This is a genomic window from Agrobacterium sp. RAC06, assembly GCF_001713475.1.
In the GTDB taxonomy this organism is placed as follows: domain Bacteria; phylum Pseudomonadota; class Alphaproteobacteria; order Rhizobiales; family Rhizobiaceae; genus Allorhizobium.
The window spans coordinates 3,994,656-4,219,658 of record NZ_CP016499.1; the positions used below are offsets into that span (position 1 = coordinate 3,994,656).

The window sequence follows — 225,003 nt, forward strand, 5'->3', positions numbered from 1 at the left end:
ACATGGCCGCCATGCCGACGGCGAGCGAGATCTGGCCACCGGCGAGAACCTGGGCCAGCATGTCGCGGCCAAGGTTGTCTGTGCCGAAGGGATGCTCCCAGGACGGCCCCTGGTTCTTGGCACGGATGTCGAGTTTCGCCGGATCGATCGTGTGGATGTAGGGGCCGATGAAGACGGCGGCGACGATGAAGACGAAGACGATCAGGCCGGCAACGCCACCCTTGTGGGCGCGGAACTGGCGCCAGAGCATGGGCCAGAAGCTGCCGCTCTGAGGTCTTGTCTGTGGAGCCGGTGCACCGGTCGTCGCGATTGCGGCATCACTCATAGCGGATCCTCGGATCGAGTATGCCGTAGAGAACGTCGGCAATCAGGTTGAAGAGCACGATCAGGATCGCGAAGATGAAGGTCAGGGTCTGCACGAGCGGGATGTCGGCGCCCTGGATCGCAGTGATCAGCAACTGCCCCAGACCATTCACGCGGAAGACCTGCTCGGTGATGATGGCCCCGGAGAAGATCGTGGGAACGCCGAGCGCGATCACAGTCACGACCGGGATCAGGCTGTTGCGCAGGACATGCACGAGCAGCACGATCTTTTCCTTGACGCCCTTGGCACGGGCGGTGCGGACATAATCCATGTTCAGGTTGTCGAGCATGGAGGCGCGCACGAAGCGGCTGATCTGCGAGACGTTGAACAGCGTCAGCACCAGGACGGGCAAGAACATCTGCTTCACCTGGAGCACGAAGCTGTCCCAGCTGTTGACCACCAGTGTGGTGTCGTAGATCGACGGGAACCACTGGAGCCAGGAGGAGAAGACGACGATCAGCAGGACGCCGGTGAAGAAGGTCGGCACGGAGTAGCCGACCATCGAGACGAAGGTGCCGATCTGGTCGAACCAGGAATACTGGCGATAGGCGGAGATGACGCCGATCGGGATCGCGATCAAGACGCCGAAGAGGTAGGAGAGACCGACGACCCAGAGCGTCTGTGGCAGACGCTGGACGATCAGGTCAACCACGGGGCTGCGGGTCGCCCAGGAAAGCACGCGCATGCGCTCGCCGGAGCCGACGGTGATGCCGGTGATCTGTTCGAAGATGTTCAACGGTTCATTGATGAAGAACTGCTGCAGCCATTTGAAATAGCGAATGATGAAGGGCTGATCGAGGCCCATGGCCAGCCGGATCTGCTCGCGCACTTCGGGCGGAATGGTGAGCGGCAGGTCGCCCAACGGGTCGCTCGGTGCAAGGTCGAGCAGGGCAAAAATTATGAAACTGATGGCCAGTAGCGTCGGGACTGCGAACAGCAGTCGCCGTACGGTGAAGGTAAACATCGGCTGGTCTCCAGACTGTCGGCAAAAATGCGAACGCCGGGCCCGCCCGTGAAGGCAGGCCCGGCGTGTAGGGCATTACTTAGCGCGCGACCAGTCGGCGACGTTCCAGAGTTCCGAATCCCAGGCGTTCATCTTCACGCCAAGCAGCGTGTTGTTGACAGCCGACGGCTGACCGCGATGGATAAGCGGGATCTGGGCGACATCGTTGGAGAGCATGTCGTTCAGCTTTTTGGCGATTTCGGCACGCTTTTCGAGCTCGCCGGTCTGGCCGAGTTCCTTCACAAGCGCATCGTATTCCGGGTTGCAGTAGCGGACGATGTTTTCACCCTGCCAGCCATTGGCCGGGTTCGGGATCTTGTCGCACATCCAGCCCGCCATATACTTCTCCGGATCCGTGCCGTCGAAGTTGTTGGTGTACATCTGGATGTCGGCCATGAACTTCTGGAAGGTGTCCGGAGAGGCCGGGTCACCGCCGAAGAAGACGGAAGCCGAGATGTTGCGCAGTTCAACGGAGACGCCGATCTGGCTCCACATGTCCTTGACCAGCGCCTGGGTGCCCTGGCGGACCGAGTTGGTCGAGGTCTGGTAGAGGAAGGAGAGCTTGACGCCGTCCTTCTCGCGGACGCCATCCGAGCCCATGACCCAGCCGGCATCGTCGAGCAGCTTGTTTGCGCCTTCGATGTCCTGCTTCAGGCACCAGTCGACGGCGGTCGAGACATAGATATCCGGAGCGGGCAGGATGTTGCAGGTCGGCTGGCCGTTCGGGCCGTAGCCGGCTTCATCGATGATCTCGCGGTCGATAGCGATCGAGAGCGCGCGGCGCACGGCCGGGTCGGACAGTGCCGGGTGCGGGCCGGCTTCCTTGGTCGAGCGCTTGTCGCCGAGCGAGGGATCGACGCCGTAAGGGTTGATGTCGATACGTTCAACCTGGGTGCCGAAGGCGACTTCGATCTTGCCCTTGCCGGCAGCCATCATCTGGTCGAGGATTTCGGGCTCGACCTGCATGTTCCAGGCGTAGGCGAATTCGCCGGTCTCGAGAACCGAGCGCGCTGCGGAAGCGGCGTCACCGCCACCCTTCAGGGTGACCGAGGCGAAAGCCGGCTTGGCGGCGTCGCGGTAGTTCGGGTTGGCGGTGAAGGTCACGACGTCATTCGGCTTGAATTCGTTGACGACAAAGGGGCCGGTTCCAACAGGGCCAAAGTTTGCGGCCGTGCATTCCGGCGCCTTGGCGCCAAGGCAATCCTTGAACTGGGCTGCCTGGATGAGCGGAGCCTGTGCGCCGACAAAGGCGCTGTAGGGATAGGGCTTGGCATCGGCGAAGGATACCTTGATGGTGGAGGCGTCAACGGCTTCCACATTGGTCACGCCTTCGAAATAGGCGCCCTGGGCGCAGCCGCCGTCCGGTGCCGTGCAGTATTTCCAGGTGAAGATTGCGTCTTCGGCCGTAACGGCCGAGCCGTCGGACCATTTCAGGTCAGGCTTCAGCTTCCAGGTGATGCTCTTGAAATCGGCTGCTACGCCGCCGTTTTCAACAGTCGGGATTTCCGTGGCCAACATCGGCACCAGTGCGCCGGTCTCGTCGTAGCGGGCGAGCGGCTCGATGACCATCGAGGCTGCGTAAACTTCCTTGGTTCCCCCCGACAGATACGGGTTCATCGTCGAGACGGCCTGCCAGAAGATGATCTTCAGGTCGCCGTCCGTGCCGCGTTCGGCCATTGCCGGCGCTGCCGTCAGCGCGAAAGCGGCAGCCGACGCCGCCAGCATCATTTTGCGAGTGTTCATGTGCTCATTCCCCATTATTTTTGTTTGCAGGCATGATGGAAGACCGATCTGCCGGCCAGCGATGTGGCCAGCCCATTCGCGAAATGTCAACCACCTATCTTCTTGGTATTGCAGGAAAGTTTTCCAATCTGAGGCGCTCCGCAGAGTCGCGCAATGCGTTCCCGAACAGCGCAGTATCTGTCGGGTTGGCTAAAATTTAGGCCATGTAATCACAAGCCTATTTTCCATGCAAGACGGAATTTTGCGGCTTGCCAAAGCTGCGCATCGCGGCACAGTATGCGCGAAATCCTGCGGGGAACAACGACAAAAAGAGGTTACTTCATGCCAGTGCTCAACCGCGCCAGCGAACTCCAGCCCGAAGTCGCTGAGTGGCGCCGCCATCTGCACCAGAATCCCGAACTCCTGTTCGACGTGCATGGCACAGCGGCCTTCGTGGCCGAGAAGCTCGAGGAATTCGGCTGCGACGTAATCGAAACCGGGATCGGTCGGACCGGCGTGGTCGCGATCATCAAGGGCAATCGCGGCGATGGGCCGGTCGTCGGCTTCCGTGCCGACATGGATGCACTGCCGATCCACGAAATGTCCGGCAAGGCCTGGGCCTCCAAGACGCCCGGCAAGATGCATGCCTGCGGCCATGATGGCCACACGGCCATGCTGCTCGGTGCGGCCAAATATCTCGCCGAGACCCGCAATTTCCGCGGATCGATCGCCGTGATCTTCCAGCCGGCCGAAGAGGGCGGCGGTGGCGCGCGCGAGATGGTCGCCGATGGCATGATGGAGAAATTCGGCATCCGCCAGGTCTATGGCATGCATAACCATCCCGGCATGGCGGTCGGCACATTTGCCACCAAGAAGGGACCGGTCATGGCCGCTGCCGACCAGTTTGACATCGTGGTGGAAGGCCGAAGCGGTCATGCCGCCCAGCCGCACAAGAGCATTGATCCGGTGTTGGCGGCTTCACAGGTGGTTGTGGCACTGCAGTCGATTGCCGCCCGCGAGACAGATCCGCTTGGCTCAGTGGTTGTCACCGTGACGAAGATCCACGGGGGCGATGCCTATAACGTCATTCCCGATGCCGTAACCTTGTCCGGTACCGTTCGCACGCTGATGCCGGACATGCGCGACATGGCCGAGGCCCGAATCGGCGAGATTGCGTCCGGCGTCGCGATGGCCATGGGGGGCAAGGCGACGTTGCGCTATCACCGCGGTTATCCAGTCACCGTCAACCATGAACCGGAGACCGAGTTCGCGCTCGATATCATGCGCAAGGTGGCCGGGGACCATGCCGTCAGCGATGCCTTCCCGCCGGCGATGGGTGCTGAGGATTTTTCCTACATGCTCGAAGCGCGGCCCGGCTCGTTCGTCTTTATCGGCAATGGCAATACGGCCAACCTGCACAACTCCGCCTATGACTTTAACGACGAGGTGATTCCCTATGGCATCAGCTACTGGGTGACGCTTGCCGAAACGGCACTCGCCGCCTGATTGCACGACCACATCTCGACACAGATAAAAACAGGGGAACGGGATATGGCTGTGGTGGAACAGGCAACAGAAGCAAGCAGGGCGCCGGTACTGTCGGTGCGGGGTCTGACGACCTCGTTCAGGGTCGGCACCGAGTGGCGGTCTGTGGTGCGAAACATGGATCTCGACGTCGCCTCGGGAGAGACCGTGGCGATCGTCGGCGAATCGGGGTCGGGCAAGAGCGTGACCTCGCTGTCGATCATGCGGCTTCTGCCGGAATTGACGAGCCGCATCGCTGGGAGCGTCAAACTGGAGGGGCGAGAGCTTCTGACGCTCGATGCCGAGCAGATGCGCCAGGTGCGCGGCAACCAGATCTCGATGATCTTTCAGGAGCCGATGACCTCGCTCAATCCGATCTTTCCGATCGGCAAGCAGATAGCCGAGGCCATCACGTGCCATCGCGACATCTCCAATGCAGAGGCAAAGACCGAGGTCTTGCGGCTGCTCGACCGCGTCCGTATCCCGAACGCCAAGAACCGCTTCGATGAATATCCGCACCAGTTCTCAGGCGGCATGCGTCAGCGCGTGATGATCGCCATGGCGCTCGCATCCCGGCCGAAGCTGCTGATCGCCGACGAGCCGACCACCGCGCTTGACGTCACCATCCAGGGCCAGATCCTCGACCTGATCAAGACGCTTCAGGACGAGGAGGGCATGGCGGTGCTCTTCATCACCCATGACATGGGTGTGGTGGCCGAAGTGTCGGACCGGACCATCGTCATGTTCCGCGGCGAGGCCGTGGAAACGGGGACGACGGACGACATCTTCAATCGTGGCCAACATCCCTATACGCGCGCATTGCTGTCCGCCGTTCCGAAGCTCGGATCCATGGGCGGGCGGGAGCGGCCGATGCGTTTCCCGGTCATCGATATCAAGACCGGGGCCACGCTGGTGCCGGAGGCGGAAGCCGGAGTTCCGGAAAAAGCGAGCCAACCACTGCTGGAGGTGAAAAACCTCACCACCCGCTTCGACATCCGGTCCGGCCTGTTCGGGCGCAAGAGCGGCGCTGTGCATGCGGTCGAAAACGTCTCCTTCACCCTCAAGCCGGGTGAAACCTTGTCCCTGGTCGGCGAATCGGGTTGCGGCAAGTCCACAACCGGCCGCTCGATCACCCGGCTGGTTGAGCCGACTTCGGGTCAGATCACGGTCGACGGTTACAATGTTGGAAGCCTCGACGAGGCTTCGCTCCGGCGCATGCGTCGCAGCATCCAGATGGTCTTCCAGGATCCCTTCGCCAGTCTCGATCCGCGCATGAGCGTAGGGCAGGCGGTGATGGAGCCTTTCGTCGAACACAAGCTCGGTTCGAAAGCCGAAGCGCGCGACAAGGCCGCAGACCTCCTGGAGCGGGTGGGGCTCTCGGCCGACATGATGCCGCGTTATCCACATGAGTTCTCGGGCGGTCAGCGCCAGCGCATCGCGATTGCCCGCTCGCTGATGCTCGATCCGAAGATCATCGTCGCCGACGAAGCGGTCTCGGCGCTGGACGTGTCGATCAAGGCGCAGGTCTGCAATTTGCTGCTCGATCTGCAGCAGAGCTTCAACCTCGCCTATCTCTTCATCAGCCACGACATGGCAGTCGTGGAGCGGGTCAGCCACCGGGTCGCCGTGATGTATCTCGGCGAGATCGTCGAGATCGGTCCGCGTCAGGCCGTCTTCGACAATCCGCAGCATCCCTACACGAAAAAGCTGATGGCGGCGGTGCCGGTGCCGGATCCGGCGCGACGCAAGCTCAAGCGCAATCTGTCGACCGACGAGATCAAGAGCCCCATTCGGCCCGCGGGCTACCAGCCGCCTGCGCGCCAGTACCGGGAAGTGAGCGAGGGGCATCTCGTCCAGGTGTGAGAGACTGTTCCTGCCGGCCTTTTTCCCGTGTTCTGAGGTGGGTGCTTATGGGGAGGGCGCGTCGCCGAAGCCGACAAGGGTCACGTGTGCCGTCCAGTCATATTTCGTCGCATCGACGATCTGTGGACGCGGGTGGGCGAAGCCGTGGTAGAGCAGGGGGAAACACCGCGTGATGCTTTCGCCCGGCGCCAGAGCCTGATTATGACGGAGAGTACCGCGATAGGCGGTGCCGGCTCTTTCCGCCTGCTGTCCGATCAGGTCAAAGGCAATGCGGTTGACCATGTCGCCGGAAGAATTGGTGAGTGTTGCAGCCAGCGGCAGGGCCGGATCAAGGCAAGTCTCGCCGTCGGCTCCGACATCCACTGTGACGGCCGAGACAGCGCCTCTCTGGCTTCTCGACTGATTATCGCTGAAGATCCAGATCACGGTGCCGACGACAGCGATCACGCCGGTCAGCGCGATCGCCCAAGGGCGGCGCCTGAGATAAAGCTCTATCAGCAGCAAGGCTACGGCGGCCGTAACGACAAAAGCCATCAGGACAAGCCTGCTTCGATCACATGTTCCATTTCCTAAAGATAAGGTCCGAGACAAGAAAGGCAACCTGGCGCGGCTTGCCTTGGAGTTGCCGCTTGCCTCCGCTAGGCATGCAGCACTAACGTTCCAACCCAGACTCTGACGCAGACAGGTGCATCATGCTGATTTCGCTCTATCAAATGCAGCCGCTTTCCGGCGATGTTCCGGGCAATATCGGCAAGATTGCCCAAGCTGCCATGGCGGCGGCAGAAATGGGCGCGGAGCTTCTTGTCACGCCCGAACTCGGCACCAGTGGATACGCACTCGGTTCGCAGTTCAAGGAAGTGGCGGAAGGGCGCGATGGTTTGATCATTGGCGCCTTGATGGAAATTTCGGCCGATTGCGGGCTTTCGATCTGCGCAGGTTTTCCCGAGCACGACGGCAATCAGGTGTTCAATTCCTCTGTGCTTGTCCGGCCGGACGGCAGCACGGAATTCTACCGCAAGAGCCATCTCTATGGCGACGGCGAACGGGCGGCTTTCGTGCCAGGCTCGGAGGCTCCGCATGTCTTCGATCTCAACGGTATCAAGACCGGAATGCTGATCTGCTACGACGTCGAGTTCCCGGAGAATGTAAGAACGCTGGCGCTGGCCGGTGCCGAATTGATCCTCGTGCCGACCGCGTTGCCGGAAGGCATCATAAGCCGACGCGTTGCCGATACGGTTGTACCGACACGTGCCTTCGAAAACGGCGTCTTCGTCATCTATGCCGATCTCTGCGGCGAGGAGAATGGGCTCACCTATGGCGGTCGGTCGGTGATCCTCGGGCCAGATGGCGACGAGCTGGCGCGGGCCGGTATGCGGGAGACGCTGCTTGTCGCCGAGATCGATCCCGCCGCCTATGACGACGCCCGGGCGCAAAACCCCTATCTCACCGACCGTCGGCCGGGCCTTTATCGCCTCAGCTGAGATTGCGCATTGCAGCGGCAGCTTCGGCCTCCTACATCACGGCTGTTGATGAAGGAGGCCACCGATGATCTTTGACGCTGCCGTGCTGTCGCTGCGCAATCTTTTTGCCCCGGAGACCCGCACGGTCTTCTGGAAGACGCTCGGCCTGACGATCCTCGTTTTGATCGGCCTGTGGTTCGGTCTGCGCGAGACTTTCATCGCCTTCATCATGCCTCTGGTCCAGGGCGTCGTCCCGGAACTGCCGGACTGGGCGGGCTGGCTCACCTTCATCTTCGGCATTCTGGCCAGCATCGGGCTGGCACTCGGGTTGGCACTCTTGCTGTCGCCGGTCACCGCGATCATTGCCGGTCTGTTTCTCGATGATGTCGCCGAAGTCGTGGAGAAGCGGGATTATCCCACCGACCCGCCGGGCAAGGCCATGCCGATGGGACAGGCGATCGTTGCCTCGATCAAGTTCTTCGGCGTGGTCGTCGTCGGCAACCTGATTGCGCTGATGCTGCTCTTCATCCCGGGCATCAACATTCTCGCCTTTTTCCTTGTGAACGGTTACCTGCTCGGCCGGGAATTCTTCGAGTTCGCCGCCATGCGGTTCCGCAGTGTCGAAGAGGCGAAACTTCTGCGTTCCCGCCATTCGGGCACCGTATTCATGGCGGGTCTCGTCATCGCGCTGTTTCTGGCCGTGCCGATCGTCAATCTGCTCACGCCGCTGTTCGCTGCCGGTTTAATGGTGCATCTGCACAAGGCGCTCGCCGCGCGGGACGTGGCTCTCGCCCGTTGAGCCTTATTCGACGGCGCTGATCGCCTGCGGCGGCAGCTCGACCAACGGTGCTGGCACGTCGCAAGTCTTTTCCGGCGACTTGCAGATATCGGCGATCACGCATTTCTCGCATTCGGGGCGCCGCGCCTTGCAACAGTAGCGCCCGTGCAGGATCAGCCAGTGATGGGCGTGGAAGAGGTATTCTTCTGGGATGATCCGCATCAGGATCTCCTCGATCTCATCCGGCGTCTTGCCGGGCGCGAGCTTGATGCGGTTGCCAATTCTCAGGATATGCGTGTCGACGGCCATTGTGGGTATGCCGAAGGCCATGGACATCACGACGTTTGCGGTCTTGCGGCCCACACCCGGCAGCGTCACCAGCTCCTCGCGAGTGCGCGGCACGACGCTGCCGAAGTCGTCGACCAGCTTCTGGCTGAGCGCGATGACGTTCTTCGCCTTGTTGCGATAGAGCCCAATCGTCTTGATGTAATCGCGGACCTTTTCCTCGCCGAGAGCAAGCATCTTCTCCGGCGTGTCGGCCACCTTGAACAGCGCCCGCGTCGCCTTATTTACTCCGGCGTCTGTTGCCTGGGCGGAGAGAGCCACGGCAACGACAAGCGTGAACGGGTTGACGTGTTCCAGCTCGCCCTTCGGCTCCGGCCTCTGGATCGAGAAGCGGCGGAAGATCTCTTCCAATTCGGCCTTTGAATAAGCCGTGCGACGGCGTGCCGCTGGCTTGCGACGGGTCGCAGGATTTGACTTTTTCAAAGTTTGGGTGCTGGATTTCGGCTTCGCTTCAGTCATGGAAAACCTATAGTCGGGCGTGGTGATGGAAGGCAATCTCGAGCAGGCGGCGGACCAGCCGATTTTCGCAGCGGAACTGACACCCTACCGGTCGCTCGGTCGCAAGGGGTATCGCATCCTGTTTGCCATCACCGGGACCGTGTGTCTCGTCCATGCGATCTTTTTCATGGCGACCGGTGCCTGGCCGATCGGTATCTTCTTCGGCATCGACTTCCTGCTGCTGTATGGCGCGTTCTGGCTGAACTATCGCTCTGCGCGGGCACGTGAAGAGGTGACGGTGTCTCGGACCAGTCTCTCAATCCGCAAGTTCACACCCGCCGGCCGGATGACCGAGCACAGCTTCAAGACGCTCTGGGCGCGGTTTTTCGTGCATCGCCACGATGAGTTTGGCATCACATCGATGGTGGTGAGCGGCGAGGGCCGCGGGACCGATGTCGGCTCCTTCCTCAACCCCGATGATCGCGAGAGTTTCGCCAAGGCCCTCACCGGGGCACTTGCTACGGCCAAGCAGCGGATCTGAGTGCCAGACATTACTGCAAGAAACGGGTGGCGTCGAAGGATTGCCCGTGGTGAAGTCCTGTTCAGATTGAGGATTTCGCCATGACGCTTGCGCAACAAATAAACCTTTCCGGCTCCACCGACATCACGCCGTCAGGTTCGGACTATGAGACCGTGCGGCAGGTAGTCGAGATGCTGACGCTCGACTACCAGAGCCAACCATCGCTGGAGGTGATCGCCGAGCGGCTGGGCCAGTCGCCGACGCAATTGCAGAAGACGTTCACCCGCTGGGCGGGCCTTTCCCCCAAGGCCTTCCTCCAGGCCGTGACGCTCGACCATGCCAAGCGGCTGCTGGGGCGCGAGGAATTGCCGCTGCTTGAGACGTCGCTTGAACTGGGTCTTTCCGGCCCCGGTCGCCTCCATGATCTCTTCGTCACTCATGAGGCAATGAGCCCCGGGGAGTGGAAGGCGCGCGGCGCAGGGCTGACCATCCGCTACGGCTACCATCCTTCGCCCTTCGGGCTGGCGCTTGTCATGATCACCGAGCGCGGGTTGGCGGGGCTCGCCTTTGCCGATGTCGGCGGCGAAGTCGCCTGTTTCGACGACATGGCGCAGCGCTGGCCGAATGCGCATTACGTCGAGGATATCGAGGCGACGGCGCCTTATGCGGCACGCGTCTTCCATCCGGAGCGCTGGTCTGCGGAAGAGCCCTTGCGCGTCGTGCTGATCGGCTCGGACTTCCAGATCAGAGTCTGGGAAAGCCTTCTCCAGATCCCGCTCGGCAAGGCCGTCACCTATTCCGACATCGCCCAAAAGATCGGTCAGCCGACGGCCAGCCGTGCCGTGGGTGCTGCCGTCGGCCGCAACCCGATCTCGTTTGTCGTGCCCTGCCACCGGGCACTTGGCAAGAGCGGCGCGCTGACCGGCTATCACTGGGGGCTGACCCGCAAGCGGGCCATGCTCGGCTGGGAGGCGGGGAAGGGGGGACTGTGACGCTTTTCGAAATTGCGCTTCTGTGAGAGGATGGATCATGCGCAATACAGTTCAACTCCCTGAAGACATCAGCCGCCGGATCGACAGCCTGGTGGAGTCCGGTTGCTTCGATCATGCGGATGATGTGCTTCGCGAAGGACTTCGGCTTGTCGAGGAGAAGGCTGCCGGCGAAGCGGCCAAAGTAGAGGCTTTGAGACAAGCCGCCGACCTGGGCTTCGCAGATTTGGACCAGGGGCGTTTCACCGACGTGCCGGTCGAAAAGCTGGCGGACCATATCGCGAGGATCGGTCGCGACGCTATCCGCCAGGCGGACAAGCGGGTGAGGGGCGATGGTTGAGGTCCGGCTTTCGACAGAAGCCGATGCCGACATCCTCGATATCCTAACCAGAACCTATGCTGACTTTGGCGGCGGCGCTCTGCTCCGCTATGAGTTTCTGATTGTCACTGCTCTCTCGGATCTCGCCGTCTCGAACTGGCGAAATGGCGTCGTGTCACGGCCTGAGCTTGGGCCTGGGATTCACAGCTACCATCTACGCCACAGCCGCGATCGGGCGCGCCATCCAAGTGGAATTGTTCGCCGGCCGCGACACTTCATACTCTATCGACATGTCATGGCAGAATTGATCGGTGTTGGACGCATCCTGCATGATGCGATGGAGGTGGAACGACACCTGCCACTGATCTATGGCGACGAATAGGCGACTTACGCAGTCGCCAGCCCCAACAACTCCCGCGCCGCCGCCTCATCGGTGATCAGCGTATTACACCCAATCCGCCGGATCGTCGCCCTGATGGCCTTGGCGCGATGCGCGCCGCCTGAGGACAGCACGATGTGCTTTGACTTTTTCAGCGTGTCCAAATCGACCGACATCACCCGCTCGTTGATCGGATGGGCAACCGAGTTCCCGTCCGCATCGAGGAAGTTGAACATGGTGTCGCAGACGCAGCCTGCGTCGACCAGCTCCATCAGGGTCTGATGGCTGATGAAGCCTTCGGAGAGCGAAGTGGAATGCGGGCCGATGTCGCCGCAGGAGACGATGGCGAGGTCGAGGTTCTCGGCGAGGTCGTAGATCGCCTTCAGTCCGCATTCCTCGATCAGTGCCCGCTTCGTCGTAACCGAATCGACGAGCAGGGGTGCGAGGAACATGTAGCATTCGGCGCCGAGCTGGCTTGCCAGCCGCCAAGTATAGTCGATCGGGTTGGTCTGGCGGACTGCCACGATCCCGCCGAGCAGCGAGACGACCTTACAGTTCTCCCGGCCGGGCGACCGGAAACCGGCGAGCGAAGCCGTCATGGTGCGGCCCCAGCCGACGCCGATCGTCATGTCGTTGGTGATGGCTTCGGTCAGGAACTGGCCGAGGGCGAGACCGACGGCTTTGGCGATCGAGGTGGCATCCTGGCTGTCCGACGAGGGCACGACAACGGCCTCGTCGAGGCCGTAGGCCTTTTCCAGCCGCACGGCGAGATCAACGCAGTCGGCGACGCCATCGCTGATCCAGATCTGGACCTCTGCTCGCTTTCGGGCTTCCTCCAGCATGCGGATGACCGTCGATCGGCTGATGCCGAGACGGTCGGCCACGTCCTTTTGTGTCAGGCCCTCGTTGTAATAGAGCCAGGCGGCGCGGATGCGCAGCGCGGCTGCGTCCGAAAGGGTGGTGTGGGTCTCGCGTCGGAGCTTGGCCAAGATCTCTCTCGAATGGGGAACTTCCAGCGGGCACTATCCGTTCTCATGGTACTTATGTCAAATTCAAAGGACATATGTCTTGACTTTGCCGTCTGCGGATGGCGATAGTCCGGGCAACGAGACCGGCGTGCAAATGCCGGTCCCCAACTCTTTTCGCGCAGCCGAAGGATAACCCGATGACCTCGAAACTCGAACAGCTTCGTTCCATGACGACCGTCGTCGCCGATACCGGTGACATCGAGGCCGTCCGCCGTCTGAAGCCTGTCGATTGCACAACCAATCCGTCGATCGTTCTGAAGGCGCTCGGCACCGACGCGTTCCAGGATGCGTTTCAGGAAGCCATCACCTGGGGCAAGGCCAAGGGTGGCCAGGATGATGCCGTTATCGGCGCGATTGCCGACCGCATGGCAATCTCCGTCGGTGCTGCCTTGGCCGAACTGGTTCCGGGCCGCGTATCGACCGAAGTCGACGCCGACCTCTCCTTCGACACCAAGGCATCGATCGACAAGGCCCACCAGATCATCGCCGGCTATAAGGAGCGCGGCATCGAGAAGGATCGCATCCTGATCAAGCTCGCCTCCACCTGGGAAGGCATTCGGGCTGCCGAAGTGTTGCAGAAGGAAGGCATCGACTGCAATCTGACGTTGCTCTTCTCCAAGGCCCAGGCGATTGCCTGCGCCGAAGCCAAGGTCTTCCTCATCTCGCCCTTCGTCGGCCGTATCCTCGACTGGTACAAAAAGTCGACCGGTGAGGACTACACGTCCGAAACCGATCCGGGCGTTGTCTCGGTGCGCTCGATCTACAACTACTACAAGGCGAACGGCATCAACACGATCGTCATGGGCGCCTCCTTCCGCAATGCCGGTGAAATCGAAGCGCTGGCCGGTTGCGACCGTCTGACGATCAGCCCGCAGTTGCTTGATGAGCTGAATGCGGACCAGGGCACGCTTGCTCGCGCGCTGTCGCCCGATACGGTCAAGGCCGAGCCGCATGTCTCGCTCGACGAGAAGGCCTTCCGCTGGGCGATGAACCAGGATGCGATGGCGACTGAGAAGCTCGCCGAAGGTATTCGCGGGTTTGCCAAGGATATGGATACGCTGCGTGGCCAGATCGCCAAGGCACTGGCTGCCTGATCAGGGAGCCGATCCGATACTCCGGAGTTGGGAAATGGCCGTGGCGCAAGCTGCGGCCATTTTTCATGTGTTCCAGACTGCTGGTACGCCTCCAGGGAGGAAGACCATGGCGATCATGACGGGCGGTTGCGCCTGCGGCAAAGTGCGGTTCGAAGCGGAGGGCGAGCCGGGTCGCGTCGGCATCTGCCACTGTCTCGACTGCCGCAAATACCATGGAGCCCCGTTCCACGCTTCGGCTATCTATCGCGATCATCAGGTGACGATCACCCGTGAGGCGCAGCTGTATGACGGCCGCTATTTCTCCGACCTGCGGCTCGCGGGTCTTCAATCAGAGCGGCGAGGAGGTGGAAGTGAATCTCGGATCGTTCGACGACATCAATGAGTTTCAGCCGAGCTACGAGCTTTGGACGATCCGATATGAGGACTGGCTGCCGGCATTTCCGGTGGCGCACCGATACGAGCGGGACCGGCCGGAAGAGGGGCGCGGGAAAGAGTGAAGCACGGGTCTCCTCGCGATCAAGATGAGGGAAAGTTGTGCGGTTCGCCTGCTGCGGCAGCATCGCATCAATCGCGGGTAAAGCATGTTTGATCCGACTCTGGGCTGCAGAAAATTCTGCCTTAATGATTGACGAAGGGTTAATTTCTGCGCCATATCACACGAATGACGCGCCTCAGAATCCGCATCGGATTCGCCGGGGCGAGGGGCGGGATTTTCCGGCTAGGGTCATTTTGATGGCGAGGGAAGCAGAGATCAGCTCTGCTGCATGATGCCCAATCCAACGCCAGGCTCTGCAGAGCCATGTTTTCACTGAGATTGCGTCCGCAACAGTACTGCCAGATGTCGCGCGTTCTTCTATGCGCGCCTCGCAGGAACCGCGGGGCCATCGAGTCACCCTAAGGGGAGGCACGAGCCCTTTGTTTGGCCGCATTGCGTTTTTTTGAACAACAAGTCATTAGGGCGGGCGTTGATGGCTACGATTATTCCTTCAGTGAGTATCAGTCAGATCAGGACGCTGGCGACCTCGGCCATAGCGGCATTTACCAGCGAAGACGTCAATGCGCTCAGCTCCGCGCAGATCGCCGCATTGTCGTCGAAACAGATTTCTGCCTTCCAGACAGACGATTTTGACGGGCTTTCATCCAGTCAGCTGCGTGCGGTCTCGGTCGCTGCGGTGCGCGGCTTGACCATCGATCAGCTCGCTGTCATCGACAGTGCCAAGATCATCGGGCTCCAGAGCCGTCAGCTGGGTGCGCTTTCTTCCGCCCAGATTAGAGCGCTTTCGCCCGAACAGTTCGATGCCCTGTCGACGTCCCAGCTGGCAGCGCTGACCAGCGTGGCGCTTGCCAGTCTCGAAACGGAGGATATCGCGACCCTTACCTCCACAGAGCTTTCCGCTCTGTCCACGCGCGCTCTATCCGGTCTGTCCTCAGCCAATTTCGCCGTGCTCACAAGCAGTCAGCTCTCCGGGCTGACCACAGCTCAGATCGCGTCTCTGTCCACCACTGTGATTGCTGGCCTGACCAGTGGCCAGATCGACGGTCTCTCCGCGCTGCAGGTCTCGGGTCTAACCTCGCGCCAGATTCCGGTGCTGACCACGCATGTAATCGCCTCCTTCGATACTGACCAGATTGCCGCCCTGAAGAGCAGTGCGGTGGCGGCCCTGTCGTCGGGACAGGTGGCAGCACTTTCGACGCAGCAGGTCGAGGTGTTGACGACCGGCCAGCTTGCCGCGCTCACGTCCGCCGGGATCAAAGGCCTCGGTTCTGATGATATCGATGTGCTGTCTGCGGATGATGTCGCCGCTATCGCGACGCGAAGCCTGGCTGGCCTTTCGGTCGACGTCTTTGCGTCACTCGGTTCCGAACAACTTACAAGCCTGGCCTCAGGCAAAATCGCTGCCTTGACCACGGCGCAGATCGCATCCCTGACTTCTGACCAGGTCAATGGTCTGACCCCCGCCCAGCTTTCCGGTCTGTCGAGCGCTCAAGTGAACGCGCTCAACTCTGGTACACTGCTTTCGTTCAGCACACTGCAGATCAGCGGCCTGTCCACTCGCGTGATCGCCATGCTGGGGTCAGCCAAGATCGCTGCGCTCGACAGCGCGCAGGTCGCTGCTCTCTCGACCTTGCAGATTGCCGCCCTGTCCTCGGCGGGCGTGGCCGGGCTCGGTATCGATGATCTCGCGACCTTTTCCTCGACTGAATTTGCAGCCCTGAATTCCCGTGCGCTGCAGGGGCTGTCCGCAGTCCAGATCGCAAGCCTGCTATCGGCTCAGCTGAGTGCTCTTTCCACCGGTCAGATCGCGAGCCTGAAGACCGCTCAAGTGGCTGCGCTCGACAGCAATCAGATCGGCGCTTTAAGTACCGGCCAGATCGCGGCGCTTAACTCCGCTCAGGTTGTTGCACTCGGCAGCGTCAATATCACCACTCTTTCGACAGAGCAGGTGGCAGCACTGAACAGCCGCGCCGTCAGTGCGCTTACCAGCGCACAACTCGATGCGATGACGAGCGACCAGATCGAGGCGCTGACGTCCGCTCAGATTGCAGCCCTGTCGTCGAGTGACGTTGCGGCTCTGTCGTCCGACGACTTGGAAACGTTCTCCACCATCGAGTTTGCCGCACTCAGTTCCACCGCCATCACTGGCATCTCCACGGCTGTCATTGGTAACCTCTCGACCACGCTGATTGCCGCGATGAACACGCGCGCCGTTGCAGCACTCAGTTCAGCGCAGATTGCCGCCATGACCTCGGCGCAGATCGCCGTCCTGTCGAGCGCCCAGATTGCAGCACTGTCTTCGACTTCGGTCGCCGCGCTCGGGGCCGATGACCTCTCGACCTTCGAGTCTGTCGACATTGCCGCCCTGCAGCCCCGTTCGCTCGCGGGACTGACGACCAGCGCGTTCGCCGCATTGACCTCAAGCCAGCTCATTGCACTTACCTCGGCCCAGATTGCAGCCCTTTCGGCCGCCATTGTCGGGTCGCTGAGCGCCAGTCAGCTGGATTCCTTCACCACGGACCAGATCGCGATCATGTCTTCTGGCCAGATCGCGGCGCTTTCGAATGATGCCCTTGCGTCGCTCGACACGGCGCAGATCAGGTCGATTAGTACCCGTGGCATCGCAGCTCTGACGTCACAACAGGTGGCTGCCCTGAGCACGGCGACGTTCGATGCCCTGACATCCGCGCAATTGGGTGCGCTGAGTTCCTCGGCTATCCGCGCCCTGACGGTCGGCGCTCTCGGGACCCTGACGTCTTCCGAGATCGCCGAACTGCCCTCCCGTGTTATCGAGGCGCTTTCGACCAGCGGCATAGCGGCTCTCACATCTGACCAGATTTCCAGCCTGACCGGCGTCCAGGTTGCTGCCCTGACAACGGCGCAAATCGATGTCCTGACCAGCGATCAGATCGACGCCCTTTCCACGGAAGCCGTCGCCGGCCTCACCAGCACCCAGCTTCGGTCGCTGACGCCCGAGCAGTTCGGTTCTCTGTCCACCGACCAGATGCAATCCTTAAGCACGCGTGCACTCGCTGACCTTGGCAGCACTCTCTGGGCTGCGGTCGCCACTGCGGAATTTGCGGCCCTTTCGACCTCGCAGCTGGCAGCGCTCGGCAGCGCGGCGCTCGGTAGTGCCCAGCTCGATACGCTAACCTCTTCGGAACTCGCTGTACTGAGCACCCGGACCATTGCCTCCATCACACCAACATCTTTCACGACACTTGATACCGCCCAGCTCGCGGGGCTCACATCCGCGCAGGCCGCAGCGCTGACCACGGCGCAGATCGCCGGCCTGACCAGCGCGCATTTTGACGGTATGACGGCTGCCGCAATCGGTGCTCTGACCAGTACGCAACTGCGGGCACTCACGACGGATACATTCGGCTCGCTCTCCACAAGCCAGGTGGCCGCGATCAACACCCGCGCCTTTGCTGGCCTCGAGTCCGCGCAGATAACGGCGTTGTCCTCCGAGCAGATCGGTTCTCTGACCACAGCCCTGTTGGCATCGCTCTCCAGTGGGGCTATCGCCGGCCTCACGACAGAAGACCTTGATGTGCTCGAATCGACCGATATCGCCGCCATCAGTTCGCGAGCGATTGCGGGACTGTCGACGGCGAACGTCGCAGCCCTCGACAGCGCTCAGCTTGGTGGATTGACCACGGCGCAGGTGAGTTCGCTGACGACAGCTCAGGTCCGGGCCCTCACGTCGGACCAAATCGTCAGCTTCTCGAGCGGCCAGTTCTCAGCTCTGACGTCTGCGCAAATCCGCAACCTGTCGACTAACAGCATCGTCGCATTGGGCACTGATAAAGTCGCCGCGCTGAACTCGCGGATTATCGGTGCGCTGTCCACCGAGCAACTTGTTGCCATGACCACGGCACAGATCGAGGCTCTGACCCCTGCTCAGGTTGGCGCCCTCGGTTCGGCCGCGATCCGTGCCCTCGAAGGTGCAGACCTGCAGCTCTTCTCCACGGAAGACATAGCCGCCATTGGCACGTCGGCAATTTCCGGCCTGTCGACCGAAGATATCGATGATCTCAGCACCGCCCAACTCCTTGCTTTGACGGCTCCGCAGGTTCAGGCAATGAACGACTCCCAGCTGGCGGCGGTGATCGCTGCTTATCAGGAGATCTGAGCCAGTAGATCAGGAATTGCCGCTCAGGGCCTTCTCGGCCTCGGGAAGGGATCGATGATGATCTCCAGTTCGAAGGACGGATTTCGCACGTCGTCCGGCGGCGCGAAGCCGCTTTCCTCGAGCAAAAACCGTCCATCGACCCAGCCTGAAATGCGGGGACGGTCGACGGTGGCGATGCGGCACCAGTAGCCACCACGACTGTCGCGGCAAGAGAGGCGCTCGATCGGCTGGCCCTCGTCGAGCGCGTGGATGACCCGGAAATTCGGTCCGGCGCCGGAATAGACGGCAAGGCTCTGGCCAGGGGGCAGGCCGCGGACATGCCAGAGATAGGTGTCTGTCAGCGCTCCGCCGCCATCGAGGTTTGGAGCGGGGATGACTTGCGGTTCCTGAGCATGCGCGATCAGGTCGGCACCTGCCATCCAGGCGAATGCAGTCAGGATCATCATCGTGGCGCGGTGGTGCATGCGGGGCTCCCTGAAGTGCTCAGCACCATACCGGCGGCGGCGTGATGCCGCTACCGCTTTGCTGTGTCAGGGTAAATGCCAACAGCCAAAAGGGAAGGGGCCACCGAGATGACCCCTTCCCCTTATCGCCCTCAGGCCCCTGCAAAGCTCAATGCGCAATCATCACATGGCGGACGGTCGTGTAGTCTTCCAGCGCATAGACCGACATGTCCTTGCCATAACCCGACTGCTTCATGCCGCCATGGGGCATTTCGTTGCAGAGCATGAAGTGGGTGTTGATCCAGGTGCAGCCGTAACGCAGCTTGGCGGCAGTCTGCATGGCGCGAGAGATGTCCTTGGTCCAGACGGAGGAGGCAAGGCCGTAGTCGCTGTCGTTTGCCCAGGCGACGGCCTGTTCGGCTTCGGTGAAGCGGGTGACGGAGACGACGGGGCCGAAGACTTCGCGGCGGACGATTTCGTCGTCTTGCGTCGCGCCGGCAATGACTGTTGGCGTGTAGAAGAAGCCCTTGTCGGAGCCGAGCTTGCCGCCGGTCACGACTTCCATGTGCTTGTGTTCGGCGGCGCGGGTGACGAAGCTTTCGACGCGGTCGCGCTGGCGCTTTGAGATCAGCGGGCCGATCTCGTTTTCAGCATCGTCGGCCTGGTTGAACTTGATGGTGGAGACGGCGCTCGCGAGATCGGCAACGAAGCGGTCGTAGATCTTGTCGGCGGCGTAAATGCGGCAGGCGGCGGTGCAGTCCTGGCCGGCATTGTAATAGCCGAAGGTGCGGATGGCTGAGACGACGGCGTCGATATCGGCATCGTCATGGACGATGACCGGGGCCTTGCCGCCGAGCTCCAGATGTGTGCGCTTCACCGTCTTGGCGGCTGCCGTCATGATCTTCTTGCCGGTGGCGATATCGCCGGTGATCGACAGCATCTGGATTTTCGGATTGTTGATCAGCGCGTTGCCGACGCTCTCGCCGCGGCCGAGAATGACATTGACCACGCCTTCGGGCAGGATGTCGGCCATGACCTTGGCGAGCTTGAGGGCCGTCAGCGGCGTCTGCTCGGAGGGCTTGAAGACGATGGTGTTGCCGCCGGCCAGCGCCGGTGCGAGCTTCCAGGCCATCATCATCAGCGGGTAATTCCAGGGCGCAATCGAGCCGATGACGCCCACGGCATCGCGGCGGATCATCGAGGTGAAGCCTGGCAGGTATTCGCCGGAGACCGGGGCCTGCAGCGTGCGGATTGCACCGGCAAAGAAGCGGTAGCAATCGACGATCGCCGGGATTTCATCGTTGAGCACGGCGTTGATCGGCTTGCCGCAGTTGAGGCTTTCCAACGCTGCGAAGGCGGCTGCGTCTTTTTCGATCACGTCGGCGATCGCCAGCAGGTAGCCGGCGCGCTGGCCGGGCGTCGTCTGCGACCAGGAAACGAAGGCGCCTTCGGCAGCGTCAACGGCCGCCTCGACCTGAGCGAGCGAGGCTTCGGGGAGATCGACGATCAATTCGCCGGTCTTGGGGTTCAGGATCTTCTCGTCCGTCTCTGTGCCGGCTTCGAGCTTGGCGCCGATCAGCATCTGGGTGTCCATGTCGTTCTCCCTTGTATCAGACTTCATTTGCGAGACCGCGCGGCCGTTGCTGCACGGGTTCGATGGTTCATTTGCCGCTGCCCGCGATCTGGTCGGTATCGCGGGTCAGATAATAGGCTGCCAGGATCGGCAGGAAAGTGACGATCACGACGATCATCGCGACCACATTGGTCACCGGGCGCTGGCGTGGGCGGATCAGTTCTTCCAGCATCCAGATCGGCAGGGTCGACTGCTGGCCGGCGGTAAAGGTGGTGACGATGACCTCGTCGAAGGAGAGCGCAAAGGCAAGCATGCCACCGGCCAGAAGCGCCGTTGCGATGTTCGGCAGGATCACATGGCGGAAGGTCTGGAAACCATCGGCGCCAAGATCCATCGAGGCCTCGATCAGCGAGCCGGAGGTGCGGCGGAAGCGGGCGACGGCGTTGTTGTAGACAACGACGACGCAGAAGGTGGCGTGGCCGAGAATGATCGTCCAGAAGGTGAAAGGGATGTCCGCCAGCGAGAAGGCCGAGCGGAGCGCAATGCCGGTGATGATGCCGGGTAGTGCGATCGGCAGGATGACGAGCAGCGAGATCACTTCTCGACCGAAGAATTTCGTCCGCGCGACGGCTGCGGCGGCGAGCGTGCCGAGTACCATGGCAATGACGGTTGCGATGCTCGCGACCTTGACCGAGAGTGTAAGCGCTTCCCAGATATCCGGGCGGTTCCAGGCGACGGCAAACCATTTCGTGGTGAAGCCCGGCGGTGGCCACTGGAAGCTCTTTTCCTCCGTCGTGAAGGCATAGACGAAGATCAAGAGGATCGGCAGATGCAGGAAGGCAAGGCCGAGGCCCGCGGCGATCTTGAGCGACAGGCCCGCGGATTGGGAGCGGTCAGAGCGCATCGAAGGCCCCCATGCGTTTTGCGATGGTCAAGTAAATGCCCATGATGACGATCGGCACCACCGAGAAGGCGGCGGCAAGCGGGATATTGCCGGCGGTACCCTGCTGGGCATAGACGGCCTGGCCGATGAAGAGCCGCGAGGTGCCGACGATCTGCGGGATGATGTAATCGCCCATGGTCAGCGAGAAGGTGAAGATCGAGCCGGCGACAATGCCGGGCAGCGCCAGCGGAAAGAGCACATGGCGGAAGGTCTGGCGGCTATCGGCGCCGAGATCGCCCGAGGCTTCGATCAGGTTGCCGGGCACACGTTCAAGGGCCGCCTGGGTCGGCAGGATCATGAACGGCAGCCAGACATAGACGAAGACGATGAAGGTGCCGAGATAGCTGATCGACAGGGAATTGCCGCCGATGACGGGGATGGCGAGCAGTCCATCGAGTAGCCAGGTCAGATGCAGCTTGGCGAAGATCCAGGTGAGGATGCCTTCCTTGGCGAGGATCAGCTTCCAGGCATAGACCTTGACGAGATAGCTCGACCAGAGCGGCAGCATGATGCCGAGATAGAAGACGGCCTTCCAGCGGCCTTTGGCATAACGTGCGGCGTAATAGGCGATCGGGAAGGCGATGACGGCGGAAGCGAGCGTAACAGCGGCCGACATCAGCAGCGTGCGCAGGATGATGTCGAAATTGGCCGGGCGCAGCAGTTCGCCATAGGTCGCCAGCGTGAACTCGTAATTGATCAGGCCGGAGAATTCATCGATCGAGAAGAAGCTCTGCAGAAGCAGTGCCACCAGCGAGCCGACATAGATGATGCCGAGCCAGAGCAGGGGCGGCACCAGCATCAGCACCAGCAGCAGGTTGGGACGCCGCCAGAACAGATCCGAGAGCCGCCCCATCAGGCCCTGACGGCCAGGGGTGATGGCAGATGTGGAGATCGCCGTCATGCGCCGGCCTCCATGTAATGTGGGTCGGCAGGCGACCAGACGATGCGGATGCTTTCGCCTGTTTGAGGCGCGGCTTGGCCGGCGGGTAGCGAGATGGTGAGTGCGGCCACTGCCGTTTCGACGAAGAGCTTGGTCGAGGCGCCGAGGAAGCTGGTCGAGCGCACGGTCGCCTCGATGCCACCTTCCGAGACGATGCGGATGGCTTCGGGGCGTAGGCTTGTCCAGCGGGCCTCGCCGCCCAGCGCCTTCATCGCTTCGGGCGCAATCACATTCGAAGAGCCGACGAAATCGGCAACGAAGCGGGTGCGGGGGCGGCTGTAGATCTCGTACGGGGTGCCGGCCTGGACGATCTTGCCGTCATTGAAGACGGCAACGCGGTCGGCCATGGACAGCGCTTCGCCCTGATCATGGGTGACGAAGACAAAGGTGATGCCGAGCGAGCGCTGCAGGCTTTTCAGCTCCTCCTGCATCTGTTCGCGCAGCTTCAGGTCCAGCGCGCCGAGTGGCTCATCGAGCAGCAGAACCTTGGGCTTGTTGACGAGAGCGCGGGCCAGCGCCACGCGCTGCCGCTGGCCGCCGGAAAGCTGGCCGGGCTTGCGGGCGCCGTAGCCGGGGAGCTTTACCATCTCCAAGGCTTTCTCTGCCTCGCGGTGGCGCTCGGCTTTGGCGACGCCCTTGACCATCAGGCCATAGGCGACGTTGTCGAGAATGTTGAGGTGGGGGAAGAGGGCATAGTCCTGGAAGACCGTGTTGACGTTGCGCCGATAGGGCGGCACGCCCTCGGCAGTTTCGCCGAAGATCTCGATATGGCCCGCGGTCGGCTGTTCGAAGCCGGCAATCAGGCGCAGGCAGGTCGTCTTGCCGGAACCTGAAGGGCCGAGCATGGCGAAGAATTCGCCTGGCTCGACGGTCAGGTCGACGGCATCGACGGCTTTCACGCTGCCGAAATGGCGCGAGACCTTCGAGAAGGAGACGGCTGCGGTCATGGGGACTCCAGAGGTATGTGAGGTGTGCCGCCGACAGGCGGCCTCTTCTCCCCAGCGGGGAGAAGTGCCGAGCATAGCGAGGCGATGAGGGGGGCCGAAGGCCAGGAGGCCCCACGAGAGGCTAGAGGCTTCGCCTCCCCCTCATCCGGTCCTGCGGACCACCTTCTCCCCGCTGGGGAGAAGGGGAAACGATCACCGTCCGCCGATTACGCCGATATAGTCGGAAACCCAGCGGTGGTAGGGGACGCATTCGCCCTGGCTTTCGCACTTGGAGACCGGGGTTTTCCAGAACTTGATCTTCTCGAAGTTCTCGAAGCCATTGTTCTTGCAGCCGTCATCGGTCAGGAGCGCATTGCCCTTGCAGGCTGATGGAACCGAGGGAACCGTGCCGAACCAGGCGGAGACGTCACCCTGGACCTTGGGCGAGAGCGAATGCTCCATCCACATATAAGCGCAGTTCGGGTGCTCGCTCTCGGCATGCAGCATGGTCGTGTCGGCCCAGCCGGTGACGCCTTCCTTCGGGAAGACAGAGGCGACGGGCTGGTCGGCCTTCAGGAGGTTGACCTGGAAGGGCCAGGATCCGGAGGCAACCACGCCTTCGTTCTTGAAATCGTCGATCTGGATGAAGGCGTCGTGCCAGTAGCGGCTGACCAGCGTGCGCTGGACGCGCAGGAGGTCAAGGGCTGCCTTGTACTGGTCTTCGTTCAGCTCGAAGGGGTCCTTGATGCCAAGTTCCGGCTTGTGGAACATCAGGTAGTTGGCAGCATCAGCGACATGGATCGGGCCGTCATAGGCCTGGACGCGACCCTTGTTCGACTTGCCGTCGGCGAGCGTCATCTCTTCGAAGACGACGTTCCAGCTGTCGGGGGCTTTGTCGCCGAAGGCCTTGGTGTTGTACATCAAGACGTTCGGGCCCCAGACGTAAGGCGTGCCGTAATGGACGCCGTCCTTGGTGTGCCAGGGGGCGTTCTGCAGGCGCTCGTCGATGGTGCTCCAGGAGGGGATGAGGGCCGTGTTGATCGGCTGGACGCGCTTGCCGGCCACGAGGCGCAGCGATGCATCGCCCGAGGCGGTGACGAGGTCAAAGCCGCCTTCGTTCATCAGGGCGACCATTTCATCCGAGGTGGCGGCGGTCTTCACCGAGACCATGCAGCCGGTTTTCTTCTCGAATTCGGTGACCCAGTCGAAATTCTTGTCGGTTTCGCCGCGCTCGATATAGCCGGCCCAGGCGACGATGGAGAGTGCGCCTTCGCCGGCTCCGAGTGCCTGCAAAGGCTCCTGGGCGACAGCAGCGGTGGTCATACTCAAGATGGAGGCGAGGACAGTGCAAGACTTCAAAAGAGATTTCATCGCGAGGTCTCCCGGTTGTGAGGGCCGCGTTTTGCGGCTTTATGTTCCCGGAAAGAAAGTTGCCGCGAATTAACCGCATTCGCAAATTCATTCGTCAGAATGCCGGTATCGGTTTTTCCGATGGCGGCGGATTTTCTCCTGGTTCGTGGGGATGCCCCTCATCCCCCTGCCGGGACCTTCTCCCCGCAGGCGGGGAGAAGGGAGCACGACGCTGCCGCATCGGCCTTCTCCCCGTTCACGGGGAGAAGGTGGCGGCAGCCGGATGAGGGGCAATCACTACACTTCACCTGACCCGCCCACTGCGGCTCGCCTCAGCGATCCCCACGAAATCCCGCGCGGATTGCGGCAGGCTCGAGCCCTTCCGCCAGACCATGCCGACCTGCACCACCGGAAGCGCGCCGGAGACGTCGCGGCTTTCGATGCGGTCGCCTTCCAGCGACCAGGGGCGGTAGACGAGGTCGGGGAGGAGCGCCACGCCGGCGCCGGTGGCGACGAGACTGCGGACGGCTTCAACCGATCGGGTGCGGAAGGCAACATGCGGGCGGGCGCCGAGCGCCGACAGGAGCTTGCCGGTGTTCTCCTCGATTTCGTCCACTGTCAGCATGATCAGCGGTTCTCGTGTGATGTCGGCAATCGAGATGATGTCGGCGGAGACGAGCGGGTGGCCAATGGGCAGCCACAGACGGTAGGGCGAGGTTTCCAGGATCTCGGCCTGCAGCGCCATGCGGTCGCGCAGGTTGGAGATCACCATGACGGCGACATCGAGTTCGCCGCCGATCAGCAGGTGTTCGAGATAGGAGCCGTTGTCCTCGATCGCGGAGACTTCGACGCCCGGGCAGGCGCGGCGGTAGCGGGCCAGCAGATCTGACAGCACGTAGCCGGCGACGAGCGAGGTGACGCCGATGTTGAGCGTGCCGCCGGTGCTGTTCTGGGTCTCGGTGAAAACGTTGCGGGCATCGGAGACATCGGCCAGAATCTTCGTTGCGTGGCGCAGAAACTGGTGGCCGTTATAGGTGATCGTCAGGCCGCGTGGGTGGCGCTCGAAGAGTTCGACGCCGAGATCGCCCTCGAGTTCCTTGATCGCCTCGGTGACGGAAGACTGGGAGATCAGCAGGTTTTGGGCAGCGCGCGTCACCGACCCCTGTTCGGCAACGGCGACGAAATACTGCAACTGACGGAGGGTGAAGGCCATGAGCTTATGAAGCACGGCGCCCGTCTGGAGGCAAGCTGATCGAAAGGCGCCAGGCGAAGGGTTGTCAGGTTACACGGCAGCTTTGCAAAACTGCACTAGGCAACACGCGGCCAAGGTGTAGGATTGCATGGCCCGCGCCGTTGGTTCGCCCACGGATCCTTCCTCGTGCAAAGCATTTTCGTCCCATGAAATCGACGCCGCTCGGCTATCTCTTCACCTTTCTCGCATTTTCCGTCTTTGCCATTCAGGACGGCCTTTCCAAGCATCTCGGCGAGACCCACTCGCCGGTTCAGGTGGCCATGGTGCGCTACTGGGCCTTTGTCGCCTTCGCGCTGTTCCTGGCGATGCGGTCGTCCGGTGGCCTGAGCGTCGCGGTCAACACGAAGCGGCCGTTTCTGCAGGTCCTCAGGGGCCTCATTCTCTTCTTGCAGATCCTGATCTCGATCGTCGCCTTTACCCAGGTGGGGCTGGCGCAGAGCCAGGCGATCTTCGCGGCCGGGCCGATTTTCGTGGCACTCCTCTCCATGCCCATCCTCGGCGAAAAGGTCGGCTGGCGGCGCTGGACCGCGATCCTTTTCGGCCTTGTCGGCGTCGTCATCATGCTTGCGCCCAGCGGTGACGGCTTCAATAGCTATATCTGGCTGCCGTTGATCTGCGCCGTGCTCGGCGCGATCTACGGGATTGCCACACGTCTCGTCAGTCGCGACGACCAGCCGTCGACGAGTTTCTTCTATCTGGCGATCGTCGGGTTCATCGGCTCGAACCTGCTCGGTCCTTTCTTCTGGACGCCGTTCACGCCGGTGGGATGGGGCCTGATGTTAGCGCTGTGTTGCACCGGTATCATCGGGCATCTTTCGCTGATCAAAGCCTATGAAAACCTCGATGCCGTGATCGTCCAGCCGATCTCCTATTGGCAGCTTGTGCTGGGTGCTATGATTGCGGTCACCGTGTTTGGCGAAGTGCTGCGCTGGAACACGGTGGTCGGCGCCGTGATCGTTGTCGGCGCCGGCCTCTTCACGGTCTGGCGGGAATGGGTGGTGTCGCGCCGTGCCAAGCGCGCCGAGGAAGAGGCACGGGTATGATATGCTGCGGAGGTCTTATTCCTCCTCAGCGATCTCTTTCAGTTCTTCCAACCCAACCGGTGCGATCGGGCGGAAGTCCAGGCCATAGACACGGCTTGCGCAATCGCGCTTCACCCTTTCGATCTGCGCCTTCTCGCCCCGGATGCGGGCGCGCAGGAGCGGGTCGCGGGTGCCTGTGATTGCCATCGACTTGTTGACCACCCAGCCATAGGGCGCGATGCCTGCGCGACGCAGGTCGTCCTGCAGGGCTGATGCTTCCGAGACCGGTGTCGTCTCCGGCAGCGTGACGAGCAGGACGCGCGTAAAGGCGGGGTCCTGCAGGCGCATCAGCGGGGTCACCATGCGCCCGGGAGCATTGTCGTCCATGTGGCGTGTCATCTGGCGGTGATAGGCGCCTGTTGCATCGAGCAGCAGCAGCGTGTGGCCTGTCGGGGCCGTGTCGATGACCACGAAGTTAGAGCGCGCTTCGCCGACGACGCGGGAGAAGGCGTGGAAGACGGCGACTTCCTCCGTGCAGGGCGAGGCGAGATCCTCGCGCAGCAAGGCCTGGCCGGCGTCATCGAGATCCCGGCCCTTGGTGGACATGATCTTGTCGATGTAACGGGCCGTCTCTGCCTCTGGGTCGATGCGATCGACCGTCAGGCCGGGCATGGCGTTGGCGCCGACGACGAAGGACAGGTGGGCTGCCGGGTCTGTCGTGGTGAGATGGACCGTATGGCCGCGGGCGGCGAGCCCGACGGCGACGGCTGCGGCAACGGTGGTCTTGCCCACACCGCCCTTGCCCATGACCATCACGAGGCCCTTGCCGCTTGCCGCGATTTCGTCGACCAGCGTCGAGAGACGCGGGAGGTCTGGACTTTCGAAGGTGTCGTCTGCGGTATCGGCAGGAGGCGTGAGAGCCGTTTCGGACAGCAATCCGCGCAGGGCGTCGAGCCCCACCATGTCGAAGGATTTCAGCCCCACTTCGTCGCGGGGGAGCGATGCCAGTGCGGGCGGCAGGTCGGTCAGCGCCTTTGTCTGTTCTGCCGCGAAGGCTGTGGCCACAGGGTCTTTCGGATCTGATGGTGTGAAGCGGCCGTTGACAGCAAGCATCTGGTTGGAGAGGCCGAGTTCGGAGAGTTCTCCGGCGGTCCGGGCCGCTTCGCGGATCGCGCCGCGATCGGCGCGGGTGACGAGCACGATCGTGGTGCGGGCGGGATCGCCGAGGCATTCCAGTGCCGTGCGGAAGCGGTCCTCCTGCATTTTTAAGCCTGAATGGGGCCCAAGGCAGGAGGCGCCGCGTTCGTTGGCCTCCAGGAAACCGGTCCAGGCCTTGGGCAGGCTGAGGAGCCGCAGCGTGTGGCCGGTTGGGGCCGTGTCAAAGATAATGTGGTCGAAGCGTGGGTCGTCATCGGCGAGCAGGCCGACGAATTCGTCGAAGGCGGCAATCTCGGTGGTGCAGGCGCCGGAGAGCTGTTCGCGCACGGTGGCGCGATCCTTGTCGGTGGCTTCAGGTCCCATCTGGCTGAGTACGCGCAAACGGTAGTCTTCGGCCGCGGCTTCAGGATCAATGTTCATCGCGGACAGGCCTGACACTCCCGGCACCGGTGTCGGATCGCTGCCAAGGGTCACGCCCAGCATCTCGTCGAGATTGGAGGCGGGGTCGGTGCTCACAAGCAGGATCTTCAGTCCCTGATCGGCGAGCGCAATGGCGGTCGCGCAGCTGAGCGACGTCTTGCCGACGCCACCCTTGCCGGTGAAGAAGAGGTGGCGGGTGGGTTTCTGAAGCAGTTTCATCGTCGACATGGGTATCCATCCTCGCGTTGATGGAATGACCCTAGCCCGCCATCGCCCTTGCGGACTTGATCCATGCCAAGTGGCAGGACGATCAGGCGTCTTCTGCTGCGGCGATGGGGTTTACGCTCCTCGCCTGCCAGAGCGTGCGGAAGAAGGCGAGGATGAAGATGCCGCTCATGATCAAGACGATCGTCGGGGCGGGTGCGCTGTCGATGAAGAAGCTCAGATAGATGCCCGCCAGCGAGGACGAGACCGCGACGATCACAGCCGTCACCAGCATCGTTGCATAACGCTTCGTGAGCAGGAAGGCGATGGCGCCTGGAGCGACGAGCATGGCGACCGACAGGATGATGCCAACAGCCTTCAAGGCGCCGACGACGACCAGCGAGAGCACGGCGAGCTGGCCGTAATGCAGCAGGCGGACCGAGAGGCCGATGGCGCGTGCGTGCTGCGGATCGAAGGCATGGGCCAGAAGATCCTTGCGCAAGACGACGAGGAACGCCGTGGCGAAGAGGGCGATCAGGCCGGTTTCTATGAGGTCGGAGGTCAGCAGGCCCAGCATGTCGCCGAAGAGGATATGGTCGAGGTGCACGGAGCTCTGGACCTTGACATAGAGCACGAGGCCGAGGCCGAACATGCCGGAAAAGACGATCCCGAGCACCGTGTCTTCCTTGATGCGGCTGTTCTCCTTGATGAAGCCGGTGAGAAGCGCGCAGACGAGACCGGCTACAAAGGCGCCGATCGCCAGCGGAATGCCGGCGATATAGGCGATGACAACGCCGGGCAGCACGGCATGCGAGACAGCATCGCCCATCAGTGACCAGCCCTTGAGCACCAGCAGGCATGAGAGAAGCGCCATTGGAATGGCAATCATCAGCGTGACCAGGAAAGCCGTCTGCATGAAGGGCAGCTGGAAGGGGAGGATGGCCAGTTCGAGGATTTCGCTCATGCGGTCCGCTCCTCGGCTAACCGCTGGGGCTCTGCCGTCGATGCGGAAGGCATGGGCTCCAGCGCTTCGCGGGCGCGGCTGCGGGCTGCGAGCAAGCCGTGCTTCGGGGCGAAGAGGAAGGCTGCCAGGAAGATGATGGTCTGCAGGACGACGATGATGCCGCCGGTCGCGCCATCGAGAAAATAGCTCGCATAGGCGCCAATAAAGCTCGTGCCGGCACCGATGCCGAGCGCCATGAGTATCAGCCGCTGGAAGCGGTCTGTGAGCAGATAGGCGGTGGCACCTGGCGTGACGACCATGGCGATGACGAGGAAGGCGCCGACGGTCTGCATGGCGGCGACCGTGGAGGCGGCCAGCAAAGTGAAGAACATCACCTTGAGGCGTTCGGGTTTGAGACCGATGGAGCGGGCGTGGTTCTCGTCGAAGAAGGTGACCATCAGGTCCTTCCACTTCAGCGTCAGCACGATGAGGCTGACGCCGCCGATCAGCACGAGCTGTAGCGTGTCGGCCGGCGTGATCGCGAGGATGTTGCCGAGCACGATGGTCTTGATGTCGATCGAGACGGGTGAGATCGAGACCATGAACAGGCCAAGGCCGAAGAAGGATGTGAAGATCAGGCCGATGATCGCGTCTTCCTTCAGCTTGGTGCGCTGGTTGAGGAAGAGGATGGCCATCGCCGCCAGTCCGCCGGACATGAACGCGCCGAAGGCAAAAGGCAGACCCAGCATATAGGCGCCGGCAACGCCCGGCACGATGGCATGGGAGAGCGCGTCGCCGATCAGCGACCAGCCTTTGAGCATCAGATAGGCGGACAGAAATCCGCAGACGCCGCCCACAAGCGCAGACACCAGAATGGCGTTGCGCATGTAGTCGTAGGTGAAGGGCTCAACCAGGGTCGCGAGCATCGGCGGCTCCCGGTTTCGGCTGGCCATAGATGACGAATGGACGTTCGTCGTCGGTGATGACGGTGACCTCGCGGCCATCGTCGTCGTCGTGCAGGTCGCGGCCGGCGAGCACGAAGTGACGCAGCGCGCCGCCGAAGGCAGTTTTCAAGTTCTCTTCGGTAAAGGTGTCCTCGGTCTTGCCGGAGGCGATAACCGTTCCTTTCACGAAGATGGTGCGGTCGCAAAAGTCGGGCACGCTGCCGAGATTGTGGGTCGAAACCAGCATGACGCGGCCCTCTGCCCGTAGATCCTTCATCAAGCCGATGATCTGTTCTTCGGTGGTGACATCGACGCCGGTGAAGGGCTCGTCGAGCAGGATCACCTGGCCTTCCTGGGCGAGCGCACGGGCAAGGAAGACGCGTTTGCGCTGGCCGCCGGAGAGCTCGCCGATCTGGCGCTTGCGGTAATCGCCCATGCCGACGCGGGCGAGCGCCTCGTCGACCAGTTGGTGATCGCGTTTCGAGGGGATGCGCATGAAGTTCATGTGGCCGTAGCGGCCCATCATCACGACGTCTTCGACCAGGACGGGGAAGTTCCAGTCGACTTCTTCCGCCTGGGGGACGTAGGCGACGAGATTTTGTTTGAGCGCCTGTTTGACGCTCATGCCGAGCACGCGGATTTCGCCTGAGGCAACCGGCACAAAGCCCATGATCGCCTTGAACAGGGTGGACTTGCCGGCGCCGTTGACGCCGACAAGGGCAGTGATGGTTCCGGGCGGGATTGCAAAGCTCGCATGACGCAAGGCTGTGTGGCCGTTGCGATAGGTCACCGTCACATCATCTGCGGCGATGCCTTCGCGGCTGCGTCTTGCGCCCGATCCCATGATCATCCGGCAAATCCCTTCACGATGGTCGAAACCGTCACCTTCAGGAGATCCAGATAGGTCGGGACCGGGCCGTCGGGCTCACTCAGGGAATCCACATAAAGGATGCCGCCATAGCGTGCCCCGGTTTCGGCTGCGACTTGGCTGGCCGGCTTGTCGGAGACGGTGCTCTCGGAGAATACGACGGGGATCTTGTTTTCGATCACCTGGTCAACGACGGCCTTGACCTGTTGGGGTGTGCCCTGGCTGTCTGCATTGATCGGCCAGAGATAGAGTTCTTTCATGCCGAGGTCGCGGGCGAGGTAGGAGAAGGCGCCTTCGCTGGTGACAAGGAAGCGCTCGTTTTCCGGTATCTTGGCAATTTCCGCCTTCATCGGCTCGATTTCGGCGCGGATCTTGTCCGAATAGGTCCGGGCATTGGCCTCGTAGATCGCAGCATTGGCCGGGTCGATCTCTGTCAGGGCCTTGCGGATGTTCTCGACATAGATCAGCGCATTTTCCGGCGACATCCAGGCATGCGGGTTGGGTTTGCCGTCATAGGCGCCGCCGGCAATGCCGATCGGCTCGATGCCGTCGCTGACGGTGACCGTTGGCACATCCCCGAGATTGGCGAGGAATTTTTCGAACCAGGCTTCGAGGTTCAGGCCGTTGCGCAGCACCAGATCGGCGTCGCGGGCCTTCAGGATATCGCGCGGTGTCGGCTGATAGCCGTGAATTTCTGCGCCGGGCTTGGTGATGCTTTCCACCGTTGCCGCGTCGCCGGCAACGTTCTGGGCGATATCGGCAATGACGGTGAAGGTCGTGACGACCTTGGGCTTGTCGTTGGCAAGGGCCACCCCCGGCAGCATCAGCGCGAGGGCAAAAAGACGGCAGGCAAGCTTTGAGACCATGGTCCATTCCTGTTCTTGCAAGTCATTCTCATTAAAACCTATCGCGCTTCGCGCTGATGTCAACGCTTTTGCAAATCATTTGCAAAAAGCTTTCCGTGATCTGTCCCGGAACTGGAAAGCCGGGGTTAAAGGTTCCGCAAGGAGAGGGGCGTATGCTCACATCCAGTATTGCGTAAACAGTCGGGACGGTGTCATGGCGGAGTTCCAAGCGTGAAGGTGCCCAAGATCCACCTTTCACGAAAGCTCATGCTGATTTTGGGCGGGGTTCTCGTCACCCTCGGCGGCACGGGTGCAGCTGCCGTCTATATCGGCGCGGACAAGCTGCTCGGCCCCTCCTATGCGGAGTTGAACGGCCTCGAATGCACCGAGGTGAAGACCGTCGAGATCCATAAAAAGGATCGCTTCTGGGTGCGCAAATTCATCACCACAGATGAACCCGGTGACGGGCTTGCCCGTGTCAAGACCGCGCTTCGCGTGGCGAAGACCCTGCAGGAAACAAAGAAGGCCGACCTGGTTCAGGTGGTCGTGCTTGACACCAGCGGCCCAAAGGATCGCTCGGGCATGCGCGGTCGTGCGGTCGGGGCTGATATCATCTATGTGCCGGATCCGAGCCACGTGCCTGAGGAAATGTCAGCGCGTGTTCTGACGGCGCGTTATGCCGACGGTCTTGCCGCGCCGAATGGCGAGTTCTTCGGCGAGCGTGTCGACATGCTCGAAGCGGATATTCAGGCGCTCGTTGCCAAGCTCAACGACCAGACGGATTGCGTCAAGCCGGAAGGTCTGGTGACGGAGGCCGAGGGCCATGGCGAGAAGGCCGCCGATGGTCACGGTAAGGCGCCGGCGCATGGCGCCGAGGATGCCCATGGCGAAAAGTCGGCCGACGGGCATGGAGAGGCGGATGCCAAGGGTGATGCCGAAGGTCATGGCGATGCGCCTGATGGTGAGCATGGCGAGGAAACGCCGGTTGCCGAACATGGCGCCGAAGAGAGCAAGGGCTGGATGGCCTCGTTGATGGGCATGGTCGGTCTCGGCGGCGATGAAGCGCCAGCCGAAGGGCATGCCGCACCGGCGGATGGCCATGCCGCGCCCGCCGACGGTCATGGTGCCGTGGCCGACGAAGGACACGAGGCGGTTGCCGAGGATCATGCGGAGCCGGCTGCTGTCGCGCATGGAGACGCGGCGACCGATCATGCTGCATCGGATCCTGCTGCGCATGCTGAAGAACCGACTGCCGAGGCAGCGCATGCGGCTGCGCCCGAGCATGGTGCTGAACAGATCGCGCATACAGAAGAGAATGCCGCTGTTGTCGATGAGGCTGCGGCCCACAGCGCAGATGAAAGCAGCCACGACGGTGCAATCGAACAAGCCGCAGGCCATGACACTGCTGCCGGTGACACGTCTGTTGCCGAAGAGGCGCCCGCCGAAGGCGACGGCTGGTTCTCATCGCTGAAGAGCATGGTTGGGCTTGGCGGTTCCGAGGAGGAGGCGCCCGTCGCAGATGTCGCCGCTGAAGCCAAGCCCGCCGAGGCTTCGGATGGTGCCAAGAGTGACGACCACGGGGCTGCCTGGCTCGAGAAGATGCGGGCGCAGCCGATTGCACCAGAGGGTGCGGCTGCTGCCGCGCCGGCAACGAAGCCGGAAGAGCATGGTGCTGCGACTGATGCGCATCCACCCGCGGAAGACGAAGCAATCCTGCCGCCCAAGGCCAAAGCCGAAGGTGACGAGCATGCGAAAGCCGATCACTGAGGTTTGCTGGTCGGCCTTGCATTCCTGAATTTCTGCGCTGACGGGTCGTCATAGACCTCGAATCCTGTAGTCTCGCGTCGGAAGGTCCCACGCAACACGACCGGGAATCGATGGAACGCACGACCCTTATTCAGCATGCATCCGATTATGCTTCGGGTGGCGGTCTCGCAGCTGATCTCGCAACGCTTGTCGCGCGCCCTTCGGTCAGCCAATCGGAGGGGCTGCCGGAGGATCTCATCACCTATCTTACGGAGGATGTCAGGCCGATGCTCGAAGGCATCGGATGCGACTGCCGGATTTTCGACAATCCCCTGGCCGGTGGTGCGCCCCTTCTCGTCGGCGTGCGGATCGAGGATGCAGGCTTGCCGACCATCCTGATCTACGGTCATGGGGATGTCTGCAACGGCGAGGCGTCCCGCTGGCGCGAGGGCTTGCACCCCTTCCGGCTGACACAGGAAGGCGACCGGCTTTACGGCCGGGGCACCGCCGACAACAAGATCCAGCACCTGATCAACATCAAGGCTCTGGAGACGGTGATCAAGGCGCAGGGGCGCCTCGGCTTCAACGTCAAGCTCGTGCTGGAAATGGCGGAGGAGACCGGGTCTTACGGCTTGCGCGAGTTCTTCGAGCGCGAACGCGACCTGTTGTCGGCGGATGTGCTGATTGCCTCCGACGGGCCGAGGCTGCAGGTCGAGACACCGACGATCTTCATGGGCTCGCGCGGCGGCTTAAGCTTCGATCTCGTCGTGGATTTGAGGCCGGGGGATCATCATTCCGGCAATTTTGGTGGCCTGCTGGCAGATCCGGTGATCCTGCTCACCCATGCCATCGCCGCCATAGTCGATCGGCGCGGCCAGCTCCTGGTGCCGGAATGGCGGCCGACGAGCCTGACGCCGGATATTCGCGCAGCCTTGAAGGATTTGCCGCCGCGTCGGCATGATGCCGATTGGGGGGAGGCGGATCTGACGCCCTCCGAACGAGTCTTCGGCTGGAACTCGCTGGCAGTTCTCGCGATTTCGGCAGGGAACATCGCGGCCCCGCAGAATGCCATTTCCGGATCGGCGCGGGCGACCTGTCAGCTGCGATTTGTCGTCGGCACCGATATGGACGAGATCCTGCCGGCGCTCAGGCGTCATCTCGATGCCGCAGGCTTTCCGATGGTGGAGATCCGGGCCAAGGGTCCGGCCTTCAAGGCGACGCGCTTTCCGCCCGATCATCCCTGGGTGCGCTTTGTCGAGCAATCAATCACGGCAACGACCGGCAAGGCGCCGCATCTTTTGCCCAATCTCGCGGGTTCGCTGCCGAATGATGTCTTCACCGACGTGCTGGGCGTCCCGACGATCTGGATCCCGCATGCGCATGCAGACTGCGGCCAGCATGGGCCAAACGAGCATGCGCTCCTGTCAATTGCGGAGGAGGGCATGCGGATCATGACGGGGCTGTTTCTCGATATTGCGGAAAAGGGCGCGCCGTGAGCCGTGTGAGATTTTGGTTATGGCACGGAGGCGAAGATAAGTGCATGTGCCGGGTCGAATTAGGCCAGGCTGCGCACAAACGCGATGTCTGGCAGATGCCTCACCCGATATGCCGTGTCCTTCAGCGCATCGGTGGCGGAAACTCGGCAATGGCTCCGGTCAGCCATTCAACGAAGTGTTGGGTCTTGCGCCGACCCCTGCGTGTAACTTTGATGAAATAGCTATATTCGCTTTGGCGGAAGCCAAATGGTGCCAACAGTCGGCCCGCGATTACGTCCGTGGCGACAAGATGCCAGGGAGCGATGGCCGCACCAAGACCATTCAGGGCAGCCTCGATGGTCAGATGATAGTGGTCGAAAGTTCTTGACGCCCTTGCGCTGTCTGCACACTTTTCATCGATCAAACGTGCCCATTCCTGCCAGACATTTATGCGTGTCCGCGTTTCCAATCGAGGCAACTCGCTCACCCAGGCGATGGCGTCAGGTATGGGCCCGGTCGCAATCGACGGCGCGAAGATCAGCCCCAGTTGTTCCTGGAATAGCAGCGCATAGTCAGATTGGACCACCGAGCCCGGTGCCATGATCAGGATCTCAACATCTACCGGATTGCGCGGTGCTCGGTCATCGGTCGCCAGCCGCACATCGTAGCCGGGATGCCTGGCGGTGAAGTCATGCAGGCGTGGCACCAACCAGCGGATGGCGAAGGTGCTCAGACAGGCGACGTCCAGTATGCTGTCTTCGCCCCTGGAGATGAGGCGCAATGCATCTTCAATCTGGTCGAAGGCCGCCGTTAGCGCAAAACCGAAAACCCGGCCTTCGGGCGTCAGCCGAGGACGATTCCGTGGGCCTTCAAACAGTTGTGTTCCGATTGCCGCTTCCAGATGGCTGACATGCCGACTTATTGCGCTATGGGTCACGGATAGCTCCTCGGCAGCTTCCGTAAGGGTACCATGGCGCGAAGCTGCCTCAAAGGCACGGAGTGCTGCCACTGGAAGGTTCTTTCGGTTCTTCATGTGAGCGAAAGTCACAAACAACGGATCTAAATGTCAATATGTGCGGCATGGTCAGCGTGATAATTCGCAGTAATCTTCAATAAATCAGAGAGGTTGCATTATGCCCTTCATCAGAACCGCCTTGCCCCTTGGAACCGATGTCCTGCGCAGACGGCACATTGTCGAGGGCATTCACGATGCGCTGGTCGGGGCTATAGGCATGCCCCAGGACGAACTGTTCAATCTCGTCAGCGAGTATCGCGACGGCGAGTTTTTCTGTGATCGCGGCTTTAACGGTATTGCTCGTTCGGATGCTGTCATCGTGGTCGAAATCACCATGCGGCGCGGCAGAAGCGACGCCATGAAGCGCGCGCTCTATGCGGCCATCGCACAGAATTTGGAAACGCGGGCCGAGATTTCTCCGAAAGACATCTTCATCTTCATGCACGAAAATGACTATTCGGACTGGAGCGTCGGCAATGGTGTGTTTGCCATGGAAATCGCCCAGCAACGCGGCACCGATATCTGACACGAGACTAAAGGTGTTTAGGCTCGCCCATGCGCGCTCGCAGTCTTCCGGCTGCGAGCGTTCTCTGTCTTAGGAAAGATCATGGAATCCCGTCTTGCCCTGATCAGTCAGCCTTGTTGCGGCGGGCCGGGAAGAGGATGACGTCGCGGATCGACGGGGCGTTGGTCAGAAGCATGATCAGGCGGTCGACGCCGATGCCGAGGCCGCCGGCGGGCGGCATGCCCTGGTCGATGGCATCGAGGAACTCGTCGTCGAGCTGCTTGTCCTTTTCGCCGCGCGAATGGGCCTGTTCGAGCTGCTCGACCATTCGCTTGCGCTGCTCTTCCGGGTCGTTGAGTTCGGAAAACGCGTTACCGACTTCCCAGGCGTTGCAATAGGTCTCGAAACGCTCGACGAGGCGCGGCTCGCCCGGCACTTCCTTGGCGAAGGGCGAGATGTCCTTCGGGAAATGCGTCACATGGGACGGCTGGATCAGCGTGCCCTCGACCTTTTCTTCGAAGATGAAGGCGAGGCATTCGCCCCAGGTCCAGTCCTTCTCGACGGCAAAGCCGGCGGCCTTGGCGGCGGTGCGGGCTTCCTCGTCGGTCTTCATCGCGAGGAAGTCGATGCCGGTCGCTTCCTTGACTGCCTCGGGCATCGGCACGCGCTTGAACGGACCCTTGAAGGACAGCGTCTTGTCGCCATAGACAACGTCGGTCGAGCCGTGGATGGCAACCGCGAGGCTTTCGAACAGGCGCTCGACGAGGCCCATGACGTCGTCATAGTCGGCATAGGCCCAGTAGCATTCCATCATTGTGAATTCGGGATTGTGGCGGGTCGACACACCTTCGTTGCGGAAGTTGCGGTTGACTTCGAACACCTTGTCGGCAAGGCCCGACACCAGGGTACGCTTGAGGAACAGTTCCGGCGCGATGCGCAGATACATGTCCATCTTCAGCGTGTTGTGGAAGGTCTTGAACGGGTCTGCGGTCGCCCCGCCATAGACCGTCTGCAGCATCGGCGTCTCGACCTCGAGGAAGCCTTCGCCTTCCATGAAGCGGCGCAGACCCGAGATGATCTTGGAGCGCTGCAGGAAGCGGAGCTTGGAATCCTCGTTGCTCAGGATGTCGAGATGGCGCTTGCGGTAGCGCAGCTCGATGTCGGAGAGACCGTGATACTTCTCCGGCATGGGGAGAAGCGTCTTGGTCAGCATGGTGATTTCATGGGCATTGATGGTCAGCTCGCCACGCTTCGTACGACGCACCTGGCCCTTGACACCGATGATGTCGCCGAGATCGATCATCGGCAGAAGCGCGCGGGCTTCTTCCGGGGTCGTGTCCTTGTGGGAGAATATCTGGATCTTGCCCGAGGCGTCATGGATGTCCATGAACATGCCGGAATTGCGCGAGGAATAGACGCGACCGGCGACAGTGACGATGTCGTCAGAGGTTTCGTCCAGTTCCAGGCCCGCATATTTCTCGGCGAATTCCGCATTGGTCATCGTGCGGTGGAAATGCGCCGGATAGACGTCGCCCACCTGTTCGCGCAGCAATGCAAGCTTCTGGCGGCGGACTTCCGTCGGGTCGGAGGAGAGGGCGGTTTCGGTGGTCTGTTCGGTCATCGTGTATTTGCCTCAGGTCGGCCTGGAGTGTGTTTCACCCCCCTCTGTCACTTCGTGACATCTCCCCCACAAGGGTGAGAGTGGTCTCCGCCGGTTCGGGCTTGCCCGCTCTCCCCCCTTGTGGGGGAGATGCCCGGCAGGGCAGAGGGGGGTAGTTTCTGCGCCACCCGTAGAGGTGGCACTCATTCAAATCAGTTTTGCGCACCCGCCATCGCGGTCAGCACCTGGATCGCCACCTTCAGCCGCTGGCGCACGACCGAGCGACCGAGCAGCGCCATCGAGTCAAACAGCGGCAGCGAGCGCTGGCTGCCGGAGACGGCGACGAAGAGGGGCGGGGTGACGACGCGGAGCTTCTTTCCCATGCGCTCTGAAATCGCACGCAGCTCTTCCTCGATGGTCGCGACGTTCCATTCGAGGATCTTTTCGAGATCCGCCTGAACGGTGGTGACGATTTCGAGCGTCTCAGCCGGGCTGGTCTTCAACCCGCCGAAGGAGGCGGGCGAAAGACCGACGTCGTTGGCGAGCAGGAAGCCGGCGAGCGGCGGCAGTTCGCCGAGCTTGGTCACACGGCTCTGAGCAAGCTTCAGGCCTTCGACCAGGCGGTCGTTCTCCATCGACCAGTCGAGCACGCGGGCGACGAAGTCTTCCGGTGTCAGCTTTTCGCGCAGCCAGCGACCGTTCAGCCAGTCGAGCTTCTGGATGTCGAAGATCGCGCCGGCCTTGGAGAGGTTGTCGGGGTCGAACTTCTCGATCAGTTCTTCCATCGACAGCAGTTCTTCGCCTTCGGCGATCTGGATGAAGAACAGGCCGAGGAAGTTCATCAGGGCTTCCGGCAGGTAGCCGAGGGCCGAGTAGTAGGAGATCGAGGTCGGGTTCTTGCGCTTCGACAGCTTCGACTTGTCGTGATTGCGCATCAGCGACAGGTGCATGAAAACCGGCGGTTCAAGGCCGAGATGGCGGTAGATCAGGATGTGCTTCGGCACCGATGCCAGCCATTCCTCGCCGCGGGCGACGTGGGTGATCTTCATCATGTGGTCGTCGACGACGTTTGCCATGTGGTAGGTCGGCATGCCGTCGGCCTTCAAGAGGACCTGCATGTCGACGCTTTCCCAGGGGATCGAGACATCTCCATAGACGCCGTCATGGAAGTCGCAGGAGCCTTCGGTCGGCACCTTCAGGCGCACGACATGCGGCTCGCCTGCGGCAACGCGGGCGGTCACTTCCTCGGCCTTCAGATGCAGGCAGTGGCCGTCATAACCTGGCGGCTTGCCGGCGGCGCGCTGGGCTTCGCGCATGGCGTCCAGGCGCTCGGGCGTGCAGAAGCAGTGGAAGGCACCGCCGTTTGCGAGCATCTTGTCGACGAAGGGGCGGTAGAGATCCTTGCGCTCGGACTGGCGATAGGGGCCGTAGGGGCCGCCGACATCGGGGCCTTCCGACCAGGTGAGGCCGGTCCATTTCAGCGCGTCCAGCACCTTCTGTTCGAATTCGGCGGTCGAGCGCGTCGCGTCGGTGTCCTCGATGCGCAGGATGAACTCGCCGTCGAATTTCTTGGCGAAGAGATAGTTGAACAGCGCGATATAGGCAGTGCCGACATGGGGTTCGCCGGTGGGGGAGGGTGCGATGCGGACGCGGACGCCTGATGTGGTCATGAAATTCAGCTCGTGGTGCGTGCGGGGGACCTGGCGCCTTGGCGCTGGATCGAAAAATTGTGAGACTGCCGATGATGGCCTGCGATGGACAGGGTGGGGCCCAGAGGACCGCCTGTTCCACCGCGAGGCCTTAAGGCCATATTCATGGCCGTGCGTCAAGAAAAACCACGGAAACAGGCGCGTCAGAGGCCATTGCCGAAATTTCGAAATTTTTCTGCAAGCCCGGAACCGGAAGGCGTAAGCCGCGTTCTTATGACAGAGCGCAGGCCGTGCCAACCGGACGCGACGGGATATGGGGAACACGGGAGTTTTTCCGGTTTCTTTCCGTGGCCAACGAAATGGCAGACGAGCCCCTTAACCGTCCGGCCTGCGCTCTCCCCAAGTCCCCGCCCCCAAGGAAAACCTGCGTCCCGCCGACGCAGGTTTTTCTTTGTGTTAATTTTCCGCGCCCTGGCCGGATCAGCTGACCGGCCAGACCATCAGCAGGGTTGGCACCGAGACCAGTACGATGAGGATGGAGAGGGGTAGCCCAAGCCTCGGATAGTCCGAGAAGCGATAGCCGCCCGGACCCATGACCAGCGTGTTGCACTGGTGGCCGATCGGAGTGAGGAAATCGCAGCCCGCACCAATGGCAACTGCCATCAGGAACGCCTCCGGCTTGTAGCCGAGGCCAGTGGCAAAGCTTGCGGCAATCGGCGCCATCACGAGAACTGTCGCGGCATTGTTGAGGAAAGGCGTAACGGCCATCGCCGTCAGCAGGATCATCGCCACCGCACCCCAGACGGGCATGCCGCCGGCTGCGGCGTTCAGCCAGCCGGCGATCACGTCGCTGCCACCTGACGTGCGCAAGGTATCGGCCACGGGTATGAGCGCCGCGAGCATCACGAGGATCGGTCCGTCGACGGCGCGATAGACCTCGCTGACCGGAATGACACCGAAGGCGACCATGGCAAGGGCTGCGGCGAAGAAGGCGATCGCGACAGGGGCAAGGCCAAGCGCGGTGGCACCCATTGCGACCACCAGGATCGCGAGGGGGATGAAGATGTTACGGCTCGTTCCGAGCAGGATTTCCCGTTCGGCGAGCGGCAGGCAGCCGAGTTCGGTCAGGATGGAGGGCATCTGCTGGCGTAGGCCCTGAAGCAGTACCACGTCGCCGGAGCGTAGCGTCAGCTGGCCGAGACGTTCCCGGATGCGCTTGCCCTGGCGGCTGACCGCCAGAAGATTGACGCCATAGGTATGGACCAAAGACAGCTCGCTGGTTGTCTGGCCGATCAGCGGTGAGCCTCGACCGATCACGGCCTCGACCGACGAGATATCGCCACGCTTCTTGCGATCGCGCTCGGTGCTGCCGGAAAGGCTCAGATTGCCCTGGGACACAATGCGGTCAAGCGCCTCCGATGGTCCTTCCAGAAGAAGCGTGTCTTCTTCGTGCAAAAGCACGTCGGGGAAGGGCGAGAGGCGCGTGTGTCCGCGCAGGATCGCGCTGGCGGTCACCTCGCCATGCGCGGTCTGCAAAAGGTGATGCAGGGTCTTGCCGGCAAAGGGCGATTGCCGGGTGATCATCGCTTCCGTGGCAAAGCTCGAACTTTCCAGTGCTTCCTGCAGTGACGGGTTCTGGTTCTCACGACGGGGGACCAGCCAGTAGAAGAAGATCAGGAAGACGATGCCGGCGGCTGCAAGCGTCGCGCCGACCGGGGTGAAGTCGAACATGGTGAAAGACTGGCCGGTCAGCTCCTCGCGCAGCCGCGACACCGCGATGTTCGGCGAGGTGCCGATCTGTGTCATGAGCCCGCCAAGCAAGGCCGAAAAGGCCATCGGCATCAGAAAGACCGATGGTGGGACATTGGACCGGCGGGCGAACTGGAAGGCGACGGGCATCATGATCGCCAGTGCGCCGATGTTCTTGATGAAGGCGGACAGGACCGTTACCGTCACCAGCAGGAGCAGCATCTGGCCGTGCAGTGAGGTCAAGGCAGGAAAGAAGCGCTTGATGGCGAGGTCCACGACGCCCGACCGCGCGACGCCGGCGCTGACCACGAGAGCGCTGCCGACGATGATGACGAGATCATCCGAAAAGCCGGAGAAAGCCTCGCCTGCCGGCACCAGCCCGACGGCGACGGCGGCCACGAGGGCGCAGCAGGCGATCACGTCGTAGCGGAATTTTTCCCACAGGAAGGCCGCCATCATGATGGCGATGATGCCAAAGGCGAGGATCTGCTCGTAGGTCATGGCGCTCCGGCACGATGCTGGCGTGATCTGGAAGGCGTAGGAGCTTGCTTGAAGTCTGGCAAGGGCCGACCGGTTCCCGCGCTTAACGTTCGACAGCAAAATGGCCCATCGTCAGGACGGGCCATTTCTGTTCGAGCGTTCGGTTGCCGCTGCCAGTCAGTGCACGACGGCTTTCTGCAGGCGATCCCGCTCGCGTTTGCGTCGTGCAAACATGTTGAGCACCTCGACGAGTGCCGAGAAAGCCATGGCAGCATAGACATAACCCTTGGGCACATGGAAGCCCATGCCCTCGGCGATCAAGGTCATGCCAATCATCATCAGGAATGCCAGTGCCAGCATGACGATGGTCGGGTTCTTCTCGATGAAGTTGGCAAGCGGGGTCGCGGCAACCAGCATGACGGTCACGGCCGCAACCACGGCGACGACCATGATCGGGACATGCGGTGTCATGCCGACGGCTGTAATAATGCTGTCGATCGAGAAGACGAGGTCGAGCAGCAAGATCTGGCCAATGGCGCTCGCGAAGGTCGTGGATGCGGTGGAGGCGATGAAGTCCTCTTCCTTGTCGACGGGGTCGACGGCGTGGTGGATTTCTTTCGTCGCCTTCCAGACAAGAAAGAGGCCGCCGGCGATCAGGATCATGTCCTTCCAAGAGAAGCCTTGGCCAAAGAGCTCGAAGACGGGCGTGGTCAACTGGACGATCCAGGCGACCGTGCCGAGCAGGGCGAGACGCATGACAAGAGCAAGCCCAATGCCGATACGGCGCGCCTTTTCGCGCATCTCGGCGGGCAGCTTGTTGGTCAGGATCGAGATGAAGATGAGGTTGTCGATGCCGAGCACGATCTCCATGACGACGAGCGTCACGAGTGCGACCCAGGCGGCGGGGTCCTGGAGGAGAGCGCTGATATTGTCCATGAGTGGCTTCCGTGCTGATCAAGCGGACGAGGGAGCCCAGGACATGAGCCATATCCCGAGCAGTGGCAAGCAGCGAATTAAAGTCCGTGCGCGGAGAAAAGTTCCGTCGCAGATCAGCCCTGGGACTCGGGGCTTTTCGGGCCGTAGAAGTTCATGAACATACGAAGGCCGGATTCCACCACGCGTGCGATCTCCTTGTCGTCGGGTCGCACGGGGATGTCGTTGAACAGGCGCTTCTTGAAATAGCCTGCCGTTGACATGTCGATGAATTGGCGTGCTGCCAGATCGCTGTCTTCGACCGAGAGTTCGCCCTTTTCGTTGGCCGCAGCAATATAGTCCTGCAGCAGCACCTTGATGTTGGTGGGCGACGAAGCAAAGAAGCGCTGACAGAGCGTCGGCATCCGGTCGAGCACACCCATCAGGATACGCATCGTCGGGATCATCTCCGTGTCGAGAATGAAATGCGCGTGGGCGAGCGCGTAGCGCCGCAGGCCTTCCTCGACATGGGTGCTTTCTTCGAGGATCTGTCGGATAGCGGCATCAAAGGCGCTCTTCTCACGCTCGACCAGAGCGCCGAACAGATCCTCCTTGCTCTGGAAATAGACGTAGATGGTGCCTTTCGAGACGCCTGCCTCGCGGGTGACGTCATTCATGCTTGCGGCATCGTAGCCGAGCTTCATAAAGACCCGCTTGGCCCCATCCAGGATCTGTCCCCGCTTGACCGGATCAGCGCCCGCAGCGAAGCGACCCACCCCGGCGACGGGGTAGGAGGGCGGCGTCATGGCGATTTCCTGCTCTTGTTTCGACATTTCCTGACCGACAAAAAATTAACTGCGTTGCGCGGCCTCGTCTCCAAGGCCCGTTTCTGCCTCTTGATATGGGACAAAAAAGGCTCTATGTCAATCGAACCGAACGGTTCAGTTCGAGAGAGTTCACCAATCTCCGGTCCATATCATGTCAGCGACGCCAAGATCCACCGCCCTTCGTTCCACTTCAACTCCAGTCGACAGGAATGAGGCTGCGCCCCTGACGGAGATGGATGCAGGGGACCCCCATCCGCCGCAAGAAGCGGCTGCCTCCAAGTCGAAACGCCGCAGCACTGTGCTGCCGGTTATCCTTGCTGCAATGCTTGCAGGCGGTGCCTGGTACGGCTACCAATGGTGGACCGATGGTCGCTTCATGGTGTCGACCGACGACGCCTATATCGAAGGTGACATTGCGATCATCTCGCCTAAGGTTTCCGGCTATGTCGAGAAGGTCAACGTCGCCAGCAACCAGGTCGTCCGTGCCGGCGATCCGCTTGTGACCCTCGATGGCGGCGACTACCAGATCGCCTATGATCAGGCTGTTGCCGGCAAGCAGAGCTCCGAGCTTGCGATCGCCCGCATCGATGCGCAGATCGTCGGCGGTCAGGCGAGCGTCGCGCAGGCACAGGCGCAGCTTGGCTCTCTGGAGGCTGCGGTTCGGGGCGCCGAAATCACGGAAAAGCGCGCGAGCGAGCTTGCTGCCAAGAGTGTCGGCACCACCGCCGATCTCGACAATGCCAAGGTCGCCCTCGATCAGGCCCGCGCCAATCTGGTGGCCGGTCAGGCCGCAGTCGCTTCGGCCGAGGCCAATCTTTCGATCCTCAAGGCGCAGCGCGATGAGGCGGTGAACGCCGTGAAGGTGCAGGATCAGGTGGTGGCGAAAGCCAGGCGTGACCTCGATTTCACCGTGCTCAAGGCACCCTATGATGGCGTGATCGGCAACCTCTCGGTTCAATCAGGAGATCTCGTCTCGGCCGGCAAACGTCTGGCGGCTCTGGTTCCGACCAGCCAGCTCTATATCGAGGCGAACTTCAAGGAAACCCAGATCGCGCATCTGGTGCCGGGTTCCAAGGTGTCAATCCATGTCGATGCCTATGGCGACGATGCGCTCGAAGGTACGGTGACCTCGATCGCTCCGGCCTCCGGCGCCATCTTCTCCATGCTGCCGGCGGAAAACGCCACCGGCAACTTCACCAAGGTTGTCCAGCGCGTGCCTGTCCGCATTGCGCTGCCCAAGGAAGCGCTTGCCGGCGGCCATCTGCGTGCCGGCCTCAGCGTTATCGTCGACGTCGACACCCGCACGGCCCCCGAGGGCCAGGCGCTTGCCGCGAAGTAACACCACCGGCTGACGTTATCGAAAGGGCCGTGTCATGGCCGCAATCACCTCAACAGCCATCGCGCCCTCGGCACCTGCCGAGGAGCGGATGGATCCGAAACGCGTCTTCGCCTTCCTGGCGATGGTGTTCGGCATGTTCATGTCGATCCTCGACATCCAGATCGTTTCGGCCTCGCTTGCGGAAATCCAGGCCGGTCTCGGCGCTGGATCCGACGAGGTTGCCTGGGTGCAGACCTCCTATCTGATCGCCGAAGTGATCATGATCCCGCTGTCCGGCGTGCTGGCCCGGATCGTTTCGACCCGTGTGCTCTTCACCTTTTGTGCGGCGGGCTTCACGCTCGCCAGTGCTCTCTGCGCCACGGCCACCAATATCGAGCAGATGATCGTCTACCGCGCGATCCAGGGCTTCATCGGCGGTGGCATGATCCCGTCCGTCTTCGCGGCTGCGTTCACCATCTTCCCGCCGTCCAAGCGCAACATCGTCTCGCCGATGGTCGGTCTTGTCGCCACACTCGCGCCGACGATCGGCCCGACGATCGGCGGTTACATCAGCCATGCCATGTCGTGGCACTGGCTGTTCTTGATCAATGTGATCCCGGGGATCCTGGTCGCTGCTGCAGCCTGGAGCCTGATCGATTTCGACAAGCCTGATCTCAAGCTTCTGAAGAAGTTCGACTGGTGGGGACTGGCCTCGATGGCGGTCTTCCTCGGCACGATGGAATTCGTGCTGGAGGAGGGCAACAACAAGGACTGGTTCAACGACCACCATATCGTGCTCGGCACCGTCGCTATGGTGATCGGCGGGGCGATCTTCTTCTGGCGCGTCTTCAAGGTCGAGTTGCCGGTCGTGGACCTGCGCGCCTTCTCCAATGCCAACTTCGCCTTCGGCTCGCTGTTTTCCTTCGTCATGGGTGTCGGCCTCTATGGTCTTACCTATCTCTACCCCCTCTATCTCGGGCGTATCAGAGGTTACGACTCGCTGATGATCGGCGAGACCATGTTCGTCTCGGGTGCCGCGATGTTCCTCACCGCGCCGGTGGCGGGCGCACTGTCGAACAAGCTCGATCCGCGCGTGATGATGATGATCGGTTTTTCCGGCTTCGCGCTTGGTACCTACATGATGACCGGGATTACGGCAGACTGGGACTTCTACGAACTCCTGGTGCCTCAGATCCTGCGTGGTTGCTCGCTGATGATCTGCATGGTGCCGATCAACAACCTGGCGCTCGGCACGCTGCCGCCGGACCGCATCAAGAACGCTTCCGGCCTTTTCAATCTGACTCGAAACCTCGGCGGTGCGGTCGGGCTTGCGATCATCAACACCATGCTGACGCAGAGATCCGACGACCATTATGCGCGGCTTTCCGAGCAGCTTTCCTGGGGCAATCAGGCGGCTCTAGACTGGCTCGCCAGTGTCGGCGCCAACTATGACAGTTATGGCCTTGATGGCACGGCGGTGGCGATCAAGAAACTGTCGGGTGTGGTGACGCAGCAGGCCTGGCTTCTCTCCTTCATGGATGTGTTCATGGGGCTGACGGTGCTCTTCGTTGCGCTGGTCTTCATGGTGCTGCTTCTCAAGAAGCCGAAGGGTGCGGCACCCGCTGGCGCTGGCCATTGACACCACCATGCCCGGGTAAGCTTGCAGGTTCAGGCTCTCCCTTGATCTCCAAGGCTCAGACCGCCTCACATGTTGAGGCGGTCTCTTTTTTTCGAGCGAAAGAGGTACGTACGTCAAATTCTGATTTACGTACCTCATTCGTCGGTGTAGGACAGGCGCCGGAGGAGAGAATGAAGCCGACTGTCCATGACATTGCGAGCCGTGCGGGCGTCAGCCTTGCCACCGTCGATCGGGTTTTGAACCGTCGGCCGGGGGTGAGCGCGCGGACCCGGGAGAAGGTGGATCAGGCTGTCAGCGAGCTCGGCTTCGTCCGCGACGTGGCGGCGGCGAACCTTGCCAAGGGGCGTGTCTATCCGCTGACATTCATCATTCCCTCGAACGACAATTCCTTCATGCGGGGCTTGAGGCTTGCGCTCGAAGAGGCAAGCGCACGTGCCGGCGTCGAGCGCATCTCGATCCGGTTGGTCGACGTGCCGGCTTTCGATGCCGCAGCGCTTGCTGCCGCTCTCAGGCAGGCGGTAATGGAAGAGCCGGCGGGCATTGCCTTCGTCGCTGTCGATGCTCCCGAGGTTGCCGCGGCTGCGGCCGAGATTTCAGAGAGTGGCATTCCGCTTGTCACCCTGGTCTCGGATCTCTCGGGCGCAGAGCGAGATCATTATGCCGGGATCGACAATACGGCTGCCGGGCGGACGGCTGCGAGCCTGCTTGGACGGTTCGCCGGTGGTCGCAGTGGTACGGTCGCGGTGCTCGCGGGCTCCATGCTGGTGCGCGACCATCGTGAGCGCTGCGATGCCTTCGCCGCCGTGATGGCTGCGGACTTTCCCACGCTTGCCTTGCAGCCGGTGCTCGAAGGTCGGGACGATCCCGATGTCGTCGAGCAGTTGGTCGCCAACCTTTTTGCAAGCCGCAGCGACATCGTTGCACTCTACAGCCTGGGGGCCGGCAATCGGGGTCTCGTCCGGGCGTTGGACCGTCTGTCGCCTGAGCGCCGTCCGGTCGTGATTGCCCATGAGCTGACGGAGACGACGCGCGTGGCGCTCCAAGCGGGCCTCATCGATGCCGTGCTCAATCAGGATGCCGGCCACGAGGTGCGCAGTGCCATTCGTGTCTTGAAGGCCAAGGCCGACGGGTTGCCTGTCGTCGCCGCCCAGGAGCGCATTCGTATCGACATATTCTTGAAGGACAATCTGCCCTGAAGGCAGAGGATTGGAGGACACCCATGTATCTCGGATTGGATCTCGGCACATCCAGCGTCAAGGCGATGCTGATCGACGGCGACCAGAAGGTGGTCGGTGTCGGTCATGCCGGTCTCACCGTGCAGCGGCCGCATCCGGGCTGGTCGGAACAGGCGCCCGGCGACTGGCTCAAGGCGACGGAGGAGGCGGTCGCGGCGTTAAAGGCGTCGCATCCCAAGGAGCTTGCGGCGGTCAAGGGCATCGGACTTTCCGGCCATATGCATGGCGCGACGCTCATCGACGCCAAGGACCAGGTGCTTCGGCCCTGCATTCTCTGGAACGACACGCGCAGCCATGCGGAAGCAGCGAGCCTTGACGCCGATCCGCGCTTCCGCGCGCTGACCGGCAATATCGTTTTCCCGGGCTTCACGGCCCCGAAGCTTGCCTGGGTGAAGAACAATGAACCCGACATCTTTGCCCGGGTGGCGAAGGTGTTGTTGCCGAAGGATTACCTGCGGCTCTGGCTAACGGGCGAGTATCTCTCCGACATGTCGGATTCGGCCGGCACGAGCTGGCTCGATACGGGCAAGCGGGCCTGGTCGAGCGAGTTGCTCGAAGCGACGGGTCTGGCCGTCGAGCAGATGCCCGGCCTCGTCGAGGGCACGGATCGCGCCGGCACACTGCGCGCCGAGCTCGCCGAGAAATGGGGCCTTGGCTCCGACGTCGTCGTGGCCGGCGGGGCAGGGGACAATGCGGCCTCGGCCTGTGGCATGGGCACGGTTGCCGAAGGCCAGGCCTTCGTCTCGCTCGGCACGTCGGGCGTGCTCTTCGCGGCCAACGCCTCCTATCTGCCGAAGCCGGAAAGTGCCGTGCATGCGTTTTGCCACGCGCTGCCCAGGACCTGGCACCAGATGGGCGTCATCCTGTCGGCCACCGACGCGCTCAACTGGCATTCCGGCGTGACCGGCAAGTCGGCTGGCGAGCTGACCGCCGAACTGGGTGATACCTTGAAGGCGCCCACCGGGGTTACTTTCCTTCCCTATCTCTCGGGCGAACGCACGCCGCACAACGACGCCAAGATCCGCGGCGCCTTCATCGGTCTCGGTCATGAGAGCGATCGGGCCGTGCTGACCCAGGCGGTGCTGGAAGGCGTCACCTTTGCCATCCGTGACAGCCTGGAAGCCTTGAAATCCGCCGGCACCAAGATCGACCGGGTGACGGCGATCGGCGGTGGCTCGCGTTCCCGCTACTGGCTGTCTTCGATCGCCACCGCGCTTGATATGCCGGTCGACATTCCCGCCGACGGTGATTTCGGTGCTGCATTCGGGGCGGCACGGCTCGGGCTGATTGCGGCGACGGGGGCGGATCCGCTTTCGGTCTGCACGGCGCCCGAGACGGCGGAGACTGTTGAGCCGGTCAAGGCGCTGACGTCGGCTTACGAGACGGCTTACGGCCGCTACCGGGCGCTTTATCCGGTCATCCGTTCCCTCGGCAGCTGACGCCCCCTCATCCGCCTGCCGGCACCTTCTCCCCGCTGGGGAGAAGAGACAAGCGGCACGCGCTGACATTCTCCTCTCCCCAGCGGGGAGAGGGCAGGGTGAGGGGGAACCCCACCCGCCGCATCACCCCACCCCGGACCTTGCGGTCCGACCCTCCCCCTCAAGGGGAGGGTGGTTACAACACACCAAGGAGGACTACCCATGAGCACAGGTTTCTTCGGCAATATCCAGAAGATCAAATATGAAGGCGAAGGCAGCACAAACCCGCTGGCCTTCCGCCACTACAATCCGGACGAAGTCGTCCTTGGCAAGCGCATGGAAGACCATCTGCGCTTTGCCATCGCCTATTGGCACACCTTCGTCTGGCCCGGCACCGATCCGTTTGGCGGAAATACATTCGAGCGTCCCTGGTTTCAGGACACGATGGCCGCGGCGAAGATGAAGGCCGATGTTGCCTTCGAATTCTTCCAGCTGCTCGGCACGCCTTACTACTGCTTCCACGACGCCGACGTTCGCCCCGAGGGCGCGAGCTTCGTCGAGAACACCAAGAACCTGAACGAGATCGTCGACTACTTCGCTCAGAAGCAGGCCGAGACCGGCGTCAAGCTTCTCTGGGGCACGGCGAACATGTTCTCGCATCGCCGCTATATGTCGGGCGCTGCGACCAATCCGGATCCTGACGTTTTCGCCTTTGCCGCTGCGACCGTGAAGACCTGCATGGACGCTACGCTGAAGCTCGGCGGCGAGAACTACGTACTCTGGGGCGGCCGCGAGGGCTATGAGACCCTGCTCAACACCGACCTCGGACGCGAACTCGACCAGATGGGCCGCTTCCTCAACCTTGTCGTCGAATACAAGCACAAGATCGGCTTCAAGGGCGCGATCCTGATCGAGCCGAAGCCGCAGGAGCCGTCGAAGCACCAGTATGACTACGACGTCGCGACCGTTTACGGCTTCCTGAAGCGTTACGGCCTCGAAAACGAAGTGAAGGTCAATATCGAGCAGGGCCACGCGATCCTCGCCGGCCACTCGTTCGAGCACGAACTGGCACTTGCCAATGCGCTCGGCATCTTCGGCTCGATCGACATGAACCGCAACGACTACCAGTCCGGCTGGGATACCGACCAGTTCCCGAACAATGTTCCGGAAATGGCGCTGGCTTACTACCAGGTCCTGCAGGCCGGCGGCTTCACCACGGGTGGCACGAACTTCGACGCCAAGCTGCGTCGTCAGTCGCTCGACGCCGAAGACCTGTTGATCGGTCACATCGGCGGTATGGACTGCTGCGCCCGTGGCCTGAAGGCAGCGGCGAAGATGGTCGAGGACAAGGCGCTGTCCGCCCCGCTCGGCTCGCGTTATGCCGGTTGGGACAAGGCCGAGAACCAGAAGATGCTGCGCGGCGAAGAAAGCCTCGATGCGATCGCTGCCCGCGTCGAAGCCCAGAACGTCAACCCGCAACCGGTGTCCGGCAAGCAGGAGCTGCTGGAAAACGTGGTCAATCGCTACGTTTGATCTCGGGTATTTTCAATGAGAAAGGGGCCGGGGCGCGCAAGCGTCCTGGCCCTGTTCATTGAATGAGACAGACTGTTCCAGCACCCCGCAGTCACACTGGTCGCGCCAACAAAGGAGCTTGTCATCGACAAGCCTGCGCTCAAGGATCACGCGAAAAAAATCCAGGAGAGCGTACAGGCCGTAGACTGGGACTGGATGTGTGCGTTCCTTGGATTGGCCTGGTGAAGTGATATGGACGGTTTGTCTGATCTCATAAGAGAATACGGGACATGGATCTACATCCTGCTTTTTGCATACTGCATGTTGAAAAGCGGTAGTCTCCCCTTGTTCGCCGGCTATGCGGCCCAAACACAAGCTTTGGATTTGCCCCTTGTTTTGGTCGTGACTTTCGCGGGAGGTTACCTGGGTGACGAAGCACGGTTCTTCATCGCCAGACGATACGGGGACGCTTGGCTGAAGAGGTGGCGCTTTGCTGAAAAGGCCCATGCGGGCGCCACAGCCTTAATTGCAAAATACGGCTGGGCTTACATCTTCATTTACAGATATCCCAAGGGCATGCGCACCATCGGTGCGCTTCCGATTGGTCTCGGCTCAATGTCCTGGGCCAGATTTACCGTTCTCAACGCAGGATCAGCGATAGTTTGGACGATCTGCCTTGTGATGGCGGGCTTCGTTTTCGGCGCACAGGTTGAAGAGGCTGTCAAAACAGGCTGGGGCTTTGCAAGCGTAATTTTGCTTGCGGTTTTGATCCTTCTGACGGGTTTCGCATGGTGGCGGATCAATCAGATAGCTCGCTCGACGACCGCCCTTTAAGCTATCGCGGTGATCTCCAGTTCCTGGTCGCCGACCGTCACCACATCGCCGACACTTTTTCCCATCAGCTGGCTTGCGACCGGCGACACAAAGGAGATCGAGCCCGTCTTTGGGTCCGCCTCGTCCTCACCGACGATCCGGTATGTCTGCACGCGGCCGTCATCGCGTTCGAAGGTGACCTTGCTACCAAAGGCAACGACCGTGTTGTCGTCCGGGTCAGGGATTATCTGGGCGTTGTGCAGCCGTTCCGTCAGGTATTTTAGGTCACGATAGGGCACGGCCGACTGGCGTCGACGCTCGTTGATGTCCTCGATTGCTTGTGCTGCGAGATAGGCGGCGCGCGCCTCTTCTGCGTCGGTCTCCAGGAGCCGGAAGCCTGACGCCGTCACAAAGTTGGGATGGGGCGAGATCGGTCGATCCGGCAGATGGGTTTCTGCTGCGGTTTCCGAACTTTCTTCCTTGGTGAAGGCGACACTCATCTGTGACTTCCGATTGCTGGCTGGGGCGGGCTATGGAACCGCCAATGTAGGTGTATGTCGGTCAACGGCCCAGACCGAATATGGGTCCATGGGCAAAGGATGGCGGTGCGGCAAAGTTAACGCCTGGCCGGTCCGGCCACAGACCCCCGTACGATCAGGTCCGGCATCAGCAGGATTTCCTGGCGCTCGGTCGGGCGATCGGCGAGTGACTTGATCAGCAGCGACATGGCCTGACGGCCGATTGCCGTTCTGGGCTGGCGGATGGTGGTCAGTGCCGGGGTCACATAGGTCGCCTGGGGCACGTCGTCGAAGCCGATGACGGAGAAGTCGTAGGGCAGGTCGTAGCCGCGGGCGGTCAGGCCGTTGATCACGCCGACGGCTGTAGCATCATTGACGCACATGAATGCGGTCGGCAACTGATCGCGCATGAAGAGTTGTTCCACCGCAAGGCGCCCGCTTTCGATCGTGCCTTCACCCTCGAGGATGAAACGGTGTTGAGGCGGTATGCGGGCTGCATCGAGCGCAATGTCGAAGCCCTGGCGGCGGCGCTGGTGGCCAAGCCGCGTCTTGCTGTCGCCGATGAAGGCAATCGAGCGGTGCCCGGCCGAGAGCAGATGTTCGGCCGCCTTGCGCGCACCCGCCACGTCATCGACACCGACATAGGAGATCTTCGAGCCGAAGACGGGTTCGAAGACGGCGACTGAAGGCGGCAGCCGCTGGCCGATGACCTGGTGCCCGAAGGGTTCATGGCCGGTGAAGAGCACGAGGCCAGTCGCCTGGCCGGAACTCAGGAACTTCAGATATTCGAGCCCGCGCTCGGGATCGTTCTGGGTATGGCCGATAAGAACGCCGAAGCCATGCGCACGCGCTTCGTTCTCGAGACCGATCAGGGTCGAAGAGAAGTTGGGGTCGCCGATGTCGGGGGCGAGGATCAGGATCATGTTCGACCGGCCCATGCGCAGCGAGCGCGCCATGGCATTGGTCGTGTAGCCGGTGATGGCGATCGCCTGGTTCACGCGCTGGCGCGTCGATTTGGCCACCTTGTCGGGGGTGTGGATCGCACGACTGACCGTCGCGATCGACACTTCCGCGATGCGTGCCACGTCCTCGATCGTCGCTGGTGCTTGGTCCGGCACGCGGCTTTATCCCCTATCCGTCTGGAATCGTTGGAGACCTTACATTCACTGCTGCGGTTGCGAAAGCTGAGAGGGAACAAATTGTCCCTATGAGTGGATGATGTAAACCTTTACATCGACCATGTAAAGGTTTACAGAGAGGGCATAGCGGTTGAGGAGCCGCCGGGAGGATTACATGACATTGGCTGGGGACGAGGCGCGGACACCCGTGCTCGTGGCGGAGCGTATCTCCAAATCATTTGGCGACGTGCAGGTGCTGTTCAGCGTCGATTTCGACGTGTTGCCGGGCGAGGTTCACGCGCTCATGGGCGAGAATGGTGCCGGCAAATCGACGCTGGTGAAGATCCTCTCAGGCTTCGAGCAGGCGACGGCCGGTCGCATCCTTCTGGATGGTGAACCGGTCACGCTGCCGGCCAATGGCTCGGCCGAGGCGCTCGGTATCGTGCTCATCCACCAGGAATTCAATCTCGCCGACCATCTCACCGTCACCGAGAGCCTGTTTCTCGGTCGCGAAGTCACGCGTTTCGGTTTGCTCGATCGCAAGACGATGCGAGCGGAGGCGCGGCGTGTGCTCGATCAACTCGGCTCCAGGATCGATGAGAATGCGCTGATCAGTTCGCTGGCGGTCGCCGACAAGCAGATGGTCGAGATCGCCAAGGCAATCAGCCGCAAGGCGCGGATCGTTTTCATGGATGAGCCGACGGCCGTTCTCTCGCGCGACGAGACCGAAGTGTTGTTTGACCAGGTGCGTAAGCTGCGTGCCCGGGGAACGAGTTTCGTTTTCGTCTCCCACAAGCTCGACGAGGTCATGGAGCTCACCGACCGGGTCACGGTTCTGCGCGACGGCCAGTGGGTCAAGACCGCGCCGACCTCGGCGCTGGACAGCGAGGCGATCGCCCAACTTATGGTCGGTCGTGAATTGTCGAGCCTTTATCCAACGAAACATGAGCCCAATGTCGACGAGGAGATCGTTCTTTCCGTTCGGGATCTGACGACTGGTTTCGTCCGGAATGCCAGCTTCGAACTGAAGCGCGGCGAAGTGCTCGGGTTTTCCGGCCTGATCGGGTCGGGGCGTACGGAGCTGATGGAGGCGGTGGCGGGCCTGCGTCCGCGTCTGTCGGGCGAGGTCAGGCTTAAGGGTGCTGTGCTGGAGGCTGGAGATTTTCGCGAAGCGAACCGGCGTGGGCTCGCCTATATGACCAAGGATCGCAAGGGCAAGGGCTTGTTGCTCGGCGAGGGCATGACGGCGAACCTGACGCTGCAGTCGATGGATAACCATGTGCGTCACGGCTATCTCGATCCCGGCAGCGAGGCGAAGGCGATGGCGCGGGCCAAGCGACGCTTCGATATCCGGGTGCGCGACGAGAAGGTCCGCGTCGGGCGCATGTCCGGTGGCAATCAGCAGAAGCTGCTGCTTGCCAAGATCATGGAGGTCGAGCCTCAGATCATCATCATCGATGAGCCGACGCGCGGCATCGATGTCGGGACCAAGCAGCAGATCTATCATTTCATCGCAGCACTCGCCCGCGAGGGCCGCTCGATCATCGTCATCTCCTCTGAGATGCCCGAGGTGATCGGTCTGTGCACGCGGGTTGCCGTGATGCGCGAGGGCCGCATGGTCGGTTTGCTCGAGGGCGAAGACATCAACGAACAGACCATCATGCGCTACGCCGCCGGCCTGAAACGGCAGATGGCGAGCTGAGTGATTGCATCAGCCCGGCGGCAAGACCGGGCTTGAACACGAAGACTTCAGGGTGCGCGACCTCGAAACGAGGCGTGCGGGAGGAGACGGGAAGACCATGACTGCCGAGACTGAAACGACCACACCTGGCCGCTCACGCCGCACCTTTCGCGATGTGGACCTGCGTGCCGTTGCCCCCTTCGCCGCGCTTCTGATCCTCCTGATCGTCGGCGCGCTGGTGAACCCGAATTTCATCGGCCTCACAAACCTTGCCAATGTCGCGACGCGCTCGGCCTTCATCGCCATCATCGCCGTTGGTGCCACCTTCGTCATCTCCTCGGGGGACCTTGATCTCTCCGTCGGATCGATGGTGGCTTTCGTTGCCAGCCTGATGATCCTGTTCATGAATTCCGGCGCGATTGCCGATCCCGGCCTGATGATCGCGGCAGCCATGGCGCTTGCCATCGTCATCGGCTCGCTCTGCGGTCTGGCCAACGGGTTGATCACTACCGTCGGCAAGATCGAGCCCTTCATCGCCACGCTCGGCACGATGGGCATCTACCGTGGCCTGACGACATGGCTTTCCCAAGGCGGGGCGATCACGCTGCGCGATCCAGCCCAGCAGGAGATATACCGCCCGGTCTATTTTGGCTCGATCCTCGGCCTGCCGGTGCCGATCGTCATCATTCTCGTCGTCACCGCGATTGCCGCCCTCGTGCTCTATCGCACGCGTTACGGTCGTCATGTCGTTGCTGTCGGCTCGAACCGGGACGTCGCGCGCTATTCCGGCATTGCCGTCGACCGGGTGCGCACCATCGCCTTCGTCATCCAGGGGCTTTGCGTGGCCATTGCCGTGCTGCTTTACGTGCCGCGCCTCGGCTCGACGTCCGCCACCACGGGCATCCTCTGGGAACTGCAGGCGATCACCGCCGTCGTTGTCGGCGGTACGGCGCTCAAGGGCGGGGCTGGCCGTGTCTGGGGCACGATCTGCGGCGCCTTCATCCTCGAGCTTGTCGGCAACATCATGCTGCTCTCGAACTTCATCTCCGAATATCTGATCGGGGCCATCCAGGGCACGATCATCATCATCGCGATGCTCGTCCAGCGGTCGCTGGCGCGCAAGGCGTAAGGAAACGGCCGGGCAGGAGGGTCGCCCGGTCCGTTCAAACTCGACCCTCGTCACTTTGGGAGGAAACCAATGCACAAGAAACTTTTGGGTATGGCTGTCGCCATGACCGCGCTGGTGTCGATCTTCGGCGCGGCGCAGGCCCAGGATACCAAGACGATCGGTGTCTCGATCCCGGCCGCAACACATGGCTGGACATCGGGCGTCATCTATCATGCCGAACGTATCGCCAAGCAGCTGATGGAGCGTCATCCCGGCCTCAACGTGGTCGTCAAGACCTCTGCCGATCCGTCCAGTCAGGCGAATGCCGTGCAGGATCTGGCGACGCAGGGCATCGATGCGCTCGTCATCCTGCCGACGGATCCGGATCCGCTTGTCAACGCCATCCGCCAGATCAAGGACAGCGGCAAGTTCGTCGCGCTCGTCGACCGTGCGCCGTCGGTCAATGACAATTCGGTCCGCGATCTCTACGTGGCCGGTAACAACCCCGCTCTCGGCGAAGTCGCCGGCAAATACATTGCCGAAAACAATCCTGATGCAGAAGTCGTCATCATCCGCGGCATGCCGATCCCGATCGACCAGCAGCGCCAGGATGGCTTCGACAAGGGCATCGAAGGCTCCAACGTCAAGGTCCTCGACCGCCAGTTCGGCAACTGGAACCGCGACGACGCCTTCAAGGTCATGCAGGACTACCTCACCAAGTACCCGAAGATCGATGTGGTCTGGTGCCAGGATGACGACATGGCTGTCGGCGTGCTGCAGGCCATCGAACAGGCCGGCCGTACTGACATCCAGTACATCATCGGCGGTGCCGGTTCGAAGGACATGATCAAGAAGGTCATGGACGGCGACAAGATGGTGCCGGTCAACGTTCTCTATCCGCCGTCGATGGTCGGCACTGCGATGGAACTGACGGCTGCTGCCCTCTACGACAGCGTTCCGGTGCATGGCACCTACACGCTCGACGCGACGCTGATCACGCCTGAGAACGCGGAAGGCTACTACTTCCCGGATTCGCCGTTCTGATCTCCAGGACTGCGACGCCATTGTCTGCCCGGGTTTTTCCCGGGCAGATTTCCGCTGTAAACATCATTGCGGTTGTGTCGAAATTCCATCTCCTGTAATCGTTCACGGAAACGTTGCAGGAATACTCAGGGAGGAGAATTCATGAAGACGATCAAGGGACCGGCGATCTTTCTCGGCCAGTTTGCGGGTGATGCCGCACCTTTCAACACCTGGGATGGGATTACCAAATGGGCGGCCGAAAAGGGTTATGAGGGCGTCCAGGTTCCGACCTGGGCCGGCCAGCTGATGGACCTGAAGAAGGCCGCTGAATCCAAGGATTATTGCGACGAACTCGCCGGCGTGGCGCGCCAGAACGGCGTCGAGATCACTGAACTCTCCACCCACCTTCAGGGCCAGCTGGTCGCGGTTCATCCGGCCTATGACGAAGCCTTTGACGGCTTTGCGGCACCCGAAGTGCGCGGCAATCCGAAGGCGCGGCAGGAATGGGCCGTGAGCCAAGTGAAATACGCGCTGAAGGCCTCGCGCAATCTCGGCATCAAGGCGCATGCGACCTTCTCGGGCGCGCTCGCCTGGCCCTATATCTATCCCTGGCCGCAGCGCCCGGCCGGTCTCGTCGAGACCGCCTTCGACGAGTTGGCGCGCCGCTGGACGCCGATCCTCGATTATGCCGAGGAGCAGGGCGTCGATGTTTGTTACGAGATCCATCCGGGCGAAGACCTGCATGACGGCGTCACCTTCGAGATGTTTCTGGAACGGGTGAAAAACCATTCCCGCGCCAACATGCTCTACGACCCGTCGCATTATGTGCTGCAGTGCCTCGACTATCTCGACAACATCGACATCTACAAGGACCGGATCAAGATGTTCCACGTCAAGGACGCGGAGTTCAATCCGACCGGCCGGCAGGGCGTCTATGGCGGTTACCAGGGCTGGGTGAACAGGGCAGGGCGTTTTCGCTCGCTCGGCGACGGCCAGGTCGATTTCGGCGCGATCTTCTCGAAGATGGCGGCGAACGATTTCGACGGCTGGGCCGTTGTCGAGTGGGAATGCGCGCTGAAGCACCCGGAAGACGGCGCCCGCGAAGGAGCCGATTTCGTCCGGGCGCATATCATCCGCGTCACCGAGAAGGCGTTCGACGACTTCGCTTCCGGCGGCACGGATGATGCGGCGAACCGTCGGATGCTAGGTCTCTGAGGCTAGACTTGGCTGAGGGCGGCGATGTCGCCGCTCTCGAGGTAGGGCAGGGCGCGTTCGATCTTGTCGAGCGGCCAGTCCCACCAGGCGAGTGCCAGCAGGTCGGCGATCTCCTCGTCGGTGAAGCGCATACGGATCACGGTTGCCGGGTTGCCGCCGACGATTGCGTAAGGCGGCACTTCACGGGTGACGACGGCGCGGGCTGCAATGATGGCTCCGGAGCCGATCGTGACCCCCGGCATGATCGTTGCACCATGGCCGATCCAGACGTCGTGGCCGACAACGGTGTCCTGGAAAGGCAGATCCTGGTAGCCGCCGATGGTCTGAGGACTGAAGACGCGGAAGGGATAGGTCGTCACGCCCGACATGGCATGGTTGGCCGAGCTTGTTATGATGATTGCCTCCCGGGCGATCTGCACGAAACGGCCGATCACCAGTCGTTCCTGGCTGAAGGGGTAGAGATAGGGCGCGAGGATCGCTGCCGTTTCGCCCACTTTGCCGGAATGGGTGAAATAGCTGAAGTCGCCTATCTCCATGCGCGGATGGTGGATGACAACAGCAAGCTGGACAGTTTCGCGGTAGGGTGTGCCGTCGGCGAGCGTGATGGGATAGGCTTGTCTCGGGTCGAGAAAAGGCATGGTCGAGATCCTTGCAAAGGCGGAGTTATGGCGTCGCGTCGATTGCTGACACCGGCTCGGTTGCTTTGCCTCTGAAGAGGCGGATCTCAGTTGTTCACTGTCAGGGCATCCTTCTTCTCGGGTGCCAGTCTAACGGATCTGGGGCGTGAACTCCAGACGCAGCTCATGAAGGAGGACGCATCATGGCGATCGAAGCAAGCAAGTCGGGCGAACGGACACCAAAGATCCGGTTGGGCATGGTCGGCGGTGGCGCCGGTGCCTTTATCGGCGCGGTGCACCGCATGGCGGCCCGTCTCGACGACCAGTACGACCTCGTTGCCGGTGCTCTGTCCTCGACGCCGGAGAAGTCGGTGGCCTCCGGCCGCGAACTCGGGCTCGATCCGGAGCGTTGTTATGGCTCCTATGAGGAGATGGCGGAGAAGGAAGCGGCCCGTCCTGATGGCATTGAGGCCGTCTCGATCGTGACGCCGAACCATGTGCATTTCCCGGCGGCCAAGGCTTTTCTGGAGCGCGGCATCCACGTCATCTGCGACAAGCCGCTGACCTCGAACCTCGAAGATGCCAAGGCGCTGAAGGCGGTTGCCGACAAGGCGAAGGCACTGTTCATCCTCACCCACAATTACACCGGCTATCCCATGGTGCGGCATGCGCGCGAACTGGTGCGCTCCGGCGAACTCGGCGATCTCCGCCTGGTGCAGATGGAGTATCCGCAGGATTGGCTGGCAGAGCCGATCGAGCAGACCGGACAGAAGCAGGCTGCCTGGCGTACCGATCCGAAGCAGTCGGGCGCTGGCGGTTCGACCGGCGACATCGGCACGCATGCCTATAATCTCGGCTCGTTCATCTCCGGCCTCGAACTCGACGAGCTGGCGGCCGACGTGCACACCTTCGTCGAAGGTCGGCGTCTCGACGACAACGCGCATGTGATGCTGCGCTTCAAGGCCAAGGGTACAGAAACGCCCGCCAAGGGTCTGCTGTGGTGCAGCCAGGTGGCGACCGGCAACGAGAACGGGCTGAAAGTCCGGATCTACGGCACCAAGGCCGGGATCGAATGGACGCAGGCCGATCCGAACTATCTGTGGTTCACGCGTCTCGGCGAGCCGAAGCAGCTGATCACACGTGGCGGGGCAGGGGCGAATGCTGCGGCTGGCCGTGTGACCCGTATTCCGTCGGGTCATCCCGAGGGTTATCTGGAAGCCTTCGCGACGATCTACACGGAAGCCGCTGCCGCCATCAATGCGGCGAAGTCGGGTGCTGCTGTCGATCCGGCGGTGGTCTATCCGACTGTCGATGACGGCGTGAAGGGTGTGGCGTTTGTTGAGGCTTGCATCGAGTCCGGCAAGAAGAATGGCGGTTGGGTGAAGGTGTAACTCCACCTCCCGCTTGAGGGGGGAGATCGCCGGGTGTCTCCCTCTTCTCCCCAGCGGGGAGAAGGTGCCCGAAGGGCGGATGAGGGGGAGCGAAGCTCAGGCTGTCTGTTCAACGCTTCGCCGATCCGCCCCCTCACCCCGCCTCCGCTTCGCTCAGCGACCCTCTCCCCGAGGGGAGAGGAGGTCACGCAGGCGCTCTGGCAGCCCCGGAGTTACCCACCCCGGAGCTTTGCTCCGACCCTCCCCCTCAAGGGGAGGGTGTGAAAACTGTAACGTTGCAGTTTTTTGTTCCTGATGTCTTCACCGCGTCGCGCCTTTGTTCTAAACCGCTCATCGAAAGACCAGTGGCGCCCCCAGTTCGCCCTGATATGACGAAGGACATGTTTGATGATCGATCCCAAGGCTCTCGCCTCGCGTTTTCCCGGTGACTTCCTGTTCGGGGTCGCGACCGCCTCCTTCCAGATCGAAGGGGCGTCGAAGGCGGATGGGCGCAAGCCCTCAATCTGGGATGCGTTCTCCAACATGCCGGGCCGGGTCTTCGGGCGGCACAATGGAGACATTGCCTGCGATCACTACAACAGGTGGGAAAGCGATCTTGATCTGATCAAGGACATGGGCGTTACCGGCTATCGGTTCTCGATCGCCTGGCCGCGTGTCCTGCCCGAGGGGACCGGACCGATCAATGAGAAGGGCCTCGATTTCTACGACAACCTCGTGGACGGATTGAAGGCGCGCGGCATCAAGGCCTATGCGACGCTCTATCACTGGGATCTGCCGCTCTCCCTGATGGGCGAGGGTGGATGGACGGCGCGGTCGACGGCACAGGCCTTCCAGCGCTACACCAGGGTGGTGATGGAGCGCCTCGGTGATCGGCTCGATGCGGTCGCAACCTTCAACGAGCCCTGGTGCTCGGTCTGGCTCAGCCATCTCTACGGCGTGCATGCGCCGGGCGAACGCAGCATGGATGCAGCTCTCCATGCGCTGCATTACACCAATCTCGCGCACGGGCTTTCCGTTCAGGCGATCCGGGAAATTAGCCCCAAGGTGCCCGTGGGGTTGGTGCTCAATGCGCATGAGACGCTGCCGGGCTCCGACAGCGCTGAAGATCTCGCTGCCGCCGAACGCGCGCATCAGTTCCACAATGGCGTCTTCTTCGATCCAGTCTTCAAGGGCGAATATCCGGCCAAGTTCCTCTCGGCGCTTGGCCATCGCATGCCCAAGATCGAGGACGGCGATCTCGGCATCATCAACCAGAAACTCGACTGGTGGGGGCTGAACTACTACACGCCGATGCGCGTTGCCGACGATCCAACACCGGGTGCGGAATTCCCGGCGACTGTCAATGCGGCTCCGGTTTCGGATGTGAAAACCGATATCGGCTGGGAGGTCTATGCGCCGGCGCTGAAGTCGCTCGTCGAGCGTCTCTATGCCCGCTACGACCTGCCGGTCTGCTACATCACCGAGAACGGCGCCTGCTACAATATGGAGGTCGAGTCTGGCGAGGTCGAGGACCAGCCGCGGCTGGATTACTATGCCGAACATCTCGACAAGGTCGCCGACCTGATCGCCGAGGGCTATCCGATGCAGGGCTATTTCGCCTGGTCGCTGATGGACAATTTCGAATGGGCCGAGGGCTACCGAATGCGCTTCGGCCTCGTGCATGTCGATTACGACACCCAGGTCCGCACCATCAAGAAGAGCGGCAAGTGGTATCGTGATCTTGCCTCAGAGTTTCCGAAGGGGAACTTCAAGGCGGATTGACCGGGCAGGGGGCTCTGGCCCCCGTAATCCTGGTCAGCCGAGCTTGATCAGCTTGTTGCCGGCATCCACTTCGTTGCGCCGGTCGAAGTCGGCACGGGCCGACTGGATGCGGTCGTGATGGGTGAAGACCCAGCCACCTAGCGCCCGGATCGGCTCGCCGAAAGAACGGCCGAGATCGGTCAGAGCATATTCCACCTTGGGCGGCACGGTCGGGTGCACCGTGCGCTCCACGATGCCGTCGCGTTCCAGTGCGCGCAGTGTCAATGTCAGCATGCGCTGGGATATGCCGACGACGGAGCGCTTGAGATCGGAAAAGCGCTGCGGCCCGTCTCCTAGCATCATGATGACCAGAACCGTCCATTTGTCGCCCAGTCTCGCCAGCATTTCGCTGACGGTCTGGCACTTGGTCGGGTCATAGTTGTCGCACATCGTGGTTCCAATCGTTCCATCGGTGTAACCTGGTATCAAAAATGTGCCTTCTTGCACAAATTTTCCGGTTCCATATCTAGGCCTGGTTACGAATTTATACCAGACCCGACCGGCCGTGCCAACTCCCGTGGCGCCTTGAGGGTTCAAACAGGAGCGACACGATGTCCGCATTGATTGAAAAGCTGAACTGGCGTTACGCCACCAAGAAGATGGACCCTTCCAAGTCCGTGTCCGAGGACAAGGTCGAGCGCATTGTCGAGGCCGCGCGTCTCGCACCGACCTCCAGCGGCCTGCAGCCCTTTGAAGTGATCGTCGTTACCAACAAGGACGTCCGTGCAAAGATCCAGGAAATCGCCTGGAACCAGGCGCAGGTGACCGAAGGTTCGCATCTTCTCGTCTTCGCTGCCTGGGACAACTACACGGTCGAGCGCATCAACCACATGTTCGACCTGACCAACGAGGAGCGTGGCTTCAAGAACGAAGGCTGGGAGAATTATCGCCAGATGCTGCTCGGCATGTATCCGGGTCGCGATGCCGACGTGAACTTCGAGCATGCCGCCCGCCAGGCCTATATCGGCTTTGGCATGTCCGTTGCTGCTGCCGCCTTCGAAGGCGTCGATGCCACCCCGATGGAAGGCTTCGATGCGCCCAAGCTCGACGAGATCCTGGGCTTGCGTGAAAAGGGTCTGCGCTCGGTGACGATCCTGCCGCTCGGCTATCGCGCCGCCGAAGGCGACTGGCTTGCCGGACTGAAGAAGGTGCGTCGTCCGAAGGATGAGTTCGTCTCCGTCGTCGACTGACCATCCGTCTATCCGTGTCGGTTCCTCCAGGCCGACCTGCAAAGGGCTCCGGGAAACCGGGGTCCTTTTTCGTTGCATATCAGGATATTCGGGTAGTTGGTTATTCTGCATGCTCTTCAGTGTGTTAAGTCAAATTGAACACATTTCGACGCAAGGTGTGGCTTCAGCCTTGGGTAGATCGTATGCGGCTTCACCATTTCGACAGACGGCTACGGCCACTTGCCACCCGACGGGTGGCGGTCGCAGTCTTGCTCGTCGTTTTCGCGACCATGGCGATGATGGTTGCCTCGATCGTGATGACCGCGCTCGATCGTGTCGCAAGCTATGCCAACCATCTGGACGAGGAACGCTCGCGCGAAACGCTCGTCGGCGCCGTTCAGACCTTCGAACATCAGCTGGGCGCGACACTGATCGACTATACCGCCTGGGATGATGCCGCGACTAATGCCTATGTCCACAAGGACATGGCCTGGATGATCAGCAACTTCGGCGACATGACCTTCGATAGCGACCTCTTCGACGTGGCGATCGTGCTCGATGCCGAGGGTCGTCCGATGATGGCCTATTCTGACGGGGAGCCGGTCGAGGGCGATGCCCGCGGTTATCTGACACCGGCGTTGATGGAGCTCTTCGACAAGGTGCGCTCGGGCCAGAGCGGCCTCGTTCCACAGTCGCTCGGCTTCATCCGCACGCAGAGGGGGATCGGCTCTGCCGGCGTTGCCCTGATCCGTCCGAAATCAGGAGACGTCGGCGTTCCTCCGGGAGAGCAGGTCTATCTCGCTTTCATCCGGCATCTTTCGCCGCTTACGGTGGAGCGACTGTCCGACGCCTATGTGCTGCCCGGCCTCGTCCTCACGCCGCCATCCACGAACAATGCATCCGTCACGATTTCTGCCCCTTCCGGTCAGGCCATCGCCTCCCTGGCCTGGACCCCGCGTGCCCCGGGGGACCAGAGCCGCGAACAGGTCGCGCCCCTGATCAAGGCGGCGCTGGTGATCGTCACCATCTATGCCCTCCTGCTCGTCATCATCGGTAATGCCGAGTTGCGCCGGGTGCGGGCGGATGAAGCCAATGCCGTCAAACTCGCCCAGTCCGACCGCCTCAGCGGACTTCTCAATCGAGCCGGCCTGACCCAGTTGCTTGAGGATCAGGTGCGACGCGGGCGCGACATGAACGAAGATGTCGTGCTGCTCTATCTCGATCTGGATGGCTTCAAGGAGGTGAATGACGCCTATGGTCATGCGACGGGTGACCGGCTCATCCGCGCGGTCGCGGCCGGCCTCTCGGTTCTGGTCGGGGATGCTTCGTCCCTTGCCCGGATCGGTGGCGACGAATTCGGTATCGTGCTCACGGGCAAGGATGCGCAGGAACGGGCCCTTTCACTCGCAACTTCGATCATCGCCTTCTTCGATGAGCCGGTACTTCTGGGCGAACGGACCGTGGTTGTCGGATGCAGCATCGGCATCTGCGTTTCCGAGGGCGGTCTTGTCGATGGCGGCGAGCTGACGCGCCGCGCCGACATGGCCATGTATTCGTCCAAGGATGGTGGCCGGGGCCGCTGGACGGTCTACGACCCCCGCATGGATGAAGAGCGGCAAAACCGCAATCAGATGGAAATCGATCTGCGCGAGGCCATTGCACACGGTGAGATCGAGGTCGTTTACCAGCCGGTCGTCGATGCCAAGACCTTCACGCTCGTCAGTGTCGAGGCGCTGGCGCGCTGGACGCGCCGGGGCCATGGGCCGGTGTCGCCTGACGTGTTCATTCCGATCGCCGAGACCAGCGGCCTGATCGATCAGCTCGGGCTCTGCGTTCTCAGCCAGGCTCTTCGCCAGCTCGGCGATTGGCCTGAGCTGAAGCTCTCTGTCAACGTTTCTCCCGGTCAGTTCCGGGATCCGGCCTTTGTCGATCATGTCGCGGCGACCTTCGCGGAGGCGCGCATCGAGCCTGGTCGGGTCGTCATGGAGATGACCGAAACCTACTTCATCCAGAGCCCCGAACGGGCAAGGCTCGCCATGGACCGGCTGCGGTCGCTTGGCCTCAGGATCGCACTTGATGATTTCGGCGCGGGTTTTTCCAGTGTTGGCTATCTCCGGCAATTCGGCTTCGATCGGATGAAGATCGACCGGTCGCTCGTGCAATCACTCGATCGGGGTCATCGGGCCGTGGAAATGCTGCAGGCAACTGTGGCTCTCGCCCGCTCGCTCGGCATCCCCGTCACGGCCGAGGGGGTCGAGACCGAGCAGCAGGCCGTCATCCTTCGGATTGCTGGCTGCGACCAGTTGCAGGGTTATCTCTTCGGCCGTCCGCAGTCCCCAGAACAGATTGCCGCGCTGATGCTGAGACCGATGGAACTGCGGGCCAAGGCTGCCGAACTTGCCTTTGCCGGCGGCCGCGATGGTGGCCTGCCGGCCTGAGCATAGGAACGGATGATCGGGAACGATTGCCGGTCTTGCGCCTTCTCCTTTCAGAAAGGAGACATTCCATGTTCACCACAGATACCTGGCTTAAAATCGTCTGCGGCATGATGATCAATGCCGTGATCTTCGGAGTCGGCGCCATTCTCGTGCTGTCGATCCCGGCTTTGGCTGCTCACGCCAAGGTCCTGCTGCCGCTGGTCGTGATCGCCGCCTTTGCCGCTGCACCCTTCTTCGCGCTGGTGGTCGCACCGCGCATGCGGCTCAGAAACTGGGGTCGCAAAGGCTGGAAGCGCGGAGATACGATCTCCGGCTGATCAGGCCAAGCATTCCATCGGCGGCTTTCAGCCGCCGATGTGCTTTTCGCCACGCTTCCGTGCGAGCGCGATCTGCAACTGACGCTGACGATAGCGGTCCCGGTCGGCCTCGCTGCGTTCGGGATAGCAATGGCTGCAGGAGACACCTTCCTCGTAATGCGGATGGGTCAGTTCCTCTGCCGTGATCGGGTTGCGGCAGGCATGGCAGAGCCTGTGATCGCCCTCTTTAAGGCCATGGGTCACGGAGACCCGCTCGTCAAAGACGAAGCAGGCGCCATCCCAGAGGCTCTGTTCTTCCGGCACTTCCTCCAGATATTTCAGGATGCCACCCTTGAGGTGGTAGACCTCGTCGAAGCCCTGTTGCTTCATGAAGGCCGTCGCCTTCTCGCAGCGGATGCCGCCGGTGCAATACATGGCAATTTTCGGCTTGTTGTGCAGCCCGGGATTGTTCTTCACCCAGTTGGGAAACTCGCGAAACGTCTTTGTGTTCGGGTCAACGGCGCCGCGGAAGATGCCGATTGCCGTCTCATAGTCGTTGCGGGTGTCGATGACGACGGTCTCGGGATCCGAAATCAGATCGTTCCAGTCCTTCGGATCGACATAGGTGCCGACGATCTCGTTGGGGTCGATGTCCTCGACGCCCATGGTGACGATTTCCTTTTTCAGCCGAACCTTCATGCGCAGGAAGGGCATCTTGGAGGCCCGGCTTTCCTTGTGCTCCAGGTTCGAGAATTCCTGCTGACTACGAATGTAGGCAAGCACCTTGGCGATCGCGACGTCTGTGCCGGCGATGGTGCCGTTGATGCCTTCATGGGCAATCAGCAGCGTGCCCTTGACGCCTTCTGTTTTGCAAAGGGTCTCGAGGGGCTCCTGGAAGCTTTCGAAGCGCGGGAACTTGGCAAAGTGATAGAGGGCGGCGACGCAAAAGGCGCCGGTTGTCTCAGGGCGGGGAGCTGAAGTGTGTTCGGTCATGGTCTGCGAAATACCCCCTCGGCCCCTGCTGCGCAACGGATTTCCGTTCGCCCGGGTAAGTTTGAAAATCGTCAAGTCGATCGCCGATTATGCGTTGGTGCGTTGCAGCACTGGACAGCGCGAAAAGCTTTGAGTAGAGGGGTGTAACTTTATAACATTATAGGTGATCCTAATGTTCAAGAATATCTTCGCAGCCTCACTCGCGCTTCTGCTCGCCGGTGCGGCGCCCACCATCGCGGACGACGGCGTCGTCGGCATCGTCGCGCCCTTTGAAATCGGCGGTCTCGATCCGTCCAAGTCAGGCGACATCTTCCTACGCATGGGGATCGTCGAGACCCTGGTCGAGGCGGACAAGGACGGCAATCCGGTGCCAGCATTGGCCAAGAGCTGGACAGTCAGCGACGACGGCCTGAGCTGGCGCTTCGAGCTGCAGTCGGGCGTCAGGTTCCAGGACGGCACCGCACTGACGGCGGAGGCAGTCGCCTCTGCGCTCCGGACTGCCAAGGACAAGGCCGGACTTCTGAGCAAGGCACCGATCGCCGAGATCAAGGCGGACGGCGAGGGCGTGGTTGTTGTTTCCTTGTCGAAGCCCTTTGTGCCGCTCTTGGCCTTCCTTGCCGAAAGCCGCGCCCAGATCCTGGCGCCGGCTGCCTATGAAGGTGCTGACGTCAAGGCGATCATCGGCACGGGTCCGTTCAAGCTGACAAAGCTTGAGGCGCCGCAGAGCCTCGCCGTTGAACGTTTCGCCGACTACTGGGGCCAGAAGCCCGAGATCGAAAAGGCGACCTATCTCTCGGTCAGCCGTGCCGAAACCCGCGCCCTGATGGCTGAAAGCGGTGACGCCGACTATGTCTTCAACCTGGATCCGGCGAGCCGCACGCGTCTCGCCAAGAGCGACAAGGTCGTGCTGCAGTCGGTATCGATCCCGCGCAGCGTGCTCTTGAAGGTCAATGCCGGCCATCCCTTTCTCGGCGATGTGAAGGCACGCGAGGCGCTGAGCTTTGCCATCGACCGCGAGGGTCTTGCCGTTGCGATCCTGCGTTACCCGGCAGCCGCCACGCAGCTTTTCCCGCCGAGCCTGAAGATCTGGCACGATGCCGATCTGGCACCGCTCGGCTACGATCCTGAGAAGGCCAAGGCGCTGCTTGCCGAGCTTGGCTGGACGCCGGGTGCCGACGGCATCCTTCAAAAGGACGGCAAGCCGTTCGCGCTGATGCTGACCACCTATCCCGACCGCCCCGAACTGCCGCTGATCGCCGCTGTCCTGCAGGATCAACTGAAGGAAATCGGTGTGGCGCTCACCATCAACTCGACCAATTCCTCCGAGATCCCGGCGAAACATCAGGACGGCTCGCTGGAACTCGCGCTGATGGCGCGCAACTTCGCGCTGGTTCCCGATCCGATCGGCACCATGCTTTCGGACTACGGCCCAGGCGGTGGTGACTGGGGTGCGATGAACTGGACCAATGCCGGCTTCGAAAAGGCGCTGGATGATCTGACCCGCGTTGCGGACCCCGCTGAAGGCGAGGCGCTGCGCCACCAGGCCGTGGCCGCCATCCAGGCTGATCTGCCTGTTATCCCGATCGCCTGGTACCAGCAGACGGTGGCCTTCTCGCCGAAGCTGGAGGGTGCCACGATCGACCCGTTCGAGCGGACCTTTGGTCTTGAAACCATGCGGTGGGCGAAATGACCAGGGCGATCCTGAACCGCCTGATCCAGGCGGCTCTGGTGGCGTTCATGGTGGGTATCATCTGCTTCGTGATGACACGGTCGCTTCCGGGCGACCTTGCCTACCGGATCGCTGCCGGCCGCTATGGCTACGATGTCGTCGACAGTGCGGCCGCTGCCAAGGTGGCCGCCGAACTCGATCTCGGAAAGCCGGCCATCCTGGCACTCTTCGACTGGATGGCCGACCTCATGCGCCTTGATCTCGGCACATCGCTCATCAGCGGCAAACCGGTCATCGAAGAGATCGGCATTCAGCTCGGCCACACGGTCCAACTGGCGCTGGCCGCGATCGTCCTGTCGTTGTTCATCGGGCCGCCGCTTGGCATTCTCGCGGGTCTCAGGCCCGGCGGGGTGCTCGACCGCACACTGATGCTGGTGTCGACGGGGCTGCGTGCCCTGCCGCAGTTCGTTGTCGGCCTGGTCCTGATCATCATCTTCGGGATCACCTTCAATCTGCTGCCCGTGGCAGGCCACACCCATGGTGCGCATCTTGTCCTCCCGGCACTGACGCTGGCGCTCGGTCTTGCGGCCGTCTCCAACCGCGTGGCGCGGGATGCCATGGTCGCGGTTTCGCGCTCGCCTTACTACAGCTTCGGCCGCACGAAGGGGCTCTCCGAGTGGCAGGTGTTTTCGCGGCATGGATTGCGCAATGTTGCCGTCCCCATCGTCACCTATCTCGGTGTGCAGTTCGTCTACCTCGTCGAGGGGGTCGTCGTTGTTGAGACGCTGTTTGCCTGGCCGGGCATCGGCCATGCGCTGGTGCATGCGATCTTCGGCCGTGATGTGCCGATGATCCAGGGCACGGCACTGGTCATGGGATTGATGTTCGTCGCGCTCAATGCGCTTGTCGATCTCTTTTGCCATGGCATCGATCCCCGGAGGCGCAGCGCATGACCACGTTTGATTATGTGGCGCCGCGCCCGGCGCGCTGGCCGCTGCGCCGGCTCGCCGGTGTGGCGATCCTTGGCGGATTGCTGGCTTTCGCCTTTCTGCCGCTTCTGATCGGTGGCGCCGATCCGCTGAAACAGACGCTGCGCTTTAGCCTGCAGGGGCCGAGCACTGTTGACTGGTTCGGCTACGACCATCTCGGCCGCTCCATGCAGGCGCGGCTTGCGGGTGCCTTGCGCCTGTCGCTCGGACTGGCGCTTCTGTCGGTGTTCACCGCGATGATCCCCGGCGTGTTGCTCGGCGTGCTCGCCGCCTGGCGCGGCGGTTTTGCCGATCGCGCCGTGGGTGCGGTGTCGGAGGCGTTCCTCGCACTTCCGGGGCTGCTTCTGGTGCTGATGCTGACGGCGATCGTGCCTGATTATCCGGCGATGCTTTATGTCGGCATCTCGCTGGTCCTGTGGGTCGAATACTTCCGCCTGACGCGGGCCATGGCGCGACCGCTCTTGCTGTCACCAGCGGTGGAGGCCTCGCGTCTGCTCGGCTTCGGTCCCGCCTATATCCTGCGCCGGCATCTCTGGCCGGAGCTTGCGCCGATGATTTTGACGGTGGCCGCCTATGGTGCTGCCTCTGCGATCATGGCGATCGCGGCGCTCGGCTTCGTCAGCGTCGGCGTCCGTCCGCCGACCCCGGAGCTCGGATCGATGATGATCGAGCTTCTGCCCTATTACCAGGAGGCGCCGCATGCGCTTCTGCAGCCGATCGCCGTCATCTTCCTGATGGTGCTCGCCCTGCAACTGATCGCCGGAAAGGACAAGCCATGACCATTCTGCTTTCCGTCGATGGGGCTTCGGTCTCTGCCGCCAAGGGTGAAATCGTGGCCCCGGTCTCGTTTTCCCTCAAGGCGGGGCGGCCCTTCACCATTCTCGGCGAAACCGGCTCGGGCAAGAGCCTGCTTGCCCAGGCGATGATCGGCCTTCTGCCGCACGGACTGACGGCCACCGGCTCGCTGACCATTGATGGTGAGACGCTGCCGCTGGCCGAGCCGAAGCTCTTTCGGAAACTCTGGGGCCGGACAGTCGGCGTGCTGCCGCAGGAGCCCTGGCTGGCGCTTGATCCGACCATGTTGGCGCTCGACCAGGTGGCCGAGGGGCATCGTTATCTGGGGCGTCTCGACGAAGACGAGGCCGTGTATGCGGCCCGGAACGATCTCGAAGCTCTCGGCGTGCTTGATGCCGAGGCAAAGCTCCCGGGTCAGCTCTCCGGCGGCATGGCGCAACGTGTCGCCTTTGCAGCAGCAAGGGCCGGTGGCGCGCGCATCATCATCGCCGACGAGCCGACCAAGGGGCTCGATGTTGCCCGCCGCGACGAGGTGATCGCGCTTCTGATGCAGGAAGTGCAGGCGGGGGGCACGGTGCTCACCATCACCCACGATCTGGCGCTCGCCCGGCAGATGGGCGGCGATCTCGCCGTCATGCTGGAGGGCAAGATCATCGAAGTGGGCGAGGCGGCAGACGTGCTGGCATCGCCCTCGCACTGCTATACGCAGCGGCTGATCGCCGCCGAACCGGAGAACTGGGCGCAACGTGCTTCGGTAGTTCGTGACGATACCGACCCGATCCTGATCGCTTCCGGCCTGAAGAAGGCGCGTGGCGGCAAGCTGCTGTTTGACGGACAGGAAATCGCGCTTCGTCCCGGCGAGATCGTCGGGATCACGGGGCCGAGCGGATCGGGCAAGAGCTCCCTCGGAGACGTTCTGCTTGGGCTGTTGACACCCGATGCCGGCGAGGTCACCCGCCTGCCGCAGGCATCTGCCGTTCGCTACCAGAAGCTCTATCAGGATCCGCCCTCTGCCTTTCCGCAGAAGATCACGCTCGGCGAGGCGATCGCCGATCTGGTGCGGCTGCATCGGCTCGATGGGGCGCGCGTCCAGCCTCTGATGGAACGGCTGCGCCTCTCCCAGGTGCTTCTGACGCGCCTCCCGACGGAGGTCTCCGGTGGCGAGCTGCAGCGTTTCGCTCTTCTGCGCGTGCTGCTGCTCGATCCTGTCTTCCTGTTTGCCGATGAGCCGACTTCGCGTCTCGATCTGATCACCCAGCAGGAGACCATCGATCTCTTGACGGAACTGGCGCGAGAGCGGAACTGCGCGGTTCTGCTTGTCAGCCACGACGCAGCCCTGATCGAGAAGACCTGTGATCGTCAGGTGCGCATCGGCAGCGCCTAGGCCGTTGCCCGGAGCCAGAGGGTCTCGATGACACCGGCCTCGTCTTTGGCGGGGTCGGCGAAGACCTGACCGGCAAGTGCCACAGCTTCGCGGCGCAGGTCCTGCTGGCGGCGGATGATGATCGCCAGCAGGAAGGACTGGCCTTCACCATTACCGAAGATCTCGGGCTCATGGTCGAGCAGGGCCGTCAACACCGTCAAATCGTGTTCATGGCCAAGCAGGTCAACCAGTCTCTTGGCGTCCCGGCGTTTGGCGGCAAAGGCACTCGGCCAGAGTTCCCGCATCAGCGAGAGGTTCATCCAATAGGCCTGGGCCGCCTTGCGCAGGTCGTGATAGGCCTCGCCATGGCCTTGTCCTTCGCAAAACTCCAGTGCCTCCGCCGCACGCTGCAAACCCTTGCGCCAGCCTCTGGCCAGAAGGAGCGCCGCGTGTCCCGGTCTCGAGGGAAGTTCGAGTGCATCGAGCGCTGCATGAGCTGCGTGGCACTGATCGATCGCGTGCCGAACCTTGTCCTCGAGATCCGTCTCGGAAGAGGCAATGTCGTCGCGCCGGAGGACAAGGACGGTGCGGGCCGCATCCAGGGTCTCCGCTTCGTCATCGGTCAGGGTGTGCTCGGAAAGGTGGTCGACGGTTTCGATCAGGGCTGTCGCGTCACGGACAAGAGAGAGGCCGCGGGCGGTGTCGCTAATGCGGGCATTCTCCTGGCGCCGGAACGTCCTGTCGGCGGAGGCGACGAGACGGTAGAGGTTTCGGACCCTTTTGAACTTCTTGCGGGCCTCATGGATCGCCTCGTGCAAGCCGTCGGGTCTGGTCTCCAGAGCCGCGATGGCGCGCTCCAGCTGTTCGCGGGCGATCCGCCTGACTTCTGTCTCCAGTCCGGCGTCCGGGCTGATCCTATAGGGCATGCACCAGCCCCGTGCGGCTTCGCTGGGTCGCGAGGGACTGGTTGGAATACCGCTTGTCTCCCGTCACCTCACGGCCAAGCCATGCGGGCAGCTTGGGATCATCGGTCTCCGACTGCATCTCGACTTCGGCAATGACGAGGCCGCGGTGATTGCCGGCGAAGACGTCGACTTCCCAGGTGAAGCCGGCAAAATCGACCGTGTAGCGTGTCTTGTCGATCACATGGCCATCGGCAATGCCGATCATTTCGCGGGCGTCGTCTATGGGGATGGGGTATTCGAATTCGTCGCGGACCCGGAGGTTGCTGCCGAATTTGATCGTGACCTGGGCGGTCGCATCGTTCTTGGTGCGGATGCGGACCGAGCGGTCGCTTTCGGCGCAGATATAGGCCTGCCTGATCTGGGTCTCGGACGTTACGCCGCCCTTCCAGGCATCGTCCCGCACAAGAAACTTGCGTTCGATTTCCTTCGCCATACGCTCACGCTCCGAAAACAATTACGCCGGTGGACCATAGCGGAGGCGGCCGTGTTAGGAAACTGGAAAGATTCCGTGCTAGCTGTCGGTCTCGACAATCCGGTCGGCGCGGGTTAGTGAAAACCCGATCTAATCGTTTTAAAAAGAGGGTTCTGCCATGGGCGACAAAACCGAAAAGCTCCTCTCCACCTTGAAGCTTCAGCCGGTCGTGCCGGTTTTGATCGTTGAGGATGCCAAGACGGCGGTGCCGTTGGCGCGTGCTCTTGTCGCAGGCGGGTTGAAGGCGATCGAAATCACGCTCCGGACCGATGCTGCACTTGAAGCCGTCCGGCTCGTGGCTCAGGAAGTCGAAGGCGCCGTCGTTGGTGCCGGTACCATCCTCAACGCCGCCCATTATGCCGCAGCCGTCGATGCTGGCTCGCAGTTCATCGTCAGCCCCGGCACGACGCAGGAACTGCTCGACGTGGCACGGAGCTCCGACATTCCGCTTCTGCCGGGCGCGGCCACCGCTTCGGAAGTGATGGCGCTGCGCGAAGAGGGCTACAAGGTCCTGAAGTTCTTCCCCGCCGAGCAGGCTGGCGGTGCCGCCTATCTCAAGGCCCTGTCCTCGCCGCTCGCCGGAACGCTGTTCTGCCCGACCGGCGGTATCTCGCTGAAGAACGCCATGGACTACCTTTCGCTGCCGAACGTCGTCTGTGTCGGCGGCTCCTGGGTTGCGCCGAAGGAACTGGTTTCGGCCGGCGACTGGGCTGGCATCACCAAGCTTGCCAGCGAAGCGTCCGCGCTTAAGGGTTGATGTCTTCATCAGCGTGTCCAGCAGGCTCTTTGTAATGTCACGGTCGCTTCCTATCTAGGGGGCGACCGTTTTAACAAGGAGACCGCGATGTTTGACGCCAAGAAGCTGCTGGATCAATTCCTCGGATCGCAGATGCCGGGAGCATCCGGCTCGATCGGCCAGAAGGGGAACGATATCCTCGGTATGGCGAAGGCCAACCCCTGGAAGAGCGGCGCGCTTGCTGCCGTGCTGCTCGGCACGAAGACCGGTCGATCGCTCGGCGGCAACGCGCTTAAGCTCGGCGGCCTCGCCGTGATTGCCGGTCTCGGCTACCAGGCCTACAAGAATTATCAGACGGGTCAGAAACCCGAGCCGACACAGACCTTGCCGGAACTTCTGCCGCCGCCGCAAGATTCGCCCTTCAGCACCGAGCCCCAGGCCATCTCGAATGATTTCGCCCTGTCACTGGTGCGGGCGATGATCGCTGCCGCCAAGGCCGATGGCCATATCGATGCCAGCGAGCGCTCGCGGATCATGGACAAGATCCATCTCTCCGGCCTCGGTGCAGAAGCGGAAGCCTTCATTGAGGCCGAGCTTGCCAAGCCGATCGATCTCGATGCACTCGTTGCTTCGGCCAAGACCGAGGAGCAGAGGGTAGAGATCTACACCGCTTCGCGTTTGACCATCGAGCCTGATACCCGCACGGAGCGCGGTTACCTCGACATGCTGGCTGGGCGCTTGGGTCTCCCGGATGCGCTGGTCGATCATATCGAGGCGACCGTTGCCTCCGCGAAGATCAGCCTCTGACGTTTTGCTGCGGCATCCGGTCCGGGCTCGCGACTGCCCGGATGGTTGCCTTTGTCGGCTGTGTGCCCTAAGCCTCGGGCCATTATTTCGCCCGAGGCGTTTTCATGCGTGACCTGTCGACCTTCAAGGGATGTCCGTCACCCCAGCCTGTCAGGCTGGAGGGGCGTTTCGTCGTGGTCGAGCCCTATGATCGAGCCGCGCATCTCGCACCGCTCTGGAGCGGTCTCGGCGGGATTGCGATCAATGCGCTGCTCACCTACTTCACTCAGCCCGATTTCAACGGCATCGAGGATTTCGAGGCCTGGTTGGCGGCCGTCCAGAAAGGTGGCTGGGTCACGGAGGTCTTCCGAGATAAGGCGACGGGCAAGATCGTCGGCATGGCAAACTACATGCGACCCGATCCGGCCAATGGCGTCGTGGAAATCGGTGGTGTGGCGCATGGTCCTGCCATGAGCCGTTCGCCGCTTTCGACCGAGGCGCATTATCTTCTGGCCCGGCACGTCTTCGACGATCTCGGCTATCGCCGCTACGAATGGAAGTGCCACAACGAGAACGAGCCGAGCAAGGTGACGGCGAAGCGCTACGGCTTCAGCTTCGAAGGCGTGTTCCGCCAGCACATGCTGTCGAAAGGCCGAAATCGCGACACCGCCTGGTTCTCGATGATCGACAGTGAGTGGCCATTGATCCGAGCCGCCTTCGAGGCCTGGCTTTCGCCTGAGAATTTCGACGAGGCCGGCCGCCAACGGCGTCGGCTGGAGGATCTGCGGGCCGAGCTCGCGGCCTCAGAGACCTGATAGGAAAGCAAATCGTGAAGCCGAACATCTTCAGCATCATCCTTTATGTCGGCACGGCAATCACCGTTGCCGCACTTGCCTATGCGAGCTTCCAGAGCGCGACGGTCGCCTGGTCGGTCGGCATCTGCGTGGCGATCGGGGTCGTGGTCTACGCCTTCAGCAAATTGCCGGAACCGAAGAAGGTCGCGCGGTCCGAGGAAACGTCGAGCACGACGCGCTCGCCGGCAGCGCAGGCTGCTGTCGTTGTTGCCGTGATCTTCGGCCTGATGCTGATCGTTCCGACCGTTGTGCTCTGGCTGGGGCGCTACTCGCCCGAACTCGGTGCCTTCGTGGGTGGCGTCGCCCTGATGGCGATGTTTCTGATCCTGTGGCTCCGCTCACGCTATCAGCGCAGCCGGGACGGGGACCAGAGCTGATTTCTCTCAGCCGTTCAGGCTGGCTGCGAGAAGAAGGGCGCCGAGCAGGATAACGAGCAGTGCTGCGCCGACTTCGATCGAGCTTGCGACGACGCCTGCGCGGCGCGATCCAGGACCGGAGAGTTTCAGCGCAATGCCCTTGGCGCCGACCGCAAGGCTGGCGAGAATCGAAACGGTGATCGCGGTGCCGAGTGCCATGGCGAAAACCGACAGCACGCCGCCGAGCAGCAAGCCGTTCAGCAGCGAGAAGGTCATCACCAGAAGTGCGCCGGAGCAGGGACGCATTCCGACCGCGATGACGGCCGACCAGGCGTCCCGAAGGCTGAAAGCGCTGCCGCCGACGAGGCTCGGATCGGGCAGGTGGGCGATGCCGCATTCGTGGCAGACAGACCCTGGAGCCAGCGCATCGTGATCATGGGCGACCGCCAGGGCGCGGAAGCGTGAGCCGGTCGTCTCGCCAGTCGAGGTGGTCTCGGTCGGACCAGCAAACAGCGAGGCCGTGACGCTGCCGCCGGATGACGTGTCGGCACTCTCGAACAGGCTGCCCGTCGCCGCAGTCACCCGATTCGTTTGTGCGAAGGAGGCCTTCAGCTTGCGCACCAGCAGCCACAGGCCGAAGGCGACGATCATCGCGTAGCTCGCAATCTCCAGCGTTCGCGTCGCATCCGTCATGCTGATCGCGGTGCCGCGCAGCACGACATAGGCAGTGCCGACGACCGCGATCGCGACGAGACCCTGCAGGAATGCCGAGACGAAGGAAATCAGGATGCCGCGGCGCAGCTCGATTTCATTGGCGAGCAGATAGGATGAGATGACCGCTTTGCCATGGCCGGGGCCGGCGGCGTGGAAAATCCCGTACAAGAAAGAGAGGCCGACCAGCGTGACGAGACTTGCGGGATCCTCGCGCATGGCCTTCAGCGCTTCGGTGAGCGATCGGTAGAAGGTCTGCTGGTGGGCGTTGATCCAGACCAGCAATTCGGCGAAGGGGCCGCCCGAGGGCTGGTAGCTGGGTTCGGCCGTGCCGATGCCAAGCGGGGAGGCGGCATGGGCGAGGCCTGCGAGAAGCACAAGCGCCAGTGTCGCGGCAATGAGACCCGAAATGCGCAAGCGGCCGGCCGTCGTCAGCATGTGACCTCCATCCGGGTGGCAAACAGCTTGCCCATGTCATTGCCGGTCGGGTCGCTGAAGAAAGCCTCGGTGAGGTTGAGCTGGTTCTGGGCGATGACCTCGTCCGGATCGGGGCGGACGACCTTGTGGGTGCAGGCCGCGAAGGCCTTGCCCTCGACCACCATGTCCTCGTCCTTGGCGAAGTCGATCGCCGTGTAGAGCGTCGGATCGTAGACGCCGAAATTCATCCGCCCGCCGATCACGACCGGCGTCTTTGGCTTTGCGACGAAGAAGACCAGGAGCTGATTGTCCTTGAAGTCGACGTTGAAGACCTCGGGTTTCGCGATTTCGGAGGTGGCGCCATCCTTGGTGATGAAGGTGAAATAGCTGTAATCGCCCAGCGAATCGCGGATCGTATTGGCGATTTCGTTCAACTCGCTGTGGTCGAGCTTCAGGTCGCTGTTCTTGTCGAAGTCCATGAGAACGCTTGAGGAGAAGATGTCGTCGAAGCGCCAGACATTGCGCAGTTCCTTCAGCGTGCCGTCATCGGCCGCTACGATCTCGAGCCGGGCCTCGGCGAAGATATGCGGATGGGAAAGTGCCGGTGTGGCAAAGGCTGTGACCGTTGCGGCCGCCCAGTAACCGAGCCTCTTCAGCATGCTCCCAAAACCCTTCCCGATTTCCCGCTTGAGGTCTCTCCCTGTCCGATGAATGGGACAAAAGTGGGACCCGATGTGGCGCTCACGGCTCAGGAGTAGCGCTTGAACCATGCGTGAAGGTAGTCGACGAAGGCGCGGACCTTGGCCGGCAGGTAACGGCGGTGCGGATAGACGGCGTAGATGCCGCGGTCCTTGGCGATGAAGTCGTCGAAGAGCGAGACCAGTTCGCCCGACGCCAGATAGGGGCGGGCAATGAAGTCGGGGATCATGGCGACGCCCATTCCGGCCCGTGCAGCGCGCAGGGTCGCCAGCGGGCTGTTGACCTCGATGGGGCCCGAAACGTTGACCGAGATCATGTCGCCATCCGCCTCCATGAAGCGCAGGCTGTTGTGGGAGCGTGAATTGGTATCGATCAGGAAGGGGATGCGTGACAACTCGCTCGGATGCACCAGCGGGCCGTTTTCCGCGATGAAGGCGGGTGTCGCGCAGGCATAGACGCGGAAGTCGGAGAGCTTGCGGGCGATCATGCCGGAATCGTCAAGCTTGGTGATTCGGATGCCGAGGTCGAAGCCCTCCTCGATCAGGTCGACGAATCGGTCTTCCGCGACGATTTCGAGCGAGAGCTGCGGGTTCTCCCTGGCGAAATCGATCAGCGACTGCCCGACATCGGCATCGATGAAGGTGCGGGGAACGGTGACCTTGAGCTTGCCCTTGAGGTCGGCATTGTTCTCGCGCACCAGGTCTGCAAGGTTGTCGATCTCCTTCAGGATGTCAGCGGCGGTGCGAAAATAGGTGTGGCCGGCTTCGGTCAGCGAGAACTGCCGGGTGGTGCGATTGAGCAGGAGGGCGCCGAGTTCATCCTCCAACTCCCGGACATACTTGGACAAAAGTGCCTTTGAGCGGCCCGTCTTGCGGGCGGCAGCGGAAAAACCCTCTGCTTCCACCACGTCGATGAAGGCTCTGATGCGCGTCAGCGTGTCCATTCTCGTCCCATTCCCCTCGCAAAGTTGCCGGATTGTGAACAAAGCGCACGCTTCGTTCAATAGCTGCCGCAGAAACCGCGAAAAAACTTCCGTGCGGCCTCAAAAATTCTCTTGATTATGACAAGGACATTTCTTATCTCCTGCTCAGCCCAAAGTCGCACGTGCCCGTGTGTGTCCGCCGACCCTCGAACTGGGATTTATCCCTAAGGTGAGGTTATCGGTAAGGTACCTGGAACTAACCCCTCCAGTCGCTATTCCGGCCAACCGGAAAATGCGAGGACATACGAAGCAACGACGGTGCGGGCCTTTCTAGTCTCTTCCGGCTTTCCATCAGCTGGAGTTACTTCAGAGGCACACCATCATTGCCGGAAGTGCGGTAGGGTCTCCCTCCAATCCATGGCAGACAAAGCGGATTAATGTGCTCGTTCCAGAGTGCGTCGATCCATCGTTTCGCGCGTCGAGCGTTCGTACGGTACCGGTGTCTCCACCGACTGGTTTCGAGCGATGTCTCGCCGTCCTTTGTCCACCCGAAGCTTGGCAGCTTCGGACATCCTTGGAATTTTGGAAGGGTTAGACCGATGACCACTGCTCGCATCCTCGACTTCATCAACACCCGACGTCCCGAAGGTCCCTGCCTCGTGGTCGACCTCGACGTCGTGCGCGACAATTTCGGTGCCTTCCGTCATGCCCTGCCGGACAGCGCCATCTACTACGCAGTCAAGGCGAACCCGGCGCCGGAGATCCTCCAGCTCCTGGCCTCGCTGGGCTCGAACTTCGACTGCGCTTCCGTTGCCGAGATCCAGATGGCGCTCGATGCCGGTGCAGATGCTTCGCGCATCTCGTTTGGCAACACCATCAAGAAGGAGCGCGACATTGCGCGTGCCTTCGCACTCGGCGTCAACCTCTATGCCGTCGACAGCCATGAGGAAGTCGAGAAGATCGCGCGTGCCGCTCCTGGCGCTCGTGTGTTCTGCCGCGTCCTCACGGATGGTGAAGGCGCCGAATGGCCGCTTTCCCGCAAGTTCGGCTGCGTGCCGCAGATGGCCGTCGACGTGCTCGTCTATGCACACCAGCTCGGGCTGGAATCCTTCGGCGTCTCGTTCCATGTCGGTTCGCAGATGACCAAGGTCGATGCCTGGGACGGCGCCCTTGCCGATGCGAAGCGCGTGTTCAACTCGCTCGCCAAGCAGGGCATCGTCTTGAAGATGGTCAACATGGGTGGTGGTTTCCCGACCAAGTACCTGCGCGACATCCCGTCGGCAGAAGCTTATGGTCAGGCGATCAACGCGTCGCTGAAGAAGCACTTCGGCAACAACATCCCGCAGACCATCATCGAGCCGGGCCGCGGCATGGTCGGCAATGCTGGCGTGATCAAGGCGGAAGTCGTTCTGATCTCGAAGAAGTCTGACAATGACGAGCATCGCTGGGTGTTCCTCGACATCGGCAAGTTCGGCGGTCTCGCCGAAACCATGGACGAAGCGATCCGTTACCCGATCCGCACCGTCCGTGACGCCGACGACATGGCGCCATGCGTTCTCGCCGGTCCGACCTGCGATTCCGCCGATGTGCTCTATGAGAAGAACATGTATCCGCTGCCGATCTCGCTTTCGATCGGCGATGAGGTTCTGATCGAGGGTACCGGCGCCTACACCACCACCTACTCGGCGGTGGCGTTCAACGGCTTCGACCCGCTGAAGTCTTACGTCATCTGACGTCTCCCGCGCCGGCCAACCGGCGCGGACCCTCACAATTATCGTCATCGCTTGGGATGGGAGGCCAGAATGGCCGCTGTTCTGGAAAGCATGCGCGCGCTTTTTGCGCCGGCGCCTGCATTTGTCATCGATCATGAAACGCCGGCCGACGTGGTCGCGCGCGAAGCGCTGCTTGACCGCACCATGGGCCGCGACCGCCGCAAGAAGTCGTCGGAGAAGATTCGCAGTGGTCGCATTCCAGCCGAAGGGCTGGCACTCGTCGCCCGCGATCGGGCTGGCCACGTCATCGGAACCGTGCGTCTTTGGAGTATCGAGGCCGGCGTCAGCCGTGAAGGCCAGGCAATCGACGCGCTGCTGCTCGGTCCGCTTGCCGTCGACTGCGCCCATGAGGGCAAGGGGATTGGAGCGGCACTGATGCGGGCTGCGCTTCTTGAGGCCCGCAAGCGCGGCCATGGCGCCGTGCTTCTCGTGGGTGACGCGCCTTACTACGAGCGTTTCGGCTTCTTCGCCGACAAGACGCAGCATCTGGTGATGCCGGGTCCGTTTGCGCGTGACCGCTTCCTGGCGCTGGAACTCGTGCCCGGCTGGCTCGAAGGAGCTGCCGGCATGGTGGTCGCGTCCGGTCGCAAGCTGTCACAGCCGATGGTCTCGCGCCGCGCAGCCTGATTGAAGGTTCCCGGATGCTTGCTGAAGGGCCCGGCCGCGATTCGTCGCGCCGGGCCCTTTGCTTTGCGCTCTGCTCTGGCAGGGCCTCAGGTGGGTTTTCAATCGTCAACTCTGGTTGTGTCGCGCCGGTCACAGTCGCTGCGGCGATGGTTGTTTTATATAGTCGAGAGCTAACCTATTGATCTGGCTCAAGATACTCGTCTCTTCCGGGCTGCTAGTTGGCGTCGGCTCCACGCCACCAGTTGTTTCAAGGAGAGAATGATGACCACCGTCCGGACTGCCTCGACCCGCGCTCTTGCCACGACCGCCACACTGTTGCTGCTTGCCCCGGCAGTCTTCGCGGCGGACATAGCGCCGCTTATGGAGCCGGCACCGGAAGCGGCGACCGAGGCGTTGGCCGCGCCAAGCCCCTGGCAGGTCCGCGTGCGCGGTCTCGGAGTCATCACCAATGATTCGGGTTCGGTGAACGGCGTTGGCGGTTCGGATTTATCCTACAGTGACAGCGTGATCCCCGAACTCGACATCACCTATTATCTGACCGACAATTTTGCCGCCGAACTGATCCTCGGCACGACCTATTCGAACATCTACGCGGAGGGGAGCCTGGCTGCTGTCGGCAAGGTCGGCAAGAGCTGGCTTCTGCCGCCGACACTGACGCTGCAGTACCACTTTACCGATTTCGGCGCGTTCAAGCCCTATGTCGGTGCCGGCGTCAACTACACCATGTTCTACAGCCAGAAGGGCGATGCAGCGACCGCGCTCGACGTCAAGAACACCTTCGGCACGGCGCTGCAGGTCGGGGCCGACTACATGATCAACGAACATTGGGGCGTCAACTTCGATGTCAAGAAGCTGTTCCTGAAGGCCGACTTCGACGCGACCATCGGCGGTACCAATTACTCCGGCAAGGCCAAGCTCGATCCGTGGCTGATCGGCGCGGGTATCACCTACAGGTTCTGAACGGAAACCGCATCCGGTCCGGATGCGGCATCCTTGAAAAGGGGCGGGCCAGAGAGCTCGCCCTCAACACCCCAAAACGATCTCGCATGTCATCCGCAAATGTAGTCCGGGATGGGAGCCCTAGTGTCTGGGGCAGATCCGGTGGCGACTCCTGCGGAATTTGGTGTGGCAAAACGCACGCACTCCTCACACAGTCCTGACAAGAGCCGTCCTTTTTTCCGCCATGAGCGGGAACTATCTTCTCGTTCATCGCTTCTTGCTGCGGGGTCCGGCGCGAAAAATTTCGCACGGGCGGGAACAAATACGCCGGATAGGTTTAGGTGGTTATGTTGTATAATCATCACATACATTAACCAGAGATGGCGTTATAAGCGACCTTGTAACACAGGAGTTAAAAACATGATGAAGAGCATCCTTCTCGGATCTGCCGCCGCTCTGGCGATTTCGACCTCCGCTTTCGCGGCTGACGCCATCTACGAAGCTCCGGCTGAACCGCCGATGGCTGCCATCGAAACCGCGCCGCAGTTTTCCTGGGCAGGTGGCTATGCAGGTATCCTCACCGGCTACGGTTGGGGTGACGCGGACGTTGCCGGTGCCGGCAACGCTGATTTCGACGGCGCGCGCTTCGGCGGCTTCGTTGGCTACAACTGGGATCTCGGCAACCAGCTCGTTGTCGGTCTCGAGGGCGACCTGAACTACGACTGGAACGAGGAAACTGTCGCTGGCGTCGGTGACTTCGAAACCGGCCTGAACTGGTCGACCCGCGCCCGTATCGGCTACGCTATGGATCGCGCGCTTCTGTTCGCGGCGGGTGGTTACACCGGCACCAACCTTGAAGGCCCCGGCGGCGACGACACGCTCCACGGCTGGACCGTCGGTGGTGGCGTCGACTACGCCCTGACTGACCGCATGTTCACCCGCGTTGAATATCGTTACAATGATTTCGGCGATGGCAACGTTGGCGGTCGTAACGTCGACTTCAACCAGCACACGGTCAACGTCGGTCTCGCAGTCAAGTTCTGATCTGATCGATCCATTGATAAAGCGCCCGGCCGTTCCTTTGGACGGCCGGGCGTTTTTTGTTGGGGCTAGACCTCGCCGGCTCAAGCGGCCCGATGTTCGAGTGTCCTGGCGTTTGCGTCCCTGATTTCGGTGCGGCGATTGAGTTCAAAACGATTGACGAGGGTCGTCAGCAAGACCGCGCCGTCTGCCAGCGTATGACCGATGGCAGTGGTTTCCTCGACCATGGCGGCGTTCTGCTGCGTCATCTGGTCGATGCTGTTGATGGCTTGACCGATTTCCTGAAGACCGGTTGCCTGTTCCCGGGCAGCGGTTGCGATCGCATCGACATTGCTGTCGATACGGCTGACGAAATCGCCGATCTGATCGAGTACGTGGCCGGTTTCGCCGACCAGCTGGACACCGGAAGACACTTCGACGCTCGACTTCTGGATTAGCCCCTTGATGTCGCGTGCAGCGTTTGCCGAGCGTTGCGCCAGTTCCCGTACCTCCTGGGCGACGACCGCAAAGCCCTTGCCGGCTTCGCCTGCGCGCGCCGCCTCCACACCGGCGTTCAGCGCCAAAAGGTTTGTCTGGAAGGCGATTTCGTCGATGACGCCGATGATCTGGCCGATCTCGGCAGAGGCGGTTTCGATCCGCTCCATGGCAGACACGGCGGAGCGAACAACACCTCCTGAGGCCATGGCACAGTTTTTCGCCTCTCTTACCAGTTCACGCGTATCGCTGGTGCGCTGGGCGGAGAGACGCACGGTGGCGGTTACCTGTTCAAGGGCAGTGGATGTTTCTTCGAGGGCTGCCGCTTGCTGCTCGGTCCGGTTTGCAAGGTTGGCCGAGGCCTCTCGCATTTCCTGGCTGTTCTCCAGCAGGCGGCGGGTCTCCTCCATGACCTTTTCCAAGGTCGTCTGGAAGGTTGCGATGGAGTGATTGAAGTCGTGGCGGAGTGGCTCGAAGCGCGGATCGAAGGCATCGTCCAACGTCAGGCGAATGTTGCATTCGGCAAGGCGATGAAGGCCTGCGCCCAAGGCCTCGATGACAAAGCGCAGGGCCTCGGCCTCGATCATCCGGTCCTTGTCGCGCAGAGCCCGCTCGCGGTCCACCTCGGCGCGGGCGGTTTCGGTTTCGGATTGCAGGCGCTGATTTTCGAGGCCAGCCTGACGGAAGACCTCGACGGCTGCCGCGATATGGCCGATTTCGTCCTTTCTGCGTGCATGGGGAACGGTGGCGGTGAAATCGCCGCCTGCCATGTTGGTCATGAAATCGGTGATTTCCCCAAGCGGTTTCAGTGCGCGGCGGTGGATGAAGTAGACGCTGCCGAGCGCAGTCGTGATGAGCAGCAGGCCGAGCGTCAGCAGGAGAAGCTCACGGCTGGACGTTTCTGCGGCCGCATAGGATTCGCGACTGACAAGGTAATCGCTCGCCATTGTCACGAGCTGGTTTACGGAGGTCTCGTGATCGTGGAATTCGACCTTGAGTTTCGACAGGATCGGCGTGACAGCGCTGCCATCGGCGGCCGAAAGAGCGGGCTTCAGGTCATTTTGAAGCGTGCTCCAGTAGCGATCGCCCTTGGCGATGACTTCGTCGTAGAGCTTTGCGCGCAGTGCGTCTGGCAGGGTGGAGTTCTTCCAGTATTCGCGTCGCTCGTCGTAGAGCGCCTTCAGTACGTCGAAGCGGGGCACGTTGACCGCTGCAGTGTCGGGATGGATGAAGACCTCGTTGGCGAGCGCGTAGGATTCAATCAGGTATAGCGGCGGAGGAAGGATGTCGGCGATCAAGTCCTTGCCGTCGACGATCTCTTTATAGATCGGCCCGTTGACCTTGAGCGTCTGCAGCGTCTGTGCACCCACGCCAGCGACGGCGACGATGCCGGCGGCAAGGGCAAGACCCGCTGCCGTCACCACGATTTTTAGGTTGAGATACATGTTGCGTCCGTTTGCAAATCCGCCCGCCGGACAGGCGCATGCGTCTGCGCCTCGGCAGGATGCCGTGGTTGAAGAGAAATTGGGATGGGCTGCGGAGAATTGTTGCAGTCAGACGAGACGCGGCTTTGTTGTCTCTCGCTCGTCCTCCCCGAAAATAGGGAGGCAATTGCTACCGCATGGTTAAGGTAAGCGCATCGTGAACGGTATAGTGCGAATTTTCGCAAACTTTACCGCTAGGCGTGATTTTTCCCACGCGTACACGCAACTAAAGCGCTTTGAGGTGTTGCCTCGGCAATCAGCCGGTGATGTCGATGACGCCACAATCACCCGCCTCGGAAGCGAAGGCGAGGAGTTTGCCTGTGCTGCTCCAGGCAAGTGAGGTCACTGCACCCCTGCCGGGACGGCGCAACAGCGCCTCCTTGCCATCGGCGATGCGCACGGCAAGGATCATGCCGTCGATGAACCCGATCGCCAGAACCTCTTCGATTGGGTGGAAGGCGACCTGGGTAACGAGAATGTTGGCGCGGGTGCCGAGTTCGAGCGGAGCCTTGCCCATCGGGCCGTCCTTGCCGGAGAATGGCCAGACGATTGCAGCCGGTGCGCCTGACGAGGCGAGCCACTTGCCCTTCGGTGACCAGGAAAGGGATTTGACCTTGGCGGGATAGCCGGTCATTCGCATATGGCGGGTGTCGGCGGCTTTGCCGTCGAGCTTCCAGCCATGCAGCGCCGATTCCTGCATCATGGTGACGACGAAGCGGCCATCGGGCGAGAAGGTCACGCCCGTATGCGCGCCCTTCCAGTCGAGATCGACGGGCGCGCCTGCGGTCCCGACCCAGTGCAAAGTGACGCCGTTATAGCGGGCAACCGCGATACGCAGACCCTTGGGGGCGAAATCGACGGCCTCGACAGTACGCTCTTCGGTGAATTCCTTCGTCGTGCCATCGGCAAGCCGCACGAAAGTCGACTTGCCATAGGCATAGGCGACCGCGCCTTGGGGACCGGGTGCGACGACCGAAATTCACTTGCGCGGAACATGGGCGATTTCGGTAACCGTGCCGTCATGGGCGATGCGCAGCACGCGGCCGTCTTCGCCACCGGTGAGCAGGGTCTGGCTTGCCGAATCCTTGACGCAGGTCAGCAGTCCGGCATTCGCCTCCGTCACCTTCTCGCCGCCATCCAGCCGGTGAATGGCACCGCTCGCAGCGGCGAAGACCGGGATGTCACCGAGAAAATGGGTCGAGACAACGTGGCCTTCGATATCGAGCGGTGCAACAGTGGGCATACGGACAGGCTTTCTTTCAGGCAGAACGGTACGGACAGGCGGCGGGGCGTGAAAGCCCCGTTCAGGCAGAGGCGGCTTCGCAGGCCTTGAAGCTGGCTTCCAGCTTTTCGCGGTCGAGTTCACGGCCGATGAAGACAAGGCGGCTCTCCCGCTTCTCGCCATCCTTCCATGGACGCTGGTGATCGCCCTCGACGATCATGTGCACGCCCTGGACGACATAACGCTCCTCGTCGCCCTTGAAGGCGATGATGCCTTTCAGGCGCAGGATGTTCGGGCCTTGCGTCTGGGTCACCTTCTGGATCCAGGGGAAGAAGCGGTCAGGGTTCATCTCGCCGCCGCGAAGCGAGACAGAGACCACGGTCACGTCATGGATCGGGGAGGGGGCGTGATCGTGGTGGTGATGCCCGTGGTCATGACCATGATCATGCGCATGATGATCGTGGCCATGGTCATGATGGTGGTGGTCATGCCCGTGATCATGATGGTCATGGCCGCAATCCGGGCCGCAGACATGGTCCGGTTCGTCATGGTCGAGGAAATGCGGATCGTTTTCCAGCGCGCGCTCGAGATTGAAGGCGCCCTGATCGAGCACCTTGGCGAGATCGACGCCTGAACGGGTGGTCGAATAGATGCGGGCGGACGGATTGATTGCGCGCACGATGTGCTCGATCTGGTGCAACTCGTCATGGGTGACGAGATCGGCCTTGTTGATGACGACGACGTCGGCAAAGGCGATCTGATCTTCTGCCTCGCGGCTGTCCTTCAGGCGCAGCGGCAGGTGCTTCGCATCGACCAGGGCGACCACGGCATCGAGCTCCGTCTTGGAGCGGACGTCATCGTCCATGAAAAAGGTCTGGGCAACCGGTACCGGATCGGCCAAGCCCGTCGTCTCGACGATGATGCCATCGAAGCGGCCGGGGCGGCGCATCAGGCCTTCCACCACACGGATCAGGTCACCGCGCACCGTGCAGCAAACGCAGCCATTGTTCATTTCGTAGATTTCTTCGTCCGACTCGACGATCAGGTCGTTGTCGATGCCGATCTCGCCGAATTCATTGACGATGACGGCGTATTTCTTGCCGTGGTTTTCGGAGAGGATTCGATTGAGCAGCGTCGTCTTGCCGGCGCCGAGATAGCCGGTGAGCACGGTGACGGGTGTCGGTTTCGCGGATGCTTCGGTCATGAAAGCCTCTGGTGTCAGGGGGCGCCGGACGATGCGGCTGTAATGGTGTTACCCCCATATAGGCGTTCCGTCTTGCCAGTTCAAAGGCTTTCGTACGGCTCAGGCGGCGGCCAGCGCCGAGCGGACATCGGTGCGTGTGAAGTCGTCTCCGACATAGAGAAGCGGGCAGTCGAACTCCTTGGCGGTGGCATAGGAAAAGCAATCGCCGAAGTTGAGCGAGGCCGGGTGATGCCTTTGCCGAAGCGTTGGTAGGCTGCGGCAGCGAGCTCCGCGCGGGAAGCCGTCAGGTCGATGATCTCGACATTGAGGGATGCAATCAGTCGCGACAATTCATCCGTACAATTTTTTTGAAGAGCCACGATTTTCAGTTCGAGCAGCGTGCCAGCTGACAACACTAGGCGACTGTTTGGGGTTTCCAGAACTGCTGCACAGGCCTTAGCAGTCGCTTCATTCTTTATGATGGCAATCAGTGCAGATGTGTCGAGTGCGATCACGTCGGAAGACCGTTTTCATCGTACAGAAAGTCGTGACTCCTGTCAGCGAGCGGCTCACCTGGAACCGGGCGAGGGGCCTTGGCCATGATCTCTTCGAGAATGGCCCGTCGTTCCTCGAGAGTTAGCGCAGGACGTCGGCCGGTCGATTCGATCGGTTGCAAGACGACAGCATCCTGCCCGTCGCGGGTGATGATAACGGGCTCTCCGCGTTCGGCTCGCTCTACAAGTTCTTCGACCCGCGCGGCTGCCTGCTCCATGGAAACACGCATGCTTCTTCCTCACGCTCTCTCTTGACCAATATGCGCCTTCCCTGTCGGCCCTGCAAGCTCACGTCAATGTTGCAGTATCGAACCTGTGCACGTCATCCAGTAGATCGAGAAGGCCTGCGACCGAATGGGCCAGCAATCGTTCCCCCTTCTCTGCCGTCGCTGCCGCCGCATTGCCGGCCACACCCTGTGAGTTGAGATCCGACATCTTCCAGCCGAAGGCATGGGGACCATAGGCGCGCAGATGGCGGAAGCGGGCGGCGAAATCGGATTGCCGGGAGGGGAAGCTCTCTGCTTTCGTCATGTCCACCCGATCCGGTGCGAGCGCCAGCATTACCGATGTCTCGATGTCTCCGCCGTGGATGTCGACCGCCTTTGCCTCGGGTGCAATCCAGCCGTCCGGCTGGCCGAAGCGTGTCCAGCTTGTTGCGACCACCAGCATGTTGAAGCGAACCCGTGCTTCGGTTGCGACAATCGTCAGCAGCGGGGAATTGCCACCATGGGCGTTCATCAGCACCAGTTTGCGAATGCCCTGGCGGTTCAGATCTTCGGCGATCCCGAGCCAGCGGATGATCGCCTCGTCATAGGTGAGTGTTCGGCTGCCTTCGACATGCATGTGTTCGATCGAGTAGCCGACGGGCTCCGCCGGCAGGATGGTGACAGGCAGATGCGGAGGCAGGGCATCGGCGACACGGCGCATGATGCCTTCAGCGATGATCGTGTCGGTCTCGAAGGGCAGGTGAGGGCCGTGCTGCTCGTGTGCGCCGAGCGGCAGGACGGCAATCCAGTCGCGCCGGTCATCGGCTTTCAGCCGGGGATCGTTGTCCGCGAACGACAGGGCTGGCTTCGCCATCTGGTCTAACCTCATCATCTTCGTTATGCATGGCAGCCGTCGCGGCGGATTGCAGTGAGGGCCGTAGCGTTTGTCGACCGGGGAGAGTCATGGCGAAAAAGGACAAGGCCGACAAGGACCGCGGTGAAAAGAAGAAGAGCAAGAAGAAGGAGCCGCCGGCTTCGGGTGTGCTCAGTGGTGCCATGACCCAGGTCGCACGTGCTTTGCGAACCCGGCTTTCCCATGGGCTTGCCGAAAGCGGGCTATATCCGGGCCAGGATGGCGTTGTGCAACTTCTCGCGCAGGAGGACGGCCAGACGCCGGGTGCGCTTGCCCATCAGCTCGGTGTCAAAGCGCCCACCATGACCCGCACCATCGGGCGGATGGAGGCGCAGGGCTTCGTCATGCGCCGTACCGACGATCGAGACGGACGCCTGACCAAGGTCTATCTCACCGACGAGGGGCGCGGCAGCGTGGCTCAGATCGCGGCGGTGACGGTTGCCTGCGAGGCTCATGCCCTCCAGGGCCTGTCGGGCAAGGAAGTGAAGATCCTGGTCAAGCTGCTGGCGGCCATCGAGGGTAATCTCTCGGGTCAGAGCGGCATGCGGTCAGCTGATCATGCGGACGATGACGGTGATTGAAATCGCCAATTAAATTGTTTAATTAAATCTTTTAAGGGCGGTCGAGCGCCCACCGGCCTGCTGCGAGGGAGGAAACGTGGCACAAAAGGTAAAGCTTTCGACCATTGCGGAAACGCTTGGTCTCTCCACTGCGACCATTTCGCTTGCCCTGCGTGACAGCCCGCTCGTCGCGGCGGACACTCGGGAGAAGATCAAGGAGCAGGCGCGCGCTCTCGGTTATATCTACAACCGCCGTGCTGCGAGCCTTCGCACCTCCCGCTCCGGGATCATCGGTGTCGTCGTGCATGACATCATGAACCCGTTCTACGGCGAAATCCTGAAAGCCATTGAGACCGAACTCGATCGCAGCCGACACACCTTCATTCTTTCGAACCACTACGACAGCGTCGAGAAGCAACGCATGTTCATCGAGACGCTGCTGCAGCTTGGCGGCGACGGGGTGATCATGTCGCCAGCCATCGGCACGCCGCCGGAAGACGTGTTGCTCGCCGAGAATAACAGCATGCCGGCGATCTTCATCGCCCGCTCGATGGATGGGCTCGATGTGCCGATCTATCGCGGCGACGACAGTTACGGCATTTCGCTGGCCACCAACCATCTGATTGGCCTTGGCCATCGCTCGATTGCCATGATCGGCGGCACCGACCAGACATCGACGGGGCGTGACCGTTACCAGGGCTATGTGAACGCTCTCCGTAAGGCGGGTATCGAAGTCGATCCCGGCCTGCGCATCCCGGGCCCCCGCACCAAGCAGGGTGGTTTCGAGGCGGCGGTGAACTTTCTGTCGCTTCCGCAAAAGCCGACGGCTGCCGTCTGCTGGAACGATCTCGTCGCCATCGGGTTGATGAACGGCATTGCCCGTGCCGGTCTCATCCCCGGCCAGGACATCTCGGTCACCGGCTATGACGACCTCGAGGAAGCCTCGATCGCCACGCCATCCCTGACAACCGTCTGGAACGGTCAGGCGGAGGTCGGGCGGCTTGCCGCGCGGGCGCTGCTCGACAAGCTTGCCGGCAGTCATGAGCCTGACGGCATCCACCTGATCAAGCCCGAGATGCGCATTCGCCAATCGACCGGCCCGATCCGTCGGTGATCCCCGAGGCGGCTTCAAGGCCGCTCGTCCATGATCCTCGCCCTCCAAGGAGACAGCCATGTCCGGTCGCCCCCTCGTGCTCATTCCAGGCCGCATTCATTCACGCGTCCGCGCCCGTCTTTCGGATCGATTCGATCTTTTGGAAATCTCTGATGCCACTGCCGCCGAGGCGGATGCGGGTGAACTGGAGCGAGTGCGCGGCGCTGTGGTCTCCGGCCGATTTCCTGCTTCGCTGATCGAGCGTTTGCCGAAACTCGAGGTGATCGGCAGCTTCGGTGTCGGATATGACGGCGTCGATGTGAAGGCGGCCTCAGCTGCCGGGGTGATCGTTACGAATACGCCCGACGTGCTGAACGATGAGGTGGCAGATACGGCGATCGCGCTGCTTCTCAATACCATGCGTCAGTTCTATTTCGCCGAGCGTTATCTGCGTGACGGACGCTGGGAAAAGGAGGGGGCCTTTCCGCTCTCGCCGCTCTCGCTCAAGGGGCGCAAGGTCGGTCTTCACGGTCTCGGCCGGATCGGCATGGAGATTGCCAACCGTCTCCTGCCGTTCAAGGTCGAACTTGCGTACCATACGCGGCGACCCCGCACGGGTGTCGATTTCGTCTATCACGACACCCTGACGGGCCTCGCGAAGGCGGTCGATGTGCTCATTTCCATCGTCCCGTCGACGCCGGAGACCAAGGATGCACTCAACGCCGAAGTCCTTTCCGCGCTCGGACCGAACGGCGTGCTCATCAATGTCGGTCGCGGTTCGACGGTCGATGAGCCCGCGCTGATCGCCGCCCTTCAGGCCGGTACGATCGCTGCTGCCGGTCTCGATGTCTTTGCCGACGAACCTCGCGTGCCCCAGGCCCTGATCGACCTGCCGAATGTCTCGTTGCTGCCGCATGTCGCATCGGCCTCGGTGCCAACGCGTGACGCCATGGCCGATCTTGTTGTCGACAATATCGTCAGCTGGTTCGACACGGGACGGCCGCTCACGGCGGTTCCGGAAACGCCGTATCCAAGGAGCTGATTCGGCGGTCAGCCTTCCGCAAGCTTGCCGGTGCATCCTCTTGCCATATGGGGTCTCGAGCGGAAGGATGCTCCGATGAAGTCCTCTCTCGCCATCGTGGCGACAGTTCTCCTGTGTGCAGGTGTCTCGGTGGTCGGAGTCAGTATCTGGGCTCTGCCGCAGCGCTCCGCGCAAATGGCCACCGATCCGATCGTGCTCGGCACAATTCCACCTGCCGACCATACGCCGTCGGTCTTTGCCGCGAAGCTGCATGCGGGATCCGTCTCGCCACCGGCCCAGTTTTCCGTGTCCAACTTCACACGAAAGACGGTCTGTCTGGTGGAGCGGGGTGCGGCTCTCACCAGTCGCAGTCGCGATTTTTTCGCTCCACCCGATTGCGAAGAGGTCTGGCCTGGTCTGGTGCGTGCAACCACCTGGACCCAGCACGAAGATGGCAGTGTGACGATCAGCGATCCTGGTGGAGCCATCTTGCTGACACTGGTTCGAGGGCGGCACTTTTCTTACGAGGTGACGGATATACCCGGTGCAGATCTGGCGCTCCTGATGTTGCCTTGAGCATTTGCGGAGCGGGTCATAAAAATTGTAGCCTTGCGCAGTAGAGCGCTACGGTTGCGCACTTTCTTCCCTCGTTTTACATGTTCGCGCTAACATAGCGACTGCCCTCTACAGGCACGCTCAAGTGAAAGCTCTCATCCAAAAGAATAGAGTCCAAGCGCTTGAATCCCCTTAGACAAAATGGTTAGCTCGCGCATCGCTGCCGGGAGGGGCCGACGATGCCCGCCGGTGGGGCAACAAGTGGGAGGTAGTTCATGGATCGTCGTTCATTTATCAAGAAGGCTGGCGTCGCCGGTGCGGGCGCTGCTGCGTCCACCGTGCTGGCAGCACCAGCCATCGCGCAGGAAAACCCCAAGATCACCTGGCGCTGCTCGTCGGGCTTCCCCAAGGCGCTTGACACCATTTATGGTGCTGCCGAAGTGTTTGCGGCAGCCGTCAACGAAGCAACCGACGGCAATTTCCAGATCCAGGTCTTCGGGGCTGGCGAAATCGTCGGTGCGCTGGAAGGTGCAGATGCCGTTCGTGATGGCACCATCGAAATGGCGCATACCGCGTCCTACTACTTCTTTGGCAAGGATCCGAGCTGGGCATTCGGCACGGGCGTTCCGTTCGGCCTGAACCAGCGCATGACCAATGGCTGGCTCTACGAGGGCGGCGGTCTCGACCTGCTCAACGAATTCTATGCCGCCAACAACATGATCTCCTTCCCGGCTGGTAACACCGGTGCGCAGATGGGTGGCTGGTTCCGTAAGGAAATCAACACGGTCGCCGACTTGCAGGGCCTGAAGTTCCGCATCGGCGGCTTCGGTGGTCGCATCATTTCCGAACTCGGCGTCGTTCCGCAGAACATCCCGGGTGGTGACATCTACGCTGCTCTCGAACGCGGCACGATCGATGGTGCCGAATTCGTCGGTCCTTACGACGACGCCAAGCTCGGCTTCAACAAGGTCGCGCCCTATTGCTACTATCCCGGCTGGTGGGAAGGTGGCGTGACGCTGATGAACATGATCAATCTCGACAAGTGGAACGAGCTGCCGAGCAACTACAAGGGCATCGTCAAGAGTGCGTCTGCGCTCGCCAACGGTGTGATGATGGCGCGCTACGACAGCCTCAACCCGGCTGCCCTGAAGCAGCTCGTCGCAGACGGCACTCAGCTTCGTCCTTATAGCCGCGAGATCCTGGAAGCCTGCTTCGATGCGGCGACCAAGGTTTATGGGGAGATCAGCGCCGAGAACCCGCAGTTCAAGAAGCTGCATGACTCGTACATGGGCTATCGCGGCGACGGCTATCTGTGGTTCCAGCTGTCCGAATACAGCTTCGACACCTTCATGATGCTGCAGCAGCGCGGCGGCAAGCTCTAAGCTTTTCGCTTCAGACTGATCTAAGAGGCCTCGGGACGTCCATCCCGGGGCCTTATTTGTTTGTGTCGTGATCCATTCCAATTGATCATCGGCGCTTGGTCAAAGAAAAACCCGGCGTCTCCGCCGGGTCTCATTTTTGAGAGGCCTTCGCCTTCAGTCGAACCGCGGCAGGCCGCCGGCATCGCCAGGGCCTGGCAGGCCACCTGGGGCCGGAAGCGATGTGCCTCCTGCCGGTGGTGTGGCCGGCTGCGTTGTCGGAGCCCCGAAATTCGGCATCGCAGGCATGCCATCACCGGGTCCCGGAAGACCCAGCGAAGGTGCTCCATCGAGGCTCATGCCTGGCAGACCGAAGCCGGAACCACCTGCATCGTTGATCTGGCTGTTGATGTCCGTCTGGTTCATCTGCACGGGCGCGGCCTTGTAGTGGGTCACAAGACCGGGGAAGGCGATCAGAATGCCCAGCATGAGGATGTTGATCAGGATGAACGGCAACGTCCCTGTGTAGATCGACCGCGTGGTGATGGGTTCGATCATGCGATCGGTCGTCTTGTCGTGCCAGGCCTTGGTCGGTGCAACCGAGCGCAGATAGAAGAGGGCAAAGCCGAAGGGTGGCGTCAGGAAGCTGACCTGCAGGTTCATCCCCAACAATACGCCGAACCAGACAAGGTCGATGCCGAGCTTGTCCGCCACGGGTGCCAGCAACGGCACCAGAACGAATGCGATTTCGAAGAAATCGAGGAAGCATCCGAGGATGAAGACGATGATCGTCACGACGATCAGGAAGCCTGTCTCACCGCCCGGCAACGCCAGCATCAGTTCTTCAACCCAGATATCGCCCGAGATCCCATAGAAGGTGAGCGCGAAGACACGGGCACCAATCAGGATGAACATGACGAAGGTCGCTAGCTTCGCGGTCGAGTCCAGCGCCTGCATCAGGGTCTTCAGGTTGAGTCTGCGTTTTGCCAGCGCCATGATCAGTGCGCCGGCAGCACCCATGGCGCCGCCTTCTGTCGGCGTTGCGATGCCGAGGAAGATCGTGCCGAGGACGAGGAAGATGAGCGCAAGTGGCGGGATCAGGACAATGACAACCTGCTCTGCCATCTTCGACATATAACCCAGGTTCCAATGACGATTGGCCAGGGCAAACACGTATGGGATGACTGTTGCTGCAAGTGCTGCCCAGACCACGCGCGTCTCGTAGCGGAACTCCGTGAACACGAAGTAATAGCTGATGAAGTAGAGACCGATCGCAGCCAGAAGGATGAAATAGAGAGACGTCCCTCCTGAACCAAGTGGGCGGGCTTCAGGAGGAAGTGCGGGTGCCCATTCCGGTTTGATCAGTGTGACCGCGAAGATGTAGAGGCAATACATGCCAACCAGCATCAATGCTGGCAGCATGGCGCCGACATACATGTCGCCCACGGAGCGACCGAGCTGGTCGGCCATGACGATCAGAACCAGCGAAGGCGGAACGATCTGCGCCAAGGTGCCGGATGCCGCGATCGTACCCGCGGCAAGGCCTGGATTGTAGTTGTAACGCATCATGATGGGCAGTGAGATCAGGCCCATGGCGATGACTGAGGCTGCCACGACGCCGGTCGTTGCAGCTAGAAGCGCGCCGACGATGACAACCGCGAATGCCAGGCCGCCGCGCACTGTGCCGAACAACTGGCCGATCGTGTCTAGAAGGTCTTCCGCCATGCGCGACCGCTCGAGGATCAGGCCCATGAAGGTGAAGAAGGGAATGGCCAGAAGCGTGTCGTTGCGCATGATGTCAAAGACACGGTTCATGTTGGCCTGGGCCAGCGGCCAGGACAATCTTATCTCCGGCGAGATATGGCTGAGCTCCACACCGAAGATGAAGAAGTAGATGCCGCCGGCCGCCAGCGTGAAGGCAACCGGGTAGCCGATCAGCAGCATACCCATCACGATGATAAACATGATCGGCGCGAGGTTGTGTGCGAAAAGATCAAGCATTGTTGCCCCCCTTCGTCTGGCTCGCAGCGTCGTCGGCAGGCAGATCAGGTTTGCCATGTCCGGACGCGACCGTCGTGTCCTCGAGGTCGCCACGAATGATGGCAAAGCGCTTGATGATTTCCGAGAACGCCTGAAGGTTCAATAGAACGAAGCCCACAAGGATGCTGGCCTTGGCCGGCCAAATGATCAGGCCGCCAGCGTTGGAGGACATTTCGCCCGACATAAACGAGCGCCAGAAGAATGGCCACGCAAAATACGTCATCATTAGGCAGAAGGGCAGCAGGAAAAAGATATGGCCGAATAGGTCGATCCAGTCGCGTGTGCGCTTCTTGAAAGTGCCCGCCAGCACGTCAATTCGCACATGCTCGTTGCGCTGGAGCGTGTAGGCGGCGGCCAGCATGAACACGGTGCCGAACAGATACCACTGTACTTCCAGCCAAGCGTTGGATGACATGTCGAAGGTCTTGCGGATGACGGCGTTGCCGGCGCTGATCAGGACGGCGGCCAGGAGCAGCCAGGAAACCCAGCGCCCGATGGCCCCGTTGATCGCGTCGATCAGCCGAGAAACAGCCAACAGGATTGTCATTGTGTTTTTTCTCCCCTTGTCGCTTCGTGCTTAGAGCAATGGCAAACCACGTGCAACTGGACTGCACCGATCCGCCCCCAGGGGCAACGAAAGTTGAACTGGCGGCAGCTGCAGCCGAAGCTGGCGCTGGTTTCCGTCTGCGCGCATCGATTGTGTTTGCTTGCATTTTAATAGTTTCGATAGGCCGCCCTTAAGAGGTTCTCGCTTAGTGGTTTGCGTGTCACCTAGAAGCAGTGCAGTTTAGGAGTTGCTTCGTTTTGCGTGTTGCTGTGACGTTTTAGGACATGCTTTTTGCCGCAAAGCAGGCACAAGGATTGGAAGAGACATCATTTGAAAACTGAGGTTTCGCGTCCAACCTTGCCGGGAGGGCAGATCATGAATACCGAGAGGGGGCATGAGAAAAATGTGCCCACGGATGTGTATCTGTCGTTCGTGAGCTCTCTGTTCGACAACCGCTTCACGCTGTTTACCGGCATGGTTGTCCACATCCTGACATTCGTCACGGTCTATGTGCAGACGGGAGCGTCCTTCTACCTCTTCCTGTGCGCCTGCTTCGTCGCCGTCTTCTCGTTCCGGCTGAACTCCTTCTTTGTCTTCGATCGGGAAGACAAGTCGAAGCTCACTCGCCAGCAGATCGCGGCCTGGGAACGCCGCTATGTCATCGGGGGCGCCTCGACTGCTGCAATCCTGGGTGTCGGCAGCGGTTACGCGATGCTCGCCTTCGAAGACACATTCGCGGAACTTGCCTGCATAGCCGTGACCATGGCCTCGATGGTGTCCGTCGTCGGCCGCAACTATGGTTCAAGGCTTGCTGTCGATCTGCAGACTTTGGCGTGCTGCGTGCCCATGATCATCGGCAGCCTTCTTGCACAGGATCTCTTCAAGGCATTGTTGTCGCTGATGCTCGTGCCGTTTGGCCTCACCGTGCGGTCGATGGCCAATGGTGTGCGCGACTTCCTCTATGAAAATGTTCTGGCTTCTCGCGAAATGGCAAAAATTGCCGATCGCTTCGACACGGCTCTCAGCAACATGACACATGGTCTGTTGATGCTTGATCCGAACAATCGGATCGAGGTGGTCAATCGGAAGGCCTGCGAATTGCTCAACCTGGGGGACCGTCGCCGCCTCGTCGGCTGCGATCTCGACGTCGTTCTGCGCTACGGCGTCCGCCATACGTTTCTGGACGGATCCATGTCGAGCCTTCTGCAGAAACAGCTCGCCCAGCTCGTGCAAGGGCTCTCCAGCCGCGCACTCATGCATTTCTCTGAAGATCTGGTGCTGGAGTTCTCAGCCAAGCGGCGCGACGAGGGCGGGGTCGTGTTGATCTTCGAGGATGTGACGGCTCGTGTGCATGCCGATCGCAAGATCCTGCACATGGCACGTTACGATAGTCTGACGGGGCTGCCGCATCGGGGATACTTCATCGACCTCGTCCGCGAGCGTCTGGAGCGCTCCGGCGAGTTCGGGACGACTGTCGGCCTGATGATCCTTGATGTTGCCGATTTCAAGCATGTGAACGATCTCAAGGGGCATCTGACCGGCGACAAATTGCTGGTGTCCATCGCGTCTCGCCTGACGGAGTTTGCCGCAGGCAAGGCTGTTGTCGGCCGTCAGGTGGGCGATCACTTCATCTGCTTCTTTCCGAATGTCGAGGACCAGGACGACCTCGTAGACGTGATGCGTAACCTGCATCTCGCCGCCAGCGCCGATTATGATGTCGAGGGGATGCGTGTCCCGGTCGTTTTCTCCGCCGGGGCCGTGCTTGCCGAGAGTGCTGCATTCGACATGGATGACTGGCTGGTCAAGCTGGATATCGCGCTGTTCGAATCGAAGGCACGCAGCCGGGGCAGCTTTACGCTTTTCGTCAAGGAAATGGGCGCGCGTTATCTGGAGCGGCAGCGGCTGAAGGCGGATCTCAGAGCGGCCGTTGACCAGCAGGCCATCACCGTCGTCTACCAGCCCATGTTCACTCCGGATGGTCGCGGTCTCGTCTGTTGCGAGGCGCTTGCCCGATGGCATCACCCGGAAAAGGGGCCGATTGCGCCGAACATCTTCATCCAGATCGCAGAAGAGATGGGCATTGTCACAGAGATCACGGAGCAGGTGCTGCGCCGAGCCTGTTTTGATTGCCAGACTTGGCCGGAAGCGATCGGTGTTTCGGCTAATCTTTCTGTCCACGATCTCAGGCAGGGCGATCTCGCCGCCATGATCGAACGGATACTCTCGGAGACTGGGCTGTCGGCCAAGCTGCTGCATCTTGAGGTCACGGAAAGCAGCCTGATCGAAGAACTCACTCCCGCCCGCGCCGTTCTGGACAGGCTACGCGGGCTCGGGATCACGATTTCCATCGACGATTTCGGCACCGGCTTCTCGAGCCTCAGCTACCTGGATACCCTGCCCGTCGACGTGGTGAAGATCGATCGCTCCTTCGTTCGCAACATCGGGCAGGACGCCCGCCGATTGAAGCTTCTGCGGGGGATCGTCAGCCTGACGCGCGGTCTTGACATCGGGATCGTGGTCGAAGGCGTTGAAACGCGGGAGCAGCTGTCGCTGATCAAGAAGCACAACTGCGCCGATCTCATTCAGGGCTACGTCTTCTCGATGCCGATCGCCGCTCACGCCATCGCCGCTCTCGCGGAGGAGGCAGAAGTCCACGGGATCGCTGCCCAAGCCGGCGTGGCTTGACGCACCTGTTCTGCTGCCTGTTTCCATTTCCAGTCAGATTTACCGCGTGTCGCAGAGATGGTTGCGGATGCGACGGTTAACCTTAACCTATCGCATTTTAATATCTTATTAATTTTCAGGGGGGCGAGGTGGACCGATAGGTGATACCCCATGCCATCGGTTGCAGCCGGCGGGGTATCAGTATGGAACTGGAAGGCTTTTCGGAACGATTGATGCGCTACCTCGATTTCATCGAGTATCGCCGGATCGAGACTCAAGAAGATTTCGAAGATATCGAGCAACTGCGTTACAAGGCTTACAAGGCAGCGAACGTGCTGCCGGTCGCGGCGCCAAGCATGATTGATGACGCTGATTTCGACAGGCACGCCTATGTTTTCGGGATCTATTATTTCGAAGAGCTTGTCAGCACGATACGGCTTCACCACGTGACCCCAAGACATCCCCTATCACAGTCGGCAGGCGTCTTTCCCGACGTGATGGAGGCTTATCTGGATGAGGGACTGACCTTGATCGACCCCGCGCGTTTCGCTGTCGATCCAGATGTGGCAAGCGAGTTGCCCATTCTCCCCTACATCACTCTTCGGACGAGCATTGTCGCTGCCGCCTATTTCAGGGCGGACCGCGTGCTGCAACACGTTCGGCCGCATCATACTGCCTTCTACAAGCGCGTCTTCTATGCGGAAACTGTCGTCGAGCGGCGGATGACCGAGATCTATGGTCTTGAGCTCACACTCATGGCCACCAATACCCACACGACGGGCGCGAAACTGCTCAAGCGCTATCCGTTCTTCGATTCCGGGGTGCACGAGCGCCGCCTGATGTTCGGACGTGGGGAGGGGGCGCTGTCGACCACGCCGCTGACGGTCCTGCCTTCGGCGCGACTCGTGGCGGCGGGAAAGGTCACGGGCGCTGTCGCTGGTCGGGATTATTGACCACAAACGTCGGATCCGATTGCGCTCCGCCTGCCGTTTGTGTATGCGGGAAAAAGATACATTTCTGCCCATGGTTTCGTCAGATGTGATTCCGCCGTGGTGCCGCTAGGCTTAAGATTTGGGAGATCGAACATGAGCGAACATCATTCCGGTCCGGTCGAAACCGGTGCTTCTATGGACTACAAGGAGCACGAGAAGACCTATGACGTCTTCATCGCTGGCACCAAGTATGGCACCGTCATCCTGGTTGCGCTGATGATCGCCATGGCTGCCGGCTTCTTCGGCGGTGCTGGCCTGCTCGGCGGGTTCTTCATCTGGATCGTGCTGTCGGTTGCCGGCGTCTTCATGATGCGCTGATCGGCGATAGAGCATTGATTGACGAGAGGCGGTCCGGCAACGGATCGCCTTTTTCTTTGCCCATCGTCCGCATCAATCCATGGCCATAAAAAAAACGGCGGATCACCCCGCCGTTTCGATGTCTTGCAGATGGTTCTGGCCTCAGCTTGTCGTGCCGCGCGTGCGCGCCAGGCCCTGCTTGGCGGGCTCGTATTTGGGATCGAGGCGCAGCGCATGGCTGTAGGACTTGGCTGCACGGGCCTTGTCGCCGCGACGCTCATAGATCAGCGCCTGGTTGGCCCAGCTCTCGGCGATGTTGTTGTTCAGCTCGATCGCGAGGTTGAAGTCGGCGAATGCGTTGTCGTCATCGTTCAGCGCGACATAGGATACGCCACGGCCATTGTAGGGCTCAGGCGCCCGCGGCGAAAGCGAGATCGCCTTCGAGAAGTCATCGATCGCCTTCGCATGGTCGCCGCGCACCTGGTATATCAGGCCACGATTGTGGAAGGCACGACCATCGGTCGTATCGAGCTGGATGGCGCGGTTGAAGTCGCCGAAGGCCTCGTCGATGCGGCCGGCCTGACGATAGATGTTGCCGCGGCCGATATAGGCGACGTCGTAATTCGGGTTGATCTTGAGCGCCTGGTTGTAGTCGGCGGCGGCTTCGACCGGCTTGCCCATGTTGCGGTAGACCAGCGCGCGGTTGGCATAGGCCTGGAAGAACTGCGGGTTGAGCTGCAGGGCGGTGTTGAAATCGTCGAGCGCCTGGCGGAACTGGCCTGCGCGACCATAGGCCGAGCCGCGCACGTTGTAGCCTTCCGGATCACGCGGGTTGGACTGGATGACTGATGTCAGAGAGGCGATGTTTTCCTCGGAGCCCTGGGCCCGGTCAAGACGAATAACATCCGTGGTTTCCGTCGTGGTGGCGCAGCTTGCCAGGGTCAGAGTGGCGAGCAGAGCTGCCGCAGTGGCCAGTCGCGGCAAGCGCGAAGCCTGGGAGGCGGAGAGGAGCACGGAGGTTTTCGTCATGAGGCGCATCATCCGGCGGCCGCCAGAACCCCTCGTAGGCGTCGGACAGCACAAGTTCGTGTTTCATATCAAAAGGGCGGCGGCGATTCGTCTCGCCCCCGCCCTCATTTCATAGGAAAACGTCTAAATCTAGGCTGATCAGCGCGCGCGAGCAGGGGCCGGCAGAAGGCCTTCGCGCTGCATCTTCTTGCGGGCGAGCTTACGGACGCGGCGAACGGCCTCGGCCTTTTCGCGCGCACGCTTCTCGGACGGCTTTTCGAAGAAGTCGCGCATCTTCATTTCACGGAAAATGCCTTCGCGCTGCATTTTCTTCTTGAGAGCGCGGAGCGCCTGGTCAACGTTGTTGTCGCGGACTAGTACCTGCACGTTTATCCCGTTCCTTTGGTTTTAAGTGTTGGTCCTTCCGTCGATGGAGGTCGCATCTTCGGAAACAGCGTAATGGTTCGCGCGGCCACTGAGTCCGGCGATTGGGTTGCGAGATACCAGAAGACCCTGGTGAAGTCCATATGGCGCAAGGCTTCCCGCCAATAATTTTGCGCCCTACACTGCACTTCTTCTGGGGTGTCGAAAGACGGATGATAATGCGTCGCAAAACGGACGTCATGTCGTGGGTTGATCTGCGACCTGTATCATCCTACCCACATGCCTGAACCACAGGAGTTTAAGGCGAATGCGCAAATATTCGGTCTTTGCCGTTGTCCGTGAGGCCATGCGTGCCCACAAGGGATGGGAGGCTCAGTGGGTCTCTCCCGAGCCGCGGCAGTCCTATGACGTGATCATCATCGGCGCCGGCGGCCATGGTCTTGGTGCGGCCTATTATCTCGCCAAGGAACACGGCATCACCAATGTCGCCGTGATCGAGAAGGGCTGGCTCGGCGGTGGCAATACCGGCCGTAACACGACGATCATCCGGTCCAACTATCTCTATGAAGAGAGCATGGACATCTACGAGCATTCGCTGAAGCTCTGGGAGGGCCTGTCGCAGGACCTCAATTACAATGTCATGTATTCGCCGCGCGGCGTGATGATGCTGTCGCATAATGTGCATGATCAGCAGTCGTTCAAGCGCCATGTGAATGCGAACAATCTCTATGGCATTGACAATGAGTGGCTGACGCCGGAGCAGGCCAAGGCCTTCTGCCCGCCGCTCGATATCTCGAAGACCGCCCGTTACCCGATCAATGGGGCTGCGCTTCAGCGCCGCGGCGGCACGGCGCGTCATGATGCGGTTGCCTGGGGTTATGCGCGTGCGGCATCCGATCGCGGCGTGCATATCATTCAGAATACCGAAGTGACGGGGCTCCGTCGCGGCCCGAATGGTGAAGTGACCGGTGTCGAGACGACGCGCGGTTTCATCGGCGCGAAGAAGGTCGGCGTTTCCGCTGCCGGCCATTCCTCCGTGGTCATGGGCATGGCGGGCGTGCGCCTTCCTGTTCACTCCACGCCGCTGCAGGCGCTCGTGTCCGAGCCGCTGAAGCCGATCTTCCCCTGCGTGGTCATGTCGAACACCGTGCACGCCTATATCTCGCAGTCGGACAAGGGCGAGCTGGTGATCGGTGCGGGCACCGACCAGTACAACTCCTACAGCCAGACCGGCGGCATGCAGATCATCACGCACACGCTGGATGCCATCTGCGAGCTTTTCCCGATGTTCCGTCGTGTGAAGATGATGCGCCAGTGGGGCGGGATCACCGACAACACCGCCGACCGTTCGCCGATCCAGAGCGTCACGCCGGTTCCGAACCTCTTCGTCAATGCCGGCTGGGGCACGGGCGGCTTCAAGGCGACGCCGGGCTCGGCCAACCTCTTTGCTCATCTCATTGCCAAGGGCGAGCCGCATCGGCTGGCCCAGGGCCTGACGCTCGACCGGTTCCGCACCGGCCGCCTCATCGACGAGGCAGCCGCTGCTGCCGTGGCGCACTGAATTAGGGATCGTCCAACATGCTGGTCATCAAATGCCCCTATTGCGAAGAAGAGCGTGCAGAGCTCGAGTTTCGCGCCGCCGGTGAAGCGCATATCGCGCGTCCTGCCGACATTGCCTCGATTACGGACGAGGAATTCGCCGACTACTTCTTCCTGCGCGACAACCCGAAGGGCATCATCTTCGAGCGCTGGCGCCATATCCATGGCTGCGGACGCTTCTTCAATGCTGCCCGAGACACGATCTCTGACAAAATCCTGCTGACCTACAAGGCCGGTGAACCCATGCCCGATCCCGCAACACTGGTTGCCCCGTCTGCATCGAAGGGAGAAAAGGCATGAGTGCTGCCAACCGTATTCCCGGCAAGGGCCGCCTGACGCCGGCGCTGACCGCCCGCTTCACCATCGATGGCCGCACGCTGACCGCTTACGAAGGCGACACCGTCGCGTCTGCGATGATCGCCAACGGCATGCATCTGGCCGGTCGCTCGTTCAAGTATCACCGTCCGCGCGGCATCCTGACCGCAGGTCCGGAAGAGCCGAACGCACTGCTCGACGTCTCGCGTGATGCTGCCCGCCGCCAGCCGAATGTGCGGGCGACCGTGCAGGAAGTCTTCGACGGCATGAAGATCGAGACGCAGAACCGCTGGCCGTCGCTGTCGCTCGACATCGGCGAGGTCAACAATCTGCTGTCGCCCTTCTTCGCCGCCGGCTTCTACTACAAGACCTTCATGTGGCCGAAGGCTGCGTGGCACCAGATCTACGAGCCCTTCATCCGTCGTGCGGCCGGTCTCGGCCATGCGCCGAAGGAAGCCGATCCGGACCATTACGCCAACCGCTATGCCCACTGCGACGTGCTGGTGATTGGCGGTGGTGCCGCCGGTCTCGCCTCTGCACTGGCTGCTGCCCAGACGGGCGTGCGCGTCATGATCGTTGACGAACAGCCGGAAATGGGCGGTGCCTTCCACTTCGACACGGGCGCCACCGTCGATGGCCAGAGCGGCTGGGACTGGGCGCAGGCGACCGTTGCCAAGCTCAAGGGGATGTCGAACGTCACCGTGCTCTCGCGCACGACCGCCTTCGGCTATCACAACCACAATTACGTGGCGCTGGTTGAACGAGTCACCGATCATGTCGCCAAGCCGGACAAGAACCAGCCGCGCGAACGGCTGTGGCAGGTGCGTGCCAAGCGCGTTGTTATCGCCAGCGGCGCGATCGAGCGCCATATGGTGTTTGCCAACAATGACCGCCCCGGCATCATGCTGGCCTCTGCAGGCCGCACCTATCTCAACCATTTCGGCGTCGCCGTCGGTGCCAAGGTCGCCGTCTACACGGCGCATGACTCGGCCTATGAAGCGGCGATCGATCTGAAGAAGGCTGGTGTTTCCGTGCCCGTCATCGTCGATGCGCGCGAAAACCCGGGCGAGGGTGTTCTCGCCCAGGCGCGTGCGCTCGGCATTGAAGTGCTGACCGGCCATGGTGTTGTCGACACGGCTGGCCGTCTGCGCGTCCGCTCGATCACCGTGCGCCGCAATGGCGGTGGCGCCACCCGCAAGATCGAGGTCGATGCGCTCCTGATGTCGGCCGGCTGGACGCCGTCCGTGCATATGTTCTCGCAGTCGCGCGGCAAGCTGAAATACGACGCGGCCAATGACCGCTTCTTACCCGACGTCTATGTGCAGGATTGCGTCTCCGTCGGCGGCTGCAACGGCACTGACGACCTGCAGGCCTTGCTCGACGAGGCAACGACTGCTGGTCTCTCCTCGGCCAAGGCCGCCGGCGCGACTGAAACGCCTTCCATCTCGCTTTCCGGTGCCAATGCACACGCCTGGACCGGCGGCATGATCGGCGCTGCCGAAGGCGCTGGCCGCGAGGACAACGTCAAGGCTTTCGTCGACTTCCAGCATGATGTCTGCGCCAAGGACATCCGCCTCGCCGTGCGCGAGGGCATGCATTCGATCGAGCATATCAAGCGCTTCACGACCAACGGCATGGCCTCTGACCAGGGCAAGCTCTCCAACATGCATGGTCTGGCGATTGCCGCCGAAGTGCTCGGCAAGGAGATCCCGCAGGTCGGTCTCACCACCTTCCGCGCGCCCTATACGCCCGTCACGTTCGGCACGCTGATCAACCATTCGCGTGATGCGCTGTTTGATCCCGTGCGCAAGACGCCGATGCATGCCTATGAAGTCTCACAGGGTGCCGTCTATGAAGATGTCGGCAACTGGAAGCGCGCCTGGTATTACCCGAAGGCGGGCGAAGACATGCATGCCGCCGTCAACCGCGAATGCAAGACGGTGCGTGACGCAGCCGGCGTGTTCAACGCCTCGACGCTCGGCAAGATCGAGGTTGTCGGTCCCGATGCTGCCGAGTTCCTGAACCTAATGTATACCAATGCCTGGGACACGCTGAAGCCCGGCAAGGCGCGCTACGGCATCATGACGCGCGAAGACGGCTTCATCTATGACGACGGCGTCGTCGGGCGTCTCTCCGAGGACCGCTTCCACGTGACCACCACGACGGGCGGTGCGCCGCGTGTCATGCACCACATGGAAGACTATCTGCAGACGGAATTCCCGCATCTGAAGGTCTGGCTCACCTCGACCACCGAACAATGGGCTGTCATCGCCGTCCAGGGTCCGAAGGCCCGTGACATCATCGCGCCTTTCGTCGAGGGCATCGACATCTCGAACGAGGCCTTCCCGCATATGAGCGTGGCCGAAGGCAAGTTCTGCGGCGTGCCGACGCGCCTGTTCCGCGTGTCGTTCACCGGCGAGCTCGGTTTCGAAGTCAATGTTCCCGCCGATTTCGGCGCTGACGTCTTCCAGAAGACCTGGGAGCGTGCCCAATCGCTCGGCGCTTGCCTCTATGGCACCGAGACCATGCACGTGCTGCGCGCCGAAAAGGGCTATATCATCGTCGGTCAGGACACCGACGGTACGCTGACGGCTGATGATGCCGGCCTCTCCTGGGCGGTGTCGAAGAAGAAGACCGACTTTGTCGGTATTCGCGGCATGAAGCGTCCGGATCTGGTCAAGGAAGGCCGCAAGCAGCTCGTCGGCATCTTCACCAAGGATCCGAACGAAGTTCTGGAAGAGGGCGCCCAGATCGTCGCCAATCCGAACCAGCCGAAGCCGATGACCATGCTTGGCCACGTCACCTCGTCCTACTGGTCGGAAAATCTCGGTCGCTCGATTGCGATCGCCATGGTGGCCGGTGGCCGCGCCCGCATGGGCGAGACGCTTTATGTGCCGATGAAGGACAAGACCATTGCGGTTGAGGTTACCGACATGGTGTTCGTTGACAAGGAAGGAGGCCGCATCCATGGCTGATATGTCTGTTGCAGACCGCAAGACCGTTCTTGCCGGCTTCCACGGCGGCAGCGCCAAGGTGCGTCTCACACCGGCACTTCCCGCCACCCGCGTCTCGCTGCGCGCTGGTGCGGACGCCGTTGCCGGGCTTTCGAAGTCGCTCGGCCTGAAGCTGCCGACAAAGCCCAAAACGTCCGCCTCGGTCAAGGGCCGCACGGCCTTCTGGATCGGTCCGGACGAATGGTTCCTGATCGACGAGAAGGGTGCAGAGCTGATGGCCGACTGCGCCGCCTCCGGCGTGGTTCATTCGGCCACCGACATCTCCCACCGCAACACCGCGATTATCGTCTCGGGTCCGGCTGCCGCCGACACGCTTAACGCTGCCTGCCCGCTCGACCTCTCGCTCGCCGCGTTCCCTGTGGGGGCCGTGACGCGCACGGTGTTCGGCAAGATCGAGATCATCCTCTACCGCGTCGAGGAAGAGACGTTTCGCGTCGAATGCTGGCGGTCGTTTGCGGAATATGCGTTCGGCATGCTGAGTGAAGGCGCGGAGGATGCCTCGCTCTGAGGGGCGGTTGTCTGAAGGAGTTTGAGGAGGCCGGGGTGACCCGGCCTTTTTGCGACACACGACACCTTGCCTAGTCAGGGTTGCAAAAGCCTCCTCTCACCTCCGCACTCTCAATCGCAAAGGCTCGCAATCTCTGTCGGCTCATGATAGGTTACATGTAACCCGATCAAGGTTGTGAAAACAATGATGCAAAGCAGATGGAGCCTGTCATGTCCTCTATCGCCAAACCCAAGCCATCCCGCCTGAAGGTGAGCGAACATCGCGCGCGCCTGCGGTCGCAAGGTTTGCGCCCGATCCAGATTTGGGTGCCGGATGTACGTTCTCCGACGTTCAAGGCCGAAGCGCACCGTCAGTCACTTGCCGTTGCAACGAGCGCGGATGCACTGAGCGATCAGGCATTCATCGATGCTGCCTCCGACATCGACTTCGAAGATGGTGAAGGCGCGTGAGACGCGGCGACATATGGACGGTCTCTGGCGGCAAGGATTATGCGGGAAAACCTCGCCCCGTAGTCGTGGTGCAGGACGAGGCGTTTGACGCCACGGATTCCATCACCATCTGTGCCTTCACCACAGATGAAACAGACGCACCGCTATTTCGCCTGCCGGTGACACCGAATGAACGAAACGGGTTGCATTCGCCTTGCCGCCTAATGGTGGACAAGATCACGACAGTTCCGAAGTCCAAGATCGGAACAAAGGTCGGACGGTTGGATGACGCCGATATCCTGCGGCTCAACCAGGCTGTTCTTGTCTTTCTCGGTCTCGCAGGTTCGCCAAGAGTGAGCGCCTAGCTGGCGAACGGCCCGCGTGACCGACGAGAACTGCCGGCGTTCACATTCATCTTGTACTGACGCCGAAACTACGCGGCTCTGTTCAACTCAGGCGGTTGAACCCTCCTATCCCACCCATTTCACCCAGCGCCCGTGAAAATCCGCCCGGCCGATCTCGCGGGTTTCGCCTGTCGGCCAAAGCGTGAGCAGGATTGCTGCCCCTTCCGGCTTGCCGTCGGCTTCCAGTTGCAGGCGGGCCAGCGGTGCGGCATCCGTCGCGCGGCTGCCGGCGTCGGCGATCAGGTCTTCACCCTCGGCCTTCAGCGCGGGTGGCAGATATTGCCAGGCGATGGTGTGGTAGATCACATGGGCCAATCCTGGGCGCGTCGTTGCCAGACGCTTGCGCAGCCAGTCGATCGCATCAGCCTTTTCGACCTTCAGGCCGCTTTCGGTCGCCATTTCAAGGGTTGCTGCCGTGCGGTCGAGGCGGTCCTGCTGGTCGGCCCAGATATAGGAAAAGAGCCGCAGGCGGTCGTCTTCTGAAGATGGGTCGAGCGGGTTCAGGTCGCAGCCGGCGCGTTCGGTGATCTCGATTGCGGCGTCTGGCGGCGGCGGGCCTTCCCAGTGTGGGGCGAGTTCGACGGCGGAGGCCTGGCCCCAGCGGAAGTCTCCCAGTTGGTAGCTGTAGCGATCCCATTGCAGGTTGAGGCCGGCGCTGGCGCCGACTTCCGAGAGGATCAGCGGCTTGCCGGTTAGCGCCGCAATGGTCAGGAAGCCGGGGAGCAGGGCGGAGGAGCGGCGCACCTCGTTGGTCTGCGGGGCGGATTTCAGGCGCTCCAGCATGAAGGCTTCGTCCTGGCGCAACGCAGCCTCGACGGCGGCCCAGAGGGTGTCGTTGTCGGCGTTATGGGGCGGGTAGACGGCTGACAATGCAGGGTCCTGGCCAGATCGAACAAGCGCATGCAGCGTGCCGGCGAGCCGCAGGGCAAGCGCATCGCCGGTGCCGTCGGGATTGCCGGGCCAGCCGAGGATCATGGCGCCGACCCTCGTCTCTTCCGTCAGCCGTTCTGCCGCCAGCGTGCAGAGGCGGGCGGTGAAGGGTGAGCCAAGATCGTGACAGGCCTTGGCTTGCCGAAGGAAACTCTGGCGGATCGCTTGGCTGCGCTCGTCGGTCATGGCCGCATCCGCCTCTCGTTTCAGACGCCTTCCGGACGGTCCTTGGGGTCGAACTGGGAAATGGTGATCCAGTCGGCTGTCAGGGCTGCCTTGCGTTCGTCCTCGATCTCGACGGTCACCTCATAGGTGTTCATCAGCATGCCCGCGCCGCGAAAGCGGGCTTCGGCGAGCTTGAAGGAGCCGCGAATGCGCTTGCCCGTCCGGACGGGCGACATAAAGCGGACTTTCTCGAAGCCATAATTGATGCCCATGGTCTGTTCGAGGATCTTCGGCAGGCAGTTGTAGTTCATCGCTGACAAGAGCGAGAGCGTCAGGAAGCCGTGCGCTATGGTGCCGCCGAAGGGCGTTTCGGCGGCGGCGCGCACCGGGTCGGTGTGGATGAACTGGTGGTCCATGGTGGCGCCGGCAAAGGCGTCGATCATCGGCTGGTCGACGGTGATCCAGTCGGATACGCCGACCACGGTTCCAACGAGGCCCGGCACGTCCTTGAGCGAAATCTCTTGCGGCATGAAAAGAACCTGATCCTTCAATAATTCCCGCAGGCTACAGCCGCTTGATGTCATGAGGAAGAGGCTAAAGTCACTGCTGGGGAAAAACTCAAGTTTCGATCCAGAAATCGACACTGCGGGCCTTCACCGTCAGCTTGGCGGCACTGCGGCCCGTCTCGAGGCGGCGCCATTTGCGCTTGTCGTGTGATGGGAGCGCGAAGTCCCTTGGCTCAGATGAGCGATTGAAGAGCACGGCAACATGGCAGTCCTTGGCCGTTTCCCGATCGATGGAGGCAAGAACCATGGCGAAGGCGCCGAGATCGGGTGTTTCCCAGTCGGAGACCGTCATGGGCAGACCGTCAGTGTTCAGCCAAGCGACGTCATCTTCGCCGGTCAGGACACTCGTATCCATGAAGCAGGAGAAGCGCTGGCGCATGGCGGCGAGGCGGGCTGTCGTTTCGATCAACTCCCCGTCCACCTCAGACCAGGCGAGCCAGGTGAGCGCATTGTCCTGGCAATAGGCATTGTTGTTGCCGCCTTGGCTGCGGCCGAACTCGTCGCCTGCCGTCAGCATCACGGCGCCCCGGCTGGCGAAGAGCGTCGAGAGCAGGGCTTCGACATCCTGGCGGCGCTTTTTCAGGATCGCCTTGTCTGAGGTTTCGCCCTCGACGCCATTGTTCCATGAATGGTTCTCGTTGTGCCCGTCGCGGTTTTCCTCGCCATTCGCCTCGTTGTGTTTGTGCGCGTAGGAAACGAGGTCGTAGAGCGAGAAGCCGTCATGGGCTGCGATGAAGTTGACGCTGCGGGTCTGGCCGTGGCCGTCATGGGCGAAGAGATCAGACGAGCCGGCAAGCGCCGTTGCGAGATCCCCGGTCGTACCAGTATCGCCCCGCCAGTGGCGGCGGAAGGTGTCGCGGGCGCGGTCGTTCCATTCGAGAAAGGCGGGCGGGAAGCGGCCGAGTTGATAGCCGCCGAGCCCGATATCCCAGGGTTCGGCGATCAGGATGCGATCTTCCAGCACTTCGTCTTCGAGGATGGCTCGAAGCGTTGGCGCGTCGTGATGAAAACCGTCCCAATGGCGGCCCATGATCGGGGCGAGGTCGAAGCGGAAGCCGTCGATACCGGCCGAGAGAACGAAGTGGCGGAGCGTATCGACGATCAGCTGTCGCACGAAGGGATGGTCGCAGGCCAGCGTGTTGCCGCAGCCGGTGTCGTTGACCAGCGTGCCCGGATCATCGGCCACATGGCGGAAGAGAGACCGGTTGTCGATGCCGCGCAGCGAGAGCGTCGTGCCATGCACGTCGCTTTCACCGGTGTGGTTGAAGACAAGGTCGAGGATGACGCCAATGCCCTCGGCATGCAGGGCGGCGACCGTGTCGCGGAGTTCCTTGACACCACCGGGTACGAGACGGGGATCGAGCGCCATCATGGCGACGGGGTTGTAGCCCCAGCTGTTGGTGAGGCCGAGAGGTGGCAGATGCCTCTCATCGATCCAGGCGGTGATCGGCATCAGCTCGACCATATCGACGCCGATGCGGCGCAGATGCGCGAGGACGGCGGGATGGGCGAGGGCCGATAGCGTGCCGCGTTGAGCTTCGGGTACGTCCGTATGCAGCATGGTCATTGCCTTGACGTTGACCTCGTAGATGAAGCCGGTGCGCTCGCCGAGCGGCATCATGGGCTTCAGCGGCTTGTGCGCCTTCAGGATGGCTTTCGGCATCAGGCCGGCGGTGTCGACGCCGAACTGACCGAGGCGTGCGTCGTAAACGAAGGGCCGGTCCAGCTCGGTGGCGTGGGGATCGATCAACAGCTTGGATGGATCGTACCAGTGCCCTTGCTCGGGGTCATAGGGGCCGTGGATGCGGAAGCCGTAGCGGGCGCCTTCCTTCAAACCCTCGACGAAGACATGATGCACATCGCTTTCGCCACGCACCATCGAGAGGCGGGCCAGTTCGGTCTCGCCCCTGATATCGAAGAGGCAGAGCTCCACGCGTTCGGCATGATGCGACCAGAGGCGGATATCGGCACCCGTCTTGCCGATGATGGCTCCGAGCATCGGCTTGGTCATTTGGTGCCTCGTGGTCCGGTTGATTCGCTCGCCTGATGGAACAATAGCAGGCGAGCGATCTTCGGCCAGAGCGGTTGCGCTTACATGGCCTTGAGGTTCACTGCTTTCACGGCCTCTTCCTTGCGTTCGCTGTAGCGATCGGTGAGGTAGTCCGAGATGTCACGGGTCAGAAGCGTGAACTTTATCAGTTCCTCGCAGACATCGATGACGCGCTCGTAATAGGAGGAGGGCTTCATACGGCCTTCGCCGTCGAATTCCTGATATGCCTTCGCAACCGAAGACTGGTTGGGGATTGTGATCATCCGCATCCAGCGGCCGAGCAGGCGCATGGCGTTGACCGCATTGAACGACTGCGAGCCGCCGGAGACCTGCATGACGGCGAGCGTCTTGCCCTGGGTCGGGCGGACGGCGCCGACGGACAGGGGAATCCAGTCGATCTGCGCCTTCATGATGCCGGTCAGCGTGCCGTGACGCTCGGGGCTCACCCAGACCTGGCCTTCCGACCATTCGGAGAGGTCGCGCAGTTCCTGCACCTTTGGATGGCTGACGGGTGCGTCGTCCGGCAAAGGCAGGCCGGAGGGATCGAAAACCCTCACCTCGGCGCCGAAATGTTCGAGCAGCCGCTTGGCTTCCATCGCCAGTAGGCGGCTGAAGGAGACCTGACGCAGCGAGCCGTAGAGGATCAGAATACGCGGCTTGTGGGTCGAGAAGGGGCGGCGCAGCGCCTCCAGATCCGGCATGCGCAGGTGTTCGAGATCGGCGGCCGGCAGGTCAATCTTTGCATCAGACAATGCGCTTGCCCTCCGCATCGAGCACGGCCTCACCATCTTCCTTGACGAAGCCAGAGGTGAAGGCGTCTGATGGCAGAATGTCGAGCACGACTTCCGACGGGCGGCATAAGCGCGTGCCCATGTCGGTGACGACGAGCGGGCGGTTGATCAGGATCGGGGTCGCGATCATGGCGTCGAGAAGCTGGTCGTCCGATAGGGCAGGGTCGGCAAGGCCGAGTTCCTCATAGGGCGTGCCCTTTTCGCGGATCGCCTCGCGGACCGAAAGGCCGGAATCGGCGATCATCTTCGCGAGCTGCTCCTTGCTCGGCGGGGTCTTCAGGTATTCGATGACAGCTGGCTCGATGCCGGCATGGCGGATAAGATCCAGCGTGTTGCGCGAGGTGCCGCAGGCCGGGTTGTGATAGATGGTGACGGTCATGGACGTTCCGTTCCTTCGGGTATGATCGGTGGGATTTGATTGCGGCTCTCGGCGAAAAGCCAGGCGGCGATAGCGGCAGCGATCAGGGCGCCGGCAATCTGTGCGAAAATGAAACCGGTGAGGTCGATCGGGCGGATCCCGGCGAAAGTATTGGTCAGGCTGCGGGCGATGGCCACCGCCGGATTGGCGAAGGACGTCGAGGCGGTGAACCAGTAGGCGGCCGTGATGTAGAGGCCGACCAGCATCGGGATGGCGTCCGTCTTGAAGCGCAACCCGCCGAGGATGGTGAGGAGCAGGCCGAAAGTTGCCACCGCTTCTGCGCTCCATTGCGCCGATCCAGTCCGCACCGTTTCGGAGATCTGGAAGACGGGCAGGTCGAACATCACGTGGGCGATGAGCGTGCCGGCGATGCCGCCGAGGATCTGCGCGAGCATGTAGGGCAGGATGGCGGAGGCCTCCAACTCCTTGCGAAGAGCGAAGACCATAGTCACGACCGGGTTGAAATGGGCACCGGATATCGGCCCCAGGATCGTGATCAGCACGAAGAGGATCGCGCCGGTCGGGATCGTGTTGCCGAGCAGGGAGACGGCAACGTCATCGGAAAGCCGGTCGGCCATGATGCCGGAGCCGACGACGGTTGCGACCAGCATGGCGGTGCCAAGCGCCTCGGCTGCGAGGCGGCGGGAAAGATCGGCCATGGTCTTCAGCCGGCCGTCTGTGTGCTGCTGCCGATCTCGTTCAGCCGCTTCTGCAGGGACAGCTTATCGAGGCTCGCCATCGGCAGGCTGACGAAGATCGAGATGCGGTGATTGAGCATGCGATAGGCCTCGGCGAAGGCGAAATGCTTTTCGCTGTCCGTGCCTTCGGCAGCGGCCGGATCCGGCACGCCCCAATGGGCGGTCATCGGTTGGCCGGGCCAGACGGGGCAGGCTTCGGCGGCCGCGTTGTCGCAGACGGTGAAGACGAAATCGAGTTCAGGGGCGCCGGGGACTGCGAACTCGTCCCAGTTCTTCGAACGGGCGAAGCTCGTGTCGTAGTTCATGCCCTTGAGGAGCTGCAGCGTGTAGGGGTGAACTTCACCCTTCGGCTGGGAGCCGGCGGAATAGGCCTTGAACTTGCCCTGGCCGAGCCTGTTGAGGATCGCTTCCGCGATGACCGAGCGGGCTGAATTGCCGGTGCAGAGGAAGAGCACGTTGTAGATCTTGTCGGACATGGCCGGTCTCTCAGTTGGGGCGGGTGACTTCGAGGGTGGGTGAACAGCAGGCGAGATCGTCGATTAGCGGCTGGCAGAGGCTGGCATTGCCGCCGCAGCAATCCTTGAGTAGGTAAAGGGCAACCGCGCGGAAGCGGTCGAGATCGGCGCGGTAGATGATCGATCGGCTCTGGCGCTCGCCCGTGACAAGGCCGGCCTGGGCGAGCGTCGCGAGATGCGCCGACATGGTGTTCTGCGGCACGCCGATCAGTCGGGCGAGTTCACCTGCGGGCACGCCGTCTGGCTCATGCGCCACCAGCAGGCGAAAGGTCTGCAGGCGCGTCGGCTGTGCCAGGGCGGCAAGCGCCGCGATCGTCGATTTTTCATCCATATATCCAGAATAGTGGATATGATGTGGGAGTCAATCGCCGCTGTGGTCCGTCACAAACAAAAACCCCGGAGCCGAAGGCGCCGGGGTTCTAATGCGTGAGCGAAGGTCTCTAGGGGATCAGGTAATAACCGTCGGCTCGTTCATGCCCGTGTAACGCTTGATCTCGGCCACTTCCTCGGCTGCCGCGATCAGGTCGGCCAAGGCTCCTTGCGTCTCGATGCCGTGGCGGCTGGCGTCGGGCTCGTAGCGCTCGACATAGAGGCGAAGCGTCGCGCCCGAGGTGCCGGTGCCGGACAGGCGAAAGACGATGCGGCTGCCGCCGTCAAAGAGGATGCGGATGCCCTGGTTCTTCGAGACGGAGTGGTCGATCGGGTCGTGATAGGCGAAGTCGTCGGCGGCGCTGACTGTCAGGCCGTTGATCTTGGTGCCGGGCAGGCTGTCGAGCTTGGCGCGGAGCGCTGCGACAAGGGCGTTGGCATTGTCGGTGTCGACGCCTTCATAGTCGTGGCGGGAATAGTAGTTGCGGCCGTATTCGGCCCAGTGGCTTTCCACGATCTGCTTGACGCTCTGCTTGCGGGCAGCGACGATGTTCAGCCAAAAGAGCACCGCCCATAGGCCGTCCTTCTCGCGCACATGGTCAGAGCCGGTGCCGAAGCTTTCTTCGCCGCAGACGGTAACCTTGCCGGCATCCATCAGATTGCCGAAGAATTTCCAGCCTGTCGGGGTCTCATACATGCCGATGCCAAGTTTTTCGGCGACGCGGTCGGCGGCGGCACTTGTCGGCATGGAGCGGGCGATGCCTGCGATGCCTTGTCTGTAGCCGGGCGCGCAGGTGGCATTTGCGGCGATCATCGCGAGGCTGTCGGAGGGCGTGACGAACATGCCCTTACCGACCACCATGTTGCGGTCGCCGTCGCCGTCCGATGCCGCACCGAAGTCCGGACCATCGGCGCTCATGACATCGTCATAGAGCTCCTTCGCATGGACGAGGTTCGGGTCCGGGTGGTGGTGGCCGAAGTCGGGCAGCGGGATTTCGTTCCGCACGGAGCCTGAAGGCGCGCCGAGGCGCTTTTCTAGGATCTCGACGGCATAGGGGCCGGTGACGGCGCTCATACTGTCGATCACCACGCGGAAGCCGCCAGAGATCAACGCGCGGATCGCCGGGAAGTCGAAGAGGGTTTCCATGAGGTCGGCATAGTCGGTGACCGGATCGATCACCTCGACGGTCATGCCAGCCAGATCGAAACTTCCCACCGTGTCGAGGTCGATGTCGGCGACGTCGGCGATCTTGTAACTGTCAATGTTGCGGGTGCGGGCAAAGATCGCGTCGGTGATCTTCTCCGGTGCCGGGCCGCCATTGCCGATATTGTACTTGATGCCGAAGTCTTCGGTCGGGCCGCCGGGATTGTGGCTGGCCGAGAGCACGATGCCGCCAAAGGCATGGTATTTGCGGATGACATGCGAGGCAGCTGGCGTCGAGAGAATGCCGCCCTGGCCGACCATGACCTTGCCGAAGCCATTGGCGGCGGCCATTTTCAGCGCCACCTGGATGACTTCGCGGTTGTAATAGCGGCCGTCGCCGCCGATCACCAGCGTCTGGCCTTCGAAGCCTTCCAGGCTGTCGAAGATCGCCTGGATGAAGTTCTCCGCATAGTTCTCCTGCTGGAACACCGGAACCTTCTTGCGCAGTCCCGATGTGCCGGGCTTCTGGTCCGCATAGGGTTTCGTGGAGACGGTCGAGATCATCGATTACTGGCCTTTCGAGACGAGGCGTTGATAAAGGTCGGCATAGGTCGTGCCGCTCCTGTTCCAGGAGACGTCGGATTTCATGCCTTGCTTCTGCATTTGCGACCAGAGACGCTGGTCACTGTAGAGGCGAAGCGTGCGGCGGATGGCGCGGCGGAGGGCATCGACTGTCACCGGCGCAAACTGCACGCCGGTTGCAACACCAGCAGCCAAGGCCGCTTCATTGGCGTCGATGATGGTATCGGCGAGGCCGCCGGTGCGGGCAACAAGCGGAACACAGCCGTAGCGCAGGGCGTAGAGCTGTGTCAGCCCGCAGGGCTCGAAGCGCGAGGGCACGAGGATGATGTCGGAACCGGCCTGCATGATATGCGACAGCGCTTCATCATATCCAAGTATCATGCTGACACGGCCGCGATGATGGGCGGCGGCGTTCTGAAGTGCGGCCTCGATGCCGCTTTCCCCGGAACCAAGGATCGCCAGCCTGCCGCCGGCATTGACGATTTCGTCGATGACGTCGGGCAGCAGGTCGAGTCCCTTCTGCCAGGTGAGGCGCGAGATGACGCAAAAGATCGGGCCATCGTCGCCATCAAATGCAAAGCGTTCGACCATGGCCGCACGGTTGCCGGCGCGCTTCTTCAGTGCTGATCCGGAATAGTGGCTGGTGAGCAGTGGATCGCTGGCCGGGTTCCAGACGTCGGCATCGATGCCGTTGACGATGCCGTAGAGGTCAGCGGCGCGGCTGGCGATGACGCCATCAAGACCCATGCCGAATTCGGGTGTCAGGATTTCCTCGGCATAGGAAGGGCTGACCGTGGACAGCGCATGGGCGGTCAGAAGACCGCTCTTCAGATAGCTGATCGTGCCGTAATATTCGAGCGCCTCGTGCCATGCATGTCCAGGCAGACCAAGATAGGGGAAGAGTGTGGCGCCGAACTGCCCCTGGAAGGCGATGTTGTGGATGGTGATGAGGCTCGGCACTTCCGGCGCCTCGGCGTAACGCATGTAGACGGGAACCAGAGCACCCTGCCAGTCATGTACATGGACGAGGTCCGGTTTGAAGCTGGGCAGCACGCCCGCCGCGATCTCGGCGCCCACCTTGGAGAGGACGGCGAAGCGCTTCCAGTTGTCGGGGTAGTCCCGTCCCTGCGTATCGAGATAGGGACCACCCGACCGCTCGTAGAGTGGCGGGCAGTCGATGATCAAAAGTTCGAGGCCCTCGTGTTTTACCTCGAGAAGTGTCGCCCGTTCATCGAGAATATCCTCGAACTCGTGGACCTTCTTGGCCTTCTTCACCGCTTTCATAACGGCCGGATAGCCGGGGATCAGCGTCTTCGTCTCGACGCCATGGGTGGCGAGCGCGATGGGAAGCGCGCCCGCAACGTCGGCGAGGCCTCCGGTCTTGATCAGCGGATAGAGTTCGGAGGCGACCGAAAGGACCTTCATGGATGCGGCTAACCTAGTTTGTCGATCATCGACTGCGTGATGAGGCAGATCCCGTTTTCGCTGCGACGGAAGCGCTTGGCATCCATTTCCGGATCCTCACCGACGATCAGCCCCTCCGGGATCACCACGCCATGGTCTATCACGACATTTGTGAGACGCGCATGACGGCCGATCTGCACCTTGGGCAGGACGACTGCGCCTTCGAGTCGGGAATAGGAATTGGCGCGCACGCCGGTAAACAGCAGGCTCTTGTAGAGCGCCGAACCGGAGATGATGCAGTCGCCTGAGACCAGCGAGGAGATCGCCGAGCCGCGACGACCCTCGTCGTCATGGACGAATTTCGCCGGCGGGGTGATCTCGGAATAGGTCCAGATCGGCCAGGTCTTGTCGTAGAGATCGAGTTCCGGAACGATGTCGGTCAGGTCGATGTTGGCCTGCCAGTAGGCGTCGATCGTGCCGACGTCGCGCCAGTAGGGCGTGCGTTCGAAATCGGAGCGGACGCAGGACTGGGCAAAGCGGTGGGCCACCGCTTTGCCGCTCTTGACCACGTAGGGGATGATGTCCTTGCCGAAGTCACGGCTCGAATCCGGGTCGGCCGCATCGCGGCGCAGGAGTTCCATCAGGAACTTGGTGTGGAAGACATAGATGCCCATCGAGGCGAGGGCATGGTCTTCGTTGCCGGGAATGCCCGGCGGGTCGGCCGGCTTTTCGACGAAGTCGATGATCCTGTCGGTGGCATCGACATGCATGACGCCGAAGCCGGTTGCTTCCATGCGCGGCACTTCCAGGCAGCCGATGGTGACGTCGGCGCCCGAGGTGACGTGCTGCTGCAGCATCAGCTCGTAGTCCATCTTGTAGATATGGTCGCCGGCCAAGATGACCATGTATTCGGGGGCGTAGGATTCAATGATATCGGCGTTCTGGTAAACGGCGTCGGCGGTGCCCTCGTACCATTGCGTTTCGGAGACGCGCTGCGAGGCCGGCAGAATGTCGAAGCTCTCATTGCGCTCGGGGCGGAAGAAGTTCCACCCGAGCTGCAGATGGCGGATCAGTGAATGGGCCTTGTACTGGGTGGCCACGCCGATACGGCGGATACCGGAGTTCAGAGCGTTGGAGAGGGCAAAGTCAATGATGCGGGCCTTGCCGCCGAAATAGACGGCCGGCTTGGCGCGCCGATCCGTCAATTCCTTCAGGCGGCTGCCGCGCCCGCCGGCCAGTACATAGGCCATAGCATCGCGCGACAAGCTTCTTGCCGTTTTCTCGGTCATGTATTTCCTCCCCTTACTGTTCCAATTCCAGCATGATCACGGCCAGCGGCGGCAGGGTCAGCCCTGCTTTCGCCCATCCGCTTCCCGTGGCATGCGCCTCCACGCGGCCACCATTGCCCTTACCGCTACCACCATAGATTTCGGCATCGGTGTTCAGTATCTCACGCCAACGGCCGGCCGCAGGCAAGCTCAATTCGTATTGTTCGTGATAGTTCGGCGTCAGGTTGCAAATCACGGCGATCGGCTTTTCGCCGGGTGCCTTGCGCAGCCAGGCGAGCACCGAATTCTCCTGATCATCCGCATTGATCCACTCGAAGCCCTCGCCCTCGCAATCGCGAGCATGGAGTGCCGGCTTGGAGCGATAGGTGAAGTTGAGGTCGCGGACCAGCCGGCGCATGCCTTCATGCGGGGCATAATCGAGCAGGTTCCAATCGAGCGAGCGGGCCTCGGACCACTCACTCCACTGGGCGAACTCCTGGCCCATGAACAGCAGTTTCTTGCCGGGATGGCCCCACATATAGCCGTAATAGGCGCGGAGATTGGCGAACTTCTGCCAGTCGTCACCGGGCATCTTCGCGATCATCGAACCCTTGCCGTGTACCACTTCGTCGTGGCTGATCGGCAGAACGAAGTTCTCGGAAAAGGCATAGAGCAGGCCGAAGGTCAGCTCCTGATGATGGTACTTCCTGTAGATCGGATCCCGGGCGAAGTAGCTCAGCGTGTCATGCATGAAGCCCATGTTCCACTTGAAGCCGAAGCCGAGGCCACCTTCATGGACCGGCTGCGAGACCTTTGGCCAGGAGGTGCTCTCCTCGGCAATCGTCATGATGCCCGGATGGCTGCCATAGGCGTGGTGGTTCATCTGTTGAAGGAAGCGCACCGACTCCAGGTTTTCCCGCCCGCCGTATTCATTGGGGATCCACTCGCCTTCCTTCCGGGAATAGTCGAGGTAGAGCATGGACGCGACAGCATCGACGCGCAGGCCGTCGAGGTGGAATTTCTCGGCCCAGTAGAGGGCGTTGTTGATCAGGTAGGACAGAACCTCCTGACGACCGAAATTGTAGATCGCGGTGTTCCAGTCCGGGTGAAAGCCCTGGCGGGGGTCGGCATGTTCGTAGAGCGCCGTGCCATCGAAGTTGCGAAGCCCGTGGGCGTCCGTCGGGAAATGCGCAGGCACCCAGTCGAGGATGACGCTCAAGCCCACCTTGTGGCAGCCGTTGACGAAACGGGCAAAACCCTCCGGCTCGCCGAAGCGGGCGCTTGGCGCGTAAAGCCCCGTCGTCTGATAGCCCCAGGACGGGTCGTAAGGGTGCTCGGTCACCGGCATGAATTCGATATGGGTAAAGCCCATGTCGACGCAGTAGGGGATCAGCCTTGCGGCCATCTCGTCCCAGGTCAGCATGGAGCCGTCGTCGCGGCGCTGCCAGGACCCGGCATGGACCTCGTAGATCGAAATCGGCTGGCGGCGCTGGTCGATGCTTGCCCAGTGCTCGCGGTGGGCCTCGTCTTCCCAGTCCTGTTCGAGCTCAGGTGTCGTCACCGAGGCGTTCTTCGGCCGCATCTCGGCGCGGCGCGCAAAGGGGTCGGCCTTCAGCGGCTGAAGATCGCCATGCGGCCCGACGATTTCGAACTTGTAGCTGGCACCGGCCCGGACATCGGGCGCGAAGATTTCCCAGATGCCGGTGTCGCGGCGCAGGCGCATGACGTGGCGACGTCCGTCCCAGTCGTTGAAATCGCCGACGACGGAGACGCGGCGGGCATTGGGGGCCCAGACGGCGAAGTGAAAGCCGTCGACACCCTGATGCTTGATCGGATGGGCGCCCATCTTGTCGAAGAGGCGCAGATGCGACCCTTCCTTGATGAAGTAATCGTCCATCGGCCCGAGGATCGGCCAAAAGCTGTAGGGGTCGGTCACCGTCCATTCGGCATCGCCGCGGGTGGCGCGGTAGCGGACCGGCAGAACACCATCGAGCTTGACCGGGCCTGAAAAGAAGCCGGCATCGTGCAGACGCGCGAGTTCGCCGACGTGGTATCCGGCCAGATTGTAGGCAATCACCGTCTCGGCGCCCGGGATGAAGCAACGTGCAACATGGCCCGCGCCTGCCTCGTGCACGCCGAGAAAGGCGAAGGGGTCGCCATGCGTCCCGTGGATGATCGCTTCGATTTCTGCTGCCGACGGTGTGTCCGGCTTCGCTACGTCACCGCTCCTCTTCGGTGATTTTGCCATCAAGCTCTCCAGATATCCGCGTTGTATTGCCGGATGGTGCGATCCGACGAGAACCAGCCCATGCGGGCCGTGTTGCGGATGGTCTTGGAATACCAGGCCGAGGTATCGGTCCAGATGTCGTCCACCTGACGCTGGGCCTTGGCATAGGCGTCGAAATCGGCGGCAACCATGAACCAGTCATGCTGGTAAATGCCCTGCATCAGATCGGCATAGCGGTCACGATCGTCAGGCGAGAAGACGCCGGATGCGATCGACGAGAGGGCCTGCTGCAGTTCGCGCGAGGCATCGATTGCGGCGCGCGGATTGTGTCCATCCGCCCTCACGCGTCCGACCTCGTCTGCGGTCATTCCAAAAATCACAATGTTCTCCTCGCCCACATGATCGCGCATTTCGACATTGGCGCCGTCGAGCGTTCCAATGGTCAATGCACCGTTCAACGCGAACTTCATGTTCCCGGTTCCCGACGCTTCCATGCCGGCGGTGGAAATCTGTTCGGAAAGATCGGCGGCGGGCACCATGACTTCGGCGAGAGAGACGTTGTAGTTGGGAATGAAAACGACCTTCAGCAGACCGCGCACCGAGGGGTCGGTGTTGATGATGCGGGCGACGTCGTTGGCCAGTTTGATGATGAGCTTGGCGTTGTGGTAGCTGGGCGCTGCCTTGCCGGCGAAGAGTTTTACGCGCGGGACCCAGTCGCGTTCAGGATGAGACCGGATCTGGTCGAAGAGCGCTACCGTCTCGATGATGTTGAGAAGCTGGCGCTTGTATTCATGGATGCGCTTGATCTGGATGTCGAACATCGCATGCGGATCGAGCTTGATGCCCATGCGGCTTGCCACGAGGCTCGCCAGCTTCTGCTTGTTGGCGAACTTCACCGCCGCGAACTTCTGCTGGAAGGCCGGATCGTCGGCGAAGGCGTCGAGACCCTTAAGCTTCGTTGCGTCGTCGAGGAATTCCGGTCCGATCGCTTCCTTGATGAGGTCGGTCAAGTCGGGATTGCACTGCATCAGCCAGCGGCGTGGGGTGATGCCGTTGGTCTTGTTGTTGATGCGCGTCGGATAGAGCTTGTGGAGATCGGAGAAGACCGTTTCTTTCATCAGCTCCGTGTGCAGCGCGGAGACGCCGTTGATCGAGTGCGAACCCATGAAGGCCAGGTTGCCCATGCGCACGCGGCGGTCGCCGCTTTCGTCGATCAGCGAGATCTGGCGGATCTCATGGTCGTTGAAGCCGCGCTTCTTGCGGGCGTCGAGCAGGACCTTGGCGTTGATCGCGTAAACGAGCTGCATGTGGCGCGGCAAAAGGCGCTCGAACAGCGGCACCGGCCAGCTTTCCAGCGCTTCCGGAAGCAGTGTGTGGTTTGTGTAGGAGAAGGTCTTGGACGATATTTCCCAGGCCTCGTCGAATGCCACGCCGTGCACATCGACCAGCAGGCGCATCAGTTCGGCAACGGAGACGGCCGGATGGGTGTCATTGAGCTGGATCGCCACCTTATCCGGCAGCTGGGCGAGCGTGTTGCCCTGCTGCAGGTGGCGGCGGACGATGTCCTGCAGCGAGGCCGAGCAGAAGAAGAATTCCTGGCGCAGGCGCAGTTCCTGGCCGGCGGGCGTGGCGTCGGCCGGATAGAGGACGCGGGTGAGCGATTCGGCCTTGTTGCTCTCGCGCAGCGCGCCAATGTGGTCGCCGGCGTTGAAGGCGTCGAGCAGGATGGGGTCGATCGGCTGGGCCGACCAGAGGCGCAGCGTGTTGACGCGCTCGCCGCGCCAGCCGACGGCCGGGGTATCAAAGGCGGTGGCGATGACGCGCTCGCCCTGCTTCCAGACGTAACGCGGCTCGCCATCCGGACCATCGACGGTTTCGACTGTGCCACCAAAGCCGACTTCGTAGGAGCTTTCGCGCCGCTCGAATTCCCAGGGGTTGCCGTGGGCGAGCCAGCTTTCCGGCAGTTCGACCTGCCAGCCCTCGGCCATCTGCTGGCGGAAGAGGCCGTGAACGTAGCGAATGCCATAGCCATAGGCCGGAATGTTGACGGTTGCCATACTCTCCATGAAGCAGGCGGCGAGACGACCGAGACCGCCATTGCCGAGCGCTGCGTCAGGTTCGAGGCCTGCGATCACGTCGAATTCGACTGACAGAGAGGACAGCGCCTGGCGGATGTCATCGATCAGGCCGAGGTTCGACATGGCGTCGCGCAGGAGGCGGCCGATGAGGAATTCGAGCGATAGATAATAAACCCGCTTGCCGTTGTTCATGTAGGTGGTGCGGGTCGATTCCATCCACGTGTCGATGATGCGGTCACGCACCACGAGGATGGTTGCTGTCAGCCAGTCATGCGGCGTTGCCACCTTGGCATCCTTGCCGATGCTGTAGGTCAGCTTGTCCATGATCTCGGCGGCCAGGGCGTCCGGATCGGAAACTCCGCGCTTGGGAAGGGGAAGGTCGACTTTGTGGGGAGTCTTGATCATCGGTCCGCCTGGCGTTGTTCGTGTCTCCGGGCGGCGCCGATGCGATAGCGGTGCCGCTTCCGTGAATGCCAGTTTACGCATCGAAATGAGACAGTTGCAACAGGCGGGAAGCTGCGAGGAGAACTTTTGTTCGGAGCGCCGTCTTGGGCCTCAAGGCCCTGATCTGATTATATTATCTGAAAAGCGTGAAGAAGCGATAAGACCGCAGCCATGACGGCTGCGGTCGAATTGTGGGAGAAATCCAAAACGTTTTGGATCGTGTCAGTTGGTCAGGCGGGTCGAGGCCGCAGCCGCAGCCTTGCCGATGTCGCCGAAGGCCTTAACAAGACCGGCCATGTCGGTCGGTTCTTTGTAGTGGTCGTCAGACGTCGCGCATGCTAGCAGCAGCTCTCTGCCTTTCTGAGGGGCCATGAAGGCAACCGTGAAAATCTCGATGCCTTCCTCTTTTGCAGCTGTGCACTGTTCCAGGACTTTTGTGTCGATAGCCGGGTTCCAGGAAGCGCTGTTGCCGGTCATTTCGCCATCGGTCATCAGGACAATGTAGCGAGCAAAGTCCGAATTACCTTTGGCGGAGTGCGCACTCTTCTCGGCGTCGTTGTCTTCTGTCAAAGCCTTGAAGGCAAGCTCCATACCGCCCGAGGCGTTGGTGCCGCCGGTCGGCACGGATGGAAGCACGGTGATGTAGTTGGTCGCGGTCGTGACGCCCCATGCCATGCCGGAGGCTGGCTGGGTGGCGTCGTTGTAAGACACTGCGCCAACACGGATGAGGTCACCCTTCGGATCAGCCTTCACCAGCTCGTTCATCATGACCGCCGAGGCCGTTTTCAGAGCCTGGATCTTCTTGACGTAGCAAGGGCTTGACGGATTGAGGTAGTTCCTTCGGCCGGGCAGGATGTCCTTGTAGGCCCAGTTTGCGGCGCTGTAGTTCACGCAGCTCGTAACCGAGGTATCGACCGTGTTCGTGGTGAAGGACATCGAGCCGGAACGATCCAGCACGACATACATCGACACGGCTGCGCCGCTTTCAGGCGTGGCTTGTGCCGTTGCCGTAACGCTGACGGTTACTTCCTTCCACCCGAGCAGGGCGGTCATGCCATTGGTTGTCAAGGTATAGGTCGGTGACAGACTGACTTCGACGGTCTTGCCTGTCTTTCCGAGCTTTCGCTCGACATTCCCGACTGCGCCGGCCAATGGGTCTTCTTCCGCTTCCTCGTCGGTCTGGTCGCTTGCGCCGCCTGGAAGCACGTTGTTTAGCTGTGCCTTCATGAATTTGCGCGCGAATTCGAGAACGGCGTCGTCGGAGAGTTTATCGTCTTTCGCCAGCGCATTTGCTGCAGACAGGACGGCCGAGTCGGCGGCGTCCTGCAACGTGGCGCGCACCTGGACCATCCGGTTCAAGTCGATTGCCACACCAGCGGTGGCGGCTGCTACGGGGAGCAGGATGGCCGTTGCCAGGCCGAAATTGCCGGCGCGGTCGCGCCAAAGACGTGCGAAGAGCGATTTGCGCGGGCTGTCAGGGGTAGTCATCATGTCCATCCAAAATCAGCGTTTGGAGGGTTATAGACTGCGTCCCATTGCGATCCGTTTAATGGGATCAATAAAATTCGATGTAAGAATGCACTATTGGCGCACCGGGATGACATCCACGGCCTGGTCCGTCTGATGCGAGCCATAGCTTTTCAACACGCCGATGACGGGTGCGACGTCGGCATAGTCCCGGCCGTAGCCGACCACGATGTGATCGGTGCCGGCCGCGATGTCGTTCGTGGGGTCGAGTTCCAGCCAGCCGGTGAGCTTGCCGCACCAGATGCGGACCCAGGCATGCATGGCGTCTGCCCCTTCCAGGCGCTCCTTGCCCGGCGGCGGGATGGTGCGCAGGAAGCCGCTGACATAGCCAGCGGGGATGCCGAGGCTGCGCAGCGCCACGATCATCACATGGGAGAAGTCCTGGCAGACGCCGCGCTTCTTGTCGAAGGCTTCCGCCGGCGTCGTGTCGACGGTCGTTGCTTCGGCGTCGTATTTGAAGTCCTCGTGGATGCGGCTGCAGAGCGTCTCGGCGATCTGGCGTACTGTCATGCTGGGTTTCAGCATGCTGCGCACATAGGCCGCGATCGCCTTGTCCCGGGGTAGCCGCGGGCTTGTGCCGAGAAAATGATGCGGTGATTCCGCATCGAGCGACCAGGTTTCGCCGATCTCCTGCGGAAGTCGGTCGAGCAGCGGTGAAAAGTCGGCAGCCATCGGCTGGGCCTGAACCATCACCCGGGCCTGCATGCGGATGTCGAGCTTCTCATGCGGACCACGCAGGATGGCGTGGCTCGTCGGATGGCGAAAGAAGTCGTTGAAGGTCGAGATCTCGTCTGGCTCCGGGCTGACCGTGATCGCACCGGCGACGAGTCGCTGACGGTCGGGAAGCGAGAGCGGCAGAAGCCGCAACATGTGATGGGCGCCGGTTGCCGGAACCTCGTAGCGGTAACCGATATGGAGCGAGAGGTCGTAGAGCATCGCGTCAGCTCAAATAGGTCTGGGCGAGGATATCGGAGAACTTCTCCAATTCACGCTCCAGATTGGTGTAGACATCCGCCGACATGGCTTCCGGCGTCATTACGGCAAGCCCCGAATGCAGGCGCATTGCCTCGCGGAAGAGGCTCGACATCTGGCCGTTGACCATGGCGTTCGGCAGTTGCTCGACCTCGATGCGTATCTCGTTCAGCTGGAAGAGGATCGATCGCGGATTGAGCGGGTCGAGTGCAAGCAAGTCGGTGACAGTGAGGCGCGCGGTCGAGACATTGTAGCGGCGGCGATGGGTCATGACGTTGTCGCCGATCTCGAGCAGCATGTCGAGCGAGCCATCGGGGGCATCGGGGCCGGTCATGTGGCCAAGCAGGCGTGTCATGTGCAGGCCGCGTTCCAGGAGGCGGCCGATGGTCAGGAAGCGCCAGCCGGTGAAACGGTACATATTTTCATGCACAAGACCGGCAAAGCCTGCGAGCTTGCGCAGGAGGATGGTCATGGCATGAGCGGCATCGTCGCCCGGCTTCACCTTTTCGTGGAAGCGCTTGGCGGTCTTCGATAGGTCGTTCAGCGCCAGCCAGCCGTCCGGCGAGAAGCGGTCGCGGATGTTGCTCGCCGAATAGACGGCGCTGTCGATGTTGCGCAGCAGGCTTTCCGGCACACCGGACTTGGTGTCGACGTCGATGTTCGAAAGATATTCGCTGACGAAGGCGAGCAGCGGCTGGTCCGGATTGGCGCTTTCGGCATAGCGCGCATGCCAGGCGCGCAGGATGCGCAGCACCCCTTCGGCGCGCTCGATATAGCGGCCAAGCCAGAAGAGATTGTCGGCCGCCCGGCTCGGCAGGCTGCCGGGCATGTTGCGGGTGAAGGTCTCCTCCGCCGGCAAAAGCGAGGTGCGGTCAACGGGCTTGTCGGAGACGATCCAGACATCGGCCGCACTGCCGCCGGACTGCATGGCAATCGCCGAGACATCCGATCCGCTGCCGATCCGGGCAAAGCCGCCTGGCATGATCTGCCAGCCATTCTGGGTGCGGGCGGCGAAGACACGCAGCGACATCGGCCGCGGCGTGAGCTTGCCGTCGATCATGGCAGGCGTGGTCGAGAGCGTCACGACTTCCTGGCCCACCAGGTTGCCTGCTTCTGATTCCAGCCATGCGGCAGTGGTTCTGCCCTGCGGGTCCTTGTAGCGCGAGCCCATGACAGAGCGTCCGCCGTCATCGAAGAACGGCAGGCGCGAGAAGGCGGAGCCGATGACCATACGGTCGAGATGGGCCGCGACGTGTTCGCGCTCGGCCTTCTGGCCGCACCACCAGGTGGCGATCGAGGGCAGCTTCAGTTCCTCGCCGAGCAGGTGGCGCGAGAGGGTGGGCATGAAGGCGAGAAGCGCACGGGTTTCGAGAATGCCGGAGCCGAGCGCGTTGACGAAGGTGACGGCGCCGTTGCGCAGCGCCTCCACCATGCCGGGCGTGCCGATATAGGAATTCTGATCGAGCTCCAGCGGATCGGCAAAGGCCGCATCGAGGCGGCGCCAGAGGACGCTGACGGGCTTGAGGCCGGCGACAGTGCGGACCATGACCTTGCCGTTGACGATGGTGAGGTCCTCACCTTCGAGCAACATGATGCCGAGATAGCGGGCGATGTAGGCATGTTCGAAATAGGTCTCGTTGGCAGGACCCGGAGACAGAACCGCGATGCGCTCGTCCGAGCCGCGGGTGCGCGCTTGCAGCGCCTTGCGGAAGGCGCCGAAGAAGGAGGCCAGCCGGTGGACGTGGGTCTCCGCATAGACATCGGAGAAGGCGCGGGCGGTCGCCACCCGGTTTTCCAGCGCAAAGCCCGCACCCGAGGGCGCCTGGGTGCGATCGGCCAGCACCCACCAGTTGCCGTCGGGTCCGCGGCCGATTTCGAAGGAACAGAAATGCAGGTAGTGGCCGCCGGCCGGCTTGATGCCGACAAGCGGGCGTAGGAATTCCGGATTCGAGGCGATCAGCTGCGGTGGCAGGAAACCTTCCTGGACCAGCCGGTTTTCCGAATAGATGTCCGCGACGACCGCTTCCAGGAGATTCGCGCGCTGGACCAGCCCCTCGGCCAGCACCTGCCATTCCGCATCCGAGATCATCACCGGGATGTGGGAGAAGGGCCAGGCTCGCTCGCTCGATCCGCCAGAACCATAGGCACGGTAGAAGACGCCGGCATCGCGCAGGTAGCGATCCGCACGGGCAAAGCGCTCGTGCAGATCCTCTTCCGGCATGGTGTCGATCGCCGAGACCAGGGCCTGCCAGACGGGACGGACATTGCCCTTGTTGTCGATCATCTCGTCGGCGGCGCCCGCCAGCGCACGATAGCCGGCCGTGCGGGCCTTGCTTTTCGGCGCGTCTGGCGGGGAAAGCTCCGCTGCCGTCTTCTGTGCCATCAGATCAGATACCTTGCGGTCGTCTCAGGTCCAAAGTGTGCGGGAATTCCGGCGACACGGTCTCGGGCCATAGGGGATAGGAGCCGGCTGTATGGCCCCAAGGCTCGAAACGTGCAAGCCGACGGGCTTCCGCTTCGTTCCCATTCACAGGGAAAGTGTCGTAGGTCCGGCCGCCAGGATGCGCGACGTGATAAACGCAGCCCCCGATCGACCGGGCAGACCATGTATCATAGATGTCGAATGTTAGCGGTGTGTTGACGGGCAGGACCGGATGCAGACCGGAGGCCGGCTGCCAGGCCTTGTAACGCACGCCGCCCACAGCAACGCCATTGACGTCAGATTTGCGCAGCGGCACCTGGCGCCCGTTGCAGGCCACGACGAAACGTTCGGGATTGGCTGTCTCCAGCTGAATCTGCAGGCGCTCGACGGATGAGTCGACATAGCGGACCGTGCCGCCAATCGCCCCTTCTTCTCCCATGACATGCCATGGTTCCAGCGCCTGTCGCAGTTCCAGCTTCGAGCCCTCGTAGGTTACTTCGCCGACGAAGGGGAAGCGGAATTCCAGCTGGGCGGCGAACCACTCCGGCTTGAAGTCGAAGCCGTGTTCGCGCAGGTCCGCGAGCACTTCGAGGAAGTCCAGCCAGAGGTAATGCGGCAGCATGAAGCGATCGTGCAGGCTTGTGCCCCAGCGGACGAAGCGGCCGCCGATCGGGTTCTTCCAGAAGCGGGCAATCAGTGCGCGGACCAGCAATTGCTGGGCAAGCGACATGCGCGCGTTCGGCGGCATTTCGAAGCCGCGGAACTCGACAAGGCCGAGGCGGCCCGTTGGACCGTCCGGCGAAAACAGCTTGTCGATGCAGATTTCCGAGCGGTGGGTATTGCCGGTGACGTCGATCAGAAGATTGCGGAACAGCCGATCGACGAGCCAGGGCAGGGGGGCTGCAGCACCACTGGCCGGCATCGGCACCTGGGCCATGGCGATTTCCAGCTCATAGAGGCTGTCGTGGCGGGCTTCGTCAAAGCGCGGCGCCTGGCTGGTCGGGCCGATAAACATGCCGGAGAACATGTAGGAGAGCGCCGGGTGGCGCTGCCAGTGCAGGATCAGGCTCTTCAACAGGTCGGGACGGCGCAGGAAGGGGCTGTCGTCAGGATTGGCGCCGCCGACCACGACATGGTTGCCGCCGCCGGTGCCGGTGTGGCGGCCGTCGATCATGAACTTGTCGGCGCCGAGGCGGGTCTGGCGCGCTTCCTCATAGATGGCGTTCGTCGTCGCGACGCAGTCATCCCAGCTGGAAGCCGGGTGGATGTTGACCTCGATGACACCCGGATCCGGGGCAACGCGGATGACGTTGATGCGCTCGTCCTGAGGCGGTGCGTAGCCTTCGATATGGACCGGCAGGCCAAGCCCACGTGCGGCAGTTTCTGCGGCCGCGACCAGTTCGAGATAGTCCTCGACAGCCTCGACCGGTGGCATGAAGACGCAGAGGCGGCCATCGCGGGCCTCGACGCTCATGGCTGTGCGCACGGCGCCCCTGATATCGCCGGCAGAGCCGGTGATGTTCTGCTCGTTGCGATCCTGCTGGGCCTCACCGGTTCTGCGGGAGGCCTCGGGCAGGGCGCGACCCTCGCGGACCTGCGGGCCAAAATCCGGCAAGGGTGAGCGCGGAATCGAGGGATCTGTGGTGTGGATATAGGGATACTGCGACGGCGGCACATAAGGCAGGGTACCGAGCGGCATGCGAAAGCCGATCGGGCTGTCGCCGGGGATGAGGAAGATCTTGCCGCGGCGGGTGCGCCATTTCTCGCTGACCCAGCGGCGGCCGCCGGCCTTGGCGTTCCAGGCCTGGACCGGCAGGATGTAGCCGGTCGGGGTTGTCAGGCCGCGTTCGAAGACCTTGGCGATGCGGGCCCGCTCTTCCGCGCTTTCAAGCTTGGAGTTCGAGGGGTCGACGTTTTCCGGCAGGCTGCCTTCCTTGATGATCCACTCGGCCGGATCCTCGAAGGCCGGGATGATCATGTCGGTTTCGATCTCGAGCTCGGCCGCGATCCCGGCCATCAACGCTTCGGCCTGTTGGTGTGTGACGCCGGTATCCTTGTGTTCGGCGGCGATTAGCGCCGGGTCATGCCAGATCGGCTTGCCGTCCTTGCGCCAGTAGAGCGAGAAGGTCCAGCGTGGCAGGCTTTCGCCCGGATACCACTTGCCCTGGCCGTAATGCAGGAAGCCGCCGGGGGCGAATTTTTGGCGCAACCGGCGAATGAGCTGATCGGCGAGGTCGCGTTTGGTCGGGCCGACGGCATCGGTATTCCATTCTGCGGACTGGAAGTCATCGATCGACACGAAGGTCGGCTCGCCGCCCATGGTGAGCCGCACGTCATGGGCTTTCAGGTCGGCATCGACTTTCTGTCCGAGCGCATTCAGGGCATCCCAGCTGTCGTCGGAGAAAGGCTTGGTGATGCGCGGATGTTCGGCAACGCGCTTCACCTGCATGTCGAATGCGAATTCGGTATTGGCCTGTCCGACATAGCCGCCGGAGATGGGGGCGGCGTTCTTGTAATGCGGGGTGGCCGCCAGAGGGATGTGGCTTTCGCCGGTCAAGAGGCCCGAGGTCGGGTCCAGGCCGATCCAGCCGGCGCCGGGAATGTAAACTTCCGTCCAGGCATGCAGGTCGGTGAAGTCGACCTCGGTGCCGGAGGGACCATCGAGCGCCTTCAGGTCCGGTGCGAGCTGGATGAGATAACCGGAGACGAAACGGGCGGCAAACCCGAGGCGGCGCAGGATCTGGACAAACAGCCAGCTCGAATCACGGCAGGAGCCGCGGGCCGATGTCAGCGTATCCTCCGGCGTCTGGACGCCGGGTTCCATACGAATGACGTAGCCGATCTCCTGTTGCAGGCGGGCATTGAGCCCGACAACCATATCGACCGTCCCCTGACCTTCCGTCGTGTCGATAGTCGCCATGAAGGCGTCGAGCGCCGGCGACGCCGGCTCCGGCGTCATGTAGATCTTGAGGTCGTCGCGCAGATCTTCCGGATAGTCGAAGGGCCATTTGACCGCGACTTCCTCGGTGAAGAAGTCGAACGGGTTGTAAACCGTCATGTCGGCGACGAGGTCGACCTCGATCTTGAATTCGGTGACCGGGTCCGGGAAGACGAAGCGGGCAAGGTAGTTGCCGTAGGGGTCTTGTTGCAGATTGACGAAGTGGTTCTCGGGCGTGACCTTCAGCGAATGGGAGAGAACCTTGGTGCGGGAATGGGCGGCAGGCTTCAGCCGGATGATCTGCGGTCCGAGCTGGACCGGGTTGTCATACTTGTAGTGGGTGAGATGATAGATGCTTGCCTTGATCGCCATTCTTTACCGCTTCGCTGTTCGCCCTGCCGCTTTTTCCGGCTTGCGTCGATCTTGTGCAATGCAGCGCCATAAAGCAAGCGGCCCGGACGGTGGAAGCCGCCGGGCCGCGCAGATGCGGTGTATGGCCTGAACTCAGCTCCGACCGAATTCGTCGACCAGGCGGATGATGTCGTCTTCGCCGAGATAGGAGCCGGTCTGGACCTCGATCACTTCGAGGCGGATCTTGCCGGGATTGGCGAGGCGGTGCACGGATCCTTGCGGGATGTAGATCGACTGGTTCTCGTGCAGGACAGTGACCTTGTCGTCGATGGTGACCTCTGCCGTTCCCTTGACGCAGACCCAGTGTTCAGCACGGTGATGATGCTTCTGCAGCGAGAGTTTCTTTTCCGGATGCACGAAGAGGCGCTTCACCTGGAAGCGATCGCCATTGAGGATCGAGGTATAGCCACCCCAGGGGCGAAGGGCCGTTGGGTGGTTTTCGGTGAGATGCGCCGTCTTCTTGTCGGCGGCGAGCATCTTGACGAGATTGCCGACATCCTGGGCCCGGTCGAGGCGACCAACATAGACGGCGTCTTCGGAGGCGACGACGGCGACACCTTCCATGCCCTGGACGGCGAGATGGGCGTTGCGCGACATGACGAGCGAATTGGTGGTGTCGGAGACGGTGGCGTTGCCACTGACGACATTGCCGTTTTCATCGCCTTCGGCGAGCTTCCAGATCGCGTCCCAGCTGCCGAGGTCGGACCAAATGATGGGCGAGGGGACAACCGCCGCATTCGGCGTCTTCTCCATGACTGCATAGTCGATCGAGATGCTCGGGCTTTGGCCAAAGCTTTCCGCATCAAGGCGGGTAAAGTCGAGATCGCCCTTGGCCTTTTCGATCGAGGTCCGGACGGCCGCGAGAACTTCAGGCGCCAGTGTCTCAAGCTCCGCAATCATCTGGCCGGCGGAGAAGACAAACATCCCGGAGTTCCAGGCATAGTTGCCGCTCGCCAGCATCTTTTCGGCGACCTCTGCCTTCGGCTTTTCGACGAAGCGCGTGACCTTGTTCACCCCATTGTCGAGGTCGTCGCCGATCTCGATATAGCCGTAGCCGGTTGCTGGCTCGGTCGGCGTGATACCGAAGGTGACGATCTTGCCGTCGCGCGCCGCACGGGCCGCCTTTTGCACGCAGCCGCGATAGGTATCATCGACGGTGATCTCGTGGTCGGAGGGCAGGATCTGGATCAGCGTCTCGCTGCCATGGCGCTCACCGACGATCAAAGCGGCGGCGGCGACAGCGGCCGCGGTGTTGCGCGCCTCCGGCTCCAGGATGATGCCATCAAGCGCGACACCGATCTCGCGGGCCTGTTCGGCGACGAGGAAACGAAAATCCTCGTTGGTCACGATGACAGGGGCTTCATAGATCGTCGCGTCGGAGACTCGGGCCAGCGTCTTCTGCAGCAAGGTCTCATCGCCGAGGAAGCGGATGAACTGCTTCGCAGCGGCTGCGCGCGACAGCGGCCAAAGCCTTGTTCCCTTGCCGCCGGCCATGATGACCGGCACGATCTTGATGCTCATGTTTTTATGCCTTTCGATGTCTTGCCGGGGCGGATCCGTCCCGGCTGATGTCGGAGCGAGCACGATGCCCTAAGGGCAGGTGAACGCAGCTGCGGCGGTTTTGTTACATGTTTGGCGGTATGTTCCAAGCCCGGTCGACCATTCAACCTTGCCAATCAAGCCGGATGCATTGCCGCGCTCAGGCGGGTATGCTGGTGATCCCCGCTGCCAGTCTTGGCGGGCCCGAGCCTCATCAATCCAGAGAGAATGTCCTTGTCTGTGACCCGTCCGCTGTTTTCCGTTCCGACCGCCCCGCTTGTCCCGATTCATGGCCGGCAAGAGGGTTTCCCCATTCACCGCATTTTTTGTGTCGGGCGAAACTACGCCGCCCACGCCGCCGAACTCGGCAACACCGTCGATCGTGTCGCGCCCTTCTACTTCACCAAGCCTGCAACGGGTCTCGTCCTCGAGGGGGGCGCGATCGCCTATCCGCCAGGCACCGAGGATTACCATCATGAGATCGAACTTGTGATCGCGATCGGGGCGCCGGCTTTCCGGGTCTCGACCGATGACGCGATGGAGGCGGTATTCGGCTATGCCGTCGGGCTCGACATGACAAGGCGGGATCTACAGAACGCCATGAAGGAAAAACAGCGTCCCTGGGATATCGCGAAAGCCTTCGAGGATTCGGCCGTCATCGGCGCGATCACCGCGGCTGGCGACTTCCAGCCCAATTCGCAGCGCATCTCGCTCACCGTCAATGACGGCCTTCGCCAGGAGGGGCATCTCAACGAGATGGTCTGGTCGGTGCCTGAAATCATCAGCCATCTCTCGCGCTACTATCACCTGACGCCGGGCGACCTGATCTTCACCGGCACGCCTTCGGGCGTCGGCGCGCTGCAGCCGGGTGACCGGCTCCTGGGCGCGGTTGAGGGCCTCTCGCCGATCTCCGTCACCATCGGTCCGGCAGCCTGAGATGACTTTATCTGGGCAAGGGCAGGGCTCGGCGCTGGTGCCGGGCCGCGATTGCGGCAGCTGTTCGCTCTGCTGCATCCTTCCCGACATCGCCGAATTCGACAAACCGGCAAACGAACCCTGTCGCCACTGCCTCGTCGGCGGTGGCTGCGACGCCTATGATGTCAGGCCTGCGACCTGTCGCGACTTCTTCTGCCTCTGGCGCACGGACCCGACACTCGGGGACGAATGGGAGCCGAGCGTCAGCCGCATGATGATGTATGCGCAGGGGCCGCAGCTGACGGTGCTGGTGGAGCCCGAGGCAGGGGAAATCTGGCGGGAGGAACGGTATCTCAGCTGGCTCGAAGAGCGGGCACAAGCGCTGAAGCCGCAGGGCGGATATGTAGTGGTCTATGCGGGGGAAGAGGTTGCGGTGGTCAAGGGGTGAGGCCGCCTGATTCGCTGCCTCGTGCAGATCGCAAACCGCAAATTCAAAAGGGCTCGCCGTTTCCGGCAAGCCCTTGAAAGAATTCGAATGGTGGGCGTGACAGGGATTGAACCTGTGACCCCTACGATGTCAACGTAGTGCTCTCCCGCTGAGCTACACGCCCATCCGATGAGCGGCTTAAGACCACAAAACCTGTTCGCCCGTCAATAGGCATTTTGCAGTTTTGTGAAGAGATTTTTTCAATCTCTCAAGAAGGCCTTATGCCGCAAGGAGTTTGTTCACTTCGTCGACGAGATCGCGAAGGTGGAAAGGCTTGGACAGGACCTTTGCGTCCTTCGGAGCCTTCGAATCGGCGTTCAGTGCAACGGCGGCAAAGCCGGTGATGAACATGACCTTCAGGTCCGGATCGAGTTCGGTGGCGCGGCGCGCCAGCTCGATGCCGTCCATCTCCGGCATCACGATGTCGGTGAGCAGAAGGGAGAAGGGTTCTTCCCGCAGGCGGTCATAGGCTGAGGCGCCGTTGTCGAAGGAGGAGACCTTGTAGCCTGCCTTTTCGAGCGCCTTTACCAGGAACCGGCGCATGTCGTTGTCATCTTCGGCGAGAAGGATTTTCTGAGTCATTTAGGGACCGCTGTACTCGATTGCATGGGTAAGCTTGCAGCCGCTCACTTTAGGGTCGGCTCAGTAAAGAACCGGTGAACAACGAGAAAGTGAGCCTGCTCCGCCATTTCCGGGAGTATGGACTTTGCAACGGGCGACTGGCAACATGAGACACGCAACAAGTTTGTGACTTGGTAAAGAAGAGGCCCTGGAAAGCGGATGACCAACGAATTCGACCTGTTCGAGGTTCGAGAGCCCGCGACCCAGACCATTCCCTTTGTCTACAACTCCCCCCATAGCGGTCGTCGATACCCCTCGGCCTTCCTCGGTGAGTCGCGACTCGACGAGATTTCGATTCGCCGTTCGGAGGATCATTACGTCGATGAGCTGTTCTCGGCGGCGCCCGGCTTCGGTGCGCCGCTGCTCGTCGCGCATTTCCCGCGCGCCTATGTCGACGTGAACAGGGAGCCCTACGAGCTCGATCCGCGGATGTTTTCCGATCCGCTGCCGCCTTTTGCCAACAGCAATTCAGCGCGTGTGGCGGGCGGGCTGGGCACGATCCCGCGCATCGTTGCCGAGAACATGGAGATTTACGAAAGGCGCATGCCGCTTTCGGTCGCCATGGAGCGGATCGAGAGCTGCTACAAGCCCTATCATGCCTGCCTGCGCCGGCTGATTGCCCGGACCCATGCGATGTTCGGCTTCGGCGTCTTGATCGACTGCCATTCGATGCCCGGCAATATCCGCGTCGCGGGCAGCGGTCTGAAGCCGGATTTCATTATCGGCGACCGTTATGGGACGAGCGCGTCAACCGAGCTCAGCCAGGCGGCGTTGCAGTTCCTGGAGGACCTCGGCTTTGCGGCCGTGCGCAACAAGCCCTATGCCGGGGGCTTCATCACCGAGCATTACGGCCGACCGGCCCGCGGGCTGCACGCTCTGCAGATCGAGGTCAATCGTTCGATTTATATCGACGAGACGACGCTCGAAAAGCGTTCTGACTTCGATGTCCTAGCCGGCTCGCTCGCCGTGTTCATGGAGCAGATGGCAGATTTCGTCGCCGACTATGCCGGCGACCGGGCGCTGGCGGCCGAATAGTTTTTTCCGATTTCCAGATGTTGCGGCCCTCGGCGCTCTGTGCCGGGCAAAAAAAACCGCGCTCGTGGCGCGGTTAAGTCTAGGGAGGAAACACCCAAGGAGGGTATTTACAGTCAGAAGACTGTAAGTGAGACGTTAGATGTTGCGGTGCACCATTGTCAAGTCGAAAATTGGTGCATTTTTGAGCAAGGCCAAAATTTACGCAATTTCGCGCTCTGAGGCCGGTCGGCGGGCGTCCGGTGAGGGCGAAGAAGGCGGCCGGCGGTGGTTTTCTTTCCTTGCGACTGGCGCTAAGACGGAGCTCCCTCCAGACGACGGATCTTTCCATGCGCCCAGATCGTGATTTCTTCTTTCGCTTGGCCGATGCCGCCAAGGCCGAGACCCTTCCGCGCTTTCGCTCGGGCCTGTCTGTGGTCAACAAGGAGAAAGCCGGTTTCGACCCCGTCACCGAAGGCGACCAGGCGGCCGAAATTGCCATCCGCAAGCTGATCGAAGCGGAATTTCCGACCCATGGCATTCTTGGCGAAGAGCACGAGAATATCCGGATGGACAGCGATCATCTCTGGGTCATCGATCCGATCGACGGCACGCGGGCCTTCATTTCCGGCGTTCCCGTCTGGGGCACGCTGATCGGCTTCCAGGAAAAGGGCCGCTCGGTCATGGGGCTGATGGAGCAGCCCTTCACAGGCGAGCGCTATTATGCCGATGGCGAGCGCTCCTGGTACTCAGGTCCCGATGGCGAACGGCAGAATCAGGTGCGCGATTGCGGATCGCTCGAAAACGCGATCCTCTTCACCACTTCGCCGCATCTCTTCAAGGATTGGGAAGTCGAGCGTTTTCAGGCCGTGCAGGACAAGGTCAAGCTCTTCCGCTACGGCGTGGATTGCTATGCCTATTGCCTGCTCGCAGCCGGTCATGTCGATCTGGTCATCGAGACTGTCTTGAAGCCCTATGACGTCGGCGCGCTGATCCCGATCATCGAGCAGGCGGGTGGGATCATCACCACCTGGGACGGCGGGCGACCTGAGGCTGGCGGTTCGATCATCGCGGCCGGCTCAAAGGCCGTTCATGCGCAGGCCATGGACATGCTCAAGCGCGGCTAAGCCCTTTCGCTCAGGCCTCCAGGGTGGAGACTGTCAGTTCTTCGGCGGGATCTGCCTCGTCGGGCTCGCCGCCCGGCATGAAGGCAAAGATGGCGGCTAGCGCCTGTTTGCGATAGCGATCCTGCTCCTGCAGGATCTCGTGGCGTGCGCCGGCGACCGGCACCAGCTGGCCGGCGCGGAAATATTGTGCCATGGATTCCTGATAGTGATACGGCACGATCGGATCATTGCCGGGCGCTATGATCACCGTCGGCACCGTGATCGATGCGAGATGGCCCGGCTTGCGGATGGCGTCGATCGCCTTCTGGCTCTCGTAGAGCCAGCGCGCCGTGGGTGGGCCAAGTGCCAGTTCCGGATGGTCGAGCATGATCCGCTGGTTGCGGGCAAAGCGCAGGGCATCCGATGTCAGCGGATTTCCCTCAAAGGGTTTCAAGGGCTCGTCCTTCGTCAGCGAAATGCCGCCGAAACCGGTAAAGCTTGCGAGGGTCGCAATCCGGCGGATATTCTCCGGCGATGTCTTCTGGCCGCCGAGGCCGACGAAGGGGGCCGCCAGCACCATGCGCTCGATGCGGTTGGAAAGACGCGGAGCCGCCTTCAAGGCGATCAGGCCACCGGTCGAGTGGGCGAGCAGGAAAAAGGGCAGACGGGTGTCCGGCAGCACGATCTGTTCGAGGAAGATCTCGAGGTCGCGGACATAATGGTCGAAGCGGCCGACATGTCCTCGGCGCGGATCCTTCTTCAGCAGCCGTTCCGATCCGCCCTGGCCGCGAAAATCATAGGTCGCAACCCAGAAGCCGCTTTCATTGAGCTCGCGGATAGTCTCGAAATACTTTTCGATGCTTTCGTTTCGTCCATGCAAGAGGACGATCGTGCCCTTGATCTTCGGGGCACTCGACCGGAAGACCGCGTAACGCAGGCGGATACCGCGATGGCCCTCAAAGAAGCCTACCTGTGGCCTGCCTGGAATCGGGTTTCCGGGGGTGGCGTGAAGAATGGCGTCCATGCCTGCAACTGCCTGTCGGTTGAAGCCGCGTCTCGTCTCTTGGGGATAGGCTGCAGCCCGGTCGCAAGTCAAAGAAAAAAGCCGGAACCGCAGACGGAGGGCTGCGGTTCCGGCGAAGTCCGGCCGAAGTGGAAGGGACGATATCTCCGGCCCGGTCGGTCGAGACAACCGATGATCCAAACCTAGATGAGTATGCTTGAACCCGGCTTGAACCAGGCGTTCACCCGCAGTTCATCGCGGGATGAGCGGCGCTGGGACGGAAGATCTTGAATTCGATCGCGCCATTTCCCACATCGGTTCTGCGGACGCCAGAAGGGTCCGCAGACCGCCGCCAGCATCGCCCCAAGCGGGATGCCAGCGGACTCAAGAGAACGCCAACGTCGCTTCAAGGAGGACACAATGCGTCACGTCGATTTTTCCCCGCTCTATCGTTCCACCGTCGGTTTCGATCGCCTGTTCACCATGCTGGACAGCCTCGGTCAGCCGGAACAGGCGCAGAGCTACCCGCCCTATAATATCGAACGCACCGGCGAGAACCTCTACCGGATCACCATGGCCGTTGCCGGCTTCGACGAAAGCGAGCTATCGATCGAGGCGCATGCCCATGTGCTGACCGTCAAGGGTGAGAAGCTCGAGGACGAGAAGGCCGAGCAGAGCGAATTCCTCTATCGCGGCATTGCGAAGCGCGCCTTCGAGCGTCGCTTCCAGCTTGCCGATCATGTGGAAGTCACCGCCGCTTCGCTGAAGAACGGCCTGCTGCACATCGATCTGCTGCGCAACATCCCCGAAGCGATGAAGCCGCGCCGGATCTCGATTGCCGCAGAGCCCCTCGGCAGCGCGCCCAAGGCGATCGAGGCGCATGTGAACTGATCGTCTTCTAGACGATCTGGCCCCCAGTCAGGCGGTCGGCGAAAGCCGGCCGCCTTTTTCATGTCCGGCCATCCGTTTGGTCCAGATCGTGCAGAGCAGCTTGTCGAGAGAAAGCATCCCTGCGCCCTTTACGACAAGGTAGGCGAGCGGGAAGATCCATAGCAGGCGCTGATCGAGGATGACGCTGTCGGGAAAACGGTCAAACAAGGCGCCAATCGTGCCGGCATCGACATTGTGGACGAGGATGTCTGTCAAACTCTGCACGGCGATGAAGGCGATCATGCCGAGGGCGGCGATGCGGGTGAAGAGGCCCACGACGAGCAGCAACGGCAGGATTATCTCGCCATAGGAACCTAGGAAGACCGTCAGCCCCCAGGGAAAGAAGGATACGGCCGATACATCGCCGCCGGCGGCATCCACGGCCGGGAGGGCGATCTGGTAATAGGCACCGTCGGAAATCGAGAAGGGACCGTCAAACTTGGTCAGCGCCGAATTCAGGTAATAGGGAACGAGCACCGCCAGAAAGACCAGCCGCGCAAAGAGCCCGAGAAACCATCGATCAAGCATGGGCTCCATCCGACGGATCGTGCGGCGGTAGAATTCGATGATTGCGATGGCAGCTGTCATGGTCTTTCGCTTTCCTGGAGAAGGTCGATCGCGGCAAATGCGCCCGAGGTGAGGGCAAGGCCGATAAGGGCGGGGATGTCAGCGGCCTCCTCTCCGGCCGCAAGACAGGCGTCGCCGAGTGCATGGCCGCTGAGAAGCCTTTCAAAGAAGGGAGCTCCGCCCGAGGGCAGGATTTCGATCGAAACATCGAAGGCCGGACGTGTGACGAGCACGGCCTCCGGCAGGAGCGGGTTAACGCCTTCGAGCGACATGCCGGCCCGGTCAAGGCGGCATATGGTGCCGGCGGCGTGACGGAGGCGGCTCATGCGAGTCGCGGGCTGCGGCCGAAAGCGTATGTTTACCAGTTCCTCGGCCGGGATTTGTGTAAGCGCTGCCGGATCGAGCGGGACTGCGTCCGCTGCATGATATGCATCGAGCCAGAGGCGCTCGACGCGGGCGACATCTGCGAGGAAGGGTAGGTCCGCCGCTGGCGGGAAGGACTCGAGAAACGCGGGAAAGCTCTCGCCGTAGGTGAAGAGCAGGGGGGAGGTGGGCGGATGGGCGGCCACATAGAGGCGGGCCATGGCGCGGAAAAAGTCTTCGCCAACAAGGTTCTGGACCGTCGGGAAGATTGAAGCGAGAGCATCGACCAGCGAGACGGTGACATTGTTGCGGTAGACCGAGAAGCGGCGTTGCGGTCGCGTCTCTTCGCGACCCGTCAGTCCTTCCGGCGAAGGCAGGTCCGGTGCGAAAAGCGCTTCGGCGAAGGCGCCGCTGGAGACCGGGTCAGGACGCATGGCGAAGCCCCAGGTCGGCAGCGACATGGCGGTCGAGGATCGCGTCGGCCAGTTGCGCCTCTCGTTTGAGGACGGACCAGTCAGGCACTTCATTGTCCCATTCGATCAAGGTTGGGAGGGGGCCGAGCTTGCCGATGACATGGGCATAGAGATCCCAGACGAGATCGTCCACCGGGCGGTCATGGCTGTCGATCAGCAGCGGGAGACCGGCATCGTCGATATCTGCCGCATGGCCGGCCAGATGAATCTCCTCGACGCAGAGGAGTGGGAAATCGGCGAGATAGTCGCGGGCGCCGTAACCGTGATTGGTGGCCGACACATGAACATTGTTGATGTCGAGCAAAAGGCCACAGCCGGTACGGCGCGCGATCGCCCGGATGAAGTCCGTCTCTGACATGGTCGAGGCTTCAAAACCAAGGTAGGTCGACGGGTTCTCGAGCAGGATCCGGCGTCCTAGCGTCTCCTGTACCTTGTCGATATGGTCGCAGACCCTGATCAGCGTCGCTGCGTCATAAGGTACGGGTAGGAGATCGTTGAAGAAGTGGCTGTCGTGGGTCGACCAGGCGAGATGTTCGGAGATCTGTTCCGGCTGGTAGCGGTCAACGACTATCTTGAGGCGAGCGAGATGTTCCGGGTCCAGGCCTGTCGGGCTGCCGATCGAGAGGCCAACGCCATGGATCGAGATCGGGAAGTCCTCGCGCATGCGGGTCAGGATGCGGTGCGGATGGCCGCCGGCGCCCATGTAGTTCTCGGCATGGACTTCGAGAAAGCCAATTCGGAAATCGTCCGCAAGGATCTGGTCGGCATGCTGAGGCTTGAAGCCTGCGCCTGCTCGGCGGGGAAGACTGGCGGCAGCGCCTTGGCGGCTTCTGTCGGCAAAAGCGATCTCTACGGCGGGATGGATAGACACGGCCGGCTCCTCAAGCATTCGTCCTGGAAAGGAAAGCGGGACGGCACCTGCGGACGAGCCGCAGGTGCCGTGCTGTCTCAAGCCTTCGGAAGGTCGCGGTCGAGGGCTTCGAGCGAACCCATGCGGCCATCCGGAAGGGCCATCGCGGTGCAGGTGCCCTTGGCGACATAGGTCCAGGCATTGCCCTGGAAGTCGACCTTCGAGGTGCCGGCGCAGGTGGTGCCGGGGCCAGCTGCGCAATCGTTCTTGCCGGCCATGGAAACGCCGAAGCACTTTTCCTTCTCCTGGGCGACGGCCGGGCCGGACAGGAGGGCGGCGCTGCCGATGGCCATGGTGACGGCAGCGGCGAGTGCGACGGTGTTGATGTTGGTCTTGGTCATGAAAAGTCTCCTCGGATCGTGATGCGTGGTGTCGTTGAAGCCCTCATCGGGGCTGGCAACTGCATCATGTCGAGGAGTGGGCCGTTTGAAAAATCAAGGTTTTTTGTGTAAAACGTGCGCGCTTTATCTGTAAGAAACCTTCGGCTCACACGACTTCTATGAATTGATCAACGTCTTCTACTGTCGTTGCAAAGCTCGTCACCAGTCTAATTAGGACCTCGTTGTCGGTCGGCAAGGGAAGCCATCCGTGCGGGGGTTGCCATTCATGGAATTTCGCCCCCTTAGCACGGGCACGTTCGGCAGAGGATTTTTCGATGACGGCAAAGACCTCGTTCGCCGTCGTGTCCCAGGCGAGGCGAGCGGTGTTCTTCAGTGCCAGACCCGATCGCAGGCGGTCGGCCATGGCATTCGAATGGCCCGCGAGGTCCAGCCAGAGGTTGCCGTCGAGATAGGCCTCGAGCTGGGCCGAGATGAAGCGGCTCTTGGAAAAGAGCTGGGCGGAACGCTTGCGGATGAACGGCATATCGGCCGCCATGCCGGGATCGAAGAAGACGATGGCTTCGGCGCACCAGCAGCCGTTCTTGGTGCCGCCGAAGGAGAGAATGTCGACCCCGCGCTTCCAGGTCATCTCTGCCGGCGTTGCATCGAGGGCGACGAGGGCGTTGGCGAATCGCGCCCCGTCCATGTGCAGCGGCAGATTACGCGCCTTCGCGATCGCCGCGATCCTGTCGAGTTCGTCGAGCGCGTAGACGGTTCCGACCTCCGTCGCCTGGGTGACCGTGACGGCCATGGCGCGACCATGATGGGGAGAGGCCGGCTCGAAGCGGGCTATCGCGGCCTCCAGTGCCTGTGGGTCCATCCTGCCCTCTGCGCCCTCGACGCCAAAGAGCCGGGTGCCGCCGGTCAGGAACTCCGGCGCGCCGCCTTCGTCCGCATTGACGTGTGCATCGGCGTGACAGAAGCTGACGCCTCCGGCCCTGGCAACACTTGCAAGCGCCAGAGAATTGGCCGCCGTGCCGGTTGCCACGAAGAAGACGGCGACGTCGCGTTCAAAAATGGCGCTGAACCGGTCTTCCACCGCCTTGTCGAGGTCGCTCGTGCCATAGGCGGAGGCGAAGCCCTGGGCATGGCGGGTCAGGCTTTCGGCGATCCTGGGATGGGCGCCGGACCAGTTGTCTGAAGCGAAGTGCATGGCATTATCCTGAGGCGGGAGTGATCCCAGGGACTTTATCTCTTTCCGCATGGCTATCAATGTGGCCCGGCTATAACGCCGATAAAGAGTGTCGACTGCGCAAGAAGGTGATGCAGTTCTGGGAATTGACGTAATAAAATTTCACCCGTTGCCCCTGTGTCGTAATTTCGCATCCTTCGCCCGGTTAATTTTCCTGGGCAACTCTTGCATGAGCGTTTACTTTCTGTCATAGGAACAGCAGAAATTAGGTCAGACTAGTTGACCTAATTCCGGTTTCGAAGGCGATATGTTTTCGGGCGTCATGGGGTGGTCAAGCGATCCGCGTAGGATTGGGTGACTGTCGCTGGCGCCCATCGGTGCCTGAGATGGGTCCAATCAGCCCGGCCAGTCCGGCTTCAACGGAGGTAAAGGTCATGACGAAGGTTCCGTCATCCGAAGAGATCATGCGGTCCGCCAGTGCGGAAGCAGTCGCCGAGACGGCGATCGCGCGCACCGGTCTGCCTCCCAAACAGGGTCTCTACGATCCGCGCAACGAACATGACGCCTGTGGCGTTGGCTTCATCGCCCATATGAAGGGGCAGAAGTCGCATCAGATCGTCAAGGACGGGTTGTTCATCCTCGAAAACCTCACCCATCGCGGCGCCGTCGGCGCTGATCCGCTGATGGGCGATGGTGCGGGCATTCTTGTGCAGATCCCCGACCGTTTCTTCCGTGAGGAAATGGCGGCCCAGGGCATCACCCTGCCGAAGGCGGGCGAATATGCCGTCGGTCACTTCTTCTTCCCGCAGGACGAAGAGCAGATCGCGCATTTCAAGCAGGTCATCGCCGAAGTCTGTCAGTCCGAAGGTCAGCACCTGATCGGCTATCGCGACGTGCCTGTTGACAATTCTTCGCTGTCCAAGGCGCCTGAGATTGCTGCAACCGAACCGCGCCAGATCCAGGTCTTCATCGGCGCCGGTCGTGATGCCGCAACCCAGGATGCATTCGAGCGTCGCCTGTTCCTGCTGCGCAAGGTGATCTCCAACCGCATCTACGACCAGTATGGCGGCCAGGAAACCGGCTTCTATCCCGTTTCGCTGTCGTCCTCGACGATCGTCTACAAGGGCATGTTCCTCGCCTATCAGGTCGGTGCCTATTACAAGGATCTTGCCGATCCGCGCTTCGAGTCTGCCGTTGCCCTCGTGCACCAGCGCTTCTCGACCAACACCTTCCCGTCGTGGAAGCTGGCGCACCCGTACCGCATGGTCGCCCATAACGGCGAAATCAACACGCTGCGCGGCAACGTCAACTGGATGGCGGCGCGCCAGGCCTCGGTTTCCTCGCCGCTGTTCGGCGACGACATCTCCAAGCTCTGGCCGATCTCCTATGAAGGCCAGTCGGACACGGCCTGCTTCGACAACGCGCTCGAATTCCTGCAGCGCGGCGGCTATTCGCTCGCGCATGCGGTGATGATGCTGATACCGGAGGCCTGGTCGGGCAACCAGTTGATGTCGAAGGAGCGCAAGGCGTTCTACGAATATCATGCAGCCCTGATGGAGCCGTGGGACGGTCCGGCTGCGGTCTGCTTTACCGACGGCCGCCAGATCGGCGCGACGCTCGACCGTAACGGCCTGCGCCCGGCCCGCTATATTGTCACTGACGACGACCGCGTCATCCTGGCTTCCGAAGCCGGCACCCTGCCGGTGCCGGAAGAGCGCATTGTCAAGAAGTGGCGTTTGCAGCCGGGCAAGATGCTGCTCATCGACATGGCGGAAGGCCGCATCATTTCCGACGAGGAAGTGAAGTCGTCGCTTGCCGGCAGCCATCCCTATCGCGAGTGGCTGGATCGCACGCAGCTCATCCTCGAAGACCTGAAGCCGGTAGAGCCGCGCGCGCTTCGCCGCGATGTGTCGCTCCTCGATCGCCAGCAGGCCTTCGGCTACACCACTGAAGACACCAAGCTCTTGATGTCGCCGATGGCCACCACCGGTCAGGAAGCGATCGGCTCGATGGGGACCGATACGCCGATCTCGGCGATGTCGACGAAGTCGAAGCTGCTCTACACCTATTTCAAGCAGAACTTCGCCCAGGTCACCAACCCGCCGATTGATCCGATCCGCGAAGAGCTCGTCATGAGCCTCGTCTCCTTCATCGGCCCGCGCCCGAACATCCTCGACCATGAAGGCATGGCGAACGCCAAGCGCATGGAAGTGCGCCAGCCGATCCTGACCAATGGCGATCTGGAAAAGATCCGCTCGATCGGTCATGTCGAAGATCGCTTCGATACCAAGACGCTCGACTTCACCTATGACGTCAGCCGTGGCGCCGAGGGCATGCCGGAGATGCTCGATCGCCTCTGCGAGCGGGCGGAAGCGGCTGTGCGTGGCGGGTACAACATCATCGTGCTCTCCGACCGTCAGATCGGCCCTGACCGCATCGCCATCCCGGCGCTGCTCGCGACCGCTGCCGTTCATCACCATCTGATCCGCAAGGGGCTGCGTACCTCGGTCGGTCTCGTGGTCGAATCCGGCGAGCCACGCGAAGTGCATCACTTCTGCTGTCTCGCGGGCTTCGGCGCCGAGGCGATCAACCCCTATCTCGCCTTCGACACGCTGCTCGACATGCACAAGCATGGCGAGTTCCCCAAGGAAGTGTCGGAAGACGAAGTCGTCTACCGCTACATCAAGGCTGTCGGTAAGGGCATTCTGAAGGTCATGTCCAAGATGGGCATCTCGACCTACCAGTCCTATTGCGGCGCCCAGATCTTCGACGCTATTGGTCTTTCGTCCGAACTGGTCGACAAGTATTTCTTCGGCACTGCGACGACCATCGAGGGCATTGGCCTCGAGGAAATCGCCGAGGAAACCGTCGCCCGCCACCTCTCGGCTTTTGGCAAGGATCCGGTTCTCGCCAGCACGCTCGATGTCGGCGGTGAATATGCCTACCGCATGCGTGGCGAAAACCATGCCTGGAGCCCTGATTCGATCGCGTCGCTGCAGCATGCCGTGCGCGGCAACAGCCAGGACCGCTACCGCGAATTCGCCGAGATGGTGAATGACAGCAATTTGCGGATGAACACGATCCGCGGCCTGTTCAAGATCAAGAAGGCTGAAGACCTTGGTCGCAAGCCTGTTTCGATCGATGAGGTCGAGCCTGCTGTCGATATCGTCAAGCGCTTCTCGACCGGTGCCATGTCCTTCGGCTCGATCAGCCGTGAGGCGCATACCACGCTCGCGATTGCCATGAACAAGATCGGCGGAAAGTCGAACACGGGTGAAGGTGGCGAGGAAAGCGATCGTTACCTGCCGCTCGCTGACGGTTCCTCGAACCCCGAGCGTTCGGCGATCAAGCAGATCGCATCGGGCCGCTTCGGTGTGACCACCGAATATCTGGTCAATGCCGACGTGCTGCAGATCAAGGTCGCGCAGGGTGCAAAGCCCGGCGAAGGCGGCCAGCTGCCCGGCCACAAGGTCGATGCGACGGTTGCCAAGACGCGTCACTCGACCCCGGGCGTCGGCCTGATCTCGCCGCCGCCGCACCACGACATCTATTCGATCGAAGATCTGGCGCAGCTCATCTACGACCTGAAGAACGTCAATCCTGTGGCCGACATCTCGGTCAAGCTCGTCTCGGAAGTCGGCGTCGGCACGGTTGCTGCCGGCGTTGCCAAGGCACGCGCCGATCATATCACGGTCTCGGGTTTCGATGGTGGCACGGGCGCGTCGCCGCTCACCTCGTTGAAGCATGCGGGTAGCCCATGGGAAATCGGTCTTGCCGAGACCCAGCAGACGCTGGTGCTGAACGGTCTGCGTTCGCGCATCGCGCTGCAGGTTGATGGCGGGTTGAAGACCGGCCGTGACGTCATCATCGGCGCGCTGCTTGGCGCCGACGAATTCGGCTTTGCGACCGCACCGCTGATTGCGGCCGGCTGCATCATGATGCGCAAGTGCCATCTGAACACGTGTCCCGTCGGTGTTGCCACCCAGGACCCGGTCCTGCGTAAGCGCTTCAAGGGTACGCCCGAGCATGTGATCAACTACTTCTTCTTCGTTGCCGAAGAAGTGCGCGAGATCCTCGCCTCGCTCGGCGTGACCAAGCTCGACGAGATCATCGGTGCTTCGGAACTGCTGGAAAAGGACGAGATGCTCGCCCACTGGAAGGCCAAGGGGCTCGACTTCTCGAAGATCTTCCACAAGGTCGATGCGCCGAAGTCCGCTACCTACTGGACCGAACGCCAGAACCATCCGATCATCGACATTCTCGATCGCAAGCTGATTGAGAAGGCGATGCCGGCGCTCGAAGCCAAGCAGCCTGTCGTCTTCGACGTTGATATCAAGAACGTTGACCGCTCGGCCGGTGCCATGCTTTCGGGCGAAGTCGCCATGCGCTACGGCCACAAGGGCCTGAAGGATGATACTATTCATGTCACGCTGAACGGCACTGCCGGTCAGTCCTTCGGCGCTTTCCTGGCGCGTGGCATCACCTTCGATCTCGTGGGCGATGGCAATGACTATGTCGGCAAGGGCCTCTCGGGTGGTCGCATTGTCGTGCGTCCGCCGGAGAATGCCCGCATCGTTGCCGAGAACTCGATTATCGTCGGCAACACCGTTCTCTACGGTGCGATCTCCGGCGAGTGCTATTTCCGCGGCGTGGCCGGCGAACGTTTCGCTGTCCGCAACTCGGGTGCTATCGCCGTCGTCGAGGGCGTGGGTGACCACGGCTGCGAATACATGACGGGCGGCGTGGTCGTCGTGCTCGGCGAAACGGGCCGCAACTTCGCAGCCGGCATGTCGGGTGGTGTCGCTTACGTGCTTGACGAGAGCGGCGATTTCGCCAAGCGCTGCAACATGGCCATGGTCGAACTCGAGCCGGTTCCAGAAGAGGACGACATGCTCGAGAAGCTGCACCATCACGGCGGCGACCTCATGCACAAAGGCCTTGTCGACGTATCCGGTGACATGACCCGCCACGACGAGGAGCGCCTCTACCAGCTGATCTCGAACCATCTGCACTATACTGGCTCGAACCGCGCCAAGCAGATCCTCGACAGCTGGGCGGAGTATCGCCCGAAGTTCCGCAAGGTCATGCCGGTCGAATACCGCCGTGCGCTTGAGGAAATGGAACGCATGCGCATGGGCGTGGCTGCGGAGTGAACCGCAAGGGACGTTTTGTCCATATCGGAATGGCCGTGGTGATTGCCGCGGCCGTTCCAACGGTCGCCGCACTGGTCAATGGTGCGCTTGTTTTGGAATTCGTGGTGCTGGGGGCGGTAATCGGTTTCGCCTACTGGTACTGGGGGCCGCAATGGCCGCCTCTGTGAGCTGAGGGAAAGAATATGGGCAAGGTTACAGGTTTCATGGAAATCGACCGGCAGGTGGCGAAGTATCAGCCGGCCTCCGACCGCATCCGCCATTTCCGCGAATTCACGATCCCCATGTCGGATGCCGAGGTGACGAAGCAGGCGGCACGCTGCATGGATTGCGGCATTCCCTATTGCCATGGTCCGACCGGCTGTCCGGTGCATAACCAGATCCCTGATTGGAACGACCTCGTCTATAACAACAAGTGGGAGGAGGCGATCCGCAACCTCCACTCGACGAACAACTTCCCTGAATTCACGGGTCGCGTTTGCCCGGCTCCTTGCGAGGAAGCCTGCACGCTGAACCTCGAGGATACGCCGGTCGCGATCAAGACCGTCGAGCAGGCGATTGCCGACAAGGCCTATGAACTCGGCTTCATCGTGCCGCAGCCGGCGACCATCCATACCGGCAAGAAGGTCGCAATCATCGGCTCCGGCCCGTCGGGTCTCGCCGCTGCCCAGCAGCTCGGCCGCGCGGGGCATGAGGTGCATGTCTATGAGCGCGAGTCGAAGCCCGGCGGCTTGTTGCGCTACGGCATTCCGGACTTCAAGATGGAAAAGAACTTCATCGATCGCCGCGTCGAGCAGATGCAGGGCGAAAATGTCACCTTCCATTGCGGCGTCAACGTCGGTGTTGACGTGACCGTCGAGAAGCTGCGCGCGGACTATGACGCAGTCCTGTATTGCGGTGGTTCGGAAACGCCGCGCGAGGCCGGCATTCCCGGCGTCGAGTTCCATGGCGTGCATGATGCCATGCCCTATCTCGTGCAGCAGAACCGCCGCGTTGGTCGCGAAAACATCGACAGCATCGGCTGGCCGGCCGATCCGATCCTCGCCGGTGGCAAGCATGTCGTTGTCGTCGGTGGTGGTGATACGGCGTCTGACTGCGTCGGCACGGCCTTCCGCCAGGGCGCCGTCAAGGTGACCCAGCTCGACATCCGCCCGCGTCCGCCGCAGACGGAAGACAAGCTTGCGATCTGGCCTTTCTGGGCGACCAAGATGCGCACCTCGTCCAGCCAGGCCGAAGGTGCCAACCGCGAATTCCAGGTGGCAACGCTCGAATTCGTCGGCGAAGACGGCGTGCTGACCGGCGTGAAGTGCTGCCAGGTCGACGAGCGCCGCAAGCCGATCCCGGGCACCGAGTTCATCATCAAGGCCGATCTCGCCTTCATCGCCATCGGCTTCTCCGGTCCGTTCACCGACAGCGTGCTGAAGGATCTCGACGGCAAGCTCGAACTCAATACCGACCGTCGCGGCTCGACCAATGTCGTTGCCAACGACAAGGATTATCGTTCGTCGGTCGACAAGGTCTGGGTCGCAGGTGACGCCCGTCGCGGCCAGTCGCTGGTCGTCTGGGCGATCCGCGAAGGACGCCAGGCCGCGCGCGCCATCGACGAGGCGCTGATGGGGGAGAGCGTGCTGCCGCGCTGATCCTCGGCAAAGTCGAGATAGTTTAAAAAGGGGCCGCTTTCGAGCGGCCCCTTTTGCGTTGGATGTATTGACGGGATCAGGGTGTCGCAATGACCGGTGTGGGGGGGGCTGAAGGTGTCGACTCAGCTGGCCGCTTCACATAGTCCACCCGCCCGGCCGGGGGATCCGGCAGGCGACCGTTCTGGACGAGCTGGTCGCGCGGTGTCGGGAAGGTCGAGGAGGCCGGCACGGTTCCGCCCAGCAGTTCGTCGGCGCCGTCGAGCTCAGGGTCGAACAGATCGATCGGCGGGGTGGTGACGATCGCCTTGTTCTCCGATGGCGACAGGGTCACCAGCTCGGGCAGATTGCTGGCGTCGAGGCGGACGAGATCCGGGCTCGTCATGTCGCCGAGATAGCGGCGTACGGATTTTTCGACATAGAAAGCGAGCTTGCGTTTGCCGGGGCCGGTAAAGCCGATGCCGTCATTGCCGCGCAGGCGGACCGGCTGGCCATTGATGTCGGAGCCGGTAACGATGAAGCGCCCTTCCTGGTCGACGAATCCTTCCCAGATATCGACGAATTCGCCGTTCACCTTCTCGATGCTCGATCGATAGATGGTGTTGAGGCGCAGGGCGTCCGCAGTCATGTTTTGCGGGCGGAAGGCCGGCAGCCCGACCCAGATGATCGGGACACGCGTTTCCGCAGCGACGCTCGCCAGGCGCGCGACCCGGTCGCCATAGGCGGTGAACCAGGGATCGGTCCGGAAGTCGAGGCGGCCGGTCGGGGTTACCAGTTGCTGGCGGTCGTTGGCGCCGATCTGGATGACCACGACGCTCGGTTTGAGATCGCTGACGAGTGCTGGCAACTGGCCCGGCCAATCGTAGAAATCGTCCCGCACCAGGCCGGAGGATCCATTGGCGCGGTTTTCTACAACGACGCCGGGTGAGTCCTCGAAGGCGGTCTTCAAACCGTCGCCGAGTGCGCTTGCAACGAAGTCTCCGAGGACGAGGACCGTCTTTGCATTGTCGAGCTTTGGCGGCGGCGGGGGTGCTGCGACCGCGCGGGTGGATTGCGGCCGGGTGTTGATCGTGGTCACGCTGCCACTGGTCTTCTTGCGGGTATTGGTTTCCCGCGGCCGCTGGACGTTCTGTGGCGGGACATAGGTCGGCTGGCGTTCGCCGAAGAGCAGGTCGAGGAGAGTGCGGCGGCGTTCCGGCTGCTGGGCTTCGGCAGACGTGGTGATGAATGCGGTCGCGACGACTGTCAGCGCCAGACCGAGCGTCATGAGGCGGGCGAAGGTTCCGCGCGGGCTCGTCAAGTCACACTCCATGGGCGAAGGCGGCAGGCTCAAAATGCATCCGCCGCGCTCTCTTGTTTCTGGAGCGCGGCGGATGCCAAGTCAACAGGTGCGCTTGCTGCGGACCCGTATCAGTTACGCAGCTTGTCGAGCAGGACGCGTGACGGCTGGCCGTCCACGGACATGCCGAGCCGCTGCTGGATGGCGGTGATAGCCGCCTTCGAGCCTGAGCCGAAATTGCCGTCGATCTTGCCATCGTAATAGCCAAGCGCCTGAAGACGGGTCTGGAGCTCGAACTTTTCCTTGACGTCGAGCGAACCGTCGGGGCGCGGCCAGCGCTGCTGCATGCCGCCATAGCCGGCAATCTCGTCCGCCAGCAGGCCAACGCCCAGGGCGTAGCTGTCAGCGGCATTGTAGCGCTTGATGACGAAGAAGTTCTTGGTCATCAGGAAGCCCGGGCCGTTGGCGCCACCGAGCATCTTGAGCTCGGCGCGTTCGCTGCCGTTCCTGAAACCCTTGCCGGATGGACGGGCGAAGCCCAGCGCCTGCCACTGGGCCACCGTCTTGGTCTGGCCAGCATATTTGTTGCCCCCTCTCGGGACGGCGATCTCGTAGCCCCAGGTACGGCCGGTCTGCCAGTCATTCTTGGCAAGCAGATTGGCGGCGGTGGCGAGTGCGTCAGGAATCGAATGCCAGATGTCCTTGTCGCCGTTGCCGTCGGCGTCGATGCCGTAGAGCAGGTAGCTTGTCGGAATGAACTGGGTGTGGCCCATGGCGCCGGCCCAGGAGCCCATCAGGTTCTTGTTGGTCACGTCGCCGTTCTGCAGCATCTTGAGCGCGGCAATCAGCTGTGTGCGGGCAAACTTTGCGCGCTTGCGGTCGGCATAGGCAAGCGTGGCCAGCGAACGCGGCACATTGTGCAGGCGGTCCGGACGCTCAAGAGCTGCGCCATAATTCGATTCCATCGACCAGATCGCGAGCAGCACATGCTTGTCGACGCCGAAGTGGTTTTCCAAGGCTGTCAGCAGGCGCCCGTGCTTGGCCAGCATCTCCTGCCCGACCTTGACCGTGTACGGGTTCACGCGGCTGTCAAGGTAATCCCAGATCTGGTGCTTGAACTCCGGCTGATAGGCCGCCTTTTCCAGCACGAACTGGTCAGGCTCGGTCACGCCGGTGAACGCCTGGCGATAGGTGCGCTCCGTAATGCCGGCCTTTGCGGCGACAGGATAAAAGTCGCGGATCCACTTCTGGAAACCGGCGTCCGCGAAGGCTTCCATGGGCATGAGCGCTGTCGTCAGCGTCAGGGCAATGGCGCCGAGCAGGCTGGGGCGGTGTCTTTTCATGGGCATCTCCCGTGCATTCTCGTGTTGGCAGCCGGAACAAGGCTGTTCACCACAGGTTAATGCTGTTCAGTCAACAAACCCTTTACCATGTTGTCCGCCCAAGCTTTGTCTTTGCCATTTTGAAGCAATTGTATGTTACTGGGCGTGACTGCGTTATGAAGACGTTAATCGATTTAGATCCTCGAGGAGGAATGAGTGGTTCAGACTAAAAAGCTCCGTAAAGCCGTTTTTCCCGTGGCCGGTCTCGGTACGCGTTTTCTCCCCGCCACCAAGGCGGTCCCGAAAGAAATGCTCACCGTCGTCGACAAGCCTGTCATCCAGTATGTGGTTGACGAGGCCATCGAAGCCGGGATCGAGCACTTCGTTTTCGTGACCGGCCGCGGCAAGGCGGTCATCGAGGACTATTTCGACATCCAGTTCGAACTCGAACAGACCCTGAAGGCCCGCAACAAGAACGCCGAACTTTCAATGCTCGACGAACTCCAGCCGACAGCGGGTCAGACCAGCTTCACGCGGCAACAGGAGCCGCTGGGTCTCGGACATGCCGTCTGGTGTGCTCGTGACATCGTGGGGCATGAACCTTTCGCCCTTCTCCTGCCTGACATGATTATGCGCGGCGAAAAGGCCTGCCTCAAGGGCATGGTCGAACTTTATGAAAAGACCGGCGGCAACATTGTGGCGGTCGAGGAATGTGCGCCGGATCAGGCCCACAAATACGGCATCGTTGGCGTCGGTGACGCGCTCGAAGGCGGCTTCAAGATCACGCAAATGGTCGAGAAGCCTGCCAAGGGCACGGCACCTTCCCACTTCTTCATCAACGGCCGCTACATCCTGCAGCCTGAGATCTTCGAGATCCTGTCGACCCAGGAGCGTGGCGCCGGCAACGAGATCCAGTTGACCGACGGCATGCTGAAGCTCGCCAATGACCAGCCGTTTGCCGGTTACCACTTCAAGGGCCAGACCTTCGACTGCGGTTCCAAGGACGGCTTCATCCTGGCCAATGTCGCCTTTGCCATCGAGCGCGCCGACATTCGTCCGGCCATCGAGGACCAGTTGAAGGCGCTGCTCGCCGCGCTGAAGTGAAATGATATCCTGACCGCCGGGCTCAGCGCTTGGCGGTCAGGCCTACCAATGCCGTCACCGTGCTGTTGTCGGTGCCGGTCTTGTAGTTGGTGCGCTCGTAAGCGAGATCTGCCGTCGCATCGAGATAGCGATTGACCTTCCACGTCAGGCCGGCGCCCGCAAGATAAGCGGTCGTATCGCTCGCATTCGCATTTCCGTCGTAGTTCGTGAAGGTTGTCCCGCCGGTCAAGCGCGCCACGAGGTTCGTGCGCAGGTCGTGGGACAGCGCAGCGGTGACGCGGTGGATCGTTGCGCCGTTGACACCGGCCGTGGTCGATGGATCGATGCTGGTGTCGAGCGAGAGATCGATGCTGGTGCCGTCCTGCGGCGACCAGAAGATGTTGCCATCCACCGTCATCGCTGACAGTTCTGCCAGACGCGCGTCCTCGAAAGTCTGATGTTCGTAGCCGAGGGCGATTTCGCCGCGCAGCTTCTCTCCCAGATCGACTGCCACCCCGACCTTGGCGCCATAGAGATCCGCCGAGCGCCGGTATCCGGACGAATCGACGGCTTCGTCATAGTCGATCCGCCCAATCGTGCCTTCGATGAAGGGGGTGAGGGCAGGCGAGATCTCGTATCCGAGGCGGCTGCTGAGCGTATAGCGATTGCGGTCGCGATCGCTGCGTTCGAGGATGCTGCCATTGGACAGCTTGGCATCCGAATATTGAAAGCGGGTGAAATCGCCGGCGATCGAGCCGCGGATCACACCGAAGTCGCGTTCGACCGACAGGCCAGTCCCGAACTGGTTGACACCCGACTGGACCCGGGCGCCGGATACGGCGTTCGGGTCGTCGCTATCCTCGCGGCTGAAATTGTAAGACCCGGAAAGCGTCGCGATGGTGTCGTCGGCGAGATCGAGACGCAGGCGCGCGTCGATATTGGAGCGAGGCTTGTCGTTGTCCGTGCCCGACAGCGTTTCCTGCCATGCGCCTTCGGCTCCGACATTCAGCTCATGTCTCGACCAGTCCGAGGTCAAAGTACCCTTCAGTCCGGTTTCCGAGAATGTGCGGTTGGTTTTGACGTCGCCGGACTTCTCCCGCTCGGTGCCCAGTTTCTGGCTGATCGACGGCCGAAGGATCATGCTGCCAAGGCGAATGCCGGTGCCGTCTTCGGCGTCCAGGGCATCGCGGCGAATTCGGGCGGCCGTCGGGTCGTCGAGGCGGGTCTCGCGCAGGTTCTGGCGGCCGATGTCGTCGTCCAGCGGCAAGACATCGGGATCAGCAAGCGGGTCCACCGGGAATGTGTTCGGGGCAATCGTGGCCGCCGTGGTCGGATCGCTCGCCACGGCAGGTGCCGATGTCGACGTTTCGCCCACGCGAGTCGCGATGCCTTCCGGGCCGATTCCGGGCGTTGGCGTGCCGCTTGACGCAGCGCCTGTCGAGGATTGCGGCGTGGGGCGGGTCTCTTGGGCTACGACCAATGACGGGTGCACGAGTGCCGACAGCGCGAGTGCGCCGGCAAAAGCGCGCAGTCCCAGGCGGCGTGCGCCGCGCGTGTCCCGATTTTCGACTGAAGTCATGCTTGCGCCCGGCGATCTGTAATGCTTACCCAATCGTAAAGCCTGGTGGTTAATGTTTGGTTTCGCCGGTGAATGGCGATCAGGCAGGCGTTGCCGAAGATGCGGCATGCACCACGAGAATTTACAGCAGCCGACAAACGCAGTATGGGACGACATGATCAAGCGCGCAGTCAATCTCGTTGAAGCCAGTGCCACCGAATCCGCTCTTCGCGTCATCTCGACCGAGCGGGAGGGGCTTCGTGTCCTCGAAGAGGCCTTGGCCGGGCCCTTGGCCGCACCCTTTTGCAATGCCGTCAAGACGATCGGCGGGATCGGCGGTCGCGTGATTGTCACCGGGGTCGGCAAGAGCGGGCATATCGGTTCGAAGATTGCCGCCACCTTTGCCTCGACCGGCACGCCGGCCTTCTTTGTCCACCCATCGGAAGCCAATCACGGCGATCTCGGTATGATCGCGCAGGATGATGCGATCCTGGCGATCTCCTGGGGGGGCGAAACGACGGAACTTCAGGGCATTCTGAGCTTCTCGCGCCGTTTCTCGATCCCGCTGATCGCCATTACGGCGGGTGAAAATTCCACGCTCGCCCGCAATGCCGATGTCGTGCTGTTGATGCCGAAGGTTCAGGAGGCCTGCCCGCACGGGCTCGCGCCGACGACCTCGGCTGTGCTGCAGCTTGCCATCGGCGATGCGATTGCGATTGCCCTTCTTGAAGCCCGCGGGTTCTCGCCGTCGGACTTCCGTACCTTCCATCCAGGCGGCAAGCTCGGTGCGGCGCTCACCCATGTGCGCGACATCATGCATACCGGCGATCGCCTGCCGCTGGTGGCGCTCGGTACGCCCATGCCCGAGGCGGTCAAGACCCTGTCTCACAAGCATTTTGGCTGTGTGGGCATCGTGGACGACGCCGGCAAGCTCTGCGGCATCGTGACGGAAGGCGACATGGCGCGTAATCTCGCCCGGGATCTGTCTATCCTTGACGTCGATGATGTGATGACCCGCAATCCGAAGGTCATCAAGGGCGACGCCCTCGCGACGACCGCCGCGGCGATGATCAACAAACATGGCATAGGTGCGCTGATCGTCGTCGATGACGAGAACACGCCCGTCGGCCTCATTCACTTCCACGATCTGCTCAGGATCGGTGTCGCCTAAGCGGGCCTCAAGAGAAGCTCTCAGGCCAATCTCGTGCGCCATGAATGATCGCCAGGATTTCCACGCGCGCGCCCACTCTGTAAACGACGATGTAGGGTGTGCGGGAAACCACGAGTTCCCGCGTGCCGCTCACCCTGCCTAGGCGGCCGACGTTCGGATTTTTAGCCAAGAGCGCCTTCGTTTGATCGAAGATCCTTTTGGCCAGACGTGTCGCTGCCGCTGGTCGCCTGTCTGCAATGTAATCCTGAATCGCTTCCAGATCTTGGATCGCTGGAAGTGTCCAGACCACCAGCGTTAGCCGGGCCGATACTTGTTCAATACCCGGTCTATTTCCGCCTCAGACGCGAAGTCACCCCGATCGGCTGCTTCGATTGCAGCCTTAACTTTGCCGATGAAGTGCTCCTGCCAGGCAATCGAGTGACCCTGCTCCAGGGCATCCTGGATGATCCTTGAACGCGATACGCCCGCGCGCGCGGCAAGCGCATCGATCCTGGCTGCGAGATCCGGCGTGATGTCGAGTTCGATTGTCATGGACCCACTATGCCATGCTTTGCCGCGCATTCAAGCGTGGACCGGCTCAAGCCTCTTCCACTGTCAGATCGCGACCGTCGCTTGAGACGATCCGCACGCGGGCGCCGCCTGGCAGGTCCGGGCCGGAGACCAGCCAGAAGGTGTCGTCCAGCCGGATACGGCCGCGGCCCTCGCGGATGGGCTCGGCCAGCACAGCGGTGCGGCCGACGAGGCTTGCGCCACGCTGATTGAGGAGTGGTTCGTCACTCGACGTCTCGAGGCGGGTGAAGAGACGGCGACCGGCAAGCGTGAAGGCGACGGCGCTTGCCGCAAAGACCAGCGACTGGATTTGCCACGACCAGAAGCCCGCATCCCAAAGCAGCAGCGACAGCACACCTGTCAGGATGGCGCCGAGGCCGATCCAGACCAGGAAGACGCCGGGCATGACCAGTTCGGCCGCAAGCAGCAGCATGCCGAGGACCCACCAGCTCCAGGGACCGAGTTCGGCGATGATCCGCGCCAGCATGGCGATCACTCGCCGTTCGGGTTGAAGGAACTGATCGGCGGCGTGGTGCGCGGCGCGGCGGTCGGGCGCGTCGGTGCCGGGCGCTTGTCGTCGCCGAAGACCTCGCGCGCAATCGCGCCGATGCCGCCGAGCGAACCGATCAGCGACGTCGCTTCCATCGGCATCAGAACCACCTTGGAATTGCTGGAGGTGCCGATCGCGGCCATTGCTTCTGTGTATTTCTGGGCGACGAAGTAATTGATGGCGTTGACGTCGCCGGCGGCGATCGCTTCCGAGACGAGGCGGGTGGCCTTGGCTTCGGCTTCCGCCAGACGCTCACGGGCCTCGGCCTCGCGGTAGGCTGCCTCACGCTCGCCTTCGGCCTGAAGGATGGCGGCCTGCTTGGCGCCTTCGGCCCTCAGGATCTGGGCATTGCGGAAGCCTTCCGCTTCCAGGACCTGGGCGCGCTTCTCGCGCTCGGCCTTCATCTGGCGGCCCATGGCGTCCACCAGGTCGGCCGGCGGCTGGATATCCTTGATCTCGACGCGCGTGACCTTGATGCCCCAGGGGCGGACGGCCTCGTCGACAACGCGCAGCAGGCGGTCGTTGATGACCTCGCGGTTGGAAAGCAGTTCATCGAGATCCATCGAGCCCATGACCGAGCGGATATTGGTCATCGTCAGGTTCAGGATGGCATTTTCGAGGTTCGAGACCTGATAGGCGGCTTCTGCAGCGTTCAGCACCTGATAGAAGGCGACAGCATCGGCAGAAACCGAGGCATTGTCCTTGGTGATGACTTCCTGGGTCGGCACATCGAGTACCTGCTCCATGACGTTCATCTTCGCGCCGATCCGCTCAAAGAACGGGATGATCAGGTTAAGGCCCGGCTCCAGCGTGCGCGTGTAGCGGCCGAAACGCTCGATCGTGTAGCGGAAGCCCTGCGGTACGGTCTTGATGCCGGCAAAGAGGACCAGGATCACAAGCAGTACGAGTGCGATGACGACGATGTCCGGACCGGTAACGGGCATGAATTCCTCCAGCATTGGCGCAAACGGAAATTGCGCCCCTATGGTCTAACATCGTGGCGTGACAGGGTAAATGCAAGGGATCGCGGTCACACACGACGTGGTTTACCATCCAGACTGGTGGGCCGCGAGAAAAAGAAAAGCGGCGGGATTTCTCCCGCCGCCTCGGTTTTCAGGCTGATCGACCTGAGCTTAAAACTCTTCCCAGTTGTCCTGGGCCACTGCCGCGTTGCCGTGGCTGCGTGGCGCCGGGGCGGCGCGCCGGGCAGGCTCGGCCGCACGCGGTGCAGGAGCGCGGCTGGGCGATGCCGTGGGTTGTGCCATCGCACGTGCCGTTTCGCGCAGCGCCGATGCCTGGGTTTGCTGCACGCCGTCGATGCTGAAGTGCGAGATCAGTTCGCGGAGCTTTGCAGCTTCGCTCGCAAGCGCGCCGGAGGCCGCGTTGGATTCCTCGACCATGGCGGCGTTCTGCTGGGTCGTCTGGTCCATCGAGTTGACCGCATGGTTGACTTCCGAAAGGCCGGTCGCCTGTTCCTTGGCGGAAAGGGCAATCGCATCCATGTGGGTGTTCATCTCGGTGATGAAGCCGCCGATGGTGCGCAGCGCTTCGCCGGTCTTGCGGACGAGATCCACGCCGCCAGCAACCTCGGTCGAGGAGTTCTGGATGAGAGCCTTGATCTCCTTCGCAGCATTGGCAGAACGCTGGGCCAGCTCGCGAACTTCCTGGGCGACGACGGCAAAGCCCTTGCCGGCTTCACCGGCGCGTGCTGCCTCGACGCCAGCATTCAGGGCGAGCAGGTTGGTCTGGAAGGCGATTTCGTCGATGACGCCGATGATGTTCGAGATCTGCTGCGAGGAGTTTTCAATCCGGCGCATGGCTTCTTCGGCGCGGGAAACGACTTCCGACGACTGGTTGGCGGAGGTGTTGGCATGTGCCGCCACACCGCGGGCCTCTTCGGTCCGCTTGCTTGAGTTGACGACGTTGGCGGTGATCTCTTCGACTGCGGCTGCCGTCTGCTCAAGGGCGGCTGCCTGCTGCTCAGTGCGCTTCGACAGATGATCGGTCCCCGAGGCGATCTCGCGGGTGCCGGTCTCCATGGTCGCGACGCTGTTGTTGATCGAGGCCATGGTCTGGTTCAGCTGGCGGATAGACTGGTTGAAGTCGTGGCGGAGTGCCTCGAAATCAGGGGCGAAGGCTTCGTTGATCTGGAATGCGAGATCGCCGGCGGCGAGGCGCTTCAGACCGGCAGCCAGGCCCGACGTGGCGATGCGCAGACGTTCGGCGGCATCAGCTTCGGCACGCTGCTGGGTCGCGATGCGATCGGCCTCTGCCTGACGACGGTTACCGTCGGCCTCGGCTTCCAGCCGCTTGTTGGCGATCGCTGCCTCACGGAAGATCTGCATCGCAGCGGCCATGCGCCCGATTTCGTCCTTGCCACCCTGATCGATCGTGACGTCGAGGTCGCCGTTTGCGAGGCGCGTCGTGTTGTCGGCGAGCTTGCCGAGCGGACGAGAAACAAGTTGGAAGTTCAGGAAGCCGAGGAGAGCAGCAGCGATGCCAACGATGATCGAAGCGGCGAGGCTGACCGTTTCCACAAGCGAGAGGGCTGCTGTCTGGTTTTCACCCGCGGTGACGGCACGCGCCGAGAGAGAAGACTTGATCTCGCGGATTCGCACTTCGAAGGCCTGGACTAGAGCCTCTCCTTCACCAGTTACTTCCATGGCGCGGGCAAGTTCAACCGTTTCCGGGTCGCGCATCAAGAGGATCTGGCGGTCCATGAAGTTTGTCTTCCACGCGTCGAAGGCAACCACCGCGTCCCTGAACTTCGTAAGTTCTGCAGGTGCCGATGCCGACAGCATTGTTTCGATGTTGGGACGGTCCGCGCTCATTTCCGCAGCCATCTCTTCTGCGCCAGCTGCGTAGTCGCGGTTGCCGGTCAACAGGAAGGTCTTCAGCTTGAGGTCCGCAACATAGAGATCGGCGGAGAATTCTTCGATCACCGCAACGGCGCGATTCATCGTCGCGGTTTCCGCGACCTGTTCACGGGCCATAATGGTGCGATTGTGCATGAAGGTCGAGGCTGCGATCGCGATGGCGGCGAGGAGTCCGAAAGCGATAAAGCCTTTGGCGCTTACGGATAAATTCTTGAGCATAGTAAAATCCTGTCCCGGTCGGGGTCGAATTGGATCATGGTTTACAGGACGGCCGCCATCATGGGGGTCGTGTCGACGGATCAGCTGCCGGCCAGCGCCCGGCGCTCGAGTTCCGTCAGGTTGAGTTCGACGGTAACGGCACCAATCTTCTTCTTGGCGCTGTCGACCAGCGTCAGGCTCACCTGGTTTCGCCAGATCTTCATGTCGTCGTCCCACTCGGCTTCATCGATGAAGATCGCGTCCTCCGAGACGTCATAGGTCTTCTGGAACTTGGCCTCGTCGCCCTGCCAGAAGTCGCTGGTGATCGAGCTCTGGCCGACATTCAGGCCGTTCTTGTCCATCACGAAGATTTCAGGATAGAGGCCGAGCGATTTACCCTGGATGCGGGCGAGATAGACGGAGAGCGGGCTGGAGAGCGTCGCGGCGATCAGCGGCTTGTCGGCTGCCTCGCGCTCGGCCTTCCATTGATTGTCCAGCTCGTCGATCTTGTCCTGGGACAGGTCTGTGAGCCGAGCGTTCTGTGCCTCGACCGATACGGTGACAATCTCGGCGGACACGAATTCCTGGATCTGCTTGATGAGCTCGGGCGAGACGAGCTTGGCGATATCAGGCTGGGCCGGTTCTGCATGGGCAGTGGCGAGTGACGCGACGATGAACGTCGATGCCAATGCTGTCGTGACGAATTTCATGATGGTCTCCTTCAACTCCCCCTAATTCTAGGGATCATTACTAAACGGACCATTAATATAAGAAATTGCCTATCTAGAATTGTAATTAAATCCAATGATTTAAGTAGGCTTTTCCGTCTCGGATTTGCGCTTGTGGGCAGCTTGAGGTTGTCTTTTCGGTTGTGTTGTTTCGGAGCCCGGCACGCTAAGCAAATGAAAAGATGCATTAAAGTTGGGCATATGTACCGAAGATTGGGCTTTTTCTCATTGGCTCGCCATGCGTGTTCGCCGTCTCGGTTGTACCGCTACCGTAGCTCAAATGCCCCTCCGGAAGGCACGGTGCGACGCGAAGCGACATTGATATAAATGAAAAAAGGACCGCCTTCCGGCAGTCCCTTGGTCATGTTGCATGTAGCTTAGCCTATTGAGCTTCAGGCCCAACCCTGGAGCTCCCGGCGGACGACGTTCTCGATCACGCGCATGCCGTCGTCGCTGTCGTTGAGGCAGGGAATGTGGGTGAACTTCTCGCCGCCATTGTGCAGGAAGTCCTCGCCGGCTTCACCGGCGATTTCCTCCAGTGTTTCCAAACAGTCGGAGACGAAGCCCGGGTTCATGATGGCGATGCGCTTGACGCCTTCCTGGGCCAGCTTTTCGACCGTCTTGTCGGTATAGGGCTGCAGCCATTCCTCGGGCCCGAAACGCGACTGGAAGGTCACCATCAGCTTTTCCTTCTCCCAGCCGAGATGCTCGCGCAAGAGACGCGTCGTCTTGTGACACTGGCAGTGATAGGGGTCGCCCTTCATGAAGTAGGACTTCGGAATGCCGTGATAGGAGGTTATCACCAGTTCAGGCTCCCAGTCGAGGGTCGCCAGATGCTGGTTGATGGAGTTGGCAAGGGCGGCAATGTAGACCGGATCATCGGCATATTGCGGCACGGTGCGCAAAGCCGGCTGCCAGCGCATCTTCAACAGCGCCTTGAAGGCTTCATCGTTGACGGTCGCCGTGGTTGCCGCCGCATAGTGTGGGTAGAGCGGATAGACGAGAATTTTCTCGCAACCCGCCTTCTGCATCTCGTTCATCTTCGCCTGGATCGCCGGCTGGCCGTAGCGCATGGCCCAATCGACATGCACGTTCGGCAGATCCTTCAAGGCAACCGCGAGCTTTTCCGCCTGGCTGCGGGTGTAGGTGCGCAGGTAGCTTTCGTCGAGATCCTTGTTCCAGATCTCTTCATAGGCCTTGCCGACCTTCTGTGGGCGTCGGTTGAGAACAATCCCGTACAGAATGGGGTACCAGAACCACCGTGACCACTCGATGACGCGCTTATCCGTCAGGAATTCCTCGAGATAGCGGCGCATGGACTTGTAGTCCGTGCCATCGGGCGTTCCAAGGTTGACGAGCAGGACGCCGACCTTGCCGAAATTGACGGGCGGATGGTCGGAGGGCCAATGGGCAGGCATTACATTCATCTTGATATCCTGGTGATGAGATCTCGACCGATACGTGGCGAAGGCCAGTTGAGATCATCTGATAAAAGCAAAAGCCGGCCCGGGGAAGCCCGGACCGGCTTTTGTCATGCGTCAAACGGTCTTACTTCGGCGGAAGCTGCAATTCCCGGCCGATCGAGAGCGCGTTCGGATTGCGCAGCGTGTTCGCCTCGGCGATCTTGCTCCACATCATGCCGTCACCATAGGTGGCCTCGGCGATCTTCCAGAGGCTGTCGCCGGCAACCACCTTGTAGACGGTTTCGGCAGTCGCCATGGCCGCATCCGCGGCGGTTGCCGCCGGAGCTTCTGCGGCAGCCGGAGCCTCGGTTGCTGCCGGAGCCTGAGCGGGCGCTTCGGTTGCCGGCGTGGTCGTGTCGCCTGCCGGCGGTGCCGTCGCGGAGATCACGGTGATGCGACCGTCGGTGTAAGGCCTGTAGGGGCTGTTCTTGGCGATGTAGTCGGCCACGACAGTTTCGAGGCCCGGGCCGAAATCGTAGGCGTTCTGTCCGCCGCTCTCGAACACGCCATAGCCATCACCACCGGTGCGCATATAGTTGTTGGTGGCCACGCCGTAGACCTTCTCGGGGTCAATGGCGACGAAGGCGTCACCTTCCTTGACCTCGACGGAGGAGATGCGGCTGCCGGCCGGCTTGGTCAGGTCGGCGGTGTATTTCAGACCGGATACCTGCGGGAAACGGCCGGCCGCTTCCTCGACCTGGCTCACGCCGTTCTCGAGGGCGGCCACGATGTCGGAGCCCTTGAGCTGGAAGGAGGCAAGCGTGTTCTGGAAGGGAAGCACCGTCAGGACCTCGCCCATGGTGACGGTGCCGGCGTCGATCGACGCGCGCAGACCGCCGCCATTCTGGATGGCGATGGTGATGCCCTGATCGCTGAGGCGATCGACCATGGCGTCCGCCACCAGATTGCCCATGGTGCATTCGACTGCACGGCAGGTTTCACGCGAGCCGTCGATGGCTTCGGCGCTCTCGCCGATCTCCTTCAGTTTCAACTCCTCGATCGGGCCACCGAGTTCGGCCACCTTGGCGACGAAGCCTTCATCCGGGGTCACGGAGGCGTCTAGCAGCTTCGGTTCGCCAGTCGCGGTCTTGACGACGCCTGCGTCATCAAAAACGACCGTCAGGTCGCCGAGATACTTGGAATAGGCATAGGCCTGGACGATCGGCACATCCGCGCCGGACGGGTTCTTCACCAGGGTCGGGTAGGGGCCCGCTGCCTTCTCGTCGGTATTGGACAAAAGCGAATGGCTGTGGCCGCCGACGATCACGTCGATGCCGTCAACGGCTGCCGCGATTTCCTGATCCTTGACGTAGCCGACATGCGAGAGCAGCACGATCTTGTCGATGCCCTGGCCTTCGATTTCGGCCACGGCTTCCTTCAGATAGCCGATCTCGTCGGCAAACAGGATGGTGTCGCCAGGCGAGGAGGTCTCGTCCGTGTCGGTTGCGAGGACCGAGACAATCGCGACCTTCTCCTCGCCGAATTCCTTGACGATGTAGGGCTTGAACTTGTCGGCGACCGGAGAGTTGAGGCCAGCCAGCGTGTTGCCGGAGATCATCGGGAATTTCAGCGCGTCGATGAACTTCGCCAGCTCTTCCGGGCCGTCATCGAATTCGTGGTTGCCGATGGCCATGGCGTCGAAGCCGATGCCGTTCATGAAGTCGGCAATCGGGGCGCTCTTGTAGGTGGTGTAGAAGAGCGAGCCCTGGAACTGGTCGCCAGCGTCGAGTGTCAGCACGTTCTTGCCCGTGAGTTCTGCGCGGCGCGCATCGATGGCGGCCTTCACGCGGGCGATGCCGCCGAAGCATTCGTTGGCGGCCGCATCTTTTGCCGAGCAGGTCGAATCGGATTTGCTGATGGCCTCGATGCGGGAATGCAGGTCATTGATGTGCAGGATATTGAGTTCGAAATCGGCCAGAGCTGTTCCGGCGGTCAGGGCCAGCACCGAGGCGCTGAAAAGGCCAATCTTCAAATGTCTGAACATCTTATCTCTCCTGTTGCAATCGATCACCGGAAGTCTGGCACGGATTGATGACAGTCACGCGCCAGAATTCGGATGGCGGATGTTTTCATCAAGGCCGGAACAGGGCAAGCAAAATTCACTTGATGTCCGCATGTTCGCGGGGCCAGAAACGAAAGAAGCGGCCGCTTGGGCCGCTCCTCGATCAGTCTGTCCTGGCGCCGGCTCAGCCGCGTCGGGCGAGCGAGAACTGGGCGCCGCTGTCGGAGGTGCAGTTCAGCTGTGTCGGCGTGACGAGGGCGCAATTCACCTTCTGCTGCGTGTTGCGAACCAGAGACGTCATGTTGATCTCGACCAGGCGGTCATTGACCAGCGTGTAGGTGCCGGATGCGAGGATCTGGTTGGAATCGGTCGTCCGCGTGGTGAAGGTGCCGCCCTGGAAGGTCGAGGCGATGCCATTCGGATCAACCCAGGCGCCTTCGATCGACGGACCCTGCTGAACGGCCGGCAACTGGCGGGGAGGGCTGGAATAGCAGGACGAAAGGGCGAGGCTCATCGCCGTTACAGCCACCAGGGATCTGATTTTCATTCTTGTCTCCCACCATCTCGGCGGTTCGGTCCGGCCGCCCACCGTTTGCGTTGTCATCGAGAACATGCCGCGAAGCCTCGGCCAAAGCAAGGCGAAAGCCTTGTATTGCCGGGGTTATCCCGTCCTTGCTTGCAACGAGAAAGGCCCGCCGCGAGCGACGGGCCCCAAGCTCTGGCCTGAAACCGTTTATCGGACCAGGATGTTCCGGAACTGCCACGGATCCTTTTCATCGAGGTCTTCCGGGAAGAGGCCCGGGCGACCATCAAGAGGCGTCCAGTCGGTGTAGTGGCCTTCGACCGGGCCGAGATAGGGCGACTGCACTTCCAGGCAGCGCTTGTAGTCCATCTCGTCGGCTTCGACGATGCCGGCCTTCGGGTTCTCGATCGCCCAGACCATGCCGGCGAGCACGGCCGAGGTCACCTGCAGACCGGTTGCGTTCTGATAGGGCGCGATGCGGCGGGTTTCTTCGAGCGACAGGCGCGAACCGAACCAGTAGGCGTTCTTTTCGTGGCCGTAGAGCAGCACACCGAGCTCGTCGACGCCGTCAACCAGTTCGTCTTCGTTCAGCACGTGCAAAACAGGCTGCTGCGTGCCGCCATTGCCGAACATCTCGTGCAGCGAAAGGACGGCGTCGTTGGCCGGGTGGTAGGCATAGTGGCAGGTCGGACGATAGACGACTTCGCCGTCCTTCTCGACGGTGAAGTAGTCGGCGATCGAGATCGACTCGTTGTGGGTTACGAGGAAGCCGTATTGCGGGCCGGGCGTCGGGCACCAGGTGCGGACACGGGTGTTGGCGCCCGGCTGCTCCAGATAGATCGCGGCCTTGCAGCCCTTCTTGTGCTTCTTGGCGTTCTTCGGCATCCAGTTTTCATGGGTGCCCCAGCCGAGTTCGGAGGGCTGCAGACCTTCCGAGATGAAGCCTTCGGCCGACCATGTGTTCCAGAAGACGTTGAGCGGCTTCGGGTTCTTGGTGCGCTGGGTGTCGCGTTCGGCGATGTGCACGCCCTTGACGCCGACCTTCTTCATCAACTTGGCCCAGCCGTCACGATCGTTCTGGTCGGGCTCTTCGAATTTCAGGCCGATTTCATGGGCGAGGTTGACGAGGCCCTGCTTTACGAACCAGGACACCATGCCCGGGTTTGCGCCGCAGGTGGACACGGCCGTCGTGCCGCCCGGGTTCTTCGCCTTTTCCTGGCGCACGGTTTCGCGCAGCGCGTAATTGGTGCGCTCGGAATTCTTCATGTTCTTGTCGAAGTAGAAGCCGAGCCAGGGCTCGACAACCGTGTCGATGTAGAGCACGTCGAGCTTGCGGCAGAGCTTCATCAGATCGAGCGAGCCGGTGTCGACCGACAGGTTGACGCAGAAGCCCTGGCCTTCGCCTTCGGTCAGAAGCGGCTTCAGGAGCTTCTTGTAGTTGTCCTTGGTGACATGCGCCTGGATGTGCTTGATGCCATGCTTGGCAAGCAGGTCGGCTTCGTCATTGCGGGGATCGATGACGACCATCCGGCTCTTGTCGAACTTGAAGTGGCGTTCGATCAGCGGCAGGGTGCCGCGGCCGATCGAGCCGAAACCGATCATCACGATCGGGCCGGTGATCTCGCCATAAACCGGGTAGGTCATTTCGCTCATTTCCGTCTCCTTGGAGGCCCGGTCGTTGTGCCTGGGCCATGTTTCCGGCCTGTCTTGTGCGGCCGGAGCGATACTGGCGGTTCTAGATCACAAAAATCTGACACAATAAAGGGTAGGGGCATGGGGGTGAGGGGCCTCACCGCTGATTTTCGAGTGCTGTATCTTGCCGCAGGTGGGCGACGAGCCGGTCACGCTGGGTGTCGAGGCCCTTGTATCGGAGCTGATCGCCGGCGAGGCCCTCCAGCTGCTCGGCCAGGGCGGCGCCGAGCCTTCTGCCGTCAGGATGGTTCCTGAACGCTGTGACCGGATCCAGATATATGCGGATCGTGAAGACGATAGCGCCTGTCACAGGCAGTTTCGTCAGCGTTTGGCGCTCGACGCGTACCACGGCCTCATGCGGTTGGGCGTCGTCGTTGCGGCCGGTTTCCGGGTGAAAGAGCTTTTCCTTCCAGTTGATCGACCAATTGAAACGCTCGGCGGGCAGGCCGGGCGCCAGATTGTCGAAGATGCGGTTGATCATGGCAGCGTTGCGCGTGCCGCCCTGGAACCCCGGCACATGCTCGTGGACCTCCTCCATCGGTCGATCGAACTTTTCCGCAAGCGACCAGGAGGATGGGAAGGAGAGATGAGCAGCGGCGATGGACCAGCCGGCGTCGCGCTTCATCATGATGACGAGGTCGTCCTGTACCAGCATCCCAGCGCGCATGAGCGGGGGCAGGGTGTCGTCGTTCATGGACGGCGCATGCTTGTGTTGCGGATGATGGGCTTTGAGATGGGCGACGAGGGCTGCCAGACATTCCTCCTGGGCGGGGAGACTGTCTTCGGTCGCCCGGAAGACGTTCTCGTGCCGTGCCGCTGCCAGCGCGCGCTTTTCGTTCAGGTAGCGATCGCAGTCGGCATCCGGTTCGATCCAGCGGGTCGGGTCGAGAGCGGACAGGCCGATGGTGAAGGGGCGCGTCGGGCCGGCGTATGGTGTGTGGGTGAGTTTCGGTCGCGCCTTGATCACGCCGAGCGCTCGATCTCTTTGCGAGCGCAGCTTGCCAGGAAGGCCGACCGGGTGAGGCCTCGCTGCTTGGCTGCCTGGTCGATTGCGGCCAGCGTTCCTGCTTCCATCGTGATGTTCGCCCGGACAGTCCGTGTATCGTCTTCGATGAGGGGCACGCGGATGAGGAATGCGCCGGCAGCCAATTCGTCACGAACATCGGAACGCTCGACGATATCCTGATGAGAGGAGGGGACCGGAAGCTCTTCATCCTCTGCCCAAAGCCTCAAGGCTTCGATTGCGTTGATGACAAGGTCTTCATCGCGATCCGCTGCCGAGAATACGGTTGGCAAATCGGGGAAGCTGATGCCGTAGGCACTCTCCAGGTCCTTATGGACCAAAGCCACGTAGTATCGCATATGCCGATTTCTCTTGCTCTTCAGATCCAGCCCGCCTGTTTCGCAATCGCCCGGGCGGTGCCAAGCGGGAAATCCTTCTTCGGATGGGGCACGATGATCGTCTTGCCACCTTTCCGAAGCTTGTGATGGGAGCCAGACACCGAAACAAGTTCATATCCCTCGGCCTTCAGGCGCTGGATGATCTTGCGCGAGTCCTTCTCCATTACCTGTCTCCATGCGCAAATATATGCGCATCACTTCTTTTCTTCAAGGGATTAACCTAGTCCTTCAACCCTTCCAGCCCCGCCGCCGTCCGCGTCACCGCCACTTCCGTCACTTCATAAATCGCCACGCCCTCGACCGCGAAGGGATCGGTCGCGACATAGGCGTCGATCTCAGCTCGATCGCCCCGGGCTAGGATCATCCCACCAGTGCGCGGGTTCTTGCGGCCCGACGCCAGAAACAGGCCGTTGTCATAGCCGGCGTTCACCCAATCCATATGCGGGGCCATGAACCGATCGGCCTCTTCGGTGGGCTTTACATAGGTGAGGGAGAGAATGAACATGTGTGGCCCTAATCAATGAGCTCTGCGCGGATCAGGCCGCGCAGGGAATTGCCGACGAAAAGCTTGCGCTGGTGAAGGTCGTTGAGTTTCAGCACCTCGCCACGCGCCTTGCGCTCCCGGATGAGTTCGGCCCGCAACACGCCGGGCAGGAGGCCGCTGGCAAGCGGCGGGGTGAGCAGCATGCCGTCGGCGGCTTCGGCGAAAATGTTGGTGATCGTGCCTTCACAGACCTCGCCACGCTCGTTGAGCAGGATCACTTCGTCGACCTCATCCCTGGAAAACTCGGCGCGCGCGGCCTCGTAAGGCTCGCGGCGGGATGTCTTGTGGCGGAAGAGGCTGTCTTCGGACTGCAGACGGGTCTTGGCGACCTTCAGGCGCCAGACCGTTTCCTCCGGGATCGGCTCGAAGGGTGTCGCCGTCACCTCCATCTTGCCGCGATAGGTCATGACGAGGCGCACACGCAGTGATGTATCGCCGGAGACTGCCTTCTCCAGCTTGCCCTTCGCGTCCTGCGGCTGCCGAAAACCCAATGCATCGGCAGACCGGGACAGACGACGCAGATGCTGGTCGAGCCGCAGAAAGCCTGCGTCCGGCTGCCACCGCATCGTCTCGATCAGCGAGAAATCCATTGGTCTCCTAGGGCAAAACGCGCCTTCAGCAGGCATTCCTCGTATTCCGCCTCGGCCTTCGAATCGAAGACGATGCCGCCGCCGACATTGAAGACGGCGCGTCCGCCGTTGAAAAGGGAGATGGTGCGGATTGCCACTGAAAATCGCATGGGGCCTGCCGGGTCGCACCAACCGATCGCGCCGCAATAGACGTCACGCGGACCGGCTTCGAGTTCATGCAGGATGCGCATCGCCCACATTTTCGGTGCGCCGGTCACCGAGCCGCAGGGGAAGAGGGCGGCCATGATCTCGGGCAGGCCGATTTCGGGCATGAGCTTGGCGCGCACATAGCTCACCATCTGGTGGACCGTCGGATAGGTCTCTATGGCGAAGAGTTTGGGGACCGAGAGGCTGCCGACCTCTGTGATGACGGAGACATCGTTGCGCAGAAGGTCAACGATCATCCGGTTCTCGGCCTGGGTCTTTTCGTCGGCGAGCATCGCTTCGATGATTGCCTCGTCCTCCTCGGGGCTTGCGCCGCGCGGTGCCGTGCCCTTCATCGGGCGGGTTTCGATCCAGCCATCCTCGTCGACCGAGAAGAAGAGTTCGGGCGAGCGGGACAGTATGACAGGGCCGGTGCCGTAGTCGATCAGCGCGCCATAATGCACGGGCTGGCGACCGACGAGCGACCAGAAGGCGGCACGGGGATCCCCCTCCCAGCGGGCTTCCACCGGCATGGTCAGGTTTGCCTGATAGCAGTCACCCTTGCGCAAGTGATGATGCAGGCGATCGAAGCGGGCGCTGTAGGCTTCGAAATCCCAGCCGGCCCGGGGATCAGTCAGGAGAGGCGCATTCGGGATGTTCGAGGGCGCCTCAGCCAGCGGGTGTTCGGCCGGTGCTGGGGCGGCGAAGACACCCATCGCGATCAACGGTGTTTCGCGCCCGTCCTCAACGAGCGGCCTCAGCTTCGGTTCGAATACGAAGCCCGCCTCATAGGACAGATAGCCCGCCAGCCACTTGCCGGCCTTCCGGGCTGCCTCCAGTCGGGCAAGCGCCGGTTCGACCTCGTCCGCCGTCCGGGCGACGACGAGCGTCTCCGGTTCGGCAAAGACGAGGCTCGTCCCCGCGCGGTCGTCGCGGAAGAGCGCATAGGGCGCGTGGTCATGCATGGATGTCGGCTGCTCCGGTTCAGGCGGCCTTATCTAGCGCTTCCAGCTCGTCGATCAGCCCCTCGATCATCGACAGTCCCTTGGCCCAGAACGACGGATCGGTGGCGTCGAGGCCGAAGGGAGCGAGAAGCTCGGAGTGATGCTTGGTGCCGCCGGCCTTCAGAAGCTCGAAATACTTGTCCTGGAAGCCCTGGTCGGCGTTCTGGTAGACGGCATAGAGCGAGTTCACCAGGCAGTCGCCGAAGGCATAGGCATAAACGTAGAAGGGCGAGTGGATGAAGTGGGGGATATAGGCCCACCAGTTCTCATAGCCTTCGGAGATCTTGATCGCCGGCCCAAGGCTTTCCTGCTGAACGGAGAGCCACAATTCGCCGATTTTCTCGGCCGTCAGCTCACCTTCCTTGCGAGCCGTGTGGATCTTGCGCTCGAACTGGTAGAAGGCGATCTGGCGGACGACCGTATTGATCATGTCCTCGACCTTCTGGGCGAGCATGGCCTTCCTCTCGCGCTTGTCCGTCGTCTTGTCGAGGAGGGCGCGGAAGGTCAACATCTCGCCGAAAACGGACGCGGTTTCAGCCAATGTCAGCGGGGTCTGGCACATCAGGGCACCCTGACCGCCGGCCAGAACCTGATGCACGCCGTGGCCAAGCTCATGGGCAAGCGTCATGACATCGCGCGGCTTGCCGAGGTAGTTGACGAGAACATAGGGGTGAGCCGAAGGCACCGTCGGATGGGCAAATGCACCCGGAGCCTTGCCGGGGCGGGCGGGGGCATCGATCCAGCCGCCGTCGAAAAAGCGCCCGGCGATGTCAGCCATTTCGGGCGCAAAGCCGCCATAGGCCGAGAGCACCATGTCCTTGGCCTCGTCCCAGGAGATCAGGCGGTCCGGTGTTTCGGCAAGCGGCGCATTGCGGTCCCAGAAGTTCATCTGGTCCATGCCGAGCCACTTTGCCTTCATCTTGTAATAGCGATGCGAAAGGCGCGGATAGGCTTCGCGCACGGCTTCAGCGAGCGCATCGACCACTTCCCGTTCCACGCGGTTGGCGAGATGGCGGCTGTCAGCGATGTCGTCGAAACCGCGCCAGCGGTCGGAGATGTCCTTGTCCTTGGCGAGCGTGTTGGTCACCAGGGTGAAGATGCGGATATTGTCCTTGAAGGTCTTCGACAGGGCTTCGGCGGCGAGCTTGCGCTTGGCCGGGTCGGCATCCTGCAGAAGCGTCAGCGTCGGCTCCAGCGGCATCTCGTCTTCGCCCACCTTGAAGCGCAGCGAAGCCAGCGTTTCGTCGAACAGGCGGTTGAAGGCGGCGGCACCCGTCTGCGACTTTTCGAGGAAGAGCTGCTCGATCCGGTCATCGAGCTGGAAAGGCTTGTCCTTGCGCAAGTCGACGATCCAGGGGCGGAAGTGGGCGAGAGCGGGATCGCGGTCCATGGCGGCATCGACGGCGTCGTCGGGCAGGCGGTTGAGTTCCAGCGGGAAGAAGAGCAGGCGCGACGACATGTCCGTCAGCGTGGCCTGGATATCGCCGAAGAACTTGCCGTTCGCCGGATTGGTCATGTCGGAATAATAAGTGAGGCCCGCATAGGAGGCGATCCGGCCGAGCAGGTCTTCCAGTGCCTCCATCTCGCGCAGCGTTTCGGCCAGAGAGCCGTCACCAACGGTTTCGAGAGACGCTGCCAGTTTGCCCTTCCACTTCGTCTCAAAGGCAAGCGCATCGGCGCCGGCCTTTTCCACGGCGCCGAGAAATTCCGGCGAGGTCTGGCCGCGATAGAGGTCGTCGAGTTTCCAGACGGGAAGGTCGCCGAGATATTGATCCCTGCTCGCGGAGGCCTGGGTGACGGGGCTTAAGGCGGTGCGGCGGTCGATCATCATGGTGACGTCCTTTCTCTCGTTCTTTGCGGAGATGTAGTCAGTCGCCCGCCGATGGGCAAGCAGCCGGGTGTGTCGGAGTGGTGCGACCTGAGCGAGCCGATTGCCGCAGCGCCTCTGTGGATTGTGCCAGAAACGGTTAAGGACCGTTAAAATGCTAGGTTTTCTCCCAAGAACATCTTCAGGCCTTTCTGCCAGTCTCCCTCGCGATAACCCAGGAGCGCGAACGCGCCGAAACAGCCTCGGGGAGCGCAAGTTGACCGCACAAATTCTACTCATCGATGAAGATGCCGCCGAGCGCCGCAGCATGAAGGCTGCGATAGAAGCGCACGGCCATGCCGTTCATATCGCCGACACCGCGCCTGCGGGCCTCGAACTCTTCCGCCGCCAATCCGAGCAAATCGGTGTTGTGGTGCTCGACGTAACATCCGCAGACGGCCCAAACCCCAGCGTCATTCCCATGCTCGCCGAGATCAATCCGAGCGTACCCGTCATCGTCTGTACCACGGAAGGCGCGACCGAAACCGCGCTCAACGCCGTGCGTGCGGGCGCCTTTGACTTCCTCGTCAAGCCGATCGCCCAGGAAAGGCTGATCGGCGCCATCGAGTCGGCACTGAAGATCCATCGTACCAGCCTGCAGGGCCGCGCGCCGCGCCGGGCCCGGAGCGGTTCGGTCAGCTTCTCTGACGTCGTTGCCGCGAGTGCGGCCATGTCGCGCGTCGTGGAACTCGGTCGTCGGGCGGCACAGTCGATGATCCCCGTGATGCTCGAAGGGGAAGCCGGCGTGGGCAAGGAACTCGTGGCGCGCGCCATCCATGCCGCCAGCGATAGGTCGTCCCGTCCGTTTGTTTCGGTCAACTGCAATGCCATCACGCCTGGACAGATCGAAGATGTGCTGTTCGGCAGCGAAGCCCAGATGGGCAAGGTTGCCGAGGCTGAAGGTGGCACGCTTTTCATCGAAGAAATCAGCGAGTTGCCGCCCGTTGGCCAGATGCGCTTGCTTGAGATCGTGCAGTCCGGCGAAGTTCATCGCAGCGGACATGCCAAGCCTTTGAAGGCCAATGTGCGGCTGGTTCTGGCGACCAACAAGGATCTGATCGAGGAAGTGAAGGCCGGGCGTTTCCGCGAGGATCTCTACTACCGGGTCAACGTCTTTCCGATCACCATTGCCGCGCTCCGCCGCCGCAAGGAGGACATTCCGCATCTCATCAGGGCCTTCGTCGAGCGCTTTTCGCTCGAGCAGCGCCTGCCGCGGACCCTGCCGGTCGAATCTTCCGCCCTCGCCTTGCTGACCTCCTTCGACTGGCCCGGCAACACGCGCCAGCTTGAGAACGCGATCTTCCGCGCCGTTGTTCTGGCCGAGGGCTCCAGTCTCAAGGAAAGTGACTTTCCGCAGATCGCAGCGCAGGTCACCAGTCATCGAAGCGCGACTGTCGGTAGCGAGGCGCAGGCCGTCGTTTATGAGCCGAGCCCGATCGCCAAGGTTCAGGCCGCTCTTGCCGAGCGTGCTGCGGGCCTGGTTGGCGGCCAGTCGGCTCCATCCACAGGTTTTCAGGGATCGGCCTCCGGCAATGTCATCGTCAGCACTGACGAGGCCGGCAATGTGCGCAAGCTGGCGGAGATCGAGGAGGAACTGATCCGCTTCGCGCTGAAGTTCTATCGCGGCCAGATGAGCCAGGTCGCCCGGAAGCTCGGCATCGGGCGGTCCACGCTCTACCGCAAGCTCAAGGATTACGGAATCGATCCCGACGATCCGCAGAAGGATGCCGCTTGATTTACCTCAACCGTTCGATGTTAACTCTGGGGTAAGCTTAATCGCTTACCCAAGGGCTAAGCATTTGTTAGGCAAGCGTTCACCATAAAGGGATAGCTTGTGCGGATGTGGCAAATTTGCCATGGTATGACCGCATTTGACGTTCAATTCGGTTGGCGTGGGACGTAGTCTTTCGGACGGGGATTGCATTGCAGGCATCGCAGGACATCAGCGCGCTCTCTAGACGAAACGAGCGCAAAATCCGGCTTGCGTCTGCACAGTCGGTAAACCGGCTGTTGTCTCCGCTGTTTGCCGCAGTTCTGATGAGTTTCTGCTTCTTGCTTGGCAATGCCGCCACAGCGCGCGCCGAGAGCCGCACCCTCAACATCGAGTTCGTGCATACCGGCGAACGCGCTTCGATTACCTTCAAGCGCAACGGACGCTATGACCCCAAGGGGTTGAAACAGCTCAATTATATTCTCCGTGACTGGCGCCGCAACGAGCCGACGAAGATGGACCCGCGCCTCTTCGATCTCGTCTGGGAGGTTTATCGCCAGTCGCGTGCCAAGGGTTACATCAAGGTAGTCTCGGCCTATCGTTCGCCTGCTACAAACAACATGCTGCGTTCGCGCTCCAAGGGTGTCGCGAAGGAAAGCCAGCACATGCGCGGCACCGCGATGGACTTCTACATTCCCGGTGTGCCGCTGAAGACGCTGCGCGAAATCGGCGTGAAGATGCAGGCCGGTGGTGTTGGCTATTATCCGAATTCCGGCTCGCCTTTCGTCCACATGGACGTGGCCGGTGTGCGTGCCTGGCCGCGCATGAACCGCCAGGATCTCGTCCGTCTCTTCCCCGACGGCAAGACCGTCCACATTCCTTCCGACGGCAAGCCGCTGCCCGGCTACCAGCAGGCGCTCGCCGAATACAAGCGCCGTGTCGCATCCGGCAACACAGTGATGATCGCCGAGGAAAAGTCATCCGCGCGTCCGCGCAACTTCCTCGCCATGCTGTTTGGCGGTGGTGATGAGGATGAGGTCGAGGATGTGCCGGAACCTGCCGCTCGCCCGGCAACGGCCCAGCCGCAGCCGGTACCCGCTGCGCCGCGCCAGCAGCCGGTCGGCGCGGCACAAGACCCGGTCATGGTCGCCAATGCGCTCCCGGGCGTCGATGCGGCCGATGCGCCTGTCCCGCAGGCCCGCCCTTCGCTTCGCCCGGCTGACAACAGTCTTGCCGTTGCGCTCTATCAGCCGCCGCGCAATGCCGCCGAGGACGCGCTGCAGCAGGTCGCAAGTGGCGTGCCCACGCCGGCCAGCGCGCCGTCTGATGAATTTCCTGATCTCGCCTCGGTGAACGTGCCTGTACCGACGCTTTTGAATACGCGTCCTGGTGCTGGTCCCGAGGAAGGGGTGATGACGGCATCGATCGATCCGAGCTCGGAAGCCATGCTTCTGGCCGAGGGAATGGCCGTGCCGGTTCCGGCAGCCCGTCCCCAGGTCGCCGAAGCACTGCTCGCCTCCGCCCAGGCGGAAGCCGAAGCGGAAGTCGACGAAGTCGAGCAGGCGATCCTGTCGCCTGAGGCCGCTGCCGCCCTTGAAGATAGCACCATGCCGGAAATGGCCGCACCGATCCCGGCGAGCCCGCCTGCCCAGGCTGAACTTCGTGCCGCACCGGCACCGGCTGCAAAGCCTGTCGAGGTGGCCGCAATCCCGCCGCAGCCGGAAACCGTGGTGGAGTCGACCACGCAATTTGGCGACATGTTCGATGCGCCGTCCGAACCCGTGGCGGATGCCGATGCGGCGCTGCCGAAGAAGGGCGGTCGTCCGGGACAGGAAGATGCGGAGCGCGCGCATATGGCCATGTATGGCGGCACCCAGCTGACCAAAAACATGATCGAGCAGTGGGCGCTGAACCAGGGCAAGTTTGAATCCGTCGCCAAGCCGGTGAAGGCCCCGCGCGTCGTGTCCCGTTCGCTCGTGGCTCCTGCGACTGCCGTTCCGGATGGGTTCCGCCTCGATGCGACCACGGTCGATCCGAGCCGCTTTGGCGCTCCCTGATCTCAGGCTTTTTCCGCAGCGCAGACAAAAAGAAACCCGCCGGATCGGCGGGTTTTTTGTTGGTCGCAGCGAGGGTGCCTCAGCCTTCCGGCGGGCTCTCGATCATGCCGAGCGCGTGCAGGTAGGTGTCGAGGATCAGATCCTCTTCCATGCGCTCCTGGTCGTCCTTCTTGCGAAGCGCGATGACCTTCTTGAGGATCTTCGTGTCGAAGCCCATGGACTTGGCTTCGCCGTAGACATCCTTGATGTCGTCGGCGATGGTCTTCTTTTCTTCTTCCAGGCGCTCGATGCGTTCGACAAAGGCACGGAGCTGGTCGCGGGCGACGCCGTGAGCGGCATCAGACATGGGCAATCTCCTTCATTGCGGGGATGGCATTCTCGGGATGGTTTTCGTGGCGTCCACGTGCCGCGAAGCAGCGTCCGCGTCAAGTCCCAAAGCTTGTGGGACGCGTCATTCCTTCGGGCGGTTCTCTTCGAAGGCTTGCTGCTGATCGGCGCTTGCCTCGCGCTGATTGAGCGACTTCCACGCGTCATAGGGCATGCCGTAAACGATCTCGCGGCTTTCGTCCTTGGTGAGGTCGATACCGCTTTCCTTGGCGGCGTCGAGATACCAGTTCGACAGACAGTTTCTGCAGAAGCCGGCGAGGTTCATCAGGTCGATGTTCTGGACGTCAGGCCGATTGCGCAGATGGGAAACGAGCCGGCGAAAGGCGGCCGCTTCGAGTTCGGTCTGCTGGTCCTTGGTCGGGAGCGTCATGCTGTCCTCCTTCAGGGCGCGATGGGTTGAGCGGGGTAGGGGCCGGTGCGCGAGGCGTGGATTTCATATTCGTGCAGCTTCGGGTCGGCATTGAGGCGTTCGAAGATCGGCGCGAGGCGATCGGTCCACGCGGTGACGCCGGCCTCGTCGGCGATCAGATCCTGACGCACTTCGAGAAGCGCATGTGGAATGCCCGTGATCATGCAGTGACGATACATGGTGTCGCCCTTCAGGGCGCCGTCATAGGGCTCGTTATCGCCGACGAGGATGTCACCCGATGCCTGCAGACCCTCGATCAGCGGGCGGACGGCGCGGGCGTCGGTGTCCCAGAGAACGGCGGCGTGCCAGGGGCGGGGCACGCCCTTCCAGGCGGGTGTATAGGAATGTAGCGAGAGAACGAGCGGCGCCTTGCCCGAGGCGTCCGCGACCTTGGCGATCACATCGGAGACCGCACGGTGGTAGGGCCGATGATAGGTCTCGATGCGGTGCTGCCATTTGTCTGCGGTGATCGGATGATTGCCAGGCACAATGGCGCCGTCGGAGATGCGCATGATGATGGTCGGATCATCCTCGCCGCGATTCGGATCGATCAGCAGGCGGGAGAAGCGCGACATGACGGCGGGGACGCCAAGACGGGCGGCCAGCTGCCGGGTCAGCGGCTCGATCCCGATGTCATAGGCAATGTGACGGCCGAAGGCGCTGTCGGGCAGGCCAAGCTTTTCGTAAGGCTCGGGCACGATATTCGTCGCGTGGTCGGCGAGAAGCACCAGGCCGGCGTCAAAACGGCCATCCAGAATCTCAAAAGCGGGGGAAACATTCATCAGTTTGAAGCCATCGTCTGGTACAAGTGCTTGATCGCATGGGGAATGGGGGAGCGCAAGCTTTCATGGCTGTCACGTTTGTGCCAAGATCGGACATATAGGTTTTGAGACTGGCCAAAGGCAGAAAATATAATCGATTAGAGTTGCGTTGACATTCTCTGGTCAGCATCGCAAGAAGGCATCCCATGCGCATTTTTGGAGTTCCGGCGGCAATCGTGCATCAACCGATCAGACAGACTTTCGACCGTGCTGCGGCACGTTTTCTGAAGCCCCTCCTGATCGCGGGTGCGCTGTTTTCGCCCATGCTGGCAGCCTCTGCCGCCCATGCCGAGTTTCGTGTCTGCAACGGCACGCAGAACCTGGTCGGGGTCGCGGTCGGCTACCGGGCTGAAGAGGGCTGGATCACGGAAGGTTGGTGGCAGGTCCCTGCCGGCACCTGTGCCACGCTCATCGAGGGCGAGCTCCAGTCGCGCTATTATTATCTCTACGCTGAGGATGCCGCTCGCGGTGGTCGCTGGACTGGTGACATCAACATGTGTGTCGCCGAAAACGAGTTCAAGATCGTTGGTGTGAAGGACTGCTTCGCACGCGGCTATCAGCAGATGGGATTCAAGGAATACGACACCGGCAGGCAGGGGAGCTGGATGGTCCAGCTGTCCGATACGTCGGGCACCCAGGAAAGCCAGAACTGATGAAGCGAAACCGCAAAGTAAAGATCCTCGCCACGCTTGGTCCCGCCTCTTCCGATGAAGCGATGATCCGGAAGCTGCACGAAGCAGGGGCCGATCTTTTCCGCATCAACATGAGCCATTCGAGCCATGAGATGCTGCGGACGCTCATTCAGCGCATTCGTAGCGTCGAGGCCGCCTGTGGTCGCCCGATCGGGATCCTCGCCGACCTGCAGGGTCCGAAACTGCGCGTGGGCAAGTTTGCCGAAACGACCGTCGAGCTGAAGCCCGGCCAGACCTTCACGCTGGACAGCAACGAAGCGCCCGGTGATGCAAGCCGCGTCTACCTGCCGCATCCGGAAATTCTCGAATCGGTCAAAGTTGGTGACCGTCTGCTCATCGATGATGGCAAGCTGCACCTGAAGGCTGTCAAATGCGACGGCAAGACGATCGTCACGGAAGTCGTTTCGGGCACGAAGATCTCTGACCGCAAGGGTGTCAGCCTGCCCGACACCATTCTCGCGACGGGTGTTCTCACCGACAAGGACCGCGCCGACCTTGATGCCGTGCTCGCCACCAATGATGTCGACTGGGTGGCACTTTCCTTCATTCAGCGCCCGGAAGATCTGGCGGAAGTCCGCAAGATCGCCAAGGGGCGTGTTGGCCTGATGTCGAAGATCGAAAAGCCGCAGGCCATCGAGCGTATCGACGAGATCATTGCGCTCTCCGACGCTCTGATGGTCGCCCGTGGTGACCTTGGCGTTGAAATGCCGCTCGAGCGCGTACCCGGCATCCAGAAGCAGCTGATCCGCGCCTGCCGTCGCGAAGGCAAGCCGGTTGTCGTCGCAACCCAGATGCTGGAATCGATGATCACGGCACCGGTTCCGACCCGCGCCGAAGTCTCTGACGTCGCGACCGCTGTCTTCGAAGGCGCCGACGCCATCATGCTTTCGGCCGAGTCGGCTTCCGGCCAGTATCCGGTCGAGGCCGTCGCCACCATGGCTTCCATCGCCCACACGGTCGAGCGCGAGCCTCACTATCCGGGCATCATCTATGCCCAGCGCGCCCAGCCGGAAGCGACCGGCGCCGATGCCATCTCGCTGGCTGCCCGCCAGATCGCCGAGACGCTGCGTCTGCAGGCGATCGTCTGCTACACCTCATCGGGCAATACCGGTCTGCGCGCCTCGCGCGAGCGTCCCGAAGTGCCAATCATCGCGCTTTCGCCGGTGATCCAGACCGCGCGTCGCCTGTCGGTCGTCTGGGGCCTGCACTGCGTTGTCTCTTCCGAGCCGACGGATCTCGATGACATGGTCAACCGCGCCTGCCGCATCGTCGTCGAGGAAGGTTTCGGCAAGCCGGGTGACCGCATCATCATGTCGGCCGGCGTGCCGCTTGGTACGCCCGGTTCGACCAACATGCTGCGCATCGCCTATATCGGTTCGGACGGTCAGTCGGGCGTCTGAACTCGACCGCATCCTTGATCTGGAAAAGCCGCCTTCGGGCGGCTTTTTTCATGGCGGCTACTGGCCAGCCTGAAGGGAAGGGGCGGCTCCCGTCGGTACCCCGCGTGTCGCGGCGAGCCTCGGCTCTGCTGCGCGCGCCATGGCTTGCAGATCGCGTGTTTCGCCTGCGATCTTCTCCAGGGCAGCGATCGCGATATCGGTCACGATGTAATCCGGCTTATGGCCGAGGCCTTCGATCCAGACCAGTTCAGAGCCCGAGATGTCGCGAGCGAGGCCCTTCGAATGGATCTCCTCCAGTACGATTTCGTCAGCGTCGCCGGTGATCACTACCGTCGGCTTGGCGATCTCCCGGTAGCGCGGGGCGAAGGTGCTCACATAGGCATGGAGGCCGGCGACATCCTTTGCGTTGGATCGGAAGGTTGAGGGGCGCAAGACGAGGGCCGGGCCGGTATCTTCGAGATAGGTGTCAGGGCGTGGATTGGGTGCGAAGACATGATCCGTCGCCGGCTCGATACGCATCATGCCCGCATGCAAAGCCAGCGTGTGGCAGAAGATCGGTCCGATCACCGGCGCAGAGGCGAGGTGGTAATACCAATCGACGCCGCCCGGCCAGGGGTGCGTGGCCGCTGCCAGGAAGACGAGGCCTTCGACCTTGTCGGGATGCAGAACGCCGAAACTTGCGGTGATCGCGCCGCCGAAGGAGTGGCCGACAATGATCGCCCGCTCGATGCCCTTTTTCTCCATCAGTCGCGCGATGGCGTTGGCCTGTCCGTCCGGCGTGTCGTTCTCCGGCCCGCCGCGCTCCGAATAACCGTGTCCCGGGCGATCGACGAATAGAAGCTCGGCGCGACCGCGCAAGGGCTCCAGGAAGGCGCCCGCTTGATCCCTGAGGTTGCCGGAGGCGCCATGGATGAACACGATCGGCGGCAGGTCGGCATCGGCGCCTGCGGTGATATGCAGGGCGTTCAAACGAAAACCGCCGACATCGGTGAGCTCACCGATATTCGGCGTCTTCGCCTCAATGGCGCGGGCACGAAGTTGCGTGGCGATGGCGAGCGCCGCCAGCACGGCGATGAGGATGAGGAGGATGACGAGCAAGACGAAACCGATACGGGGGAGGAGCAAGAGCGAAGCTTCCGAGCTGGACGATATGGCAACAAGATCGTGCTGCAGTGCCGTTCGTCAAGGTGACGTTCATGGTGGCTGTCCTGGATCGCCGATCGAGTCTTGCGTGGTATGCGGGATTTCCGTATAATTCCATATGGCTGAACGGTTCGATCCCGCGAAGGACCAGATCAACAATGCGAAGCATGGTGTTTCGCTGGCGTTTGGAGATCGTATTTTTGACGATCTCGATAACCTTGTTGTCCCGTCCATACGCGAACGCGACGGCGAGGAGAGATACAAGGTGATTGGTCTGGTGGATGACAAGTTATTCACCGGAGTTTTCGTTTGGCGCGGACAGGAGCCGCGCTTCATCTCGGTCCGGAGAAGCAATCAAGGAGAAGAGCGTGCCTATCGTGATACCGGCTGATCCGACCGACAACGATGATTTCGACGTATCGACGGCAGCGCTTGACCGTGCGCAGAGGTCGCGATTGATCCGTCGGACGCGTACCGCTCTTGGTCTGTCACAGACGGAGTTTGCGTCTCGGTTCCGCGTGCCTGTAGGTACGCTCCGCGACTGGGAGCAGGCAAGAGCGACACCGCCCGATTTTGCGATTGCCTATGTGCGGGTGATTAGCGAGCATCCCGATCTCGTCGCGAAGGTGGTCGCCTGAGCGGCTACTGCATCGGCCTTGGTTGGCTCACGTCCGCTGGCCGGCCAGTTCTTCTGACAGCTTGGCGACGATCTCCTGAGCCTCGCGGTCGGCGGGGAAGACTTCGAGGTAGCGTTCCCAGGCCTTGAGTGCGGCATCCTTGCTGCCGCGTTCGGTGAGAATGCCGGCAAGGCCAGCGATGGCGCCGAAGTGCCGGGGCTCCAGCTCCAGCACCTTTTCGATATCGGAGACGGATTTCTTGTAGTTGCCCATGGTGAAATGCAGCGTGGCACGCTGATTCCACGCGCCGACGAAATCCGGTTTCAGGATGATCGCCTGGTCAATGAAGTCGAGGGCGGCCGCGTTGCGCTTCTCGGCGGCGGCCTTGGCAGACCACTGCATCAGGAGGTTGACCGTCGGGCTGGACGAGTCGCTCCAGGTCGCCATCGTGGAATTGGCGATCTGGCGGGCCGCCTGCGGATTGCGCTCTCGTTTCAGTTCGGCGAGCAGATCCTCGACAGTCTTTGGCTTGGCTGGCGGTCTCAGTGGGATCTGTTCGACAGGCATCTCAGTCGCCTGCGTGCCACCTTGCTCTTCCGGCGCCTGTGCGACGACGTTCCCCGCGAAGAGCAGGGCGGGCAGAAGAGGGAGGGTGAGGGCGAGTCGCAAAGAAAAACGGCGCATGAAGGGAAGGTAGTCCCTCAGCGCCGTCTTTCAAACTCAAATTTCCGATATCAACACGCCGAGGATGCGGCGGGCAGTCCGTCTGGCTCATGGGATCCGGAGATCCCGGGGCATCAGCCCTGGCGAGCCTTGAAGCGCGGGTTCTGCTTGTTGATGATGTAGATGCGGCCCTTGCGGCGAACCAGACGGTTGTCGCGATGACGGGCCTTAAGCGCTTTCAGCGAGTTCTTGATCTTCATTTTTCTGGTCCACAACGATTGTCGGGGAATGTGTCATTCACCCACTGTGTTCAAACAATCAAAAGCGCGCCGCTGGGCGCGCCCCTGAAGAGTTGGCGGCAATTAGCCCGAGGGAGGCCTTGATGTCAACATGCCCGGCGGAAAATGCGGGACACATCAGGCTAAAAAACCGGGAAAATCAGTCGCGAAACGGCAGGATTTCGGTGACATGGCCCATCTTGCGACCGGGGCGAGCTTCCGTCTTGCCGTAGAGATGGACGAGCACGTTCGGCTTTGCGAGCCAGGCGGGGACAGAATCGATGTCGTCGCCGATCAGATTCGTCATAACGCAATCGGAGTGGCGAACGGTGTCACCGAGCGGCAGAGAGGCAACCGCGCGGATGTGCTGCTCGAACTGTGAGACGATGCAGGCAGCCTCCGTCCAGTGGCCGGAATTGTGCACGCGCGGGGCGATCTCGTTTGCGATCAGGCTGCCATCTTCGAGCACGAAGAACTCCATGCCGACGACGCCGACATAGCCTAGGGCGTCCAGCAGCTTGGTCGCGGCCTCGCGGGCGGCGGTTGCTGTTTGTGGGGTAATGGCCGCGGGCTGCGTCGAGGTGTGCAGGATGCCGTTGCGGTGAACGTTCTCGGTCGGGTCGTAGCAGCGGACTTCGCCATCAGTGCCGCGGGCGGCTATCATCGAGATCTCGCGGACGAAGGGCACGAAGCTTTCGAGAATCAGCGGGACCGAGCCGAGTGCCTGATAACCACCGTCTGAGCTGTCACCCTTGCGATAGACCTTCTGTCCCTTGCCGTCGTATCCGAGGCGGCGGGTCTTCAACACGCCTTCACCGCCGAAATCGGCGAGGGCTGCTTCGAGGTCGGCCTGGCTGTCCACGGCGTGGAAACGGGCGGTCTCGATGCCGGATGCGTTGAGGAAACGTTTTTCCGTCACGCGATCCTGGGCAACCTCGAGAGCCTTTGGCGGCGGATAGACGGGCACGCTGGCAGCCAGCGTTTCGGCGGCCGAAACGGGCACGTTTTCAAATTCGTAGGTAACGACGTCGCAGAGGCGGGCGAGTTCGGCGAGTGCTGCCGGATCGTCATAGGCGGCCGTGATCTGCTGGTTGGCCACCTGCTCAGCGGGGCTGTCGGCCTGCGGCTCGAGAATCACTGTGCGGAAATTCAGTCGGGCGGCGGACATGGCCAGCATGCGGCCAAGCTGGCCGCCACCGATGATGCCGATGGTGCGGATGGTCATGGGGCCTCGTCCACGGGGTATTCAGCGACCGATGCCGTTTGGCGTTCGACCCATTCGTCGAGGCGGTCGGCCAGTTCTTCGTCGAAAGCGGCCAGCACGCGGGCGGCGAGCAGGGCTGCGTTGACGGCGCCAGCGCGGCCAATGGCAAGCGTGCCGACGGGAATGCCGGCGGGCATCTGGACGATGGAATAGAGGCTGTCGAGGCCGGACATCGTTTTTGACTGAACGGGCACGCCGAAGACGGGCAGGTTGGTCATCGAGGCGACCATGCCCGGCAGGTGGGCAGCGCCACCGGCGCCGGCGACAATCACCTTGAAGCCCTCGTCGCGGGCGCCCTTGGCAAAGGCCACCATGCGGTCGGGCGTGCGGTGTGCCGAAACGATGCGGGCTTCATAGGAGACGCCGAGTGCGTCGAGCGTGTCTGCGGCATTCTTCATGGTTTCCCAGTCGGACTGGCTTCCCATGATGATGGCGACGGGCGGGCACTCAGCTGTCATCTCGTATCCTTATGCCTTCAGGCGATGATGTCGGGGATGATCTGGTCTTCCAGCGCGGTGATCTTGTCCTTGATGGACAATTTCTTCTTTTTCATCCGCTGGATCCGCAGGGCATCACAGCCAGTCGTGATCATCGCGTTGATCGCCGCATCATAGTCTTCATGTTCCTGGCGAAGCCGTGCCAACGAGAGCCTGACGTCGGCCTGTTCCTGATCGGCCATGCTTGTTCCCCATTATCGCCGTGTGGCCCATCCTTTAAGGATGCCCGGAAGATTCGCGCAAGCTCCTATCACCAAATACCGGTAACGGGAAGTTATCCTTGTCTCCGATTTTCGAGGTCGTTTTTGGCCAATTCGCCTTCGACAAACCGCATTTCTCGTGTCACATTATCTTCGCAAAGCCTGAAACTCCAGCGGATGAGGGCTGGAGGTAGGCGATAAGGAAGGACGCATCAAATGACCATACAGGCTCATCTTGAATCGCTGCAGAAGAAGCATGGAGCCCTCGAGGAAAAACTCCATGACGCGCTTGCATCCCCCTCCATCGATGACCGGCACATTGCCGAATTGAAGCGCCTGAAACTGCGTCTCAAGGATGAAATGGAACGCCTGAGGGCCTCCACACGCCACTGATCCACCCTTCCGGCTGCGCCGGGATCTGGCGGACCCAAAGACCGATCCCGATGTATTCATCAAGCAGCCAAGACACTACCTTCAGCCCCGGAGTTCACATGACTTCGGGGCTTTTGTTTTGCCTTGCCGAGTGTTTTCTGAGTTTCAGGACCAGAACTGGTCGAGCCACATGTTCATGCGGTCGAAGCCGGGTCGATTGATCACATAGATCCGACGCGTGCCTTCGGAGCGGACATCGACAAGGCCGCTGTCGAGCAATGCTTTCAGATGTTGCGAGACCGCAGGGCGGCTGATCGGCAGCTGCGCGGCAAGTTCGTTCACGGTCTTTTCCCCCCGACGCAGATCCTCGAGGATATGCCGCCGGTTCGGGTCTGCGATCGCCATGAACGGGTCTGCGTTCGTCATGCGAGAAAGGTTATGTCAAAGGCCCCTCCGCGGCAAGCGCCGATGTGCGCTGCAGCAAGCTGCGGCCGAACACGAAATCGCGCGTCAGATGCCGAAAAGCCCCCGGGTGCCGTCCCAGGTCAGCTTGCTGCCGGCGATCAGGACCATGCCGTACATCAAGGGATAAAAAATCGCCGGTTTCAGGTAATGCACGAGGCGTGCGCCTGCGAGCGTCGACACCAGCGCGATGGGCAACAGGGCCGCCGACAGGCTGAGATTGGTCGCATCCAGCTCTCCGAGCGCAAAATAGGGGATGACCTTGATCGCATTGAGGATGGCGAAGAAGCGCGTCGAGGTTCCGGTATAGGTCAGCGGATCGAGCTTCAGCGGCAGGACATAGATCTGGAAGGGCGGGCCGCCGGCATGGGCAACGAAGCTCGCATAACCTGACAGGGAGCCCCAGAAGCTGCCGGCGATCGGGCGTTGTCCGACGGGTACCGTTTCCTGGCCTTTGTAGGCCGCCCAGCTTTCCAGAAAATACTTGAGCGAAAAGACAATCGAAATGCCGCCGAGAACCAGGCGCATCGCATCGGCCGAGACATAGGTGGAGTTTGCCCAGCCGAGCCCGATGCCGATCACCGCACCCGGCAGCATGGCAATGAGGGTCGCTCGGTTGTTGTGGTGACGCCAGGCCCAGAGTGCGACGGCATCCATGACGAGAAGGATCGGCAGAAAGATCGCCGCGGCCTGCATCGGCGGTACGGCAAAGGCGAGGAGGGGCACGCCGATCAGCGCGAAAGCGCCACCGAGACCACCTTTCGACAGGCCGACAAGAGCAACAGCGGGAATGGCGACGGCATAGAAGTTCGGGTCTGTCAGCATTGCGCGGTTGATCCTTTCGGAAGAGCGGTCTATCGGATTTGTCTAGAGAAAACGAGGACGAAATCCTGAGAAACGGACCTGTCCCGCACACGGAAACACCGCGCATGATCGAAAATCGCTGCCGCCTGGTCCTCATCGTTCCCGATATGGCGGATCCCGCCGAACGCGCCGAGGTGCTCCGCAATGCGCTGCGCGGCGGCGACGTCGCATCGGTCGTCATCCCGCAGTACGGGCTCGACGACACCGTCTTCCAAAAGCATGCCGAAATGCTCGTTCCGGTCATCCAGGAGGCGGGTGCCGCTGCGCTCGTCGTCGACAACAGCCGCGTCGCCGGTCGGGTGAAGGCCGATGGATTGCATGTCACCGGCAATGCCGAAGCACTGGCAGAGGCCGTCGAGAAGCATGCGCCGAAGCTGATCGTCGGTGGTGGCAATGCGATGGACCGGCACCACGCGCTGGAAATGGGTGAGGTTCAGCCCGACTATATCTTCTTCGGCAAGATCGACGGGGACATCAAGCCGGAGGCGCATTCGAAAAATGTCGCGCTCGGCGAATGGTGGTCGTCGATGATCGAGATCCCGGCCATCGTCATGGGCGGCTCGGATCCAGCCTCGGCGGTCGTCGTTGCCGAGAGCGGCGTCGAATTCGTGGCGCTCGGCAAGGCCGTCTTCGCCGACCCTGCACAAGCTGCCGCGATTGTGACCCGTGTGAATGCCGAGCTTGACGAAAAAGCGCCACGGTTTGAGGATTGAACCGCCTCATGCGTTCAATCTCGTCCCATCATCGCCTGATTCTCGCCGCGCTCGCCGGGGCATGCCTTGCCTTGGCCAGCCCGGTGCTGGGACAGGAGAGCGAGGATGGTCTCGAGATCGGCGACGCACCGGCCATCCTGCCGGCCGATCCCGATAACGCAGGCGAGATCGAACGCGGGGCACGGCCCAGCAGCAGCACGGGTGATGCCAACACGCTCGACCGCGGCGACAGGGATTCCCTGCCTCCGGTAACCAAGGGCGCGAAGCCGACAGCCGACGACAAGTCGGAGGAACTGCAGGGCATCAACATCTACCTGCGCATGGGCGCGCCACTGCCGGAAGTGCCGCCGGAAAAACCCTATGATGGAAAGCCCGACGAGGCCTATGGCGCATTCCAGCGCGGGCTGTTCCTGACGGCCGTCGACAAGGCGCTGCCGCGCGCCCAGCTCGGCGATCCGGCTGCCCAGACACTGCTTGCGGAAATCATGTCGCGCGGGCTCGGCGTCAAGCGCGATCTGAAGGGGGCTGCCTTCTGGTATGGCCAGGCTGCCCAGGGCGGCGATCCTTCCGCCATGTTCAAATATGCGCTTCTCCTGATGGAGGGCCGGGAGGTCCCGCAGGATCGAGCCAAGGCCGACGAGTTCATGCGGCGCGCGGCCGATGCCGGCAATGCCTCGGCGCAGTTCAACTGGGCGCAGATCCTGGTCTCGGGGACGCCCGGCGTGCGCGGCCTGACCGCCGCCATGCCCTATTACGAAAAGGCCGCCGAACAGGGAATTGCCGACGCGCAATATGCGCTGGCGCAGGTCTATTCCGCATTGAAGGACGTGCCGCCGGAAAAGAAGGCGCGCGCTCGTGAATGGATGATGCGGGCGGCTCGTGCCGGTTTCGACACGGCCCAGCTCGACATGGGGCTCTGGCTGGTCAACGGCTACAACGGCCCCCGCGATTACGAGGCCGGTTATCGCTGGCTGAGCATTGCGGCTGCACGTGGCAATGTGGTTGCCCAGAACCGGATCGCCCATCTCTATATCAATGCACTCGGTACCGGGCCCAATCCGGTCGAAGCCGCCAAGTGGTATGTGCTGTCGCGTCGTGCGGGTCTCAAGGATCCGGCGCTTGAGGACTTCTATCTGGGGCTCAACGAGGAACAGCAGAAGCAGGCGATCGATCTCGCCAACCGCTTCCGTCGGATCTGACGCAACCGCGTTCTGCGGCTGTATACCAAGTCTCGATGATGGGAACCCACAGGGTCTGGAAGCCGACTGAAGGTGGCTTATCGAGATTTGGTATCAAGGGGAGGGCGGCGGCATGGATCTGATCGATGTCTTTCAACGTCTCGGGCTTGCTATCGCCATCGGCGCCGCTGTCGGCGTCGAGCGGCATTGGCGGGAGCGTGACGAACCCGAGGGTGCACGCATCGCCGGGATCCGGACCTTCACGCTGATCGGAATGACCGGTGGGATCAGCGGCCTCCTGGATCAAGGCATGGCGCCGTCCGGACTGTCCGGGCTGATCATTGCGAGCTTTCTGATCGTCATCTCCGTGGTTCTCCTGCGCTTTGGCCTGATGGAGGCGCGGGCCGAAGGCTCGTTCAGCGCGACGACCGTCATTGCTGGCATCACCACGTTTGGCCTCGGTGCGCTTGCGGTTGCGGGAGATATGTCGGTTGCCTCTGCGGCGGGCGCTGCCACGGTCACGATCCTTGCCAGCCGCGAATTCCTGCATGCCGCGATCCGGCGGCTGACCTGGATCGAACTGCGCTCGGCGGTCGTGCTGCTCGCCATGGGCTTGGTGCTCTTGCCGCTTATTCCGGCCGATCCCTATGGTCCGTTCGGCGGGGTGTCGCCTCGCAGCCTTGTCATCCTGGTGATCACGCTCGCCTCCATTTCCTATGTCGGCTATGTCGCGGTCCGGCTGATCGGTGGCGGGCGCGGTGATCTTGTCGCCGGTGCCGTGGGTGGGCTCGTCTCTTCGACGGCAACGACGCTCGCCATGGCGCGCCAGAGCCAGAACACGACGGCAGCCGCCGGTCCTGCGGCCGGTGCGATCGCGGCAGGGAGCATCTCGCTTTTCCGCACGGCGCTTCTCCTCCTCGCACTGGCTCCGGCGCTCGGCTGGCGCCTGTTGCCCGGCCTGCTCGTTGCCGGTGGCGTAATGCTTGCGGGTGCCATGACGGCGATCGCTCGCGGCGACACGGCGTCAGAGGCAGACCTGCCCGGTAATCCGTTCGAGCTGTCGCAGGTCATCAAGATGGCTGTTCTGATCACCGTCATCGCCTTCATCGCGCGTGCGGCAAGCCAGATCTTCGGTGACGGCGGCCTTTACGTGGTCTCGGCTCTGACGGCTCTTGCCGATGTCGATGCGGCAACGGTCACCGTTGCGGGGATGCTGCCTGCGCTTCCCATCGACGTGGCGCTCATTGCTGTCGGGATCGCCGTGAACGCCAACATGGCGGCTAAAGTGGTCTATGGGGCGGTCGCGGGTAGCCGTGGTTTTTCGCTGCGGCTTGCAGCCGCCTCGGTGGTTGCTGTCGCCGGCGGCCTGATCGTCACCTTCGCTGCAGGGCACATCTGAGCCGCATGCATGGGCCGAAAGGGCCAAGCCCCTTGAATTCCGGCGGCATTTGTGGTCTTGAACCGGCCAAACACCGCCGCCGACGCGCGCTCGCCCGTCGCCGCCTCCCGGCGTCTCCCAGTTTCAAGGAATTCGATCTATGGCCCGCTCCGCCCTTCTCAATGTCATGGTCCAGTCTGCCCTCAAGGCCGGCAAGTCGCTGTCGCGCGATTTCGGCGAAGTGCAGAACCTGCAGGTCTCTGTGAAGGGCCCCGGCGACTTCGTCTCGCAGGCCGATTTCCGCGCCGAGAAGATCGTGCGTGAAGAGCTGCTCAAGTCCCGCCCGACCTATGGCTTCCTCGGCGAGGAAGGCGAAGAGATCAAGGGCACCGACGGCGCGCATCGCTGGATCGTCGACCCGCTCGACGGCACCACCAACTTCCTGCACGGCATTCCGCAGTTCGCCGTGTCGATCGCGCTTGAGCGCAATGGCGAGATCGTCGCGGGCGTCATTTTCAATCCGGCGACCGATGAACTCTACACGACGGAAAAGGGTGGCGGCGCCTTCCTCAACGACCGTCGCATCCGTGTCGGCGCACGCAAGGTGTTGTCCGATTGCGTCGTCGGCTGCGGCGTGCCGCATCTGGGACGTGGCCAGCACGGCAAGTTCCTCGTCGAACTGCGCCATGTCATGGGCGAAGTCTCCGGCGTCCGGCGCATGGGTGCTGCTGCCCTCGACCTCGCCTATGTCGCGGCCGGTCGTCTCGACGGCTTCTGGGAAGCGCAGCTCAATGCCTGGGACATCGCAGCCGGCATTCTCTTGATCAAGGAGGCCGGTGGCTTCGTCTCCGACATGAAGGGCGGCCAGGACATGTTCGAGAACGGCACGGTGCTTGCCGGCAACGAATATATCCGCAAGGCTCTCGAAGAGGTCGTGAACCGTCCGGTGCCGCAGGCCTGATTTCGGCCTTAGGGAAAATTTTCCCAAAGTCCGCGGCTTCAATTCGTCTCAATTTTGCACTAGCCTCCGGGTCCAAGATTCCCCGGAGGTTGAGCGTACCATGGCGAAAGTGAAGTTGGAGGATCTCGAGGTGGGCGAGACCCGTCCGGGAGCATACGGCCAGAAGCTCTCCAGCCCGATGCCCTTCTTCACGACGATGGTGATCTTCCTGATCATCGTGTGTTTCATCGCGGCAATCCTCTACCGACAGGCGCATGCTGCCTTCATCACCAATCCCGGCCTGAACGGCCTGATCCTCGGCGTTCTCGTCGTCGGCATCATCCTCGTCTTTGCCCAGGTGCTGGCGCTTCGACCTGAAGTCCGCTGGTTCAATTCCTTCCGCGCTGCCGGCGACAATGCCATGCTGGTGGGCCGTGATCCGAAACTGCTCGCCCCCATGCGGGCGCTGATCGGTGGCCGCCGCTCGATGGCGATTTCGACGGCCGCCCTGCGCTCCATTCTCGATTCGATCGGCACGCGGCTCGACGAGTCGCGCGACACCACTCGATATTTGATCGGTCTGCTTGTCTTTCTCGGACTTCTGGGAACGTTCTGGGGACTGCTCGGCACGATCGGCTCGATCAACGAGGTCATCGGTTCGCTCGATCCTGCGTCGGGAGACAGCAATGACATTCTGCAATCGCTGAAGACGGGCCTGACGGCGCCGCTTTCCGGCATGGGCACGGCCTTTTCCTCGTCGCTGCTCGGTCTTTCAGGCTCTCTGATCCTCGGCTTCCTCGATCTGCAGGCCGGCCGTGCGCAGAACCGCTTCTACATCGAACTCGAAAACTGGCTTTCCTCCGTCACCGATCTCGACTCGGAGCGCCCCGTGGCTTCGGAATCCAACGGCGGTGTTGCGAGTGACGATATCCGCCTGCTGGTCGAGGAGATCCAGAAACTCGCCAGTCGCGAGGGCAATGATCGCTCGGTTGCCGCGATTGCCGGCCTCGCCGAGGGCATCCAGGGGCTGGTCAAGAACATGCGCAACGAGCAGCAGATGCTGCGCGACTGGATCGAGGCCCAGCAGGAAGATGCGCGCGCCATGCGCAAGACGCTGGACCGGTTGAACGACAAGATCGGCGGGGCGAAGTAAATGGCGCTCGGGCGCAACCGCCGCCGCGAGCGCGGGGTCGATTATTGGCCGGGCTTTGTCGATGCCCTGTCGACGCTCTTGCTCGCCATCATGTTCCTGCTCACCGTCTTTGTCGTCGCGCAGTTCATCCTGGGACGTGAGATCTCGGGAAAGGACGAAGTGCTGAACCGGTTGAACAGCCAGATCGCCGAACTCACCCAGTTGCTGGCACTGGAAAAGAGCGGCAATCAGGATCTCCAGGATACACTGGCTTCACTGCAATCCTCTCTCTCCTCGTCCGAAAGCGAGCGCAGCCGGCTGCAGCAGTTGCTCGATAGCGGTGCGGGCTCGGCAGACGTCGCCAACCAGAAGGTTGGCCGGCTGACCGATGAACTCGATGCCGAAAGGCAGGTAAGCGCGCGGGCAATGAGCCAGATCGAGCTCTTGAACCAGCAGATCGGCGCGCTTCGTGCACAGATCGCCGCCATCGAAGGGGCGCTCCAGGCCTCCGAAGCCAAGGATCAGGCCTCCCAGGCGCGGATCGCGGATCTTGGCCGCCGCCTCAATGTGGCGCTTGCCCAGCGTGTTCAGGAACTCAACCGGTATCGCTCGGACTTCTTCGGACGGCTGCGCGAAATTCTCTCCGATCGCGATAACATCCGGATCGTCGGCGACCGCTTCGTCTTCCAGTCGGAAGTGCTCTTCCCCGTCGGCGGCGCCGATCTCGATGCGGCCGGGCAGGGGGAAATGGACAAGCTCGCTGCGGCCATTCTCGAACTTGCCCAGGAGATTCCTGAAGAAATCAACTGGGTGCTCCGGGTCGACGGGCATACCGACGCATCGCCGCTCACCGGCACCGGCCGGTATCGCGACAACTGGGAGCTCTCGTCCGCGCGCGCGACATCGGTGGTGAAATACCTGATCTCCAGAGGCGTTCCCGCCAACCGCCTGGTCGCTGCCGGCTTCGGCGAGTTCCAGCCGATCGCGGAAGGCGACACGCCGGACACCCTGGCACAGAACCGTCGCATCGAACTCAAGCTGACCGAGCGCTGATTTCGTTCGCAATTGTTTGTGTGCCAGACAACTTGCGGCCTTGCTTACGTGCGCGTAAAGGTAAGAAAAGGCTTGTCGGGAGGAAGGCATGCGAGAATTCGATGTACTCGTCATCGGGGGAGGGTTGGCCGGTCTCGTTGCTGCAACCGAGGCTGTCGATCGCGGTCTGAAGGTCGCGCTGATCGATCAGGAAGGAGAGCAGAACCTCGGAGGGCAGGCTTTCTGGTCCTTGGGCGGCCTGTTCTTCGTCGACAGTCCCGAACAGCGGCGGATGCGCATTCGCGACAGTCTGGAACTCGCACGGCAGGACTGGTTCGGATCCGCCGCCTTCGACCGCACGGAAGATTTCTGGCCTCGCCAGTGGGCTGAGGCCTATCTGCAATTTGCCGCCGGCGAAAAGCGCAGCTGGCTGAAGAGCCAGGGTGTCAGCTGGTTCCCGGTGGTGGGCTGGGCCGAGCGCGGTGGCGGTCATGCCGACGGGCATGGCAATTCCGTGCCGCGTTTCCACGTCACCTGGGGTACGGGCCCCGGCGTGCTCGCGCCCTTTGTGCGCCGCGCCAAGGGTGCATCGGATGAGGGCAAACTTACCTTCCTGTTCCGCCACCAGGTCGACCGTCTGACCGTGACCAACGGCGCGGTGACCGGTGCCACCGGCGTTCTTCTGGCCGGTGATGCGACGCCGCGCGGCGGATCGAGTTCCCGCAACGTCGTCGGCGATTTCGAAGTCAAGGCCGGGGCCGTCATCGTGGCCTCGGGCGGCATCGGCGGCAATCACGATCTCGTCCGCAAGAGCTGGCCGGTCGAGCGCCTGGGGCCGCCGCCGAAACACATGGTCGCGGGCGTGCCTGTCCATGTCGACGGGCGCATGCTGTCTATCACTCAGGCCGTCGGTGGCGAGATCATCAATGGCGACCGGATGTGGCACTATACGGAAGGCCTGAAGAACTGGGATCCGATCTGGCCGAACCACGGTATCCGCATCCTTCCGGGGCCGTCCTCCTTCTGGTGCGATGTCGACGGCAATCGCTTCCCGGCGCCGGCCATGCCCGGCTTCGATACGCTCGGTACTCTCAAGGCAATCCGAGCGCGCGGGCACGAGTATTCCTGGTTCATCCTGACCAAGGCGATCATCAAGAAGGAATTCGCACTGTCCGGTTCGGAGCAGAACCCCGACCTGACGGACAAGAACTTGCCGCTGCTGTTGAAGCGTCTCGGCAAGAACCCGCCGGGCCCGGTTCAGGCTTTCATGGACAAGGGTGAGGATTTTGTCGTGCGCGACAATCTCGAAGATCTCGTCGCCGGGATGAACGAGCTTTCCGGCGAATACCGGCTCGGCGTCCACCATCTGCGCGCGCAGATCGAAGCGCGCGACCGGGAGATGGAAAACAGCTTTTCCAAGGACGCGCAGGTGACTGCGATCCGTGGCGCCCGCAATTATCTCGGCGACAAGCTGATGCGGACGGCCAAGCCTCATCGCCTGCTCGATCCGGCCGCCGGGCCGCTGATCGGCGTCAGGCTGCACATCTTGACCCGCAAGACGCTGGGCGGCTTGCATACGGATCTTGAGGGGCGCGTCCTGAACCGTGAGAACAAGCCGGTGCCGGGGCTCTACGCCGCCGGCGAAGTGTCCGGTTTCGGCGGAGGCGGCATGCATGGCTACAATGCGCTCGAGGGGACCTTCCTCGGCGGCTGCCTGTTCTCCGGCCGCGTGGCAGGAAGAAGCGTCGGGCGGTAAAGCCGGCCGGCCTTACTGCGCGGCTGCGGTGAAGTCGCGGCCGCCCGTCTCGAACTGCAGACGCGCGAGCTTGGCGTAAAGGCCGCCCTGCTGGATGAGGCTCTGATGGGTACCTTCCTCGACGATGCGTCCATCGTCGAGCACGAGAATGCGGTCGGCCTTCAGGACCGTTGCGAGCCGGTGAGCGATGACGATGGTGGTGCGGTCGCGCATCAGGCCGTCGAGTGCCTTCTGCACGAGCGTCTCGCTTTCGGCATCAAGGGCCGACGTCGCTTCATCGAGCAGCAGGAGAGGGGCGTCGCGCAGCAGGGCACGAGCAATCGCGATGCGCTGGCGCTGACCGCCCGACAAGGTCACGCCCCGTTCGCCGACGATCGTATCGAAGCCGTTCTCGAGGCGACCGATGAACTCACTCGCCTGAGCCGCTTCGGCCGCAACTTCGACCATGCCGCGACAGGCGTTGGGCGTGCCGAAGGCGATGTTATCGTGGATCGACGATGCGAAGATCGTGGTGTCCTGCGGGACGATGGCGATCCGGGCGCGTACGGCCTCTGGATCGGCTTCGCGGATGTCGATGCCGTCCAGCCGGATGGTGCCGGATACCGGATCGTAGAAGCGCAGAATGAGAGAGAAGATCGTGCTCTTGCCGGCGCCGGAGGGGCCGACGATCGCGACCGTCTCGCCGTGGCTGACGGAGAAGGAGAGACCATTCAGCGCAGACTTGGTTCTTGCCGAGGGGTAGCTGAAGTGCACGTCCTCGAAGCTGACACTGCCCTGGGCGGGTTCGGGGAGCGCCTTCGGCACGGCAGGTGCTGCAATCGCCGGGTGTTCTGCAAGCAGTTCATGCAGACGTTCGGCGGCACCGGCGGCTTGAGAAAGCTCACCCCAGACTTCCGAAAGCGTGCCGAGCGAGCCTGCTGCAATCAGCGAATAGAGGAGGAACTGGCCGAGCGTGCCGCCGCTCATGGTCCCCGCGAGCACGCTTTGCGCGCCGTACCAGAGGACGCCGACGACACTGCCGAAGACGAGGGCGATCGCAACGCCGGTCAGGAGCGAGCGGGAACGGATCGCGGAGCGTGCCGCTTCATAGGCACTTTCGACGGAGGAAGAGTATCGCGTGCGCGCAGCTTCCTCGGCGTTGAAGGCCTGCAGCGTGCGGGCGGCACTGATGACTTCGCCGGCATAGGACGAGGCTTCGGCAAGCGTGTCCTGGGCGGCGCGCGAGCGCTGACGGACGGAGCGCCCGAAACCAACCAGCGGGAAGACGATGACGGGAATCGCCGCAAGCACCATGATCGAGAGCTTCGGGCTGGTCGCGATCATCATGACGACGGCGCCGAGACAGAGAATGGTGTTGCGGAGCGCCAGCGAGGCAGTGGCCCCGACGGCCGACTTCAACTGAGTCGTGTCGGCGGTGAGGCGCGAGACGATCTCGCCGGACTGGTTGATGTCGAAGAAAGAGGGCGACAGCTTAGTGACATGAGCGAAGACGTCGCGGCGCAGATCCGCCACCACGCGCTCGCCGATGGTGATGACGTAGTAATAACGAAGGGCGCTGGCGACGGCGAGGACGAGCGCCATGACGATCATCATGGCGAAGTATGCGTTGATGAATTCGCTGTCAGCGGCCTGGAAACCGTGGTCCAGCATGCGCCGGATGGCGATCGGCAGCGCCAGCGTCGTCGCGGCTGCGAGGCAAAGAAAGATCAGCGCGCCGGCAACCAGACCCCGGTAGCGCTTGAGATAGGGAAAGAGGCTGGTCAGAGGCTTCAGAGAGCGTCGTTTCTTGTCTGTTGTGTCGGCTTCCAAGGTCACTCTGTCATGCTCCTTCAGTACCAATCTGCTTTCGCGCCATGGCACTTGTTATCCCTGCGTCCTTCATGTATAGGCACGGCATCGAATTGGGAAGCCGTAGACCAGACGGACTGTGGCTTCATCTATTGAATAGGTCCTGCCGAGGCAATTGCGGCATATGGACCCCACGGCACAGCAGGAATAGAGCGATGAAGGCTGACATCCATCCCGACTACCACGTCATCAAGGTCGTCATGACCGACGGCACCGAATACGAGACCCGTTCGACCTGGGGTTCGGAAGGCGCCGTCATGAACCTCGAAATCGATCCGAGCTCGCACCCGGCCTGGACCGGTGGCAACCAGCAGCTGCTGGACCGCGGTGGTCGCGTTTCCAAGTTCAACAAGCGCTTCGGCGGCCTCGGCCTCTGATCGTTTGGCACGATATCATACAGAAAGCCCGGCCGTCGTGCCGGGCTTTTTGTATTTGTGCTGAGTGCTGCCGCTTGCTCAATCAGATGGCTGCGAGTCGATCGGCGATCTCTTCGAGTGCAAGATCGTGTTTTTCAGCTAGCGTCAGGCCGAAGCGCTCCAGCTTCGAGATGTTCTCAGGCGTCGCGTCGTCGAGCGCGTCATTTACCCCGACGAGCGGCGCATCCAGCCGGAAATAATTGAGCGTCTTCCGGTTGGCCGTCGTGACCACCGTCGCACCATCGGAAAAACGGGGCGGGTCTGCGTTCAACAGCTTGTTCAGCTGATAGGATGTCGTGCTCGACTGTCCCTGCATCAGCACGGAAATCAGCGGCGTGTCATTGGCCGGGCTGATCCAGCCACCCGCACCCCAGCTCTTGGCTTGCTGATAGGGGATCTTGCGGTTGGCCGAGCCCGTTCCCAGCGAAAGGATGACGAGGTCGTTGTCGCGCCAGCCGAGCTTGCAGCCTTCGACATAGGCGGCCATGGCCGGATCGTTGGCAAAGACGCCGCCATCGATCAGCGGGATGGCCGGGATTTGTCCATGGCTTTGGCCGGCAAGGTCCTCGACCATGGCCGGCTCGAAATAGGTCGGTGCAGCGGAGGAGCCGCGCACCGCCTGCCAGAAGAGGAAGCGTTCGTGATCCTTGTCGGCATTGGTCATGAAGACCGCACGCCGCGCATGGATGTCATAGGCGGTGATCAGCACCTTGCCGAGGGCGTCCTTGATCTCAGTCCGTTCCCCAAGCATCTGCCGCAGGATCTTTTCGAGCGGTGCGGCGTCGTAGCGTTCCTCGAACAGACCGCCGAGATTGGCGATCTTACGGAAGAGGCCGATGTTGAAGATTTCGGCGCCCTTGCGCTTGTAGAGATCGAGCAGTGTCCTGGGGTCGGCGGCCGGCTCTGCGGGTTTTCCTGGCTTCGGGCAGGTCAGACCCGCCGCTATGATCGCACCCGTCGACGTCCCGGCAATCAGATGGAAATAGCGATGCAGTGGCAGGCGCTTGTCCCGCTTCTCGAGCTTGTCCTTCAGAACGGTCAGAATAGCGGCTGGGATCGTACCTCTGATGCCGCCACCATCGATCGAAAGAATGAACCTTGCCATGTGCTCAACTCCCCCTGTTCAGGAGAGTGTCGCACAATATTTAAAGTTGTAAATCTGATTCTTTGCAATCAGTCTGGTCTAGAGATGAAAAACCCGGCGCAGCTTTCGCTGGCCGGGTCGAGGTCGTGCTTGAGGCGTGATCAGCCTGCGTTGAATGCGGTGCGCAACAGGTTCAGCTGTGCCTGAACGCTATTTTCGTTGTCCGGCTGGAATTCTTCTTCGCTCGCCGGACGATAGATTTCCCGGTCGAGCAGGGCGATGCGGTTCTGCAGGCGCAGCGAGCGCTCGACCAGATCGCGGAAGGCTTCCGGCAGGTCATTCCAGCCGGGGGCAGCGCGATCGACGTTGAAGCCGTCGAGACGAACCTTGCTCTTTTCGGAGAGAACCTGATCGCGGCTCATCTCGCCATTGTTGACGGCACGCTGCAGCAGCAGCCAGGATGCCATCTGCATGAGGCGCGTGGTCAGGCGCATCGATTCCGCCGCGTAGAGAACGGAAGCCTGGCGGGGCAATACCTTTGCGGCTGCGCGACCTGGGCCGTCGAGATAGGCGGCGGTTTCCTCAACAAGGCCCATGCCTTCGGCATAGGTCGCCTTGAACTGGCTGGACGCTGCCACACGACCGGCAAAGCTAACCGTATTCATACCGAGCTCAGACATGGATGTTTCCCTGTAAACGCATCACTTAGGCATGTAACGACAGCGCTACAAACTTGTTCCTGCCGCATTTTGTGAGGCTACGATGCTACCAATAGCCCAAATCCGCAAGGCGAAACTTAAGGAAGGGTTAATTCCCACACTTTCGTGAAACCTTTGGCGATTTGGGCAAAAAAAGAGCCGCAAATGCGGCTCTCAAGGTAAAACAGGGAGAAATCAGAAGGAGTTTCCATGAAACGAACCAGCTGAGCCCGAAGATCGGGGTGACTGTAGTTTCCCTGAAATGGCTTAATAAACGGTAAACGCCAAGATGAGATTGAGATCGTTTCAAGACATCACGGGCGCCTCACCGAATATTGACGGCTAAGACCTCGGTCCAAACAGGCTGTCGGCGGCTTTCCTGCCAGCTTCCTTGCGGTCGATCTCCGCCCTGATTCGGTCGATCTCGGCTTCCAGAAGGGCAATTCGGTGGCGCAGTTCGTCAGCCGAGATTGCCGAGAGCTCGCAGCCAAGGTCGTGGCCGGTGCTGCGCTTACGTGCTTCTTCATCGATGATCATGTGCGTGCCTCCATTGGCGGAGTGTCGTCCAATTCATCCTGCTCCGGCAAGGGGGCGGCACGCGGATCGAGGCTCAAGCCTTCCGGCGTGCTGCTCATCGGCGATGCCGAGATCGGCAGGTTCGGCACGTTCTCACGATCCTCGGCCGGGATCGCGGCGCGTGTCCGGCTGCGATAGATCGCATAGGCCGAAATCAGCAGGTGCGCGACTGCGGTCACCGCAAAGAGCGCATAGGGGCCGGCAGCCGTCATGACCGGGCCGCCGAGCGTCGGTCCGATGATCGTGCCTATGCCGAAGAGCAGCAGCAGGCCGCCGGAGACCTTCACGAACTCGTCGGGTTTGGCGAAGTCGTTGGCGTGGGCAACGGCGATCGGATAGAGCGCATTGGCGGCGGCGCCGTATATGCCGACGAAGATGAAGATCCAGAGTGGATCGGAAGGCGTGATGGTGACCATGGCGAGCGCCGCGAAGGCGGCGAGCGCGGAGAGTGCCGCCAACACGTAGCGGCGATCGATGCGATCGGAGAGCTTGCCGGCCGGAAACTGCATGATGGCGCCGAGGAAGATCGTGACCGACAGGAGCAGCGCGATGGTCGACGGGTCGAGACCGACACGTGATCCAAAGACGGCCCCGAGCGTGCCATAGGCACCATTTGCGATGCCGATCATGAGGATGCCGACGAAGGAAACGGGCGAGTTGCGGTAGAGCAGTGGCAGGTCGAGCTTGATGGACCGGAGCGGCTGCGGCGTGGCTGCAGTCGACATCAGGGTTGGCATGATCGCGAAGCCGTAGACGATGCCGCAGATCATGAAGAGAATGGTCGTTGCCGGGTCAAAGGCGCCCACCAGCATCTGTCCCGCCACCACACCGATCAGCGTGATCGAGATGTAGAACGAGAAAATCATGCCGCGGCTCTCATTGGTCGCGCGCTCGTTCAGCCAGCTCTCGATAATCATCGACGTGCCTGCGGTGCAGAACCCGGTGATGACGCGCAGCGCGACCCACCAGGTGGCATCGACAACGATGCCGGTGAGGAGCGCGTTCACCAGGATCAGGGCAACGAAGGTCGAGAAGGCCCGGACATGGCCGACCCGAACGACCAGCTTCGGTGCCACGAAGCAGCCGAGCACGAAGCCGGCAGCCCAGGTGGTGCCGAGCAGGCCGAGGATTTCGTTGGAATAGCCTTCGGCTGCCCCGCGCACTGGCAGGAGCAGCCCGTGCAGGCCGTTTCCGAGGAAAAGAAAGAGCGTGCCCAGAAGCAGGGCCATTACCGGCAGAAGATTACGTCTCATGGCATTCTTGTCGATTGGTGTGGAGGGCGCCCGAATCGGAGGAGCACGGCACGATCACAATAGAAGGATCTTCCTACCGTTGTCTGAATGCGACCTTGGTGCTTGCAGGATCAAGTTCTGGCGGGCAAAAGTGACAGTGGTGTGGCTGCCCCGCCGCAGCAAGAGCGGCAGATACGACATTTCGTGCTGCCTCCACAGGGAAATTCAATGACCAAGGCCATATCCGCCTTCCTGATCCTCGCCATGATCGTGCAGATCATCAAGCCGCTCGGTCTTCCGGGTCTGAGGCGACGCAGCGATTTCTGGAAGCTTGCCATCGTCGCCTTCGTCACCTGGTCGGTCACGCTTCTGTTTCGACCGTGAGATCTCTCTTCACCGAGGCGCTGCGGCCTTCTCCGTTTTCCACTCGGGCAGCGGGAAGACGCGGTCGTAGGCCCAATTGAAGATGAAGGCATAGACCAGATAGAAGAGGGCAAAGGCGACGTCCATGACGAAGGCCTGCCAGAGGCTGATCTGCAGATACCAGGCGATGAACGGCATCAGGATCATCAGCAGGCCGGCCTCGAAGAGGACGGCGTGAAGGACACGCACAGGCACCGTCTTCAGCGTCGTGCCGGTAAGTCGGCGCAGAAGGTGGTCGAATCCAAGATTGTAGATATAGTTCCAGAAGGTCGCGAGGGTCGCGCCGACGACACCGACGACACCGATGTCTTTCGCTGGCATTGCGAATGCCAGGGTGCCGAGCGGGATGACCAGGCCCAGTCCGATGAGTTCAAAGCTTATTGCGTGACGAATACGATCTGCGGTCTTCCGCATGTTCTTCCCTCCGGGAAAACAGGCGGGTCGTCCCGCAGTCAATCAGGCCCATTGTGGGGAGGTCATCCTCGGGTTTTGATATAGTCGTGTGGCGCTGAGGCGGCAAGGTACGCTCGTCGAAGTTTTCGGCGGGTATTATTGTCCGGGAAACTAGAGCGCCAGTTGACCCCGCATGACAAGAACGGAGCTTCCGGTGATCTCGACATGGTCGAAGGCGCCGTTGCTTGTCCCTACGGCAAGCCTGATCAGGCTGCGGCGTCCCATCTCCACGCCCTGTTCCACGAGAATGTGTCGCTCTTCCGCTGCAGGTGCGAGCGTCGTCAGGAAGGCGCCGAGGGCTGCCGATGCGCTGCCGGTCGCCGGGTCTTCGATCACATTGTCGAACGGTGCAAACATGCGCGCACGCAGATGGTCCGGCCCGACCCAGGTGTAGAGGAAGGTGGCGCAGTCGCAATCTTCGCCCGCATGCATCTGCCTCAGGGCGGTCAGCGGCTCCAGGCGAGACGCAGCCCTTGCCAGCGCGTCGAGGTTTGCCACCTCGATCAGAATGAATTTCAGGCCGACGCTTGCGAATATGGGCTGGTGCCGGCTGGTGACAATGTCATCCGGCGCAAGGGCGATGCACGGCGCCATGATCTCAGGTGCAATCGATGCGCCTGTTGTCAGGGGCCCGGGTGCCCGGATGGTGGTTCCCGTCACGATGCCGTCTGCGCCACGGTTCACGCTTACCTCGACGAGCCCTGCTTTCTCTTCGAAGCGGATGCGACCTCCGACAGGCTTGCCGAAGACGTTACCCTCGATGGCCAGCGCGTGAGCTGTGCCGACATTGGGATGTCCGGCAAAGGGCACTTCCGTGACCGGTGTGAAGATGCGGACTTCTGCTGTGTTGCCTGGATCCTGAGGCGGCAGCACGAAGGTGGTCTCGGAATAGCCGAACTCGGCCGCAATCTCCTGCATCTCCTTATCGCTCAAGCCCCGGGCGTCGGTGATCACGGCAAGCGGATTGCCGCAGAAGCGGGTGTCGGTGAAAACGTCGAGGGTGACGAAGGGAATGCTGCGGGAAGGGGACGGCATGATGGCTCCAGAGGATTCTAGCGCATCCTGATAACGCAAGAAGCCCGGCACATGGCCGGGCTTTCGTGTCCTGATGACAAGATTTCGCGTGCGGCCTCGGATCAACCGAGGGCCGGGGTCGATGCTTATTCGGCGGCGATCGCACCGACCTTGTTGACGCTTGCGGCATAGATCTGGTCGATGGTTCCGGCAATGCTCGCATTGAATTCGGCATCGCTCATCGAGACGCGAAGTTTCTCTGCCAGAGCACGCGAGAAGCTTGCGATCATGCCGTGGTTCTGGCTCAGCTTCTCACAGGCATCCGCAGTGCTGTAACCGCCGGAAAGTGCGACGACGCGCACGACGGCAGCGTTGGACATCAGCGGGGCGTAGAAATCGGCGACCGTCGGAATGGTCAGCTTCAGCATGACCTTGTCGCCGGATGGCAACTTGTCCAGCTCGGCCGCAATCGCATCGCGAAGGATTGCCTCGGCCTCGGCCTTTGTCGGGCTCTTGATCGAGACTTCCGGCTCAACGATCGGCACAAGACCCTGGCCGATGATCTGGCGGGCGACTTCGAATTGCTGTTTGACGACGGCGGCGATGCCGGCCTTGTCGGCATGGGCGATGACCGAGCGCATCTTTGTGCCGAAGATGCCCTTGTCGCGGCCGCGGATCAGGAGCGCGTCGAGGTCGGGCATCGGCTTCATCAACTGGACGCCGTTCTCTTCGTCGAGCAGGCCCTTGTCGATCTTGAGGAAGGGCACGACGCCGCGCTTCTCCCAAAGGAAGGTCGGGACGGGCTCGCCGTCGACATCGCCGTCCATCGTGCGTTCAAAGAGGATCGCGCCGATGACCTTGTCGCCGGAGAAGGCCGGTGCCTTCATGATGCGCACGCGCATGGCGTGGATCAGGCGGTACATCTCGTCGTCGCCGTTATAGTCGGTTTCGGCGACGCCGTAGAGGCGCAGGGCGCCGGGTGTCGAACCCCCACTCTGGTCCAGCGCAGCGATGAAGCCGGGCGCCGAGGTGATCTTGTTCAACATTTTCGCGTCCACCATAACTCACTCCTATCCCGATCATGGCGCGCAAGGCGCCGGCCTGTTGTCTTGCTCTTAGGACGGACACTCAGGCCGTCCGGTCACTCCCTGACCCTGTTCGGTCCCTCGGGACCGTGGTGACTTTGGCGATAACAGAACTTCCCCGAGGGGAAAATGGGCTGCTAAGCTATTGAAACGATTGAAATCATTTCAATCGTTTGAAAATTCAAAGATTTTTAAACCCGTTTCAATTGACGTGAGTTGCACGGTCCATCCAACGCCTTCTTCGCGATCCGGCTCTTCACGATACAAACCCATTGCGTGTGACCGAGGTTCCCTTGAGCGGATGGTAACACGTCTCTGTCGACGGCCAAGTGACGCACGAAAAAACCGCGCGCCGGGAAGGCACGCGGTTCATTCGAAATATCGGGCTGTTGAGCCGCTGTCGTTCAGCCCTTGGTGAGGACAGCCACGCCCGGCAGTTCCTTGCCTTCCATCCATTCCAGGAAGGCGCCGCCGGCGGTCGACACATAAGAAAAGTCGTCGGCGACTTCGGCATGGTTCAGGGCGGATACCGTGTCGCCACCACCTGCGACCGAAACCAGCTTGCCAGCTCTGGTCTGTTCAGCGGCATGCAGGGCTGCAGAAACCGTCGCCTTGTCGAAAGGGGCGATCTCGAAGGCGCCGAGCGGGCCGTTCCAGACCAGGGTCGCGGCCTTGCCGATCCAGCCATTGATCAGCTCGACCGACTTCGGGCCGACATCGAGCATCATCGCGTCGGCGGGGATGGCGTTGATATCGACGGTTTCGTTGGCGGCGTTTGCCTTGAATTCCCGAGCGACAACGCCGTCAACCGGGAGCACGATGGCGCAGCCTGCGGTCTTCGCCGTTTCCATGATCGAGCGGGCGGTGTCGGCGAGGTCGTGCTCGCAAAGCGACTTGCCGACATCGATGCCCTGGGCAGCAATGAAGGTATTGGCCATGCCACCGCCGATGACGAGCGCATCGACCTTGGTGACGAGGTTGGACAAAAGCTCAATCTTGGTCGAGACCTTGGCGCCGCCGACAATGGCCACGACCGGGCGGGTCGGCTGTCCCAAGCCCTTTTCAAGTGCTTCAAGCTCGGCCTGCATGGTGCGGCCGGCATAGGCGGGCAGGTGATGGGCGAGGCCTTCCGTAGAGGCATGGGCGCGGTGGGCGGCGGAGAAGGCGTCGTTGACGTAGATGTCGCCGTTCTTCGCCAGTTCGGCGGTGAACTCGGGTGTGTTCTTCTCTTCGCCCTTGTGGAAGCGGGTATTTTCCAGAAGCAGGATGTCGCCATTTTCCATCTTGGCGATGGCATCTGCTGCCGGGGCGCCGATGCAGTCGGAGGCGAAGGCGACGCGCTGGTCGAGCACTTCCTCAACGGAGGGTGCAATCAGCGACAGCGACTGGTCGGCAACCGGTTCACCCTTTGGGCGACCGAAATGCGCGAGCAGGATGACCTTGGCGCCCTTTTCGGACAATTCGAGGATCGTCGGCGCCACGCGTTCGATGCGCGTCGTGTCGGAAACCTTGCCGTCGGTGACGGGAACGTTGAGGTCGACGCGGACAAGCACGCGCTTGCCTGCGATGTCGGTGAGATCGTCGAGTGTCTTGAAAGCCGGCATGGAATTACCCGTCTTGAATGCTGTTGAATGGGGCTGACGGGCCGGACCTTACACCGCTTGCGTGACGGCGCAAGGCGAGCGCCGTCATTTTTCGCCGCCGACTTCGCCTCTTGCTGCAGCCTGCTTGCGGCGCAGGTAATCGCGGGTCGCGAGGGCAAGTTCACGCAGGTTGAGAAAGATCGGCCAGGTGGTCGCCGGCTCCACCGGCTCCATGGAAACGCCAACCGTGGCAATATGGCCATGTTCGTCTATATCGCGAACAATGAGCACGATGGTGCCGAGACGGACGCGATCGGCATAATCGGCGCGACCGCCGAGACGCTGGGTGATCATCTCGGCAACCGTCTTGCCGCGTTCACTGTCTGTGATCGAAAGAGGCCCATAGGCTTCGTCGAGGTCGCGGACATGGGTCGAGGGCGAAATGGCAAAGGTGCCGAAGAACTCTCCATCGTCCTCTTCGACGGGTGCCTCGGTTGCAAACAGGCGGTCGAGCAGTTTCGAATAGCTGGGGGCGATGAAGAGATAGACCTGATCATTCTCGCGCAGGCGTCCAGCGTATTGATAGCGCATCGACTTGCCATCACGAATGACCAGCGAAGGCATGGCCCAGCGCGGGATGCGCTCGCCCCGCAACACGGGGCTGCCAGCGACCACACGATAGGCCAGCAGCTCATGATTGGCCGTCCCCGGCAGGTCGAGTTCGACCTTGTCGATCGCGCCGATGCGCGGCGGGATGATCAGTCCGAGGCGTTTGGCGAGCGGCTTGATCGTCCAGCCCTGCAGGACGAGCGAGATCATGACGACGATGAAGGCCGTGTTGAAGAAGGTCTGGCCGTTTTCCATCGCTCCGACGACGGGCACGATGCCGAGCAGGATCGAGACCGCGCCGCGCAGGCCCACCCAGGCGATGAAGCCGGTTTCACGCTGGGTGAAGTCGAAGGGCAATAGACACAGCCAGACAGCGATCGGTCGGGCGATGAAGACCAGGAAAAGAGCGAGCAGAACTGCCGGCAGCAGGATTTCCGGGAACTGCGATGGGGTCGCCAGCAGTCCGAGGACAAGGAACATGATGATCTGGGCAAGCCAGGTCATGCCGTCCTGGAAGCGCTTGATCGAGACCGTTGAAGGCAATTTCCGAGAGCCTGCGTAGATGCCGGCCACATAGACGGCGAGGAAGCCGCTGCCGCCGATCAGGCCTGTGAAGGCGAAGATCATCAGCGCCATCGCCAGCATGAAAATCGGAGCGAGCCCCTGCTCGATCTGTAACTTGCGCAAGATGAAGGCGATCGAGGCGCCACCGAGGAGGCCAAGGATCAGGCCGATGCCCATCTGTTCGATGAAGAGCCTGAGCAGTTCGAGCGACAGTCCTTCGGAGCCGCTGCCGCTTCTAATCAGTTCGACGAGCGCGATGGTGAGAAAGATCGCCATCGGGTCGTTGGTGCCGGATTCGACTTCCAGGGAGGAACGAACCCTGTCGCGGATGTTGATGCCGCCGATACGGAGAAGGAAGAACACGGCTGCGGCGTCGGTGGAGCCCAGGATCGCGCCGAGCAACATGCCTTCGAGATAGCTGAGGCCGAACAGAAGATGCGCGGCGACCCCGACGAGAAGGGTGGTCAGCAGCACTCCCAGTGTCGCCAGAGTAAGGGCAGGGCCTGCCGAAAGTCGGAAGGACTGGAGCGAGGTGCCGAAACCGGAATCGAAAAGAACAACCGCTAGAGCGAGCGAGCCGATCACGTAGGCAAGCGGGAAGTTGGAAAACTCGATGCCGAGACCATCGACACCGGCACCAAGGCCGATGGTCAGGAACAGAAGGAGAAGGGGAGCACCGAAGCGGAAGGCTATGAGGCTCGAAAAAGCGGCCAGGAAAACCAGGGCTGTCGCAACCAGCGTGACCGCATAGAACTCACTCAATCCTCTTCCCCTCTCACCCTATTCCCAATCCCCGAGGTCCCGCTCGTTCTACGACAGGCATGGCGACTGTCAGACCGATTGCGTCTGTGCGAGCGACATGCCTACAGGCTGACAATTTCATGAAACTCAGATTTGCCGGATGGCACGAAGAAAATGGAATGGGATCATGATGATATTAGGGCGGATTTAAATTTTTAAATCCGCCCCAACCGAGTTTTATCGTGGTTCCGATAGGAGCCCCTTGATCAAGGCATAGCTCGCGCCAAGCAGGACGATCGCGAAGGGCAGGCCGGTGGAGACCGCCATGGCCTGGAGCGCCACGAGCCCCCCACCGAGAAGCAGGGCAACGGCCACCAGGCCTTCGAAAGTCGCCCAGAAGACGCGCTGGGGAACCGGTGCGTTGACCTTGCCGCCAGCCGAGATCGTGTCGATGACCAGCGAACCGGAGTCCGACGAGGTCACGAAGAAGACAATCACGAGCACGATACCGACAAACGAGGTTACCGCCGTGATCGGGAGATGCGCCAGCATTTCGAAGAGCTGCAGTTCAAGGGCGGCATCCTGAACGCTGGTCAGGCCGTCGTTGACGAGCTGGCTGATCGCCGTGCCACCAAGCGCAGTCATCCAGAGGACGGAGACGAGCGAGGGGATGAGCAGGACTGCGGTCAGAAGGCCGCGAACCGTGCGACCACGGCTGACGCGTGCGATGAACATGCCGACAAACGGCGACCAGCTGATCCACCAGGCCCAGTAGAAGGCCGTCCAGCCCTGCGAGAAGTTGGTATCTTCTCGACCGAACGGATTGGCCAGAGCCGGCAGATAGGTCGCATAGGCCTTGAGGTTCAGGAAGAAGCCCTGGATGATCTGCATGGTCGGGCCAACGGCGATGACGAAGACCAGCAGCAGCGCTGCCAGACCAAGGTTGACCTCCGACAGAAGTTTCACGCCCTTGTCCATGCCGGCAACCACCGACGCGATGGCAATGCAGGTGATGGCGAGCACGAGCAGGATCATCGTGGTTTCCGTTGAGGGAATGCCGAAAAGGAATTCCAGGCCGGCACTGGCCTGCTGGGCTCCGATGCCCAGCGAAGTCGACAGGCCGAAGATGGTGGCAAAGACCGCGAGAATGTCAATCACATGGCCCGGCCAGCCCCAGACGCGCTCGCCAAAGATCGGGTAGAAGACCGAACGCAAGGTGAGCGGCAAGCCCTTGTTGAAGGAGAACAGGGCCAGCGCAAGCGCGACGACAGCATAGATCGCCCAGGGATGCAGGCCCCAGTGGAAGATAGTGGCGGCCATGGCAAGGCGGCGCGCTGCTTCCGGATCGCCGACAGCGCCATTCAGCGGTGCCCAGTCCGTGCGAACGCCGTCTTCGAAGACCGGTCCGCCAAGTGCAGCCGTGAAATGCCCCATGGGCTCGGAGACCCCGTAGAACATCAGGCCAATGCCCATGCCGGCGGCAAAGAGCATCGAGAACCATGCGAGATTGCCGTAGTCCGGTGTTGCTTCCGGTCCGCCAAGACGGATTCGCCCGAGCGGCGAGAGGATGAGGCCGATGCAGACGAGCACGAAGACATTGCCGGTCAGCAGGAAGAACCAGTCGAGATTGCTCGTCAGGAAGTTCCTGAGACCCGTGAAGGCTGGTTCAAGCGTGGTCTGGAAGGCCAGCGTCAGGAAGGTAAAGAGTACGATTGACAGAGCCGAGACGCTGAAGACGACATTATGGATGTCGAGCTCGAAGACGAAACGGCGGCGGAAGTTGATGTTGTCTTGACCGATCTCATAATCAGTGTCGATGATTTCGGTCCGCCCTTCGGGCGCCGGTATCGCATCTTCGGCGACGGCTGTATGGGGATCGGTCGTTGTGAGAGCCAATGGTCTGGTATCCTTTCGAGGTCATCAGGGGCAAAACAATCCCCGGGAGAAGGCGCAGGTTCTGCGCCAGAATGTGGTGAAGCGACCACAAGGGTGGCCGCATTTGCGCCACAATTCGTAGGGGCAACTGACGAGGCGGCTTATTGTTCCCGTGCGGAACAATTTTTCCTGCCTGTTTTGGGGAGCTGCCCGGAATAAAAAAAGGCGGGCCATTGCTGGCCCGCCTTCATGCGAGATCAGTTGGTCTAGCTCAGATGAGCTTGGCCAGTGCCACTGCCGTATCCGACATGCGGTTCGAGAAGCCCCACTCGTTGTCGTACCAGGTCAGGATGCGCACGAAGTTGCCTTCGAGAACCTTGGTCTGGTCGAGGGCGAAGATCGACGAGTGGCTGTCGTGGTTGAAGTCGCGCGAAACCAGCGGCTCGTCGGTATAGCCGAGGATGCCCTTCAGCGCGCCATCCGAGGCGGCGATGATGGCGTCGTTGATTTCCTGAGCCGTGGTGTTCCGCTTGGCGACGAACTTGAAGTCGACGACCGAGACGTTCGGGGTCGGCACGCGGATCGAGGTGCCGTCGAGACGGCCCTTGAGGTGCGGCAGGACCAGGCCGACGGCCTTGGCGGCACCCGTCGAGGTCGGGATCATGGAGAGCGCTGCCGCGCGGGCGCGATAGAGATCCTTGTGCATGGTGTCGAGCGTCGGCTGGTCACCCGTGTAGGAGTGGATCGTGGTCATGAAGCCATGGTCGATACCGACGGCGTCGTCGAGCGTCTTGACGACCGGAACCAGGCAGTTCGTCGTGCAGGATGCGTTGGAGATGACCAGGTGGTCCTTGGTCAGCTGGTCGTGGTTGACGCCGAAGACGACGGTGAGGTCAGCGCCATCGGCGGGAGCCGAAACGATGACGCGCTTGGCGCCAGCCTGGAGATGCAGGGCAGCCTTGTCACGCGAGGTGAAGATGCCGGTGCATTCCATGGCGATGTCGACGCCGAGTTCCTTGTGCGGAAGCGTTGCCGGATCCTTGATCGCGGTGACCTTGATCGGCTTGCCGCCGTCGATGATGATCGTGTCGCCATCGACCTTTACCGTGGCCGGGAACTTGCCGTGGATCGAGTCGTAACGCAGCAGATGCGCGTTGGTCTCGACCGGGCCGAGATCGTTGATGGCGACGACTTCGATGTCGGTGCGGCCGGATTCGACGATGGCGCGCAGAACGTTACGTCCGATACGGCCGAAGCCGTTAATGGCAACTTTCACAGTCATTGGTGCACTCCCGATTGAATATTGAGCTCTTGGGCAATGTCAGGGCGCCCCGGGGGGACGCCCTGGCGGGATGGTGTCAGGCAAGCTTGGCTTCGGCGGCTGCCACGACTGCGTCCGCCGTGATGCCGAAGTGCTTGTAGAGTTCCTTGGCCGGGCCGGAGGCGCCGAAGGACTTCATGCCGATGAAGGTGCCGGTGGAACCGATGATGGCGTCCCAGCCCTGGCGGATGCCGGCTTCGATCCCGATATTGACCGCAGCATGACCGATGATCGCTTCCTGGTAGTCGGCGTCCTGTTCGAAGAAGAGTTCGAAGCAGGGAACGGAGACGACGCGGGCCGGAATGCCCTTGGCTTCCAGCTGCTGCTGGGCCTTGATCGCGATCTCGACTTCCGAACCGGAGGCGAAGATCGACACCTTGGCGTCGCTGGCCGAGATCAGCTCATAGGCGCCCTGGGCGCAGAGATTGCGCTCCTCATACTCGGTGCGGGCCGGGATCAGGTTCTGACGCGTCAGGGCGAGGCCGGACGGACGCTCCTTGTTCTCCAGTGCCACCTGCCAGCACTCGACCGTTTCGGTCGCGTCTGCCGGGCGGAACATCAGGAGGTTCGGGATGGCGCGGAGCGCTGCCATGTGCTCGACCGGCTGGTGCGTCGGGCCGTCTTCGCCCAGACCGATGGAATCATGGGTCAGAACGTGGATGACGCGGATGCCCATGAGGGCGGCCAGACGGATCGACGGACGGCAATAGTCCGAGAAGATCAGGAAGCCGCCGGAATAGGGGATCAGACCGCCATGCAGCGCAATCCCGTTCATCGCAGCCGCCATGCCGTGTTCGCGGATGCCGTAGTGGATGTAACGGCCAGAGAAGTCGGTCGGGGTGATCGACTTGGTCTGGCTGGTCTTGGTGTTGTTCGAGCCGGTCAGGTCGGCCGAGCCGCCGAGCGTTTCGGTGACGACACCGTTGATGACTTCAAGCGCATCTTCCGAAGCCTTGCGGGTTGCAACCGTCGGCTTGGTTTCAGCGAGCTTCTTCTTGTAGGCGTCGACGGCACCGGCGAGCGTGCCCGGCAGTTCGCCAGCGAAGCGGCGGTTGAACTCGGCGCGCTTCTCAGCATCGGCAGCCGCCAGACGCGCTTCCCAATCCTTGCGGATCTTGGTCGAGCGCAGGCCGGCCAGACGCCAGGCGTCAAGCACGTCGGCGGGGATCGAGAAGGCTTCCTCGTTCCAGCCGAGCGCCTTGCGGGTGGCGGCGATTTCGTCGGCGCCGAGCGGTGAGCCGTGAACCTTGTGGGTGCCGGCCTTGTTCGGGGCGCCGAAGCCGATGACGGTCTTGGCGGCGATCATGGTCGGCTTGTCGGAGGCCTTGGCGGTTTCGATGGCAGCGGCGATCGCTTCCGGATCATGGCCGTCAATCGCGATCGTGTTCCAGCCGGCGGAGCGGAAGCGGGCGTGCTGGTCGGTCGAGTCGGCAAGCGAGATCGCGCCGTCGATCGAGATGCCGTTGTCGTCCCAGAAGACGATCATCTTGTTGAGCTTCAGGTGGCCGGCCAGCGTGATCGCTTCCTGGCTGATGCCTTCCATGAGGCAGCCGTCGCCTGCGAGCACATAGGTATAGTGATCCTGCAGCTCCGAGCCGAACTCGTCTGCGAGCTTCTTCTCGGCGAGCGCCATGCCGACGGCCGTGGCAATGCCCTGACCGAGCGGACCGGTCGTGGTCTCTATGCCCGAGGCGTGGCCGTATTCCGGGTGGCCGGCAGTCTTTGCGCCAAGCTGACGGAAGGACTTGATGTCCTCGATCGTCATGTCCTCATAGCCGGTCAGATAGAGGAGCGAGTAGATCAGCATCGAGCCGTGACCGGCCGAAAGCACGAAACGGTCGCGGTCTGGCCAGAGCGGGTTCTTCGGATCGAAGCTCAGGTAGCGGGTGAAAAGAACGGTCGCGACATCGGCGCAGCCCATGGGCATGCCGGGGTGGCCGGAATTGGCCTTTTCCACTGCATCCATGGCGAGGAAACGGATCGCATTCGCCATCCGCTGATGTTTTTCGGGAGAAATCATGGCTTATCCGCTTGTTCCGGGGCTTCGAGACACGGCCTGCCGGGACGGGCCGTCTGAACGGGGGTGATCCTTAGCAGGTGCATCGCGCAAGTCAACAAATGGGCCGGGTTGCGGCGTTTCCGGGATGAAGAAAACATCTCTTTGCCTCTTTCCTGTGCGACGGCGCCGGATGACTTACGGAGCGGCAAGAACGAGACAGTCTTCCACAGAATTGGCTACTTCCGGAGGCGTGCGCTTTATTGACGCGTGCCAAGGGCGGGGCTTACTGTCCCGGCTCACATGATCGGGGCGGCCGTGACGATTCGTGTAGCGAACAGACTTCACTGAGGCAGGGGCAAGAGAATGCCGGCGGAAAATTCGGTGGATGCCGCGCTCGCGGCGCTGCGGCAGGCTGTCGCCGGGCTCGAGAACGCCGTCGACATGCGTTTCGAAGCGGAGCGCGAGAGTATGGAGATCGATGGCGAGGTGCGGCGCGTGCATGCCGATCGCGCCCGCCTTGCTCAGGAACTTGACCAGTCGGAATTCCGGGCCAACCGGCTCGAAGAGGTCAACCGCGAGGTCTCGCGTCGACTGGTGACGGCGATGGAAACGATCCGCGCGGTGCTCGATCGGTAAAATTCGGGCCGCGGGGCGCTTGTTTGCATAAGGTGCGGGAGCACCACGCGTAGAAGAGAGTTGGAACGCCGATGGCGCAGGTCACAGTCACGATCGACGGAAAAGCCTATCGCATGGCGTGCGAGGAGGGGCAGGAAGCCCATCTGACGGAGCTCGCGAGCGAGTTCGATCGTTATGTCGGCCATCTCAAGGGACAGTTCGGTGAGATCGGCGATCTGAGGATTACCGTCATGGCCGGGATCATGGTCATGGACGAGATGGCCGAGATCAATCGTCGGCTTGCCGCAGCCGAGGCGGAGCTCGCCGGTTTCCGCGAGGGGCGCGATACAGTCCTGTCAGGCGTGCATCATCGCGAGGAGGCGGTGGCGCATGCGATATCAGACCTTGCAGATCGCTTGAACGGCATCACCCGCAAACTGACCCAGCGGCCCGCTCCCCAGACTCAGGCTTGAGGACTATTTTTCGAGCCCACTGGCGCAGTGCCCGCGAAGCGCCTATATCTGAGTTGCGATCTGCGCCTCACGACAGGAACCACAATCCCTGGGGCCATACTCGATCCAAAGGGAGCTGTCCCTGGCCGGGCCCGTGGGCTCGGACATATGGCGCCCACCTACGTTTGTAGGCACCCAGGATCGTAAATCTCCATCGGTTGCCGTGGATCGCACCTTCCTCTTCTGAACAGACATGATGCAAAAAGCCGCCGCGATGACTCGCGACGGCTTTTCTTTTTGATCGGTTCCTGGGATCAGAATTCTTCCCAGTTGTCCTGCGAGGTGGCGGCCGCCGTGCTGCCGCCACCGAAGGCCTTGGCGAGGTTGCCGACCATGCGGCGAGCCGGGGAGGCTACTGGGCGCGTCTCGGCCTGAGCCGGAGCCGGGCGTGCTGCGGGACGGGCCGTCGGTGTTGGTGCAGTGTAGCTCGGCGCGGGAGCGCGGTTCGAGGAGGCTGCGCCGCCTGCGACACGGAACTGCGCGACGAAACTCGCCAGATTGCGGGCGCTGTCGGCCAGACGGTGGGTCACGGCGGTCGCCTCTTCCACCATGGCGGCGTTCTTCTGGGTGAACTGGTCCATGTGGTTGACCGAGCCATTGATCTCGTTCAACGCGGTGGACTGCTCACGGGCAGCCGAGGCGATCGACGTGATGTGGTCGTTGATGACGGCCACCTGGTTGGAGATCTCGGAGAGTGCCGAGCCGGTCTGCTGGACCAGCGACACGCCGCCGGCGACGGCTTCACCCGACTTGTTGATCAGCGCCTTGATGTCCTTGGCCGCATTGGCCGAACGCTGGGCGAGTTCACGGACTTCCTGGGCGACGACGGCAAAGCCCTTGCCGGCTTCACCGGCGCGCGCTGCCTCGACGCCGGCATTGAGCGCCAAGAGGTTGGTCTGGAAGGCGATTTCGTCGATGACGTTGATGATCTTCGAAATCTCGCTCGACGCCTGCTCGATGCGGCTCATGGCCTCGATTGCGTTGGACACGACCTTGCTGGAGTTCTCCGTGCTCTGGCGCGCCTTGGTCGCCATGGTTGCAGCTTCGTCTGCCTTGGCCGACGAGCCACGCACGGTCGATGTGATCTCCTCAAGGGCGGCGGATGTCTCTTCCAGAGAGGCAGCCTGCTGTTCGGTGCGCTTCGACAGGTCGTCGGTCGCGGAGCGCATCTCGGCCGAGCTCGCTTCGATGCCCGAGGTTTCGTCGCGGATTTCGGCAAGCGTGCTGCTAAGCTTCTCGACAGAGGCGTTGAAGTCGACGCGCAGACGGTCGAGGTTTCCAGTGAAGGCGCGATCGATGCGAACAGTCAGGTCGCCGTCGCTCAGGCGGTTCAGTCCGTCGGCGAGGGCATCAACGGCTTCCTGAACGAGACGCGCATCTTCGGCCTTGGCGCGCTCACTCTCGGCACGTTCCTGATCTCCTTGGGCTGCTGCTTCAGCCGCGCGGCGCTCGACCTCAATTTTCTGGATGGCGCTTTCACGGAAGACGTTGATTGCACGCGCAAGTGCGCCGACCTCATTCTTCAGGTCCTGATCCGGCACCTCGGTTTCGAGCTGGCCGGAGGCCAGACGGTCTGCAACGGCCGTCAGGCGCGGCAGGGAGCCAATGATGCGACGGACGAGAAGGGTGATCAGCGTTGCGGCGATCAGAAGCACGATCAGCGCAGTGGTGCCGATCGCATAGGTCATTTCGGTCGCGATGCTGTTGATGTCGGCCTTGCGCACGCCGGCATAGAGAATGCCGAGCACATCACCGGCCGGCGAGAAGATCGGCTGATAGATCGTGTAGTATGGCGTCTCCAGGATGACGGCTTCGCCGCGATAGATCTCGCCCTTGACGGAATAGGGATAGACAGCCCCGGTCTGGCCGAGTGCGGTGCCGACGGCGCGGTTGCCGTCCGGCTTGATGATGTTGGTGGTGCGGCGCCAGAAGTCCTTGCTTTCGGCATCCCAGGCAAAGATCGTGGCCGTCTGGCCGGTCATGCGGCCGATAACGTCGATCATGCCGTGCTCGGTGAATTCAGCCGGAATGGCTTCCATGACGATGCGCTGGACATTGCCGTCTGCGGCCCATGTCACGGTCGTGCCGGGCAGATCCCGTTCGATGATCGTGGCCGCCGTGCGAAGACTTGCATCCTGGCCGGCAATTGCCTGCTGCTGGATGCGGGTTTCGATGCTGCCAGAGATGACCCAGGCCACGGCTCCGAGCGCCGCGATCAGGATCAGGACCGTCGTGGCGGTGATTGTTTTCGTGATGCCGAAGCGCGAAAAGATCTGCATAGGGAATGGCCTTTGGTCGTTGACTTGGACGTAAGTCTAAGCGCTTTGAGTTAATCCTTGGTTTTTTAGGGGTTTTCGAAACAGGCTTGACCAAGCGCAAAAACACGATTTTCTGTTGGACTGCCTCCCCAAATCTGGTGTGGCTGGAAGAAAAGAGCCTTGTGATGGTAGAAAAGCGGGAGTTGAAGGCCGGGATCCGGAAGGCGCGGCTGGCGGTCCGGGACGCGATCCCGGCGGAGATGAGACTGGAGCACAGTCTTGCCATGGCGGAACTTGCGGGAGACGATCTATCGCTGGAGCCTGGCCTTGTGATCTCCGGCTTCTTCCCGATCCGTTCCGAGGCGGATATTCGCCCGCTGATGGCGCGGCTGAAAGCCCGGGGTGCGCGGCTCTGCCTGCCTGTCGTTCTCGACAAGGAGACGATTGTTTTCCGCGAACTCGCAGCCGGCGCGGAGCTCGTCGATACCGGATTTGGCACCCGGGGCCCAGGCCCTGAAGCTGCGGTGCTCGATCCCGATCTGCTTCTGGTTCCGCTCTCTGCCTTCGATGCCGGTGGCAACCGGATCGGCTATGGTGCGGGTCATTATGACAGGGCGATCGCCCGTCTCAGGGAAAAAGGCCGGCATCCGCGGCTGATCGGCATTGCATTCGACTGTCAGGAGGTGGCAGAAGTGCCCTATGAGGCCCATGACGTCCGGCTGGAAGCCGTGCTGACCGAGAGCGGCCTTAGAAGATTCATGGAGTGATTGGACGAAAATGCGACTTCTGTTCCTCGGAGACATGGTGGGCAAGACCGGACGTACGGCTGTATGGGAGCGGTTGCCGGGCCTGATCTCCGACCTGAAGCTCGATTTCGTCATCGTCAACGGCGAGAACGCCGCTGGCGGCTTCGGCATCACCGAGGACATCTATCTCGAGACGATCAATGCCGGTGCCGATGTGGTGACGACCGGCAACCATGTCTGGGACCAGAAGGAGGCCGTGTCGTTCTGCACCCGGCACGACCAGTTCCTGCGCCCGGCCAACTATCCGTCCGGCACGCCCGGTAAGGGGTCCGGCCTTTTCTACGCGCGCAATGGTGCGCGCGTGCTCGTCGCCAACATCATGGGTCGGGTGTTCATGCATCCCGAGCTCGACGATCCCTTCAAGTCCGCCGAGACGATCCTGGCTGCCTGCCCGCTTAAGGAGCAGGCAGACGTCATCGTCTTCGATTTCCATGCCGAAGCGACCAGTGAGAAGCAGTGCTTCGGACATTTCGTTGATGGCCGTGCGAGCTTTGTCGTCGGCACCCACACTCATGTGCCGACCGCCGACCACCAGATTCTGAACGGTGGTACGGCCTATATGTCGGATGCCGGCATGTGCGGTGATTATGACTCCTCGCTCGGCATGGAGAAGGAAGAGCCGCTGAACCGTTTCATCTCGAAGATGCCCAAGGGCCGCTTCGAGGCGGCAAGCGGCCCCGCTACGATCTGTGGCGTGGGTGTCGAGATCTCCGACAGCACGGGGCTTGCCGAAAAGATTGCGCCACTCCGGCTCGGGCCGCGGCTCGCCGAGACGATCCCGCCCTTCTGGGCCTGACGGCGGGATCGAGTGTCATGATGGCGACGGGGTCATCAATGGCGCGACGTCTTGCGCTCCAACCTTCCCAGCTTCTGCAAGACTTCGCTGGATGCGACCTCGACGCATTGCAGCTGCTTTAGCGCCGAACCGATGTCACCAGCGTTGTAGCAGCGGACGGCTTCCAGTCCGTGCTCGTGCACCCGGCAATGTGGTTCGTCCAGCGAAAGGAAGTCGCTGTCCTGGCCGAGTGGCGTCGTGCGGGCGCCGAGATACCATTTGCCGAGGCGGCAGTTCTTGTGGTCGGCCAGTTCCCGAGGATCGAGCCTGTCGCGGCCCACCATCATGTTGGCCAGGCGCCGTTTCCAGATCACATGGTCCGATTGCGCCAGCAGAACGACCTTGCCGGGGATGTCTTCCTCGGCCAGAACCTTCAGCCGCCTGTCGAGGCCGGCCTGGGCACTGGCGATCGCATCCATGACCCGGCCGAGTTGGCGGGTCGCGTCGCCGGCGCTCGTGGCGATATGGGTAATCCCGTTTGCCACGCTCGAAGAGGCCGCCTTCTGCTCGACGAGACCGCTTGCGATCTGGGCTGCGCTGTCGGCGCTCTCGTTGACCTGGCGCAGGGCATCCGCGAGCCGGGTTGAAAGCTTGTCGAGGGCAGTCGTGCCGGCACTTGCAGAGCTTCTGCTGACGGACATCGCCTCGTTCATCGAGGTCAGGCCCTGCTCAAGATCCATAACGATCTTGGAAATCTCCGTTGTCGCATTGGCAGTGCGGTCGGAGAGCGCCTTCACTTCCGAAGCGACGACGGCAAAACCGCGCCCAGCCTCGCCGGCGCGTGCCGCTTCGACGGCCGCATTGATTGCGAGCATATTGGTCTGGGACGCGATCTTCTTGATGTTGGCAGCGATCTCTGAAATGCGCGAACCCAGGGTATGGATCGAGGCGATCCGGTCGGAGGCATCGCCGAGAGCCCGGTTGATGCCCTCCATGGTCGTGCGTGTGTCCATGGCCGACTGCCGAGCCTCGTCACAGGCGGCGCCCGCGCGTCGCGTGCCGCCAGAAATCTCTTCGCCGTGACGGGCGATCTCATCCACCGTTGCCGCCATTTCTTCGGCCGCTGCGGCAATGTCATGCGTGCGGTGGTCGACCTGCTTCAGATCGTAGAGCAGATTGGCCGACATGGTGGCAGTTTCGTTGACGTTGACCGATATTTCGACAACGTCCTTCAGTTGAGCGCCCGACCGTTCCTGACAGCGCGCAATCAGGCGCGCGATGGCGCGATCCAGTGGGTCCGAGCCGGACGGCAGTTTGCTGAAATCCTCGTTGAGAGCTGCTTCTATACAATCCAGTAGGGCATAGCCGGTGGTCTGGGTGTCGTGGTCGAATAAGGCTTGCGCCGCCGGCATGGGATGTCCTCTCCAGATGTCTGTCGCAGGATGCAGGCCCCGCGTGGGTGCGAAGATTGACCAGCAGCGCTTAAGGTTCGATTAAGTCTCCCGCCTCGGAACAGGGTTCTTTCTGCGCCTGCGATAACGGCAAATTGACAAGCGCTGCTCGGTCTTGTGCCTTTACCCAAGGGATAAGCTGCCTCATGCTCGCATTTCTGATCTGGATGGGATGCAGGGAGCGGCATGATGCTGAGACTGGTGTTGTCCACGATGGTGCTCTCGGCTTTGGCCGGTGGTGCCTTGGCGCAAGAGGCACAGCGACCGCAGGTCAGCCAGTGCCAATTGATCGCCGAGAAAATTCCCAAGGTTCAGTACGCCAACTTCACGCCTTCATCCTCCGGTGCTCCCGCATTGACGCTAGCGCAGGTGCAGGAAGACGTGGTCATCACCTTCGTCGGCCATTCGACTTTCCAGATCGACACGCCAGCCGGCATCTCGATCGCCACCGATTTCAACGGCTGGCTTCGCACGTCGCGCACGCCTGACGTGGTAACGATGAACAAGGCGCATTCGAGCCACTATACCCTCAACCCGGATCCGGCGATCGGGGCTGTCCTGCAAGGCTGGAACGAAGCCCAGCCGGGCGAACCCATCGAGCATCGCCTGGTCGTTGGCGATGCCTATGTCCGAAACGTGCCGACGGATATCAGAAGCTGGGGCGGCACCATGGAGTCGAACGGCAACTCGATCTTTATCATCGAAGTCGCCGGTCTCTGCATTGGCCATCTCGGGCACCTGCATCACGAATTGACCGACACCCATTACGGCGAGATCGGCCGACTTGATATCGTCATGGTGCCGGTGGATGGGGGGCTGACGCTCGGGGCCGACAGCATGAGCCGGATCGTGCAGCGTCTGCGCTCCGCAGTAATCCTGCCCATGCATCGTCGTGGTCCGCCGATCGAGACTTTCCTGTCGATGTTCGACGATGGTTTCGATACGCAGATCTCGGAGAATCGCGGCTTCACGGTGTCCATGCGGACATTGCCGAAGAAACCGCTGATTCTGGTCTTGCAGGGGGTTTAGGACCCCCTATGGGCCTCAGGCGAAGCGCACCTCGCGGTGCACGCCGACGTCAGGCAGTTTATCGTCACTCATGTTCGCCTTGGCGATCTCCCAGCCGAACTTCAGCGAGCTGTTGGTGGACGCCCAGATCTCGCCGTCGTCCAGCTTGAGTTCCAGAAGCGTCAGCGTCGGATCGGACTTTCCACCCTCGTACCAGGCAGCAACGACCGAGTTCCAGTATTCGTCGATCTTCACCGGATCCTTGTTCTCGACCAACGTGCCTGCGAGGCAGGCGTGATAGTCATGATCCTTGCCAACGACGCAGAAGTGAGCGCGGCTGCCGGGACGCATGGCCTGCACAAGATGGCTATCGGTCTTGGTGAAGAACCAGATGGCGTTACGCTTGCGGTCCGCATTCGGGGCCATCGGCTGCATGTGCATGTTGCCACCCATCAGGCCAAGCATGCCGGCATGGACATTGTCGATTTCATCCCAAAGCTGTTCGACGGGATTTTCGCGGGCTTCGCTGAAACTTGCCATGTTCTATCTCCTTGTCGTGTGTGCTCACAGCAACGAGTTGGGCAGGCACTTGTTCCGGCTTTCTGAACCGCTGTAGCGGCCTTGAAACAGCTGGCTTTCGCCCTTATAAGGCGGCCATTCCCACAAACAGACCTGATCAGGGGTGCCATGGCTGGCCATTCACAGTTCAAAAACATCATGCACCGCAAGGGCAAGCAGGACGGTATCCGTTCGAAGATGTTCTCCAAGCTTGCGCGCGAAATCACCGTTGCCGCAAAGACCGGTCTGCCCGACCCTGCGATGAATGCCGCACTTCGCCTCGCCGTGCAGAACGCCAAGGCGCAGTCGATGCCGAAGGACAACATCGAGCGCGCCATCAAGAAGGCGTCCGGTGCCGATGCCGAGACCTATGACGCGATCCGCTATGAAGGCTATGGCCCTGGCGGCGTTGCCGTCATCGTCGAGACTCTGACCGACAACCGCAACCGCACGGCCTCCGTCGTTCGCTCGACCTTCTCCAAGGCAGGTGGTGCACTCGGCGAAACCGGTTCGGTGTCCTTCTCCTTCGACCATGTCGGCGAAATCACCTACAAAGCCTCCGTCGGCGACGCCGACAAGGTGATGGAAGCGGCGATCGAAGCCGGTGCCGAAGACGTGGTGTCGGATGAAGACGGGCATACGATCTACTGCGCCTTCGAAGACATGAACGAAGTGTCCAAGGCGCTCGAAGCCGTGCTCGGTGGCGCGGAAACCGTCAAGGCAATCTGGAAGCCGCAGAACACTATCGAAGTCGATGAAGAAAAGGCGACCTCGCTGATGAAGCTCATCGACACACTCGAAGACGATGACGATGTGCAGAACGTCTATTCGAACTTCGAAGTCTCCGACGAAGTCATGGCGAAACTCTCGGCCTGATCGTCTGGACCTATCGAGACAAACAAAAGCCCGGCTGTATCGCAGCCGGGCTTTTTGCAATTCAGGGTCCCTGCATCGGCTCAGGCAGCGGCGCTGCGGACGCTTGCGATGACGTCGACGAGTTCGTTGACGATGCGCTCGACCTGGGCGCGGTCGTCGCCTTCAGCCATGACGCGGATCAACGGCTCGGTGCCCGAGGGGCGGATGACCAGACGACCGGACTTGGCAAGCTCTGCCTCCGCGTCAGCGATGGCCTGCTTGACGACGGCGTCTTCCAAGGGCTTGCCGCCGGAGAAGCGGACATTGCGCAGGAGCTGCGGTACAGGCTCGAATCGGTGGCAGAGCTCGCTGACCGTCTTGCCGGTGCGCTTGACCGCTGCCAGGATCTGCAGGGCAGCCACAAGGCCGTCGCCGGTCGTGCCGTGGTCGGCCAGCACGATATGGCCGGACTGTTCGCCGCCAACGTTGAAGTCGTGGTTGCGCATGTGCTCGACGACATAGCGGTCGCCGACCTTGGTGCGGGCAAGCGTCAGGCCCTTGTCGCCGAGGAAGCGTTCCAGGCCGAGGTTCGACATGACGGTCGCGACGATGCCGCCGCCACGCAGCAGCCCATCCTGCGCCCAGGTTTCGGCAACGACCGCCATCAGCTGATCGCCGTCGATGACGGTGCCGTTTTCGTCGACGATGATGACGCGGTCGGCGTCGCCATCGAGTGCGATACCGATGTCGGCGCGGGTTTCATGGACCTTCTTCTGCAGGGCGTCCGGATGGGTCGAGCCGCATTCCAGGTTGATATTCGTGCCGTTCGGCTCGTCGCCGATGGTGACAACGTCAGCACCGAGCTCCCAGAGGGCTGCGGGCGCTACCTTGTAGGCGGCGCCGTTGGCACAGTCGATGGCAACGCGCAGACCGTGCAGCGTCACGTCGCGGGGCAGGGTGCGCTTGGCGAATTCAACGTAGCGGTCATGCACGCCGTCGATGCGCTTCGCACGGCCGATGTCGTTGGGGGCTGCGAGCTGGCCATAGAGGTCCTTCTCGAGCAGTTCCTCGATCTGCTGCTCAAGCTCGTCCGACAGCTTGTAGCCGTCGGGGCCGAAGAGCTTGATGCCATTGTCGGCGAAGGGATTGTGCGAGGCGGAGATCATCACGCCGAGGTCGCAGCGCAGCGAGCGCGTCAGCATGGCGACGGCGGGCGTCGGGATCGGGCCGAGAACGAAAGCATCGAGGCCGGCTGCCGTGAAACCCGCGACCATGGCGTTTTCCAGCATGTAGCCGGAGAGGCGCGTATCCTTGCCGATCACCACCCGGTGGCGGTGTCCGCCGCGGCGGAAGATCGTGCCGGCGGCAATGCCGACACGCATGGCGAGGTCGGGTGTCATGGGGAAGCGGTTGGAGAGGCCGCGAATACCGTCCGTGCCGAAGTAACGACGTGTCATCAAGTGTTCCTTCAAGTCCATTTCGCTGGCGGTCGCTGCACGTGATCAGCCAGGAGCGATCATGCATGGGCCCGCGGTTGGCTGCTCATGCCATAGAACGCGACGAAGAACACGTAAAATAGCGCTAAAGCTCATTACATGCCGTTACTGCCGGAAGGGTCATCCACCGGATTTTGCGGCCAAGGTCCGTTGCTTACAAAAAAGGCCACCCGGTCGGGGGTGGCCTTTGGCTGTTTGTGGAGGCTCGTAATCAGTGCGGCTGCGGTTCCAGCCCGCCTTCCGGTTCGCCACCCTTCGGTGCGTCCTTGCGGCCGGTCGACGGAACGGCGGAGCCACGGCTCGGTGTGCTGTCGTCACCGCTGTCGCGGGACGGCTTTTCACCGCGGATGAGGGCCTTGATCTCTTCGCCCGAGAGCGTCTCGTATTCGAGCAGACCTTCGGCGATCGCTACGAATGCATCGTGGTGGTCGGTCAGGATGCGGCGGGCCTCGGTATAGGCTTCGTCGATCAGGCGACGCACTTCCATGTCGATCTTCTGAGCGGTCGATTCCGAGACGTTCTTCGACTGCGAGACCGAATGACCAAGGAAGACTTCCTGCTGGTTCTCACCATAGGCGACCTGGCCGAGGACATCCGAGAAGCCCCACTGGGTGACCATGGCGCGGGCCAGCTTGGTTGCCTGCTCGATGTCGGAGGAGGCGCCCGAAGTGATGTTCTCCTTGCCGAAGGTCAGTTCTTCAGCGACGCGGCCACCCATCATGATGACGAGGCGCGAGACCATCCATTTGTAGCTCATCGAGTAGCGGTCGCCCTCGGGGAGCTGCATGACCATGCCGAGAGCACGGCCGCGCGGGATGATGGTCGCCTTGTGAAGTGGGTCGGCTGCCGGTACCTGCAGAGCGGTAATGGCGTGGCCGGCTTCATGATAGGCAGTCAGCTTCTTTTCGGCTTCGGTCATGGCGGAGGAGCGACGTTCCGCGCCCATCATGATCTTGTCCTTGGCGTCTTCGAATTCCGACATGGTGACGACGCGCTTGTTGCGGCGGGCGGCCATCAGGGCGGCTTCGTTGACGAGGTTCATCAGATCCGCACCGGAGAAGCCGGGCGTACCACGGGCAAGAACCTTGAGGTCGACATTCGGGGCCAGCGGCACGTTGCGTGCGTGCACCTTGAGGATGCGCTCGCGGCCGATGATGTCGGGGTTCGGCACGACGACCTGACGGTCGAAACGGCCCGGACGCAGAAGGGCAGGGTCGAGAACGTCGGGACGGTTGGTCGCGGCGATCAGGATGATGCCTTCGTTGGCTTCAAAGCCGTCCATCTCGACCAGAAGCTGGTTCAGCGTCTGCTCGCGTTCGTCGTTACCACCGCCAAGACCGGCGCCACGATGGCGACCGACGGCGTCGATTTCGTCGATGAAGATGATGCAAGGGGCATTCTTCTTGGCCTGTTCGAACATGTCGCGGACGCGGCTTGCGCCGACGCCGACGAACATTTCGACGAAGTCAGAACCGGAAATGGTGAAGAAGGGCACGTTGGCTTCGCCGGCAACCGAGCGGGCGAGCAGCGTCTTACCCGTGCCCGGAGGGCCGACGAGCAGCACGCCGCGCGGGATCTTGCCGCCGAGACGCTGGAACTTCTGCGGGTCACGCAGGAATTCGACGATTTCTTCCAGATCCTGCTTGGCTTCGTCGACGCCAGCCACGTCATCAAAGGTGACGCGGCCATGCGCTTCGGTGAGCAGCTTCGCCTTGGACTTGCCGAAGCCCATGGCACCGCGGGAGCCACCCTGCATCTGACGCATGAAGAAGAGCCAGACGCCGAGAATCAGCAGCATGGGGAGAAGCGTGCCGATATAGCTCAGGAAACCGGAGGAGCCGTCCGTTTCGGGGCGGGCCACGATCATGACGTTCTTGGCTTCCAGCTTGGTCAACAGGTTGTCGTCGACCACGGGTGCGTAGGTCTGGAACGCCGTTCCAGACTCGACATACTTGCCCAGAACGCGGTTGCC

General features: G+C 61.8%; 203 protein-coding genes, 1 tRNA gene, 1 other RNA gene and 3 pseudogenes (2 of these 208 running past the window's edge). 89 read left to right on the forward strand and 119 right to left on the reverse strand.

What is annotated here, in order from left to right; all coding sequences use genetic code 11:
* From BSY240_RS18960 to BSY240_RS18970, 3 genes are all read right to left on the reverse strand, one after another.
* On the reverse strand, positions 1–325 hold the beginning of the coding sequence (locus tag BSY240_RS18960; RefSeq protein WP_069043348.1) for an ABC transporter permease. 608 nt of this gene lie to the left of the window's left edge; the window shows 325 of its 933 coding nt (coding positions 1–325); its start codon is at positions 323–325; its stop codon lies beyond the left edge, outside the window.
* Positions 318–1,328, reverse strand: a complete 1,011-nt coding sequence (locus BSY240_RS18965; protein ID WP_054147968.1) for an ABC transporter permease — start codon at positions 1,326–1,328, stop codon at positions 318–320. Before BSY240_RS18965 ends, BSY240_RS18960 begins: the two co-directional genes overlap by 8 nt.
* A 75-nt stretch (positions 1,329–1,403) precedes the next feature.
* Positions 1,404–3,110 carry a peptide ABC transporter substrate-binding protein gene (locus BSY240_RS18970; protein ID WP_069043349.1) on the reverse strand — a complete coding sequence of 569 codons (1,707 nt, stop codon included), beginning with the start codon at positions 3,108–3,110 and terminating at the stop codon, positions 1,404–1,406.
* A gap of 321 nt (positions 3,111–3,431) precedes the next feature.
* On the opposite strand from BSY240_RS18970, the gene BSY240_RS18975 reads away from it, so the two are divergent.
* Positions 3,432–4,595 (forward strand): M20 aminoacylase family protein, encoded by a 1,164-nt coding sequence (locus BSY240_RS18975; protein WP_069043350.1) that lies wholly within the window; start codon positions 3,432–3,434, stop codon positions 4,593–4,595.
* Positions 4,596–4,640: 45 nt separating this feature from the next.
* The gene (locus BSY240_RS18980; RefSeq protein ID WP_069043351.1) at positions 4,641–6,476 is read left to right on the forward strand and encodes an ABC transporter ATP-binding protein; all 1,836 of its coding nucleotides are present in this window, start codon (positions 4,641–4,643) and stop codon (positions 6,474–6,476) included.
* 45 nt (positions 6,477–6,521) lie between these two features.
* Here the strand turns inward: BSY240_RS18980 and BSY240_RS18985 are convergent, their stop codons facing one another.
* Complete coding sequence (locus BSY240_RS18985; RefSeq protein WP_069043352.1) at positions 6,522–7,010, reverse strand: hypothetical protein; 489 nt, start codon at positions 7,008–7,010, stop codon at positions 6,522–6,524.
* Between the two features lie 158 nt (positions 7,011–7,168).
* Between BSY240_RS18985 and BSY240_RS18990 the strand changes: the two genes are divergently transcribed.
* On the forward strand, positions 7,169–7,957 hold the full coding sequence (locus tag BSY240_RS18990; protein WP_083229677.1) for a carbon-nitrogen hydrolase family protein: 789 nt from the start codon (positions 7,169–7,171) through the stop codon (positions 7,955–7,957).
* A 64-nt stretch (positions 7,958–8,021) separates the two neighbouring features.
* Positions 8,022–8,735, forward strand: a complete 714-nt coding sequence (locus BSY240_RS18995; RefSeq protein ID WP_069043354.1) for a sulfate transporter family protein — start codon at positions 8,022–8,024, stop codon at positions 8,733–8,735.
* 3 nt (positions 8,736–8,738) lie between these two features.
* Here BSY240_RS18995 and nth read toward each other — a convergent pair whose 3' ends face one another.
* On the reverse strand, positions 8,739–9,518 hold the full coding sequence (nth, locus tag BSY240_RS19000; protein ID WP_069043355.1) for an endonuclease III: 780 nt from the start codon (positions 9,516–9,518) through the stop codon (positions 8,739–8,741).
* A gap of 25 nt (positions 9,519–9,543) precedes the next feature.
* On the opposite strand from nth, the gene BSY240_RS19005 reads away from it, so the two are divergent.
* From BSY240_RS19005 to BSY240_RS19020, 4 genes are all read left to right on the forward strand, one after another.
* Positions 9,544–10,038 carry a DUF2244 domain-containing protein gene (locus BSY240_RS19005; RefSeq protein WP_069043356.1) on the forward strand — a complete coding sequence of 165 codons (495 nt, stop codon included), beginning with the start codon at positions 9,544–9,546 and terminating at the stop codon, positions 10,036–10,038.
* Between the two features lie 80 nt (positions 10,039–10,118).
* Positions 10,119–11,009, forward strand: coding sequence for a methylated-DNA--[protein]-cysteine S-methyltransferase (locus tag BSY240_RS19010; RefSeq protein WP_069043357.1), 891 nt, complete (start codon positions 10,119–10,121; stop codon positions 11,007–11,009).
* Positions 11,010–11,046: 37 nt separating this feature from the next.
* The gene (locus BSY240_RS19015; protein WP_069043358.1) at positions 11,047–11,346 is read left to right on the forward strand and encodes a ribbon-helix-helix domain-containing protein; all 300 of its coding nucleotides are present in this window, start codon (positions 11,047–11,049) and stop codon (positions 11,344–11,346) included.
* Complete coding sequence (locus tag BSY240_RS19020) at positions 11,339–11,707, forward strand: type II toxin-antitoxin system RelE/ParE family toxin (RefSeq protein ID WP_069043359.1); 369 nt, start codon at positions 11,339–11,341, stop codon at positions 11,705–11,707. Before BSY240_RS19015 ends, BSY240_RS19020 begins: the two co-directional genes overlap by 8 nt.
* Before the next feature lie 5 nt (positions 11,708–11,712).
* On the opposite strand, the gene BSY240_RS19025 is transcribed toward BSY240_RS19020, so the two are convergent.
* Complete coding sequence (locus BSY240_RS19025; protein WP_069043360.1) at positions 11,713–12,693, reverse strand: sugar-binding transcriptional regulator; 981 nt, start codon at positions 12,691–12,693, stop codon at positions 11,713–11,715.
* A 176-nt stretch (positions 12,694–12,869) separates the two neighbouring features.
* Here BSY240_RS19025 and tal point away from each other — a divergent pair, with 176 nt between their 5' ends.
* From tal to BSY240_RS19040, 3 genes and pseudogenes are all read left to right on the forward strand, one after another.
* Positions 12,870–13,826, forward strand: coding sequence for a transaldolase (gene tal / locus BSY240_RS19030; RefSeq protein WP_069043361.1), 957 nt, complete (start codon positions 12,870–12,872; stop codon positions 13,824–13,826).
* Positions 13,827–13,932: 106 nt separating this feature from the next.
* Positions 13,933–14,323 (forward strand): annotated as a pseudogene (locus tag BSY240_RS19035) (GFA family protein).
* Positions 14,324–14,794: 471 nt separating this feature from the next.
* Positions 14,795–18,457: a beta strand repeat-containing protein gene (locus BSY240_RS19040; protein ID WP_150127502.1), complete on the forward strand. Its 3,663-nt coding sequence runs from the start codon at positions 14,795–14,797 to the stop codon at positions 18,455–18,457.
* Positions 18,458–18,480: 23 nt separating this feature from the next.
* Here BSY240_RS19040 and BSY240_RS19045 read toward each other — a convergent pair whose 3' ends face one another.
* The 7 genes from BSY240_RS19045 to BSY240_RS19075 form a co-directional block, all read right to left on the reverse strand.
* Positions 18,481–18,921: an SH3 domain-containing protein gene (locus BSY240_RS19045; RefSeq protein WP_236759283.1), complete on the reverse strand. Its 441-nt coding sequence runs from the start codon at positions 18,919–18,921 to the stop codon at positions 18,481–18,483.
* A 148-nt stretch (positions 18,922–19,069) separates the two neighbouring features.
* Positions 19,070–20,494 carry a gamma-aminobutyraldehyde dehydrogenase gene (locus BSY240_RS19050; protein WP_069043363.1) on the reverse strand — a complete coding sequence of 475 codons (1,425 nt, stop codon included), beginning with the start codon at positions 20,492–20,494 and terminating at the stop codon, positions 19,070–19,072.
* Between the two features lie 67 nt (positions 20,495–20,561).
* The gene (locus BSY240_RS19055) at positions 20,562–21,377 is read right to left on the reverse strand and encodes an ABC transporter permease (RefSeq protein WP_069043364.1); all 816 of its coding nucleotides are present in this window, start codon (positions 21,375–21,377) and stop codon (positions 20,562–20,564) included.
* A complete protein-coding gene (locus BSY240_RS19060) occupies positions 21,367–22,317 on the reverse strand; it encodes an ABC transporter permease (RefSeq protein ID WP_069043365.1) in 951 nt (316 codons plus the stop codon). The genes BSY240_RS19055 and BSY240_RS19060 overlap by 11 nt, the downstream gene beginning before the upstream one ends.
* Complete coding sequence (locus tag BSY240_RS19065; RefSeq protein WP_069043366.1) at positions 22,314–23,303, reverse strand: ABC transporter ATP-binding protein; 990 nt, start codon at positions 23,301–23,303, stop codon at positions 22,314–22,316. The genes BSY240_RS19060 and BSY240_RS19065 overlap by 4 nt, the downstream gene beginning before the upstream one ends.
* Before the next feature lie 192 nt (positions 23,304–23,495).
* Complete coding sequence (locus BSY240_RS19070; RefSeq protein WP_069043367.1) at positions 23,496–24,653, reverse strand: ABC transporter substrate-binding protein; 1,158 nt, start codon at positions 24,651–24,653, stop codon at positions 23,496–23,498.
* 283 nt (positions 24,654–24,936) lie between these two features.
* A complete protein-coding gene (locus BSY240_RS19075) occupies positions 24,937–25,845 on the reverse strand; it encodes a LysR substrate-binding domain-containing protein (RefSeq protein ID WP_054150229.1) in 909 nt (302 codons plus the stop codon).
* A 185-nt stretch (positions 25,846–26,030) separates the two neighbouring features.
* Between BSY240_RS19075 and BSY240_RS19080 the strand changes: the two genes are divergently transcribed.
* Positions 26,031–26,927, forward strand: a complete 897-nt coding sequence (locus BSY240_RS19080; protein WP_069043368.1) for a DMT family transporter — start codon at positions 26,031–26,033, stop codon at positions 26,925–26,927.
* A gap of 15 nt (positions 26,928–26,942) precedes the next feature.
* On the opposite strand, the gene arsA is transcribed toward BSY240_RS19080, so the two are convergent.
* The 5 genes from arsA to BSY240_RS19105 all read right to left on the reverse strand — a co-directional run bounded on the left by arsA (position 26,943) and on the right by BSY240_RS19105 (position 32,309).
* Positions 26,943–28,712 carry an arsenical pump-driving ATPase gene (gene arsA, locus BSY240_RS19085; RefSeq protein ID WP_069043369.1) on the reverse strand — a complete coding sequence of 590 codons (1,770 nt, stop codon included), beginning with the start codon at positions 28,710–28,712 and terminating at the stop codon, positions 26,943–26,945.
* Positions 28,713–28,794: 82 nt separating this feature from the next.
* The gene (locus BSY240_RS19090; RefSeq protein WP_069043370.1) at positions 28,795–29,652 is read right to left on the reverse strand and encodes a metal ABC transporter permease; all 858 of its coding nucleotides are present in this window, start codon (positions 29,650–29,652) and stop codon (positions 28,795–28,797) included.
* Positions 29,649–30,557, reverse strand: coding sequence for a metal ABC transporter permease (locus tag BSY240_RS19095; RefSeq protein ID WP_069043371.1), 909 nt, complete (start codon positions 30,555–30,557; stop codon positions 29,649–29,651). Before BSY240_RS19095 ends, BSY240_RS19090 begins: the two co-directional genes overlap by 4 nt.
* Positions 30,538–31,425 carry a manganese/iron ABC transporter ATP-binding protein gene (locus tag BSY240_RS19100; RefSeq protein WP_269465950.1) on the reverse strand — a complete coding sequence of 296 codons (888 nt, stop codon included), beginning with the start codon at positions 31,423–31,425 and terminating at the stop codon, positions 30,538–30,540. Before BSY240_RS19100 ends, BSY240_RS19095 begins: the two co-directional genes overlap by 20 nt.
* Positions 31,422–32,309 carry a metal ABC transporter substrate-binding protein gene (locus BSY240_RS19105; RefSeq protein WP_069043372.1) on the reverse strand — a complete coding sequence of 296 codons (888 nt, stop codon included), beginning with the start codon at positions 32,307–32,309 and terminating at the stop codon, positions 31,422–31,424. The genes BSY240_RS19100 and BSY240_RS19105 overlap by 4 nt, the downstream gene beginning before the upstream one ends.
* A 246-nt stretch (positions 32,310–32,555) precedes the next feature.
* On the opposite strand from BSY240_RS19105, the gene BSY240_RS19110 reads away from it, so the two are divergent.
* Both BSY240_RS19110 and BSY240_RS19115 read left to right on the forward strand, forming a co-directional pair.
* On the forward strand, positions 32,556–34,055 hold the full coding sequence (locus tag BSY240_RS19110) for a hypothetical protein (RefSeq protein WP_069043373.1): 1,500 nt from the start codon (positions 32,556–32,558) through the stop codon (positions 34,053–34,055).
* 110 nt (positions 34,056–34,165) lie between these two features.
* On the forward strand, positions 34,166–35,530 hold the full coding sequence (locus BSY240_RS19115; RefSeq protein ID WP_069043374.1) for a M20 family metallopeptidase: 1,365 nt from the start codon (positions 34,166–34,168) through the stop codon (positions 35,528–35,530).
* 121 nt (positions 35,531–35,651) lie between these two features.
* Here the strand turns inward: BSY240_RS19115 and BSY240_RS19120 are convergent, their stop codons facing one another.
* A complete protein-coding gene (locus BSY240_RS19120; protein WP_083229678.1) occupies positions 35,652–36,542 on the reverse strand; it encodes a LysR substrate-binding domain-containing protein in 891 nt (296 codons plus the stop codon).
* A gap of 100 nt (positions 36,543–36,642) precedes the next feature.
* Here BSY240_RS19120 and BSY240_RS19125 point away from each other — a divergent pair, with 100 nt between their 5' ends.
* Positions 36,643–37,050, forward strand: coding sequence for a tautomerase family protein (locus BSY240_RS19125; RefSeq protein ID WP_054148655.1), 408 nt, complete (start codon positions 36,643–36,645; stop codon positions 37,048–37,050).
* 103 nt (positions 37,051–37,153) lie between these two features.
* On the opposite strand, the gene lysS is transcribed toward BSY240_RS19125, so the two are convergent.
* The 5 genes from lysS to BSY240_RS19150 all read right to left on the reverse strand — a co-directional run bounded on the left by lysS (position 37,154) and on the right by BSY240_RS19150 (position 44,225).
* Positions 37,154–38,650 carry a lysine--tRNA ligase gene (lysS, locus tag BSY240_RS19130; protein WP_069043376.1) on the reverse strand — a complete coding sequence of 499 codons (1,497 nt, stop codon included), beginning with the start codon at positions 38,648–38,650 and terminating at the stop codon, positions 37,154–37,156.
* Positions 38,651–38,841: 191 nt separating this feature from the next.
* The gene (gltX, locus tag BSY240_RS19135) at positions 38,842–40,299 is read right to left on the reverse strand and encodes a glutamate--tRNA ligase (protein WP_069043377.1); all 1,458 of its coding nucleotides are present in this window, start codon (positions 40,297–40,299) and stop codon (positions 38,842–38,844) included.
* 459 nt (positions 40,300–40,758) lie between these two features.
* The gene (locus BSY240_RS19140) at positions 40,759–42,528 is read right to left on the reverse strand and encodes an SLC13 family permease (RefSeq protein ID WP_054148652.1); all 1,770 of its coding nucleotides are present in this window, start codon (positions 42,526–42,528) and stop codon (positions 40,759–40,761) included.
* A gap of 156 nt (positions 42,529–42,684) precedes the next feature.
* Entirely contained in the window at positions 42,685–43,443 is a 759-nt protein-coding gene (locus BSY240_RS19145) for a TerC family protein (RefSeq protein ID WP_069043378.1), read from the reverse strand.
* A 113-nt stretch (positions 43,444–43,556) separates the two neighbouring features.
* Positions 43,557–44,225 carry a TetR/AcrR family transcriptional regulator gene (locus BSY240_RS19150; RefSeq protein WP_054148650.1) on the reverse strand — a complete coding sequence of 223 codons (669 nt, stop codon included), beginning with the start codon at positions 44,223–44,225 and terminating at the stop codon, positions 43,557–43,559.
* 172 nt (positions 44,226–44,397) lie between these two features.
* Here BSY240_RS19150 and BSY240_RS19155 point away from each other — a divergent pair, with 172 nt between their 5' ends.
* The 6 genes from BSY240_RS19155 (at position 44,398) to BSY240_RS19180 (ending at position 52,202) form a co-directional block, all read left to right on the forward strand.
* A complete protein-coding gene (locus BSY240_RS19155) occupies positions 44,398–45,585 on the forward strand; it encodes an HlyD family secretion protein (RefSeq protein WP_069043380.1) in 1,188 nt (395 codons plus the stop codon).
* Positions 45,586–45,619: 34 nt separating this feature from the next.
* Positions 45,620–47,203 carry a DHA2 family efflux MFS transporter permease subunit gene (locus tag BSY240_RS19160; protein WP_054148648.1) on the forward strand — a complete coding sequence of 528 codons (1,584 nt, stop codon included), beginning with the start codon at positions 45,620–45,622 and terminating at the stop codon, positions 47,201–47,203.
* Between the two features lie 170 nt (positions 47,204–47,373).
* Complete coding sequence (locus BSY240_RS19165; protein ID WP_069043381.1) at positions 47,374–48,399, forward strand: LacI family DNA-binding transcriptional regulator; 1,026 nt, start codon at positions 47,374–47,376, stop codon at positions 48,397–48,399.
* 23 nt (positions 48,400–48,422) lie between these two features.
* Positions 48,423–49,877 carry a xylulokinase gene (gene xylB, locus BSY240_RS19170; RefSeq protein ID WP_069043382.1) on the forward strand — a complete coding sequence of 485 codons (1,455 nt, stop codon included), beginning with the start codon at positions 48,423–48,425 and terminating at the stop codon, positions 49,875–49,877.
* A gap of 201 nt (positions 49,878–50,078) precedes the next feature.
* Positions 50,079–51,389: a xylose isomerase gene (xylA, locus tag BSY240_RS19175; RefSeq protein ID WP_069043383.1), complete on the forward strand. Its 1,311-nt coding sequence runs from the start codon at positions 50,079–50,081 to the stop codon at positions 51,387–51,389.
* A gap of 231 nt (positions 51,390–51,620) precedes the next feature.
* Positions 51,621–52,202, forward strand: coding sequence for a DedA family protein (locus tag BSY240_RS19180; protein ID WP_069043384.1), 582 nt, complete (start codon positions 51,621–51,623; stop codon positions 52,200–52,202).
* Here the strand turns inward: BSY240_RS19180 and greA are convergent.
* Together greA and BSY240_RS19190 are read right to left on the reverse strand one after the other, a co-directional pair.
* Entirely contained in the window at positions 52,199–52,681 is a 483-nt protein-coding gene (gene greA, locus BSY240_RS19185) for a transcription elongation factor GreA (protein WP_069043385.1), read from the reverse strand. The two genes, BSY240_RS19180 and greA, sit on opposite strands and share 4 nt — an antisense overlap.
* Positions 52,682–52,797: 116 nt before the next feature.
* Complete coding sequence (locus BSY240_RS19190) at positions 52,798–53,817, reverse strand: LacI family DNA-binding transcriptional regulator (RefSeq protein WP_069043386.1); 1,020 nt, start codon at positions 53,815–53,817, stop codon at positions 52,798–52,800.
* 175 nt (positions 53,818–53,992) lie between these two features.
* On the opposite strand from BSY240_RS19190, the gene BSY240_RS19195 reads away from it, so the two are divergent.
* The 4 genes from BSY240_RS19195 to BSY240_RS19210 all read left to right on the forward strand — a co-directional run bounded on the left by BSY240_RS19195 (position 53,993) and on the right by BSY240_RS19210 (position 58,844).
* On the forward strand, positions 53,993–55,519 hold the full coding sequence (locus BSY240_RS19195) for a sugar ABC transporter ATP-binding protein (protein ID WP_069043387.1): 1,527 nt from the start codon (positions 53,993–53,995) through the stop codon (positions 55,517–55,519).
* Between the two features lie 97 nt (positions 55,520–55,616).
* Positions 55,617–56,627 (forward strand): ABC transporter permease, encoded by a 1,011-nt coding sequence (locus tag BSY240_RS19200; protein WP_054148148.1) that lies wholly within the window; start codon positions 55,617–55,619, stop codon positions 56,625–56,627.
* Between the two features lie 69 nt (positions 56,628–56,696).
* Positions 56,697–57,650, forward strand: coding sequence for a substrate-binding domain-containing protein (locus BSY240_RS19205; RefSeq protein ID WP_069043388.1), 954 nt, complete (start codon positions 56,697–56,699; stop codon positions 57,648–57,650).
* Positions 57,651–57,791: 141 nt separating this feature from the next.
* On the forward strand, positions 57,792–58,844 hold the full coding sequence (locus BSY240_RS19210) for a sugar phosphate isomerase/epimerase family protein (RefSeq protein ID WP_069043389.1): 1,053 nt from the start codon (positions 57,792–57,794) through the stop codon (positions 58,842–58,844).
* A gap of 2 nt (positions 58,845–58,846) precedes the next feature.
* On the opposite strand, the gene BSY240_RS19215 is transcribed toward BSY240_RS19210, so the two are convergent.
* The gene (locus BSY240_RS19215) at positions 58,847–59,482 is read right to left on the reverse strand and encodes a CatB-related O-acetyltransferase (RefSeq protein ID WP_069043390.1); all 636 of its coding nucleotides are present in this window, start codon (positions 59,480–59,482) and stop codon (positions 58,847–58,849) included.
* Positions 59,483–59,664: 182 nt separating this feature from the next.
* Here BSY240_RS19215 and BSY240_RS19220 point away from each other — a divergent pair, with 182 nt between their 5' ends.
* Together BSY240_RS19220 and BSY240_RS19225 are read left to right on the forward strand one after the other, a co-directional pair.
* A complete protein-coding gene (locus BSY240_RS19220; protein ID WP_069043391.1) occupies positions 59,665–60,852 on the forward strand; it encodes a Gfo/Idh/MocA family protein in 1,188 nt (395 codons plus the stop codon).
* 387 nt (positions 60,853–61,239) lie between these two features.
* Positions 61,240–62,613, forward strand: a complete 1,374-nt coding sequence (locus tag BSY240_RS19225) for a GH1 family beta-glucosidase (RefSeq protein WP_069043392.1) — start codon at positions 61,240–61,242, stop codon at positions 62,611–62,613.
* Between the two features lie 33 nt (positions 62,614–62,646).
* On the opposite strand, the gene BSY240_RS19230 is transcribed toward BSY240_RS19225, so the two are convergent.
* A complete protein-coding gene (locus tag BSY240_RS19230; RefSeq protein ID WP_054148154.1) occupies positions 62,647–63,042 on the reverse strand; it encodes a winged helix-turn-helix transcriptional regulator in 396 nt (131 codons plus the stop codon).
* Between the two features lie 161 nt (positions 63,043–63,203).
* On the opposite strand from BSY240_RS19230, the gene BSY240_RS19235 reads away from it, so the two are divergent.
* The 3 genes from BSY240_RS19235 (at position 63,204) to BSY240_RS19245 (ending at position 66,576) form a co-directional block, all read left to right on the forward strand.
* Positions 63,204–63,842, forward strand: a complete 639-nt coding sequence (locus BSY240_RS19235) for an NAD(P)H-dependent oxidoreductase (RefSeq protein ID WP_069043393.1) — start codon at positions 63,204–63,206, stop codon at positions 63,840–63,842.
* A gap of 182 nt (positions 63,843–64,024) precedes the next feature.
* Positions 64,025–66,259, forward strand: a complete 2,235-nt coding sequence (locus BSY240_RS19240; RefSeq protein ID WP_069043394.1) for a putative bifunctional diguanylate cyclase/phosphodiesterase — start codon at positions 64,025–64,027, stop codon at positions 66,257–66,259.
* Between the two features lie 68 nt (positions 66,260–66,327).
* Positions 66,328–66,576, forward strand: coding sequence for a hypothetical protein (locus BSY240_RS19245; protein WP_069043395.1), 249 nt, complete (start codon positions 66,328–66,330; stop codon positions 66,574–66,576).
* 27 nt (positions 66,577–66,603) lie between these two features.
* Here the strand turns inward: BSY240_RS19245 and trhO are convergent, their stop codons facing one another.
* Entirely contained in the window at positions 66,604–67,548 is a 945-nt protein-coding gene (trhO, locus tag BSY240_RS19250; RefSeq protein WP_069043396.1) for an oxygen-dependent tRNA uridine(34) hydroxylase TrhO, read from the reverse strand.
* Positions 67,549–67,720: 172 nt separating this feature from the next.
* Here trhO and BSY240_RS19255 point away from each other — a divergent pair, with 172 nt between their 5' ends.
* From BSY240_RS19255 to BSY240_RS19270, 4 genes are read left to right on the forward strand one after another with little or no spacing between them, the layout of a single operon-like run.
* Positions 67,721–69,238: an ABC transporter substrate-binding protein gene (locus BSY240_RS19255; protein ID WP_069043397.1), complete on the forward strand. Its 1,518-nt coding sequence runs from the start codon at positions 67,721–67,723 to the stop codon at positions 69,236–69,238.
* Positions 69,235–70,170, forward strand: a complete 936-nt coding sequence (locus BSY240_RS19260) for an ABC transporter permease (RefSeq protein WP_069044059.1) — start codon at positions 69,235–69,237, stop codon at positions 70,168–70,170. Before BSY240_RS19255 ends, BSY240_RS19260 begins: the two co-directional genes overlap by 4 nt.
* Entirely contained in the window at positions 70,167–70,985 is an 819-nt protein-coding gene (locus BSY240_RS19265) for an ABC transporter permease (RefSeq protein WP_069043398.1), read from the forward strand. The genes BSY240_RS19260 and BSY240_RS19265 overlap by 4 nt, the downstream gene beginning before the upstream one ends.
* Positions 70,982–72,385, forward strand: a complete 1,404-nt coding sequence (locus tag BSY240_RS19270; protein WP_069043399.1) for an ABC transporter ATP-binding protein — start codon at positions 70,982–70,984, stop codon at positions 72,383–72,385. Before BSY240_RS19265 ends, BSY240_RS19270 begins: the two co-directional genes overlap by 4 nt.
* Here the strand turns inward: BSY240_RS19270 and BSY240_RS19275 are convergent.
* Positions 72,382–73,290: a CHAD domain-containing protein gene (locus tag BSY240_RS19275; protein ID WP_069043400.1), complete on the reverse strand. Its 909-nt coding sequence runs from the start codon at positions 73,288–73,290 to the stop codon at positions 72,382–72,384. The two genes, BSY240_RS19270 and BSY240_RS19275, sit on opposite strands and share 4 nt — an antisense overlap.
* Positions 73,280–73,762 (reverse strand): CYTH domain-containing protein, encoded by a 483-nt coding sequence (locus tag BSY240_RS19280; RefSeq protein WP_069043401.1) that lies wholly within the window; start codon positions 73,760–73,762, stop codon positions 73,280–73,282. The genes BSY240_RS19275 and BSY240_RS19280 overlap by 11 nt, the downstream gene beginning before the upstream one ends.
* 157 nt (positions 73,763–73,919) lie before the next feature.
* Here BSY240_RS19280 and BSY240_RS19285 point away from each other — a divergent pair, with 157 nt between their 5' ends.
* The 4 genes from BSY240_RS19285 (at position 73,920) to BSY240_RS24440 (ending at position 76,554) form a co-directional block, all read left to right on the forward strand.
* On the forward strand, positions 73,920–74,558 hold the full coding sequence (locus tag BSY240_RS19285) for a 2-dehydro-3-deoxy-phosphogluconate aldolase (protein WP_069043402.1): 639 nt from the start codon (positions 73,920–73,922) through the stop codon (positions 74,556–74,558).
* An 87-nt stretch (positions 74,559–74,645) separates the two neighbouring features.
* A complete protein-coding gene (locus tag BSY240_RS19290) occupies positions 74,646–75,344 on the forward strand; it encodes a tellurite resistance TerB family protein (protein WP_069043403.1) in 699 nt (232 codons plus the stop codon).
* Between the two features lie 104 nt (positions 75,345–75,448).
* Entirely contained in the window at positions 75,449–76,138 is a 690-nt protein-coding gene (locus BSY240_RS19295; RefSeq protein WP_069043404.1) for a GNAT family N-acetyltransferase, read from the forward strand.
* A 14-nt stretch (positions 76,139–76,152) separates the two neighbouring features.
* A complete protein-coding gene (locus tag BSY240_RS24440; RefSeq protein WP_236759285.1) occupies positions 76,153–76,554 on the forward strand; it encodes a hypothetical protein in 402 nt (133 codons plus the stop codon).
* 6 nt (positions 76,555–76,560) lie between these two features.
* On the opposite strand, the gene BSY240_RS19305 is transcribed toward BSY240_RS24440, so the two are convergent.
* From BSY240_RS19305 to BSY240_RS19315, 3 genes are all read right to left on the reverse strand, one after another.
* The gene (locus BSY240_RS19305) at positions 76,561–77,682 is read right to left on the reverse strand and encodes a nickel/cobalt transporter (RefSeq protein WP_069043405.1); all 1,122 of its coding nucleotides are present in this window, start codon (positions 77,680–77,682) and stop codon (positions 76,561–76,563) included.
* On the reverse strand, positions 77,676–78,320 hold the full coding sequence (locus BSY240_RS19310; RefSeq protein ID WP_054148167.1) for a DUF1007 family protein: 645 nt from the start codon (positions 78,318–78,320) through the stop codon (positions 77,676–77,678). The genes BSY240_RS19305 and BSY240_RS19310 overlap by 7 nt, the downstream gene beginning before the upstream one ends.
* Before the next feature lie 89 nt (positions 78,321–78,409).
* Complete coding sequence (locus BSY240_RS19315; protein WP_054148168.1) at positions 78,410–79,303, reverse strand: LysR family transcriptional regulator; 894 nt, start codon at positions 79,301–79,303, stop codon at positions 78,410–78,412.
* A gap of 578 nt (positions 79,304–79,881) precedes the next feature.
* On the opposite strand from BSY240_RS19315, the gene odc2 reads away from it, so the two are divergent.
* From odc2 to BSY240_RS19335, 4 genes are all read left to right on the forward strand, one after another.
* Positions 79,882–81,015: an ornithine/lysine decarboxylase gene (gene odc2 / locus BSY240_RS19320; RefSeq protein WP_054148169.1), complete on the forward strand. Its 1,134-nt coding sequence runs from the start codon at positions 79,882–79,884 to the stop codon at positions 81,013–81,015.
* A 69-nt stretch (positions 81,016–81,084) separates the two neighbouring features.
* The gene (locus BSY240_RS19325; protein WP_054148170.1) at positions 81,085–81,681 is read left to right on the forward strand and encodes a GNAT family N-acetyltransferase; all 597 of its coding nucleotides are present in this window, start codon (positions 81,085–81,087) and stop codon (positions 81,679–81,681) included.
* Between the two features lie 261 nt (positions 81,682–81,942).
* Positions 81,943–82,641: an OmpW/AlkL family protein gene (locus BSY240_RS19330; protein WP_054148171.1), complete on the forward strand. Its 699-nt coding sequence runs from the start codon at positions 81,943–81,945 to the stop codon at positions 82,639–82,641.
* A gap of 399 nt (positions 82,642–83,040) precedes the next feature.
* Complete coding sequence (locus BSY240_RS19335) at positions 83,041–83,664, forward strand: outer membrane protein (RefSeq protein WP_150127504.1); 624 nt, start codon at positions 83,041–83,043, stop codon at positions 83,662–83,664.
* Between the two features lie 80 nt (positions 83,665–83,744).
* Here BSY240_RS19335 and BSY240_RS19340 read toward each other — a convergent pair whose 3' ends face one another.
* The 6 genes and pseudogenes from BSY240_RS19340 to BSY240_RS19360 all read right to left on the reverse strand — a co-directional run bounded on the left by BSY240_RS19340 (position 83,745) and on the right by BSY240_RS19360 (position 89,658).
* Positions 83,745–85,580, reverse strand: coding sequence for a methyl-accepting chemotaxis protein (locus BSY240_RS19340; protein WP_069043406.1), 1,836 nt, complete (start codon positions 85,578–85,580; stop codon positions 83,745–83,747).
* A 295-nt stretch (positions 85,581–85,875) separates the two neighbouring features.
* Positions 85,876–86,862, reverse strand: a pseudogene (locus tag BSY240_RS19345) (WD40 repeat domain-containing protein).
* 61 nt (positions 86,863–86,923) lie between these two features.
* The gene (locus BSY240_RS19350) at positions 86,924–88,045 is read right to left on the reverse strand and encodes a CobW family GTP-binding protein (RefSeq protein WP_069043407.1); all 1,122 of its coding nucleotides are present in this window, start codon (positions 88,043–88,045) and stop codon (positions 86,924–86,926) included.
* Between the two features lie 99 nt (positions 88,046–88,144).
* Positions 88,145–88,539, reverse strand: a pseudogene (locus BSY240_RS23765) (type II toxin-antitoxin system VapC family toxin).
* Entirely contained in the window at positions 88,536–88,808 is a 273-nt protein-coding gene (locus tag BSY240_RS19355) for a type II toxin-antitoxin system Phd/YefM family antitoxin (RefSeq protein WP_054148176.1), read from the reverse strand. The pseudogene BSY240_RS23765 and the gene BSY240_RS19355 overlap by 4 nt, the downstream one beginning before the upstream one ends.
* A gap of 58 nt (positions 88,809–88,866) precedes the next feature.
* The gene (locus BSY240_RS19360) at positions 88,867–89,658 is read right to left on the reverse strand and encodes a creatininase family protein (protein ID WP_069043408.1); all 792 of its coding nucleotides are present in this window, start codon (positions 89,656–89,658) and stop codon (positions 88,867–88,869) included.
* Between the two features lie 89 nt (positions 89,659–89,747).
* On the opposite strand from BSY240_RS19360, the gene BSY240_RS19365 reads away from it, so the two are divergent.
* The 5 genes from BSY240_RS19365 to BSY240_RS19385 all read left to right on the forward strand — a co-directional run bounded on the left by BSY240_RS19365 (position 89,748) and on the right by BSY240_RS19385 (position 94,308).
* A complete protein-coding gene (locus tag BSY240_RS19365; protein WP_069043409.1) occupies positions 89,748–90,278 on the forward strand; it encodes a MarR family winged helix-turn-helix transcriptional regulator in 531 nt (176 codons plus the stop codon).
* A 76-nt stretch (positions 90,279–90,354) separates the two neighbouring features.
* Positions 90,355–91,371, forward strand: a complete 1,017-nt coding sequence (locus BSY240_RS19370; RefSeq protein WP_054148179.1) for a LacI family DNA-binding transcriptional regulator — start codon at positions 90,355–90,357, stop codon at positions 91,369–91,371.
* Positions 91,372–91,429: 58 nt separating this feature from the next.
* The gene (locus BSY240_RS19375; protein ID WP_069043410.1) at positions 91,430–92,392 is read left to right on the forward strand and encodes a 2-hydroxyacid dehydrogenase; all 963 of its coding nucleotides are present in this window, start codon (positions 91,430–91,432) and stop codon (positions 92,390–92,392) included.
* A 75-nt stretch (positions 92,393–92,467) separates the two neighbouring features.
* Entirely contained in the window at positions 92,468–92,947 is a 480-nt protein-coding gene (locus tag BSY240_RS19380) for a hypothetical protein (protein WP_069043411.1), read from the forward strand.
* Between the two features lie 254 nt (positions 92,948–93,201).
* Complete coding sequence (locus tag BSY240_RS19385) at positions 93,202–94,308, forward strand: TRAP transporter substrate-binding protein (RefSeq protein ID WP_054148182.1); 1,107 nt, start codon at positions 93,202–93,204, stop codon at positions 94,306–94,308.
* Positions 94,309–94,461: 153 nt separating this feature from the next.
* On the opposite strand, the gene BSY240_RS19390 is transcribed toward BSY240_RS19385, so the two are convergent.
* Positions 94,462–96,285 carry a TRAP transporter large permease gene (locus BSY240_RS19390; protein WP_069043412.1) on the reverse strand — a complete coding sequence of 608 codons (1,824 nt, stop codon included), beginning with the start codon at positions 96,283–96,285 and terminating at the stop codon, positions 94,462–94,464.
* The gene (locus BSY240_RS19395; RefSeq protein ID WP_054148184.1) at positions 96,278–96,871 is read right to left on the reverse strand and encodes a TRAP transporter small permease subunit; all 594 of its coding nucleotides are present in this window, start codon (positions 96,869–96,871) and stop codon (positions 96,278–96,280) included. The genes BSY240_RS19390 and BSY240_RS19395 overlap by 8 nt, the downstream gene beginning before the upstream one ends.
* A 375-nt stretch (positions 96,872–97,246) precedes the next feature.
* Between BSY240_RS19395 and BSY240_RS19400 the strand changes: the two genes are divergently transcribed.
* The 3 genes from BSY240_RS19400 to BSY240_RS19410 all read left to right on the forward strand — a co-directional run bounded on the left by BSY240_RS19400 (position 97,247) and on the right by BSY240_RS19410 (position 100,845).
* Positions 97,247–99,556, forward strand: coding sequence for a putative bifunctional diguanylate cyclase/phosphodiesterase (locus BSY240_RS19400; protein WP_069043413.1), 2,310 nt, complete (start codon positions 97,247–97,249; stop codon positions 99,554–99,556).
* 182 nt (positions 99,557–99,738) lie between these two features.
* On the forward strand, positions 99,739–100,488 hold the full coding sequence (locus tag BSY240_RS19405; protein ID WP_069043414.1) for an N-acyl amino acid synthase FeeM domain-containing protein: 750 nt from the start codon (positions 99,739–99,741) through the stop codon (positions 100,486–100,488).
* A gap of 132 nt (positions 100,489–100,620) precedes the next feature.
* Complete coding sequence (locus tag BSY240_RS19410) at positions 100,621–100,845, forward strand: aa3-type cytochrome c oxidase subunit IV (protein WP_054148187.1); 225 nt, start codon at positions 100,621–100,623, stop codon at positions 100,843–100,845.
* 141 nt (positions 100,846–100,986) lie between these two features.
* On the opposite strand, the gene BSY240_RS19415 is transcribed toward BSY240_RS19410, so the two are convergent.
* Entirely contained in the window at positions 100,987–101,853 is an 867-nt protein-coding gene (locus BSY240_RS19415; RefSeq protein ID WP_054148507.1) for a tetratricopeptide repeat protein, read from the reverse strand.
* A 138-nt stretch (positions 101,854–101,991) separates the two neighbouring features.
* Positions 101,992–102,219, reverse strand: coding sequence for a 30S ribosomal protein S21 (gene rpsU / locus BSY240_RS19420; RefSeq protein ID WP_054148188.1), 228 nt, complete (start codon positions 102,217–102,219; stop codon positions 101,992–101,994).
* A 304-nt stretch (positions 102,220–102,523) separates the two neighbouring features.
* Here rpsU and BSY240_RS19425 point away from each other — a divergent pair, with 304 nt between their 5' ends.
* The 6 genes from BSY240_RS19425 (at position 102,524) to BSY240_RS19450 (ending at position 108,445) form a co-directional block, all read left to right on the forward strand.
* Positions 102,524–103,777, forward strand: a complete 1,254-nt coding sequence (locus BSY240_RS19425; protein ID WP_069043415.1) for a sarcosine oxidase subunit beta family protein — start codon at positions 102,524–102,526, stop codon at positions 103,775–103,777.
* A 17-nt stretch (positions 103,778–103,794) separates the two neighbouring features.
* Positions 103,795–104,115, forward strand: a complete 321-nt coding sequence (locus BSY240_RS19430) for a sarcosine oxidase subunit delta (protein WP_069043416.1) — start codon at positions 103,795–103,797, stop codon at positions 104,113–104,115.
* Positions 104,112–107,105 (forward strand): sarcosine oxidase subunit alpha, encoded by a 2,994-nt coding sequence (locus BSY240_RS19435; protein ID WP_069043417.1) that lies wholly within the window; start codon positions 104,112–104,114, stop codon positions 107,103–107,105. The genes BSY240_RS19430 and BSY240_RS19435 overlap by 4 nt, the downstream gene beginning before the upstream one ends.
* Positions 107,098–107,652: a sarcosine oxidase subunit gamma gene (locus tag BSY240_RS19440; protein ID WP_069043418.1), complete on the forward strand. Its 555-nt coding sequence runs from the start codon at positions 107,098–107,100 to the stop codon at positions 107,650–107,652. Before BSY240_RS19435 ends, BSY240_RS19440 begins: the two co-directional genes overlap by 8 nt.
* 209 nt (positions 107,653–107,861) lie before the next feature.
* Positions 107,862–108,101 carry an antitoxin MazE family protein gene (locus BSY240_RS19445; RefSeq protein ID WP_069044060.1) on the forward strand — a complete coding sequence of 80 codons (240 nt, stop codon included), beginning with the start codon at positions 107,862–107,864 and terminating at the stop codon, positions 108,099–108,101.
* Positions 108,098–108,445 carry a type II toxin-antitoxin system PemK/MazF family toxin gene (locus BSY240_RS19450; protein WP_069043419.1) on the forward strand — a complete coding sequence of 116 codons (348 nt, stop codon included), beginning with the start codon at positions 108,098–108,100 and terminating at the stop codon, positions 108,443–108,445. The genes BSY240_RS19445 and BSY240_RS19450 overlap by 4 nt, the downstream gene beginning before the upstream one ends.
* Positions 108,446–108,550: 105 nt before the next feature.
* On the opposite strand, the gene BSY240_RS19455 is transcribed toward BSY240_RS19450, so the two are convergent.
* The 18 genes from BSY240_RS19455 to BSY240_RS19540 all read right to left on the reverse strand — a co-directional run bounded on the left by BSY240_RS19455 (position 108,551) and on the right by BSY240_RS19540 (position 133,924).
* A complete protein-coding gene (locus BSY240_RS19455) occupies positions 108,551–109,600 on the reverse strand; it encodes a DUF2332 domain-containing protein (protein WP_069043420.1) in 1,050 nt (349 codons plus the stop codon).
* Between the two features lie 20 nt (positions 109,601–109,620).
* Positions 109,621–110,109, reverse strand: a complete 489-nt coding sequence (locus tag BSY240_RS19460) for a MaoC family dehydratase (protein ID WP_054148508.1) — start codon at positions 110,107–110,109, stop codon at positions 109,621–109,623.
* A gap of 88 nt (positions 110,110–110,197) precedes the next feature.
* Positions 110,198–112,156, reverse strand: coding sequence for a glycogen debranching protein GlgX (gene glgX, locus BSY240_RS19465; protein ID WP_069043421.1), 1,959 nt, complete (start codon positions 112,154–112,156; stop codon positions 110,198–110,200).
* An 80-nt stretch (positions 112,157–112,236) separates the two neighbouring features.
* The gene (gene arsH, locus BSY240_RS19470; RefSeq protein ID WP_069043422.1) at positions 112,237–112,965 is read right to left on the reverse strand and encodes an arsenical resistance protein ArsH; all 729 of its coding nucleotides are present in this window, start codon (positions 112,963–112,965) and stop codon (positions 112,237–112,239) included.
* The gene (gene arsC / locus BSY240_RS19475; protein WP_069043423.1) at positions 112,940–113,365 is read right to left on the reverse strand and encodes an arsenate reductase (glutaredoxin); all 426 of its coding nucleotides are present in this window, start codon (positions 113,363–113,365) and stop codon (positions 112,940–112,942) included. Before arsC ends, arsH begins: the two co-directional genes overlap by 26 nt.
* Positions 113,362–114,063 (reverse strand): aquaporin, encoded by a 702-nt coding sequence (locus BSY240_RS19480; RefSeq protein WP_069043424.1) that lies wholly within the window; start codon positions 114,061–114,063, stop codon positions 113,362–113,364. Before BSY240_RS19480 ends, arsC begins: the two co-directional genes overlap by 4 nt.
* Positions 114,064–114,068: 5 nt before the next feature.
* Entirely contained in the window at positions 114,069–114,578 is a 510-nt protein-coding gene (locus BSY240_RS19485; RefSeq protein WP_069043425.1) for an arsenate reductase ArsC, read from the reverse strand.
* A gap of 10 nt (positions 114,579–114,588) precedes the next feature.
* Entirely contained in the window at positions 114,589–114,948 is a 360-nt protein-coding gene (locus tag BSY240_RS19490; RefSeq protein ID WP_069043426.1) for an ArsR/SmtB family transcription factor, read from the reverse strand.
* A gap of 117 nt (positions 114,949–115,065) precedes the next feature.
* Positions 115,066–116,694: an alpha-D-glucose phosphate-specific phosphoglucomutase gene (locus BSY240_RS19495; RefSeq protein ID WP_069043427.1), complete on the reverse strand. Its 1,629-nt coding sequence runs from the start codon at positions 116,692–116,694 to the stop codon at positions 115,066–115,068.
* 3 nt (positions 116,695–116,697) lie between these two features.
* Positions 116,698–118,137 carry a glycogen synthase GlgA gene (gene glgA, locus BSY240_RS19500; RefSeq protein ID WP_069043428.1) on the reverse strand — a complete coding sequence of 480 codons (1,440 nt, stop codon included), beginning with the start codon at positions 118,135–118,137 and terminating at the stop codon, positions 116,698–116,700.
* Positions 118,138–118,145: 8 nt separating this feature from the next.
* A complete protein-coding gene (gene glgC, locus BSY240_RS19505) occupies positions 118,146–119,405 on the reverse strand; it encodes a glucose-1-phosphate adenylyltransferase (RefSeq protein WP_054148203.1) in 1,260 nt (419 codons plus the stop codon).
* 13 nt (positions 119,406–119,418) lie between these two features.
* A complete protein-coding gene (gene glgB, locus BSY240_RS19510) occupies positions 119,419–121,632 on the reverse strand; it encodes a 1,4-alpha-glucan branching protein GlgB (RefSeq protein WP_069043429.1) in 2,214 nt (737 codons plus the stop codon).
* Positions 121,632–124,094, reverse strand: coding sequence for a glycogen/starch/alpha-glucan phosphorylase (locus tag BSY240_RS19515; protein ID WP_054148205.1), 2,463 nt, complete (start codon positions 124,092–124,094; stop codon positions 121,632–121,634). Before BSY240_RS19515 ends, glgB begins: the two co-directional genes overlap by 1 nt.
* A gap of 261 nt (positions 124,095–124,355) precedes the next feature.
* A complete protein-coding gene (locus tag BSY240_RS19520; protein WP_171901599.1) occupies positions 124,356–125,624 on the reverse strand; it encodes a vWA domain-containing protein in 1,269 nt (422 codons plus the stop codon).
* A gap of 90 nt (positions 125,625–125,714) precedes the next feature.
* A complete protein-coding gene (locus BSY240_RS19525) occupies positions 125,715–126,596 on the reverse strand; it encodes a transglutaminase family protein (protein ID WP_054148207.1) in 882 nt (293 codons plus the stop codon).
* A gap of 4 nt (positions 126,597–126,600) precedes the next feature.
* Complete coding sequence (locus BSY240_RS19530; protein ID WP_054148208.1) at positions 126,601–129,015, reverse strand: circularly permuted type 2 ATP-grasp protein; 2,415 nt, start codon at positions 129,013–129,015, stop codon at positions 126,601–126,603.
* A 4-nt stretch (positions 129,016–129,019) separates the two neighbouring features.
* The gene (locus BSY240_RS19535) at positions 129,020–132,364 is read right to left on the reverse strand and encodes a transglutaminase family protein (RefSeq protein WP_069043430.1); all 3,345 of its coding nucleotides are present in this window, start codon (positions 132,362–132,364) and stop codon (positions 129,020–129,022) included.
* Between the two features lie 132 nt (positions 132,365–132,496).
* Positions 132,497–133,924, reverse strand: a complete 1,428-nt coding sequence (locus BSY240_RS19540) for a mannose-1-phosphate guanylyltransferase/mannose-6-phosphate isomerase (RefSeq protein WP_069043431.1) — start codon at positions 133,922–133,924, stop codon at positions 132,497–132,499.
* Positions 133,925–134,182: 258 nt separating this feature from the next.
* On the opposite strand from BSY240_RS19540, the gene BSY240_RS19545 reads away from it, so the two are divergent.
* Complete coding sequence (locus BSY240_RS19545) at positions 134,183–134,878, forward strand: fumarylacetoacetate hydrolase family protein (RefSeq protein WP_069044062.1); 696 nt, start codon at positions 134,183–134,185, stop codon at positions 134,876–134,878.
* 1 nt (position 134,879) lies between these two features.
* Entirely contained in the window at positions 134,880–135,305 is a 426-nt protein-coding gene (locus tag BSY240_RS19550; protein ID WP_069043432.1) for a hypothetical protein, read from the forward strand.
* An 88-nt stretch (positions 135,306–135,393) separates the two neighbouring features.
* Here BSY240_RS19550 and BSY240_RS19555 read toward each other — a convergent pair.
* Positions 135,394–135,468 (reverse strand) — tRNA-Val (locus BSY240_RS19555).
* A gap of 95 nt (positions 135,469–135,563) precedes the next feature.
* Positions 135,564–135,926 (reverse strand): response regulator CpdR1, encoded by a 363-nt coding sequence (gene cpdR1, locus BSY240_RS19560; protein ID WP_006726917.1) that lies wholly within the window; start codon positions 135,924–135,926, stop codon positions 135,564–135,566.
* A 198-nt stretch (positions 135,927–136,124) separates the two neighbouring features.
* Between cpdR1 and BSY240_RS19565 the strand changes: the two genes are divergently transcribed.
* Both BSY240_RS19565 and hisN read left to right on the forward strand, forming a co-directional pair.
* Positions 136,125–137,000, forward strand: a complete 876-nt coding sequence (locus tag BSY240_RS19565) for an N-formylglutamate amidohydrolase (RefSeq protein ID WP_069043433.1) — start codon at positions 136,125–136,127, stop codon at positions 136,998–137,000.
* A 326-nt stretch (positions 137,001–137,326) separates the two neighbouring features.
* Complete coding sequence (hisN, locus tag BSY240_RS19570) at positions 137,327–138,103, forward strand: histidinol-phosphatase (RefSeq protein WP_054148213.1); 777 nt, start codon at positions 137,327–137,329, stop codon at positions 138,101–138,103.
* A 10-nt stretch (positions 138,104–138,113) separates the two neighbouring features.
* Here the strand turns inward: hisN and BSY240_RS19575 are convergent, their stop codons facing one another.
* Positions 138,114–139,106 (reverse strand): alpha/beta fold hydrolase, encoded by a 993-nt coding sequence (locus BSY240_RS19575; protein WP_069043434.1) that lies wholly within the window; start codon positions 139,104–139,106, stop codon positions 138,114–138,116.
* A gap of 399 nt (positions 139,107–139,505) precedes the next feature.
* Between BSY240_RS19575 and BSY240_RS19580 the strand changes: the two genes are divergently transcribed.
* The gene (locus tag BSY240_RS19580) at positions 139,506–139,976 is read left to right on the forward strand and encodes an Hsp20 family protein (protein WP_054148215.1); all 471 of its coding nucleotides are present in this window, start codon (positions 139,506–139,508) and stop codon (positions 139,974–139,976) included.
* 27 nt (positions 139,977–140,003) lie between these two features.
* Here BSY240_RS19580 and BSY240_RS19585 read toward each other — a convergent pair whose 3' ends face one another.
* From BSY240_RS19585 to BSY240_RS19605, 5 genes are all read right to left on the reverse strand, one after another.
* Positions 140,004–140,603, reverse strand: coding sequence for a DoxX family protein (locus tag BSY240_RS19585; protein WP_069043435.1), 600 nt, complete (start codon positions 140,601–140,603; stop codon positions 140,004–140,006).
* Positions 140,600–141,379, reverse strand: coding sequence for an HvfC/BufC N-terminal domain-containing protein (locus BSY240_RS19590; protein ID WP_069044063.1), 780 nt, complete (start codon positions 141,377–141,379; stop codon positions 140,600–140,602). The genes BSY240_RS19585 and BSY240_RS19590 overlap by 4 nt, the downstream gene beginning before the upstream one ends.
* Positions 141,369–142,289: an MNIO family bufferin maturase gene (bufB, locus tag BSY240_RS19595; RefSeq protein ID WP_442855989.1), complete on the reverse strand. Its 921-nt coding sequence runs from the start codon at positions 142,287–142,289 to the stop codon at positions 141,369–141,371. The genes BSY240_RS19590 and bufB overlap by 11 nt, the downstream gene beginning before the upstream one ends.
* A gap of 77 nt (positions 142,290–142,366) precedes the next feature.
* Positions 142,367–142,669: a BufA1 family periplasmic bufferin-type metallophore gene (locus BSY240_RS19600; RefSeq protein ID WP_069043436.1), complete on the reverse strand. Its 303-nt coding sequence runs from the start codon at positions 142,667–142,669 to the stop codon at positions 142,367–142,369.
* A gap of 145 nt (positions 142,670–142,814) precedes the next feature.
* Positions 142,815–143,861 (reverse strand): threonine aldolase family protein, encoded by a 1,047-nt coding sequence (locus BSY240_RS19605; protein ID WP_069043437.1) that lies wholly within the window; start codon positions 143,859–143,861, stop codon positions 142,815–142,817.
* Between the two features lie 413 nt (positions 143,862–144,274).
* Between BSY240_RS19605 and gltB the strand changes: the two genes are divergently transcribed.
* Genes gltB through BSY240_RS19615 form a run of 3 tightly spaced genes read left to right on the forward strand, consistent with a single transcriptional unit; the run spans position 144,275 to position 150,630 of the window.
* Complete coding sequence (gltB, locus tag BSY240_RS19610; protein WP_069043438.1) at positions 144,275–148,993, forward strand: glutamate synthase large subunit; 4,719 nt, start codon at positions 144,275–144,277, stop codon at positions 148,991–148,993.
* Positions 148,990–149,160: a hypothetical protein gene (locus BSY240_RS24220; protein ID WP_156322714.1), complete on the forward strand. Its 171-nt coding sequence runs from the start codon at positions 148,990–148,992 to the stop codon at positions 149,158–149,160. Before gltB ends, BSY240_RS24220 begins: the two co-directional genes overlap by 4 nt.
* 15 nt (positions 149,161–149,175) lie before the next feature.
* On the forward strand, positions 149,176–150,630 hold the full coding sequence (locus BSY240_RS19615; RefSeq protein WP_054148220.1) for a glutamate synthase subunit beta: 1,455 nt from the start codon (positions 149,176–149,178) through the stop codon (positions 150,628–150,630).
* A 76-nt stretch (positions 150,631–150,706) separates the two neighbouring features.
* Here BSY240_RS19615 and BSY240_RS19620 read toward each other — a convergent pair whose 3' ends face one another.
* Both BSY240_RS19620 and BSY240_RS19625 read right to left on the reverse strand, forming a co-directional pair.
* Positions 150,707–151,927: an SGNH/GDSL hydrolase family protein gene (locus tag BSY240_RS19620; RefSeq protein ID WP_083229680.1), complete on the reverse strand. Its 1,221-nt coding sequence runs from the start codon at positions 151,925–151,927 to the stop codon at positions 150,707–150,709.
* Positions 151,928–152,037: 110 nt separating this feature from the next.
* Positions 152,038–153,189, reverse strand: a complete 1,152-nt coding sequence (locus tag BSY240_RS19625; RefSeq protein ID WP_442856019.1) for a lytic murein transglycosylase — start codon at positions 153,187–153,189, stop codon at positions 152,038–152,040.
* Positions 153,190–153,444: 255 nt separating this feature from the next.
* Here BSY240_RS19625 and galU point away from each other — a divergent pair, with 255 nt between their 5' ends.
* Positions 153,445–154,332, forward strand: coding sequence for a UTP--glucose-1-phosphate uridylyltransferase GalU (gene galU / locus BSY240_RS19630; RefSeq protein ID WP_069043441.1), 888 nt, complete (start codon positions 153,445–153,447; stop codon positions 154,330–154,332).
* A 22-nt stretch (positions 154,333–154,354) separates the two neighbouring features.
* Here galU and BSY240_RS19635 read toward each other — a convergent pair whose 3' ends face one another.
* Entirely contained in the window at positions 154,355–155,890 is a 1,536-nt protein-coding gene (locus BSY240_RS19635; RefSeq protein ID WP_069043442.1) for an outer membrane beta-barrel protein, read from the reverse strand.
* Positions 155,891–156,044: 154 nt separating this feature from the next.
* Between BSY240_RS19635 and BSY240_RS19640 the strand changes: the two genes are divergently transcribed.
* Complete coding sequence (locus tag BSY240_RS19640; RefSeq protein ID WP_069043443.1) at positions 156,045–157,040, forward strand: KpsF/GutQ family sugar-phosphate isomerase; 996 nt, start codon at positions 156,045–156,047, stop codon at positions 157,038–157,040.
* A gap of 7 nt (positions 157,041–157,047) precedes the next feature.
* Here BSY240_RS19640 and BSY240_RS19645 read toward each other — a convergent pair whose 3' ends face one another.
* From BSY240_RS19645 to BSY240_RS19725, 17 genes are all read right to left on the reverse strand, one after another.
* A complete protein-coding gene (locus BSY240_RS19645) occupies positions 157,048–157,329 on the reverse strand; it encodes a type II toxin-antitoxin system RelE/ParE family toxin (RefSeq protein WP_069043444.1) in 282 nt (93 codons plus the stop codon).
* A 5-nt stretch (positions 157,330–157,334) separates the two neighbouring features.
* A complete protein-coding gene (locus BSY240_RS19650; RefSeq protein ID WP_054148226.1) occupies positions 157,335–157,571 on the reverse strand; it encodes a CopG family ribbon-helix-helix protein in 237 nt (78 codons plus the stop codon).
* A gap of 46 nt (positions 157,572–157,617) precedes the next feature.
* Complete coding sequence (locus tag BSY240_RS19655; protein WP_006726899.1) at positions 157,618–158,076, reverse strand: NfeD family protein; 459 nt, start codon at positions 158,074–158,076, stop codon at positions 157,618–157,620.
* Between the two features lie 5 nt (positions 158,077–158,081).
* Positions 158,082–159,083, reverse strand: coding sequence for an SPFH domain-containing protein (locus BSY240_RS19660; protein ID WP_054148514.1), 1,002 nt, complete (start codon positions 159,081–159,083; stop codon positions 158,082–158,084).
* Between the two features lie 189 nt (positions 159,084–159,272).
* Complete coding sequence (locus tag BSY240_RS19665; RefSeq protein WP_069043445.1) at positions 159,273–161,234, reverse strand: methyl-accepting chemotaxis protein; 1,962 nt, start codon at positions 161,232–161,234, stop codon at positions 159,273–159,275.
* Positions 161,235–161,314: 80 nt separating this feature from the next.
* A complete protein-coding gene (locus BSY240_RS19670; RefSeq protein WP_054148228.1) occupies positions 161,315–161,923 on the reverse strand; it encodes a hypothetical protein in 609 nt (202 codons plus the stop codon).
* A gap of 410 nt (positions 161,924–162,333) precedes the next feature.
* Positions 162,334–163,368, reverse strand: a complete 1,035-nt coding sequence (hemH, locus tag BSY240_RS19675) for a ferrochelatase (protein ID WP_054148229.1) — start codon at positions 163,366–163,368, stop codon at positions 162,334–162,336.
* Positions 163,369–163,489: 121 nt separating this feature from the next.
* Positions 163,490–165,388: a 5'-nucleotidase C-terminal domain-containing protein gene (locus tag BSY240_RS19680; protein ID WP_069043446.1), complete on the reverse strand. Its 1,899-nt coding sequence runs from the start codon at positions 165,386–165,388 to the stop codon at positions 163,490–163,492.
* Positions 165,389–165,590: 202 nt separating this feature from the next.
* The gene (gene omp10, locus BSY240_RS19685; protein WP_054148231.1) at positions 165,591–165,953 is read right to left on the reverse strand and encodes an outer membrane lipoprotein Omp10; all 363 of its coding nucleotides are present in this window, start codon (positions 165,951–165,953) and stop codon (positions 165,591–165,593) included.
* 186 nt (positions 165,954–166,139) lie between these two features.
* A complete protein-coding gene (locus tag BSY240_RS19690) occupies positions 166,140–167,582 on the reverse strand; it encodes a homospermidine synthase (RefSeq protein WP_054148232.1) in 1,443 nt (480 codons plus the stop codon).
* Between the two features lie 136 nt (positions 167,583–167,718).
* Entirely contained in the window at positions 167,719–168,588 is an 870-nt protein-coding gene (locus tag BSY240_RS19695) for a heme-dependent oxidative N-demethylase family protein (protein WP_069043447.1), read from the reverse strand.
* The gene (locus BSY240_RS19700; RefSeq protein ID WP_054148233.1) at positions 168,585–168,983 is read right to left on the reverse strand and encodes a type II toxin-antitoxin system HicB family antitoxin; all 399 of its coding nucleotides are present in this window, start codon (positions 168,981–168,983) and stop codon (positions 168,585–168,587) included. Before BSY240_RS19700 ends, BSY240_RS19695 begins: the two co-directional genes overlap by 4 nt.
* 20 nt (positions 168,984–169,003) lie before the next feature.
* Positions 169,004–169,186 (reverse strand): type II toxin-antitoxin system HicA family toxin, encoded by a 183-nt coding sequence (locus BSY240_RS19705; protein WP_069043448.1) that lies wholly within the window; start codon positions 169,184–169,186, stop codon positions 169,004–169,006.
* 56 nt (positions 169,187–169,242) lie between these two features.
* Positions 169,243–169,527 (reverse strand): YciI family protein, encoded by a 285-nt coding sequence (locus BSY240_RS19710; RefSeq protein WP_069043449.1) that lies wholly within the window; start codon positions 169,525–169,527, stop codon positions 169,243–169,245.
* Positions 169,528–169,535: 8 nt separating this feature from the next.
* On the reverse strand, positions 169,536–170,156 hold the full coding sequence (locus BSY240_RS19715; protein WP_083229681.1) for an aminotransferase class IV family protein: 621 nt from the start codon (positions 170,154–170,156) through the stop codon (positions 169,536–169,538).
* Positions 170,141–171,304, reverse strand: coding sequence for an aminodeoxychorismate synthase component I (locus BSY240_RS19720; RefSeq protein ID WP_069043451.1), 1,164 nt, complete (start codon positions 171,302–171,304; stop codon positions 170,141–170,143). Before BSY240_RS19720 ends, BSY240_RS19715 begins: the two co-directional genes overlap by 16 nt.
* A 19-nt stretch (positions 171,305–171,323) precedes the next feature.
* On the reverse strand, positions 171,324–173,171 hold the full coding sequence (locus BSY240_RS19725; RefSeq protein ID WP_442856020.1) for a M3 family oligoendopeptidase: 1,848 nt from the start codon (positions 173,169–173,171) through the stop codon (positions 171,324–171,326).
* 256 nt (positions 173,172–173,427) lie between these two features.
* Between BSY240_RS19725 and BSY240_RS19730 the strand changes: the two genes are divergently transcribed.
* Both BSY240_RS19730 and BSY240_RS19735 read left to right on the forward strand, forming a co-directional pair.
* The gene (locus BSY240_RS19730) at positions 173,428–174,945 is read left to right on the forward strand and encodes a sigma-54-dependent transcriptional regulator (RefSeq protein ID WP_069043453.1); all 1,518 of its coding nucleotides are present in this window, start codon (positions 173,428–173,430) and stop codon (positions 174,943–174,945) included.
* Positions 174,946–175,247: 302 nt separating this feature from the next.
* Entirely contained in the window at positions 175,248–176,978 is a 1,731-nt protein-coding gene (locus BSY240_RS19735; protein ID WP_236759287.1) for a DUF882 domain-containing protein, read from the forward strand.
* Positions 176,979–177,057: 79 nt separating this feature from the next.
* On the opposite strand, the gene BSY240_RS19740 is transcribed toward BSY240_RS19735, so the two are convergent.
* The 3 genes from BSY240_RS19740 to BSY240_RS19750 all read right to left on the reverse strand — a co-directional run bounded on the left by BSY240_RS19740 (position 177,058) and on the right by BSY240_RS19750 (position 178,556).
* Positions 177,058–177,324, reverse strand: a complete 267-nt coding sequence (locus tag BSY240_RS19740) for a DUF2312 domain-containing protein (RefSeq protein ID WP_054148241.1) — start codon at positions 177,322–177,324, stop codon at positions 177,058–177,060.
* Between the two features lie 105 nt (positions 177,325–177,429).
* Positions 177,430–177,735, reverse strand: coding sequence for a DUF1244 domain-containing protein (locus BSY240_RS19745; protein ID WP_069043455.1), 306 nt, complete (start codon positions 177,733–177,735; stop codon positions 177,430–177,432).
* 11 nt (positions 177,736–177,746) lie between these two features.
* Entirely contained in the window at positions 177,747–178,556 is an 810-nt protein-coding gene (locus BSY240_RS19750) for an N-formylglutamate amidohydrolase (protein ID WP_069043456.1), read from the reverse strand.
* Positions 178,557–178,858: 302 nt separating this feature from the next.
* Here BSY240_RS19750 and BSY240_RS19755 point away from each other — a divergent pair, with 302 nt between their 5' ends.
* Entirely contained in the window at positions 178,859–179,248 is a 390-nt protein-coding gene (locus tag BSY240_RS19755; RefSeq protein WP_085942941.1) for a DUF1036 domain-containing protein, read from the forward strand.
* Positions 179,248–180,687 carry a pyruvate kinase gene (gene pyk, locus BSY240_RS19760; RefSeq protein WP_054148245.1) on the forward strand — a complete coding sequence of 480 codons (1,440 nt, stop codon included), beginning with the start codon at positions 179,248–179,250 and terminating at the stop codon, positions 180,685–180,687. Before BSY240_RS19755 ends, pyk begins: the two co-directional genes overlap by 1 nt.
* Positions 180,688–180,744: 57 nt before the next feature.
* Here the strand turns inward: pyk and BSY240_RS19765 are convergent, their stop codons facing one another.
* Positions 180,745–181,785, reverse strand: coding sequence for an alpha/beta fold hydrolase (locus BSY240_RS19765; RefSeq protein WP_069044065.1), 1,041 nt, complete (start codon positions 181,783–181,785; stop codon positions 180,745–180,747).
* 163 nt (positions 181,786–181,948) lie between these two features.
* Here BSY240_RS19765 and BSY240_RS19770 point away from each other — a divergent pair, with 163 nt between their 5' ends.
* Together BSY240_RS19770 and BSY240_RS19775 are read left to right on the forward strand one after the other, a co-directional pair.
* Complete coding sequence (locus BSY240_RS19770; RefSeq protein WP_069043457.1) at positions 181,949–182,221, forward strand: BrnT family toxin; 273 nt, start codon at positions 181,949–181,951, stop codon at positions 182,219–182,221.
* A complete protein-coding gene (locus BSY240_RS19775; protein ID WP_083229682.1) occupies positions 182,199–182,468 on the forward strand; it encodes a helix-turn-helix domain-containing protein in 270 nt (89 codons plus the stop codon). The genes BSY240_RS19770 and BSY240_RS19775 overlap by 23 nt, the downstream gene beginning before the upstream one ends.
* A 27-nt stretch (positions 182,469–182,495) precedes the next feature.
* Here the strand turns inward: BSY240_RS19775 and BSY240_RS19780 are convergent, their stop codons facing one another.
* The 5 genes from BSY240_RS19780 to BSY240_RS19800 form a co-directional block, all read right to left on the reverse strand.
* Entirely contained in the window at positions 182,496–183,131 is a 636-nt protein-coding gene (locus tag BSY240_RS19780; protein ID WP_069043458.1) for a tetratricopeptide repeat protein, read from the reverse strand.
* 113 nt (positions 183,132–183,244) lie between these two features.
* The gene (gene ykgO / locus BSY240_RS19785) at positions 183,245–183,370 is read right to left on the reverse strand and encodes a type B 50S ribosomal protein L36 (protein ID WP_006726873.1); all 126 of its coding nucleotides are present in this window, start codon (positions 183,368–183,370) and stop codon (positions 183,245–183,247) included.
* Between the two features lie 178 nt (positions 183,371–183,548).
* Positions 183,549–184,613 (reverse strand): 5-(carboxyamino)imidazole ribonucleotide synthase, encoded by a 1,065-nt coding sequence (locus BSY240_RS19790; protein ID WP_069043459.1) that lies wholly within the window; start codon positions 184,611–184,613, stop codon positions 183,549–183,551.
* Positions 184,610–185,110: a 5-(carboxyamino)imidazole ribonucleotide mutase gene (gene purE / locus BSY240_RS19795; RefSeq protein ID WP_006726871.1), complete on the reverse strand. Its 501-nt coding sequence runs from the start codon at positions 185,108–185,110 to the stop codon at positions 184,610–184,612. Before purE ends, BSY240_RS19790 begins: the two co-directional genes overlap by 4 nt.
* Positions 185,111–185,127: 17 nt before the next feature.
* A complete protein-coding gene (locus BSY240_RS19800; RefSeq protein ID WP_006726870.1) occupies positions 185,128–185,331 on the reverse strand; it encodes a YdcH family protein in 204 nt (67 codons plus the stop codon).
* A 234-nt stretch (positions 185,332–185,565) separates the two neighbouring features.
* Between BSY240_RS19800 and BSY240_RS19805 the strand changes: the two genes are divergently transcribed.
* Positions 185,566–185,742, forward strand: coding sequence for a YdcH family protein (locus BSY240_RS19805; RefSeq protein ID WP_069043460.1), 177 nt, complete (start codon positions 185,566–185,568; stop codon positions 185,740–185,742).
* A gap of 144 nt (positions 185,743–185,886) precedes the next feature.
* Here the strand turns inward: BSY240_RS19805 and BSY240_RS19810 are convergent, their stop codons facing one another.
* Complete coding sequence (locus tag BSY240_RS19810; protein WP_040300270.1) at positions 185,887–186,147, reverse strand: ArsR/SmtB family transcription factor; 261 nt, start codon at positions 186,145–186,147, stop codon at positions 185,887–185,889.
* Between the two features lie 84 nt (positions 186,148–186,231).
* Positions 186,232–187,008: a sulfite exporter TauE/SafE family protein gene (locus tag BSY240_RS19815; RefSeq protein ID WP_069043461.1), complete on the reverse strand. Its 777-nt coding sequence runs from the start codon at positions 187,006–187,008 to the stop codon at positions 186,232–186,234.
* A 104-nt stretch (positions 187,009–187,112) separates the two neighbouring features.
* Between BSY240_RS19815 and BSY240_RS19820 the strand changes: the two genes are divergently transcribed.
* The 7 genes from BSY240_RS19820 to BSY240_RS19850 all read left to right on the forward strand — a co-directional run bounded on the left by BSY240_RS19820 (position 187,113) and on the right by BSY240_RS19850 (position 195,176).
* Positions 187,113–187,760, forward strand: coding sequence for a thiamine phosphate synthase (locus BSY240_RS19820; RefSeq protein WP_054148250.1), 648 nt, complete (start codon positions 187,113–187,115; stop codon positions 187,758–187,760).
* A gap of 8 nt (positions 187,761–187,768) precedes the next feature.
* Entirely contained in the window at positions 187,769–188,959 is a 1,191-nt protein-coding gene (locus BSY240_RS19825; RefSeq protein WP_069043462.1) for a tetratricopeptide repeat protein, read from the forward strand.
* A gap of 112 nt (positions 188,960–189,071) precedes the next feature.
* Complete coding sequence (locus BSY240_RS19830; RefSeq protein ID WP_069043463.1) at positions 189,072–190,337, forward strand: MgtC/SapB family protein; 1,266 nt, start codon at positions 189,072–189,074, stop codon at positions 190,335–190,337.
* A gap of 139 nt (positions 190,338–190,476) precedes the next feature.
* Positions 190,477–191,277, forward strand: coding sequence for an inositol monophosphatase family protein (locus BSY240_RS19835; RefSeq protein WP_054148253.1), 801 nt, complete (start codon positions 190,477–190,479; stop codon positions 191,275–191,277).
* Between the two features lie 100 nt (positions 191,278–191,377).
* Positions 191,378–192,409, forward strand: coding sequence for a flagellar motor protein MotA (locus tag BSY240_RS19840; RefSeq protein ID WP_054148254.1), 1,032 nt, complete (start codon positions 191,378–191,380; stop codon positions 192,407–192,409).
* A complete protein-coding gene (locus BSY240_RS19845; RefSeq protein WP_054148255.1) occupies positions 192,410–193,441 on the forward strand; it encodes a peptidoglycan -binding protein in 1,032 nt (343 codons plus the stop codon).
* 88 nt (positions 193,442–193,529) lie between these two features.
* Complete coding sequence (locus tag BSY240_RS19850) at positions 193,530–195,176, forward strand: FAD-binding dehydrogenase (protein ID WP_069043464.1); 1,647 nt, start codon at positions 193,530–193,532, stop codon at positions 195,174–195,176.
* A 12-nt stretch (positions 195,177–195,188) separates the two neighbouring features.
* Here BSY240_RS19850 and BSY240_RS19855 read toward each other — a convergent pair whose 3' ends face one another.
* The gene (locus BSY240_RS19855) at positions 195,189–196,991 is read right to left on the reverse strand and encodes an ABC transporter transmembrane domain-containing protein (protein ID WP_054148257.1); all 1,803 of its coding nucleotides are present in this window, start codon (positions 196,989–196,991) and stop codon (positions 195,189–195,191) included.
* A gap of 188 nt (positions 196,992–197,179) precedes the next feature.
* On the opposite strand from BSY240_RS19855, the gene rpmE reads away from it, so the two are divergent.
* The gene (gene rpmE / locus BSY240_RS19860) at positions 197,180–197,401 is read left to right on the forward strand and encodes a 50S ribosomal protein L31 (RefSeq protein ID WP_054148258.1); all 222 of its coding nucleotides are present in this window, start codon (positions 197,180–197,182) and stop codon (positions 197,399–197,401) included.
* 82 nt (positions 197,402–197,483) lie between these two features.
* Here rpmE and BSY240_RS19865 read toward each other — a convergent pair whose 3' ends face one another.
* The 4 genes from BSY240_RS19865 to BSY240_RS19880 all read right to left on the reverse strand — a co-directional run bounded on the left by BSY240_RS19865 (position 197,484) and on the right by BSY240_RS19880 (position 201,051).
* Positions 197,484–198,545, reverse strand: coding sequence for a patatin-like phospholipase family protein (locus BSY240_RS19865; RefSeq protein WP_069043465.1), 1,062 nt, complete (start codon positions 198,543–198,545; stop codon positions 197,484–197,486).
* Positions 198,546–198,685: 140 nt separating this feature from the next.
* Positions 198,686–199,204, reverse strand: a complete 519-nt coding sequence (gene rcdA, locus BSY240_RS19870) for a protease adaptor protein RcdA (protein ID WP_054148260.1) — start codon at positions 199,202–199,204, stop codon at positions 198,686–198,688.
* Positions 199,205–199,564: 360 nt separating this feature from the next.
* On the reverse strand, positions 199,565–199,759 hold the full coding sequence (locus BSY240_RS19875) for a DUF1192 domain-containing protein (RefSeq protein WP_054148261.1): 195 nt from the start codon (positions 199,757–199,759) through the stop codon (positions 199,565–199,567).
* Positions 199,756–201,051, reverse strand: a complete 1,296-nt coding sequence (locus BSY240_RS19880) for an MFS transporter (protein ID WP_069043466.1) — start codon at positions 201,049–201,051, stop codon at positions 199,756–199,758. The genes BSY240_RS19875 and BSY240_RS19880 overlap by 4 nt, the downstream gene beginning before the upstream one ends.
* A 207-nt stretch (positions 201,052–201,258) precedes the next feature.
* Between BSY240_RS19880 and BSY240_RS24225 the strand changes: the two genes are divergently transcribed.
* Positions 201,259–201,414 (forward strand): hypothetical protein, encoded by a 156-nt coding sequence (locus BSY240_RS24225; protein WP_171901601.1) that lies wholly within the window; start codon positions 201,259–201,261, stop codon positions 201,412–201,414.
* Between the two features lie 9 nt (positions 201,415–201,423).
* On the opposite strand, the gene BSY240_RS19885 is transcribed toward BSY240_RS24225, so the two are convergent.
* From BSY240_RS19885 to tkt, 8 genes are all read right to left on the reverse strand, one after another.
* Positions 201,424–201,867, reverse strand: coding sequence for a PACE efflux transporter (locus tag BSY240_RS19885; RefSeq protein ID WP_054148263.1), 444 nt, complete (start codon positions 201,865–201,867; stop codon positions 201,424–201,426).
* Positions 201,868–202,017: 150 nt separating this feature from the next.
* On the reverse strand, positions 202,018–202,941 hold the full coding sequence (locus BSY240_RS19890; RefSeq protein WP_069043467.1) for a PhzF family phenazine biosynthesis protein: 924 nt from the start codon (positions 202,939–202,941) through the stop codon (positions 202,018–202,020).
* A gap of 125 nt (positions 202,942–203,066) precedes the next feature.
* Positions 203,067–203,981, reverse strand: a complete 915-nt coding sequence (locus BSY240_RS19895) for a fructose bisphosphate aldolase (RefSeq protein WP_069043468.1) — start codon at positions 203,979–203,981, stop codon at positions 203,067–203,069.
* Positions 203,982–204,409: 428 nt separating this feature from the next.
* Entirely contained in the window at positions 204,410–205,609 is a 1,200-nt protein-coding gene (locus BSY240_RS19900; protein WP_069043469.1) for a phosphoglycerate kinase, read from the reverse strand.
* 84 nt (positions 205,610–205,693) lie between these two features.
* Complete coding sequence (locus BSY240_RS19905) at positions 205,694–207,523, reverse strand: potassium/proton antiporter (RefSeq protein WP_069043470.1); 1,830 nt, start codon at positions 207,521–207,523, stop codon at positions 205,694–205,696.
* 216 nt (positions 207,524–207,739) lie between these two features.
* Positions 207,740–209,398: a BCCT family transporter gene (locus BSY240_RS19910; protein ID WP_069043471.1), complete on the reverse strand. Its 1,659-nt coding sequence runs from the start codon at positions 209,396–209,398 to the stop codon at positions 207,740–207,742.
* A 250-nt stretch (positions 209,399–209,648) separates the two neighbouring features.
* Positions 209,649–210,659, reverse strand: a complete 1,011-nt coding sequence (gene gap, locus BSY240_RS19915) for a type I glyceraldehyde-3-phosphate dehydrogenase (RefSeq protein ID WP_054148269.1) — start codon at positions 210,657–210,659, stop codon at positions 209,649–209,651.
* A gap of 76 nt (positions 210,660–210,735) precedes the next feature.
* Positions 210,736–212,718, reverse strand: a complete 1,983-nt coding sequence (gene tkt / locus BSY240_RS19920; RefSeq protein ID WP_069043472.1) for a transketolase — start codon at positions 212,716–212,718, stop codon at positions 210,736–210,738.
* A gap of 342 nt (positions 212,719–213,060) precedes the next feature.
* Between tkt and BSY240_RS19925 the strand changes: the two genes are divergently transcribed.
* The 3 genes from BSY240_RS19925 (at position 213,061) to ssrS (ending at position 213,998) form a co-directional block, all read left to right on the forward strand.
* Positions 213,061–213,333 carry a DUF4164 domain-containing protein gene (locus tag BSY240_RS19925; protein WP_006726844.1) on the forward strand — a complete coding sequence of 91 codons (273 nt, stop codon included), beginning with the start codon at positions 213,061–213,063 and terminating at the stop codon, positions 213,331–213,333.
* A 71-nt stretch (positions 213,334–213,404) separates the two neighbouring features.
* Complete coding sequence (locus BSY240_RS19930; RefSeq protein WP_069043473.1) at positions 213,405–213,785, forward strand: cell division protein ZapA; 381 nt, start codon at positions 213,405–213,407, stop codon at positions 213,783–213,785.
* Positions 213,786–213,839: 54 nt separating this feature from the next.
* Positions 213,840–213,998: non-coding RNA, 6S RNA (gene ssrS, locus BSY240_RS19935), on the forward strand.
* A gap of 80 nt (positions 213,999–214,078) precedes the next feature.
* Here ssrS and BSY240_RS19940 read toward each other — a convergent pair.
* The gene (locus BSY240_RS19940) at positions 214,079–216,103 is read right to left on the reverse strand and encodes a methyl-accepting chemotaxis protein (RefSeq protein WP_069043474.1); all 2,025 of its coding nucleotides are present in this window, start codon (positions 216,101–216,103) and stop codon (positions 214,079–214,081) included.
* Between the two features lie 164 nt (positions 216,104–216,267).
* Here BSY240_RS19940 and BSY240_RS19945 point away from each other — a divergent pair, with 164 nt between their 5' ends.
* Positions 216,268–216,849, forward strand: a complete 582-nt coding sequence (locus tag BSY240_RS19945) for a 5-formyltetrahydrofolate cyclo-ligase (protein ID WP_069043475.1) — start codon at positions 216,268–216,270, stop codon at positions 216,847–216,849.
* A 10-nt stretch (positions 216,850–216,859) separates the two neighbouring features.
* The gene (locus BSY240_RS19950; protein ID WP_054148274.1) at positions 216,860–217,684 is read left to right on the forward strand and encodes a TIGR00282 family metallophosphoesterase; all 825 of its coding nucleotides are present in this window, start codon (positions 216,860–216,862) and stop codon (positions 217,682–217,684) included.
* A gap of 35 nt (positions 217,685–217,719) precedes the next feature.
* On the opposite strand, the gene BSY240_RS19955 is transcribed toward BSY240_RS19950, so the two are convergent.
* On the reverse strand, positions 217,720–219,075 hold the full coding sequence (locus tag BSY240_RS19955) for a methyl-accepting chemotaxis protein (protein WP_069043476.1): 1,356 nt from the start codon (positions 219,073–219,075) through the stop codon (positions 217,720–217,722).
* A gap of 225 nt (positions 219,076–219,300) precedes the next feature.
* Between BSY240_RS19955 and BSY240_RS19960 the strand changes: the two genes are divergently transcribed.
* On the forward strand, positions 219,301–220,143 hold the full coding sequence (locus BSY240_RS19960; protein WP_054148276.1) for an MBL fold metallo-hydrolase: 843 nt from the start codon (positions 219,301–219,303) through the stop codon (positions 220,141–220,143).
* A 15-nt stretch (positions 220,144–220,158) separates the two neighbouring features.
* Here the strand turns inward: BSY240_RS19960 and BSY240_RS19965 are convergent, their stop codons facing one another.
* Positions 220,159–220,662, reverse strand: a complete 504-nt coding sequence (locus BSY240_RS19965) for a pyridoxamine 5'-phosphate oxidase family protein (RefSeq protein ID WP_069043477.1) — start codon at positions 220,660–220,662, stop codon at positions 220,159–220,161.
* 147 nt (positions 220,663–220,809) lie between these two features.
* On the opposite strand from BSY240_RS19965, the gene BSY240_RS19970 reads away from it, so the two are divergent.
* On the forward strand, positions 220,810–221,556 hold the full coding sequence (locus BSY240_RS19970; protein WP_054148278.1) for a YebC/PmpR family DNA-binding transcriptional regulator: 747 nt from the start codon (positions 220,810–220,812) through the stop codon (positions 221,554–221,556).
* Between the two features lie 80 nt (positions 221,557–221,636).
* Here BSY240_RS19970 and glmM read toward each other — a convergent pair whose 3' ends face one another.
* Positions 221,637–222,992 (reverse strand): phosphoglucosamine mutase, encoded by a 1,356-nt coding sequence (gene glmM / locus BSY240_RS19975; protein ID WP_054148279.1) that lies wholly within the window; start codon positions 222,990–222,992, stop codon positions 221,637–221,639.
* 250 nt (positions 222,993–223,242) lie between these two features.
* Positions 223,243–225,003, reverse strand: partial view of an ATP-dependent zinc metalloprotease FtsH gene (gene ftsH, locus BSY240_RS19980; protein WP_069043478.1) — the 3' portion only. It continues 171 nt past the right edge of the window; only the last 1,761 of its 1,932 coding nucleotides appear in the window; its start codon lies beyond the right edge, outside the window; it ends in the stop codon at positions 223,243–223,245.

What these genes read in the sequence shown, in the direction of transcription:
- BSY240_RS19065 (WP_069043366.1), bottom strand. Translation starts at nt 23,303, where the DNA reads ATGACCGCAGCCGTCTCCTTCTCGAAGGTCTCGCGCCATTTCGGCAGC.
- BSY240_RS19515 (WP_054148205.1), bottom strand. Translation starts at nt 124,094, where the DNA reads ATGATCAAGACTCCCCACAAAGTCGACCTTCCCCTTCCCAAGCGCGGA.
- BSY240_RS18995 (WP_069043354.1), top strand. Translation starts at nt 8,022, where the DNA reads ATGATCTTTGACGCTGCCGTGCTGTCGCTGCGCAATCTTTTTGCCCCG.
- BSY240_RS19415 (WP_054148507.1), bottom strand. Translation starts at nt 101,853, where the DNA reads ATGACGAAAACCTCCGTGCTCCTCTCCGCCTCCCAGGCTTCGCGCTTG.
- BSY240_RS19255 (WP_069043397.1), top strand. Translation starts at nt 67,721, where the DNA reads ATGTTCAAGAATATCTTCGCAGCCTCACTCGCGCTTCTGCTCGCCGGT.
- BSY240_RS19265 (WP_069043398.1), top strand. Translation starts at nt 70,167, where the DNA reads ATGACCACGTTTGATTATGTGGCGCCGCGCCCGGCGCGCTGGCCGCTG.
- BSY240_RS19380 (WP_069043411.1), top strand. Translation starts at nt 92,468, where the DNA reads ATGAAGTCCTCTCTCGCCATCGTGGCGACAGTTCTCCTGTGTGCAGGT.
- BSY240_RS19280 (WP_069043401.1), bottom strand. Translation starts at nt 73,762, where the DNA reads ATGGCGAAGGAAATCGAACGCAAGTTTCTTGTGCGGGACGATGCCTGG.
- BSY240_RS19495 (WP_069043427.1), bottom strand. Translation starts at nt 116,694, where the DNA reads ATGATCTCGACCGTCTCCACGAAACCCTATGCGGACCAGAAGCCCGGC.
- BSY240_RS19715 (WP_083229681.1), bottom strand. Translation starts at nt 170,156, where the DNA reads ATGGATTTCTCGCTGATCGAGACGATGCGGTGGCAGCCGGACGCAGGC.
- BSY240_RS19965 (WP_069043477.1), bottom strand. Translation starts at nt 220,662, where the DNA reads ATGGCAAGTTTCAGCGAAGCCCGCGAAAATCCCGTCGAACAGCTTTGG.
- greA (WP_069043385.1), bottom strand. Translation starts at nt 52,681, where the DNA reads ATGAGTGTCGCCTTCACCAAGGAAGAAAGTTCGGAAACCGCAGCAGAA.
- BSY240_RS19605 (WP_069043437.1), bottom strand. Translation starts at nt 143,861, where the DNA reads ATGCACTTCGCTTCAGACAACTGGTCCGGCGCCCATCCCAGGATCGCC.
- BSY240_RS19430 (WP_069043416.1), top strand. Translation starts at nt 103,795, where the DNA reads ATGCTGGTCATCAAATGCCCCTATTGCGAAGAAGAGCGTGCAGAGCTC.
- odc2 (WP_054148169.1), top strand. Translation starts at nt 79,882, where the DNA reads ATGACCACTGCTCGCATCCTCGACTTCATCAACACCCGACGTCCCGAA.
- BSY240_RS19075 (WP_054150229.1), bottom strand. Translation starts at nt 25,845, where the DNA reads ATGGCCTTCACCCTCCGTCAGTTGCAGTATTTCGTCGCCGTTGCCGAA.
- BSY240_RS19930 (WP_069043473.1), top strand. Translation starts at nt 213,405, where the DNA reads ATGGCGCAGGTCACAGTCACGATCGACGGAAAAGCCTATCGCATGGCG.
- BSY240_RS19655 (WP_006726899.1), bottom strand. Translation starts at nt 158,076, where the DNA reads ATGCTGGCGCGGATCATCGCCGAACTCGGTCCCTGGAGCTGGTGGGTC.
- arsH (WP_069043422.1), bottom strand. Translation starts at nt 112,965, where the DNA reads ATGCGGAGGGCAAGCGCATTGTCTGATGCAAAGATTGACCTGCCGGCC.
- BSY240_RS19725 (WP_442856020.1), bottom strand. Translation starts at nt 173,171, where the DNA reads ATGATCGACCGCCGCACCGCCTTAAGCCCCGTCACCCAGGCCTCCGCG.
- BSY240_RS19405 (WP_069043414.1), top strand. Translation starts at nt 99,739, where the DNA reads ATGGAACTGGAAGGCTTTTCGGAACGATTGATGCGCTACCTCGATTTC.
- arsC (WP_069043423.1), bottom strand. Translation starts at nt 113,365, where the DNA reads ATGACCGTCACCATCTATCACAACCCGGCCTGCGGCACCTCGCGCAAC.
- BSY240_RS19640 (WP_069043443.1), top strand. Translation starts at nt 156,045, where the DNA reads ATGATCAAGCGCGCAGTCAATCTCGTTGAAGCCAGTGCCACCGAATCC.
- BSY240_RS24225 (WP_171901601.1), top strand. Translation starts at nt 201,259, where the DNA reads ATGACCAAGGCCATATCCGCCTTCCTGATCCTCGCCATGATCGTGCAG.
- BSY240_RS19580 (WP_054148215.1), top strand. Translation starts at nt 139,506, where the DNA reads ATGCGTCACGTCGATTTTTCCCCGCTCTATCGTTCCACCGTCGGTTTC.
- BSY240_RS19010 (WP_069043357.1), top strand. Translation starts at nt 10,119, where the DNA reads ATGACGCTTGCGCAACAAATAAACCTTTCCGGCTCCACCGACATCACG.
- BSY240_RS19525 (WP_054148207.1), bottom strand. Translation starts at nt 126,596, where the DNA reads ATGCTCTACGACCTCTCGCTCCATATCGGTTACCGCTACGAGGTTCCG.
- BSY240_RS19070 (WP_069043367.1), bottom strand. Translation starts at nt 24,653, where the DNA reads ATGAAATCTCTTTTGAAGTCTTGCACTGTCCTCGCCTCCATCTTGAGT.
- BSY240_RS19315 (WP_054148168.1), bottom strand. Translation starts at nt 79,303, where the DNA reads ATGGACACGCTGACGCGCATCAGAGCCTTCATCGACGTGGTGGAAGCA.
- BSY240_RS19045 (WP_236759283.1), bottom strand. Translation starts at nt 18,921, where the DNA reads ATGCACCACCGCGCCACGATGATGATCCTGACTGCATTCGCCTGGATG.
- BSY240_RS19900 (WP_069043469.1), bottom strand. Translation starts at nt 205,609, where the DNA reads ATGCCGGCTTTCAAGACACTCGACGATCTCACCGACATCGCAGGCAAG.
- BSY240_RS19455 (WP_069043420.1), bottom strand. Translation starts at nt 109,600, where the DNA reads ATGACCGACGAGCGCAGCCAAGCGATCCGCCAGAGTTTCCTTCGGCAA.
- BSY240_RS19260 (WP_069044059.1), top strand. Translation starts at nt 69,235, where the DNA reads ATGACCAGGGCGATCCTGAACCGCCTGATCCAGGCGGCTCTGGTGGCG.
- BSY240_RS19150 (WP_054148650.1), bottom strand. Translation starts at nt 44,225, where the DNA reads ATGACGCCGCCCTCCTACCCCGTCGCCGGGGTGGGTCGCTTCGCTGCG.
- BSY240_RS19005 (WP_069043356.1), top strand. Translation starts at nt 9,544, where the DNA reads ATGGAAGGCAATCTCGAGCAGGCGGCGGACCAGCCGATTTTCGCAGCG.
- BSY240_RS19230 (WP_054148154.1), bottom strand. Translation starts at nt 63,042, where the DNA reads ATGTGCGACAACTATGACCCGACCAAGTGCCAGACCGTCAGCGAAATG.
- BSY240_RS19835 (WP_054148253.1), top strand. Translation starts at nt 190,477, where the DNA reads ATGGCCCGCTCCGCCCTTCTCAATGTCATGGTCCAGTCTGCCCTCAAG.
- BSY240_RS19095 (WP_069043371.1), bottom strand. Translation starts at nt 30,557, where the DNA reads ATGCTCGCGACCCTGGTTGAGCCCTTCACCTACGACTACATGCGCAAC.
- BSY240_RS19745 (WP_069043455.1), bottom strand. Translation starts at nt 177,735, where the DNA reads ATGACGCTCCCGACCAAGGACCAGCAGACCGAACTCGAAGCGGCCGCC.
- purE (WP_006726871.1), bottom strand. Translation starts at nt 185,110, where the DNA reads ATGACAGCTGAGTGCCCGCCCGTCGCCATCATCATGGGAAGCCAGTCC.
- BSY240_RS19445 (WP_069044060.1), top strand. Translation starts at nt 107,862, where the DNA reads ATGTCCTCTATCGCCAAACCCAAGCCATCCCGCCTGAAGGTGAGCGAA.
- BSY240_RS19720 (WP_069043451.1), bottom strand. Translation starts at nt 171,304, where the DNA reads ATGCATGACCACGCGCCCTATGCGCTCTTCCGCGACGACCGCGCGGGG.
- rcdA (WP_054148260.1), bottom strand. Translation starts at nt 199,204, where the DNA reads ATGTCTGAGCTCGGTATGAATACGGTTAGCTTTGCCGGTCGTGTGGCA.
- BSY240_RS18970 (WP_069043349.1), bottom strand. Translation starts at nt 3,110, where the DNA reads ATGAACACTCGCAAAATGATGCTGGCGGCGTCGGCTGCCGCTTTCGCG.
- BSY240_RS19290 (WP_069043403.1), top strand. Translation starts at nt 74,646, where the DNA reads ATGTTTGACGCCAAGAAGCTGCTGGATCAATTCCTCGGATCGCAGATG.
- glgB (WP_069043429.1), bottom strand. Translation starts at nt 121,632, where the DNA reads ATGGCAAAATCACCGAAGAGGAGCGGTGACGTAGCGAAGCCGGACACA.
- BSY240_RS19925 (WP_006726844.1), top strand. Translation starts at nt 213,061, where the DNA reads ATGCCGGCGGAAAATTCGGTGGATGCCGCGCTCGCGGCGCTGCGGCAG.
- BSY240_RS19335 (WP_150127504.1), top strand. Translation starts at nt 83,041, where the DNA reads ATGATGAAGAGCATCCTTCTCGGATCTGCCGCCGCTCTGGCGATTTCG.
- gap (WP_054148269.1), bottom strand. Translation starts at nt 210,659, where the DNA reads ATGACTGTGAAAGTTGCCATTAACGGCTTCGGCCGTATCGGACGTAAC.
- BSY240_RS19195 (WP_069043387.1), top strand. Translation starts at nt 53,993, where the DNA reads ATGACATTGGCTGGGGACGAGGCGCGGACACCCGTGCTCGTGGCGGAG.
- BSY240_RS19850 (WP_069043464.1), top strand. Translation starts at nt 193,530, where the DNA reads ATGCGAGAATTCGATGTACTCGTCATCGGGGGAGGGTTGGCCGGTCTC.
- BSY240_RS19970 (WP_054148278.1), top strand. Translation starts at nt 220,810, where the DNA reads ATGGCTGGCCATTCACAGTTCAAAAACATCATGCACCGCAAGGGCAAG.
- BSY240_RS19220 (WP_069043391.1), top strand. Translation starts at nt 59,665, where the DNA reads ATGGCGATCGAAGCAAGCAAGTCGGGCGAACGGACACCAAAGATCCGG.
- BSY240_RS19340 (WP_069043406.1), bottom strand. Translation starts at nt 85,580, where the DNA reads ATGTATCTCAACCTAAAAATCGTGGTGACGGCAGCGGGTCTTGCCCTT.
- BSY240_RS19880 (WP_069043466.1), bottom strand. Translation starts at nt 201,051, where the DNA reads ATGAGACGTAATCTTCTGCCGGTAATGGCCCTGCTTCTGGGCACGCTC.
- BSY240_RS19530 (WP_054148208.1), bottom strand. Translation starts at nt 129,015, where the DNA reads ATGGCACAGAAGACGGCAGCGGAGCTTTCCCCGCCAGACGCGCCGAAA.
- BSY240_RS19840 (WP_054148254.1), top strand. Translation starts at nt 191,378, where the DNA reads ATGGCGAAAGTGAAGTTGGAGGATCTCGAGGTGGGCGAGACCCGTCCG.
- BSY240_RS19080 (WP_069043368.1), top strand. Translation starts at nt 26,031, where the DNA reads ATGAAATCGACGCCGCTCGGCTATCTCTTCACCTTTCTCGCATTTTCC.
- BSY240_RS19740 (WP_054148241.1), bottom strand. Translation starts at nt 177,324, where the DNA reads ATGTCTGATGCCGCTCACGGCGTCGCCCGCGACCAGCTCCGTGCCTTT.
- BSY240_RS19885 (WP_054148263.1), bottom strand. Translation starts at nt 201,867, where the DNA reads ATGCGGAAGACCGCAGATCGTATTCGTCACGCAATAAGCTTTGAACTC.
- BSY240_RS19115 (WP_069043374.1), top strand. Translation starts at nt 34,166, where the DNA reads ATGGAACGCACGACCCTTATTCAGCATGCATCCGATTATGCTTCGGGT.
- BSY240_RS19385 (WP_054148182.1), top strand. Translation starts at nt 93,202, where the DNA reads ATGGATCGTCGTTCATTTATCAAGAAGGCTGGCGTCGCCGGTGCGGGC.
- BSY240_RS19520 (WP_171901599.1), bottom strand. Translation starts at nt 125,624, where the DNA reads ATGATGACTACCCCTGACAGCCCGCGCAAATCGCTCTTCGCACGTCTT.
- BSY240_RS19410 (WP_054148187.1), top strand. Translation starts at nt 100,621, where the DNA reads ATGAGCGAACATCATTCCGGTCCGGTCGAAACCGGTGCTTCTATGGAC.
- tkt (WP_069043472.1), bottom strand. Translation starts at nt 212,718, where the DNA reads ATGATTTCTCCCGAAAAACATCAGCGGATGGCGAATGCGATCCGTTTC.
- BSY240_RS18990 (WP_083229677.1), top strand. Translation starts at nt 7,169, where the DNA reads ATGCTGATTTCGCTCTATCAAATGCAGCCGCTTTCCGGCGATGTTCCG.
- BSY240_RS19235 (WP_069043393.1), top strand. Translation starts at nt 63,204, where the DNA reads ATGTCCGCATTGATTGAAAAGCTGAACTGGCGTTACGCCACCAAGAAG.
- BSY240_RS19845 (WP_054148255.1), top strand. Translation starts at nt 192,410, where the DNA reads ATGGCGCTCGGGCGCAACCGCCGCCGCGAGCGCGGGGTCGATTATTGG.
- BSY240_RS19490 (WP_069043426.1), bottom strand. Translation starts at nt 114,948, where the DNA reads ATGGATGAAAAATCGACGATCGCGGCGCTTGCCGCCCTGGCACAGCCG.
- tal (WP_069043361.1), top strand. Translation starts at nt 12,870, where the DNA reads ATGACCTCGAAACTCGAACAGCTTCGTTCCATGACGACCGTCGTCGCC.
- BSY240_RS19670 (WP_054148228.1), bottom strand. Translation starts at nt 161,923, where the DNA reads ATGAAATTCGTCACGACAGCATTGGCATCGACGTTCATCGTCGCGTCA.
- BSY240_RS19895 (WP_069043468.1), bottom strand. Translation starts at nt 203,981, where the DNA reads ATGGTGGACGCGAAAATGTTGAACAAGATCACCTCGGCGCCCGGCTTC.
- BSY240_RS19955 (WP_069043476.1), bottom strand. Translation starts at nt 219,075, where the DNA reads ATGCCGGCGGCGCAAGCCTTATTCGACCACGACACCCAGACCACCGGC.
- BSY240_RS19305 (WP_069043405.1), bottom strand. Translation starts at nt 77,682, where the DNA reads ATGCTGACGACGGCCGGCCGCTTGCGCATTTCGGGTCTCATTGCCGCG.
- BSY240_RS19705 (WP_069043448.1), bottom strand. Translation starts at nt 169,186, where the DNA reads ATGGAGAAGGACTCGCGCAAGATCATCCAGCGCCTGAAGGCCGAGGGA.
- BSY240_RS19590 (WP_069044063.1), bottom strand. Translation starts at nt 141,379, where the DNA reads ATGCGTCCTGACCCGGTCTCCAGCGGCGCCTTCGCCGAAGCGCTTTTC.
- BSY240_RS19245 (WP_069043395.1), top strand. Translation starts at nt 66,328, where the DNA reads ATGTTCACCACAGATACCTGGCTTAAAATCGTCTGCGGCATGATGATC.
- BSY240_RS19865 (WP_069043465.1), bottom strand. Translation starts at nt 198,545, where the DNA reads ATGGCAAGGTTCATTCTTTCGATCGATGGTGGCGGCATCAGAGGTACG.
- BSY240_RS19270 (WP_069043399.1), top strand. Translation starts at nt 70,982, where the DNA reads ATGACCATTCTGCTTTCCGTCGATGGGGCTTCGGTCTCTGCCGCCAAG.
- omp10 (WP_054148231.1), bottom strand. Translation starts at nt 165,953, where the DNA reads ATGAAAATCAGATCCCTGGTGGCTGTAACGGCGATGAGCCTCGCCCTT.
- pyk (WP_054148245.1), top strand. Translation starts at nt 179,248, where the DNA reads ATGAAGCGAAACCGCAAAGTAAAGATCCTCGCCACGCTTGGTCCCGCC.
- BSY240_RS19625 (WP_442856019.1), bottom strand. Translation starts at nt 153,189, where the DNA reads ATGCCCATGGAAGCCTTCGCGGACGCCGGTTTCCAGAAGTGGATCCGC.
- BSY240_RS19090 (WP_069043370.1), bottom strand. Translation starts at nt 29,652, where the DNA reads ATGAGCGAAATCCTCGAACTGGCCATCCTCCCCTTCCAGCTGCCCTTC.
- nth (WP_069043355.1), bottom strand. Translation starts at nt 9,518, where the DNA reads ATGACTGAAGCGAAGCCGAAATCCAGCACCCAAACTTTGAAAAAGTCA.
- BSY240_RS19390 (WP_069043412.1), bottom strand. Translation starts at nt 96,285, where the DNA reads ATGCTTGATCTTTTCGCACACAACCTCGCGCCGATCATGTTTATCATC.
- BSY240_RS19710 (WP_069043449.1), bottom strand. Translation starts at nt 169,527, where the DNA reads ATGTTCATTCTCTCCCTCACCTATGTAAAGCCCACCGAAGAGGCCGAT.
- gltB (WP_069043438.1), top strand. Translation starts at nt 144,275, where the DNA reads ATGACGAAGGTTCCGTCATCCGAAGAGATCATGCGGTCCGCCAGTGCG.
- BSY240_RS19960 (WP_054148276.1), top strand. Translation starts at nt 219,301, where the DNA reads ATGATGCTGAGACTGGTGTTGTCCACGATGGTGCTCTCGGCTTTGGCC.
- BSY240_RS19395 (WP_054148184.1), bottom strand. Translation starts at nt 96,871, where the DNA reads ATGACAATCCTGTTGGCTGTTTCTCGGCTGATCGACGCGATCAACGGG.
- BSY240_RS19890 (WP_069043467.1), bottom strand. Translation starts at nt 202,941, where the DNA reads ATGCCGTCCCCTTCCCGCAGCATTCCCTTCGTCACCCTCGACGTTTTC.
- hisN (WP_054148213.1), top strand. Translation starts at nt 137,327, where the DNA reads ATGCGCCCAGATCGTGATTTCTTCTTTCGCTTGGCCGATGCCGCCAAG.
- arsA (WP_069043369.1), bottom strand. Translation starts at nt 28,712, where the DNA reads ATGTCGACGATGAAACTGCTTCAGAAACCCACCCGCCACCTCTTCTTC.
- BSY240_RS19060 (WP_069043365.1), bottom strand. Translation starts at nt 22,317, where the DNA reads ATGACGGCGATCTCCACATCTGCCATCACCCCTGGCCGTCAGGGCCTG.
- BSY240_RS19355 (WP_054148176.1), bottom strand. Translation starts at nt 88,808, where the DNA reads ATGCGTGTTTCCATGGAGCAGGCAGCCGCGCGGGTCGAAGAACTTGTA.
- BSY240_RS19200 (WP_054148148.1), top strand. Translation starts at nt 55,617, where the DNA reads ATGACTGCCGAGACTGAAACGACCACACCTGGCCGCTCACGCCGCACC.
- BSY240_RS19100 (WP_269465950.1), bottom strand. Translation starts at nt 31,425, where the DNA reads ATGATCATGGGATCGGGCGCAAGACGCAGCCGCGAAGGCATCGCCGCA.
- BSY240_RS19820 (WP_054148250.1), top strand. Translation starts at nt 187,113, where the DNA reads ATGATCGAAAATCGCTGCCGCCTGGTCCTCATCGTTCCCGATATGGCG.
- BSY240_RS19155 (WP_069043380.1), top strand. Translation starts at nt 44,398, where the DNA reads ATGTCAGCGACGCCAAGATCCACCGCCCTTCGTTCCACTTCAACTCCA.
- BSY240_RS19680 (WP_069043446.1), bottom strand. Translation starts at nt 165,388, where the DNA reads ATGTTCAGACATTTGAAGATTGGCCTTTTCAGCGCCTCGGTGCTGGCC.
- BSY240_RS19055 (WP_069043364.1), bottom strand. Translation starts at nt 21,377, where the DNA reads ATGCGCTCTGACCGCTCCCAATCCGCGGGCCTGTCGCTCAAGATCGCC.
- hemH (WP_054148229.1), bottom strand. Translation starts at nt 163,368, where the DNA reads ATGAATGTAATGCCTGCCCATTGGCCCTCCGACCATCCGCCCGTCAAT.
- BSY240_RS19650 (WP_054148226.1), bottom strand. Translation starts at nt 157,571, where the DNA reads ATGACAATCGAACTCGACATCACGCCGGATCTCGCAGCCAGGATCGAT.
- BSY240_RS19015 (WP_069043358.1), top strand. Translation starts at nt 11,047, where the DNA reads ATGCGCAATACAGTTCAACTCCCTGAAGACATCAGCCGCCGGATCGAC.
- ykgO (WP_006726873.1), bottom strand. Translation starts at nt 183,370, where the DNA reads ATGAAGATCAAGAACTCGCTGAAAGCGCTTAAGGCCCGTCATCGCGAC.
- BSY240_RS19310 (WP_054148167.1), bottom strand. Translation starts at nt 78,320, where the DNA reads ATGCTGAAGAGGCTCGGTTACTGGGCGGCCGCAACGGTCACAGCCTTT.
- BSY240_RS19040 (WP_150127502.1), top strand. Translation starts at nt 14,795, where the DNA reads ATGGCTACGATTATTCCTTCAGTGAGTATCAGTCAGATCAGGACGCTG.
- BSY240_RS19350 (WP_069043407.1), bottom strand. Translation starts at nt 88,045, where the DNA reads ATGACCGAAGCATCCGCGAAACCGACACCCGTCACCGTGCTCACCGGC.
- BSY240_RS19810 (WP_040300270.1), bottom strand. Translation starts at nt 186,147, where the DNA reads ATGACGAACGCAGACCCGTTCATGGCGATCGCAGACCCGAACCGGCGG.
- BSY240_RS19160 (WP_054148648.1), top strand. Translation starts at nt 45,620, where the DNA reads ATGGCCGCAATCACCTCAACAGCCATCGCGCCCTCGGCACCTGCCGAG.
- BSY240_RS19875 (WP_054148261.1), bottom strand. Translation starts at nt 199,759, where the DNA reads ATGATCATCGATGAAGAAGCACGTAAGCGCAGCACCGGCCACGACCTT.
- BSY240_RS19110 (WP_069043373.1), top strand. Translation starts at nt 32,556, where the DNA reads ATGCTGATTTTGGGCGGGGTTCTCGTCACCCTCGGCGGCACGGGTGCA.
- BSY240_RS19435 (WP_069043417.1), top strand. Translation starts at nt 104,112, where the DNA reads ATGAGTGCTGCCAACCGTATTCCCGGCAAGGGCCGCCTGACGCCGGCG.
- BSY240_RS19665 (WP_069043445.1), bottom strand. Translation starts at nt 161,234, where the DNA reads ATGCTCAAGAATTTATCCGTAAGCGCCAAAGGCTTTATCGCTTTCGGA.
- BSY240_RS19325 (WP_054148170.1), top strand. Translation starts at nt 81,085, where the DNA reads ATGGCCGCTGTTCTGGAAAGCATGCGCGCGCTTTTTGCGCCGGCGCCT.
- BSY240_RS19440 (WP_069043418.1), top strand. Translation starts at nt 107,098, where the DNA reads ATGGCTGATATGTCTGTTGCAGACCGCAAGACCGTTCTTGCCGGCTTC.
- BSY240_RS19330 (WP_054148171.1), top strand. Translation starts at nt 81,943, where the DNA reads ATGACCACCGTCCGGACTGCCTCGACCCGCGCTCTTGCCACGACCGCC.
- BSY240_RS19360 (WP_069043408.1), bottom strand. Translation starts at nt 89,658, where the DNA reads ATGGCGAAGCCAGCCCTGTCGTTCGCGGACAACGATCCCCGGCTGAAA.
- trhO (WP_069043396.1), bottom strand. Translation starts at nt 67,548, where the DNA reads ATGACCGAACACACTTCAGCTCCCCGCCCTGAGACAACCGGCGCCTTT.
- BSY240_RS19145 (WP_069043378.1), bottom strand. Translation starts at nt 43,443, where the DNA reads ATGGACAATATCAGCGCTCTCCTCCAGGACCCCGCCGCCTGGGTCGCA.
- BSY240_RS19210 (WP_069043389.1), top strand. Translation starts at nt 57,792, where the DNA reads ATGAAGACGATCAAGGGACCGGCGATCTTTCTCGGCCAGTTTGCGGGT.
- BSY240_RS19285 (WP_069043402.1), top strand. Translation starts at nt 73,920, where the DNA reads ATGGGCGACAAAACCGAAAAGCTCCTCTCCACCTTGAAGCTTCAGCCG.
- BSY240_RS19800 (WP_006726870.1), bottom strand. Translation starts at nt 185,331, where the DNA reads ATGGCCGATCAGGAACAGGCCGACGTCAGGCTCTCGTTGGCACGGCTT.
- BSY240_RS19180 (WP_069043384.1), top strand. Translation starts at nt 51,621, where the DNA reads ATGGACGGTTTGTCTGATCTCATAAGAGAATACGGGACATGGATCTAC.
- xylA (WP_069043383.1), top strand. Translation starts at nt 50,079, where the DNA reads ATGAGCACAGGTTTCTTCGGCAATATCCAGAAGATCAAATATGAAGGC.
- BSY240_RS19805 (WP_069043460.1), top strand. Translation starts at nt 185,566, where the DNA reads ATGACCATACAGGCTCATCTTGAATCGCTGCAGAAGAAGCATGGAGCC.
- BSY240_RS19600 (WP_069043436.1), bottom strand. Translation starts at nt 142,669, where the DNA reads ATGACCAAGACCAACATCAACACCGTCGCACTCGCCGCTGCCGTCACC.
- BSY240_RS19020 (WP_069043359.1), top strand. Translation starts at nt 11,339, where the DNA reads ATGGTTGAGGTCCGGCTTTCGACAGAAGCCGATGCCGACATCCTCGAT.
- BSY240_RS19790 (WP_069043459.1), bottom strand. Translation starts at nt 184,613, where the DNA reads ATGACCATCCGCACCATCGGCATCATCGGTGGCGGCCAGCTTGGCCGC.
- BSY240_RS18980 (WP_069043351.1), top strand. Translation starts at nt 4,641, where the DNA reads ATGGCTGTGGTGGAACAGGCAACAGAAGCAAGCAGGGCGCCGGTACTG.
- BSY240_RS19460 (WP_054148508.1), bottom strand. Translation starts at nt 110,109, where the DNA reads ATGCCGCAAGAGATTTCGCTCAAGGACGTGCCGGGCCTCGTTGGAACC.
- BSY240_RS19365 (WP_069043409.1), top strand. Translation starts at nt 89,748, where the DNA reads ATGGCGAAAAAGGACAAGGCCGACAAGGACCGCGGTGAAAAGAAGAAG.
- BSY240_RS19815 (WP_069043461.1), bottom strand. Translation starts at nt 187,008, where the DNA reads ATGCTGACAGACCCGAACTTCTATGCCGTCGCCATTCCCGCTGTTGCT.
- BSY240_RS19105 (WP_069043372.1), bottom strand. Translation starts at nt 32,309, where the DNA reads ATGGTCTCAAAGCTTGCCTGCCGTCTTTTTGCCCTCGCGCTGATGCTG.
- BSY240_RS19400 (WP_069043413.1), top strand. Translation starts at nt 97,247, where the DNA reads ATGAATACCGAGAGGGGGCATGAGAAAAATGTGCCCACGGATGTGTAT.
- BSY240_RS19425 (WP_069043415.1), top strand. Translation starts at nt 102,524, where the DNA reads ATGCGCAAATATTCGGTCTTTGCCGTTGTCCGTGAGGCCATGCGTGCC.
- BSY240_RS19945 (WP_069043475.1), top strand. Translation starts at nt 216,268, where the DNA reads ATGGTAGAAAAGCGGGAGTTGAAGGCCGGGATCCGGAAGGCGCGGCTG.
- BSY240_RS19755 (WP_085942941.1), top strand. Translation starts at nt 178,859, where the DNA reads ATGCTGGCAGCCTCTGCCGCCCATGCCGAGTTTCGTGTCTGCAACGGC.
- BSY240_RS19215 (WP_069043390.1), bottom strand. Translation starts at nt 59,482, where the DNA reads ATGCCTTTTCTCGACCCGAGACAAGCCTATCCCATCACGCTCGCCGAC.
- BSY240_RS19825 (WP_069043462.1), top strand. Translation starts at nt 187,769, where the DNA reads ATGCGTTCAATCTCGTCCCATCATCGCCTGATTCTCGCCGCGCTCGCC.
- BSY240_RS19225 (WP_069043392.1), top strand. Translation starts at nt 61,240, where the DNA reads ATGATCGATCCCAAGGCTCTCGCCTCGCGTTTTCCCGGTGACTTCCTG.
- glgC (WP_054148203.1), bottom strand. Translation starts at nt 119,405, where the DNA reads ATGACCGAGAAAACGGCAAGAAGCTTGTCGCGCGATGCTATGGCCTAT.
- BSY240_RS19780 (WP_069043458.1), bottom strand. Translation starts at nt 183,131, where the DNA reads ATGCGCCGTTTTTCTTTGCGACTCGCCCTCACCCTCCCTCTTCTGCCC.
- glgA (WP_069043428.1), bottom strand. Translation starts at nt 118,137, where the DNA reads ATGAAGGTCCTTTCGGTCGCCTCCGAACTCTATCCGCTGATCAAGACC.
- BSY240_RS19735 (WP_236759287.1), top strand. Translation starts at nt 175,248, where the DNA reads ATGAGTTTCTGCTTCTTGCTTGGCAATGCCGCCACAGCGCGCGCCGAG.
- glgX (WP_069043421.1), bottom strand. Translation starts at nt 112,156, where the DNA reads ATGACCAAGCCGATGCTCGGAGCCATCATCGGCAAGACGGGTGCCGAT.
- BSY240_RS19830 (WP_069043463.1), top strand. Translation starts at nt 189,072, where the DNA reads ATGGATCTGATCGATGTCTTTCAACGTCTCGGGCTTGCTATCGCCATC.
- BSY240_RS19770 (WP_069043457.1), top strand. Translation starts at nt 181,949, where the DNA reads ATGGCTGAACGGTTCGATCCCGCGAAGGACCAGATCAACAATGCGAAG.
- BSY240_RS19295 (WP_069043404.1), top strand. Translation starts at nt 75,449, where the DNA reads ATGCGTGACCTGTCGACCTTCAAGGGATGTCCGTCACCCCAGCCTGTC.
- glmM (WP_054148279.1), bottom strand. Translation starts at nt 222,992, where the DNA reads ATGACACGTCGTTACTTCGGCACGGACGGTATTCGCGGCCTCTCCAAC.
- BSY240_RS19205 (WP_069043388.1), top strand. Translation starts at nt 56,697, where the DNA reads ATGCACAAGAAACTTTTGGGTATGGCTGTCGCCATGACCGCGCTGGTG.
- BSY240_RS19480 (WP_069043424.1), bottom strand. Translation starts at nt 114,063, where the DNA reads ATGGCCGATCTTTCCCGCCGCCTCGCAGCCGAGGCGCTTGGCACCGCC.
- BSY240_RS19485 (WP_069043425.1), bottom strand. Translation starts at nt 114,578, where the DNA reads ATGTCCGACAAGATCTACAACGTGCTCTTCCTCTGCACCGGCAATTCA.
- BSY240_RS19275 (WP_069043400.1), bottom strand. Translation starts at nt 73,290, where the DNA reads ATGCCCTATAGGATCAGCCCGGACGCCGGACTGGAGACAGAAGTCAGG.
- BSY240_RS19940 (WP_069043474.1), bottom strand. Translation starts at nt 216,103, where the DNA reads ATGCAGATCTTTTCGCGCTTCGGCATCACGAAAACAATCACCGCCACG.
- BSY240_RS18965 (WP_054147968.1), bottom strand. Translation starts at nt 1,328, where the DNA reads ATGTTTACCTTCACCGTACGGCGACTGCTGTTCGCAGTCCCGACGCTA.
- rpmE (WP_054148258.1), top strand. Translation starts at nt 197,180, where the DNA reads ATGAAGGCTGACATCCATCCCGACTACCACGTCATCAAGGTCGTCATG.
- BSY240_RS19565 (WP_069043433.1), top strand. Translation starts at nt 136,125, where the DNA reads ATGACCAACGAATTCGACCTGTTCGAGGTTCGAGAGCCCGCGACCCAG.
- BSY240_RS18975 (WP_069043350.1), top strand. Translation starts at nt 3,432, where the DNA reads ATGCCAGTGCTCAACCGCGCCAGCGAACTCCAGCCCGAAGTCGCTGAG.
- BSY240_RS19535 (WP_069043430.1), bottom strand. Translation starts at nt 132,364, where the DNA reads ATGGCGATCAAGGCAAGCATCTATCATCTCACCCACTACAAGTATGAC.
- BSY240_RS19050 (WP_069043363.1), bottom strand. Translation starts at nt 20,494, where the DNA reads ATGGACACCCAGATGCTGATCGGCGCCAAGCTCGAAGCCGGCACAGAG.
- BSY240_RS19700 (WP_054148233.1), bottom strand. Translation starts at nt 168,983, where the DNA reads ATGCGATACTACGTGGCTTTGGTCCATAAGGACCTGGAGAGTGCCTAC.
- BSY240_RS19120 (WP_083229678.1), bottom strand. Translation starts at nt 36,542, where the DNA reads ATGAAGAACCGAAAGAACCTTCCAGTGGCAGCACTCCGTGCCTTTGAG.
- BSY240_RS18985 (WP_069043352.1), bottom strand. Translation starts at nt 7,010, where the DNA reads ATGGCTTTTGTCGTTACGGCCGCCGTAGCCTTGCTGCTGATAGAGCTT.
- BSY240_RS19140 (WP_054148652.1), bottom strand. Translation starts at nt 42,528, where the DNA reads ATGACCTACGAGCAGATCCTCGCCTTTGGCATCATCGCCATCATGATG.
- BSY240_RS19950 (WP_054148274.1), top strand. Translation starts at nt 216,860, where the DNA reads ATGCGACTTCTGTTCCTCGGAGACATGGTGGGCAAGACCGGACGTACG.
- cpdR1 (WP_006726917.1), bottom strand. Translation starts at nt 135,926, where the DNA reads ATGACTCAGAAAATCCTTCTCGCCGAAGATGACAACGACATGCGCCGG.
- BSY240_RS19585 (WP_069043435.1), bottom strand. Translation starts at nt 140,603, where the DNA reads ATGACAGCTGCCATCGCAATCATCGAATTCTACCGCCGCACGATCCGT.
- BSY240_RS19375 (WP_069043410.1), top strand. Translation starts at nt 91,430, where the DNA reads ATGTCCGGTCGCCCCCTCGTGCTCATTCCAGGCCGCATTCATTCACGC.
- BSY240_RS19550 (WP_069043432.1), top strand. Translation starts at nt 134,880, where the DNA reads ATGACTTTATCTGGGCAAGGGCAGGGCTCGGCGCTGGTGCCGGGCCGC.
- BSY240_RS19615 (WP_054148220.1), top strand. Translation starts at nt 149,176, where the DNA reads ATGGGCAAGGTTACAGGTTTCATGGAAATCGACCGGCAGGTGGCGAAG.
- BSY240_RS19750 (WP_069043456.1), bottom strand. Translation starts at nt 178,556, where the DNA reads ATGAATGTTTCCCCCGCTTTTGAGATTCTGGATGGCCGTTTTGACGCC.
- gltX (WP_069043377.1), bottom strand. Translation starts at nt 40,299, where the DNA reads ATGACCACATCAGGCGTCCGCGTCCGCATCGCACCCTCCCCCACCGGC.
- BSY240_RS19635 (WP_069043442.1), bottom strand. Translation starts at nt 155,890, where the DNA reads ATGACTTCAGTCGAAAATCGGGACACGCGCGGCGCACGCCGCCTGGGA.
- BSY240_RS19240 (WP_069043394.1), top strand. Translation starts at nt 64,025, where the DNA reads ATGCGGCTTCACCATTTCGACAGACGGCTACGGCCACTTGCCACCCGA.
- xylB (WP_069043382.1), top strand. Translation starts at nt 48,423, where the DNA reads ATGTATCTCGGATTGGATCTCGGCACATCCAGCGTCAAGGCGATGCTG.
- BSY240_RS19690 (WP_054148232.1), bottom strand. Translation starts at nt 167,582, where the DNA reads ATGAGCGAAATGACCTACCCGGTTTATGGCGAGATCACCGGCCCGATC.
- BSY240_RS19575 (WP_069043434.1), bottom strand. Translation starts at nt 139,106, where the DNA reads ATGGACGCCATTCTTCACGCCACCCCCGGAAACCCGATTCCAGGCAGG.
- BSY240_RS19125 (WP_054148655.1), top strand. Translation starts at nt 36,643, where the DNA reads ATGCCCTTCATCAGAACCGCCTTGCCCCTTGGAACCGATGTCCTGCGC.
- BSY240_RS19540 (WP_069043431.1), bottom strand. Translation starts at nt 133,924, where the DNA reads ATGAGCATCAAGATCGTGCCGGTCATCATGGCCGGCGGCAAGGGAACA.
- lysS (WP_069043376.1), bottom strand. Translation starts at nt 38,650, where the DNA reads ATGACCGAACAGACCACCGAAACCGCCCTCTCCTCCGACCCGACGGAA.
- BSY240_RS19660 (WP_054148514.1), bottom strand. Translation starts at nt 159,083, where the DNA reads ATGCCCGTTACCGGTCCGGACATCGTCGTCATCGCACTCGTACTGCTT.
- BSY240_RS19165 (WP_069043381.1), top strand. Translation starts at nt 47,374, where the DNA reads ATGAAGCCGACTGTCCATGACATTGCGAGCCGTGCGGGCGTCAGCCTT.